This window comes from Nocardia salmonicida (assembly GCF_036142455.1).
Classification (GTDB): Bacteria; Actinomycetota; Actinomycetes; order Mycobacteriales; family Mycobacteriaceae; genus Nocardia; species Nocardia salmonicida.
On record NZ_CP108014.1, the window covers coordinates 1,662,888 to 1,893,573 of the forward strand.

Annotated in this window: 202 protein-coding genes, 6 pseudogenes and 1 riboswitch (2 of these 209 only partly in view); of the genes and pseudogenes, 106 read left to right on the forward strand and 102 right to left on the reverse strand. The window is 67.3% G+C overall.

Going from position 1 to position 230,686, the window contains the following annotated elements; translation table 11 throughout:
• Positions 1-2,151 carry the beginning of a type I polyketide synthase gene (locus OHS03_RS07910; RefSeq protein WP_328661968.1) on the reverse strand. Its footprint begins 4,428 nt before the window's first position, so the window shows 2,151 of its 6,579 coding nt (coding positions 1-2,151); its start codon is at positions 2,149-2,151; the stop codon falls past the left edge of the window.
• 264 nt (positions 2,152-2,415) lie between these two features.
• On the opposite strand from OHS03_RS07910, the gene OHS03_RS07915 reads away from it, so the two are divergent.
• Both OHS03_RS07915 and OHS03_RS07920 read left to right on the forward strand, forming a co-directional pair.
• Positions 2,416-3,258: a hypothetical protein gene (locus OHS03_RS07915; RefSeq protein WP_328661970.1), complete on the forward strand. Its 843-nt coding sequence runs from the start codon at positions 2,416-2,418 to the stop codon at positions 3,256-3,258.
• Complete coding sequence (locus OHS03_RS07920) at positions 3,258-5,027, forward strand: FAD-dependent monooxygenase (RefSeq protein ID WP_328661972.1); 1,770 nt, start codon at positions 3,258-3,260, stop codon at positions 5,025-5,027. Before OHS03_RS07915 ends, OHS03_RS07920 begins: the two co-directional genes overlap by 1 nt.
• Positions 5,028-5,162: 135 nt before the next feature.
• On the opposite strand, the pseudogene OHS03_RS07925 reads toward OHS03_RS07920, so the two are convergent.
• Together OHS03_RS07925 and OHS03_RS07930 are read right to left on the reverse strand one after the other, a co-directional pair.
• Positions 5,163-5,354, reverse strand: a pseudogene (locus OHS03_RS07925) (hypothetical protein); the annotation flags it as partial.
• 182 nt (positions 5,355-5,536) lie between these two features.
• Entirely contained in the window at positions 5,537-6,019 is a 483-nt protein-coding gene (locus tag OHS03_RS07930; protein WP_328661973.1) for an FAD-dependent oxidoreductase, read from the reverse strand.
• On the opposite strand from OHS03_RS07930, the gene OHS03_RS07935 reads away from it, so the two are divergent.
• Positions 5,991-6,215: a hypothetical protein gene (locus OHS03_RS07935; protein ID WP_328664542.1), complete on the forward strand. Its 225-nt coding sequence runs from the start codon at positions 5,991-5,993 to the stop codon at positions 6,213-6,215. The two genes, OHS03_RS07930 and OHS03_RS07935, sit on opposite strands and share 29 nt — an antisense overlap.
• A 25-nt stretch (positions 6,216-6,240) precedes the next feature.
• On the opposite strand, the pseudogene OHS03_RS34770 reads toward OHS03_RS07935, so the two are convergent.
• The 3 genes and pseudogenes from OHS03_RS34770 to OHS03_RS07945 form a co-directional block, all read right to left on the reverse strand.
• Positions 6,241-7,854: pseudogene (locus OHS03_RS34770) on the reverse strand (type I polyketide synthase); the annotation flags it as partial.
• A gap of 51 nt (positions 7,855-7,905) precedes the next feature.
• Positions 7,906-9,360 (reverse strand): annotated as a pseudogene (locus tag OHS03_RS34775) (class I adenylate-forming enzyme family protein); the annotation flags it as partial.
• Positions 9,348-10,226: a menaquinone biosynthetic enzyme MqnA/MqnD family protein gene (locus OHS03_RS07945; RefSeq protein ID WP_328661975.1), complete on the reverse strand. Its 879-nt coding sequence runs from the start codon at positions 10,224-10,226 to the stop codon at positions 9,348-9,350. The gene OHS03_RS07945 and the pseudogene OHS03_RS34775, both read right to left, overlap by 13 nt.
• 270 nt (positions 10,227-10,496) lie before the next feature.
• Between OHS03_RS07945 and OHS03_RS07950 the strand changes: the two genes are divergently transcribed.
• Positions 10,497-12,536: a LuxR C-terminal-related transcriptional regulator gene (locus OHS03_RS07950; protein ID WP_328661976.1), complete on the forward strand. Its 2,040-nt coding sequence runs from the start codon at positions 10,497-10,499 to the stop codon at positions 12,534-12,536.
• 612 nt (positions 12,537-13,148) lie between these two features.
• Here OHS03_RS07950 and OHS03_RS07955 read toward each other — a convergent pair.
• Positions 13,149-14,330: an acyl-CoA dehydrogenase family protein gene (locus tag OHS03_RS07955; protein WP_328664128.1), complete on the reverse strand. Its 1,182-nt coding sequence runs from the start codon at positions 14,328-14,330 to the stop codon at positions 13,149-13,151.
• A gap of 259 nt (positions 14,331-14,589) precedes the next feature.
• Positions 14,590-15,873: an MFS transporter gene (locus OHS03_RS07960; protein WP_328661978.1), complete on the reverse strand. Its 1,284-nt coding sequence runs from the start codon at positions 15,871-15,873 to the stop codon at positions 14,590-14,592.
• 112 nt (positions 15,874-15,985) lie between these two features.
• Between OHS03_RS07960 and OHS03_RS07965 the strand changes: the two genes are divergently transcribed.
• The gene (locus OHS03_RS07965; RefSeq protein WP_328661980.1) at positions 15,986-16,831 is read left to right on the forward strand and encodes a winged helix-turn-helix transcriptional regulator; all 846 of its coding nucleotides are present in this window, start codon (positions 15,986-15,988) and stop codon (positions 16,829-16,831) included.
• 45 nt (positions 16,832-16,876) lie between these two features.
• Here OHS03_RS07965 and OHS03_RS07970 read toward each other — a convergent pair.
• Positions 16,877-17,017, reverse strand: a pseudogene (locus tag OHS03_RS07970) (aromatic-ring hydroxylase C-terminal domain-containing protein); the annotation flags it as partial.
• Between the two features lie 220 nt (positions 17,018-17,237).
• Here OHS03_RS07970 and OHS03_RS07975 point away from each other — a divergent pair.
• Entirely contained in the window at positions 17,238-17,450 is a 213-nt protein-coding gene (locus OHS03_RS07975) for a hypothetical protein (protein ID WP_328661982.1), read from the forward strand.
• A 76-nt stretch (positions 17,451-17,526) separates the two neighbouring features.
• A complete protein-coding gene (locus tag OHS03_RS07980; RefSeq protein WP_328661984.1) occupies positions 17,527-18,072 on the forward strand; it encodes a hypothetical protein in 546 nt (181 codons plus the stop codon).
• A gap of 64 nt (positions 18,073-18,136) precedes the next feature.
• On the opposite strand, the gene OHS03_RS07985 is transcribed toward OHS03_RS07980, so the two are convergent.
• Positions 18,137-18,700: a TetR/AcrR family transcriptional regulator gene (locus tag OHS03_RS07985; protein ID WP_328661986.1), complete on the reverse strand. Its 564-nt coding sequence runs from the start codon at positions 18,698-18,700 to the stop codon at positions 18,137-18,139.
• Between the two features lie 151 nt (positions 18,701-18,851).
• On the opposite strand from OHS03_RS07985, the gene OHS03_RS07990 reads away from it, so the two are divergent.
• The gene (locus tag OHS03_RS07990) at positions 18,852-20,219 is read left to right on the forward strand and encodes an FAD-dependent oxidoreductase (protein ID WP_328661988.1); all 1,368 of its coding nucleotides are present in this window, start codon (positions 18,852-18,854) and stop codon (positions 20,217-20,219) included.
• Positions 20,220-20,276: 57 nt separating this feature from the next.
• Here the strand turns inward: OHS03_RS07990 and OHS03_RS07995 are convergent, their stop codons facing one another.
• Both OHS03_RS07995 and OHS03_RS08000 read right to left on the reverse strand, forming a co-directional pair.
• A complete protein-coding gene (locus OHS03_RS07995) occupies positions 20,277-20,642 on the reverse strand; it encodes a VOC family protein (protein WP_328664130.1) in 366 nt (121 codons plus the stop codon).
• A gap of 178 nt (positions 20,643-20,820) precedes the next feature.
• Positions 20,821-21,804 (reverse strand): zinc-binding dehydrogenase, encoded by a 984-nt coding sequence (locus OHS03_RS08000; RefSeq protein WP_328661990.1) that lies wholly within the window; start codon positions 21,802-21,804, stop codon positions 20,821-20,823.
• A gap of 83 nt (positions 21,805-21,887) precedes the next feature.
• Between OHS03_RS08000 and OHS03_RS08005 the strand changes: the two genes are divergently transcribed.
• Entirely contained in the window at positions 21,888-22,529 is a 642-nt protein-coding gene (locus OHS03_RS08005) for a TetR/AcrR family transcriptional regulator (protein WP_328661992.1), read from the forward strand.
• 50 nt (positions 22,530-22,579) lie between these two features.
• Here OHS03_RS08005 and OHS03_RS08010 read toward each other — a convergent pair whose 3' ends face one another.
• Together OHS03_RS08010 and OHS03_RS08015 are read right to left on the reverse strand one after the other, a co-directional pair.
• Positions 22,580-23,056: a nuclear transport factor 2 family protein gene (locus OHS03_RS08010; RefSeq protein WP_328661994.1), complete on the reverse strand. Its 477-nt coding sequence runs from the start codon at positions 23,054-23,056 to the stop codon at positions 22,580-22,582.
• Between the two features lie 264 nt (positions 23,057-23,320).
• Positions 23,321-23,482, reverse strand: coding sequence for a hypothetical protein (locus OHS03_RS08015; RefSeq protein ID WP_328661995.1), 162 nt, complete (start codon positions 23,480-23,482; stop codon positions 23,321-23,323).
• Between the two features lie 572 nt (positions 23,483-24,054).
• Here OHS03_RS08015 and OHS03_RS08020 point away from each other — a divergent pair.
• Positions 24,055-25,239: an alanine--tRNA ligase-related protein gene (locus OHS03_RS08020; RefSeq protein ID WP_328661997.1), complete on the forward strand. Its 1,185-nt coding sequence runs from the start codon at positions 24,055-24,057 to the stop codon at positions 25,237-25,239.
• A 135-nt stretch (positions 25,240-25,374) separates the two neighbouring features.
• Here the strand turns inward: OHS03_RS08020 and OHS03_RS08025 are convergent, their stop codons facing one another.
• Positions 25,375-26,121: a phosphotransferase family protein gene (locus OHS03_RS08025; RefSeq protein ID WP_328661999.1), complete on the reverse strand. Its 747-nt coding sequence runs from the start codon at positions 26,119-26,121 to the stop codon at positions 25,375-25,377.
• Positions 26,122-26,438: 317 nt separating this feature from the next.
• On the opposite strand from OHS03_RS08025, the gene OHS03_RS08030 reads away from it, so the two are divergent.
• The gene (locus tag OHS03_RS08030) at positions 26,439-26,777 is read left to right on the forward strand and encodes a hypothetical protein (protein WP_328662001.1); all 339 of its coding nucleotides are present in this window, start codon (positions 26,439-26,441) and stop codon (positions 26,775-26,777) included.
• Between the two features lie 137 nt (positions 26,778-26,914).
• On the opposite strand, the gene OHS03_RS08035 is transcribed toward OHS03_RS08030, so the two are convergent.
• Positions 26,915-27,772 carry a metal-dependent hydrolase gene (locus OHS03_RS08035; RefSeq protein WP_328662003.1) on the reverse strand — a complete coding sequence of 286 codons (858 nt, stop codon included), beginning with the start codon at positions 27,770-27,772 and terminating at the stop codon, positions 26,915-26,917.
• A gap of 54 nt (positions 27,773-27,826) precedes the next feature.
• On the reverse strand, positions 27,827-28,471 hold the full coding sequence (locus OHS03_RS08040) for a TetR/AcrR family transcriptional regulator (RefSeq protein ID WP_328662005.1): 645 nt from the start codon (positions 28,469-28,471) through the stop codon (positions 27,827-27,829).
• Between the two features lie 185 nt (positions 28,472-28,656).
• Here OHS03_RS08040 and OHS03_RS08045 point away from each other — a divergent pair, with 185 nt between their 5' ends.
• From OHS03_RS08045 to OHS03_RS08055, 3 genes are all read left to right on the forward strand, one after another.
• On the forward strand, positions 28,657-28,824 hold the full coding sequence (locus OHS03_RS08045) for a CsbD family protein (protein WP_328664132.1): 168 nt from the start codon (positions 28,657-28,659) through the stop codon (positions 28,822-28,824).
• Between the two features lie 88 nt (positions 28,825-28,912).
• Positions 28,913-29,752, forward strand: coding sequence for a DUF1206 domain-containing protein (locus OHS03_RS08050; RefSeq protein WP_062981770.1), 840 nt, complete (start codon positions 28,913-28,915; stop codon positions 29,750-29,752).
• 86 nt (positions 29,753-29,838) lie between these two features.
• Positions 29,839-31,065, forward strand: coding sequence for a lipase family protein (locus OHS03_RS08055; RefSeq protein ID WP_328662007.1), 1,227 nt, complete (start codon positions 29,839-29,841; stop codon positions 31,063-31,065).
• 131 nt (positions 31,066-31,196) lie between these two features.
• On the opposite strand, the gene OHS03_RS08060 is transcribed toward OHS03_RS08055, so the two are convergent.
• Both OHS03_RS08060 and OHS03_RS08065 read right to left on the reverse strand, forming a co-directional pair.
• Complete coding sequence (locus OHS03_RS08060) at positions 31,197-31,823, reverse strand: hypothetical protein (protein WP_328662011.1); 627 nt, start codon at positions 31,821-31,823, stop codon at positions 31,197-31,199.
• Positions 31,824-32,219: 396 nt separating this feature from the next.
• Complete coding sequence (locus OHS03_RS08065) at positions 32,220-33,059, reverse strand: LysR family transcriptional regulator (RefSeq protein WP_328662013.1); 840 nt, start codon at positions 33,057-33,059, stop codon at positions 32,220-32,222.
• A 105-nt stretch (positions 33,060-33,164) separates the two neighbouring features.
• Here OHS03_RS08065 and OHS03_RS08070 point away from each other — a divergent pair, with 105 nt between their 5' ends.
• A complete protein-coding gene (locus tag OHS03_RS08070; RefSeq protein ID WP_328662015.1) occupies positions 33,165-33,890 on the forward strand; it encodes an SDR family NAD(P)-dependent oxidoreductase in 726 nt (241 codons plus the stop codon).
• 984 nt (positions 33,891-34,874) lie between these two features.
• On the opposite strand, the gene OHS03_RS08075 is transcribed toward OHS03_RS08070, so the two are convergent.
• From OHS03_RS08075 to OHS03_RS08085, 3 genes are all read right to left on the reverse strand, one after another.
• Positions 34,875-35,252 carry a nitroreductase family deazaflavin-dependent oxidoreductase gene (locus tag OHS03_RS08075; RefSeq protein ID WP_194827533.1) on the reverse strand — a complete coding sequence of 126 codons (378 nt, stop codon included), beginning with the start codon at positions 35,250-35,252 and terminating at the stop codon, positions 34,875-34,877.
• Positions 35,253-35,457: 205 nt separating this feature from the next.
• Positions 35,458-36,768, reverse strand: coding sequence for a carotenoid oxygenase family protein (locus OHS03_RS08080; RefSeq protein WP_328662018.1), 1,311 nt, complete (start codon positions 36,766-36,768; stop codon positions 35,458-35,460).
• Between the two features lie 24 nt (positions 36,769-36,792).
• Positions 36,793-37,353, reverse strand: a complete 561-nt coding sequence (locus OHS03_RS08085) for a DUF3159 domain-containing protein (RefSeq protein ID WP_328662020.1) — start codon at positions 37,351-37,353, stop codon at positions 36,793-36,795.
• Positions 37,354-37,454: 101 nt separating this feature from the next.
• On the opposite strand from OHS03_RS08085, the gene OHS03_RS08090 reads away from it, so the two are divergent.
• Both OHS03_RS08090 and OHS03_RS08095 read left to right on the forward strand, forming a co-directional pair.
• Entirely contained in the window at positions 37,455-38,024 is a 570-nt protein-coding gene (locus tag OHS03_RS08090) for a PadR family transcriptional regulator (RefSeq protein ID WP_328662022.1), read from the forward strand.
• A gap of 115 nt (positions 38,025-38,139) precedes the next feature.
• Complete coding sequence (locus OHS03_RS08095; protein WP_328662024.1) at positions 38,140-38,283, forward strand: hypothetical protein; 144 nt, start codon at positions 38,140-38,142, stop codon at positions 38,281-38,283.
• Positions 38,284-38,313: 30 nt separating this feature from the next.
• On the opposite strand, the gene OHS03_RS08100 is transcribed toward OHS03_RS08095, so the two are convergent.
• Positions 38,314-38,502 (reverse strand): hypothetical protein, encoded by a 189-nt coding sequence (locus OHS03_RS08100; protein ID WP_328662026.1) that lies wholly within the window; start codon positions 38,500-38,502, stop codon positions 38,314-38,316.
• Between the two features lie 216 nt (positions 38,503-38,718).
• On the opposite strand from OHS03_RS08100, the gene OHS03_RS08105 reads away from it, so the two are divergent.
• The 3 genes from OHS03_RS08105 to OHS03_RS08115 all read left to right on the forward strand — a co-directional run bounded on the left by OHS03_RS08105 (position 38,719) and on the right by OHS03_RS08115 (position 40,520).
• On the forward strand, positions 38,719-39,576 hold the full coding sequence (locus OHS03_RS08105) for a tyrosine-protein phosphatase (RefSeq protein ID WP_328662027.1): 858 nt from the start codon (positions 38,719-38,721) through the stop codon (positions 39,574-39,576).
• A 164-nt stretch (positions 39,577-39,740) separates the two neighbouring features.
• The gene (locus tag OHS03_RS08110; RefSeq protein WP_328662029.1) at positions 39,741-40,148 is read left to right on the forward strand and encodes a DUF5713 family protein; all 408 of its coding nucleotides are present in this window, start codon (positions 39,741-39,743) and stop codon (positions 40,146-40,148) included.
• A 150-nt stretch (positions 40,149-40,298) separates the two neighbouring features.
• Positions 40,299-40,520, forward strand: coding sequence for a hypothetical protein (locus OHS03_RS08115; RefSeq protein WP_328662032.1), 222 nt, complete (start codon positions 40,299-40,301; stop codon positions 40,518-40,520).
• Positions 40,521-40,596: 76 nt separating this feature from the next.
• On the opposite strand, the gene OHS03_RS08120 is transcribed toward OHS03_RS08115, so the two are convergent.
• On the reverse strand, positions 40,597-41,136 hold the full coding sequence (locus OHS03_RS08120; protein WP_328662033.1) for a TetR/AcrR family transcriptional regulator: 540 nt from the start codon (positions 41,134-41,136) through the stop codon (positions 40,597-40,599).
• A gap of 129 nt (positions 41,137-41,265) precedes the next feature.
• On the opposite strand from OHS03_RS08120, the gene OHS03_RS08125 reads away from it, so the two are divergent.
• Positions 41,266-42,027 (forward strand): nuclear transport factor 2 family protein, encoded by a 762-nt coding sequence (locus tag OHS03_RS08125; RefSeq protein WP_328662034.1) that lies wholly within the window; start codon positions 41,266-41,268, stop codon positions 42,025-42,027.
• A 386-nt stretch (positions 42,028-42,413) separates the two neighbouring features.
• On the opposite strand, the gene OHS03_RS08130 is transcribed toward OHS03_RS08125, so the two are convergent.
• Positions 42,414-42,647, reverse strand: coding sequence for a hypothetical protein (locus tag OHS03_RS08130; RefSeq protein ID WP_328662036.1), 234 nt, complete (start codon positions 42,645-42,647; stop codon positions 42,414-42,416).
• A 501-nt stretch (positions 42,648-43,148) separates the two neighbouring features.
• Here OHS03_RS08130 and OHS03_RS08135 point away from each other — a divergent pair.
• Together OHS03_RS08135 and OHS03_RS08140 are read left to right on the forward strand one after the other, a co-directional pair.
• Entirely contained in the window at positions 43,149-43,592 is a 444-nt protein-coding gene (locus tag OHS03_RS08135) for an NUDIX hydrolase (protein WP_328662038.1), read from the forward strand.
• Positions 43,593-43,790: 198 nt separating this feature from the next.
• Positions 43,791-44,600, forward strand: coding sequence for an alpha/beta fold hydrolase (locus OHS03_RS08140; RefSeq protein WP_328662040.1), 810 nt, complete (start codon positions 43,791-43,793; stop codon positions 44,598-44,600).
• On the opposite strand, the gene OHS03_RS08145 is transcribed toward OHS03_RS08140, so the two are convergent.
• Positions 44,583-45,380: a helix-turn-helix domain-containing protein gene (locus OHS03_RS08145; protein ID WP_328662042.1), complete on the reverse strand. Its 798-nt coding sequence runs from the start codon at positions 45,378-45,380 to the stop codon at positions 44,583-44,585. The two genes, OHS03_RS08140 and OHS03_RS08145, sit on opposite strands and share 18 nt — an antisense overlap.
• A 284-nt stretch (positions 45,381-45,664) precedes the next feature.
• On the opposite strand from OHS03_RS08145, the gene OHS03_RS08150 reads away from it, so the two are divergent.
• The 9 genes from OHS03_RS08150 (at position 45,665) to OHS03_RS08190 (ending at position 55,249) form a co-directional block, all read left to right on the forward strand.
• The gene (locus OHS03_RS08150) at positions 45,665-46,852 is read left to right on the forward strand and encodes a 2-deoxy-scyllo-inosose synthase (protein ID WP_328662044.1); all 1,188 of its coding nucleotides are present in this window, start codon (positions 45,665-45,667) and stop codon (positions 46,850-46,852) included.
• A gap of 12 nt (positions 46,853-46,864) precedes the next feature.
• Positions 46,865-48,151: a DegT/DnrJ/EryC1/StrS family aminotransferase gene (locus OHS03_RS08155; RefSeq protein ID WP_328662046.1), complete on the forward strand. Its 1,287-nt coding sequence runs from the start codon at positions 46,865-46,867 to the stop codon at positions 48,149-48,151.
• Entirely contained in the window at positions 48,148-49,356 is a 1,209-nt protein-coding gene (locus OHS03_RS08160) for a GNAT family N-acetyltransferase (RefSeq protein WP_328662048.1), read from the forward strand. The genes OHS03_RS08155 and OHS03_RS08160 overlap by 4 nt, the downstream gene beginning before the upstream one ends.
• Positions 49,357-49,382: 26 nt before the next feature.
• Positions 49,383-50,696: a condensation domain-containing protein gene (locus OHS03_RS08165; protein WP_328662051.1), complete on the forward strand. Its 1,314-nt coding sequence runs from the start codon at positions 49,383-49,385 to the stop codon at positions 50,694-50,696.
• An 11-nt stretch (positions 50,697-50,707) separates the two neighbouring features.
• A complete protein-coding gene (locus tag OHS03_RS08170; protein ID WP_328662052.1) occupies positions 50,708-51,847 on the forward strand; it encodes a cytochrome P450 in 1,140 nt (379 codons plus the stop codon).
• Entirely contained in the window at positions 51,847-52,737 is an 891-nt protein-coding gene (locus OHS03_RS08175; RefSeq protein WP_328662056.1) for a TIGR03619 family F420-dependent LLM class oxidoreductase, read from the forward strand. Before OHS03_RS08170 ends, OHS03_RS08175 begins: the two co-directional genes overlap by 1 nt.
• Positions 52,738-52,754: 17 nt before the next feature.
• A complete protein-coding gene (locus OHS03_RS08180) occupies positions 52,755-53,477 on the forward strand; it encodes an SDR family oxidoreductase (RefSeq protein WP_328662058.1) in 723 nt (240 codons plus the stop codon).
• A gap of 164 nt (positions 53,478-53,641) precedes the next feature.
• Positions 53,642-53,845 carry a hypothetical protein gene (locus OHS03_RS08185; RefSeq protein ID WP_328662060.1) on the forward strand — a complete coding sequence of 68 codons (204 nt, stop codon included), beginning with the start codon at positions 53,642-53,644 and terminating at the stop codon, positions 53,843-53,845.
• Between the two features lie 129 nt (positions 53,846-53,974).
• Positions 53,975-55,249 (forward strand): hypothetical protein, encoded by a 1,275-nt coding sequence (locus OHS03_RS08190; RefSeq protein WP_328662061.1) that lies wholly within the window; start codon positions 53,975-53,977, stop codon positions 55,247-55,249.
• Between the two features lie 389 nt (positions 55,250-55,638).
• Here the strand turns inward: OHS03_RS08190 and OHS03_RS08195 are convergent, their stop codons facing one another.
• The 3 genes from OHS03_RS08195 to OHS03_RS08205 form a co-directional block, all read right to left on the reverse strand.
• On the reverse strand, positions 55,639-56,229 hold the full coding sequence (locus OHS03_RS08195) for a DUF1877 family protein (protein ID WP_328662063.1): 591 nt from the start codon (positions 56,227-56,229) through the stop codon (positions 55,639-55,641).
• A gap of 227 nt (positions 56,230-56,456) precedes the next feature.
• Positions 56,457-56,939: an HIT family protein gene (locus tag OHS03_RS08200; RefSeq protein WP_328662065.1), complete on the reverse strand. Its 483-nt coding sequence runs from the start codon at positions 56,937-56,939 to the stop codon at positions 56,457-56,459.
• Positions 56,940-57,202: 263 nt separating this feature from the next.
• Entirely contained in the window at positions 57,203-57,565 is a 363-nt protein-coding gene (locus tag OHS03_RS08205; protein WP_328662067.1) for a GFA family protein, read from the reverse strand.
• A gap of 87 nt (positions 57,566-57,652) precedes the next feature.
• On the opposite strand from OHS03_RS08205, the pseudogene OHS03_RS08210 reads away from it, so the two are divergent.
• The 3 genes and pseudogenes from OHS03_RS08210 to OHS03_RS08220 form a co-directional block, all read left to right on the forward strand.
• Positions 57,653-57,766 (forward strand): annotated as a pseudogene (locus OHS03_RS08210) (ATP-binding protein); the annotation flags it as partial.
• Between the two features lie 457 nt (positions 57,767-58,223).
• Positions 58,224-58,595, forward strand: a pseudogene (locus tag OHS03_RS08215) (Imm7 family immunity protein); the annotation flags it as partial.
• A 504-nt stretch (positions 58,596-59,099) separates the two neighbouring features.
• Positions 59,100-60,269, forward strand: a complete 1,170-nt coding sequence (locus OHS03_RS08220; RefSeq protein ID WP_328662069.1) for an SMI1/KNR4 family protein — start codon at positions 59,100-59,102, stop codon at positions 60,267-60,269.
• Positions 60,270-60,315: 46 nt separating this feature from the next.
• Here the strand turns inward: OHS03_RS08220 and OHS03_RS08225 are convergent, their stop codons facing one another.
• A complete protein-coding gene (locus tag OHS03_RS08225) occupies positions 60,316-61,578 on the reverse strand; it encodes an FAD-dependent monooxygenase (protein ID WP_328662071.1) in 1,263 nt (420 codons plus the stop codon).
• Between the two features lie 241 nt (positions 61,579-61,819).
• Between OHS03_RS08225 and OHS03_RS08230 the strand changes: the two genes are divergently transcribed.
• Positions 61,820-61,972, forward strand: coding sequence for a hypothetical protein (locus tag OHS03_RS08230; protein ID WP_328662073.1), 153 nt, complete (start codon positions 61,820-61,822; stop codon positions 61,970-61,972).
• A gap of 379 nt (positions 61,973-62,351) precedes the next feature.
• On the opposite strand, the gene OHS03_RS08235 is transcribed toward OHS03_RS08230, so the two are convergent.
• Positions 62,352-63,338, reverse strand: coding sequence for a helix-turn-helix transcriptional regulator (locus OHS03_RS08235; protein WP_328662075.1), 987 nt, complete (start codon positions 63,336-63,338; stop codon positions 62,352-62,354).
• 103 nt (positions 63,339-63,441) lie between these two features.
• Here OHS03_RS08235 and OHS03_RS08240 point away from each other — a divergent pair, with 103 nt between their 5' ends.
• Positions 63,442-63,840 (forward strand): VOC family protein, encoded by a 399-nt coding sequence (locus OHS03_RS08240; protein ID WP_328662077.1) that lies wholly within the window; start codon positions 63,442-63,444, stop codon positions 63,838-63,840.
• A 138-nt stretch (positions 63,841-63,978) separates the two neighbouring features.
• On the opposite strand, the gene OHS03_RS08245 is transcribed toward OHS03_RS08240, so the two are convergent.
• Both OHS03_RS08245 and OHS03_RS08250 read right to left on the reverse strand, forming a co-directional pair.
• The gene (locus OHS03_RS08245; protein WP_328662079.1) at positions 63,979-65,130 is read right to left on the reverse strand and encodes a hypothetical protein; all 1,152 of its coding nucleotides are present in this window, start codon (positions 65,128-65,130) and stop codon (positions 63,979-63,981) included.
• An 11-nt stretch (positions 65,131-65,141) separates the two neighbouring features.
• Positions 65,142-66,068 carry a metal-dependent hydrolase gene (locus OHS03_RS08250; RefSeq protein ID WP_056817164.1) on the reverse strand — a complete coding sequence of 309 codons (927 nt, stop codon included), beginning with the start codon at positions 66,066-66,068 and terminating at the stop codon, positions 65,142-65,144.
• Between the two features lie 121 nt (positions 66,069-66,189).
• Here OHS03_RS08250 and OHS03_RS08255 point away from each other — a divergent pair, with 121 nt between their 5' ends.
• The gene (locus OHS03_RS08255) at positions 66,190-66,798 is read left to right on the forward strand and encodes a TetR/AcrR family transcriptional regulator (RefSeq protein WP_328662081.1); all 609 of its coding nucleotides are present in this window, start codon (positions 66,190-66,192) and stop codon (positions 66,796-66,798) included.
• Positions 66,799-66,847: 49 nt separating this feature from the next.
• On the opposite strand, the gene OHS03_RS08260 is transcribed toward OHS03_RS08255, so the two are convergent.
• The 5 genes from OHS03_RS08260 to OHS03_RS08280 all read right to left on the reverse strand — a co-directional run bounded on the left by OHS03_RS08260 (position 66,848) and on the right by OHS03_RS08280 (position 70,760).
• On the reverse strand, positions 66,848-67,420 hold the full coding sequence (locus OHS03_RS08260; protein WP_328662083.1) for an ABC transporter permease: 573 nt from the start codon (positions 67,418-67,420) through the stop codon (positions 66,848-66,850).
• A 25-nt stretch (positions 67,421-67,445) separates the two neighbouring features.
• Positions 67,446-68,465 carry a medium chain dehydrogenase/reductase family protein gene (locus OHS03_RS08265; RefSeq protein ID WP_328662085.1) on the reverse strand — a complete coding sequence of 340 codons (1,020 nt, stop codon included), beginning with the start codon at positions 68,463-68,465 and terminating at the stop codon, positions 67,446-67,448.
• Between the two features lie 83 nt (positions 68,466-68,548).
• Positions 68,549-69,118 (reverse strand): TetR/AcrR family transcriptional regulator, encoded by a 570-nt coding sequence (locus tag OHS03_RS08270; RefSeq protein ID WP_328662087.1) that lies wholly within the window; start codon positions 69,116-69,118, stop codon positions 68,549-68,551.
• A 51-nt stretch (positions 69,119-69,169) separates the two neighbouring features.
• A complete protein-coding gene (locus OHS03_RS08275; protein ID WP_328662089.1) occupies positions 69,170-69,976 on the reverse strand; it encodes an SDR family oxidoreductase in 807 nt (268 codons plus the stop codon).
• 4 nt (positions 69,977-69,980) lie between these two features.
• Entirely contained in the window at positions 69,981-70,760 is a 780-nt protein-coding gene (locus OHS03_RS08280) for a crotonase/enoyl-CoA hydratase family protein (protein WP_063056738.1), read from the reverse strand.
• Positions 70,761-71,012: 252 nt separating this feature from the next.
• Between OHS03_RS08280 and OHS03_RS08285 the strand changes: the two genes are divergently transcribed.
• The 3 genes from OHS03_RS08285 (at position 71,013) to OHS03_RS08295 (ending at position 74,545) form a co-directional block, all read left to right on the forward strand.
• Positions 71,013-71,432 (forward strand): YciI family protein, encoded by a 420-nt coding sequence (locus OHS03_RS08285; RefSeq protein WP_056817150.1) that lies wholly within the window; start codon positions 71,013-71,015, stop codon positions 71,430-71,432.
• A gap of 6 nt (positions 71,433-71,438) precedes the next feature.
• Positions 71,439-72,716, forward strand: a complete 1,278-nt coding sequence (locus OHS03_RS08290; protein WP_328662091.1) for an RNA polymerase sigma factor — start codon at positions 71,439-71,441, stop codon at positions 72,714-72,716.
• A 470-nt stretch (positions 72,717-73,186) separates the two neighbouring features.
• Positions 73,187-74,545: an MFS transporter gene (locus tag OHS03_RS08295; protein ID WP_328662093.1), complete on the forward strand. Its 1,359-nt coding sequence runs from the start codon at positions 73,187-73,189 to the stop codon at positions 74,543-74,545.
• 55 nt (positions 74,546-74,600) lie between these two features.
• On the opposite strand, the gene OHS03_RS08300 is transcribed toward OHS03_RS08295, so the two are convergent.
• The 6 genes from OHS03_RS08300 to OHS03_RS08325 all read right to left on the reverse strand — a co-directional run bounded on the left by OHS03_RS08300 (position 74,601) and on the right by OHS03_RS08325 (position 80,756).
• On the reverse strand, positions 74,601-75,077 hold the full coding sequence (locus OHS03_RS08300; RefSeq protein WP_328662095.1) for a nucleoside deaminase: 477 nt from the start codon (positions 75,075-75,077) through the stop codon (positions 74,601-74,603).
• A complete protein-coding gene (locus tag OHS03_RS08305) occupies positions 75,074-76,054 on the reverse strand; it encodes an ornithine cyclodeaminase family protein (RefSeq protein WP_328662097.1) in 981 nt (326 codons plus the stop codon). The genes OHS03_RS08300 and OHS03_RS08305 overlap by 4 nt, the downstream gene beginning before the upstream one ends.
• 28 nt (positions 76,055-76,082) lie before the next feature.
• Entirely contained in the window at positions 76,083-77,009 is a 927-nt protein-coding gene (locus tag OHS03_RS08310) for an ABC transporter permease (protein ID WP_328662099.1), read from the reverse strand.
• Positions 77,006-78,067 (reverse strand): ABC transporter permease, encoded by a 1,062-nt coding sequence (locus tag OHS03_RS08315; protein ID WP_328664134.1) that lies wholly within the window; start codon positions 78,065-78,067, stop codon positions 77,006-77,008. The genes OHS03_RS08310 and OHS03_RS08315 overlap by 4 nt, the downstream gene beginning before the upstream one ends.
• A 107-nt stretch (positions 78,068-78,174) precedes the next feature.
• On the reverse strand, positions 78,175-79,758 hold the full coding sequence (locus OHS03_RS08320) for an ABC transporter ATP-binding protein (RefSeq protein ID WP_328662101.1): 1,584 nt from the start codon (positions 79,756-79,758) through the stop codon (positions 78,175-78,177).
• Between the two features lie 5 nt (positions 79,759-79,763).
• The gene (locus OHS03_RS08325) at positions 79,764-80,756 is read right to left on the reverse strand and encodes a BMP family protein (protein WP_328662103.1); all 993 of its coding nucleotides are present in this window, start codon (positions 80,754-80,756) and stop codon (positions 79,764-79,766) included.
• Positions 80,757-80,915: 159 nt separating this feature from the next.
• Between OHS03_RS08325 and OHS03_RS08330 the strand changes: the two genes are divergently transcribed.
• Entirely contained in the window at positions 80,916-81,638 is a 723-nt protein-coding gene (locus OHS03_RS08330; RefSeq protein WP_328662104.1) for a GntR family transcriptional regulator, read from the forward strand.
• A 17-nt stretch (positions 81,639-81,655) separates the two neighbouring features.
• Here OHS03_RS08330 and OHS03_RS08335 read toward each other — a convergent pair whose 3' ends face one another.
• Positions 81,656-82,492, reverse strand: a complete 837-nt coding sequence (locus OHS03_RS08335) for a TetR/AcrR family transcriptional regulator (protein WP_328662106.1) — start codon at positions 82,490-82,492, stop codon at positions 81,656-81,658.
• Positions 82,493-82,566: 74 nt separating this feature from the next.
• On the opposite strand from OHS03_RS08335, the gene OHS03_RS08340 reads away from it, so the two are divergent.
• Complete coding sequence (locus tag OHS03_RS08340; RefSeq protein ID WP_328662108.1) at positions 82,567-83,811, forward strand: MFS transporter; 1,245 nt, start codon at positions 82,567-82,569, stop codon at positions 83,809-83,811.
• A 57-nt stretch (positions 83,812-83,868) separates the two neighbouring features.
• Here OHS03_RS08340 and OHS03_RS08345 read toward each other — a convergent pair whose 3' ends face one another.
• Positions 83,869-84,741 carry a LysR family transcriptional regulator gene (locus tag OHS03_RS08345; protein ID WP_062981663.1) on the reverse strand — a complete coding sequence of 291 codons (873 nt, stop codon included), beginning with the start codon at positions 84,739-84,741 and terminating at the stop codon, positions 83,869-83,871.
• A 71-nt stretch (positions 84,742-84,812) separates the two neighbouring features.
• Between OHS03_RS08345 and dapA the strand changes: the two genes are divergently transcribed.
• Positions 84,813-85,703, forward strand: a complete 891-nt coding sequence (gene dapA, locus OHS03_RS08350) for a 4-hydroxy-tetrahydrodipicolinate synthase (RefSeq protein ID WP_328662109.1) — start codon at positions 84,813-84,815, stop codon at positions 85,701-85,703.
• Between the two features lie 64 nt (positions 85,704-85,767).
• The gene (locus tag OHS03_RS08355) at positions 85,768-87,300 is read left to right on the forward strand and encodes a DHA2 family efflux MFS transporter permease subunit (RefSeq protein ID WP_328662111.1); all 1,533 of its coding nucleotides are present in this window, start codon (positions 85,768-85,770) and stop codon (positions 87,298-87,300) included.
• Between the two features lie 60 nt (positions 87,301-87,360).
• Here OHS03_RS08355 and OHS03_RS08360 read toward each other — a convergent pair whose 3' ends face one another.
• Entirely contained in the window at positions 87,361-87,792 is a 432-nt protein-coding gene (locus tag OHS03_RS08360) for a type II toxin-antitoxin system Rv0910 family toxin (RefSeq protein WP_062981659.1), read from the reverse strand.
• 295 nt (positions 87,793-88,087) lie between these two features.
• Here OHS03_RS08360 and OHS03_RS08365 point away from each other — a divergent pair, with 295 nt between their 5' ends.
• The 8 genes from OHS03_RS08365 to OHS03_RS08400 all read left to right on the forward strand — a co-directional run bounded on the left by OHS03_RS08365 (position 88,088) and on the right by OHS03_RS08400 (position 93,923).
• Entirely contained in the window at positions 88,088-89,467 is a 1,380-nt protein-coding gene (locus OHS03_RS08365) for a sensor histidine kinase (RefSeq protein ID WP_328662113.1), read from the forward strand.
• Complete coding sequence (locus tag OHS03_RS08370) at positions 89,445-89,858, forward strand: roadblock/LC7 domain-containing protein (RefSeq protein ID WP_056817097.1); 414 nt, start codon at positions 89,445-89,447, stop codon at positions 89,856-89,858. Before OHS03_RS08365 ends, OHS03_RS08370 begins: the two co-directional genes overlap by 23 nt.
• Positions 89,855-90,205 carry a DUF742 domain-containing protein gene (locus OHS03_RS08375; RefSeq protein WP_056817094.1) on the forward strand — a complete coding sequence of 117 codons (351 nt, stop codon included), beginning with the start codon at positions 89,855-89,857 and terminating at the stop codon, positions 90,203-90,205. The genes OHS03_RS08370 and OHS03_RS08375 overlap by 4 nt, the downstream gene beginning before the upstream one ends.
• A complete protein-coding gene (locus tag OHS03_RS08380; RefSeq protein WP_056817091.1) occupies positions 90,180-90,782 on the forward strand; it encodes a GTP-binding protein in 603 nt (200 codons plus the stop codon). The genes OHS03_RS08375 and OHS03_RS08380 overlap by 26 nt, the downstream gene beginning before the upstream one ends.
• Positions 90,779-91,984, forward strand: coding sequence for a cytochrome P450 family protein (locus OHS03_RS08385; protein ID WP_056817090.1), 1,206 nt, complete (start codon positions 90,779-90,781; stop codon positions 91,982-91,984). Before OHS03_RS08380 ends, OHS03_RS08385 begins: the two co-directional genes overlap by 4 nt.
• A 128-nt stretch (positions 91,985-92,112) precedes the next feature.
• Positions 92,113-92,991 (forward strand): siderophore-interacting protein, encoded by an 879-nt coding sequence (locus tag OHS03_RS08390; protein ID WP_328662115.1) that lies wholly within the window; start codon positions 92,113-92,115, stop codon positions 92,989-92,991.
• 96 nt (positions 92,992-93,087) lie between these two features.
• Positions 93,088-93,546 carry a MarR family winged helix-turn-helix transcriptional regulator gene (locus OHS03_RS08395; RefSeq protein WP_328662117.1) on the forward strand — a complete coding sequence of 153 codons (459 nt, stop codon included), beginning with the start codon at positions 93,088-93,090 and terminating at the stop codon, positions 93,544-93,546.
• Positions 93,546-93,923 (forward strand): DUF5313 family protein, encoded by a 378-nt coding sequence (locus tag OHS03_RS08400; RefSeq protein ID WP_063003691.1) that lies wholly within the window; start codon positions 93,546-93,548, stop codon positions 93,921-93,923. The genes OHS03_RS08395 and OHS03_RS08400 overlap by 1 nt, the downstream gene beginning before the upstream one ends.
• A gap of 19 nt (positions 93,924-93,942) precedes the next feature.
• Here OHS03_RS08400 and OHS03_RS08405 read toward each other — a convergent pair whose 3' ends face one another.
• Complete coding sequence (locus tag OHS03_RS08405) at positions 93,943-94,497, reverse strand: TetR/AcrR family transcriptional regulator (protein ID WP_328662120.1); 555 nt, start codon at positions 94,495-94,497, stop codon at positions 93,943-93,945.
• Between the two features lie 216 nt (positions 94,498-94,713).
• Between OHS03_RS08405 and OHS03_RS08410 the strand changes: the two genes are divergently transcribed.
• From OHS03_RS08410 to OHS03_RS08425, 4 genes are all read left to right on the forward strand, one after another.
• Positions 94,714-95,952 (forward strand): cytochrome P450, encoded by a 1,239-nt coding sequence (locus OHS03_RS08410; RefSeq protein WP_328662122.1) that lies wholly within the window; start codon positions 94,714-94,716, stop codon positions 95,950-95,952.
• A gap of 149 nt (positions 95,953-96,101) precedes the next feature.
• The gene (locus OHS03_RS08415; protein ID WP_328662124.1) at positions 96,102-96,899 is read left to right on the forward strand and encodes an N-acetylmuramoyl-L-alanine amidase; all 798 of its coding nucleotides are present in this window, start codon (positions 96,102-96,104) and stop codon (positions 96,897-96,899) included.
• Between the two features lie 288 nt (positions 96,900-97,187).
• Positions 97,188-98,135 (forward strand): lytic polysaccharide monooxygenase, encoded by a 948-nt coding sequence (locus OHS03_RS08420; protein WP_328662126.1) that lies wholly within the window; start codon positions 97,188-97,190, stop codon positions 98,133-98,135.
• 125 nt (positions 98,136-98,260) lie between these two features.
• Entirely contained in the window at positions 98,261-98,653 is a 393-nt protein-coding gene (locus OHS03_RS08425) for a hypothetical protein (RefSeq protein ID WP_328662128.1), read from the forward strand.
• Between the two features lie 58 nt (positions 98,654-98,711).
• Here OHS03_RS08425 and OHS03_RS08430 read toward each other — a convergent pair whose 3' ends face one another.
• A complete protein-coding gene (locus OHS03_RS08430; RefSeq protein ID WP_328662130.1) occupies positions 98,712-101,306 on the reverse strand; it encodes an ATP-dependent Clp protease ATP-binding subunit in 2,595 nt (864 codons plus the stop codon).
• Between the two features lie 318 nt (positions 101,307-101,624).
• Here OHS03_RS08430 and OHS03_RS08435 point away from each other — a divergent pair, with 318 nt between their 5' ends.
• Positions 101,625-103,688, forward strand: coding sequence for an AMP-binding protein (locus tag OHS03_RS08435; RefSeq protein WP_328662133.1), 2,064 nt, complete (start codon positions 101,625-101,627; stop codon positions 103,686-103,688).
• On the opposite strand, the gene OHS03_RS08440 is transcribed toward OHS03_RS08435, so the two are convergent.
• From OHS03_RS08440 to pruA, 4 genes are all read right to left on the reverse strand, one after another.
• Positions 103,671-104,294, reverse strand: coding sequence for a TetR/AcrR family transcriptional regulator (locus tag OHS03_RS08440; protein WP_328662135.1), 624 nt, complete (start codon positions 104,292-104,294; stop codon positions 103,671-103,673). The genes OHS03_RS08435 and OHS03_RS08440 overlap by 18 nt on opposite strands.
• A gap of 30 nt (positions 104,295-104,324) precedes the next feature.
• A complete protein-coding gene (locus OHS03_RS08445) occupies positions 104,325-105,752 on the reverse strand; it encodes an amino acid permease (RefSeq protein WP_328662137.1) in 1,428 nt (475 codons plus the stop codon).
• Between the two features lie 127 nt (positions 105,753-105,879).
• Positions 105,880-106,845 (reverse strand): proline dehydrogenase family protein, encoded by a 966-nt coding sequence (locus OHS03_RS08450; protein ID WP_328662139.1) that lies wholly within the window; start codon positions 106,843-106,845, stop codon positions 105,880-105,882.
• Entirely contained in the window at positions 106,845-108,491 is a 1,647-nt protein-coding gene (gene pruA, locus OHS03_RS08455; RefSeq protein ID WP_328662142.1) for an L-glutamate gamma-semialdehyde dehydrogenase, read from the reverse strand. Before pruA ends, OHS03_RS08450 begins: the two co-directional genes overlap by 1 nt.
• Positions 108,492-108,621: 130 nt before the next feature.
• Between pruA and OHS03_RS08460 the strand changes: the two genes are divergently transcribed.
• Together OHS03_RS08460 and OHS03_RS08465 are read left to right on the forward strand one after the other, a co-directional pair.
• Positions 108,622-110,262: a PucR family transcriptional regulator gene (locus OHS03_RS08460; protein WP_328662144.1), complete on the forward strand. Its 1,641-nt coding sequence runs from the start codon at positions 108,622-108,624 to the stop codon at positions 110,260-110,262.
• 110 nt (positions 110,263-110,372) lie between these two features.
• A complete protein-coding gene (locus OHS03_RS08465) occupies positions 110,373-112,367 on the forward strand; it encodes an alkyl/aryl-sulfatase (protein ID WP_328664136.1) in 1,995 nt (664 codons plus the stop codon).
• Between the two features lie 5 nt (positions 112,368-112,372).
• Here the strand turns inward: OHS03_RS08465 and OHS03_RS08470 are convergent, their stop codons facing one another.
• The gene (locus OHS03_RS08470; protein ID WP_328662146.1) at positions 112,373-113,119 is read right to left on the reverse strand and encodes a VOC family protein; all 747 of its coding nucleotides are present in this window, start codon (positions 113,117-113,119) and stop codon (positions 112,373-112,375) included.
• 303 nt (positions 113,120-113,422) lie between these two features.
• Between OHS03_RS08470 and OHS03_RS08475 the strand changes: the two genes are divergently transcribed.
• Together OHS03_RS08475 and OHS03_RS08480 are read left to right on the forward strand one after the other, a co-directional pair.
• Positions 113,423-115,462, forward strand: coding sequence for a CocE/NonD family hydrolase (locus OHS03_RS08475; RefSeq protein ID WP_407942464.1), 2,040 nt, complete (start codon positions 113,423-113,425; stop codon positions 115,460-115,462).
• Between the two features lie 114 nt (positions 115,463-115,576).
• Positions 115,577-116,059, forward strand: a complete 483-nt coding sequence (locus OHS03_RS08480; RefSeq protein ID WP_328664138.1) for a gluconokinase — start codon at positions 115,577-115,579, stop codon at positions 116,057-116,059.
• Here OHS03_RS08480 and OHS03_RS08485 read toward each other — a convergent pair.
• Positions 116,050-116,796: a M50 family metallopeptidase gene (locus tag OHS03_RS08485; RefSeq protein WP_328662150.1), complete on the reverse strand. Its 747-nt coding sequence runs from the start codon at positions 116,794-116,796 to the stop codon at positions 116,050-116,052. The two genes, OHS03_RS08480 and OHS03_RS08485, sit on opposite strands and share 10 nt — an antisense overlap.
• Before the next feature lie 164 nt (positions 116,797-116,960).
• Here OHS03_RS08485 and OHS03_RS08490 point away from each other — a divergent pair, with 164 nt between their 5' ends.
• A complete protein-coding gene (locus tag OHS03_RS08490; RefSeq protein ID WP_328662152.1) occupies positions 116,961-117,959 on the forward strand; it encodes an SMP-30/gluconolactonase/LRE family protein in 999 nt (332 codons plus the stop codon).
• 2 nt (positions 117,960-117,961) lie between these two features.
• Here the strand turns inward: OHS03_RS08490 and OHS03_RS08495 are convergent, their stop codons facing one another.
• Positions 117,962-118,540, reverse strand: a complete 579-nt coding sequence (locus OHS03_RS08495) for a pyridoxamine 5'-phosphate oxidase family protein (RefSeq protein WP_328662154.1) — start codon at positions 118,538-118,540, stop codon at positions 117,962-117,964.
• 135 nt (positions 118,541-118,675) lie between these two features.
• Between OHS03_RS08495 and OHS03_RS08500 the strand changes: the two genes are divergently transcribed.
• Complete coding sequence (locus OHS03_RS08500; protein WP_328662156.1) at positions 118,676-119,503, forward strand: NADPH-dependent oxidoreductase; 828 nt, start codon at positions 118,676-118,678, stop codon at positions 119,501-119,503.
• Between the two features lie 13 nt (positions 119,504-119,516).
• On the opposite strand, the gene OHS03_RS08505 is transcribed toward OHS03_RS08500, so the two are convergent.
• Positions 119,517-120,509 carry an LLM class flavin-dependent oxidoreductase gene (locus tag OHS03_RS08505; RefSeq protein WP_056817024.1) on the reverse strand — a complete coding sequence of 331 codons (993 nt, stop codon included), beginning with the start codon at positions 120,507-120,509 and terminating at the stop codon, positions 119,517-119,519.
• A gap of 145 nt (positions 120,510-120,654) precedes the next feature.
• On the opposite strand from OHS03_RS08505, the gene OHS03_RS08510 reads away from it, so the two are divergent.
• Both OHS03_RS08510 and OHS03_RS08515 read left to right on the forward strand, forming a co-directional pair.
• Entirely contained in the window at positions 120,655-122,070 is a 1,416-nt protein-coding gene (locus OHS03_RS08510) for an amino acid permease (protein ID WP_328662158.1), read from the forward strand.
• Between the two features lie 127 nt (positions 122,071-122,197).
• Positions 122,198-123,205 (forward strand): hypothetical protein, encoded by a 1,008-nt coding sequence (locus OHS03_RS08515; protein WP_328662160.1) that lies wholly within the window; start codon positions 122,198-122,200, stop codon positions 123,203-123,205.
• Between the two features lie 5 nt (positions 123,206-123,210).
• Here OHS03_RS08515 and OHS03_RS08520 read toward each other — a convergent pair whose 3' ends face one another.
• Entirely contained in the window at positions 123,211-124,017 is an 807-nt protein-coding gene (locus OHS03_RS08520) for a class I SAM-dependent methyltransferase (RefSeq protein ID WP_328662163.1), read from the reverse strand.
• 84 nt (positions 124,018-124,101) lie between these two features.
• Between OHS03_RS08520 and OHS03_RS08525 the strand changes: the two genes are divergently transcribed.
• The gene (locus tag OHS03_RS08525; RefSeq protein WP_328662165.1) at positions 124,102-124,740 is read left to right on the forward strand and encodes a hypothetical protein; all 639 of its coding nucleotides are present in this window, start codon (positions 124,102-124,104) and stop codon (positions 124,738-124,740) included.
• Between the two features lie 41 nt (positions 124,741-124,781).
• On the opposite strand, the gene OHS03_RS08530 is transcribed toward OHS03_RS08525, so the two are convergent.
• On the reverse strand, positions 124,782-125,318 hold the full coding sequence (locus OHS03_RS08530; protein WP_328662166.1) for a helix-turn-helix domain-containing protein: 537 nt from the start codon (positions 125,316-125,318) through the stop codon (positions 124,782-124,784).
• Between the two features lie 62 nt (positions 125,319-125,380).
• On the opposite strand from OHS03_RS08530, the gene OHS03_RS08535 reads away from it, so the two are divergent.
• A complete protein-coding gene (locus OHS03_RS08535; RefSeq protein WP_328662168.1) occupies positions 125,381-126,358 on the forward strand; it encodes an alpha/beta hydrolase family protein in 978 nt (325 codons plus the stop codon).
• On the opposite strand, the gene OHS03_RS08540 is transcribed toward OHS03_RS08535, so the two are convergent.
• Together OHS03_RS08540 and OHS03_RS08545 are read right to left on the reverse strand one after the other, a co-directional pair.
• Positions 126,345-127,772 carry an MDR family MFS transporter gene (locus OHS03_RS08540; RefSeq protein WP_328662169.1) on the reverse strand — a complete coding sequence of 476 codons (1,428 nt, stop codon included), beginning with the start codon at positions 127,770-127,772 and terminating at the stop codon, positions 126,345-126,347. The two genes, OHS03_RS08535 and OHS03_RS08540, sit on opposite strands and share 14 nt — an antisense overlap.
• 112 nt (positions 127,773-127,884) lie before the next feature.
• Positions 127,885-128,631 (reverse strand): IclR family transcriptional regulator, encoded by a 747-nt coding sequence (locus OHS03_RS08545; RefSeq protein ID WP_328662171.1) that lies wholly within the window; start codon positions 128,629-128,631, stop codon positions 127,885-127,887.
• A 213-nt stretch (positions 128,632-128,844) separates the two neighbouring features.
• On the opposite strand from OHS03_RS08545, the gene OHS03_RS08550 reads away from it, so the two are divergent.
• The 8 genes from OHS03_RS08550 to OHS03_RS08585 are packed head-to-tail and all read left to right on the forward strand — an operon-like array spanning position 128,845 to position 136,421.
• A complete protein-coding gene (locus OHS03_RS08550; protein ID WP_056816995.1) occupies positions 128,845-129,882 on the forward strand; it encodes an NrtA/SsuA/CpmA family ABC transporter substrate-binding protein in 1,038 nt (345 codons plus the stop codon).
• A gap of 1 nt (position 129,883) precedes the next feature.
• Positions 129,884-130,699, forward strand: a complete 816-nt coding sequence (locus tag OHS03_RS08555; protein ID WP_056816992.1) for an ABC transporter permease — start codon at positions 129,884-129,886, stop codon at positions 130,697-130,699.
• Positions 130,696-131,460 (forward strand): ABC transporter ATP-binding protein, encoded by a 765-nt coding sequence (locus OHS03_RS08560; RefSeq protein WP_328662173.1) that lies wholly within the window; start codon positions 130,696-130,698, stop codon positions 131,458-131,460. The genes OHS03_RS08555 and OHS03_RS08560 overlap by 4 nt, the downstream gene beginning before the upstream one ends.
• Entirely contained in the window at positions 131,457-132,482 is a 1,026-nt protein-coding gene (locus tag OHS03_RS08565) for an ABC transporter substrate-binding protein (protein WP_328662175.1), read from the forward strand. The genes OHS03_RS08560 and OHS03_RS08565 overlap by 4 nt, the downstream gene beginning before the upstream one ends.
• On the forward strand, positions 132,479-133,579 hold the full coding sequence (locus OHS03_RS08570; protein ID WP_328662177.1) for an LLM class flavin-dependent oxidoreductase: 1,101 nt from the start codon (positions 132,479-132,481) through the stop codon (positions 133,577-133,579). Before OHS03_RS08565 ends, OHS03_RS08570 begins: the two co-directional genes overlap by 4 nt.
• Positions 133,576-134,745 (forward strand): LLM class flavin-dependent oxidoreductase, encoded by a 1,170-nt coding sequence (locus tag OHS03_RS08575; protein ID WP_328662179.1) that lies wholly within the window; start codon positions 133,576-133,578, stop codon positions 134,743-134,745. Before OHS03_RS08570 ends, OHS03_RS08575 begins: the two co-directional genes overlap by 4 nt.
• A 15-nt stretch (positions 134,746-134,760) precedes the next feature.
• Entirely contained in the window at positions 134,761-135,480 is a 720-nt protein-coding gene (locus tag OHS03_RS08580) for a class II aldolase/adducin family protein (RefSeq protein ID WP_328662181.1), read from the forward strand.
• On the forward strand, positions 135,477-136,421 hold the full coding sequence (locus tag OHS03_RS08585; RefSeq protein ID WP_328662182.1) for an ABC transporter substrate-binding protein: 945 nt from the start codon (positions 135,477-135,479) through the stop codon (positions 136,419-136,421). Before OHS03_RS08580 ends, OHS03_RS08585 begins: the two co-directional genes overlap by 4 nt.
• 57 nt (positions 136,422-136,478) lie before the next feature.
• Here OHS03_RS08585 and OHS03_RS08590 read toward each other — a convergent pair whose 3' ends face one another.
• Positions 136,479-137,027, reverse strand: a complete 549-nt coding sequence (locus OHS03_RS08590; RefSeq protein ID WP_063003672.1) for a hypothetical protein — start codon at positions 137,025-137,027, stop codon at positions 136,479-136,481.
• A 108-nt stretch (positions 137,028-137,135) separates the two neighbouring features.
• Here OHS03_RS08590 and OHS03_RS08595 point away from each other — a divergent pair, with 108 nt between their 5' ends.
• Positions 137,136-138,284: a sensor histidine kinase gene (locus tag OHS03_RS08595; protein ID WP_328662184.1), complete on the forward strand. Its 1,149-nt coding sequence runs from the start codon at positions 137,136-137,138 to the stop codon at positions 138,282-138,284.
• A complete protein-coding gene (locus tag OHS03_RS08600) occupies positions 138,281-138,925 on the forward strand; it encodes a response regulator (RefSeq protein WP_328662186.1) in 645 nt (214 codons plus the stop codon). Before OHS03_RS08595 ends, OHS03_RS08600 begins: the two co-directional genes overlap by 4 nt.
• A 71-nt stretch (positions 138,926-138,996) precedes the next feature.
• Here the strand turns inward: OHS03_RS08600 and OHS03_RS08605 are convergent, their stop codons facing one another.
• Complete coding sequence (locus OHS03_RS08605; protein ID WP_156677475.1) at positions 138,997-139,143, reverse strand: hypothetical protein; 147 nt, start codon at positions 139,141-139,143, stop codon at positions 138,997-138,999.
• A 280-nt stretch (positions 139,144-139,423) separates the two neighbouring features.
• Between OHS03_RS08605 and OHS03_RS08610 the strand changes: the two genes are divergently transcribed.
• The 3 genes from OHS03_RS08610 to OHS03_RS08620 are packed head-to-tail and all read left to right on the forward strand — an operon-like array spanning position 139,424 to position 141,554.
• Entirely contained in the window at positions 139,424-139,714 is a 291-nt protein-coding gene (locus OHS03_RS08610; protein ID WP_174555379.1) for a hypothetical protein, read from the forward strand.
• Positions 139,715-139,740: 26 nt separating this feature from the next.
• Positions 139,741-140,325 (forward strand): NAD-dependent epimerase/dehydratase family protein, encoded by a 585-nt coding sequence (locus tag OHS03_RS08615; protein WP_328662189.1) that lies wholly within the window; start codon positions 139,741-139,743, stop codon positions 140,323-140,325.
• A gap of 32 nt (positions 140,326-140,357) precedes the next feature.
• Positions 140,358-141,554: a GNAT family N-acetyltransferase gene (locus tag OHS03_RS08620; RefSeq protein ID WP_328662190.1), complete on the forward strand. Its 1,197-nt coding sequence runs from the start codon at positions 140,358-140,360 to the stop codon at positions 141,552-141,554.
• Between the two features lie 18 nt (positions 141,555-141,572).
• On the opposite strand, the gene OHS03_RS08625 is transcribed toward OHS03_RS08620, so the two are convergent.
• The 8 genes from OHS03_RS08625 to OHS03_RS08660 all read right to left on the reverse strand — a co-directional run bounded on the left by OHS03_RS08625 (position 141,573) and on the right by OHS03_RS08660 (position 150,723).
• The gene (locus OHS03_RS08625) at positions 141,573-142,823 is read right to left on the reverse strand and encodes a serine hydrolase (protein WP_328662192.1); all 1,251 of its coding nucleotides are present in this window, start codon (positions 142,821-142,823) and stop codon (positions 141,573-141,575) included.
• 245 nt (positions 142,824-143,068) lie between these two features.
• On the reverse strand, positions 143,069-145,807 hold the full coding sequence (locus tag OHS03_RS08630) for a fumarate reductase/succinate dehydrogenase flavoprotein subunit (RefSeq protein ID WP_328662195.1): 2,739 nt from the start codon (positions 145,805-145,807) through the stop codon (positions 143,069-143,071).
• Positions 145,804-146,547 carry an ABC transporter ATP-binding protein gene (locus tag OHS03_RS08635; protein ID WP_063056779.1) on the reverse strand — a complete coding sequence of 248 codons (744 nt, stop codon included), beginning with the start codon at positions 146,545-146,547 and terminating at the stop codon, positions 145,804-145,806. Before OHS03_RS08635 ends, OHS03_RS08630 begins: the two co-directional genes overlap by 4 nt.
• Complete coding sequence (locus tag OHS03_RS08640) at positions 146,544-147,410, reverse strand: ABC transporter permease (RefSeq protein ID WP_328662199.1); 867 nt, start codon at positions 147,408-147,410, stop codon at positions 146,544-146,546. The genes OHS03_RS08635 and OHS03_RS08640 overlap by 4 nt, the downstream gene beginning before the upstream one ends.
• Positions 147,407-148,837 carry an ABC transporter substrate-binding protein gene (locus OHS03_RS08645; protein WP_328662201.1) on the reverse strand — a complete coding sequence of 477 codons (1,431 nt, stop codon included), beginning with the start codon at positions 148,835-148,837 and terminating at the stop codon, positions 147,407-147,409. Before OHS03_RS08645 ends, OHS03_RS08640 begins: the two co-directional genes overlap by 4 nt.
• A gap of 18 nt (positions 148,838-148,855) precedes the next feature.
• A complete protein-coding gene (locus tag OHS03_RS08650; RefSeq protein WP_056816936.1) occupies positions 148,856-149,083 on the reverse strand; it encodes a 4Fe-4S dicluster domain-containing protein in 228 nt (75 codons plus the stop codon).
• Positions 149,083-149,859 carry a GntR family transcriptional regulator gene (locus OHS03_RS08655; RefSeq protein WP_328662203.1) on the reverse strand — a complete coding sequence of 259 codons (777 nt, stop codon included), beginning with the start codon at positions 149,857-149,859 and terminating at the stop codon, positions 149,083-149,085. The genes OHS03_RS08650 and OHS03_RS08655 overlap by 1 nt, the downstream gene beginning before the upstream one ends.
• Before the next feature lie 189 nt (positions 149,860-150,048).
• Positions 150,049-150,723, reverse strand: coding sequence for a PaaI family thioesterase (locus OHS03_RS08660; protein ID WP_328662205.1), 675 nt, complete (start codon positions 150,721-150,723; stop codon positions 150,049-150,051).
• Between the two features lie 157 nt (positions 150,724-150,880).
• On the opposite strand from OHS03_RS08660, the gene OHS03_RS08665 reads away from it, so the two are divergent.
• Entirely contained in the window at positions 150,881-151,537 is a 657-nt protein-coding gene (locus OHS03_RS08665; protein WP_328662207.1) for an HAD family hydrolase, read from the forward strand.
• A gap of 1 nt (position 151,538) precedes the next feature.
• On the opposite strand, the gene OHS03_RS08670 is transcribed toward OHS03_RS08665, so the two are convergent.
• The gene (locus OHS03_RS08670) at positions 151,539-152,063 is read right to left on the reverse strand and encodes a DinB family protein (RefSeq protein ID WP_328662209.1); all 525 of its coding nucleotides are present in this window, start codon (positions 152,061-152,063) and stop codon (positions 151,539-151,541) included.
• Positions 152,064-152,175: 112 nt separating this feature from the next.
• Here OHS03_RS08670 and OHS03_RS08675 point away from each other — a divergent pair, with 112 nt between their 5' ends.
• From OHS03_RS08675 to OHS03_RS08690, 4 genes are read left to right on the forward strand one after another with little or no spacing between them, the layout of a single operon-like run.
• The gene (locus OHS03_RS08675) at positions 152,176-152,661 is read left to right on the forward strand and encodes a hypothetical protein (protein WP_328662212.1); all 486 of its coding nucleotides are present in this window, start codon (positions 152,176-152,178) and stop codon (positions 152,659-152,661) included.
• On the forward strand, positions 152,651-153,196 hold the full coding sequence (locus OHS03_RS08680) for a MepB family protein (protein ID WP_328662213.1): 546 nt from the start codon (positions 152,651-152,653) through the stop codon (positions 153,194-153,196). The genes OHS03_RS08675 and OHS03_RS08680 overlap by 11 nt, the downstream gene beginning before the upstream one ends.
• 25 nt (positions 153,197-153,221) lie before the next feature.
• Positions 153,222-153,431, forward strand: a complete 210-nt coding sequence (locus OHS03_RS08685; protein ID WP_056817280.1) for a hypothetical protein — start codon at positions 153,222-153,224, stop codon at positions 153,429-153,431.
• Positions 153,432-153,472: 41 nt separating this feature from the next.
• Positions 153,473-154,423: an ADP-ribosylglycohydrolase family protein gene (locus tag OHS03_RS08690; protein WP_328662215.1), complete on the forward strand. Its 951-nt coding sequence runs from the start codon at positions 153,473-153,475 to the stop codon at positions 154,421-154,423.
• Here OHS03_RS08690 and OHS03_RS08695 read toward each other — a convergent pair.
• Positions 154,390-155,172 carry an ABC transporter ATP-binding protein gene (locus tag OHS03_RS08695; RefSeq protein WP_328662217.1) on the reverse strand — a complete coding sequence of 261 codons (783 nt, stop codon included), beginning with the start codon at positions 155,170-155,172 and terminating at the stop codon, positions 154,390-154,392. The two genes, OHS03_RS08690 and OHS03_RS08695, sit on opposite strands and share 34 nt — an antisense overlap.
• The gene (locus tag OHS03_RS08700) at positions 155,169-155,840 is read right to left on the reverse strand and encodes a FadR/GntR family transcriptional regulator (protein WP_328662219.1); all 672 of its coding nucleotides are present in this window, start codon (positions 155,838-155,840) and stop codon (positions 155,169-155,171) included. The genes OHS03_RS08695 and OHS03_RS08700 overlap by 4 nt, the downstream gene beginning before the upstream one ends.
• A gap of 180 nt (positions 155,841-156,020) precedes the next feature.
• Between OHS03_RS08700 and OHS03_RS08705 the strand changes: the two genes are divergently transcribed.
• The gene (locus OHS03_RS08705; RefSeq protein ID WP_328662221.1) at positions 156,021-157,766 is read left to right on the forward strand and encodes a 2-isopropylmalate synthase; all 1,746 of its coding nucleotides are present in this window, start codon (positions 156,021-156,023) and stop codon (positions 157,764-157,766) included.
• Positions 157,767-157,814: 48 nt separating this feature from the next.
• Here OHS03_RS08705 and OHS03_RS08710 read toward each other — a convergent pair whose 3' ends face one another.
• Together OHS03_RS08710 and OHS03_RS08715 are read right to left on the reverse strand one after the other, a co-directional pair.
• Positions 157,815-158,075 (reverse strand): hypothetical protein, encoded by a 261-nt coding sequence (locus tag OHS03_RS08710; protein ID WP_328662223.1) that lies wholly within the window; start codon positions 158,073-158,075, stop codon positions 157,815-157,817.
• A 108-nt stretch (positions 158,076-158,183) separates the two neighbouring features.
• On the reverse strand, positions 158,184-159,191 hold the full coding sequence (locus tag OHS03_RS08715) for a YeiH family protein (RefSeq protein ID WP_328662225.1): 1,008 nt from the start codon (positions 159,189-159,191) through the stop codon (positions 158,184-158,186).
• Between the two features lie 107 nt (positions 159,192-159,298).
• Between OHS03_RS08715 and OHS03_RS08720 the strand changes: the two genes are divergently transcribed.
• The 3 genes from OHS03_RS08720 to OHS03_RS08730 all read left to right on the forward strand — a co-directional run bounded on the left by OHS03_RS08720 (position 159,299) and on the right by OHS03_RS08730 (position 161,867).
• Positions 159,299-159,904 (forward strand): YdcF family protein, encoded by a 606-nt coding sequence (locus tag OHS03_RS08720; protein WP_328662227.1) that lies wholly within the window; start codon positions 159,299-159,301, stop codon positions 159,902-159,904.
• A gap of 36 nt (positions 159,905-159,940) precedes the next feature.
• Entirely contained in the window at positions 159,941-160,915 is a 975-nt protein-coding gene (locus OHS03_RS08725) for a LysR substrate-binding domain-containing protein (RefSeq protein ID WP_328662229.1), read from the forward strand.
• A 124-nt stretch (positions 160,916-161,039) separates the two neighbouring features.
• Entirely contained in the window at positions 161,040-161,867 is an 828-nt protein-coding gene (locus tag OHS03_RS08730; RefSeq protein WP_056817695.1) for an IclR family transcriptional regulator, read from the forward strand.
• Here OHS03_RS08730 and OHS03_RS08735 read toward each other — a convergent pair.
• A complete protein-coding gene (locus tag OHS03_RS08735; protein WP_328662231.1) occupies positions 161,864-163,552 on the reverse strand; it encodes an FAD-binding dehydrogenase in 1,689 nt (562 codons plus the stop codon). The genes OHS03_RS08730 and OHS03_RS08735 overlap by 4 nt on opposite strands.
• 97 nt (positions 163,553-163,649) lie before the next feature.
• Between OHS03_RS08735 and OHS03_RS08740 the strand changes: the two genes are divergently transcribed.
• The gene (locus OHS03_RS08740) at positions 163,650-163,862 is read left to right on the forward strand and encodes a hypothetical protein (RefSeq protein ID WP_328662233.1); all 213 of its coding nucleotides are present in this window, start codon (positions 163,650-163,652) and stop codon (positions 163,860-163,862) included.
• Between the two features lie 184 nt (positions 163,863-164,046).
• On the forward strand, positions 164,047-164,700 hold the full coding sequence (locus OHS03_RS08745; RefSeq protein WP_328662236.1) for a cutinase family protein: 654 nt from the start codon (positions 164,047-164,049) through the stop codon (positions 164,698-164,700).
• A 6-nt stretch (positions 164,701-164,706) separates the two neighbouring features.
• Here the strand turns inward: OHS03_RS08745 and OHS03_RS08750 are convergent, their stop codons facing one another.
• On the reverse strand, positions 164,707-165,309 hold the full coding sequence (locus OHS03_RS08750) for a TetR/AcrR family transcriptional regulator (RefSeq protein ID WP_328662237.1): 603 nt from the start codon (positions 165,307-165,309) through the stop codon (positions 164,707-164,709).
• Between the two features lie 149 nt (positions 165,310-165,458).
• Here OHS03_RS08750 and OHS03_RS08755 point away from each other — a divergent pair, with 149 nt between their 5' ends.
• Positions 165,459-166,685, forward strand: coding sequence for an alkane 1-monooxygenase (locus OHS03_RS08755; RefSeq protein WP_328662239.1), 1,227 nt, complete (start codon positions 165,459-165,461; stop codon positions 166,683-166,685).
• 12 nt (positions 166,686-166,697) lie between these two features.
• On the opposite strand, the gene OHS03_RS08760 is transcribed toward OHS03_RS08755, so the two are convergent.
• On the reverse strand, positions 166,698-167,198 hold the full coding sequence (locus OHS03_RS08760) for a hypothetical protein (RefSeq protein WP_328662242.1): 501 nt from the start codon (positions 167,196-167,198) through the stop codon (positions 166,698-166,700).
• 108 nt (positions 167,199-167,306) lie between these two features.
• Between OHS03_RS08760 and OHS03_RS08765 the strand changes: the two genes are divergently transcribed.
• Positions 167,307-168,191, forward strand: coding sequence for an NmrA family NAD(P)-binding protein (locus tag OHS03_RS08765; protein WP_328662243.1), 885 nt, complete (start codon positions 167,307-167,309; stop codon positions 168,189-168,191).
• Positions 168,192-168,246: 55 nt separating this feature from the next.
• Here OHS03_RS08765 and OHS03_RS08770 read toward each other — a convergent pair whose 3' ends face one another.
• The 11 genes from OHS03_RS08770 to OHS03_RS08820 form a co-directional block, all read right to left on the reverse strand.
• Positions 168,247-170,259 carry an SDR family oxidoreductase gene (locus OHS03_RS08770; protein WP_328662245.1) on the reverse strand — a complete coding sequence of 671 codons (2,013 nt, stop codon included), beginning with the start codon at positions 170,257-170,259 and terminating at the stop codon, positions 168,247-168,249.
• 275 nt (positions 170,260-170,534) lie between these two features.
• On the reverse strand, positions 170,535-171,647 hold the full coding sequence (locus tag OHS03_RS08775; RefSeq protein ID WP_328662247.1) for a glycosyltransferase: 1,113 nt from the start codon (positions 171,645-171,647) through the stop codon (positions 170,535-170,537).
• Complete coding sequence (locus OHS03_RS08780) at positions 171,644-172,984, reverse strand: glutamate-1-semialdehyde 2,1-aminomutase (RefSeq protein WP_328662249.1); 1,341 nt, start codon at positions 172,982-172,984, stop codon at positions 171,644-171,646. The genes OHS03_RS08775 and OHS03_RS08780 overlap by 4 nt, the downstream gene beginning before the upstream one ends.
• Positions 172,981-174,318, reverse strand: coding sequence for a GNAT family N-acetyltransferase (locus OHS03_RS08785; protein ID WP_328662250.1), 1,338 nt, complete (start codon positions 174,316-174,318; stop codon positions 172,981-172,983). The genes OHS03_RS08780 and OHS03_RS08785 overlap by 4 nt, the downstream gene beginning before the upstream one ends.
• Entirely contained in the window at positions 174,315-175,673 is a 1,359-nt protein-coding gene (locus OHS03_RS08790; RefSeq protein WP_328662252.1) for a glycosyl hydrolase family 28-related protein, read from the reverse strand. The genes OHS03_RS08785 and OHS03_RS08790 overlap by 4 nt, the downstream gene beginning before the upstream one ends.
• The gene (locus OHS03_RS08795) at positions 175,670-176,950 is read right to left on the reverse strand and encodes a Wzz/FepE/Etk N-terminal domain-containing protein (protein WP_328662254.1); all 1,281 of its coding nucleotides are present in this window, start codon (positions 176,948-176,950) and stop codon (positions 175,670-175,672) included. Before OHS03_RS08795 ends, OHS03_RS08790 begins: the two co-directional genes overlap by 4 nt.
• On the reverse strand, positions 176,941-178,287 hold the full coding sequence (locus OHS03_RS08800) for a hypothetical protein (protein ID WP_442942372.1): 1,347 nt from the start codon (positions 178,285-178,287) through the stop codon (positions 176,941-176,943). Before OHS03_RS08800 ends, OHS03_RS08795 begins: the two co-directional genes overlap by 10 nt.
• A complete protein-coding gene (locus tag OHS03_RS08805) occupies positions 178,284-179,300 on the reverse strand; it encodes a CgeB family protein (RefSeq protein ID WP_328662257.1) in 1,017 nt (338 codons plus the stop codon). Before OHS03_RS08805 ends, OHS03_RS08800 begins: the two co-directional genes overlap by 4 nt.
• Positions 179,297-180,547, reverse strand: a complete 1,251-nt coding sequence (locus OHS03_RS08810; protein ID WP_328664140.1) for a lipopolysaccharide biosynthesis protein — start codon at positions 180,545-180,547, stop codon at positions 179,297-179,299. The genes OHS03_RS08805 and OHS03_RS08810 overlap by 4 nt, the downstream gene beginning before the upstream one ends.
• 139 nt (positions 180,548-180,686) lie before the next feature.
• Positions 180,687-181,823, reverse strand: coding sequence for a glycosyltransferase family 4 protein (locus OHS03_RS08815; protein WP_328662260.1), 1,137 nt, complete (start codon positions 181,821-181,823; stop codon positions 180,687-180,689).
• Positions 181,820-182,881, reverse strand: a complete 1,062-nt coding sequence (locus tag OHS03_RS08820; protein WP_328662262.1) for a glycosyltransferase family 4 protein — start codon at positions 182,879-182,881, stop codon at positions 181,820-181,822. Before OHS03_RS08820 ends, OHS03_RS08815 begins: the two co-directional genes overlap by 4 nt.
• Positions 182,882-183,102: 221 nt before the next feature.
• On the opposite strand from OHS03_RS08820, the gene OHS03_RS08825 reads away from it, so the two are divergent.
• Positions 183,103-183,939, forward strand: a complete 837-nt coding sequence (locus OHS03_RS08825) for a glycosyltransferase family 2 protein (protein WP_328662264.1) — start codon at positions 183,103-183,105, stop codon at positions 183,937-183,939.
• 66 nt (positions 183,940-184,005) lie between these two features.
• On the opposite strand, the gene OHS03_RS08830 is transcribed toward OHS03_RS08825, so the two are convergent.
• Positions 184,006-184,626, reverse strand: coding sequence for an MspA family porin (locus OHS03_RS08830; protein WP_328662266.1), 621 nt, complete (start codon positions 184,624-184,626; stop codon positions 184,006-184,008).
• Between the two features lie 227 nt (positions 184,627-184,853).
• On the reverse strand, positions 184,854-185,942 hold the full coding sequence (locus OHS03_RS08835) for a class I SAM-dependent methyltransferase (protein WP_328662267.1): 1,089 nt from the start codon (positions 185,940-185,942) through the stop codon (positions 184,854-184,856).
• A 14-nt stretch (positions 185,943-185,956) separates the two neighbouring features.
• Here OHS03_RS08835 and rfbC point away from each other — a divergent pair, with 14 nt between their 5' ends.
• Complete coding sequence (gene rfbC / locus OHS03_RS08840) at positions 185,957-186,520, forward strand: dTDP-4-dehydrorhamnose 3,5-epimerase (RefSeq protein ID WP_056817671.1); 564 nt, start codon at positions 185,957-185,959, stop codon at positions 186,518-186,520.
• On the opposite strand, the gene OHS03_RS08845 is transcribed toward rfbC, so the two are convergent.
• From OHS03_RS08845 to OHS03_RS08860, 4 genes are read right to left on the reverse strand one after another with little or no spacing between them, the layout of a single operon-like run.
• Positions 186,498-187,532, reverse strand: coding sequence for an NAD-dependent epimerase/dehydratase family protein (locus OHS03_RS08845; RefSeq protein ID WP_328664142.1), 1,035 nt, complete (start codon positions 187,530-187,532; stop codon positions 186,498-186,500). The two genes, rfbC and OHS03_RS08845, sit on opposite strands and share 23 nt — an antisense overlap.
• A 2-nt stretch (positions 187,533-187,534) precedes the next feature.
• Complete coding sequence (locus OHS03_RS08850) at positions 187,535-188,185, reverse strand: PIG-L deacetylase family protein (protein WP_425972193.1); 651 nt, start codon at positions 188,183-188,185, stop codon at positions 187,535-187,537.
• Positions 188,182-188,958: a glycosyltransferase family protein gene (locus OHS03_RS08855; protein ID WP_056817729.1), complete on the reverse strand. Its 777-nt coding sequence runs from the start codon at positions 188,956-188,958 to the stop codon at positions 188,182-188,184. Before OHS03_RS08855 ends, OHS03_RS08850 begins: the two co-directional genes overlap by 4 nt.
• 8 nt (positions 188,959-188,966) lie before the next feature.
• Complete coding sequence (locus OHS03_RS08860; RefSeq protein WP_328662271.1) at positions 188,967-190,232, reverse strand: methyltransferase domain-containing protein; 1,266 nt, start codon at positions 190,230-190,232, stop codon at positions 188,967-188,969.
• A 484-nt stretch (positions 190,233-190,716) separates the two neighbouring features.
• On the opposite strand from OHS03_RS08860, the gene OHS03_RS08865 reads away from it, so the two are divergent.
• Entirely contained in the window at positions 190,717-192,216 is a 1,500-nt protein-coding gene (locus OHS03_RS08865) for a sugar transferase (RefSeq protein WP_328662272.1), read from the forward strand.
• A 56-nt stretch (positions 192,217-192,272) separates the two neighbouring features.
• On the opposite strand, the gene OHS03_RS08870 is transcribed toward OHS03_RS08865, so the two are convergent.
• Genes OHS03_RS08870 through OHS03_RS08880 form a run of 3 tightly spaced genes read right to left on the reverse strand, consistent with a single transcriptional unit; the run spans position 192,273 to position 195,454 of the window.
• Complete coding sequence (locus OHS03_RS08870) at positions 192,273-193,904, reverse strand: ABC transporter permease (RefSeq protein WP_328662275.1); 1,632 nt, start codon at positions 193,902-193,904, stop codon at positions 192,273-192,275.
• Positions 193,901-194,830, reverse strand: coding sequence for an ABC transporter ATP-binding protein (locus OHS03_RS08875; protein ID WP_328662278.1), 930 nt, complete (start codon positions 194,828-194,830; stop codon positions 193,901-193,903). Before OHS03_RS08875 ends, OHS03_RS08870 begins: the two co-directional genes overlap by 4 nt.
• Before the next feature lie 3 nt (positions 194,831-194,833).
• On the reverse strand, positions 194,834-195,454 hold the full coding sequence (locus tag OHS03_RS08880; protein WP_056817664.1) for a TetR/AcrR family transcriptional regulator: 621 nt from the start codon (positions 195,452-195,454) through the stop codon (positions 194,834-194,836).
• Between the two features lie 101 nt (positions 195,455-195,555).
• Between OHS03_RS08880 and OHS03_RS08885 the strand changes: the two genes are divergently transcribed.
• Positions 195,556-197,487: an acyl-CoA dehydrogenase family protein gene (locus tag OHS03_RS08885; RefSeq protein ID WP_328662279.1), complete on the forward strand. Its 1,932-nt coding sequence runs from the start codon at positions 195,556-195,558 to the stop codon at positions 197,485-197,487.
• Here OHS03_RS08885 and OHS03_RS08890 read toward each other — a convergent pair.
• The 3 genes from OHS03_RS08890 to OHS03_RS08900 all read right to left on the reverse strand — a co-directional run bounded on the left by OHS03_RS08890 (position 197,484) and on the right by OHS03_RS08900 (position 200,485).
• The gene (locus OHS03_RS08890; protein ID WP_328662281.1) at positions 197,484-198,080 is read right to left on the reverse strand and encodes a phosphatase PAP2 family protein; all 597 of its coding nucleotides are present in this window, start codon (positions 198,078-198,080) and stop codon (positions 197,484-197,486) included. The two genes, OHS03_RS08885 and OHS03_RS08890, sit on opposite strands and share 4 nt — an antisense overlap.
• Positions 198,081-198,112: 32 nt before the next feature.
• Positions 198,113-198,991 (reverse strand): nuclease-related domain-containing protein, encoded by an 879-nt coding sequence (locus OHS03_RS08895; RefSeq protein ID WP_328662284.1) that lies wholly within the window; start codon positions 198,989-198,991, stop codon positions 198,113-198,115.
• Positions 198,992-199,087: 96 nt separating this feature from the next.
• Positions 199,088-200,485 (reverse strand): DUF2252 domain-containing protein, encoded by a 1,398-nt coding sequence (locus OHS03_RS08900; RefSeq protein WP_328662286.1) that lies wholly within the window; start codon positions 200,483-200,485, stop codon positions 199,088-199,090.
• A 115-nt stretch (positions 200,486-200,600) separates the two neighbouring features.
• On the opposite strand from OHS03_RS08900, the gene OHS03_RS08905 reads away from it, so the two are divergent.
• From OHS03_RS08905 to OHS03_RS08940, 8 genes are all read left to right on the forward strand, one after another.
• Positions 200,601-201,242 carry a CDP-alcohol phosphatidyltransferase family protein gene (locus tag OHS03_RS08905; RefSeq protein WP_328662288.1) on the forward strand — a complete coding sequence of 214 codons (642 nt, stop codon included), beginning with the start codon at positions 200,601-200,603 and terminating at the stop codon, positions 201,240-201,242.
• A gap of 27 nt (positions 201,243-201,269) precedes the next feature.
• Positions 201,270-201,683 carry a glycine cleavage system protein GcvH gene (gcvH, locus tag OHS03_RS08910; protein WP_056817658.1) on the forward strand — a complete coding sequence of 138 codons (414 nt, stop codon included), beginning with the start codon at positions 201,270-201,272 and terminating at the stop codon, positions 201,681-201,683.
• 177 nt (positions 201,684-201,860) lie between these two features.
• Positions 201,861-202,346 carry an oxoglutarate dehydrogenase inhibitor Odhl gene (gene odhI, locus OHS03_RS08915; RefSeq protein ID WP_056817657.1) on the forward strand — a complete coding sequence of 162 codons (486 nt, stop codon included), beginning with the start codon at positions 201,861-201,863 and terminating at the stop codon, positions 202,344-202,346.
• A gap of 70 nt (positions 202,347-202,416) precedes the next feature.
• Positions 202,417-203,202 carry a transcriptional regulator FtsR gene (gene ftsR / locus OHS03_RS08920; RefSeq protein ID WP_328662290.1) on the forward strand — a complete coding sequence of 262 codons (786 nt, stop codon included), beginning with the start codon at positions 202,417-202,419 and terminating at the stop codon, positions 203,200-203,202.
• Between the two features lie 159 nt (positions 203,203-203,361).
• Complete coding sequence (locus OHS03_RS08925; protein ID WP_056817654.1) at positions 203,362-203,835, forward strand: bifunctional nuclease family protein; 474 nt, start codon at positions 203,362-203,364, stop codon at positions 203,833-203,835.
• 158 nt (positions 203,836-203,993) lie between these two features.
• Positions 203,994-204,551 (forward strand): MerR family transcriptional regulator, encoded by a 558-nt coding sequence (locus OHS03_RS08930; RefSeq protein WP_131816826.1) that lies wholly within the window; start codon positions 203,994-203,996, stop codon positions 204,549-204,551.
• A 75-nt stretch (positions 204,552-204,626) separates the two neighbouring features.
• A riboswitch (glycine riboswitch) is annotated at positions 204,627-204,726 on the forward strand.
• 164 nt (positions 204,727-204,890) lie between these two features.
• The gene (gcvP, locus tag OHS03_RS08935; protein WP_328662291.1) at positions 204,891-207,701 is read left to right on the forward strand and encodes an aminomethyl-transferring glycine dehydrogenase; all 2,811 of its coding nucleotides are present in this window, start codon (positions 204,891-204,893) and stop codon (positions 207,699-207,701) included.
• A gap of 873 nt (positions 207,702-208,574) precedes the next feature.
• Positions 208,575-230,686 carry the 5' portion of a non-ribosomal peptide synthetase gene (locus OHS03_RS08940; RefSeq protein WP_328662293.1) on the forward strand. Its footprint extends 2,221 nt past the window's final position, so the window shows 22,112 of its 24,333 coding nt (coding positions 1-22,112); its start codon is at positions 208,575-208,577; its stop codon lies beyond the right edge, outside the window.

A 230,686-nucleotide genomic window follows, 5' to 3' on the forward strand; every position in this document is an offset into this window, starting at 1 on the left:
GAGGGCGGCCACCCCGATGCGATCGGCCCACGGCGCCAGCAGTTCCCGGGTCCGGTCGGCGTCCGCGGCCACAGAGACCATGCCACCGGTGCCTGCGAGCGCGACGATCGCCTTGCTGCGCAGTGTGACGATGCGCGCGGCGTCTTCCAGCGTCAGGGCGCCGGCGACGCAGGCAGCCGCGATCTCGCCCTGGGAATGTCCGATGACGCCGTCGGGATCCACCCCGAACGAACGCCAGACGGCCGCGAGCGAGACCATCATCGCGAACAGCGCGGGCTGCACCACATCGACACGGTCCAGGCTGGGTGTGTCCGCGCCGCCGGTCAGTACCTCGCGCAGTGACCAATCGACGTACGGAGCGAACGCCCGCTCACACGCATCGATCTGCTCGGCGAATACCTCGGAGCCGGAAAGCAACTCGGTGGCCATACCGACCCACTGCGCGCCCTGTCCGGGGAACACGAAGGCGATTTTGCCCTTGGCCGAGGCGCGGCCGGAGACCACGCGGTCGTCCGCCGAGCCCGTGGCCCTGGCTTCGAGACCAGCCAGCAACTCCGACCGTTCCCGCCCGATCACCACGGCTCGCTGTTCGAACAGCGTACGGGTGGTGAGCAGCGAGTAGGCGACATCGTCGACGTCGGCGTCGCCGACAGCGGCGCCGAGCCGCTGCGCCTGCGCCGACAGCGCTTCGGGCGAACGCCCGGACACGACCCAGGCCCGGTGTGCGGGCACTGTCGCGAGCGGGTCGACGCTCGCGGAAAGGTCGTGTTTCGGAGCCTGTTCCAGGATGACATGGGCGTTGGTGCCGCTGACACCGAAGGCCGACACGGCGGCGCGGCGCGGATGGTCGGCGTCCGGCCACGGCCGGGTCGCGGTGATCAGAGCGAGGTGACCTGTGCTCCAGTCCACATGCGGTGTCGGCTCGTCCACGTGTAGCGACGCGGGCAGGACACCGTGCCGGAAGCCCTCGATCATCTTGATCACGCCAGCGACGCCGGCCGCGGCCTGGGTGTGCCCGATATTGGATTTCACCGAACCGACCCAGATCGGGTCTCCCTCGGCGCGTTGGCCGTAGGTGTCGAGCAGAGCTTCGGCCTCGATCGGGTCGCCGAGCGAGGTCCCGGTGCCGTGTGCCTCGATGACCTCCACCTCGGTGGGGCTCAGCCTGGCGTCCTCAAGCGCCTGCCGGATGACCTTGCGCTGTGCCAGGCCGTTGGGCGCGGCCAGGCCGTTGCTGGCGCCGTCCTGATTGACCGCGCTGCCACGGACCACCGCGAGCACCGGATGGCCGTTGCGCCGCGCGTCGGACAGTCGTTCCAGGATCAGCGTGCCCGCGCCTTCGCCGACACCGAATCCGTCGGCGGCCTTACCGAACGGCTTGCATCGTCCGTCCGGCGCGAGCGCGCCTTGCTGGCAGAAGCCGGCGAAGATGCCTGGGGTCGCCATGATGGTCACCCCACCGGCGACCGCCAGGGTCGATTCACCGCGGCGCAACGACTGGCAGGCCAGGTGAATCGCGACCAGCGACGAGGAACAGGCGGTGTCGATGGACAATGCGGGGCCTTCGAATCCCAGCGAGTAGGCCACCCGTCCCGAGGCCACGCTGCCGGTCACTCCGAGCATCAGATAGCCAGGATCGAGATCGGCACCGGCGCCCGCTCGCGCGGCGTAGTCCCCGGAGACCACGCCCGCAAAAACGCCGGTGCGGCTGCCGCGTAGTTCGGTGGGGTCGATGCCGGCGCGCTCCAACGCCTCCCAGGTGGTCTCGAGCAGCAGTCGCTGCTGAGGGTCCAGGGCAGGTGCTTCACGCGGACTGATCCCGAAGAACGCGGGGTCGAAATCGCCCGCGCTGTGCACGAATCCGCCGTCACGCACATAGGACTTGCCGGGCGTGTCAGGGTTCGGATCGTAGAGGTCCTCGACGTCCCAGCCGCGGTCGGTGGGGAACGGCTCGATCGCGTCGCGCTCGTCCATCACCAGCTGCCAGAGATCCTCGGGCGTGAAGATGCCGCCCGGATACCGGCAGGCTGTTCCGATGATGGCGATCGGCTCGTGATCCTTGGATTCGAACTCCTTGAGCTGGCGTCGCGCATTGGTCAGATCGACAGCGGCTCGCTTGAGATGGGTACGCAGTTCTTCTTCCGTGGCCATTGTTCTTCCCTTCTGGACCGGAATGCGGCCTGGTGCTGTCGATGTCGGGTAACCGAACGCTGTGTCGAGCACTGCCGCTGCGGGGTCAGGCGAACTGTTCCAGCGTCGGATGCGAGTGGGAAACCCCTAGTTGTCCCCTAGCCCGGCAGGTACTAGCAGATAGGGGACAACTAGGGGTTTTCGGGGCGCGCGGCGGCCCACCACAATCGGCGATGGCACGGTTCGACTGCTGGTCGGTTACTTCCGGCGGAGAGGGGTTTCCCTATGCGTCAGCATCCATCACCGACGGTTCGCGGACCGCTGTTGTCGGCGGTCTGTGCGCTGCTGCTCGCGACAGTCGGCTACAGCGTCACGGAGGCGGTCCCAGCATCCGCCGACACGTCGCGATGCGGTGCGCAAACCCGCACCGCATCGCTGGAACACGATCGCGATCTCGTGCTGCATCGGCTGGGTCCGCTGCGGACGCTGCGTGGCCCGGCGGATCTGGCCGCGGTGTCGCTGTCGGGTTGGACGCCGCTGTCTCACGGTGTCGTCAGCTATGCGGGGATGGGCATGGTCCTTGCCGATCTGGTGGGATCGGCCGAACTGCTGGCGAATTCGGTCGATGGCCTCACCGCCAACCTCCCCGCGCCACTCACGGTCACGGCGGGTGAGCCGGCCACGTTGTTCTATCGGTCGCTCGCCACCGGTGCCGACCTCGGCGACCCGGTCGAAGCCGACTACCCGTACGAACTGGCCGGATGGGGCTACCTTGCCAAATACACCCCGGGCGTGTACCCGGTGTCGGCGTCTCTGTGCCTCGACCCCACCGACTGGTTCGTCCACGAGCGTGGCGTCCATGCGCTCCCGTCCTTCGACATGGTCTGCGTGCCACCCCAGGAGGCGGTCCGGGGTGGCGCTTCCGGGGCACTCGAACCGAAACTTCCCGACCCGTTCGGCATTCCACATCCCCGGCTGTGGGATACCCACATCTGGCTGCACCCGGACGGTGGCGCGCCGATGACCGCTATACTCGACGACGTCGAAGAAGTGGCGGGCGTGGAATGGGAGTCCCACGAGAGCTTCTATTTTCCCGGGCAAGCGCCCGGATTCGTAAGGCACCGCTGATGACGGATCTCGACGTTTCGGTATTGATCGTCGGCGGCGGTGGCTGCGGTCTGTCGGCCTCGGTCTTCCTGGCGAACCTCGGCGTGGATCACCTGCTGGTCGAACGACGCTCGGGCACTTCGCAGTTGCCGAAAGCCCACTATCTGAGCCAGCGCACGATGGAGCTGTACCGGCAGCACGGCATCGCCGAGCCGATCATGCGACAGGGTGCCCCGCTCGACAAGTTCGGCAAAGTCTGCTGGCAGACCTCACTCGGCGGTGACGGCCCGTTGGACGGCAGGATCATCCACGAACTGGACGCCTTCGGCGCGGGTGAGCTGGAACAGATCTACTGTGCCGACAGCCCGAGCACGGCGACCAATCTGCCGCAGGTCCGCTTGGAGCCGTTGCTGCGCCACGAAGCCGAACAGCGCTCGCCGGGTCGCGTGCGATTCGGCTGCGAGCTGACCGGCTGGACCTCCGACGCTGACGGCATCACCGCGCAGCTGCGCGAAAATGGCAGCGGCCGTGAGTATTCGGTGCGGACGAAGTATCTGATCGCGGCGGACGGTGGCCGCACCGCGGCGGCGCGGGCGCGCATCCACATGGACGGGCTTCGCAAGGTCCACAACGTCTCGACGGTGCACTTTTCCGCCGATCTGTCGCCCTGGCAGCGCGACGGCGCGCTGCTCACCTATTTCATCAGCCCGGACAACCCCGCGCACACAGGCTCGGTCCTGGTACAGATGGGCCCGACCTGGGGCAGGTTCTCAGAAGAATGGGGCATGCACTTCACGGCCGACCGCAACGATGCCGCAGTGCAGGATCCGGCCGCTGTCGCCGATCGGATTCGTGAGATTCTCGGGTTGCCGAATCTGGACCTGCACGTGCACCGAACGAGTAACTGGGCGATCGACGCGGTGCTGGCCTACCGCTACCAGGCGGGCCGGGTCTTCCTCGCCGGTGACGCGGCCCACCGGATGCCGCCTGCGGCGGGACTCGGGCTCAATACCGCGATCCAGGACGCGCACAATCTCGCCTGGAAGCTGGCCGCGGTGGAGTCGGGCTGGGCGACCGAGGATCTGCTGGATACCTACGAGTCCGAGCGCAGGCCGGTCGGGCGGCGAAACCTGGACTGGGCGCTGGGTATCCTCACCAACTCACAGGTCATCCTGGATGCAGCGCTCGGACTCGGACCACATGTGCCGCGCATCGCGCGAAAGATGTTCTTCCAGAACTATTTCGAGGACAGCGACCGCGGTGCGACCCAGCGTGCCCGCGCGGCCGACATACTCGGGACGCACCGGACCGATTGCCAGGCACACGATCTCGAGCTCGGCGTGGCCTACGTCGAGGGGGCGCTGTGCCCGGACGGAACGGCCGCATGGCCGCCCTCCCCGATGGGCGACATCTACCGGCCGACCACCCGTCCTGGCCATCGACTGCCGCACGCGTGGCTGCGTCGAGACGGGGTTCGGTATTCGACTCTGGATCTGGCGGGCACGGGTTCGTTCGGCTTGATCACCGATGGCGCGGGCGATGCGTGGGTGCGGGCCGCCCGGCAGGTCAGCAGCGAACTCGGCGCGCCGGTCGTGCCTGCCCGGATCACCGAGGCAGCTGACCGAGACTGGCACGACCAGGACGGAGACTGGGCCTCGCTCAGCGGGATCGGTGCGGCGGGCGCGATCCTGGTGCGCCCGGACCATCATGTCGCGTGGCGGTCGGGCGGTGCGGTCGCCGACCCTGCAGGGGAACTCGCGGCAGCCCTGCGCGCGGTCCTGCGTCGCTGAGTCACTCGCCCAACCACGCGCCCTGCGCGAGCAGCTGTCACTGGACGGCGGTAGGGGACAGCTCGGCGGGGTCGCGGCGACCAGCGCCGCCGCGACCCCCGCGGCCTGGCCGGTCGCGAAGGCCGTACCCATGACCCGCAGCGACGCACCGGCCTGCCGGTCACCGTCGATGACCCGGCCAGCTCCGATGAGGTTCACGGTGTCGGCACTGCACAGGATGCGAAGCGGGCTAGCCCGCGACCGCGTGGTACTCCGCGGGCCACACGCCCAACCCGATGACATCATGGAATCAGGTGCCGGACAGTATCTCTGGTCCGGACAGCGCATAGCGGCCGACCAGATGCCCCGACTCGCCGGGGTGCCGGTCTCCGGGCCCGTGCTGACGATGTGTGCCCCCGTCCAAAGATGCTCTGCGCGCAGGGCCTGCAAATACGTTCTCGCTCTTCTGCGTGAGCGGACCTGTGCCCGAGTGGGGTCCAATGCGTCCCGCGCGTCGTAGCCCTCGTCGATCAGGTAGGTGATGACGTCGCCGGCGACCGGCAGGCGTGCGACCAGGCCACAGGCCGCGTCGATGTCTGTGGAACGCGCTCGTGCCAGGTCGCGGCGACTGTGTCACCTGACAGGTCTGCGTCCGGGCCGACACCGCCGAAGCGGACACCGAGCGTTCCGTTCTGGACCCGACCGTCGTTGTCGTATCGGATCGCGGCTCCGGCGAAGACGGTCAGATCCGCTTCACCGGTCGCATCGATGAAGGCCGCCGCGCCCATGGTGTGAATACCTTGATGATCCGCCAGCAGCACCGAGCGAATCATCGCACCCACCCGTTGCGCGCCGATCACCTGGCTGTGCAGCCGCACATCCACACCGGCTCGTGCGCACAACTCGTCGAGGACGCACTTGACCGCCTCGGGTCGAAAACCACAGCGATGGAGGTGAATCGAGTGGGTTCGGGTGACCGCGTCCATGGCGCGCAAACCCGCGCAGCACCTCATCTGCGATCCCGAAGACCGCCTGCTCGGGCGGATCGGCGCGGGTGTACAGACCGCAATAGGTCAGCACATTGTGCAGGGTGGACGCACCTCCGAGGCACGTTCACGTTCGATCACGAGCACGCGTGCTCCGGTCCGTGCCGCACCGACCGTCGCGGCGACGCCCGCCGATCTGCCTCCGGTGACGATGACGTCGTAACGTTCCACTACCCCTCCTGTGCCTGTTCCAAGACCAGATGCGCGTTGGTTCCGCTGATGCCGAACGACGAGACAGCCGCAAGTCTCGGCCGCCCGGTGACCGGCCACATGGTCGGGCGAGTGGTCAGTCTGATCCCCGAACTGGACCAATCCAGGTGTGGCGTGGGTGGTTCCGCGTGCAGGGTGGCCGGAACGGTGCCGCGGCGCATCGCCTCGATCATCTTGATCGCACCCGCGACCCCGGCCGCGGCCTGGGTGTGCCCGATATTGGACTTGACCGAACCGAGCAGCAATGGTCGCCCGTGTGGACGCGATCGGCCGTAGGTCGCCGAAAGCGCCTGCACCTCGATCGGGTCGCCGAGGGTGGTGCCGGTGCCGTGCGCCTCGACCACATCGATGTCGGCGGCCGCCAGACCGGCGTCGTCCAGGGCCCGCTGGATCACCCGCCGCTGGGCTGATCCATTCGGCGCGCTCAGACCGTTGGATGCGCCGTCCTGGTTCACCGCCGTGCCACGGATCACTGCGAGCACGGTGCGGCCCTGGCGGCGCGCCTCGGAGAGCCGTTGCAGCACGAGGACTCCCGAGCCCTCGGCGAACGCGGTGCCGTCCGCGATGGCCGAGAATGCCTTACACCGCCCGTCGGCGGCTAACCCTCGCTGGCGGGAGAACTCGACGAAGACCTCTGGGGTCGACATGACCGTCGCCCCGCCCGCCAGCGCGAGGGAACACTCACCCCGGCGTAGCGAATTTACGGCGAGATGGACCGCCACCAGTGAGGACGAGCACGCTGTGTCCACTGTCAGGGCGGGACCGTGCAGACCAAGGGTGTAGGCGATGCGGCCGGAGGCCACGCTCGCGGCCCGGCCGGTAGCGAGGTAGGCCTGGGCCGAGCGTGGCGAGCCGGGGCCCGAGGCCCGATAGTCGTGGTACATGACGCCGGCGAACACGCCGGTATCGGATCCGCGAAGCCTGGTCGGATCGATTCCGGCGTGTTCGATTGCCTCCCAGGAGGTTTCGAGCAGAAGGCGCTGTTGTGGATCCATCACCATCGCCTCGTTCGGCGCGATGCCGAAGAAGTTCGCGTCGAACTCCGCCGCGGTGTCAAGGAATCCGCCCGCGCAGACATAGGTGGTGCCGGGATGATCGGGGTCCGGGTCGAAGAGGGCGTCCGGATCCCACCCGCGTTCCGGCGGGAACGCCGAGATGGCATCGCCGCCGCGCGCAAGGAGTTCCCAGAATTGGCGCGGTGATTCGACGCCGCCGGGGAAGCGGCAGCCGATGCCGACCACCGCGATCGGCTCGCCCGGCGGGGGCCGTACCGGGCGCGCGTCGCCGGTGGCGGGCCCCACGCCTGCGCGCTGCTCGAGCACGTGCTCGACGATCCGGTTGATGGTGGTGAATTCGTAGAGCGCGGTCGTCGGCAGTGCGCAGCCGAGCTCGGCGTTGAGCCGTCTGATCAGTTCGACCGCGGCGAGGGAACCTAAGCCGAGATCGGCGAAGTTCTCGTCGACCTCGGTCGGCCGCGGGGCCCGTCCGATGAGGTCGGTGACCAGCGCTGTGACGGTTTCGGTGATCTGACGGGTGGCCGGTGGGCGGGCCGCGGCCGGAGACTCGGCGGCGGACGGGGTGCGGCCGTCCATCCCGGTCGCCAGGGCGGTGCGCACAGCGACCTTGTCGATCTTGCCGGTGCTGGTCCTGGGCAATTCGGATACCGCGACAAGCTGTGTCGGTAGCTTGTACTCCGCGAGTTCGCCCGCGCAGAAGCCGCGCAATTGGCTCAGGGTCAGCGTGGTGTGCTCGGCACTGGTGACCACGGCGACGACTCGCTCGCCCGCATGCGGATCGGGCGTGCCGACCACGGCCACTTCCAGAATTCCGGGAAACCGAGAAATCACCTGCTCCACTTGGGCGGAATACACGTTGTCGCCGCCCACCAGGATCATGTCCTTGATCCGGTCCACCAGCCGCAGCTCCGCGCGAGCGTCCAGGAATCCGACATCGCCGGTGTGGAACCAGCCGTCGGCGTCGAACGGCGTCGCGGCGGTGCCGGTGGGCGCGCGCCAGTACCCGTCGGTGACAGTGGGGCCGCGCAGACAGATCTCGCCGAGACCGCCGGCTTCGGTAATCTCGGAGCCGGTGTCGATATCGACCAGTCGCATCTGGGTATAGGGCAGGACCGGCCCCACCGAATCGTCGCGCTCGTGCTGATCCGGGAGTGGAGCACAGGTGGCGAAGAGAGTTTCGGTGAGTCCGTAGGCCTGCTGCAGCACCAGGCCACGGTCGCGGTAGGAGTCCAAGAGCCCAGGGTGGGCTGGCGCGCCCGCGGTGACGGCCGCCCGCACCCCCGCGAAGTCGGCCGAGGTGAACTCCGGCAGTGTGGTGACAGCCTGGTACATGGCGGGGACAGCGAAGACGGTCGTCACCCGGCCTGAGGTGAGATCAGCCAGAAACTGTTCAGGGACGAAGGAGCGCCGCACCAGTGCGGTCCCTCCGCGCAGGAGCCCGCGTAGCAGGAAACAGCCGAACGTCGCGGTGTGGAACATGGGTGCCACCACCAGCGTCACGTCCTGTGCGGTGGCAGGCACTGCCAGGTCCAGGTTGAGGCAATTCCACCAGAGCGCGCCGTGGGTGATCCGTACGCCTTTGGGTCGTCCCGTAGTGCCCGAAGTGTAGGCCAGCATGGCGAGATCCTCCTCGCCCAGGACGACGGGATCCGTGGACTGTGCGCAGGACGCATGCTCGATCATCTCCGGGTCGATCAGTACGGGCCGGGGGACCAGGCCCGTACTCGCCTCTCGTACGTGCGCGTGTCGATCGGGTTCGGCGACAATCACTCCGGGTCGGCAGTCGGCCAGCACACCCGCCACCTCGGCCACCTCGAGCCGCGAGTTCACCGGAACGAATACCGCGCCCAGCCGAGCACAGGCCAGATAGGTGGAGACGAAGGCTGCGCAGTTGCCACCGAGAAAGCCGACTCGGTCGCCTCGCCCAACGCCCGAGTCGGCGAGGTGGGCGGCGAGTTCCCGTACGCGACTGGACAGTTTGCGATAGGAGAACGTGTCGGCGCCGTCCACCGACAGCGCGATACGTTCACCCGAGAGGGAGGACAGTGCCAGGACGCGTCCGATCGGACTCAGATCGACCATGACAGATCCAGTGGCACCCGATCGTCGAGATTGCTCGGCAACCCGATACGGCTCGCGAATTCGGCGATACCCGCGTATTGCCGATCGCCGAGGTCGTATTTCAGCGCGCGGGTGTAGTAACGCCGAAGCAACTCGGCGTCGAAGTCCTCCCAGCGCGCGATCCGTTGGCTGACCTCGTCGATCTCGGACAACGCGAGGTCGCGGGCTTCGACCAGCGCTCTATGCACCTCTGAGACCAGATCGGGTGCCTGGGCGGCGAACTCGCGCCGGGCCGCGATCACGGCGAAGACAAAGGGGTGTCCGGTCCACTCCCGCCAGATCTGGCCGAGATCGTGCACCGTGAGTCCGGATCGCACGGGCGCGAGGGTGGCCGCTCGCAGGGCCGCGTCGCCGATCAGAACCGCGGCCGACGCCGAGTCCAGCATGGATTCGAGATCGGGTTTGCAGTTGAAGTACTCCGCGCGCACGCCGACCATTTCACCGAGCACCAATTGGGCCAATCGAATGGACGTCCGACTCTCCGAGCCGAGGGCTACCCGTGCACCGTTGAGTTCCTCCAGCGGTACCTTGCTCACGATGACGCACGACATCACCGGACCATCGCTGCCGATAGCAATTTCGGATAATGGAACCAGAAATTCTCGGTGTTGCAGAAATTCGGACAGGCTCACCGGGCTTATATCGAGGCGGCCTTCCAAGATTTCGTACCCGAGGACGTCGGGCGTGCCCTTCACCAAATCTATATCCATTAATTTACCGGTGCGCGCCAATCCCCAGAGCAAGGGCGCGCAGTTCAAATAGCTGATGTGGCCTACGCGCGGCCGTGCCTGCCGGATGCGTAGGGGTGACAGGATGCTCTCAGTCATGATTCCTCCCCTTTCACCATGGACCTCGACGTGCGCCTGTCATAACCCCTAGTCGATCCCCAATTTTCCCCTATCGTAATAGAGAACGAACCGGTTGGTTCAATTAAAGGGTGGGTTCCTATAGCAGCGGGCTGTCAATTCCTCGACCGGATGATGTCGCTTCGCTTATTGACGCATCGGGAAGTGGGCTGGTAGTAACGTGCCATGTAGGCTCCGGTGCAGGGCTGCGAGTTTGGGGGAGCCATGGCGAAAAGGCCTTCTGGGGGGCACGTGGAGAAATCTTCCGTATGGCATCTGTTGAATTATCACAGGGCGGATGCTCCGGCGCATCGTCGGCTGCTGGGTGGCCTATTCAACAGCGACAGTAGAGAATCGCTATTGGTCTGCCAGGCAATTGCCATACTTGATGACCTGGCAACCCCCGAGCTCATCAATCAGGTGGTCGACGAGGACGGCCACATCGTCGACCGCGTTATCGGCCGACTGCGCGATTCCGGTTTGCTCTCCGGGTTCAGATTCCCCGACCCCGGACTGCGCCGCAGTGTGTTGGATCGTATCTCTCCAGACGTCAAATCGTGGCTGCACCACCGGATCGCTGATGTGTTGCACCGCCAGGGCGCGGCGCCGAGCATCGTCGCGCAGTTCCTCGTCGAGGCCGGATATGCGCGCTTTCCCGGAGCGGTGGCGGTGTTGCGAGCTGCCGCCGACACCGCGCTCTTGCATAACGAGACGGGCTCGGCGGTAAAATTCTTGGAGCTCGCCTATCGGGCCACTACCCATGTCGACGATCGAACCGCCATGGCGGCCATGCTGGTGTCGGTGGAATGGCGGGCCAATCCCTCGGTGACAACGCGCAACTTCGCCCGACTGTGGGCCGCGGCCCGCAACGAACGGCTGGCACCCACGTATCTGGTCGCCCTGGTCATCCACTTGTTGTGGCAGGGCCGCGACAGCGACGCCCACCAGGTTTTGCTGACACTGTCCACGCAGACGCACGATCCCGATCGGACCATCGAGTTCCTGTGGTCCTGGCTCGAATTTACACATCCGCAGGCAATTCCCAGCAATGCCTCCGAACGCTTCACCGTCGATCGGACCGACCCGGCGACCTCGCCGTATGAGTACGCGGTCGATGTCCTGCACGGGATGATGTCCGGTGCGGATCACAAGAGTTCAATTTTCGCCGCCCAGTTGATTCTGAACCACCATCGGCTCGGCGCCGCCACGATCGACGCGCTGGTCGTGGCCGTGGAGGGCCTGATTCATTTCGGTAACCTCAACGACGCCGCCGCGTGGTGCGATACTCTGCTCGCCGAGGCGGTGGCCAGGCGAGCACCCACTTGGCAGGCGCTGTTCGCCGCCTTGCGTGCGGAGATCTCGCTGCGGCAGGGGGATATGCCGCACACCGTACAGTATGGACTCGACGCACTGAATCTCGTGTCGGCAAAGGGGCTCGGAACCAGGATCGGGCGCCCTCTCGCCTGTCTGATTCGAGGGTTGACCGCGACCATGCAATACGACGAGGCCCGCAGGCAACTCGACCGCCCGGTGCCGGACGCGATGTTCCGATCCCGATACGGACTGCTGTATTTGCACGCGCGAGGTCACTACCACCTGGCGGTCGGCGATCCTGATCGCGCGCTGCCCGATTTCGAGCGCTGCGGAGCGCTGATGCGAGACTGGGGGCTCGACCTACCGCAGTTGGTGCCCTGGCGTAACGACCTCGCCGAAACCTACCTGGCAATGGGTCGGCCCGAAGCCGCGGGCGACTACATGAACGAACATCTTCGGCATCTGGAACGCACCGCGAAACTGCATCGTACAAGGGGGGTCTCGCTGCGTCTGCTGGCTTTGACCACCACGGGTGAGAACCGGGTGCGGCTCTTGGGGTCGGCCGCCGCCATCGCCCGTGACAACGACGATAAGTACGAACTTGCGCGCGCTCTCGGCGAACTCGGTGTTGCCTACGACACGCTCGGTCAACCTCGGCGCGCGCAAGCGCTGCGCCGTACCGCGACCCGTTTGATCAAGGAAACCACCGCGGGCGGATCGCGTGTGTCGGAGCCGGTGGCCGTCGCGATCGAAGACGACGTCAGGGGAGGCGCCGAGCAACTCAGTACTGCCGAGCGCCGTGTCGCCGAATTGGCAGCTGCGGGGATGCGCAACAAGGAGGTCGCGGTGGAACTCGGAATCACGATGAGCACCGTTGAGCAGCATCTGACGCACGTCTATCGGAAGCTGCGCGTCAAAAGGCGCACCGAACTGCGATTTCTGGTCCAGCCGTCTCCCGCGGATGGCGGCGGCGAGTAGACCGACCCGGAACCGGTAGCGCTCTGTGTTAGGGAGACGGTGTCCCGATTCGAGGAACCGGCAGTCGGACAGAGCTCATCGGGATTTCGATCACGGGTCCAGCCACAGCACCTCGCAGGGCATTCGCCGGTTCGGGAGAAGCCCGTCGCGGATCTCTATGGCGACGATAGAGGGATGTGGGTGGGATAGCCTGTCGCGCAGGTAGTTCCGCACAGCGGTGCGACAACCGCAGAAATCTACGACCAGGCCGGCGCTGATCACTCGCAGGTGAGTGTCGGGTTCCTCGGGGCGAGGCGATCGAGACAGTGGCATCAGCCTCTACTGTCGACAATCGTGCCGGGGCGGCCGTGTACGCGGTAGGGCTTCGGGAGTATCAGGTATAGGTCGACTGCCGACACTGTGTGACCTCCCTGCTTCTGCACCGAGTACGCTGAAATGATCCATTACTTAACCCGGTCCTCATGCTGCGTCAATGCGGCATATATAGTGATCTAGGCCATATTGCACTAGATACTCTAGCTGTTCATCGCCAGAATAGATAGCAACTTAGCGCACCGAAGGGAGATCTCGGAATCTGACAAATTCTCCCAGTCTGCCTGACTGAGATGGTGCTCAAGAGGCCCGTCCGCCGGCTGCGCGAAGCGCCCGACGTGCGATCGCCCACCGTTGAGTCTCCAAGGGGCCGTCGTCGATGCGGAACAGCCGAACCTCGCGATACAGCCACGACAGTGGCGCGTCCTCGAAATTACCTGGCGCACTGCAGATCTGCAGCGACCGATCGACCACCCGCCCCACCGCCTCGGCAACGAATGTCTTCGCGATCGAGGTCGCCTGCGCCGACGGCTCGCCCGCGTCGAGCAACAGGCACGCCCGGTCCACCAATCCGCGGGACGCCGCGATGTCGATCTCGTTGTCGGCGATCAACTGCTGGACCATGCCGAGATCGCCCAGCCTGCCCCCGGATGACGACTGGGTGGCGGCGCGCGCCACCGCGATGTCGGCAGCGCGCCGCGCTGATCCGAGCCAGCGCATGCAGTTGGTCAGCCTGGTGTTCCACAGTCTGGTCTGGGCGTAGTCGAATCCGCGGTCCACCTCGCCCAGGACCATATCGTCGCTCACTTCGAGATTCTCGAAGATCAACTCCGACTCCCGCGCGAACACGGTCGCCCGGTCGTGCTGAACCCGTAAACCGGGTGCACCCGCGTCGACGAGGAACATCGTCGCGCCGCCCCGGGAATCCGGCTCGCCACTCGTGCGCGCCACCACGATGGCGAACGCGGCGCCGTCGGCGCCGGTGACGAACCATTTCCGGCCGTTGATCACCCACCCGTACCTGGTCTTCTCGGCAGTCGTGCTCAGGGTGGACGGGTCGAACCCATTGCCGGGCACCGGCTCTGTCATCGCGAAACACGACCGGATTCGGCCGGATGCCAAGGGCAGCAGGTATCGATCCTGTTGATCCGGCGACGCCACTCGTTCGAGCAGGTGCATATTGCCTTCGTCGGGTGCTGCGCAGTTCTGTGCGATAGGGCCGAACAGCGAATACCCGGAAGCCTCGAAGACGGGCGCGCGATCACGCATGTTCAGGCCGAGGCCGCCGAACGCCGCACCCACCTGGGGAGCGAAGACCCCCGCTGTCCTCGCCGCAGTCTGCAACGCGCGCCGCACGTCGCCGGGCAGGTCGTGCGCATTCCCGCCGTGCTGCTCCTCGACCGGCAAGATCAGCTGTCGCACCAGCAACTCGGTCTTCTTGGTCAGATCAGCGACCGCCGTCGCCACGCCGTCGCCGGTCATCTCGACCACTCGGTGATCGAGGCGCTCGTCGCCCACCGCGCACGCTCCGACGGCGTTCGGTCGACATCGACGAAGACTGCGGACATCATGGCCTCCTCAACACGCGCCGACCTTCGACGCAAGCCCAACAAGTTAATGAACATTCTGGTGTGAGGATCCCAATTATTGGCCATAAATCGTGTAGTAGTCGACTATATGTGGCCTATGTTACTGAGCATTCGCCCGGTGAGATGCTGGCGAACCTGATGGACCTCGGGACTCATCTGAAACGGGAGCCGGCGGTTCCGAGGCCGGCCGCGGTGAGGCAGGCAAGGGCAGCGGTGATCCAGAGGGGAGTGTAGGAGCCGTTGATATCGCGGATCAGGCCGCCATTGAGGGCCATCGCGCCCGCGCCGAGTTGGTGGAAGACGCTGACCCAGCCGAAGGTCAGGGCGCTGTCGGCGCCGAAGTAGCGGCGGCACAGGGTCAGTGTCGGGGGCACTGTCGCGACATCGAGGATGCCGAATACCACGGCGAAGACGACGAGGTCCGGGGACCATCCGCTGGTGAAAAGGGTCGGAAGGAGGGCGAGGGACAGGCCGCGGCCGAGGAAGAACACCGCGAGGAGCAGCCGCGGTTCGATCCGGTCGGTGAGCCATCCCGCGGAGACGGTGCCGAGAATATTGGCGACGCCGATGATGGCCAGCAGGCCCGACGCGGCGGCGGCGGCCATGCCGTGATCGTGCGCGGCCGGTGTGAAGTGGCTCCACATCAGGCCGTTCGTGGTGGCCCCGCACAGCGCGAACATCGAGGCCAGAACCCAGAATCGAGTATCGCCAACGGCGCGGAGCAGGGCGGCGATCGTGCGAGCGAACGGGTTGACCTGGCGATCCGTGTCGACCGGTTCGGTGTCCGGATCCGCGCCGTACCGGACGGCGCCGACCGCGGCGGGGCTCTCGCGCAGGAAGAACAGGACGCCGAGCAAGGCCACCGTCGCCAGGGCGCCGCACGCGAGAACGGGTGCGCGCCAGTCGGACCGTTCGAGTAGCGCCGACAGTAGGGGCAGCATCGCGAACTGGCCGAATACGCTTGCCGCGGTGAGTATTCCGGTGGCCAGGCCGATCTTTCGGTAGAACCACCGGTTCGCCACCGTCGCGGCGAACACTGTGGTGATCGACCCGGTCCCGATACCGATTGCGAAGCCGAACCATAAGACGAACCAGATCACCGACGGGGTGAACGACGCGGTGAGAACTGAACTCGCGATCAGCGCGAGCAGTGCGTACGACGTCACGCGGCGGATGCCGTAGCGGTCCATCATGGCCGCCGCGAACGGCCCGACCACCCCGTAGAGCACCATGTTCACCGCGACGGCCGCACCGATGCCGGTGCGGGTCCACCCCTTCGTCTCGACCAACGGTTCGGTGATCAGGCCCGCGATCGTGGCGAAGCTCCCCGCCGCGATGAGCGCGAGGGCGGCCACGGCCACGATTGTCCATGCGGGATGACCACGGAGCACCCGCCGGTTCGCGCGCTGCTCGATATCGACTTCGGAAATACTCACCGGAATCCTTCGCGTTGCTCGACGTCCTTACCCTCGTGTCTATCAACCACTGGACTGGATCGACAGTATGCACAATATTGTCCATATGGACGAGTTGGATACCATCGAGCGTATGGCTGACGAGGACGAAATCCGGGCTCCGATTGTGCGAGCGATGCGGAGCTGCCCCGTCGAGGTGAGCATCGCCGTGCTCGGCGGCGCGTGGAAGATGACCATCGTCAAATACCTCCTCGACGGGCCCCTGCGCTACGGCGAACTACGCCGCAAGGTCGGCGAGGTGACCCCGCGCGTACTCACCCGCCAACTGCGCGAGCTGGAACAAGACGGCATCGTGACCAGGCACGCCTTCGCCGAAGTCCCACCACGCGTGGAGTATTCGCTCACCACCACCGGGACAGCGCTGCGCGGCTTCGTCACCGAATTGAACCGATGGGGAGCCGAATACATCGAGGGTCTGGCGGGTGATCCGGTCCGCCGCCATGGCGCACTGCGAATCGGCGTCACCGGGCACACGAACATCACCGCCGGCACGGTCCCGATCGTTCGCGCGGCAATCGCCGATCTGATCGCCGACACCCCGAATCCGGTCGGCATCTCGTGCCTCGCCCGCGGCGCCGACAGCGTGTTCGCCGAAGCCGTCCTCGACGCGGGAGGCCGCCTCGAGGTGGTACTGCCGTCGCGCGATTACCGAGAGGCGAAGGTGAAGCCGGACGCTCTGGCGCAGTTCGACACGCTCATCGAGCGAGCCACGACGGTTCGGGTGATGGGCTTCGACACTGCGGGCCGCGAAGCCTACGAAGCCGCCAACGAGGTCCTCGTCGGCGAGGCCGATCGGATGATCGCGGTGTGGGACGGCCAGGTCGGCGAGCGTGCCGGTACCGGGACAGTCGTCGCCCTGGCGCGTGAGCGAGGTGTCCCAGTTGATGTTGTGTGGCCGCACGGTGCCGAGCGCGGCTGATCGCGCTCCGTTGCCCGGGTGAAATCCGAGGGCGGGCTTGCCGAACCAGCGGGGGAGGTGGTCGTTCAGGTAGCGCTGGTGCTCGCCGATCCAGGCAACGTGGCCGTCAGGGCGGAGCAGAGGGGCTGGGACATCCAGTGGCGCAGTGGGATCGGTGATGACATCGACACGGTCCCACCAGCCCATCAGGGGCCCCTGAGACTCGGATAGCCGGCGTGACGAGGTGAACTGGAGCCGCAACTTGTCCGCAAACCAGCCGGGCGGGGCGGATCACCACGCGAGCCAGCTTGACAAAGTATTGATGTTCGAAATCTACTGAACACCCTATGGGCTGTGGCAATCTATTGGTTAATGACCAGCGGGCAGCGCTCCAGCCTGTCTCGCTACCAGCGAAGGACGGACAATCATGCGGAAGTTGTTGGGTGCGGCCCTCGTCGGCGGCGCGATCGCCACAGTGACTGTCGCGGCGAGCGGCGTCTCGAACGCCACCCCCGCACCGGCCTCGCCTTTGTGCTCGGTCGTGGCCTACCCGCTGGCCATTGTCGTCGAGGTAACCGGGGGAAAGACCAGCCCGTTGCTGCCGGCGGCACAAGCGATCTCCGATTCCGTCTGCCGCTGACTCGCGCCGAATACTTCAGGACCCCATCCGCACTGGCGGATATCTGCCGCCGGACACCATCTGAAACGGAGCTTCGATGAAGCGTGCGCTGACAGTTCTCGCCGGAATGGCCCTCATCCTGGGTTCCGCTGCATGCTCGACGGACTCGACACCCTCGCCGGCGCCCAGCAGCACGACCGCGCCGTCGGTCACGACCGCCGCTTCATCGACCAAGGCTGCCCCGGCCTCGGCGACTTCGGTCCCGCCGCAGCCGACCACCGACCCGGGACAACGCGGCGCCGACGGCTCCACCGGCAACAACCTGGGCGCCGAATATTGCGCGAAGAACCAAGATCCGGGCTGCCCGCTCGGCAGTTACGTCGGCCCCGACGCCATGCAGAACCCCAACGGCGACGGTACCTGGGTGCCCTGCGAGGGAACGATCTGCACCAACCCGAACCATGGCGCGGGCCCGGGCACCACGGCCCCCGCCGAAACCCCCGCACCGGTCGAGGTCCCCTCGACCACCCCGCAGAACTCGGGACAGGTCGAAGGCGCACCCTGCGAGGGTGACGGCCACTGGGTCCACCTGGACGGAGACAACGCCGGGCACTACGGCACCGAATGGCTCTGCCAGCACTGAACTCCGTCCGGCGGGGCGTCATTCGCTGATACGAATGATGCAAAACGTCGCAGTATCGGATCCGCTAGCGGCTGATGGCGCGGGCCACCGCGTCGCCGACCTGTTCGTCGGTGAGGCTGCTGCGCTTGATCAGCACATGCGACAGCACGGTGCGGACGGCGATCTCCGCGGCCTGCGCCGGGGTGACCATGAGCGACGCACTGTCGTCGCGAGCCGCCAGTAGCGGCGCGATGAAGGCGCCGACTGTCTCGATCAGGTTGAGCTCGGACCCTTCGTGCTCGATCGCGACATTGATCAGCCAACCGGGTTCCTGGTCGCGCAGCCGGGAGATCACCGGGTGTCGGCGCAGGTAGCAGATAGCAAAGACCACAGCGTCTTTCGCCAACTGCCGGACCGGAGTGAAGATGTCGATCTCCTGGTAGGCGGCGCTCATCATGCGGGCTACTTCGATCTTGCTGACGGCCGCGATGAGTCCGTTCTTGTCTCCGAACTCGCGGTAGGCGGTCGCGCGTGAGACGCCCGCCCGGCGAGCGACCGCAGTCAGCGTCAGGTCGTCCAGGCCGGCCTCGGCCATCATCGCCAAAGCGGTGTCCGCGAGCAACGAGGACGACTGTGTCGCATTGGTCATGCCGGTCATTCTGCATGCTCCTCGCTCCGGGACGGCACGAGCGGTTGCGGTCGAGTCGGTACTGAGACTACATTCGATTTCAGTCTCAGTGATGGATCCGCGAATCGATCCGTGTACAGGACTCGGAACATCGAGGTTCGGAGGTACGGGCATGCCGAAAATAGGCGATCACGCGGTCGTGTTGGGTGCGGGCATCGGCGGGCTACTTGCCGCTCGGGTGCTCAGCGAGACCTACTCGAGAGTGACGGTGATCGAGCGAGATGCTCTGCTCCCGGATTCCGAGGCGCGAAAAGGCGTCCCGCAAGGGCGCCACGTGCACGGGCTGCTGCCGCGGGGCAAGGACATCCTCGAGGAACTGTTCCCGGGGTTCGGCGACGACATGCGAACGAGTGGCGTGGTTGAATGCGATGCGCTGCGCGAAGTCCGCTTCACCATGGCCGGCCGTACCCTCAAGCGAGTTTCGACCGGGCACAAAGCTTTTCAGGCAAGTCGCCCCCACCTCGAGCATCAGCTGCGCAGGCGTGTCGAGGCGCTGTCCAACGTCACCATTCGCGACTGGTGCGAGGCCGGGGCGCCCGTCGTCAACGCCGACGGAACACGGATCACCGGTGTCGCGATCCTGGACCGTTCCGACGGTGCGCGCGAAACCATCGACGCGGACCTGGTCGTAGCATCGATGGGCCGTGCCGGCGTCGTCCCCGCATGGCTGGACAAGCTCGGCTACGACCGCCCGGTCGAAGAAGGCACCACCATCGACATCATCTACCGCAGCGCCTTCATCCAGCTGCCGCCGAACGCATTGCCCCACGACAAGCTCGTCACGATCGGTGTACGCGACCTACCCCCGCGTGCCCTCGCCCTGTTCGCCGTCGAAGGCAACCGCCACCTCCTCACCCTGATCGGCCACGACGGCGAGGAACCACCGAAGGACGCGGCCGGATTCCTCGACTTCGCCGCGGTGATCGCCCCGCCCGACGTACTCGATGCCATCAAGAACGGTGAACTGCTGGGCGACATCTCGACCTTCCGGTACAAGGCCAACCTGCGCCGCCGCTATGAGCGGCTCGATCGTTTCCCCGAGGGACTGCTCGCGGTCGGCGACAGCCTGTGCAGCTTCAGCCCCGTCTACGGCCAGGGCATGACCGTCGCCGCGATCCAGATGGCCGTGCTGCGCGATTGCCTCGCTCGGGGTGGAAACAACCTTGCCGCAAAGTTTTACAGCGCGGTCACGCCCGAGATCGACAACGCCTGGCAACTCACCGTGATCGCCGACGGCGCCATGCCACACGTCAGCGCCAGTGCCTCGTTGCCGGTCCGAGCCGCCGTCGCGGCGCTCGATCCGGTGCTGATCGCCGCCGAACGTGACACCGCGGTCGCGACCGCGCTGTACCGGGTGATGGGACTCGTCGACAAACCCAGCGCACTACTCACGCCCTACATCGCCGCCCGCATCGGTATCGCGAATGCCCGCGCGGTGCTGGAAGGCCTCGGCCGCATTCTGAACGTGGGCCGGAAATAGTCGAGAGTCCTTTCGCAACAAGCGGTTCCACGATCTCCGCGCCACATTCACGGCCACTCAGTCGAGACAGAACTCGTTACCCTCGATGTCCCGCATCACCAGGCACGACTCGTTGACGCCATCGGCACGCAGTAGTCGCACACGTACCGCGCCGAGTGCGACCAGTCGTGTGCATTCGGTCTCGAGCGCGGTGACGCGCTCTTCCCCCACGAGCCCGGTACCGACCCGCACGTCGAGATGCACCCGATTCTTGACAACCTTGCCTTCTGGAACGCGCTGAAAGTACAGTCGCGGACCCACACCGGAGGGATCAACGCATGCCGAACCCCGATGCTCGTATCCCAATACCGCCGACCAGAAGCGAGCGAGGCGCTCAGGTTCTGCGCAGTCGAAGGTGACTTGGATCTGTTTGATCGATGCCATCGGTCCACCATAGATGCGGAGTTCGTCGTCGTCCGCACTGTATCGACGATGACAACGGGCGAAAGTGCTTGCGCCTGTTCCAGATTGGCTCGCGAGCCAGTACTGCAGATCAGTGACCATCTCTAGTTCCGCGGCGAGCGCGGCTCGGTCACTCGGGTGCCTCACGTAGCAAACGATCTCATTGGCGCTTTCTGCCCGCCGATGGGGTGAGTGCGATTCTGCCGAGTACCTCGCCGGCCTCCATTTTCCGGTGCGCCAGCACAGCTTCCTCCAGGGAAAGCGTTTCGTGCACAACTGCTTTCAGCTCGCCGCGAACCGAGGCGGCGAATAGATCGGCGGTCGCGGCCCGCCGGTCGGATGCAGGCACGGTATCGGCACTGAAGGTCGCGAACGACGTCGATTTCCTGAACGCCTTGACCATTTCCATGCCGAAGTCCGCCGGCGGCATGCCTGCCATCACGCCGACAGCCACCATGCGACCGTTCGGCTCGAGCATGGTGAGGAACGTTGGTAGATCCGCGCCCGCAGCGATGTCGATGATGACGTCGTAGCCCGCCGGGGCGTTCTCCGCGCCCCGACCTGCGCGGTCAAGCACGTGTGTGGCGCCGAGCTCGCGCAGGCGATCGCCGCGCTCCGGCGAGGAGGTCGTGACCGCGACCGCACCGGCACCGCCACCAGCCGCGAGCTGGACCGCCGCCACTCCGATTCCGCCGGCCGCGCCACGCACCAGCACCGACTCGCCGCGCGCGAAATGCGCATGGCGCAAAGCGAAGTGGGCCACCATGGCCGAGCTGCCGAGTGTGACCGCGTCGACAGCCGACAGGGTCTGCGGGAGGGGGACGAGCGTCTCGGCCGAGGCGACGGCGCGCTCGGTGTATCCGCCGCCCTCGCCGGTGAACGCCCACACACGCTGACCGATCCACCCTGTGTCGACACCCTCGCCGACCTCGGTCACGGTGCCGGCGACCTCTTGTCCGAGAATGCGACCTGGCGTGGATCCGTAGGCGGCGAGCGCGCCACTTCGGAGAAGGGTGTCGACACCGCCGACGCCGATCGCCTCCGTCGTGATCACCACCTGTCCGACGGCCGGATTCGGGTCGGGGAGTTCGACCACCGCGAGGACCTCGGGACCTCCGAACGCTTGGACTATGACCGCCTTCATCGGTTTCTCCATGTTCTGTTCGAGCGGAACTGACCGGTGGGACGGTAACGGACACCCCCGTCCGTTTAGCTAAAGTGAGAGCGGTGACCACTGGTTTGCCTCACACCCTGCGTTCCGATGCCCGCGACAACCGCGAACGCATCCTCGACGCGGCCCGCGCGGTGTTCGTCGTCGACGGCCTGGACGTGCCGATGCGGGAGATCGCCCGGCGCGCCCAAGTCGGCCCCGCCACCCTGTATCGCCATTTCCCGACCAAGGAGATGCTGGTCGCCGAGGCGTTCACCGATCAGATGCTCGCCTGCCGGACGCTCGTGGACGAAGGGCTCGCCGAGCCCGATCCCTGGCACGGCTTCTGCCGCACCGTCGAGAAGCTCTGCGAGCTGCAAGCCCGCGACCACGGGTTCGCCGCGGCCTTCATGTCCGCCTACCCCCACGCGCTGGACTTCGCCGCGATCCGCAACTCCTCGCTCACCGGCGCCGCCGAACTGATCCGTCGCGCCAAGGACACCGGCCGCCTGCGCCCCGACATCGTGGTGGACGACCTCATCCTCATGATCATGGCCAACAACGGCATCCATGCCGGCACACCGGCAGCACGAATCGCAGCCTCCCGCCGCTTCGCCGCCCTCATGATCCAAGCGTTCCAAGCCTCACCAGCGGCGGTGCCGCTGCCGCCGGTGCCACGATTGATGCCCGCGATGCCCCCGACGAGAGCCCGTCAGTAGACGGCAGTTGATGAGGTTTCCGTCGATCTGCCGCGGTAGGGGAGTGCGGGCTAAGAGATTGCCCGGTCCGGATTCTCGCCGGGCTTCGCTGCTAGTGGGTCGAACGCCTGAGCAACGGCGATGCTGTCTTCGTAAACGTGGTGGCGGGTGATGAGGTCGTTCTCGACAGTGAGGTGCAATGCGAAACGGGAACGGTAGGGGCGGCCGGTAGGCCGAGCGGTTTGGCGGATTTCACCCAGGACCACCGCCTCCGTGCCGTCGATCAAGATCCGTTCGATCACGGTTCCGTTCTGTTCGGGCACGTGGTAGCGCGAGATTTCGCGGTAGTGCTCAGCCACGTCGGCGCGCGTGGACCGATGCCGAATCCACGGGGTCTCGGTCCGGCCGTGCTCGTCCGCCGGCCAATCCAGCTTCCAGTCGACGACCGGAGCGTAAAGCGTTGAGGTGGCGTCCGGGTCACCCGTACCGATTCGACGCAGAAGCTCTTCGACAACGGTGCGGGTGGCGCTTGTCAGGATGTTACCCATACAGCCACCCTGCCCGAGCCGGGCGCATTTCGTCGACTACTTCCATCGGACGAACGCATGACCGACGGCTTGAGCGTGCTTCGAGAAGCGCTGTCGACAAAGCGATCTGGACGGTCCAAAGGCATGCACTCCGCGTGATTGGAGCGCGTTGCGGCCGAGCGCCCTGCTCGTGGAACTATGTCCAAGGCTCTGGCCGAAATGACGAAAAATACATCACAACAAGCGCTTTCGCGCAACGGGCTTACTGCGGCGCGTCTGTCCAGGTCATCCTCGGGGTTGGGTGAGCCATTGTTCGCTGGTGATGGCGTACTCGACCTCGCCCAGCTCGCTGCCGGGCAGTGGCTCGTCCCACTCGAGGTGGAATGTCCGTATGTAGTGCATCCCGACCGAAGCCATCGTCGCGCGGGACGCGGTGTTCACTGTCATGGTCTCGGCGAAGATGCGGGTGAGGCCGAGGTCGTTGAATCCGTGTCGAAGAAGTTCGCATCAACGAAACCGGCCCAGAAGCCGAGTCCAGGAACGCCGCCGGCCACGGCAAGCCGCCGCCGATGCAGGACTTCGACCTCATCGCGGGATCGGGGCCGGCCTGTTCCCAGATAGCGCATGACCTCGGAATCGCCATCGAGTTGTACCTCATAGTCGAAGTGCTCATCGGACAGTGGGACCAAGGTGAGCCTGCTGGTTCGCAGAGTTGTCTGAAGGGACATAGCAAGCATTCTCGACTGTCGACCCAACAGCGCCGAAAGTTTCGGTGGCCACCACACCACCCATAAATCGGTGGTGTTCCGCACAGCCCCGTTGCTACCGTCACAGCATGAAGGTCACTTCACGAATCGCTGCCGCGACCGCACGAGCTCTCAGCTCGCCGGTCGCTGCCGCCTGACCTCTTTCTCCCACGCCGGCGGCCGGAAACGGTCCGCTGGTTTGCGTCGGTCTTGTTGCCGGACTTGCCGTGTGCGGTCGCTTCCGGTCGATTTCACATCGATGGAGCAACCACCATGATCACGACAGAACAAACCGTTCAGACTTTCCTCGACTTCTTCCGCGAACGCGGGCATGAAATCACGCCAGGCGGATCGCTCATTCCCTCGCCGGATGACCCGGTGCTGTTCACCACCTCCGGGATGCACCCGCTGACCCCATATCTGATGGGCCGACCCCACCCGCTCGGCCGGCGGCTCACCAGCTTGCAACGATGCCTGCGCACCACCGATCTCGATGAGATCGGCGACGACACGCACCTCACCGTGTTCGAAATGCTCGGGTCCTGGTCACTCGGCGACTACGGCGGCCCGCAGAGCCTGCGCTGGGGATTCGAATTGCTTCGCGACGGCTTCGGCATCGACCCCTGCCGGATGCACGTCACGGTATTCGGCGGTGACGACCAGGTCGAGCCCGACCACGAGTCGTGGCGCACGTGGGATGAACTGGGGTTGCCGGTCGAACCGACCACTGACGAGAACTGGTGGTCCAACGGCCCGACCGGACTCTGCGGGCCCGATTCCGAGATCTTCGTCTGGACGGGAGACGAAAGACCGCAGGGCACACCGACATCCGATGACCGGTGGGTGGAGGTGTGGAACCACGTCATGATGCGCTATGTCCGGCATCCCGACGGCAGTCTCGAACCGATGCGCCGACCTGGTATCGACACCGGCCTTGGTGTGGAACGGCTGGTGCGAATCCTGCAGAACACGCAGTCTGTCTTCGCGATAGACGTTTTCGAGCCCTGGCTCACCACCCTGCCCAGCATCTGGGGCCCGCTGGACGAGCGGTCGCTGCGACTGCTGTCGGACCATCTGCGATCGGGCATCGTCGTCCTCGGCGATCGCGTCACACCATCCCCGTCCGGCCGCGGTCACATACTCCGCCGCTTGCTCCGCCGCACCCTGACCACGCTGTGGCGCGACGATCCGACCCGCGCCCTGTCCGACTTACCGATCGAGCTCGTGGAACACACCCTCGGGCATTTCCAGCAATCTGTTGACCCCCACGAGGTGCGCACCGTCCTGCTCGACGAGGAACGAAAATTCGACCTACTACTCCGACGCGGACGAAAAGTACTGTCCCACCGCCGATTCACCGGCCCCTTGACCGACGACGACTACCACTACCTGCACGACACCCACGGCTTGCCCCGCGATCTCGTGGTGTTCCTGAACACGGAAGCCGGTGTCGGTTGATTGCCGTCGCGGGCCGATCCGATCATCGCCGCAGCGTGGCAAGCAACTGCTCCGCATTGCCCTCGAGCCACTGTCGTCGAACGTTCGGCGCATCACCTTTGTGCCTGATCGAATCTGCAGGGCGAGGCGTTCTTGTCAGCCTCGCATCGCCTGGCTTCTCAGCACGTCGACCTCGCAGCCTGGCGAGGTCGGGTCGAAACCGTGCTCGACCAGCCAGCGGACCCCGCGCAGACTGCGCAACGACCACCACGCGCGGATCACGTCGAGGTCTACGTCTGCGCCGTAACCGGCGACCACGTCGCCGAGGCGTTCCTCGTGTCCGAGTGTCAAGGTGGCGAGGTCGTACAGGGGATCGCCTCGAGCTGCCTCGGACCAGTCGATGATGCCGGTGACCTCGTCACCGTCGACGAACACGTGGGCGACCTGGAGGTCGCCATGGGTGAAGGCAGGTGTCCACCGTTGAAGTGCAGTCTCGGCAGCTCGGCGGTTGTATGCGACCACGTCCGGGGGAACCACCCCGCTCTCGGTGAGCCATGCACATTCGTGGTCGAGTTCCGTCGCGATCTCGTCGACACTGCGACCGGGCCACGGCGGGAGCGGCGCGTCGTGCAGCATACGGACGGCGGCGCCTGCCGCGGCCCACGCCGCCGACGACGCGGTCGACGGCTCACCTAGGCGACCGAGCGCCTTCCCCGGTAGCGCGGCGAGCGCGAGCACAGGCGGCTTGCGCCATAAGACCTTCGGAGTCGGGATCGGCGCCATGGCCATTGCCTCGACCTCGATGTCGGTATTCGACTGATCAGCGTCGATCTTCAGGAACACATCGCCGACCCGCAAGGTCGCGCGCTCGTGATGGGCGACGAGGACCTCGACTTCTTTCACGTCGGCCAGTATGGCCGGGATGAATGCAGACGTCGCCGGGTTTATCGCCTGCAGGTGGTTCGTCGCGGGCTGCGCCGACGAACGTGACGTCGATATCCGGTGAATTAGTCATGCATCGACGAGGCACAGAACATCCGCCGACTGCGCTCACCTCGGCGATTTCGGCGGACGCGCCGGACCAGCGGCGGGTTGTGGTCGAGTCCGCTTCGGCGTCATGGCAGGTGGGACACTTATCCAGCGCTTGGGCCCGAGTGCTTGTCACCAGTTGTGCTGTCTTCGAATACCCCGTGGACCATTCGACCGATGGGAGAACAGGCATGACGATCACTAGCGGTGTCCGGCGGTACGGATCTCTCGCTGCTGTCCTGGCGAGCACGACGGCGGTGGTGGTGGGGCTGTGCGGCCCAGCCGGTGCCGCTACCGGCGGGTTCGGCTACCGCGACCTCAACGTCGAGGGACTGACGCGCGCCTTGATCGACCCACCTGCGGGAAAGTGCATCCCACTGCTGGCTCCGGCACGGCAGATGGACAACCAGACCGATGTAGTGGTTCAACTGTTTTCGAACTCGACGTGCGGCAGCCGCATCAGCGTGCTCCAGCCGGACACGACCACCACTACTGGTCCCCTCGTCGCAGCTGTGGTCTTCAACGGCTAGCCCGATCACGACCGGTAGCTGTACCGCGTGAACTCCGCCGACGCCGTTTCTCCGCGGCGTCGGCGGGGGAGTGCGATTCGGTCAGCCGATCTCCTTCCTCCGGTTGCCCCCGCGCGTGGCCCCGCAAAGTCGTTGTCTCAGTTGCGCAGATGATCGACGAGTGTGCCCTTCTCGCCGAACAGCGCTGCGGTCCAGTGCTCGAGCAGCGCTGTGTTGTCGGAGTCGTCGGGGTGGAAGCCCCGTTTGGTGTATGCCCCGACCCGGCGCTGGACGGCGCGCGTCAGGAACGGTGAGTGCGGAATCGCGGCAAGGCTGCGTACCAGCCGGATCGGGTTGTAGGTGGCGCGGTCGCCGAGCATCGACAGTGTGGTGTTGACGACGATTGCGGTGAAGAAGGACGCCGAGATGCCTCGCATCGCCCAGATCCGTCGGCGTTCTGTGCCGCCGGCGGCGCGGTAGGCGTCGAAGGCCACTGCCCGGTGTTCGGACTCCTCGATCGCGTGCCACAACAGCATCGACCGGACCTCGGTGGAGCCCAGCAGTGCCTGGGCTCGCTCGTCGCTGAGCAGCGTCTCGGCGAACACGGCGGTGAAGTGCTCGAGTGCGGCCGTGATCGCCAGACAGGTCAGCGGCGAGAAGAAGCGCTCGTACCTGATCAGGATTCGACGGGTGGTGCTGTCTCCTCGCCGCGTGGGATAGCCCATGTCCTGCAGGCGCTCGTTCAGGGCGCGATGCTCACGACCGTGGGTGACTTCCTGGCCGATAAAGCCCTGTATCTGTGACTTCAGTTCGGAATCGGTGATATCTCCGGCGAAACGGCGGACCGAGCGGACGAAGAAGTCCTCGCCCTCTGGGAACGTTGCCGAGAGATACGCGATCACGTGACTCATCACCAGGTCTCCGTCGACGAAGTGCCGGTCGAGTGTGCCAGTGGGATAAGAGAATTGGATACGGCGAGCACGCACGACTCGTTTGGTCGGATCGGTGGCGTTCATGAGGTTCCCCCCTCGATGGTTTCGTATTCGATCAGTGGTGTGACGAAAGGACATTCATCGGTCGGCGACTGGTGGCGGCGTGGTCGTGGCGAGGTAGGCGCGGATCATCGCCTTGAACGCGTCGAGGACCTCGACGGTACGGAACGGCTCGTAGCCGGGTATCGATTGCGCTGTGGCCAGACCGGTGAGTAGCGCGTAGACGAGATGCAGTCCCACCGTCTTGTCGAGCCGGTTGTGGGCATCATCGGTGGCCGGGAAAAGTTGGGCGTAAAGCAATTCGCTGGCCACCATGAATTGCCGATCGATCTCGATCATCGGAGCTGCCAAGTCCGGGTCGGTCCTAGCCGCCACCCACAACTCGTGCCAAGCGGTGAATGTGGGGCGCGCGTACATCGACCACAGCAGATCGATCGCCGCATCGAGCTTGTCTGCCGCGGGATCCAGGTCGGCCATCAACAGCCCGTAATCCTCGATCCGGCGTCCGAAGGAATGTGCCACCGCACCGGTCAGCAGATCGGCCTTGGTAGGAAAATGGTGCAGCAGCGCACCCAGTGATACCCCCGCACGGTGAGCTACCTCGGTTGTGGTCGTGGCCTTGTATCCGACCTCCACCAAGGCATCGAAGGTCGCGTCGAGTAGTGCGCGCCGGGTCTCGGCTGTCCGCTCGGCCTGCGTTCGCCGGATACGAGGTGTTGGCACGGGCCAAGCTTCACACACAAACAGTAAACCGTCAATGTTTCTTGTAAGAGCATCGCACCCGTCGGGGTCCACTGCCACGCGAACGTCCGTCACCATTGCTCCCGGATCGACGTCTGTTCTCTCTCCTGGATTATGGGTATCCCTGTGTTGACTTGATCTCACACAGCTAGGAAACCGCCATGAGCATGAGCAAGAAGATCGCGAATTCCGTCGAGGCCACCAAAGGGCGGATGAAGAAGGCGTACGGTCGCGCCACTGGCAACCGAAGCCTCGAGGCCGAAGGTCGGGCCGAACAGGTCAAGGGCAACCTGAAACAGTCCGCAGCCAAGATCAAAGACGCCTTCAAGAACTAGCTTCCCCCGAACGAGACCTCGCAGTAGATCTCGCGCGCCGACCGTCGCGGGCCACCTCGACGGATCCACCACACGGGGGTTTATCACCATGCCGAACAACACTGTCTCACCATCGTCGTACGACAACTCGTCCAGCACCGTGGCCAAGGTGGCCCAGAACAGCATCTTCGAACGATTCGCCCGCGCGGGCTTCGTTATGAGCGGGCTCGTGCACCTGTTCATCGGCTACATCGCCATCCGGCTCGCCCTCGGCGGCGAGGGCGGCACCGCCGACCAATCGGGGGCCATGGCCGAACTGGCCGCCAAGCCGGGCGGTGTCCTCGCGCTCTGGATCGGTGTCGTGGCGTTCTCGCTGATGGCGTTGTGGCGTCTTGCCGAAGCGGCACTCGGCAGCTCCTCCAAACCGGACTCCGACAGCAAGAAATCCGAGGCCGTCAACCGCGTCAAGGCATTCTCCTTGGCTGTGGTCTACCTCGGTTTCGCCATCTCCGCATTCGGATTCGCTCGAGGTGCGGGCAAATCCAGTAGCGAGCAGAGTACGGGGATCACCGCTGCGATGATGCGATCGAGCGTGGGCACGATAGCCCTCGTCGCCGCAGGGTTGATCATCATCGCGATCGGCGGCTATCACGTGTACAAGGGTGCGACCCAGAGCTTCCTCGATGACTTGCACGGCTCCCCGAGCAACCTGGTTCGTCGGTTGGGCACGGTGGGATACATCGCGAAGGGATTGGCCGTCGCGGCCATCGGATTGCTGGTGATCATCGCGGTGGGTCGATCCGATCCCAACGAAGCCAGCGGACTCGACGGCGCGTTCAAAACCCTGGGGGCACAGCCTTTCGGGGCGACCCTGTTGATCGCGGCAGGCCTGGGCATCATCACCTACGGCCTCTACAGTTTCGCCATGGCGCGATACACCAAGATGTAGCTGGCTCTGTGTGGGTATCGAATCCCGTCGAATGCACTACGCTCGCGGACACAAACTAGAACAGGTTCTCGGGGTGGGAGTGTGGGATGCGGACGGTTGCGGCTTTGCGGGCGACGGTAGTCGGCGCAGTTTTCGCGCTGGTAACGGCTTGCGCAGGATCGGCAATGGCAGTGCCACTGCCGGAACAGGATTCGTTCTACGCCGAGCCAAGTGGTCTCGCGGACCTACCCAACGGGACAGTGCTCACGTCTCGAGTGATCGAACCGGAGTCGTTCCTGCAGCCGCTGCCGGCAGATGCGTGGCAGGTGCAGTACAAGACGATCGACAATCATGGTTCACCCCGCGCCTACATCGCGACAGTTCTTGTACCGCAACAAGAATGGACCGGATACGGTCCGCGTCCGCTCCTGTCGTACCAGGTCGCCGAAGACGGTGTCGGCTCGAAATGCGCACCCTCCTACGCGCTGCGCGGTGGGATCGGCGACGTCCCGAGCAACGCATACACCGAGACCGGCATGATTCGGTTTGCACTGCAACAAGGGTGGGCTCTGGTCGTGTCGGACTATCAGGGGCCCGACTCCGATTTGTTCGGTGCCGACGGCTATGTCCACGGCATCCTGGACGGCATTCGCGCCGCGAGAGCGTTCGCGCCGGCGAATGTCGACCCCGAAGCGCCGATCGGCATGTGGGGATATTCCGGCGGGGCACAGGCCACCGCTATCGCAGCGCAAGCGCAAACTACCTACGCCCCGGATCTGAGATTGGCAGGGGTGGCGCTGGGCGGGATCGTCGCCGACCTGGAGGCCACCATGTCCGGTTTCAGCGGTGGAATCGCCGGCGGGGCGGCTGTGGTCGGCCTGGTGGGGTTGAACCGATCCTATCCGGAAGCCGATGTGGCTCAGTACCTCAATGAATCCGGCCGCGGGATGCTGGCCGCAAGCCAAGCCGATTGCCTGCTCGACGCCGCTATCGCGTATCCCTTCCTCGATGCGGCGGCGCTGGAAGCTCGGCCTGGATCGATTACGAACAACACCGAATTGAGCAAGGTGGTTCGGATGGCCAGTCCCTTGTTCCGCCCGGGCGTACCCGCCGTGCCGGTGCTGCTCCATCACGCCGTCGCTGACGAGTTCGCGCCCATCGGCTCGGCACGGGCACTGGCCGGAAAGTATTGTGCCGCTGGAGTTCCGGTGCAGCTGGTGGAGAATTCGGTCGGCGAGCACGGTACCGAAGCCGTGGTGGGATTGTCGACGGCCCTGACCTATCTGGGCGACCGATTCGCCGCGAAGCCGGCGGTAAGCACTTGCGTGCTCTAACGCTCGAGATCGCCTCGGGCCGTTGGTTTTCGGACCTGCCGGATGGTCGATTCGAACAGCGGCATGAGGCAGGTCCGGGTGTTCCGCTGCACATCACCAGCACGCGGACCAAAGTCTTTTGCGGGGCGGGCTCAGACGGCCTGGAACCTCAACGGAGCGGTCACGTCGAAGTTGCGGTCGACGACCTCGACGAGGTCGGTTCCATTGCTGCCCAGGCTATAACGTTCAGTCCATACCTGGACGCGCGAGAGGAATCCGACGAGGTCCCGGTGCACCTCGTTCAGCAGGTCCGGCAACAAGGATCGCGCCACCACGACGCTTTCCGCGGCACGGCGGTTCGCACCGCTGTCCTGCCACACGCGGAGCTCGTTGGCACCGATCTCGACCTCGGGGGTCGGGTCATGGCCAAGCCACGGCGAACTTCCCGTGAGCACCTCGGCCCACTCGCGCCAATCCTCGAGCCCAGCACAACATCCCGGTACCACCACTGCTCCGGTGATTGTGTCGGTCAATCGCAACCCCCCAGGTTGGAAGAGGGTCTCCGCGGCCAGCAGGTTTGCCACGACATCCTCTCGGCCACCTGGTTCCGCGACCTCTAGCCCAAGAGTCAGCCCGCTGACGAACAAACCGACTTCAGCGTCTGAGCAACCACCATTGATCGGCACCCATGAATAGGGGTCGGCCGAGGAGACCGGCCATGGTTGTGGCGGCTCGAAGTCGAAGTTCGGTACCTCGACGACAGCCTGCATCTTGATCACCTGGCCACTGAAGCAGAATCAATCGCGTATTTCCTCCGATTTACGGCATCGCGCAGGATGTGTTCGCACGAGTGAATCGGTTCGTTCGGTTCATAGCTCGAACAACGGTTCGCAACGTGTTCCTTCGGGTGTGAAGATCAGAATGTAGTCCTCGCAGGCCCGTGTCGTGGTCTGCCGAAGTTGTTCCAGGACTTCTGATTCAGAGGAAGTTCCAATCCGAGCGCTACGGCGGCTCGGTCGCGGCGCTCGAACAGATCCGGAAGGTCGCGCAAGTATTCTGCTGACGCTTTGTGACTCTCGTCCGGGGTGAGCGACGGGCAGTCACGCCACCAAGGCACAACGAGCAAGAGCTTCAACAACTCCGGTACGCCGATCGTTACCAGACCAGCAGCGCCGCTAGAGGCGTGTCGCCGTACGGACGAGGTCGGCGATGGCTCTGGATCTGCTGAGTGGTGGCCAGGCGATCACGGTCGTCACGGCCGGTGCGTCCGGCACCGGCACGATGGCGTGATCGTCGCGTAGCTGGGCGCGGAGCGACTCGGGCATAACCGCGCAGGCCCGTCCGAGCGTGATCAGCTGGGTCAACTGGGTGTGGTCGCGAACCTGTGGTCCGGGGCCGTCCGGATAACTTCCATCCGGTCGAGGCCAGCGCGGCAGGGGCAAGTCGGTCAGGGCGTTGACCTCGGCCATCGATAGGTGGGGTCGGTTGGCGAGAGGATGTCCCGCGGGTAGGACGACGATCTGCTGTTCGGTGTGCAAGTCCTCGGTGTCGAATCCGGTTGTGGTGTCGTAGGGCCGGTGGAGCAGAGCAACGTCGGCACTCCCGTTGCGGAGCAGTCTCTCCGGTTCGCCGGGTCCGCAGAGCATCACCTCGACTGCGACAGCGCAGGGATCGGCGGCGTAGGCGTCCAGCAGCTTCGACAATAGTTCGCGCGAGGCGCCCGCCTTGGTGGCCAGCACGACACCGGGCAGGTCGGCAGCGGCGCGGCGGGTGCGGCGCTCGGCGGCTTCGACCGCTTCGAGAACGATCCGGGCCTCGCGCAGCAGCACCGACCCGGCCTCGGTCAACGTGATCGCGCGAGTATTGCGGTGCAGCAGAACGACTCCGAGTCGCCGTTCGAGTTGCTGGATCGCCCGCGAGAGCGGCGGTTGCGCCATCGCGAGCCGTTGTGCCGCCCGCCCGAAGTGCAATTCCTCGGCTACCGCGACGAAGTATCGCAACTCCCGCGTCTCCACCGGGTGATCGTATCCGGCGCTCACCACGACCGATACCCGTGCGGTATCGTCGCCCACCCGATCGGTCTTGGACGCCCCACCCGAGTCCGCAACATGATCAACGGCATGAGTGAACCGACGATCGCACTGGTGACCGGCGCGAACAAAGGAATCGGATACGAGATCGCGGCAGGCCTGGGCGCGCTTGGCTGGCGAATCGGTGTGGGCGCGAGGGATCGACACCGCCGCGAGATTGCGGTGGAGAAACTGCGCGCGGCCGGGACCGACGCGTTCGGCGTGCCGCTTGACGTGGATGACGACGCGAGCGTCGCTGCCGCGGCCGAGTTGATCGCCGATTATGCCGGAGGGCTCGACGTCTTGGTCAACAATGCCGCGATCACCGGCGGTATGCCACAGACACCCACAACGGTCGATCCTGCGACCGTGCGAGCTGTCGTGGAAACCAACGTGATCGGCGTCATCCGGGTCACCAACGCGATGCTGCCCATGCTGCGCGGCTCGGCGTCACCACGAATCGTCAACATGTCCAGCAGCGTGGGCTCGCTCGCCCTGCAGACCACGCCCGGTATCGACATGGGCCCGGTCCCCGCTGCGTACTCGGCGTCGAAGACCTTCCTCAACGCCGTCACCATCCAATACGTCAAGGAACTGAGCGACACAGACATCCTGATCAATTCCGGCTGCCCGGGTTTCACCGCCACCGACCTCAACGGCTTGCGCGGCGTCCGTACACCGCAGCAGGGGGCGGCGATCGCCATTCACCTCGCGACCCTGCCCGATGACGGACCGACCGGCGGATTCTTCGACGACGCAGGAGCAGTGCCCTGGTGACGGCCCACTGCACCTCAGCCGATCTCTACCTCAACCTTGCCGTCGACAACTCTGACTGGAAACGTCCTCAACCCAGCCCAGGCCGGCGGGTGAACCTCGAGCGTCGAACAGATGTGCAGCAGTCTCCGGACTGTTCTCCACATAGTCAGCTATGGTCCGCGCAGTAGTCGGGCGAACCAACCGAAGCGGATTCCCTTGCCCCGCAGTCGCACCCGAAGCGAGGGACTCCGCCCCGAACAGTTCGCCATGCAGAGGTCCTGCCCTCAGCCACCGTTGGCCCGAGTGGGGTCGTGAAGACGACGGTACCCACCGGGGTGACGATTTCTGCCACTCCTACCCGGTGTTCCGGGTCCTCCTCGAGCTGAAGCACGGCCTTACGATGTGGCTTGGGTCGACCAGCGCTGCAGCGCGGTCCCGTGAGGCGTACTGGTCGGGGGTTTCCTCCCCGATCTCGCCGGTTTCGTCTCGATTCCGAGCAGCCACGGCTGCCTCGGCAGCGGCAAACACTTTCGAATCGTCGAGGTACCTGGTGTTCGGCTCTTGCTCAGCCACGAGTGGGAGCGTAGGCAGTTGGTCCGCACTGTGTCCGACTACATCCACCACCACCTCGGGCGATCTGGACCCAACGCTCGCTCATCGGCATGAGCGGACGTTAGACCGCGGGCAACTCCAAGGGAGAAGCACCTCCCACCGTGCCCCATTCGTGCCCCGAGCCAGGGTCAAAGGGGTAAATCCGGGTACCCCACGCGCCGGTAGCCCAGGTCAGGCCGTTTTCCGCCTATTCGCCTGCTTCCCAAGCAGTGAGATTTTCCGTCGGCAGATGCGGACGTTCGTGACCGCGCGGTATGCGGCAGAAGCGCGTGTTCGATTCCCTGGCGGTGCTAGCGGGTGTCGACGACGAGTTTGATGCCTAACCGAATAAGGACCGTCGCGGTGACGCGATCGGATGGCCGTTGTGGCGGCTCGGATGCGCTGGGCCGGAGGCTATACGCGTTCGCCGAGTGTGGCGACCAGCGTCGAGTTTCCGGCCCGGGTGTAGCGCCCGGCGATACCCTTCGCAGTGATCTCCGACGCCGGGACGACCCGCGGATCGACGAGCTTGTAGCGCTTGCCGACCCGCTGGATCTCGCCGCCACCCGCAGCCAGCACGTTCTTGACCCAATGGCTTTGCGGCCCATAAAGAATCGGTATCGCGAAGCCCTCCGGGGTATTGAAGCCGACGATCGGCGTCCTGAACGCGCGGCCTGATGACCGGCCCGTGTGATGCACGACCGCCCACGGCGGGAGTAGCCACGCCCAGAGACCCTGTATGCGGTTGGTGACGTACTTGTTGAAGGTCGCGACCGGACGAGGGAAACGCATGGTGCTGACACTACCGCCGAACACGAACCGCTGCCGGGGACGGCAGCAATGACCCCAGGCTCACCATCGGGTGTCGCCATCCAACGCCCATAGGCACAGAACGGGCACCGTAACGCCACATAATCGGCATGAGCGGACGTGGTCCGGCACCCCTGCGTGGCCGGGTAGCTCGACGCCACTGATCGCACGCTCGATCAGTTCGGTGTCACTCGTCGGCGAGCCAGTTGCCATGGAAACCGTGCGGGACGCGGGCAGGTAGGTGGATCGTGGCGACCGGTGGTGCGGCGAGATCGGCGGCGTCGAGGATGATCAGGTCGCTGCGGTCGGTGGCGGTGTTATAGAGGTAGGTCATGAGATAGCCGTCGCCGCCCGGGTGCTCGTCGGCAGGGGCGAAGGCGGCTTCGGCAGGTAGAAGACCCGGCGCGAATTCGTGGCTGGTGCTGGTTGCGGTGTGCAGGTCGTAGCGGATGAGGGCGCCGTGACCGGATTCGCCGGAGACGGTGGCGTGGCCGAAGCGAGTATCGAGACCGGCGCGGCGATCATCGATGCGGGGGAATTCGGCGTTTCGGTCGTCGAGCTGTTCCTCGGTGACGGTGCCGGTGGTCAGATCGATGGTCCAACGCCAGAGCGTGGACCGGTCGAAGGCGTCGGATCCGGTGCGCCACAGCTCCGGATAGCGCATGACGTGCAGGATGATTCGGCCCGGTTCGTCGTGGGCGTTGAGGCTGTGGAAGACGTAGCAGGGATCGATCGAGAACCAGCGGACTTCGCCGTGCGGGTCGTCGCGGCGCAGGACACCGAGCCGCGCCTGATAGTCGTCGCGCCATCGGAACGGCATGCCCGCACCGGATTTCGCGGTCTCGAAATCGAAAACCACCGGCAGATCCATGAATACGACATGCTCGGCGGTGAGGTTGAAATCGTGGTGCATCGTCGGTGCGGGCACATCGATGGGACGACTGAGCACCAGCGTGCCCGCGGCGTCGGCGCGGTGGTAGGTCAGGAAGGGTTCGCCGGTCAGGCTGTAGCCGAAGAAGTGCAGTTCGCCGGTGCTCGGGCAGGTCTTCGGGTGCGCTGTCATCGCGGTGCGCAGCGCGCCGTCGAAGTCGTAGGGACCGAGAGTGTCCAGCTCGCAGTTTATTTCGTACGGGTAGGACGATTCGACGAGGGCCAGCGTGTGTCCGGCGTGCCGGATGATGTGGGTATTGGCGACACCGGCGGCGAGATCGCGATTGCCGTGCTCGTCGTAGCCGCGGGCGCCATCGGTGAAGGTAGAGGTGCGCACCCAACGGTTGCGGTAGGAGACGGCGCGGCCGTGTTCGAGCCGAACACCGTGCACCATGCCGTCGCCGAGGAACCAATGCTTGGACGCCGCGGCGTGCGGGTTGGGGCCGTTGCGCAGGTACCAGCCGGTCAATTCGGGCGGAATCGTTCCGGTGACCGGCAATTCATACGCGGTCAGTTCTTCGGTGACAGGGGCGTAGTTACCGCTGAGGTAGGGCACTGAAGTGGTCATCGGGGCACCGATCTGGTCGAAATATCAGGAAATGGGCTCGCCGAGGGTCTTCGCCTTGGCCTGGATGTGGGCGACGTATCGGATCGTGAAGACGACCGGGATGACGAAGGCGGCGACCTGTGTGCAGGTGCGCAAGGTGGAAGAGGAATGGGCGAGGACAGTCAGCGCGACGCAGCCGATGGCGAAGCTCGCGGCCCATACCGAGGTGATGATGTAGTTGGTCCGGATGAAGCCGGGGTGTTCCCACATCTGTCGCGGAGTGCTCTGTTTCGCGATCGGCAGGGTGAAGGGCATCCGCACCGCGAGCGAGATGGCAGCGATCAGCGCGAGTACGCCCGAGGAGATGGCCGGACTGTAGGGATGCAGTGCGCTGTCCGGGTCGGCGAAAGCGAGCGCGGTGAGCGCGGCGAAGAACAGTGCGGAGCCGATATCGATGAGCTGGGAGTCCACGCGTCGGCCCGCTCTGGTCTGCCGGGCGATATTCGCGAGCGAAATGGCGAACGCGATCAGTGCGGCCCATTGCCAGTGCTGGGCGGGGACTACGGCGTACACGATCCACGGGGCGAAGGTGCGTAGGTACGACATGTTCGGTAGCTCCTGGGTTCGACCACGACATTCCAATTATGACATGTCCAAAGTAGAGTCAACGGTCGCGACATGTCAATAGTGGAATGTAAGGTGAGGTCATGAGCCTTCGTTATGCCTTGCTCGGACTCCTGGCCGATCGACCGGCGAGCGGCTACGACCTGCTGCAACGGTTCAAGGGGTCGTTGGCCAACGTCTGGTCCGCCACCCAGAGTCAGATCTACACCGAACTCACCAAGCTGGCCGACACGGGCTCGATCGCGGTATCGGATGAGGGGCCGCGCGGGCGCAAGGAGTACACGCTCACCCCTGCTGGACGGGAGGATCTTCGACACTGGCTGACCGATACCAGGCCGAAAGGGGTGCAGCGCAATGAGATGTTGCTTCGGGTCTTCTTCCTCGGGGTCATCGCGCCCGCCGACGCCGAAGATTATCTGACCGATATCGAGACCGGGGCCGCGAAAGCGCGAGCCGAACTGTCCGCGTTGCGGGCGGTCACCGACTGGGACGACAGCGATCTGTCCCACTACGGCCGCATGGCGATGGAGTGGGGCGAACGTTTCTATGCGATGAATGCGCAGTGGGCGCAGTGGGCCCTCGCCGCATCGGCCGCGCGTGAGCGGAGTCATTCCGGGGTCGAAGGTGCTGGGAGCCGACCCCCGCGCACCTAACGCATGCGGGATTTCGCTGTTGATTGCCACCCGATAAGCGGCATGACCGTGCGTTGAGTTCGTCAGCTATTCTGGTCCGCCCAGCGCGATCGGCCCGCCGACGACCCGATGGACGGTGACGCACGACACCGCCTACGGTTTCGCTCCGCGGATCCAGGCCGACGGCGACATTCGGGCCGAGTACGCGGTGCTCGCCGACGCGGCCACCGAACTGCACACCCTCCGATCGCTTCAGGACCCGCAGGTCACGGTCGTATAGTGCGCCTCGCTGTCGCGACCAGGCACTGGCCTACCGACTGACGCCGGAGAAGATCGGATTGATGTCGATCTTCTGTCCGAGCCCGACTAGAAGCAGTAGATCTTGCCGTAGGCGGTCCGGAAGATCGGAATCTGCTCTCCCGAAGTAGCTTTCCAGCACCGGAATCGGGTCGATCGCCTCACTGCGCCGGGACAACAAGTCGAGCAGCTCGATACGCACTCCCGCATCCTGTCGGACCGAACTCAACACCATCCCCACCCGCATGACTCCGGGGTACACAGGCAGGCTGAGCTGCCGGTAGGTCGGGCACTGCCGGTCGTTCAGACGACTACTCCGTTTACCGAACGTTACCCACCGATTCGCTGGACTCAATGTCTACTGAGTGGTTACCTCGTATGACCAATCGCTTGATCGGTTCTCGATGAGGAGCCCCAGATGTTCAGAACTATTCGCCGTGCCATCGTGGCTCTCGCGCTGTGCTGCGGCCTGTTCGCCGCGATTTCCTGCACCGCCGCGAACCCGCAACAGCCTGTCGCCGCCGACGCGCCGCGCTTGGCCGGCGCCGACAACTTCCGCGACATAGCGGGCACCGGTGCGGGATACGTGGCGCAGGGCGGTCACCGCGTGCGCAAGGGCGCGATCTACCGGTCCAACGCGTTGACGTTCGGCGACGCCGACTTGGCGGCGGTCCAGGGGCTCGGCATCGCCGATGTGATCGACATGCGCAATGCCTCGGAGATCGCCAAGGCTCCCGACCGGGTCCCGCCGGGCGCGTCGTATGTCAACATTCCGATCCTGGCCGGCGATGTCAGCCAGATCCCGGGCGGTATCACCAGTCCCGAGCAGGCAGCCGAATTGCTTCGCACCGCCAACCGGATGTTCGTCACCGATTCCGCAGCCCGAGAAGGCTTGTCGCAGACCCTGACTCGCATCGCCGAGCAGCCGGGTCCGGTCGTGATCCACTGCACCGCGGGCAAGGACCGCACCGGCTGGACGGCGTACCTGCTGCAGAGCCTGGTCGGCGTCGACGCGGACACGAGCATGAACGACTACCTGCTCACCAACGAGTACTCCGTAGCCTCGATCGAGGCTACGATCGCCCAGATTTCGGCGACCCGCGGACCCCAGGCGGCGGCCGTCTACCGCCCGTTCCTCGTGGTGGACCGCACCTATCTGGAGGCGGGCATCGCCCAGCTGAACTCGGACTACGGCACCGTCGACAAGTACCTGCGCGACGGTCTGGGCCTGCGCCCTGAGGTCGTCGACGCACTGCGGGCCAAACTCCTCCAGTAGTCAGGGAGAACGCCCCCGCCGGAACGGTACTTCGGCGGGACGTCGGGTTCACCTGGTCAGCCCGATTGGGGTCAGCAGGTGTGAGCAGCCAGGTGTGCTTCGTCCGTATGCGCACGTCGCTGACACTTCGTGGTCAGTTCGGGCAGCGGGGTCAGAGGGCGGCGGTGACCGCGCAACTGTCGGTGGTGTCATACATGATCGACGCGTCACGCCGAGAGACGGAGAAGTGCCATGCCGATCACAAACCACCAGACCGCAGGGCATGCGTTCCTGCGAGAGATGTACGAGGCCCCTACTATCCCGATGCCGTCCTCGACCAGTGCACGGCGGTCTTGCAGCGGCTGTGCGAGACGATCGAGTCGGAGCGACCATCGGATCTGGCGACCCTATACGTGCTTACCCGAGCAGCGACGGCGGAGTTCAACGACTTGCAGGCCGAGTTCGAGGCGGCCGGTAGCGAAATCGAGACGGTCGCGCGCGAATCGATCGCCGCCGACTTCTGCTCGATCGCCTCGGCTTACGGGTTCACGGATGCGGATTCCGAGGAACTGATCGCCGGGCGAGACTGGTGAGCTGCGGGTTGGTGTCGATGCGGGGCGTGATCCGGTGGACTTCGACGTCCGGTCGGTCCTGACCGATAATCGAACCGGATCTCGCTGGTGGCAGTCAATCGCTTGCGCTGCAAGCGCTTCGGGAAGACGTTGCCCGGAATGTGAGGTGCTGTGTCCGTTGTAGCGGGTGTTCGTGTCGAGCCGTCGGTCAGCTCCCTGCTCAGCGGGGCGATCGTGGCGGGGCTACCTGCACCCCCGGCGGACGGAGGTTCGATCAAGATCGCGGCCTTCGCCATCATCGGCGGGTTGCTCGAAACCTTGCTGGCGTGGATAGACGGTCAGCTCGACTCACCCATGGATCGGGTCTCGAACTGTTCATCGACATCTCTGTAGGCACCATGGAGCGCCCTGACAGGTGCGTGACCGCGGGATAGGCACCACGCCCACTTTGCGATTTCCGAGGCTCGCCTCATGATCGGCGCCTCGTTTCGGCCGAGCTGATCTCGCTCATGAGTTGTGTCGCCACGGTAGTCACATGGCTGGCGAAGGCATTCCGGTCGGTGCCGAGACTGCCTTCCGTCCACTCGACGAACAGTGAAATCAAGGCGCCGAAGAGTGCCGAAAAGTGCATGCGGACACTGGGATCGTCAGGGGAACCCACGATGCGGTCACCCAGTGCGGCTGTCGCGATAGCCGGAATGGTTTCTCGCACATAGCCCCGCAGTCGCACATCCGCTACCGGCTCGACCAGCAGGATGCGGCAGACACGAGGATCGGCCTCCATCAGGCGGGCGGCGGCCTCGAACACCGCGTGCAGGTCCTCGGATGCCACCCCGGGCGCAACAGCTTGTTGTAGGCGAGACAGCGCCGCCCGGTACACCGCGTGCAGCAGCACGTCTGTGTCGGCGAAGCTCTCGTAGAAGAACCGCTGACTCAGGCCCGCCGCCCGGCAGACGGACCTCATACCAAGGGCGGAAACACCTTGCGTGCCAACTATTTCGACACCCACATCGATCAGCCGCGCCCGTCGGTCGGCGGCGCGGCTCTCAGCCGTCTGTCCTCCGTAACTCCTTGACACCGCAACACTTTACAACAACGATCATTCATCAGGAAGCATCTGCTTCCGGATGGAGAGGTCATGTTCACCGAGGAGCAGTTCCAACTGTCACTGCGACAGCCGCGCCTGACACAGCCGATACCGACAGTGCTGACGAACCGCGCCGAGCCGGTCGAAGTTCTCGATGAGGCCGCGCTGACCGCCATGACACAGACGTGGTTCGACGAATACGAGAAGAAGATCGAGTTCTATGCCGACCACGGCCTCGATATCGCCTGGACCCTCGACTGGGCGAAGAAGTACTGGTGGAGCTGGCAGACCCGGGATATGAGCCACAACCACGAGCTGTACACACACGATCTCAGGTACAAGGATGTGACGACGCTCGGCGCGACCATGGTCGGCCTCGACGAATTCGTGGCCTACAACTTCGCGTTCTTCGATGCCATCCCCGACTGGCGGTACGACCCGATACCCGGACAGTGCTACATCGACCTGTCACCCGACGGTGAGGTCAGAATGGTCGTGCGCTACTACGGAAGTGGTCACATCGTCGGGCCGCTGAAGCTTCATCCCTATGGAGCGGACGCCCCCGCGATCCCTGGCAACGGCGCGTTCATCCAGTGCACCGCCGTGGACCGGTATCACTTCAACGCCGAACACCTGATGTACGAAGGCGAAACGCTCTATGACCTGCTCGACGGAGTTCAGCTGGCCGGAATCGTACCGGGGCCATCGACCACAGCCTTCAAATGGCTGATGCGCGGCGCAGGACTCGCAACCCGGACCATCACCAGACTTCGCCCTCCCGTCACCCGGCATCGCTCGACATCTATCCGGTAATCGGCGTGTGCGTGCGTTGGCGAGATCAACTGGCGGCCAACCGAACCGCGCGCCCAGCGGCATGAGCGGATACTCTTGACAAAGAGTCTGAAACCATTGTGGGGTATTCGGACACCGCCCTTCTCGGGCGTCGCTGATTCACCACACCACCGACGCTGTCAGCACGATCTCGGGCGGATTCGGCGGCGTCTCGGGTTCGATATGTCTGCCGATTCCATGAGGTGAGTTAACCAGGGCGATAGGGGGATTCGCGATGAAGAGTTCGGTTTCGAGTCATGATTGGTGCGTCTCCCATACTGCCGCGTTCGGATCACCCGGCGAACGGCATGAGCGTGCGTTCGGTGGAGCGGGCCCGCGGATCGTCCGACGGGCCCGCCTGGTCGATGTCAGACGCAGTGTGCGGGCGGGGCCGGGCTCCAGCTGCCGATGCAGCCCGCAGCGATATACGCGAGTAGATCGATTACGGCCGAGCCGGTCTGTAGGACGACCGGTTCGGCTGCGGCGGTGTGGCTGATGGTGGGCTGCGTCGGTGTTTCGGGCACGGCGATGGCGAGTCCGGTTGAGGCGGCGCCTAACGCGGCGACCGCGATGGCAAGGGCAGCAAAGCGTTTCACTAGCATGCGAGTGAGCCTAATGTGAAACATGGGTATTTAGACATGGATCGAGACCCCCTGATTTCGGGGGGTTGCGACGGACCGACTTGGATATCGTTGTCCAGATCGCTGGGTCAGGGCGCCGAAAAATGCGACACCACTGAGGAATACGCACAGCGACTGTCCCGGCGAGCCTCGACCGCTCTCGATCAGTTGACGGCCACGGAGAGCGCCGGCTTGTCGCCGTCGGCGGCGTATGCCAGCGCGTAATAGTCGACGATCAGCTGCGCCACCGCGGTGCGCGCAGGCCGTCCTCGGTCTCGAGAAGTGGTGCTGAACCAGCCCGACAGTCACCCCCCGCTGCAGGGCTCAGCGTCACGCAGGAACTCAGTGCGTTCGCACGAAACTAAGTGGCGCCGAACATGTCCGAATGAACCTGCACCGGGAACAATGGAGTATGCGGTCACCGCTGATGGTGTGGAGACCGCACGCGGTCACTCCGCCTAACGAAGGTTGGTGAATCCACCGATGTCGACACCGATGTATGACGAGATCCTGCCCCACGGCGAACGAGACGGATTCGGGCTACGGGTCGGTGCGATCATCGACCGCGGCGGAGAGATATTGCTACTGGAAGCGAACAGTACCGGGCCGGTGCGGCTCACCCGCAAGCTCCCCGGTGCCACCGTGGAACCCGGAGAATCGGTTGCCGCGGCTCTGACACGGGGCGTCCGCGAGGAAACCGGCCTGACCGTCATCGGCATCCGGCATCACGTCGGCGACTTCGACTACCTGTCCCCGGCCGGAAAGCCGGTGCGACGCTTGCACTTCGCCGTCGACGTGAAAGCCACCGAACCCATCCACCTCTCCACGCATGCCGGGTACCTGTGGGCGACCTTGGACCGAGACCTGCTCGTCACGCCCTCGATCCGCGAAATCCTCGGGGCCTACAAGAACCTCGTCTGCACCTGAGCGGCCGACACCGCGCGGACCCAAGCCTCGCTCGATCCCGGGCCGCAGTACGGATCGCCCCGCGCGCCCGGTCGCGCGGGGCGAGCACGCGCACCAATTCCCTTCCAGCGTAGCGCCTTTCATAGCGGCACATGGTCTCGTTCGTCCGTGTGTGCGATAGCGTGGAACGGTTGTCTGGATCGAGTGGAGAGTGGGCGAATGCCGTTTGTCACAAGTGGGGGCGTGCGGATTCATTACACGGATACCGGGGGCGACGGGCGAGTGGTGGTGCTGGGACACAGCCTGTTCATGGATCAGGAGATGTTCGCCCCACAGGTGCGGGCGCTGACGCCGGACTATCGGCTGATCGCGATCGACTCGCGGGGGCACGGGCCCAGCGAAGACCCCGGAACTCCTTTCAGCTATTGGGATTTGGCGCGGGATGCGTGGGCGGTGGTGGATGCGCTCGGACTGGAGCACGTCGTGGTCGGCGGGGTCGCGCATGGCGGATTCACCGCACTGCGGATGGCCCTGCTGGCGCATTCCCGGGTCGACGGGTTGATCGTCATCGGGTCCACAGCCGCGGCCATGCCCGCGCGGCGCAAGGTCGGATATCGGGAGGTATTCGATGCCTGGACCGGCGACGTGCCGTTGGCGCCGACCGTCAAGATGGTGTCTTCGCTGATGATCGGAGCAGGCGCGGAGGATCAAAAGCCGTGGCGGGACAAATGGCTGGCGTCGGACCGGGTGCGCGCCCGGTTGGCAGGCGAGTGTCTGGTCAATCGGGATTCGGTGCTCGAGCTGCTCGGCGATATCGAGTGTCCGGCGCTGGTCATCCGCGGGATGGCCGATCAGGCCAATGACGCCGGGGAGATGGATGAGATGGCTCGCGCGCTGGGCAGGCCGACCGAGGTGCACACCATCGCCGGGGCGTCGCTGACACCGAATCTGACGCATCCGGACGAGGTGAATCCGCTACTGCGGAGTTTTCTGGACGGATTGCCCGAGCGCTCACTGTTGCGCTCCTGACTCCACCAGCCCGATGAACAGCTGGTGCGCCGGTCCGGGCGCGGTACCCCGGTAGCGCTGCACGCGGACATCGAAGACGGTGGCGGTCTTGGGATCGCGGAGTGTGAAATCTGGGTCCTGGCGGCCGATGTGGACGTGCCCGGCGGCCCACAATCGCCGGAAGTCCGGTTGCTCGCCGAGGTCGCGCAGCACAGTGTCGATGTCCTCGCGATCGGGAGCGCCTGCGGCGTAGGCGCGGAAGCGGCCGACCATCAGGCCCGCCTCCCGTTCCCATTCCTCGACGACGATGCGGGCCCGCGGATCGGTGAACATCCACCGCAGCACGTGCCCGTTGCGGGCCAGGCCGGGCAGGGCGGCGTCGAAGGCCGCATTGCAGTCGACGATGCGCCAGCCGTCGTCGAGGGCGGCCGCCAGATGAGGGAGCAGCGCGTCGAGCGTGGCGCGCACCGACCGCGCCTCGGCGTCGTCACGGCGCAGCACCTGCGGATTCGGCAGCACCGGCCGCTGCTGGGCGAGGTGATAGAGGTGAATCCGCTCGGCCAGCTCCAGTTTCAGCACCGAAGCGAGCGAATCCAGCACGGCCGGACCGGGATTGAGCGCCTCACCCTGCTCGATCTTCGCGAAATAGCCGAGGCTGGCATGGGTGGCCTCGGCCAGCTGCTTGCGGGTCAAGCCGGTCGGGTGATCGGCGCAGGGGCGGCTACGTCGTTCTCGGACGAAGTCGGCCAGCGTCGGGGCCCGCAGCTTGTCGGCGTCCGCGCCGATGTCGTTGTCAGTCACCAACATTCCCGTCGTCCGTACTCACCGCCAAGATCGTTCGCCTCAGGATAGGCCGCCGCTGCGCCGGATTTCGAGGCGAGCCGCCGTTTCGCACCACCCCTGCCGATAGCACCGCACCGAAGCACGCACCCGGCCGGTGGTACCGGCGTGTGGGTGCGCACCTGACTGGGGTCTCCCAGAGGTTGCCAAATCGAGACCTCACATTCGATATTTGAAATGCGGATGCGGCATCGAAGCCGGTCAATTCATTCGCGAATGGCACCACAGCGGGAGTGAGCACGGAAATGGCAAGCAATGCACCGTATTCCGGCACAGCGGGACTGCGTTCGCGCACGATCACTATCGGTGAGCAATCGATTCCCTATTACTTCGGCGAAGACTGTATTGCCGAGATCGCGGATGCGATAGCAGGTTTCGGCCCGGACAAGCTGGTCATCGTCACTGACGATGAACTGGCCGGATTGCACGCCAGGGATATCGAAAGATTGTCGAAGAGTGTCCCGTCGATCATCCTCACACATCCCGCCGGCGAATCGATGAAGACGCTGTCGTGCCTGTCGGATCACCTGGAGGCGGCGCTGCGGGCGGGCATCACCCGGCGCTCGATCGTGGTGTCCTTCGGCGGGGGCGTACCGGGCAATCTCGCGGGGCTGATGGCGAATCTGCTGTTCCGTGGGGTGCGGCTGGTGCATGTGCCGACCACGACCATCGCCGCCATGGACTCGGTGCTGTCGCTGAAGCAGGCGATCAACAGCGGTGTCGGCAAGAATCACATCGGCACGTTCTATGCGCCGACGGCCGTCTACACCGACGTGCGACTGCTCGCCACGCTGCCCGAGCGTGAATTGCGTTCCGGGCTGTGCGAAATGGCGAAGAATTGCCTGGCGATTCAACCGGCGGCGCTGGATCAGTTGCGGGCGGTCATCGCGAGCGATGATTTCGCGACACCGAACAATCTGCTGTGGTTGCTCGATGCGAGCATTGCCGCGAAGTCCGCGGTTACTCGCAACGATACTTTCGAGCGTGGCGCGGGGTTGGTCCTGGAATACGGTCACACAGTCGGCCATGCCATCGAGATCTGCGATCACAAAGCCCGTGGCGCGGCTGGTATTCCACACGGCACGGCGATTGCCCTGGGGATGCTGGTGGCCGCGCACATCTCCCATGCGCGAGGGTGGCTCTCCGACGACGAGGTGAGCACACACTACGAGATCGTGACCGGGCTCGGGGTCGAACCCGGTCTGCCCGAAGCCGTCCGGGTCGCCGATGTGCTGGCGGTGGTGGCCGATGACAACAAGAAGGGCTACCTCGAGGCGCGGCCGGAGGCGGTGCCGTTCGTGCTGCTGCGAGCACTGGGCAGGCCCGAGCTCACCGGAGATCTTCCGCTGGTGCATGTTTCGCTCATCGAGATCCGGGAGGCGCTCGACGTCATCGCGCAGACGGCCGTTCCCGCTCGCGCGGTCGGCGTGTGAGGGGGCGGGCGCATGCTGGCGATTCATGGTGGCGCACCGGTGCGTGCGGGCGGGGCGTGGCCGCGGTGGCCGCAGTACGACGAGCGCACCGAGCGGGAACTGGTGGCCGCGCTGCGGTCGGACCGCTGGTCGGTGAGTTGGTACAGCCCCACCGGCGGTAAGTCACGGGAGCGGATCTTCGGCGCGGCCTTCGCCCGGTATGCCGGTGCGGCGTACGGGGTCAGCGTGGACCACGGGTCCGGGGCGTTGGTGATCGCGCTGGAGGCGCTCGGTATCGGTCCCGGTGACGAGGTGATCGTGCCGGCCATGACCTGGGTGGCGCCCGCGTCGGCGGTACTGCGGGTGGGTGCGCTTCCGGTTCTGGTCGATGTCGATCCCGAAACCGGCTGTCTCACTGCCGAACACATTCGTGCCGCGATCTCCGCGCGCACCAAGGCGGTCATCGCGGTGCATCTGGCGTGCACGACCGTGCGCCTCGACGAAGTCGTCGACGTGGTGCGCTCCGCTGGACTGGCCCTGGTCGAGGACTGCTCGCAAGCACACGGAACCCGGTGGGCCGGAAGGACTGTCGGAACGTTCGGCGATATCGGCGTCTTCAGCCTGGGCGCGGCGAAGACCCTCGCCGGGGGTGAGGGCGGAGCGGCGATCACCGACAGCCCGGAGTTGTACGAGCGCATGCTGATGTTGCGCGCCGACTCCCGCGGATATACCTCCCACGATCCCGTCGCCGGGGAGTACGAGCTGGTCGAACTCGGCACCGTCATGGGCGCGAACTACTGCATGTCGGAACTGACCGCCGCCGTGCTGCTCGATCAGCTGCGGCGGCTCGACGACCAGCACGCCCAGCGCGAGATCCGCGCCAAGGAACTAGCGGCAGGCCTGGCCGGTATCGCGGGCCTCGCCCCGGTTCCCGTGCCCGCGCAGGTCGACCGCAGGGCCGTTTACGAGTACGGAATACGTTTCCAACCAGGCACTTTCGGCGACGCGCCCGTCGAAGCCGTTGCCGCCGCGCTCACTGCGGAACTGGGCACCAAGGTCTATCCGCCGCGCGATCCCTTGCACCGCAGCGCGCTGCTGCGCCCGCAGACCAAGCCGCGGTTCGCGCACTCCTGGAACCGGGCCGCCGAGCGCGTGGCCGGTCGGGCCTACCCGGGCGCCGATCACTACCGCGACCACACCCTGCTCGTGCACCACAGCGTCCTGCTCGGCGAGCGCGGCGATATCGAGGATCTGCTCGCCGCCCTGGCGAAGGTGCGTGCGGATGCGGAATCCCTCACGGCGAAAGGAACTCTCGCATGACATCGGAATTGATGGCGGACTGGGAGGCCCGCACCATCGACGGCATCCGCACCCGCAGGGCGGTCGAATCCGATTGGGACGCACTCCGTGACCGGTATGCACGGGCATTCGGCGGGGTGAAGACCAAGAACTTCGACGCCTGGAAGCAGCAGTTCCAGCTCCAGGACATCGCGGTGATCGAGGACGTTACCGAGCCGCGGGCGCCGCGCATCGTGGGGACCGCGGCCATTATGCGCACGACCGTCACGGTGCCGGGCGGCGCGCAGCTCGAGGCGGCGGCGTGCGCGCAGGGCATGGTGGCGACGACGCATCAGAAGCGCGGCATCTACGCCAAAGTGCAGGCCGAGCTGATGGCCGTCGCCGGCGAGACCGGCGCGGACGTGTTCGCGGCCATGCCGGGGCCCGGCGGCAACTACGCCTACCTCGGCGTGACGACCTACACCCGGCATCTGGTCATCGACCGGCGGCATTCGAAACTACGGGTGGTAGAACCGGATTCGGCCCCGGTGCGGGAGGTGGGGTTGCCGGAGACGCTGAGCGAGCTGCGCCGGATCTACGCCCGCTGGCAGCGGATGACCCCCGGCGCGCTGGCGCGCAGCGAGTTCTTCTGGCCGAGCAGCTTCGGCGACGACGCGTTCCTCCTCGCGCACCCCGACGGGTATGTCATCTACGACCTCGTCGGCGACACCGTGGTCGTCCGGGATTTCTGTGCGGTCACCCTCAGCGCGCATCGGGAACTGCTGCGCTGCCTGCTCGGGCACGGTGAATACGCCGAGATTCACCTCGACACCGCGCTGGACGATCCAACGCCGCTGCTGCTGGCGGACCCGCGCACCGCCGCCGTGCGTGGCGTGGACGCGGGCGTGTGGGGGTGGATCCTCAACCTGCCCAAGGCCATCGGACTGCGGGCGTTCGCGGCGGACTTCCATGGCGTGCTCGAGGTGGCGGATCCGTGGGGGATGACCGCGGGCAGCTATGCGCTGGAGATCGCCGGTGGGGTCGGGCGCTGGGAGCCTGCGGCCGACGGTGCGCGCGCGGATGCCCGGATCGGGCCGCTGGAATTGACCACCGCTTATTTCGGGGCGCACACCGTTGCCGAGCTGGAGCGCGCGGGAGGCGTCGAAGAGCTCACGACCGGCGCCGTCGCGGCCCTGAATCGCGCATTCACCACTACCCGACGGCCTTTCAACACCACTCCGTTCTGACCATCCAGTTCGAGGAAGTAGCCGAGATGACCACACCCCGCCCCGGGCGCCTGCCCGCTGCCGCCAAGCGATTCCTGATGTGGGACAAAAGTCCGGCGGCGTTCGGGATCACCATGCCGATCCCGGTGCCCACCGCGATGGGCCCGGACGACGCGCGCGGCCTGATCAACGCGCTCATGGACACCCATGAGACGCTGCGCAGCCGCTACACCTACGGCCCGACTGCGGCCTGGGAGATCCTGCCCGCGTCCGGTGGCGATGTCGACGACACCCGAATCGATGTGCGCACAGTCGATATCAGCGAGGTCGCCGCTGCGGAATTCGGAGATCTGATCGCCCGCGAGACCGCGGTGAACGAGGGCCGCCTCGGCCTCGAATCCGGGCGCGTTGTCACCGCGGCGCTGTGCACACGACCGGCCCATGGGAATATCCTGCTGCTCACTGTGCATCACGTGGCCTGTGATGCCGTGGCCCTGTGGATCGTGTGGGGCGATGCCGCCAGCTATGTCAGCCAATGGGAATCCGGGGCAGACGATATCGCGCTGGAACCGGAGAGCACCACGACTTCGGAATGGGCGACGTTCCTCGAGGAGTACTCGAGGACCCGCCTCGATGAACTCGACTACTGGTTCTCCACCAGCGATCCCGAGCCGTCGCGGATCTCCCGGCCGGACACTCCGGAACCGGTTTACATCGACGCGATAATCGACGGCGCGCTCGCCGATCGGCTGTTCGAGGAGCTACCCGCGGCCTTCGACTCGACCTACACCCGCGTCATGCTGATCGCTTTCGGGCTGGCCGTCGAGGATGTGCTCGGTGTGCCACGCCCGATCCAGGTGCAGAAGCACGGCCGCTACGCCCGGCTGCGGCCGGGCACCGATCTGGGCCGCACGGTCGGGTGGCTGTCCGACGACTACCCGTGGCTGCCTGCCACGCTCGCGGGCAGTCACGCCGCCCGCATGCGGCACGCCATGGATCGATACCCGCAGGCCCCCGAGGATTTCCTGCTGCTGCGCTGGTACAACCCGGATCTCACCGAGAAGTTCAGCAGCTTCAACAACCCCAAGTTCTATTTCAACTTCGTCGGTGAACTCGGCGGCTACGTGCCGACCGCCCGCTCGCGCGATATGGCCCGGCTCGGCACCTTCGATCTGGCCATGCTGCTCGGCGGCTACCGCCAGGACGGCGTGCAGCGCGTGCACTACTCGGTGCATTCACCCGCCGGCGGGCTCGGCGCGGACCAGGCGAACGAGATTGTGCGGCAATGGCTGTCGATTCTCGAAACCGTGGAAACCGGCATCGGCTCTGCGCACGCCGCGCAAACCAACCCATCCCTCTGAAGGAGCTCGTCATGCAGAATTCTCCCGAAGTCGGCACCTGCCCCGTCACCGGAGCCACGGTCCCGTCGGTCACCAAGGTCGCCACGCCCACCGGCGACGCCGCCTGGCTCGCCACCGGATACAACCAGGTCCGGGACCTGTTCACCGATCCACGGCTCGGCCGGTCACACCGCACCCCCGAGACCGCGCCGCGCCTTGGTCAGGCGGCGTTCTCCGGCGGGCCGATCGGCAATTTCGACACCGAGCTCGCCGATCACGCCCGGATGCGGTCGCTGCTGCAACCGCACTTCTCACCCAAGCGCATGCGGGAGCTGCGGCCGCGGGTGGAGCAGATCACCACCGAACTCCTCGATGCCATGGAAGAGCAGGGTTCTCCGACCGATCTACAGTCCGCACTGTCGCTGCCCTTGCCACTGCTGGTGATCTGTGAGCTGCTCGGGGTGCCCTATGAGGAACGCGCTGAATTCCGCGAATGGACCGAGCAGGTCGGGCACGTCCGCGACAAGGCCACAGTGGAGGCGGGCTACACCGGGCTGTACTCGTATTGCCTGCAGTTGGTGAAGAACAAGCGGAGCAAGCCCGGTGACGACGTCGTGTCGCGACTGTGCGCCGTCGACGACGTCACCGACGACGAGATCGCCATGCACGCCATGGTGCTGCTGTTCGCCGGCCACGAGACCTCCGCCGTGCAGATCGGCGCGGGAGTGCTGATGCTGCTGGAGAATCCGGACCAGTGGCGCAAGCTGCACGAGAACCCGGCGCTGGTCGCCACCGCCACCGAGGAACTGCTGCGCGCCTGCAATGCCAGCAGCATGCCCCGCTACGCGCGCTCCGACCTGGAGATCGGCGATGTGCAGGTCGGCGAGGGTGATCTGGTGCTGCTCGGCATCGCCTCGGCCAACCACGATGCGACGATCTTCACTGATCCCGACAAGATCGATATCGCCCGCCAGGAGTCCGCGCACTTCCTGTTCGGCTACGGCGCCCGCTACTGCATCGGCGCGCCACTGGCGCGCATCGAACTCCAGATCGCCTTCGGCCAGCTCGTCTCCCGATTTCCCACCATGACCCTCGCCGTCGAACCCGCGGCGCTGCGGGAACGCGAGGAGATCTTCACCGGCGGTCTCACGAAACTGCCGGTCCGATGGTGATGAAGTTCTACCTCAGCCTGGCACTTGTCGAGATCCCCGAAATCGTCGAGATCGCGAAGGCCGCAGACGAACTCGGGTATGCCGGGATCGCCGTACCCGATCACGTCGTCAACTTCGAAACCCTCGCCACGCCGTACCCCTACTCCGACGACGGTCGACGCCGTTGGGAGCCGTTCACCGAGTGGCCCGACCCGTGGGTGCTGATCGGCGCCATGGCCGCCTGTACCCGTCGCCTGCACTTCATCACCACCGTTTACGTTGCGGCCCTGCGTGATCCGTACACCGTGGCCAAGGCCGTGGCCACCGCTGCGGTCCTCGGCGGCGGTCGCGTCGAACTCGGCCTCGGCGCAGGCTGGTGTGCCGAGGAATTCGAGTTGATGAACGCGGAATTCTCGGGCCGGGGCAAACGCACCGAGGAAATGGTCGACCTGATGCGGGAACTGTGGTTACCGGGCTGGACCGAATTCAGCGGCCGCTACTACACAACGCCCCGCCTCGAAATGACCCCGACCCCACCGCCGATCCCCGTAATGTTCGGCGGCCTCACCGATCTCGCGCTGCGCCGGGCCGCCCGCTACGACGGCTGGATCGGCGACCGCATGACCATCCAGGAGGCCATCGAGGTCGCCGGAACCCTGCGCCGCTATCGCACCGAACACGGCCTGCCCTTCGACACCTTCTCGATCCTGGCCCCACTGACCGATGCCTGGGGCACCGACCGCTACCTCGAAGCCGAAGCTGCCGGCATCACCCACATGGTGACCAAGCCCTGGGTCCTCTACTACGGCATGAACGCCACCCTCGACCAGAAAATCGAAGCACTGCACCGCTTTCGGCACGACAACTACCCGGCAGCCTTCGCCCCCGCAGCCGTCCCGGCTGAGCCATGAAAGGACTCTCGACCACCGTGCCGAAGCCTCTGATCGTCATCACCGGCGCCAGCTCCGGTGTCGGCGCCGCCACCGCCCGGCTGCTCTGCGCCGATGGCCATCCACTGCTGCTGCTGGCTCGCCGCCTGGCGAAGCTGGAAGAGCTGGGCTTGCCGAACACGGTGTGCCGCAGCGTCGACGTCACCGACCGGGCCGCCATCGATTCCGCTGTCCGCGACGCCGAGGAGCGGTTCGGGCCGGTGGACGCCCTGGTAAACAACGCGGGCGCGATGCTGCTCGGCCGGATCGCCGAGCAGCCGGTGGAGGAATGGGACCGGATGATCGATCTGAACATCAAGGGTCTCCTCTACGGCACCCGGGCTGTCCTGCCCGGCATGATCGCCCGAGGCACCGGCACGATCATCAACGTCGGTTCCCTCGCAGGCCGTAAGACCTTCCGCAATCGCGTCGCCTACGTCGGCACCAAGTTCGCGGTGCACGCCATGTCCGAGAACCTGCGCGAGGAAGTCGCCGTCTCCGGTGTGCGCGTGGTGACTATCGCCCCGGGCGCGGTGGAGACCGAATTGCTTTCCGACGTCAGCGACGAGCAGTTCAAGACCGACTACGAAGCGTGGAAGAAGTCCGTCGGCGGCGCCCTCGATCCGAACGCCGTCGCCGAAGCCATCGCCTACGCATACCGACAACCACCTAACGTCACCATCCGCGAGATTGTCATCGCCGCGACCGGTCAGGAACCCTGATGACCATGCCGACAACCCGCGTAGCCACTTTTCGCAGGTTGAAGGATCCTTGATCGGCGTCCGGTACTGTCCATTCGACATCGAACGACGCACAGGTCGATTGCTTTACCGTCGTCTCGGATTCCAGAACGACGGCGTCGACATCCTGACGCAGTCTGGAGCCCATGCCGAAGGATCCGATCGAGCTCGAGGGTGAGCGCGGGCAGTTGTTGGCTCAGTTGGGTGAGCTGCGCCGCGCGGTCGCGGAATTGTCTGATGGGTATGCAGCTCTCCCTGAGTCGGGGCTGATCATCGACACCGTTGGTGCGGAGATGAAACGCCCTCAATTCGGCAGATCAGTACGTTCGTCGGCCGGGGCCGGGTCCTGAGGATCGCGCGCCTCGCGGCATTACAGGGCGTCGGCCTTGATCATTTCTTCTGATCGACGGAGCGCACCAACAGCCAGATACCAGCCGGGACACGCAGCATCAGGACGAACTCATCGACGAGGGAACCCGATGCGCGGAGGAAGGTATCTCACCAAGGAAATTGGACCGAGCGATGGCAGTCTGCAGATAGCTGGGGAGGGCGGGCGTGGCGCGGCGATCGTCGGGTCGGGCCGTCCCATTCCGTCGCTCACGCCACCACAATTCCATAGCTGCGTCGAAAATCTCGCAATCCGGCCACAGAACTGGGGGCACGCCGGGGACAGCGCTGTGACGCCAATTGCTGGCAAGATCAACGCTATGCGCTCTACCGTGCCCACCCTCGGGTTGCTGATGGCGGCTGTCCTGCTGACCGGATGCGGCTATTTCGATCGAGGACGCGACCAGGCCGAACATGACAGCTGGTCACGCAAAATCGAGACGGCCATCCGGACCCTCCCGGGGGTGACCGACGCATCACACCGCTTCGAGCACTACAAGGACAGGCATTTCACCGCCGAACTCGACGTGCAGCTCCGCGACGACGCCACACCGGCCGAGGCCGCGTCTGTGGTGAGTGCCATGGGCGCTCAACCGCTTCCGCGAAGTTTCGAAGGCGACCCGATAACGGTCACCATCGACCGGATGGCGGACTCCTATTCCGCGTACTGGATGTTCGGCCGTGACGTGAGCACGGAAGCGAACGCCGCAAACAACTGGGCGCGACTATGGGCTGCGGGCACCGAAGTGCACTGGGACTCGAGCGGCGGCTTCGCCGACCGCATCACCAACGCCATCGACATCCGGGCGGGCTCCGAGAGCGAACCCCACCGCGCCATCGCGGCAATGCGCCGAATCATCCAAGACTTCCCCGAACTGGCGTCCAACCAGTGGACCGTATCTACCGTTCACGAGCGGGAGCGCGGGTTCACCAATCATTCCGAACGGAGCCCCGGGTCGTATCCATGGCCCCATGATCGCGTCACCCCCCACCAAGAGCCCACCCCTCGCTTCCCGTCCGATGACGAACTCGACCTGTGGCAGTGGTTCCTGACCGATCAACCCATCCCGTTCTTCGCTCGGGTGTCGGTCTACGACCCGCCTCTTGAAGGCCGCACACTGGGCGTCACCGTATTCCCTGCCGTAGGTACGGAATTCAGCGCCGCGCAGGCCACACAACTCGCCGATCTGCATCTTCCCTATCTGGCAGGCTCCGGCGCGGCGGTCGCCTACACGATCCACACACCCAACGGCCCCGTCTACTCCATGGGCCCCTTTTTCGAGGTCGTGGTCGGCGGCTGTCAGACACCCGGATACAACGTCCTACCGGAGTCGCAGCCCTATATACGTCAATACGAACACTGCTGATCCGCGTCCCACAACCACCGTGTCGAGACGATCGGTAGCGCCGACGCGGCGGACGGCTCAGGTTAGCTGGTCTTCGGGGTGCTGCTTGCCCCTTCACCAGGCTCGCGTCGGCGGGTCACCGGGCCGCCTGTGATCGCGCCGGAGCAACGTCTCGCCGGATTCACCGACCCCTCCGTGACGCGCCGCCGCAGGGCACCCGCACACAAATTTCCTGCAACAGCGCACGCCACGTAATCGGCAATTGCGGACTTTCCACCGACGCAGGCTTTCGAGATCATCTCGCGCCGTTGATCTTTCGTCACGACCTCACATCGCGCGGGTCGAGGCACCAGAAGGCATCCGGTCGCGAGTCGATCACGGCACACCCATCGCCTGACCGAACCGCTGGTTCAGTCAAGTGTCACCAGTATGCATTCGTCCAGGTCGGCGGCAAGTCGATACAACTCGGCATACTGGGCCAGCCGATCGAGAAGATAGTCGCGATCCCACGGTCCCTTATAGACACCGGATGCTTCCATCGCTTCAGCGTCGAGCAGACGTGGCGCAGTCTCCAGACTGTTCTCCACATAGTCAGCTATGGTCCGCGCAGTAGTCGGGCGAACAAACCGAAGCGGATTCCCTTGCCCCGCGGTCGCACCCGAAGCGAGGGACTCCGCCCCGAAGACTGCGATCTCGGCCAACCCGGCTGGATTGTGTTCTTCCTGCTTCCGGCGGTTGGGCGCAAGCAACCAATACACCGCGTCCCACGCCCGCGTGGAGAAAGTCCGGTCAAGAATGCCGGGCCGCTGCCTCACGATCCGACGAGCGATCGGGGCCAGCTCCACCCAGATCGGGTCATCCCAGTACTGCGAATCGGCGCCATCGCTGGTAGCCAAGCTGCTGAAGAACTGGATGGCGTTTTCGGCGGTCTCACGATCGCGCATCGCACGTTCGAGTAGCGGTTCGTAAGGAACTGCCTGGTATCGAGCATCGAGGGCCATCCCCAGACCATAGGACTCGGCGCGAGTAGGCTTACCCGGCATCAGATAATCGGCAGATGCCGACGTTCGTGACCGCGCATCAGCGGGATTACCGGAGATTCGGGTGGTGGGTAGCGGCCGACTGTTGGACCGATGAGCAGGCCGAACTCCAACTCGCCGTCATGGTGAACTCATGCCCCGTGGTTGCTGATCATCGCTCGCGCGGTCTGCGAGAGCGATGGCTCGAATCAGTCTGTATGAGGACTGGAACTCTTCCTCGTAGCGCTGATAGCTGGCGGTCCCCAGTCCGAAAACGCTGCAGCCAGCTCGACGCACAGTGCGTCGAGGGCAGGTGCGGGGATCTGAGGCACGTCGGGAGAATCGGCGCTGTGCCAAGGTATATCCCGTGCGGTACCAGCGGGTCTGGTGAAGATGTGCTGGTGAAGGTGGATACCGGCAGCGCTCAGGCCGGCCACGAAGGTGAAGACGTGGGCAGGTTCGAGTACGTGGCGCAGCGCGCCGATCGACGAGCGGACAGCGCGAGCGAATGCGAGGGTTTCGGCGTCGTCGAGCAGGTCGAGAGTCGCAACGTGACGCCGAGGCTCGACGAACAGATACCCCGGCCGGACCCATTCTCCTTGGGCGGGGCGGTGTGTCACCACCACGAGGTCATCGACATAGATCACCGGGCTCACCAGTGGTCCGGTCCCGTTGTGCTTGTCACAGATCATGCACCCCCACATACGGGGGACGATACCGTCGCTCCTGCACCGAGTGACAGCGGACCGGGACATTCATCTGATGGATTCCACGTGCGAACTCGTTTCACGCAAAGGCATTTCAGTCGATGCCACGCCGACCCAGTCAACCTGCCAGGAATCAATGAGATGGCCACTGCAGCCGAGTTTCGTACCAGCCGAGCGTGATTGAATCTCTGCTGTACGGAAATGCCGGTGGGCGCGGTTGTCCGACCGAAACACGTGTATGGCAGCGACTACCTCAACGGAGCCATCCACGGGACTGCGTTGTGAGCGAAGCTCTGCTTGACCGGCACCAGGTCGGCATGATCATCCAGGGCCGTGATCGTGACACCCACCAAGCCTGCTTCATCGCCCTTGGACGCGACCGAGGAGCCGCACTTCGGGCAGAATCCACGCCAGATCTGGGGGAAGGTCTCGAACCAGGTCGGTTCCCCACCCGGACCGGTCCACGCGAATCCCTTCTCTGGGAAAGACACCCACGACATCACCGGGGCACCGGAAAGCCTCTGACAGTGCTCGCACGAGCACAAGTGAGGGAAGTCCGGGTCGCAGGTCGCGGAGAACCGGATATTGCCGCAGAGGCAGCCACCGTTCACGTCGCTCCTTGTTACTGGTCGCTATGTCGTTCATCGAGTAACACGCGTTGCTGATCAACGAGGCCCGACAAAGGCCTTCGTCGCCTCGCCAAGCTCGACCGCCTGGTCCACCACGCCGAGGTGATCTCGTTGAAAGGCGACAGCTCCCGGCTCAAAGACCGCGACCTCGGCCGCGTCCCGGCCGCGAAGACTGACGATTGAACGCTCGATATGTGGCATGGCTTTTCGTGCTGCCCGGTGAGGACAACAGCCCCACGCTTTTGCCTTCACGCACAGCACATGTAGGCGCTCGAAGTGATCGCGTACGGTTCGCCCGGCGCCGACGGTGTGGTCGTGGGTTCCGTGAACACATTCGGCGGGCACGGCACCTGGACGCAGGAATCCAATACTTCCGGATGCTCGAACCACCATGTCACGCCCCATAACAGGGCCGCCAGCAACAGCACCGACGTGATTACAATCTTGAACCACACCCATTCATGGTAGAGGAGGAGCCCCGCCGATCGGCAGGCGCTATTCCTTTCCGAGCGGGTCACACGGTACGCAAGCGAGCTGATCGAGCGGCACGTTTCATCTACGCAGAAGCCAAGGACCGCAACGACATACAACTGCTGCCCGCGCCGCGCACGGCAAGACCAGACATGCGTTCGAGTACCACGGTTGGGTCTCCCTGCGTGCCCACGCTTCGGCTGCGGACGATGAGTCGTCGCTTCGCCTCGATGAGATCCGGGCTCTGATGGAGGAGTTCTCCGACTACGGGCTGATGGATCTCCGAGCATTGAACGGTGAGTACTACATTCACTTGGCAGGGTGCCCGAACCGAAGCGGCACGTGGGGCTGTGGAATTTTCGACCTGTTCACCCGAATCGGGCAACTCGCTCGAGGTTCGTATGGATTGCTGTACGTCCACGATGACGAGGATGCTGCATTTGCTGCGGGGTTTCGTGTGCTCCGGATGGCTCGAGGTCTGGTGACCGTGCAGGCGGATACGCTGCTGTCACCTGTGGTGCCGGTTCTGCACGACAGATAGCCGGGCGGCAATCGGCCGCTGATGGGCAGTTGAGTGCGTTCGTTGGCTGGTGCCGCGGACGTTCGCTACCGCGCGCCCAGCGGCATGAGCGTGCGTTGCTGCCGACGGTCAGCCGGTTGGTGCGAAGCGGTAAACACGTGATTCACGCGGCTGGAATCCGAAGATACCAACCGCATTAGCGCGTCCCGGTCCAATCGCTGCGCTGTTTGCGACAGCTGTGAGAGCAATCGGTCGACTGCGTCGACTATCTCGTCGTCGACGTCGGTCAGGGGTTCCACGGTGAGAGCCACCTCGGCACTGTACTGCGGTGGCTCACCGCAGGTCGCCCACGTACCGGAGCAGCGTGATCCCATCGAGCCAGTCAGCGACAGATGCTCGCGTTCCCCGAACGCGCGCCCAGCGGCATTTGCGGATATGTCGAAGAAGGGCCGGTACCTCTCCGCACCATGATCTCGGCCTGCACCCATGCCGAACTTGTCGGTGGCTGGTCGTAGCGTCCATGGAATGAACTGGCGACCGTGGTTGGAGTTGTGGAGCGAGGAATGGATCGCCAGCAGAGATCCTGATGAGTTGGATCCCGAGGTGGTGCAGCAGCGCTGGCTCGGGTACGCCCCGGCCACCGAGGCCGACATCGCCGCGGTCGAGCAGCGCCTCGGCCTACGGTTGCCACCCTCCTATCGCAACTTCCTGCTGACCACCGATGGATGGCGCCATGCCGGGGAATTCGTGCGGAAAATGCGGGACACCACCAATCTGGGATGGCTGCGGGACCTCGAACCGACCTGGGCGTCCTGGGCCGACCTGATCACCGAGCCACCCGTCGAAGCACCGGGTAACCCGTTCAGTCGCGGACTACTGATCTCGCTGCACGCCGACGTCGGAGTCCTGTTCCTCGACCCGGCCGACCGCGACGAGAACGGCGAATGGGCCGCCTACAGCGTGTTTTCCTGGGGGGAGTTCCCGCAGCGGTATCCGTCGTTCACTGCCCTCATGGAATCGGAATACCAAGGCCTTCATCGAATACGTCAGCCGGCGGGCAAAACCCGTGACGACTGGGATCTGGTGGCCGAACAGGCACGAGGCGAAGCCCTTTCCGGGGACATCGACACAGCCATGGCGGCCCTGGAGAAAGCCCAGCATTTCGGCCAGTCACGCGCCACGGTCCTACAAACCCAGCTCCAGATGTTCCTCAGCACCTCTTCCCCCTACGATGCCTCCCGGATCCTTTCGCGTGTGCTACCGCTGGCTCCCGTTCCGGAGGGATTCTTCACCGGTCCACTGTTCACCGACGAGTTCGTGCCATGCATGTTCCTGCAACACGCACACAAAGAACCCTGGTATGCCTCCGCGCTCGACGTTGCCCAGATGGTCGACGACCCCGGGGGCGAGATCAAACGTGCCATCGACGGGCACCGGGCCCGGGTAGAGCGGCCCGGCTACCAGCTCTCCTACGGCAACCAAGCATTCGACGCCGCGGTACGAAAGGCGCTCGCGCAACACCACTCCGACCCGGCGGCGCTGTGGCATGCGCTCGAGGCCGCGATGGCGCATTGGCAGCCCCGTACGCCAGATCACCTCGCCCCGGTCGCGTTGCTCGCCGACCCGGTGCTGGCGTACAGCCTCACCTCGGAACGCGGGCGCGCGCTGTTGAGTCAACCGCGCAGCGGCCGCTGACCCGGCGAGGCTGACCGAATCGGTTGCGTGCGACCGGGTGTGACGACTAAGGCTTGGCCGACGAGACGATCGGCGGCTCGGTCGGGGCCGCGGAGTGCGGCACGCCTGTGTAGTCGGGTAGCTCGACGCCGTTGATCGCACGCTCGATCAGTTCGGTGAACCATTCACTGTCGAAATCGGGGGTCGGCTCGGGATCTGGTCCCGGAAGGTCGCGGGTGCGCGCGTGCAACCGGCCGATCTCCTGGTTGGCCTCGACGAACGACCGCATTCGCTTCTCGTAGGCGGCGAACCCGGCTTCGGGCTCCCAGCCGGCGACGGCCAGCTCTCCGGCGAGTACGTAGGCGCCGACCAGGGCCAGCCCGGTGCCCGCCCCGGACAGCGGCGACGAGCTGAACGCCGCGTCCCCCAGCAGCGCCACCCGCCCGCTCGACCAGCGGTCCATCACCACCTGAGCGACCTCGTCGAGGTAGAAGTCCGGTGTGTCGTCCAAGTGCGCGAGGATGTTCGGGCTCAGCCAGCCAAAATCGGCCATTCGCTCACGCAACAGGCGCTTCTGGGCTGCGACGTCGCGGTAGTCGACGTCGCAGTCTCGCGAAGGAAAGGAGAACATGGCCATCGCCCGGGTGGCGTCCGGGATGGGCCGCAGCCCGGCCGAGCGACCGGACTCCTGGAAGTCGATCAGCCATCGGTCCAGCCCGAACTCGTTGGGCACGCTGTAGAAGGCCAGCATGTGCCCGAGATGGCGGACGAACCGCTCGTGTGGCCCGAAGACCATCGCTCGTAGCTGCGAATGCAATCCGTCCGCCCCGACCACCAGGTCGAAGCGTCGCCGGTCGCCGCCAGCGAAGGCCACGTCGGCCCCGTCGGTGTCCTGGGTGAGTTCAGTGATGTGGTCGCCGAAGATGTACTCGACACCGTCGTGAGTGTCGTCGTAGAGCACCTGGGACAGGTCCCCGCGCAGGATCTCGATCTCGGCGATGTATCCGTCGCCACCGTGGTCGTCGGCACGGAAGGTCTCCAACACGTTTCCGTCGGCGTCCACGGTGTACGCGCCAGCGGTTTCGGTGCGCGCCGCGCGGACCGACGCGTCCAGTCCCATGCGCCGGATGACCTCCTTGGCCACCCCGCGCGCATCTACGGCCTGCCCTCCCGGACGCAAGGCGGGCGCCCGCTCCACCACAGTCACCTCGGCGCCCCACCGGCTCAACCAGTGGGCCAGCGCGGGCCCCGCGATGCTCGCCCCGGCCACCAGCACCCTGGGACCGCTCGTCCGGATCGTGTGCCCCTGTTCGGAATCGTCGACGCCCATCACTGCCTCCTGTATCTCCGCCCGCACGGGAACGGTCCCGGTACAGGCACACCGCTGTGGGTGTATCCAGCTGTATCGACGGCGGATCCCTCCAAAATTCATCGGTGCAGCCGAAAACATGTACCCCGGTTCCGTGGGCCACCGAACCGGGGCTAGTGGCTCAGTTGATGCCGCAATAGCGTGACCTTCGCTGCTCGGAGTAGTGGGACAGTTCGAAAGCGCAGAGCAGTAAGGAATTTCGATGAGACGATCACTGGCTGCGGCCACACTGGTCGGTGCGCTGATGTCGGCACCGCTGGCGACCGCCAAGGCCGCCACCGAACAGATTGCCCCGGTCGCTGGGTGCGTCGAATTCCCGGGCGAGCCCGCGAACCATGTGCCCGCCACTTGCTAGTCGTCGTGCGAGGTTCCTCGCGTTGTATCCGCTGGCCCCGACGATCAGGGCCTTGCCTTCATCGCTGTTCCGCCGCGACCCCGGCGGCGCCGATCGCTGCATAGGATCCGGTGAGCGCGACCATTGTCAGCGCCGACCGTGTGGGAACGTCGCGTCGAACGAGGTGTGTGAGACCCGCGACGGTGTCGGAGATGTCTACTGCCAGACCAAATCTCTTCCATCGGGCTCGTTCCCGTTGGCCTGCGGTGAGATAACCCAATCCCATCGCCAACGCCCGGGCCCCGTAGATCCGCGTCATGTAGGTCAGTTCCGCTGAAGGTCGAAGCTGTGCAAGCAGAGCGCACGCAAATGCGGCCCTGCGAATGCGCACGATTCGGCATTACCGGACGGTGGGTTTCGGATCGGGCGTTGCGGCCTCGGTAAGTCGCTGGCCCAGGGCGCGGACGGCGTCGTTGAGCGCTGCAGGGTGTTCGATGACGAACGGGTGGTTGAGGCCGGCGAGTACGGGGGGAATCCAGTCGAGGTGTTCGGCTCGGATCTGGACCCGGACCCATGGGGCGACGTCTGGTGGCGGCGGGTCGATCTCGTGCATGGTCGCGATTGTCTCGGGGAGTAGTGCGCGGACCTGGGGGAGTGTGCCTTGGACCCGGATCGAGACCTCGTGTCGATAGGGAGCTGTGGCGAGTGCGGAGAGCAGATGGGCGGTCGGCTCGAATTCGGCGGGGGGAGTGAAGGTTCCAGGGAAGGTGGTTACCTCGGTGATGCGGTCCAGGCGGAATTGGCGTAGGTCGTCGCTGGTGGTGTCCATTCCTGTCAGGTACCAGCGGCCGGAGTGGCTGACGAGCCCGTAGGGGTGCACGGTCCGCTCACTGTCTTGCCCGTTGCGGTCGGTGTAACCGATCGCGATCGGTCGGTGCTCGTGGGTGGCCTCGGCGATCCTGAGTAGGACGGGGGTCTCGACGGTGACTTCCGGTCGGGTGTCGGCGGTGAATTCGGCGGTGTTGAGCAGTGCGTCCAGTCGGGCTGTCAGGCGTGAGGGCAGGACGCGACGGAGTTTGGCTGTCGCGCTGTCGGCGGCGTGGGCGACCGTTGTCGACCGGCTGGTGAGGAGTCCGAGTAACACGGCGACGGCCTCGTCGTCGGTCAGCATCAGTGGTGGCATTCGGTACCCGGGAGCGAGCCGGTAACCGCCGTAGCGGCCCCGGATCGATCGGACGGGGATATCCAGGTCGGTGAGATGGGTGACGTATCGCCTGACGGTGCGTTCGTCGACACCGAGCCTGTCGGCGAGTTCGCCGACGGTACGGGTGCCGCCGGCTTGCAACAGCTCGAGCAGGGCCAGTACACGGGCAGTGGGGCGCGTCATCGGGAAATTCTCGCATTCATACCGGGCGGAAACTGTCCGGTATGGGCCCTACCGTGGCGTGCGGCGGTGAAACCTCCGCCCCACCCGACAGCAGGAGCACGCAATGAACCTCGTCTCGATCCGCCTGATCACCGACGACATCGAACAACTGGTCGGCTTCTATCAGCGGGTGACCGGTGTCGAAGCCACGTGGGCTACACCGGATTTCGCCGAGATCGTCACACCGGTCGGCACGCTCGCGATCGGAAGCGTCCGTACGGTTGCTCTGTTCGGCGCAGGCAGTGCGCGCCCGGCGGACAACCACACCGCGATCATCGAGTTCATGGTCCCCGACGTCGACGCCGACTACCGGAGGTTGCAGGACAGTGTCGACAGCTTCGTCAACGAGCCGACGACGATGCCGTGGGGCAATCGGTCGCTGCTGCTTCGAGACCCCGACGGCAACCTGATCAACCTGTTCACCCCGGTCACCGCGCAGGCCGTCGCGAAATTCGCCGGTTGACGTCGGTACAGCCGCAGGCTGAAGTCACTTGCGCGGCGCACAATGTCGTGGAAGTAGGCGATGATGTCGGCGCCTGTCCTGCGCGCGCCGACATCATCTCCTCTAGTGCCGGTTGCCCCCGGCACCGCTGGTGTTGGATCAGCCGGGCACGTTCGAAGCCGCCGAAACGGGGGCCTCCGGGCTGGTCTTCGGGCGGGGCACGGTGAAGGTGGCCACGACCGATGCGATGGCGATGACGAAGCAGGCCGCTGTGTACCAGAGGTTTCCGATGGGATCGCCGTTGCTCGTCCGACCGTCGACGGCGTCGAAGAAGTCGGGCAGTGACGCGATCCAGAGGAGCGCGAAGACGGCGAGATAGAGCGTGGCGAACCGCTGGACGAACGGGTCTGTGTACTGCGAGGGTTTCGCGGAGCCCTGGCGCAATTGGGTCCACTGGCGGATCATCACGAATCCGGCGACCACGGCGAGGACGGCCAACTCCAGCGCGTAGACGATGCCACGCACGGTGTCGCTGCTCATGCCGATGACGGTCGCGGGCAGCGGGAGCAGGAAGGTGCCGAGTGAGGCCAGCAGGCCGATGACAATGGTGCGCCAGGTCAATTCGATGCCGGAGAAACTTCTGCCGTCGTCGACGTGGCGGCCGACGAAATACTGCACGCAGAAAGCGAGCGACATCGGCCACAGCGCCGCGAATACCACGACGCTGCCCATCGGGACCGAATCGAACATCGGCTGGTTGATCGGGTTGTCCACCGTCCATTCCCACCAGCGCAGCTGCGGCCCGAGGTGATCGAAGATCTCGTAGAAGGCGTGGTGGACGAAACCGACGCAGGTGGCGCCGATCAGAACGCCGTATCGACGGAAGATACCGAGCATCCTGACGATGCCGAACGCCATCGTCGCCATCAGCGGATAGATCGCGATGATGTAGAGGGGTAGGCGGCCCCAGAGGAAGTCCACGGTGAACACGTTGTGCGCGAACATCGTGTCGATGTGGTCTTCGATGCCGAACGCGGCCGGGAAATACAGCGGCGGTTCGATGATGAACAGGTAGGCGGTGGCGCCGAACCACAGGACCAGATTGGTGGGGTCACCGTGGCGGCGCAGGCGCACGATCGCGTACCAGAGCGCGAGAATCGCGCCGACGACGATGGTGAGTTCGAGGACCGGCAGGGTCCAGTTCTCCAGGGCGAACGGGCTGCGGAATTCGACGAGACCGCCCGCTTCTTCGCAGGAGAAGCCGAGTTCGTGAGCGAGGTCGGCGAAGGTGGGGGAACAGTGATCAGCCATCGGGATACCTTCTACGAGCTGACGGAATCGGCGGTGTACCAACGGGTGACGTCATAGCCCTCGTCGTAGCGGCGGAACCACTGGTCGGCGAGCACGGGCAGCTTCTCGTGCGCCGGATTGTGGCGCGGCATCTGACTGCGGATGATGCCGCCCAGGGCGACGAGCTGTTCGCCCAGCCCGAGATCGTCGAACGCGCGGGGCATCGTCCCGTTGTCGGCCGGCTGGAGAAAGGGCAGCCAGCGGCGCAGAGTCTGGCCCCTGCGGTAGTTGGCGAACATCGACAGCGCGTCGACCTGTCGATCTTCCAGCGGCACATGCTCGTTGAAGCCCTCGCACGCCACCCGGATCACCTGCAGCACGTGCCGGAAGATCGACGCCGCCACCCGCATGCGGTACAGCTCACTGTCGACCACCGAGTTGAAGATGATCAGCGCCGAGCTGCGATGCTCGACTTCCTCGACGAAATGCCAGATGAACAGTGAGGCGACACGATCGTCGCCGGGGGCGAACAGATTCTTGTCGTTGTCGAGCATCAGCTTGAACACCGGCGTGAAGGTCGCCTCGAGGTCGGCGGTGTAGGCGAGACGGTACTTCACCGGGGTCTCGGCGGTGAGCTTGTCGAACTCGCCGATCACCGCGTCGAGGGTCTCCTGCAGGCCCGGGTAGCGGCGGATCAGCGCCTTCACATGCTGGCGGTGGGCGTTGGAATGCTGACCCTCCTGGCGCATGAACGCGTCGGCCTCCTCGGCCACCTCGGGGTCGGTGATCTGCGGTTTCGCCTGCGTGATCAGCTGCACGATCATCTTCTCGAAGCCGATCGCCAGGAACGACACGGCATTGGCCATCGACGAGAACGCCGGGTTCTGTGGGTTCCACAGAAAGGGCACGTCGTAGTCGGAGAACGCGAAATCCATTTTGCGGACGTGAAGATCGGTCACGGTGGGGTTACCTCGTTGTCTGCCACTCGGTTGATTGAAGCAATCATACGAAGAGGCCGCCGAGTGTATGATCACTTTGACGGAATTCGCTCTGACCTGGGGTTGTGCTAGCGTCCACCCGGTGGCACGTAGACGTGGGTGGGGCGGTAGTCCGCCGGGGGACGATGCGGAGGCGACTCGCCGGATCGTCGCCGCGGCAGTCGAACTGATCGGCCGGACCGGTGCGGAGATCAGCATCGCCGACGTGGCCGAATCGCTCGGCGTCATCCGCCAGACGGTCTACCGATATTTCCCCAGCGCCGACGCGCTCATGACCGCCGCGGCCATCGCCTCGGTCGACGATTTCCTCGACCGACTCACCAACCAGGTCAGTGGCCTCGCTGACCCCGTCGAGGCGATGACCGAGGCCGTCGTCTTCACCCTCACCGATGTCCGTCGTACGCCCCACCTGGGCATTCTGCTGTCGAGTTCGTACTCCAACGTCCACCCGGAGAGCATCACTTCCGACGAGGCCCAAGCTTTCGGCATGACGATGATCCGCCGCTTCGATGTCGACTGGACCGCCCACGGCTACGACGAGCCCGCCCTGCGCGAACTCGTCGAGTACGTCCTGCGCACGATGCAGTCGTTCTTCCTGTCACCGGGCAGTCCGACACGCTCCGACGAAGAATTGCGCCGTTACCTGCACCGATGGATGGGAACTGCGATCAGCGCGCAGCCATCGAGCTGAAACGCCGAGCGTGCCCGCCCGGACGCCGGACGGGCACGTTGCCGAAATCTCAGGCCGCCGCGGCGGCAATCCGGCGCGGCTCGATCGCGGCGGCGAGCAGATAGCTGCCGCCACCGGCCAGCGCCAGCGCCCAGTACAGGTACGCGCCGTCGAGAAACAGTGCGGCCGTGGAACTCACGGCAAGCCATGCGCCGAGCGTGTACTGCAGGACGTCGCGGTAGGCGGCACCGCCTGCCAGGTAGAGCAGTCCGACGATCAGCCCGGATCCGGTCGGCCACAGGGTCGCGGCGGTATCGGGGCTCAGCGTGGAACCGAGCGCCGTGATCAGGAAGAACAGTGCCGCGAAACCGATCAGCCACGAGGCGCCGAGCAGGTTGCCCACGAGCGCTTCCCGTCCCGTCGCGCCCCGCTGGGCCCTCATGGAGACCACGGTGGTCACGATCATGGCCGCCAGCAAGCCGACGCCGAGGAGCGCGCTCGGCACGAAACTCGGTAGATCGAGCAGCGGGTTCGGACCATGGCTGAGGGCGAAGGTGCCGTGGCCGACGAGCCAGGCGAGGCCGAAGCTCAGGTAGATGGGGCGATTGTCGAGGACGGTGCGAACGGGCTGGGAAACGTACATGATCGATCTCCAGTGTGTGAGCGGGTCAGGCGCTGACGAGGACGACTTTGCCGGTGACGGTGCCGGATTCGGCGAGCTCCATCGCTCGGGCGGCCTCGGTGAGCGTGATGCGGGCCGCGACCTGGGCAGTGACGGTGCCCGCGGCGGCGAGCGCGAAGACCTGAGTGAGATCTTCGGCGATACGAGCACGGAAGCGGGTGAGGTTGCGTTTGCCCGCCCACAGGTTGTAGAAGTGCGCACTTCGCTTGTTGGGCAGCATGTTCCACCACAACAGGCGGGCGAACAGTTTCAAGACCGGCAGTCGGGAGTCGCCCTCGTCGTTCTTGGTGGCCGCCGTGCCGTAGGAAACGAGCGTGCCGCCGTCGGCGAGCAGGTCGAACGAGTCGGTGATGCCGGGCCCACCGATGTGATCGAAGACGGCATCGACGCCCCGTGGTGCGAGCGTTCGAACCTGTTGCGGCACATCGCCGCGGTAGTCGATCCAGGTGGCGCCCAGTGCGGTGACCGCGTCGGCATGGCGAGCGGACGCGGTGCCGATCACGTGAATGCCCGCGGCCCTGGCCAATTGGACCAGTGTCGAGCCGACGCCGCCGTTGGCGCCGTGGACGAGGATCGTATCGCCGGGCCGGACGTCGGCCGTGCGGTGCAGCATCTGCCAGGCGGTGATGCCGTTCACGACAAAGGTTTCCGCGTCGGCGGCATCCAGCGTGTCCGGCACCGGGATCAGGTCGGCCGCGTCGAGGTCGACGTGGCTGCTCCAGCCGCCGGTCTTGGTCAGCGCGGCGACCCGTTGCCCGATCAGCGTCGCCTCGTCGGCCGCGATCACCGTGCCGACCAGGTCGTAGCCGGGGACGAAGGGGAAGGGCGGCTGGTCGAAGTACTTGCCGCGGCGCATCTGCTGCTCGGCGAAGGACACTCCGGAGGCTTCGACTCGGACCAGCGCGCGACCGGGGCCTGGTGCGGGGAGTTCGCGTCGGGTGACGAGCAGGCCGCTCGGGTCCACTCGTCCGGGTAGGACGATCTCGGTGGCGGTAATGGTGTTCATCAGGCTGCCTTCCATGGTGTGTGACTGGTCAATCACTCTTGGTGGAAAAGAAAGCTCCAACCTGAAAGGGCTGGAGCAAGGGGTCAGTGGGCCTTCGGGTGGCGCATTCCCGTGGTGAGGGCGGTGGCCCAGGGGCTGTCGTTGCCGTCGAGTCCGAGGGTGGTGACGAGGTGGCACAGCTGGCCGTAGGCGATGAAGTACTGGATCTGTTCGGGAGTGCCGCCGGAGCGGCGCTGCACGAACGTGGTCACCTTGGCCAGGCCGCGGCGCAGCGCGTCGGCGATTTCCGGGATGTCGGTGGCGGATTGGGCGTGCACCTGCAGCATGAGCAGGCTCTTGTCGGCGATGAGTTCGGCGTAGGCGCCGCCCATGTCGTGCAGGATTCCGGCCGGGTCCTCGGCGGTGGAATTGGCCGCGCCCGTGGACATCGCGCGTTCGACGAGGTCGAAACAGTGATCGAGCGCGGCGACGAACAGGGCGACCTTGCCGGGGAAGAGTTTGAAGACGTAAGCGGGGGAGATGTCGGCGCGCGCGGCGACGGTGTTGATCGGGGTGCCGTGGTAGCCGGTTTTGGCGAACTCGATGATCGCGGCGTCGACAACTGCGTCCCGCCGGACGTTCGAGGTGGAGAGTGTGGCACCGCGCTTGGTCATGTGAGTGACTGTACACTCACTTTTTGCCGAGCGCCAACGCCAACCAGGGGATCAGTGCAGATCAGCGAGAGCGGTGTCGACGTCAGGGCCGGTCAGGCTGTGCCGGTGACTGCGCATGACCAGGCGTAATGGCCGTGGGCAGTCCGGTGCTGCGCTGAAGCGATCGGTTGCCACGATGCGCGCCGGGGCGTCGAGGTGGTCGCGGACCCGGGTCATGAGGGCGTAGCGGCTGAGGGTTTCCGCGCCCGCGATGTGCACGACGCCCGATTCGTCGGCGAGCTGCGCGAGCGCGGGCGCCAGGCTCGGCAGGTACAGCGGATTGCACACGATGTCGGTGCGCGCCTGGATCTCGGGTGCGGCGAAGCGGGCCAGGAATTTGTCCGACAACGGGCTGCGTCCGTACACGAGCGGGAGGCGGACAATCAGGTGACGCTCGTGTGCGAGGACCAGATCCTCGGCGGCCACCTTGGTCTCGCCGTAGACGTTGATCGGTGTGCGCGTCGCGCTTTCGTCGTAGTGGTCGGCCGTGCCGTCGAAGACATTGTCGGTCGACAGGTAGACGAGTTTGGCGCCGGTATCGCCGATGGCCTCGAGCAGCGGCGTCATCGGCGCGACGTTCGCCGCGTAAGCGGCGGCGGGATCGCATTGCGCGGCAGCGAGATCCACGACACCGGCGGTGTGGACCACCACGTCGAACCCCTGCTCGAGCAGGGTCCGCACCGCGCCGGTGTCGGCGAGATCCACCGGGGCGAGCCCGTGCCCGCCCCGGCTGGTCCCGACGACCTCATGGTTCTCGGCGAAGTGCGCGTGCAGCGCGCTGCCGACGAAACCGGAGGCGCCGAGGATCAGGATCCGCATCGGGTCAGCGCGCCTGCCAGTTCGGCTTGCGCTTCTGCGCGAAAGCGATGGCGCCCTCACGCATGTCCTCGGTCACCGCGACGGCCATGATCTCGCGGTTGGACTGGTCCCAGGCGGCGTCGTCGGCGAGCTTGCCGTCGAGGATGCCCAGCGCCACCCGCTTGCTCGCCTGCACCGCCAGCGGCGCGTTCTCGGCGATCCGACCGGCCAGTGCCAGCGCCGCATCGAGGACCTCGGCGGCCGGGACGACGCGATTGATCAGGCCCAGCTCCAGCGCGCGGGCCGCGGTGATCGGCTCGCCGGTGAGGATCATCTCCATCGCCACCTTGCGCGGCAGCTGCTCGGGCAGACGGAACGCGCCACCGGCCGCGGCGAACAGGCCGCGGGCGACTTCGGGCAGGCCGAAGGTGGCGGTCTCGGCGGCGACCGCGAGATCGCTGGCCAGGACGAGTTCGGTGCCGCCGCCGAGCGCGAAACCGTTCACCGCGGCGATGGTCGGCTTGCTGATCGGGTGTCGGACGTACCCGGCCAGATTCCAATCCTCATGTCCCGGGGCGAGAATCGACTCACCACGACTGAGCGCCTTCAGATCCGCGCCGGCGCAGAACGCCTTCTCGCCGGCACCGGTGATAACCACCGCGCGGATCTGCGGGTCGGCCTCGGCTCGCTCGAGCGCCTCGCCGACCCCTGTGCTCACTTCGGCGTTGACCGAGTTCATGGCTTCGGGCCGATTCAGCACGATAACGAGCACATGCTCGCGTTGCTCGACGAGGACTGCGCTCACGAGTGACTCCTTCGCTAGGTGGCTGTCAGCATGACAAACCTCTTCGATCTGTATCACGCCGGACGATCTTGAATATCCGAATCGGGGATTCGTGTCCGTCGTCGAGGCGCGCATCCCGCACTCGTCGTAGGCTGCCGAACACTCGCGAAAAGAATTTTCGGCCGGGTGTCGATCTGCCGTGGTGCCCGTTCGACCTAGGGATGAACGCAGGGCCCGGCAGGCGGGTCCCCACCGATCCGAGGAGACGAAACCATGAAGTACATGCTGATCATGCGCGCCACCGACGAAGCCTGGGCCGCCATGGCCGATATCGACTTCAACGAGATTCTCGAGACCATGGGCAAGTTCAACGACGAGTTGATCAGTGCCGGGGTACTCGTCGCCGCCGAGGGGCTCGACGATGCGGCCCAGGGCGTGGTCGTGGACTACTCGTCGGAGACCCCGGTGATCACCGACGGGCCCTACGGGGAGACCAAGGAACTGTTCGGCGGGTACTACATCCTCAATGTGGCCTCCAAGGAGGAGGCGATCGAGTGGGCCAAGCGAATGCCCTATGTCGGCCCCGGCACCAAGACCGAGATCCGTCGGGTCACCAGCATCGACGAATTCCCGCAGGACAACATCTGGATCAAGAAGGAGCGCGCCTGGCGTGAAGCCACCGGCCAGCTCTGAACCGCGATGAGCGACCACACCGGCCGCGAGGCCGTCGCCGCCGTCTGGCGGATCGAATCGGCCCGCATCGTCGGCGCGCTCGCGCGCTACACCCGCGACTTCGCGATGGCCGAGGATCTGGCCCAGGAGGCGCTGGCAGAGGCGCTGGTGACGTGGCCGCGCGAAGGCGTGCCGCGTCAGCCGGCCGGGTGGTTGCTCACCGTCGGCAGACGCCGCGCGATCGACGCGTTCCGGCGCCGCGCCGCCCTCGACGACCGCTACACCGCCCTCGCCGCCGACCTCGGCGAGGGCGATGCGCTCACCGGTGGCGACCCCGTGCGCGCGGCGGCGGACGTGCTGTGGGATCCCGATCAGATCGACGACGACGTGCTCGCGTTGATGTTCATCTCGTGTCACCCGGTGCTGTCGCGGGAGGCGCGTCTGGCTTTGACGCTGCGCGTCGTCGGCGGTCTGACCAGCGACGAGATCGCCAAGGCCTGCCTGGTGCCCACCGCGACCGTGCAGGCCAGGATCACCAGGGCGAAGAAGACACTCGGCGCGGCCGAGGTCGCGTTCGAAGTGCCGCCCGCCGCCGAGCGCCGGAAGCGGCTAGGTTCGGTGCTCGGCGTCATCTACCTGATCTTCACCGAGGGATCGTCGGCCAGCACCGGCGACGATCTCATCCGATTCGATCTCGCGGGGGAAGCGCAGCGGCTGGCTCGTGTGCTCTCGCGGCTGATGCCCGCCGAACCCGAGGTCTACGGCCTGCTCGCGCTGCTCGAGCTGACCGCGGCGCGATTCCCCGCTCGCACCGGTCCCGACGGCGAGCCGGTCCTGCTCGAACAGCAGGATCGCCGCCGCTGGGACCGCTCGGCGATCCGACGCGGTCGTGCCGCGCTGGTGAAAGCCGGTGAAGTCGGGCGTGGTCTGGGCGCCTACGGTTTGCAGGCCGCGATCGCCGAATGTCACGCGGTCGCGCCCTCCGTCGAGCGGACCGATTGGGAACGGGTAGTGGTGCTGTACGAGGCGCTGGGCAGGCTCGCGCCCTCACCGGTGGTGGACCTGAACCGGGCGGTAGCGGTGTCGATGGCCGAGGGTCCCGCGGCGGCCTTGCCGATCGTCGACGAGCTCGCTGCGGTCGGCGCCCTGTCCACCTCGCACCTGCTGCCCAGCGTGCGCGGCGAACTGCTCATCCGGCTCGGCCGCACCACCGAAGCTCGCACGGAGCTGGCCGAAGCCATCCGCCGGTGCGGCAACGAACGCGAAAAGGCCGTCCTCGCAAACAAACTCGCTGCTCTCGCGTGACCCGCCTCAGCCGGGGCCTCGGCGAACGCGGGTGATCGCCTCTGCCTTCGTGCACAACATCGGGAGTTCGGCCAACCACCAAGTCGTGCCTGCCTTTTCGTAGGCGTCGCGGTCGTGATCGGTGGCTGCGGCGACCACGACCGCGAACCCGTTCAGGTCGCCTCGGAGCCGAGTCCGACGCCGAGGGCGAGACGGCCGTTGCCGAGCAGGTCCAGAGCGACGGTCTCGCGGGCCACGTCCTGTGGACGTCGTGGTCCCAGACGAAGACGCCGTCGAAGCCCGCGGTCTCGGTCTCGGCCTCGGCCAGCACTCGCGGGTCGGCCAACTCGCCGAACGGCGGCAGATATACCCCGTGTCGTAGCGCCATATTCGCAGTATAGAGGCCATAAAGGCGCGTCTTCGCGCGCTCGTAACGTTTGTTCGCAAAGAGGTCGGGTATTCGTGAAAAGCGACGACGAGAGGTGTTGTGGATGTCCAGGGAATCGAAATCGGTGCTGCACCGGGCCATCGGTGCGTCGGCGATCGGTAATGCGGTCGAATGGTTCGACTACGGTGTCTATGCCTATCTGGCGACCTATATCGCGAGATCGTTGTTCCCCGGCGACGGCGAATCCGGGATGGTCTACACGCTGCTCGGTTTCGCCGTATCGTTCCTGATCCGGCCGGTGGGCGGCATGATCTGGGGTCCGCTCGGCGACCGCATCGGGCGCAAGCGAGTACTCGCAACCACGATTATCCTGATGGCCGGATCGACGCTCGCCGTCGGTCTTATCCCGAGCTTCGACATGATCGGCATCGGCGCCCCGATTCTGCTGTACGCGCTGCGCATGATCCAGGGACTTTCCGCCGGTGGCGAATACGGTGGTGCCGCGACATTCATGGCCGAATACGCGCCCGATCGCAAGCGCGGATTCTATGGCAGTTTCCTGGAAGTCGGTACGCTCGCCGGCTTCACCCTCGGCAATCTGGTCGCCCTGCTGCTGGTGAATGTGCTCGACGACGCGTCGATGAATTCGTGGGGCTGGCGCATCCCGTTCATGATCGCCGGTCCGCTCGGCCTGATCGGCATGTACCTGCGCAGCCGGGTGGAGGACACCCCGGTGTTCCGCGAGGTCGACCGCAAGGACGAGACCGAGGAAGTCTCCGGTGTCTACCGCGATCTGGTGACGAAGTACCTGCGTCCGGTGCTGACCCTGTTCGGCCTGGTGATCGCGCTCAACGTCGTCAACTACTCGTTGCTCAGCTACACCCCGACCTACCTCGGCTCCACGCTCGGCATGGAGGAATCGGATGCGTTGCTCGTGCCGCTGATCGGCCAGGTCGCGATGCTGTGCACCCTGCCGTTCCTCGGTGCGCTCTCGGACCGGATCGGGCGCAAACCGATGTGGATGTTCTCGTGCGCGGCGATGATGATCGCGGTGATCCCGGTCTACCACCTGATCGGGTCCTCGCTCACCGGCGCGATCGTCGGCTTCGCGATCCTGGGTCTGCTCTACGCTCCCCAGCTGGCGACGATCTCGGCCACCTTCCCCGCGATGTTCCCCACGATCGTGCGTTTCGCCGGTGTGGCGATCGGCTACAACGTCGCCACCTCGATGTTCGGTGGTACCGCGCCGGTGGTCAACGAGGCGCTCATCAGCGCGACCGGCAACAACATGATTCCGGCGTTCTACATGTTCGGTGCGTGCGCCGTCGGCTTGATCGCGTCGTTCTTCCTCATCGAGACCAAGGGCGTCTCGCTGCGCGGCACGCAGGTGCCGGGCACTCCCGAGGCGATCGAGGAACAACGTGAACTGGGCGAGCCCGTCGAGGTCGTCGTGGCGAAGTGACCGCACACCGAGGGCGCGGCGTCGAGGTGGCGCCGCGCCCTCGGTGTGTCCGGGACTAGCTCTGCGCGGCCGCGCGGAACACGGCGAGAGCTTCCTCGCCGAGGTGCGGTCCGCTGACCTCGACCGGCACGTTCGAGCGCGCGACGACCTCGGCGCAGGTGAGCTCGAAGCTGGGACCAGGGGGCAGGATCGGCCCGAATTCGGCTGCGGCCGCGGCGAAGACGATGCGACCGACCCCGGCCCACACCATCGCGGCGGCGCACATCGGACACGGTTCCCCGCTGGCGTAGACGGTGGCGCCGCGCAACTGCTCGGCGTGGCCCGCGGCGGTCGCGAGGGTGATCGCGACCAGCTCGGCGTGGGTGGTGACATCGCCGGTGGAGTTCACCGCGTTCACGCCCTCGGCCAGGACAGCGCCGTCAGGGGTGACCGCGACCGCGCCGAAGGGTCGGTCACCGAGCGCGGCCGCGTGCCCGGCGAGGTCGATGGCGCGGCGCAGGTGGGTGATGTCGAGATCGGTCAGCTCGCTCATGAGGTGAGATCCACTTCCGTTCCGATGCCGTTGGCGCGGGCCTTGTCGATGAGCAGGCGGGCGGCGGCCAGATCCTGCAGGCCGATGCCCACCGAGTTGAACAGGGTGATGTCGCGGTCGCCGCGACGCCCGGGTGCCCGGCCCGCGATCACCTCGCCCAGCTCGGTGCTCACCGCGTCCTGGGTGATCGCGCCTTCGGCGATAGCCATCAGGGTGTCCCCGGACTTGGTGAGCGTGGTGCCGATCGAGTCTACGACGACCCTGGAGCGGCGCATCGCTTCGCCGTCCACCTCCCGGTGATCCGCACGCGGCGGCGCTCCGACGGCATTGACGTGCAGGCCGTCGCCGAACCAGGCGCCGTGGACGATCGGTTCGCGGGAGGGAGTAAGGGTGCACAGCACATCGGCGGCATGGGTGACGGCCTCCGGGCTGTCGAGGGCGCGCACCTCGAGGCCGAGATCAGCTATCGCACTGCGGAATCGGTCGATCGTGGCCGCGGTCCGCGACCAGACCAGCACGGTCTCGAGCTCGCGCACGGACGCGATCGCGCGGGTGTGTTCGACGGCCAGATTGCCCGCACCGATCACGCCCAGGACCGAACTGGCTTGCCGGGAAAGGTATTTCGTGGCCACAGCGCTGGCGGCTGCGGTGCGCACGGCGGTCACGAGGCGTCCGTCGATCAGTGCCTCGCACGCACCGTCTGCCGCCGAGGTCACCACGATCACCGACCGCTGCACCGGCAGTCCGCGTTCGCGATTGGCAGGCAGGTCGGCGAGCAGTTTCACCGCGGCGGCGCCGGCGGATTCGGCGGCGGCGACCATCGGCACGAAGGCGGCCTCGCCCAGGGTCATCGCCGGCGGGGCGGGCACGAACGCGGTGCCGAGGGCCAGGTCGGCGTGTGCGCGCTCGACGGCGGCGAGCACCTCGCCGCGATCGAGGACGGCGGTCACATCGGAGTGCGACAGGATCAGAGTCAACGGTGGCTCCTACGAAAGTAGCGGCGGGTCAGGAAGTTCGGGCGAAGGCGACGGTGAGGTCACGCGGCGAGCGGCTGTTGCCGACCAAGCCGCTGACGGCGACGATCGCGATCAGGTAGGGCAGCATCACCAGCAGCGCGAACGGCACGTCAACACCGAGTGCGGGCAAGGCGAACTGCAACGCCTGGGCGATGCCGAAGAACATCGATGCCCAGATCACGCCGAGCGCGCGCCAGCGGCCCGCGATCACCGCGACCACGGCGAGATAGCCGATGCCGCCGGTCATGTTGTCGCTGAACGAATGCACTTCCGACAGCGCGAGTTGCGCACCGCCGAGGCCCGCGGCGAACGCGGCCAGCAGGACGCAGCCGTAGCGCACGGTCCGTACGGAAAGGCCGGTGCGGTCGGCGGCGACGGCGTCCTCACCGATCGCATCGATCACCAGGCCGAGTTTGGTGCGGCGGGAGAAGACGAACGCCAGCACGGCGACGACGGCGATGCACAGATAGCCGAGTGCGGTCTGACCGAACAGGGCGGGCCCGATGACCGGGATGTCGTGCAGCAGCGGAATCTTCAGCGCATCGAAGCCCGGCACACTGTGCCCCTTGCCATCGGCGAGCAGAAGCCGCGCACCGTAGGTGGTGGCGCCCAGCGCCAGCGCGTTGCTGGCGATGCCGACGACGATCTGGTCGGCACGCAGGCCGATACTCCAGATCGCCTGTAGCGCGCCGAAGATCAGGGCGGCGATCACCGCGGTGGCCGCACCGAGCACCGGCGAACCGGTGGTGACGGCGCCGAGTACACCGGCGAACGCGCCGGTCAGCATCATCGCCTCGAGGCTCAGATTGAGCACGCCCGCGCGCTCGCTGACGAGCTCGCCGCTCGCGGCGACCAGGATGGGCAGGGTGAAACCGATGCCGCTGGTGGCGATGTCGGTGACCGTGTCGAGGCTCATCGCGGTGCTCCTGCCAGGTCGGCGGTATCCACGGGGGAAACCGATTGTGGTGCCGCGGGTTCGGACTTGCGGGCGCTTCTTGTCCAGAGCGCGGCGCCGGCGATGAACACGATCATCAGCGACTCCACGACTGCGATGGTCGAGGCGGGTACGTTGGCCGCCAGTTGCAGGTTGATCCCGCCGGAGACGAGGAAGCCGAGCAACAGCGAGACGGCGACGACCGCCGACAACGAGCCGCGGGCGAGCAGGCCGACGACGAGGCCGGAGAAGCCGTAGCCGGAGGAGAATCCTTCGGCGAGCACGAAAGGCGCTGTCGCGACCAGTAACCCGCCCGCCACGCCGGCGAACGCGCCCGCGCTAGACAGGCTCAGGAAACGCAACCGGCCGACCGGCAGTCCGAGTCGCGCGGCCGCGTCGGGATTGAGTCCCACCGCGCGCAGGCGGGTGCCGAGCGCGCTGTGGCGCACCAGGATCGCTGTGCCGAGCGCGGCGATTACCGCGATCCACAAGGCGATCGTCGCGGGGGAGCGTTCGATACCGAGTAGCGGTAGATGTGCCGCTGCGGTGAGCTGTTCGGACTGCGGGAGCGTCTCCGAGGAGGTCACCGGCTGACGCAGCAGCGCGGGCTCGTGCACGACGAGCAGCACCAGTGCCAGGCCGACGAAGTTGAGCAGTAGCGTGGTGATGATCTCGCTGGTTCCACGTCGGACCCGCAGATACGCCGCGATCGCCGCCCACAGCCAGCCGGCCGCCGCCGCGCCGATCAGAACTGCGGGCAGGGTGATCGCGGTCGGTGCGCCGGTGAGCGTGGTGCCGATCGCGGTGGCGGCGATACCGCCCGCGCAGATCTGCCCCTCGCCACCGACATTGACCAATCCGGCGCGGTGCGCGATGGTGAAACCGACCGCGACCAGCATCAACGTGGCGGCGACATTGAGCGAAGCGCCGATGGCGTAGTCGCTGCCGAACATTCCCTCCCACAGCGCGGTTATGGTCGCGGCCGGTGCCGCGCCCGCCACGGCGGCCAGGATCAGACCGATCACACCGGCGGCGACCATGGCCGCGGCGGCGACGACGATCGGCTGATGCGCCCACTGGCGCAAGTCGATCCGGCCGAGTCCGGTAGTGGCTGGTCGCCGTGCGGGACGGCTCTCGTTCGCCGCGGTCATACCGATACTCCCATCATCAGTTCGCTGATCTGTTGTGCCGCTGTGGGATCGGAGGTTTCCACCGGTCCCGCGAGCGCACCGCGATAGGCGACGAACACTCGGTCGCACAGGGCCAGCAGTTCGGGCACCTCGCTCGACACCACCAGCACGCCGCAGCCGTCGGCAGCCGCGCGTCGCAGCTGGGTCAGCACGAAATCGACCGCACCGATATCCAATCCGCGCGTCGGCTGGGCGGCGACGAGACAGCGCAGGTTCGTGGCCGACAACTCGCGGGCCAGCACCACCTTCTGCTGATTGCCGCCCGAGAGCGAGCCCATCCGCACCCATGGACCGGCCGCCCGCACATCGAACCGATCGAGTTCGGTCTGCGCGGCGCGGCCGATGGCCCGTTTGTCGAGCAGGCCGAAGCGCCGGAATCGGCTGAGCTGACCGAGGAAGAGGTTCTCGGCCAGCGTCATATCGGCGACCATCGCGTCGCGATGGCGGTCCTCGGGCACGATGCCGAGACCGCGCTCGGTGCGCGCCGCTGGTCGTGCGGTGGTGATGTCGACGCCGTCGAGGGTGACAGTGCCTGCGTTCACCGGGGTACTGCCCGCGAGCACCGCGACCAGCTCGCTCTGCCCGTTGCCTTCGACTCCCGCGATCCCGACGATCTCGCCGGGCCGCACGACCAGTCGCGCGTCGTCGAGCGCGGCGCTACCGTCGGCGCGTCGCACGGTGACTCGATCGACGGTGAGAACCGGTGCGGGTGAACCGGTTTCGTTCGCCGACTCCTGCACGACGGCTTCCGCTGTCGAGGCAGGTGCCGCTGGTTTCGTGGGATCGAGCCCGATGGTCGCGGCGACAGTCGGGTGGAGATCGGCAGCGGTGCGTCCCACCATGGCGGTGAGCAACTGGGCGATGGTGGTGGTCGACATCCGCCCGCCACCGGCGACCGTGCCGCGTCGCAGCACGGTCGCGGCGTCGGCGACCCTGGCCACCTCGCCGAGTTTGTGCGTCACCAGAACCACCGCTTTGCCGTCGGCGGCGATGGCGCGACAGGTGTCGATCAACGCGTCGATCTCGGCCGGGTCGAGCACTCCCGTCGGTTCGTCGAGCAGGATCAGTGCCGGATCGCGCAGCAACGCCTTCACGATCTCGACCTTCTGCCGGGCGCCGACCGGCATCGTCGCGACCTGCTGGTCGAGATCGATCCGCAGGCGGTAGCGCTGGGCGATCTCGGCGAGCCGGTCGGTCAGGTCTCTGCGGCGCATCCGGAGTCCGCGCTGGGTGAGCAACAGGTTCTCGCCGACGGTCATGGTCGTGACCAAGCTGAAGTGCTGGTGCACCATCGCGACGCCCGCGGCCATCGCGGCGGCGGGGGAGTCGGGGCGGAAATCGTTGCCGCCCAGCTTTATCCGACCGTTATCGGGGCGGTAGCCGCCGAAGACGAGATTGCACAGCGTCGACTTGCCCGCGCCGTTCTCGCCGAGAATGCAATGGACAGTGCCGGATTCGACAGTGACGTCCACATCGTGGAGGGCCTGCACGTCACCGAAGCGCTTACCGACCCCCTGCAGGGTCAATGCGGGAGTGCTCATGGTGCTCAGTACGGCTTGACAGCGCCGGTGGACAGGGCCGTCTTCGCCTTCGCGAGCGCGTCGGCGACCCCGGAGTCCTTGCTGCACAACACGAAATCGGTGCCGTCGTTGGGCGAGGTCAGCCCGAAGCGCACGTTCTCGGCCTTCCACGAGTTGTCGAGCGCGGCATTCACCGCGAACTCGACCTCGGCGCCGATATCGGTGTGCACATAGCCCAGGTACACGGGGTTGGTGCAGTCACCGGGGATCGGGCCGCCGACCATCGTGGCGCCGGACTGGGTCGCGGCCTGCTCCATGCCCGCCTTGCCCAGGTTCACGATCTGACCGAGGGTGCCCGCTCCCGCGCCGTAGTCGGCCAGCGCGGCCTGCTTGGCTTTGGCGGGGTCGTTGAAGTCACCGACGTACTGCGGGGTCAATACCTTCGCGTCCGGCTTGGCGAAACGGGCACCGTTGCCGAAAGCGTTGGCGGCGTTGACGATCGCGGGCAACTCGACACCCCCGACGAAGGCCACCGCGCCGGACTTGGAGCCCGCCGCCGACACCGCGCCGCTGAGGAACTCGGCCTCGGCCTGCTGGGGATCGTAGTAGGCGAGGTTGGCCATGGGCTTGGCGTCGGCCGGGCCGCCGATCTCGACGAACTTCACGTTCGGGAACTGCGGCGCCACCTTGCGCACGTCGGCGTCGGTCTGGCCGCCGAGGGAGATCACCAGGTCGTTGGTGGAGGCGAAGCGGACCAGTGCCTGCTGGTAGTCGCTGGCCGCGACCTGCTCGACCTTGCTGAGTTCCACCTTGTCGCCGAGCGTGTCGGCGATGCGCTGGTAGCCGAGATACCCCGACTGCATGAAGCCGGTGTCGGAGAGCGAGCCGGGGAAGAACACACCGACCTTCAGCTTGCCCCCCGCTGCCGAGGTGTCGGCGGAACCGCAAGCCGACAGGAGGGCAGCGGTGGCGAGGGCGGCCGAGCCGAAGGCGATCGCGCGCCGAGTGGACTTGTGCACGGGGTACTCCTTGTTCGAACGAACCGCTCACTTAGCGGTATACCGTTAAGTGTCAGCCTGGGGCTCGCAGATGACAGGCGGATTACGGAAAAGTAAGAAACGGTCGCACTCCGCGAGCGGGCTACGGTTGGTGTTGTGCAGGAGCAGAAGGATGGTGCGGTGGGAGACGAACCGGCGAAGAAGTCGCTGCGGGATCGGGCCTACGAGGAGTTGCGTGACCGGATCATCGATCTGCGGTTGAGCCCTGGTCAGCGGCTGGTGGAACGTGATCTCGCGACCGAGCTGGCCATCTCGCGGATCCCGCTGCGGGAGGCGCTGCAGATGCTCGAACGCGAAGGTCTGGTCGTGATCGTGCCGCGGCAGGGCGCGATCGTGGCCCCGTTCACGGTGACCGATGTGCGCGACCTCTTCGATGTTCGCGAGAGCCTCGAGGTCCTCGCGGCGCGCTTGGCCGCCGAACGCGCCGAAACGGCCGATCTGGCCGCCCTGCGCGCGCAGCTGACCGCGGCGCGTCAGGCGACCGCCCGTGGTGATCAGGCCGCGATCGCCGCCGCGAACGCCGGCTTCCACGCGGTGATCGTCGAAGTCTCGGGCAACCCGCTGTTGCAGTCGCTGTTGCGCCCCTTGGAATCTCGGGTCCGCTGGCTGTTCCACCTGACGAAGGAACGCGACCCCGGCACCCAATGTGACGAACACGAAGCTCTGTACGCGGCTATCGCCGCCAACGACCCCGATGCCGCGGCCGAAATCGCCTACCGCCATGTAGCTTCCGGCCGAGAACCCAGCCTCGCCCTCTCGGCCCAATGGTCGATGCCCGACATCGACCCCGTCTCGGCAACCCGCACCCGTCAGCGCAGCTCCCACCGCGAGAAGACCGCGTAAGCCGCGGTACCTGGGGTCTATTCGGCCAGCAGCTTGAGGACGAGTGGGCGGGAGATGGTGCCGGTGACCTGGCGGGCGAGCTGGTTGGCGCCCGCACCGGCGGAATGGGCGGCGCGCAGGGCGGTGGCGAGTTCCGCGCGAGCGGCGTCGGCGGCGGCCTGGGCATCGCGGAGGCGGAGCGCGGCGGCGTCCACCGATGTGGTCAAGGTGTTGACCGATTCGGGGGAGATCGGATCGGGGGTGGCGTCCGGGGCGCGCTCGGCGGGTGCGGTCGCCTTGTTTCGCATGGCGGCCCGGGCGAATTCCTTCACGAACTCGCGGGTGGCGTCGGTGTCGGACGCGGCGTCGCCGAGCAGCAGGCGGGTGGTCTGCGGGACGGCGTGGGTCCAGTTGGCGAGGCCGCAGAGGGCGAGCAGGAGACGGCCCGCCTGCTGCTCGTCGACGCCGAATTGTTCTTGGGCGCGGTCGAATTTCCGCACGTAGTGCTCGGCGCGCCAACCGTCGACGTCGTGCGCGTCGGCGCCGCGGTGCAAGCCCTCCCAGAGCAGCAGGCGCAGCAGTTGCGGGTTGTCGCGGTGGTAGTCGAACAGCTTGCCGACGTAGTCGCCGGGCTCGGTCTCGGCCAGCGGCTGGACGACCTCCATGAATTCGCGCATGGTGTCGACGATGATGACGTCGAAAAGCCTGTCCTTGCTGCCGAACAGGCCGTAGATGCGTTCCTTGTTGACGCCCGCGGCCTCGGCGATGCGATCGACTCGGGCTCCGGCCAGGCCGTACTGCGCGAATTCGGCCCGCGCCGCGCGGAGCAGTGCCTGTCTGGTCGCGTCGCTGCGTTTGATGGTGCTCGCCGTCATGGGTCCGACTTTACCAGGTCTCTAAACCAACTATTTGGTTGACTGCGGGTGGCGTGCGGCCTACTGTCATCGGCATGGCGACACCGACATTTCAGCTTCCGGCCGGAAGTCCGGCTCCTGCCCGCGCTCGCAGCACCTCGCCGCGCGCTCACACCGGGCGAACCCTGCCCGTATTCGTACTGTCCGCCCTGCTGGCCACCGGCCAGATGTACACCCCGATTCCGCTGTTCGGCGCTATGAAAGCCGAGTGGGGCGTGGGTGCGGGCGTGATGACGTGGGTCATCAGTGCCTTCGCCTTCGGCTACGCGGGCGGCTTCGTGCTGTTCGGCCCGCTGTCGGATCGATACGGACACCGTCGGGTTCTGGTCACCGGCATGCTCGCGGCCGCGGTGGTCACCCTGTTGACCGGTTTGGCGTTCAGTGCGCCCCTGGCCGTCGCGTTGCGGATCGTGCAGGGTCTCGTTGTCGGCTCGATTCCACCGGCGATCATGGCCTACGTCGGCACGCGCATCGCGCCAGCGCACCGGGCCGTGGTCACCATGTCGGTGGCCACCTCCTTCCTGGCAGCCACCGTCATCGCCCAGATCGTCTCGCAGGCCGTGGTCGCGTCGTTCCCGTGGCGCACCGTATTCCTCGGCTCCGCAGTCGTTTTCGCGGCTTTGGCCTTCGGTCTGCGGGCGGTCATGCTCGATGACGCCCCCACCGGCCGCGACCTCCCGCTGCGCCACAGCTACGCCGCCATCCCCGCGGTGCTGCGGATCAAGCCGCTGCTCCCGATGCTCGTGGCGGGCGCCCTGAGCATGGCCGTGATGGTCGGCATCTACACCGGTATCGAGATCACCGGCCTGGTAACGGGTTCCGGCGAACTGCTGACTCTGCGGGCGGGCGCCCTCCCGGTGATGGTGGCGCTGCCGCTGCTCGCCATCCCACTGGCTCGGCTGTCGAAGCCCACCCAGATGGTGCTCGGCGTGCTGATCGCGGCGACCGCCATGGTCGCGGCCACGTTCGAAGGCTCGCACCTCGCGGTCCTGACCGTGTTGCTGGCGATCCTGGTCGGCGGCCTCGGCGTCATCGCCCCCGCGGTCCTGCAGAGTGCGGGGGAACTCGGCGGCGAGTCCCGCGCGGCCGCCTCCTCGGTGGCCATGTTCAGCTTCTATGTCGGCGCGACTATCGGCCCGATCGTTGCGGCAGCGGCTGCGCCACACGGCTTTTCGGCCCTGGCCTGGACCCTGGCCCTCCTCTTGGTGATCGCCCTCGGCCTGACACTGTTCGGTGCTCGCCTCCAGCGTTCCGCGAGTCCGGTCGCAGCGGCCGGTTGACGGCGGGTAGCGGGTAACCTGCTGAGTTCGGTGGCGCATCGCTCGCTCGCCCCGGATCTAGGCCGCGGCGTGCAGGGCTATGCGGGCGGCGTGGATCGCGGGGTGTAGGCCGGTGCCGTTCCGGTATACGAGCTGGGTGTGACGGCGGATGGGGAGGGGGGTGAGGATGATTTGTTCGGGGGGCGCGTAGAGGGCAAGGGCGGGGACTATCGCGGTGCCCGCGCCTGCGGCGACGAGGGTGAGGACGGTGTCGAAGTCGTCGGCGTGGTGACGGATGTGGGGAGTGAATCCGGTTGCCTGGCAAGCTCGGATCGTCAAGGTGTGACACAGAGTTCCCGGAGTTCCCGCGATCCAGGGGGATCGGCGGTGGGCTGCCAGCGAATCCTTGGTGGGCACCGGGGTCCGCGTGGCGAGGAAGACGGTTTCGGTGTGCAGGGGTTCGGTGTGCAAAGAGGCGTCGGCGTCGGCGGGGACCAGGTCGTAGTCGTGGGTGAGCGCGACGTCCAACGTGCCCGCGCGTAAGGCGTTCGGGATGTCGGCGGGGTCGATCTCGGTGACGGTGAGCTCCAGCCGTGGGTGTTCGGTACTCAGGGTGACCAGGGCGGGGGACAGCAGGGTGCGCGCTGCGGTCGGGAAGGTACCGATACGCAGGGTGCCCGCTAATTCGTCACGGGTACAGGACAATTCGGCGTCGGCATGTTCGAGGGCGGCCAGGATCGTCTCGGTGTGGCCGACCAACAGGTGGGCGGCGGGCGTGAGAGTGACCCGACGACCCGAACGTTCGAGCAGCGCGACGCCCGCTTCGCGTTCGAGCGCGGTGAGCTGTTGGGACACCGCCGAAGGCGTATAGCTGAGCGCCTCGGCGACCGCGGCGATGGTGCCGCGATGGGCGAGTTCGCGCAGCAGGCGAAGTTTGCGTACATCGAGCATCAGTTCAGCTTACGGTGGCCGTCATGAATGTGAACTAGACCTGATGGTGGGTTCGGCTCGAAGATAATGCCATGACATCGCTACACGGCCTCTTCGTCCCCCTGATCACCCCGTTCACCGCCGACGGGGCACTCGAGCCCGGCGCGCTGGAGCGGCACGCGCACGCTGTGCTCGACGCGGGGGCGAGCGGGCTTGTCGCGCTCGGCACCACCGCGGAGCCTTCCGCGCTCACCGCCGCCGAGCGCGGGCGAGTCCTGGATATCTGTGCGGGCGTCTGCGCCGACCGCGACGCGCCACTGATCGCCTGTGCGGGGGGCAACGCCACAGCGGAATCGGTCAGAGCGATCGCCGAACTCGGACGGCCGGTCGCGGCGGTGCTGGCGGTGGTGCCCTATTACGTGCGGCCCAGCGAGGAGGGGGTGATCGCGCACTTCACGCAGCTGGCGGCGATCAGCCCGGCTCCGCTGCTGGTCTACGACGTGCCGCACCGCACCGGTCGCCCGCTGAGCGGGAGCACGCTGATTCGCCTCGCGAACACGCCGAATATCGCCGGCTTCAAGCACGCCGTCGGTGGCATCGACGCGGCCAGCGTCGAATTGATGGCCGCGCAGACCCCGGCGACGGTGCTCAGCGGCGACGACCGATTCGCCTCTGCCCTGCTCGCCCTCGGCGCACACGGCGCGATCCTGGCCGCGGCCAATATCGCGCCCCGCGCCTACGCCGATCTCATCGAGGCGTGGCATGCCGGTGATGTGCTCAGGGCTCGCGCCCTCGGCAACAGCCTCGACGCGCTCGGCGCGGCGCTGTTCGCCGAACCGAACCCCACCGTCATCAAGGCGGTACTCGCCGAGCGCGGACAGATCTCGAGTCCGGCCGTTCGGTTGCCGATGTTGCCCGCCTCGAACGCGGCGACCAAGGCGGCGCTGGCGGCGAGCGAGGCGGCGACGATCACGCGGGTGTGACACCGGGGATTACGAACACTAGATTTCACTGGTCATCGGGCCCGAAAAGTGCTTGGGTTAACCGGTGACGAAACCTCCGGATATCGGTGCCGCCGCGCCCGATCGCACTCCCGACAAGCTGGATGCCGCAGTACTGAAGGTGGCGGGCGTAGTCGTCCTCGGCGCCGTGATGTCGATTCTCGACATCACGGTGGTCACCGTGGCGATCCCGACCTTCATGCAGGACTTCAACGCCTCCGTCGAGGTCGTCGCCTGGACCATGACCGGCTACACCTTGGCACTGGCCTCGGTCATCCCGATGACCGGCTGGGCCGCCGACCGATTCGGCACCAAACGCCTCTATATGGCGGCACTGACCTTCTTCATCATCGGGTCGGTGCTGTGTTCGATGGCGTGGAGTATCGAGTCGCTGGTGGCGTTCCGCGTCATCCAGGGCATCGGCGGCGGCATGCTGATGCCGCTGGGCATGACGATCATGACCCACGCCGCGGGCCCGCAGCGGATCGGGCGTGTGATGGCGGTGCTCGGTGTGCCGATGCTGCTCGGCCCGATCTGTGGCCCCATTCTCGGTGGCTGGCTGATCGACGCGTTCAGCTGGCACTGGATCTTCCTGATCAACCTGCCGCTCGGCATCGTCGCGCTGATCCTGGCGTGGATCGTGCTCGCTCCCGACAAGCCGAAGCCGTCGGAATCATTCGACTTCCTCGGCATGCTGCTGGCCTCGCCCGGCCTCGCGTTGTTCCTGTTCGGTGTCTCCTCTATCCCGGAGAAGGGCACTGTCATGGCCGCGCGCGTGCTGATTCCGGCCGTCATCGGCGCGGCGCTGTTGATCGGGTTCGTCTTCCACGCGTTGCGCACCGACCATCCGCTGATCGACCTGCGGCTGTTCTCCAACCCGTCGCTGCGCTTCTCCGTACTGACCATGTCGCTGTTCGCGACGGCGTTCTTCGGCGCCGGTTTCCTGTTGCCGAACTACCTGCAGCAGGTTCGCGGTGAATCCGCGTTCGACTCCGGTCTCCTCATGGCGCCACAGGGGATCGGCGCCATGCTGACGATGCCGATCGCGGGATTCCTGGTCGACAAGATCGGCCCCGGCAAGATCGTCATGTTCGGCATCACCTTCATCACCCTCGGCCTGGCCGGGTTCACCCAGCTGGGCGCCGACACCTCGTACCTGCTGATCGGTGGCGCGCTGTTCGTAATGGGGCTCGGCATGGGCTGCACGATGATGCCGGTGATGACCGCCGCCATCCAGACGCTCTCGCACGCACAGGTAGCGCGCGGGTCGACGTTGATGAACATCATCAACCAGACCGCGGCGTCGATCGGCACGGCGACGATGTCGGTGGTGCTGGCCGCTCAGCTCAACGATCATCCCGGGGCCAAGGTGGCCATCGGCGCCAACGCCAATCCCGACCTCGCCGCACAGATTCCGCCCTCGATCATCGAGCAGGGACTGGAAATGGCAGCGACAGCGTTCAGCAACACCTACTGGGTCACCGTGGTGCTCGCGCTGCTGACCTTGATCCCGGCGTTCTTCCTGCCGCGGACCAAACCGAAGGCGCCGATCGACGCCGAGGCTGTGGCGTTGGCCTGACCCGCACAGACGAAAGCCCGGACGGAACATCGTGTTCTGTCCGGGCTTTCGCGCAGCGGCTCAGCCGTAGAGCTTGACGAACATTTCCAGCGAGCGCTCGATATCGCCGCGCAGGGCCTTCGCGACGGCGGATCCGATCGGGCCGAACAGCGGGGCGCCGCCCAGGTCGATATCGACACTCACCTTCGACCCGGTGCCGCTCGGTTCCACGAGCATGCCGAGGCCGAACTTGGTGCCCCCGATACCCGTGCCGGTGAGGGCGAGCTTGCGCGGCGGCTCGGCGGTGCGCACCGTCCAGGTGACCTTGTTGCGGAAGCCCTTCACGCGGGCGATGCCGACGAGAACGGTGCCCGGCGTGAGTTCCTCGGGCAGCGTGCCGCGCCACGCCTCGTGAATGGTCAGCCAATCGCCGAGGTGCGGAAGGTCGGACGCGTGCGCCCAGGCCTGGTCCGGCGGGACGGGGACATCGACGGAGAGCTTCAATTTCGCCACGTCGGCGATGTTATCCGGTACCCGGGGTTCCACAACCATCGGCTCGAAGCATAGCGAACCAGAATAGATCAACCGTCCAGTAGCGTGGATTGATTCGGGCGGGAATCATGATGTCTGACAGTGTGATCCGTGTCGCGATCGTTACGTGTGCTGCTAATGTGTGCGGGTCGCTCGAAGCGGGGCGTGTGAATCGGGTATCCGAAATCACCCTGCGGCGGAAAGCGAATGCCTCGGCGGGCCGGCCGGCGAGGGCCACCGGCAACAGCGCGTGTGGTCGAGGACGACGAAAGATCTGATGAACTCAGGAATCGCGGTGCTGTTGCTCGTCATCGGTGCGCCGCTGTTACTGCTCGCGATCGCGGTCAGTGTGTTTGCCATGCGAAACGAGCGTCGACAGCGGCAGCGAGCCGACGCCGCCATCCGCGAACGCCTCGCGTGTGAGAACGCCTTGATGCAGCTCGCACAGGTGACATTGCCCGCGATCACCGCCGCCGTGCGTCGACACGAGATCCCGTCGGTTGCTGTGGATCTGCCGGTGGAACTGGGTGATTCACAGTTCGGCCAGGCGCTGCAGTGGATCGCCACGGGTCATGCCGAGGATCTGCGCGTGGTCGCCGAGGAAACAAGGGCGATGGTCGAACGCTACGGCGAGCAACGTCGCCTGAGCGAGATACAGGCCGCGCAGGAGCAGACCCGCGGTGATCTCTCGGCGTCCTCGCGGGCAGCCACGAGCGCCGCGGTTCGATCCTTCGGCACCTCGGTGGTGAGTCTGGGCACCGACCTCGGCCAGGTCGTCAGTGCCGCGCTGCGCGAACACCGCGACGACGCGATCTACGAGACGCTCACCCGCATCGACCACACCGTGCAGCAGATGATCCGGCAGGCGCAGTCCTACGTGATCGTCTCCGGTGGACTGCCCGGACGTCGGTGGCCACAACAGTCGCTCACCGATGTGGCGGGCGGCGCCACCGGGCGGGTCAGGGAATTCCTGCGCGTGCGGGCGGCGCAGTCCGATCGGATCGTGATCAGCCGCGCGGTCGAACCGCTCGTGCACACGATGGCGACGTTGCTCGACAACGCGCTGCGCTACTCGCCGCCGTCGTCGTTCGTCGAGATCGGTTTCCAGGAGGGCCATCACGGCGTCACCGTCATCATCGACGACGCGGGCATGCGCATGAGCCCCGAGCAGCTCGAGGACGCGCGCCTGGTGCTCAGCGGCGAACGTCCGGTCGACATCCACGATCTCGGTCCCGCGCCGAAGGTCGGCTTCCCCGGTATCGCGGCCTTGGCCCGGCGCTACGGATTCTCCGTGCACGTCGACGGGCCCAACATCTTCGGTGGTATGCGTGCCATGGTGTACGTACCGTCGGCGCTGCTCGTGAGTGGGGACGCGCCGCGGCTGCCCGAGCCCGAACTCGCCGCGCCCGCCCACATTCCCGTGCCGGTCGCCGAGGTCGAATCGCCCGGCGCCGATGTCCACGAGATCACCAGCGGCGGGCTGCCCAAGCGTCGCCGCAGACCGGTTGCCCCGGATTCGGCGGGGGTAATCACGGAGTCGGGGCAGGCGCGCCCCGACCTCGCCGCTGCCTGGCGCAGCGGATCCCGCAGCGGTCGTGCCGCTGCGGCCGAGCGAACCACGGAAGGAACAGCCGATGAGCACACCGGTAGCCGATAGCACCAACCGATTGGCGTGGCTGCTCGAGGATCTCGAGATCCCCGGGGTCCGCTTCGCGGTACTGCTGTCCGAAGACGGACTGCGCATCGCCCATTCCCGTGGCGTGAGCAAAGACGACGCCGAACGGTTCGCCGCGGCCGCTTCCGGTCTGCGCTCGCTCGGCAAGGCGCTCGGCGAATTCTGCGGCGGCCCCACGAATACGGTGCGCCAGAACATGACCGAGTATGACGAGGGCATGATCATGATCACCGCCGCGGGCGCGGGCGCCCTGCTCGGTGTCGCCACCACCGCCGATGTCGACGTGGCGCTGGTGGCCCATCGGATGAACGAACTGGCTTCGCGCGTCGGTCACGAGATCGGAAGCGCGCCCCGCCTAGGCGGGAGGAATTGAGCCGCGGCAGGCGAGATCCCGACCTGGTGCGGTCCTATGTGCGCACCGGCGGACGGGTGCGCGCCGCCCATGATCTGGATCTGGTGACGTTGGTCCGTGCCGTCGAGGACGCGCGTCCCGACCACCGCCCCGACGAGCGTCGCCTGCTGGCACTCACCAGCCGCCGCGGCGCGCTGTCGATCGCCGAGCTGTCGGCCTATCTGGACCTGCCCGCCTCCGTCGTGAAGATCATCGTCTCCGATCTGCTCGACAGCGGTCACCTGCACTGCCCCACCCCGGCACAGGTGAAGCCGGAACTCGCATTGATCAAGGAGGTGTTGCATGGCCTCCGCGCCATTGCGGGATGAGGTCGACTACGTCGCGGAAACCGTGACACGGTCGGTGAAGATCCTGGTCGCAGGCAATTTCGGCGTCGGCAAAACCACCTTCGTGTGCGGAGTGTCCGAGATCAGGCCACTGCGCACGGAAGAGACGATCACCGAGGCCAGCATCGGTGTCGACGACATGGCCGGGTTGGGCAGCAAGGTTTCCACCACTGTCGCTCTGGATTTCGGCCGCATCACCCTGAATTCCCAACTCGCGCTGTATCTGTTCGGTACACCGGGCCAGGAACGGTTCGCCCCGCTGTGGGAGGAACTGGCTCGCGGCGCCCTCGGCGCGCTGGTGCTCGTCGACACCCGGCGCATCGAGAAGGCCGACGACGTGCTCTCGGCGCTGGAACAGCGTGGCGTGCCGTACGCGGTGGCGGTGAACGAATTCGAAGGGTTCCGCCGCTATCCCCTCGAAGAAGTGCGTGAGGCACTCGACCTCGCGCCGGATACTCCGGTGATCGCACTCGACGCACGTCGCCGTGATCAGGGGCTGCGCGCACTGATCACCTTGGCGGAATATCTCTTTCGCAGACAGGAAGCAACAGCGTCATGACGGTCGATATCGCCGCCGGCGAGCGGGTGGCGATGTGGGCACCCGAGTTCGCGGCGGATCCGCAGGCGGCCTACCAGCAGATGCGGAGCCGGTTCGGCTCGGTGGTGCCGGTCGAGCTGTCGCCGGGCATCCGGGCCACGCTGGTGGTCGGCTACCACACCGCCGTGCGCATCCTCAACGATCCGGAGCACTTTCCGGCCGACCCGCGGATGTGGGAACGCGATATCCCGCTGGACTGCCCGGTACTGCCGATGCTGCAATTCCGTCCGGCCGCGTTGCGCACCACCGGCGCCGAGCACACCCGGTATCGGCAGGCCAATGTCGCCGGACTCGCCGGGGTGGATCTGTACGCGATGCACAGCACCGTCGAACAGTTCGCCATCCCGCTGATCAACAGCTTCTGCGCGACCGGATCCGCGGACCTGTTGAGTCAGTACGCGTTTCCGCTGGTGTTCCAGGCGCTGAACTCGATGCTCGGGTGCACCCCCGAGATCGGGCAGCAGGTCGCCACCGGAATGGCGCAGATCTTCGAAGGCGACGACGCCGAGGCGGGTAACAACCTGCTCGCCTCCGCGCTGGCGGATCTGGTGGGGCTGCGTCAGCGCGAACCCGGTGACGATGTGGCCACCCGGCTGCTCCACCACCAGGCGGCGCTGACCGACGAGGAAATGGTGCACCAACTGCTGGTGCTCTACGGCGCGGGGATCGAGCCGATGCTGAACCTGGTGGTCAACACCTTGCGGCTGATGCTCACCGACGACCGGTTCGCGGGAAATGTGCTCGGCGGCAGCCTGTCCACGCGCGACGCGCTCGACGAGGTGCTGTTCACCGACCCGCCACTGGCCAACTTCTGCATGACCTACCCGCGTCAGCCGATCCTGGTCGAGGACACCTGGTTGCCCGCGCACGAACCGGTCGTCATCAGCATGTCGGCGTGCAACAACGATCCGGCCATCGCCGGGCGCGATGTCGTCGACAACCGTGCGCACCTGGCCTGGAGCGCGGGTCCGCACGGCTGTCCGGCCAAGCCGGTGGCGTACCTGATCGTGCAGGACGCGATCGACCAATTGCTCGATGCGCTTCCGGAACTGACCCTGGCTGTGCCCGTCGAGGAGCTGGTATGGCGGCCCGGTCCGTTCCATCGGTCGCTCGCGGCGTTGCCGGTGCGATTCCCGCAGACACCGCCGCTGCCGATGCCCTGAGATCAGACCGCACGCAGATCTGGCGCAGGGCGCGCGGCACGGGACGTCGTCGCTGCCTGAGATGATCGAGCAGCCCTCGCTGTGGGCGAGGCGAGTGGTCCGACGCGGCAATAGGTTAGCCTTGCCTAATGGCAACTGAGACTGTGAATCGACCCGCCATGGTCTACGCGTCGGCGACGGTTCGACGCGCGGTACGGCTGACACCGCGCATGCTGCGGGTCACCCTCGTCTGCGAGGACCAGGCCGCCCTCGCCGACGTCGGGCCCGACCAGTACACGAAGCTCTTCTTCCCGCTCCCGGGTCGGCCGCGTCCCGTGGTACCGCCGCCCCTGGAAGACTCGGGCAGCGTAATGAGCTGGTACCAGCGCTATCTCGCGATGCCTGACGAGATCCGCCCGCCGATGCGCACCTATACGATCCGCGCGCAGCGGCCCGAACTGGGCGAACTCGACATCGACTTCGTCCTGCACGCCGAGCACGCGGGCCCCGCCTCGAGCTGGGCCTCGACCGCGGCGCCGGGCGACGAGATCGGCCTGCTCTGCCCGCCGCACGCGCTCTATGCCCCGCCGGTCGATCCCGAGTGGCAGCTGCTCGTCGGTGACGAGACCGCCGTTCCGGCGATCGGCGCGATCATCGAACGCCTCGACGTGGGTGCGTCGGTGCGAGCGTTCATCGAAGTCGACGGCCCGGCCGACGAGCAGGGCTTCGAGACCCGCGGCGATGTGCGGATCGCGTGGGTGCATCGCGGCGATCGTCCGCACGGCGACGCGGTGGTCGACGCGGTCCGCGCCGCCGAGTTCCCCATGGGCGCGCCCTATGTGTGGATCTCCGGTGAGGCCGAGTTGGTGAAGCTCACCCGGCGCAATCTCGTCCGCGACCGAGGCGTCGACAAGCGTGCGATCACCTTCACGGGGTACTGGCGTCAGGGGCGTACCGAGGAGGACAACGGCCGCGAGAAAGTGCGTCGCGCCGCTGCCGGGGAGCCGCTGGTCGTCGACGAGGACTGACGCGCATCGTCCCTCCGACTTGTGTGACGCCACTAATAGTTATTGCACTAACTATTAGTGGCGTAATAGTGTGTGGGCAAAGGAAGGTGGTGGACGATGCAAGAGCTCGAGGATCCGTTGCGGCTCGACCGACAGGTGTGCTTCGCTCTGGCGGTGGCCAATCGTTCGGTGCTGGCGGTCTACCGGCCGCTGCTCGAACCGCTCGGCCTGACACATCCGCAGTACCTGGTGATGCTCGCCCTGTGGGGTGAGGCGCCGATGTCGGTGAAGGCCGTGGCCGAGGCGATCCAGCTCGACTCCGCGACGTTGTCACCGCTGCTCAAGCGGCTCGAATCCGCCGGTCTCATCACCCGCCGCCGCGATCCGCTCGACGAGCGCACGCTGCACATCGACCTCACCGAAGCAGGCCGTGACCTGCGCGAACAGGCCGAGCAGATCCCGCCCGCCGTCGTGGCACGCCTCGGCGTGAGCCTGGCGGATCTGGAAGAATTACGCGATGTCCTCGGCCGGGTGAACGCCGCCGCGCGACGCGCCTCCGATGTGAGGGAGCACTGATGAGCAACTCGACCCCGAATCTCTGGCAGCGCGTTCGCTACATCACCGGCGGCACTCTGCCGCCCTCGATGGCGGACTGGGTGCTGGCCGACCTCACCGGCCCCGGCGCGACCCGCCGATACCTGATGCGTTTCCTACTGCCCGTGCTTCCGGTGCTGTGCCTGTTCTTGCTGGTGCCCGGCCCGCTGTGGATCGGGCTGTCGATGATGGCGTTGCTGTACCTGCCGCTGGTCTACTTCACCGTGGCGTTGGTCTATGTCTACCGGCGGCACCGCCTGGTCAGCCATGGCTTCGATCCCGAGTTGGCGAACGAGGCCGAACGCCGTCGGGCCGAGGTCGAGCGCGTTGCCTACGAGAGTCGCCACCACCGCGGCTGATCCGCGTTCTCGTCGGGGGTCAGCCCGCGCGCAGGGTGGGCCCGACGAATCGTTCGACCAGGTGACGTTCCGCCGTGGCGTCGGACAGCGGCCAGGTGAGCAGCGACAAGACGACGCGTACGACCCAGCCCGCGGCCTCGTTGTCAGGGGCGATCCTGGTCAGCGCGGTCGCGATGTGACCGAGTTCCGTTGCGCCGGCGAGGAATTCGTCGGTATCGGGGGAGCGGTGCCGGATCAGCCACTGGCGCAGCACCGGGTCGGCGCGGATCGCGGCGACGGCGGCCAGGATGGCTTCGACAGGCCGTCGGGCGGGCGGGACCGAGTCGACGACCGACTCGACCCGCGCGACCACGGACCCGGCGGCCCTGACCATCACCGCGCGCACCAGGTGTGGTTTGCCGCCGACGTAGCGATACAGCGTCGCGCGCGAGCAGCCGGCGGCCGCGGCGATGTCCTCCGCGGTGACGTTGTCGATGCCGTGTTCGAGGAACAGCCTGAGGGCGGCGCGTTCGATGCGGTCGACCGCGATGGTGCGTCGGTCACCGCCGGTCAACCAGTCCACATGGTCGGTCATCGACGAATCCTCCCACGGCTCTGTCTCACACTGAGACGTTCGGTCACCTCTGTCTATCCGAATTAGGCGAGGCAGAGGGGATTTTCGAAGAAGTGCGTGGGTGGTTCCGGCGACCGCGATATCGCGACGCCGTCTCACACTGAGACAGACATTGACCGCGTGCTTCTCCGCGATGCACCGTGAGCGCCGACAGCCTGACCAGGAAAGGCCGCGGCCATGACCACAGACCTCGAAGCGATCGACCTGTTCGACGCGGCGGTGCTCGACGACCCGTACCCGATGTATCGCACTCTGCGCGAGGAAGCGCCCGTCTATCGGGTGCCCGGCACCGACTTCTTTCTCGTCGCCTCGTGGGCCGCGGTCACCGAGGCGACCCGGCGCCCGGCGGAGTTCTCCTCGCATCTGACCGGCGTGCTCGTCGCCCAGCCAGGTGCGGCGCCGATGACCTTCGATCTCGACGCGACCGGGCAGGGTGTCCACGTGCTCGCCACCGCCGACGGCGATGTCCACGCCGCGCACCGCGCCATCGTCGGACCGGCCCTGGCCAAACGGGTCCGCACGCTGGCCCCGGTCGTCACCGCGCTGACCGCACAGCTGTGGACGGAGGAACTCGACGGCGACCGGATCGACTGGGCCACCGGGGTCGCCGATCGATTGCCGCTGGCGCTGATCGCCGAACTCCTCGGACTGCCGGGCGTCGATGTGCCGACACTGCTCTCGCTGGCCTACGACTCCACCGAGATGCTGGGCGGTGTCGTCGCCGACGGCCGGATGACGGCGCTGATCACCTCGGCGGCCGAGCTAGCGCACTACGCCTACCTGGCGATCAGCGACGCGAAAGATCGCGTGGCCGAACGCGATTCGCCGCGCACACTGCTCGAAGTGCTCGTCGCGGCAATGGCGGCGGGCACGATCGACGAACAGCAGGCGGTGCTGATCGTGGTGCAGCTGATCGGCGCGGGCGGGGAGTCGACCGCGGGTCTGATCGCGTCGGCGGCGCGACTGCTCGCCACCGACCTCGACCTGCAGACCCGCCTGCGCGAACGCCTCGAGCTCGTCCCCGCGTTCCTCGACGAGGCGCTGCGCCTGGAGTCGCCCTTCCGCGGACACCATCGCCACGTCGTCACCGACACGCAGCTCGCCGGCGTCGACCTGCCCGCCGGGAGTCACCTGCTGTTGCTGTGGGGAGCGGCCAATCGTGATCCCGCCGCCTACCCGAATCCGGACATCGTCGACCTGGACCGCCCGCGCGCACGTGCCCACGCGGCGTTCGGTGCGGGCGCCCATTTCTGCATCGGATCCACGCTGGCTCGACTGGAAGCAACCGCCGCGCTCACCCTGCTCCTCGAACGCACCGAGCAATTCAGCCTGATCGATGCGGAGCCGCCGCGCTGGCTGCCCAGCCTGTTCGCCCGGCGCCACGCGACTCTTCCCCTGTGCATTACCCTCGGCTGAGCACGGTTCGGAGCTGGTTCTCACGGTGTCGGCCGCGAGCCACCGTCTCAGGCAGCGATGCCGCGTCAGGCAGGCGGCCGACCTCGGGCTGCGAGCCTGACACGGCGCGGACGAAGTCGCCTCGTCGTCGGATGTGGCACGGTGGCGGGGTGCGCCCTCGCTTGTTCCTGCCCGCCTGCCTGCTCGCGACGACAGCGCTGTTCGCCGGATGCGCGTCCACCACCACGGACGCGAACCCGCCGACGTCGACCGCGACGGCCGTTTCCTCGGAGAGTGCCGTGCCGCCGACTTCCCCCGCCGCGAACCGCACCGTTGTCCTCGATCCCGGTCACAACGGTGGCAATGCCGCCCATCTCGCGCAGATCAACGCACCGGTGCCCGACGGGCGCGGCGGAACGAAAGCCTGCAACACCACCGGCACCTCGGCCGCGAGTGGCTACCCCGAGCACGAGTTCACGTGGGACGTCACCCTGCGGGTGCGCGACGCCCTCGCCGCGCGAGGTGTGCGGGTGATCCTCACGCGCCCCGACGACACCGGCGTCGGACCGTGCGTCGACCAGCGGGCCGCCATCGCCAATCAGTCGGGCGCCGACGCGGTGGTCTCGATCCACGCCGACGGCAATACCGGCGCGGGCGCGCACGGATTCCACATCGCCTACGCCGAACCTCCGCTGAACCAGGTGCAGGCCGAGGCGGGGCCGCGACTGGCGACTGCGCTGCGCGATGCCATGGTCGCCGGTGGTGCGGTGCCGTCGACCTACGTGGGGTCGGCGGGACTGGATCCGCGGGCTGATCTGGCCGGGCTCAACCTGGCCGAGCGGCCGAGCGCCCTGGTCGAATGTGGGAACATGCGCTCGGCCACCGACGCCGAGCTCATCGAGACTCCCGACGGGCGAGCCCGCTACGCCGAGCTCATCACCGCCGGAATTCTCGCGTTTCTCGGCTGATTCGAGATGGCCTCCCGCCGATTTCGGAGAAGTCGCGCAAAGTTCGCCAGGCCCCTGCGACAGGTGCCCGCGCCCGAACGGTAAGGCGGCTTGTTGGCAACATGGCTACCTATCGACAACTCCTGGCAAATCCGTACACCCTGAATAGCTGCGGGGTTAACCAATCAGTTGCCATCAATGGGTACCGGTTGGTTCGAAACGGAGTTGTTCGCTGAATTCGCACGGCTGCGAAACCGTCTGTGAATACCGGCCGGTAGCAGTATTTTTCGCTACTGGAACGGTTGACGGTTGATCTTCGTCACCCTAATGTTCGGTGTCACAGTTCGATATCGAAGTGTTCAGTGTCATCGCTCGAAATGTTTCCCGGACGGCAAGCCGGCCCCTGCCGTCCTCCGTGTGCGTTTCCAAGGAGTATTGATAGTGAGAAGTCGAATTCTGTTCTTTGCCGGAGCAATGGCATTGGCGCCCATCGTCACAGCGTTGGTTCCCGCCGGAAGTGCCACTGCGCACGGCTGGATCACCGGACCGGCGAGCAGGCAGGAACAATGCGCCCGTGGCCTCGTGCCCTGCGGTGCGGTGAAATATGAACCGCAGAGCGTGGAGGGCTCGAAAGGGCTCACCAACTGCAGTGCGAACAAATATCCCGAGCTCGATGACGACAGTCTCGGGTGGGTCCCGCAGAAAGTCTCCAGCAGTGCGAGTTTCACGTGGAAGAATACCGCTAACCATCGCACATTGAATTGGGAATATTTCATCGGAAACACCAGGGTTGCCGTGTTCGACGGTCGAAATGAACAGCCCGCGATGGAAGTGACCCACACGGTTGATTTGTCGAATTATTCCGGTCGTCAGAAATTGCGTGCGGTATGGAATATCGGTGATACCGCAGCGGCCTTCTACAGTTGCGTCGATCTCGAGGTGGGTGGCGGTGGCAGCACCCCTCCGGCTACGACCACTCCGAAGCCCACCACGCCCCGGCCGACCACCAGCACCCCCGGCCCCACCACCACGCCGCCGGCGACGACCACGAAACCGCCGGCGACGACCACCCCCGGGCACGAGCACCCGACAACCACGACTGCCCCCGCCGGATCGTCGTGGCGTCAGGGCGCCACCTACGCCATCGGCGACAAGGTCACCTACCAGGGCGCCACCTATAGCTGCAGGCAGGCGCACACGGTGCACGACCCGAACTGGACGCCGCCGAATACGCCCGCGCTCTGGTCTCGGGTGTAGTCGGCGCGACGAGGTCGGCGAAACGGTTCGTGTGTTCTCCCACCATCGGTCCCGCGATGGGGTGAGGATGAGACCGACTCGCCGGCCTCGCGTTCGGTCGGCCCCGCAGCACAAGGACGTGAGATATGAGTGACAGGAAATTCGCCATCGCCGTCGCCGCCATCGGGACGGCGTTGCTGGCCACGACGATCGGCGCTCCCAGCGCCTCGGCCGGTGTTTCGCAGTTGACCGTGAAACCCAACCTGAGCGTCGGCTCGGCTACCAACTACGGCACCGGATGCACCCATCAGTTGCTGGCCCGGCTCAGTGTCGGCATCATTCCTGTCGCCTTCTACGACAACGGCGTACTGCTTGCCGTGGTCGCCCCGACCGACGGCGTCGCCATGTTCAACTGGGTGCCGTCCTACACCGGTGCCCACGCGTTGATCGCCGTCCAGGACGGCATCGCCAGTGGGGCGAATGTGTCGGTCGGCCGGGGCTTCCGCTTCGGGGAATCCTGTGTGGTCAGCGGCGGCTGACCCACGCGACAACACTGTGGCCCGGTTCTCGCGAACCGGGCCACAGTCGTTCTATCCGCTACTTCGATGCGAGCTTCTTGTCGTCACTCTTCTTGCCCGAGGCCTTCTTGGCGGGCTTCTTCGCCGCCTTCTTCGGGGTCGGCGCGGGCGCCGAACCGTTGGTCTCCGGTGGGCCCGGGTTCACCGCGGTGACGACCAGATCGTCGTCGGCGGTATCGACCTTCACCGTGCCACCCGGCTCCAACCCGCCGTCGAGCAACAACCGCGAGACCCGGTTGTCGAGCTCCTTCTGAACGGTGCGCCGCAACGGTCGCGCACCGAACTCGGGCTGAAAACCCCGCTTGCCCAGCCAGTCCACCGCGGACTGGCTGATCTCGAGTTCGATGTCCTGGGCGGCGAGCATGCGTCGCGTGCGATCCAGGATCAGTTCCACGATCTGTTCCAACTGCTCGGTGTCGAGGCGGTGGAACACGATCTGCTCGTCGATGCGGTTGAGGAACTCGGGCCGGAAGTGCTGGCGCAACAGCCCTTCGAGCTGCGGCACGATCGAGTCGAGGTCGCCGGGAGGCGCCTCGAGGATCACGTGCGAACCGATATTGGACGTCATGATCACGATCGTGTTCTTGAAATCGACCGTGCGGCCCTTGGAATCGGTGACGCGGCCGTCATCGAGCAATTGCAGCAGCACATTGAACACATCGGGGTGCGCCTTCTCGACCTCGTCGAACAGGATCACCGAATACGGCTGACGGCGCACCTTGTCGGTGAGCTGCGCGGCATCGTCGTAGCCGACATATCCGGGCGGGGCACCGACGAGCCGCGAGACCGTGTGCTTCTCCTGGAACTCGCTCATGTCGAACCGGATCAGCCGGTCCTCGTCGCCGAAGACCGCCTCCGCCAGGGCCTTCGCCAGCTCGGTCTTGCCCACACCGGTGGGCCCGAGGAACAGGAACGACCCGATCGGGCGGTTCGGATCCTTGAGCCCGGCCCTGGCCCTGCGGACCGCTTCGGCGATCGCCACGATCGCCTCGTTCTGCCCGATCACCCGCTTGTGCAGGACGTCTTCGAGCTGGAGCAGGCGCTGCTTCTCCTCGGCGGTCAGATCGGCCACCGGAATGCCGGTGCGCCTGGAGATCACCTCGGCGATGTCGACGACGTCGACGATCGGCTCCGAGGAGGTCGCACCGGACTCGTCCAGTTCCTCCTCGGCGGCGGCGATATCGGCCTTGAGCGCCTTGGCCTTCTCGTAGTCCTCGTTGTCGACCGCGGCGTCCTTTTCCCGGTACAGGCGCGCGATCGCCTCGTCCCTGGCCTTCACCGCCGGATCGGGGGTGCCCGACCGGAGCCGGACCCGCGCGCCCGCCTGGTCGATCAGGTCGATCGCCTTGTCGGGCATGAACCGGTCGGTGATGTAGCGATCCGACAGCTGCGCGGCCGCGACCAGCGACTCGTCGGAGTAGCGCACCTGGTGGTGCTCTTCGTACACATCGGCGAGACCGCGCAGGATCTCGATGGTGTCGTCCACCGAGGGCTCCGAGACCATCACCGGCTGGAACCGGCGTTCCAGGGCGGCGTCCTTCTCGATGTATCTGCGGTACTCGTCGATGGTGGTCGCGCCGACGACGTGCAGATCGCCGCGGGCCAACGCGGGCTTGAGCAGATTGCCCGCGTCCATCGAGCCCTCGCCGCCGCCACCGGCGCCGACGATGGTGTGCAGCTCGTCGATGAAGACGATCAGCTCGTCTTTGTGCGCGCGGACCTCGTCGAGGATCTTGGTCAGGCGCTCCTCGAATTCGCCGCGGTACTTACTGCCCGCCACCAGCGAGCCGACATCGAGGGCGATGACGCGGCGGTCGGCGAGGGTGACCGGCACGTCACCGTTGACGATGCGCTGGGCCAGCCCCTCCACGATCGCGGTCTTGCCGACGCCGGGATCACCGATCAGCACGGGGTTGTTCTTGCGCCGCCGCGACAGGATCTCGATGGTCTGCTCGATCTCCTCCGCGCGGCCGACGACCGGGTCGATCAAGCCCTCGCGGGCTTCGGCGGTGAGATCGCGACCGTATTCGTCGAGGGTGGGAGTGTCCGATTCCGGCTGTTGACGCTTCGAGGGCGCGGTCGCCATCGGGGTTCCCGGCGCGGGCACACCGCCGCTCTCGGTGGCCGCGATCCCGGCGACCAGGGCCTGCGCCGCGACGCTGTCGGGCAGTGAGGCGATGCCGAGCAGGATGTGTTCGGGGCCGATGTAGCTCGCGCCGGACTGGGCCGCCTGCCGCTGGGCCGCACGCAGCGCGACCTTGGTGGCGGGGCTGAGCGTGATGTCGGCGAGGTCGTCCTCGCTGGGTCGGCCGGTGTCGAGATAGTCCTGCATCTGCTCGGCGACCTGGTCGGGGTCAAGGCTGAGTTCGGCCACGATGCTGCGCCCTGGTTCCGCTTCGGTGGCGGCGTACAGCAGGTGTTCGGGAGTGATGTCGGGGTTGCCCCAATCCTGGGCCGCCTCGCGAGCCGTACCGACCAGCAACTTCGCGTTGTCGGTCATGAGTCTGCCGAGATCGATGCGTTGTACCGGTGGTTTCGATGACATTCCGGAACCGAAGAACCGCTGGAAGATATCGTCGAAAGGATCCCGAGAACTCGGCCAGCTCGCTGTCATGTCCACACCTCTTCGCTCGTCGTGCCGCGGATCGCGGCGACTCCTGCAGATCGGGTCGGTACTGCCAGCAATACTTCGGCATCCCCGAAGGGTGTGCAAGGGATTGGACAGTTTCACATCGGCGATGTCGGCAGGTGTGGCCCTCCGACCAAAATCCGGCCGAAACGGTCCCGAACCACCGGTTTTGTCCGATTCTTGATGACGGGGCGCCGCTGCGGGGTAGCGTGGCGACCCGCGAGGTGGTACCGACCACAGCGCCCATTTTTGCCCGCCGACCACCTTGGGTCGAACAGGCCGACGGGAAGTAGAGCACGGAGTTTGGTCACCGACGTCATCGATGTCAGCGCGGATTTCACGATCGCGCGTCAAGCGTTGTGGGATGTACTACTCGATCCCCAGAGTTACCCACGCATGTTCACCGGTATCGGCAGTTGTGAACCGGTGGAACGTCCCGACGGTGCGGTCCACTGGCAGGTGCGGATCGGGTCGGCGAGCGGCGGTATCCGCACGCACGAGTTCATCCTCGTCATCGGCCGCTGGTACGAGAGTTTCGAACTGCGCAGCCCCGAGCTCGGCAGCTTCGCCGCGGTTCGTTTGCGCGGCGACCAGGAGCGGACTCGTCTCGACATCACCCTCTTCGCGGTGGCGCGTATCCATCCCCTGCTCGAGCAGGGCGGCGATTCGCTGGTCACCGACTGGGTGAAGGCGGGGCTGCGCCGCACCGCCGACTCGATCGCGGGCACCCGTTCCTCGGTGGTGGTCAATGCCGAACGCTCGATGGTGCGCCGAAACGCCGGGGTGGCTCGCAGTATCGCGGCCACCGGGCTGATGCGGCCCGAGCCGGTGTCGATCATGAGACAGCTTCGGTCCCTGTCGAAGTGGGGCTTCAACCTGGCAGGCGGCTACGCGGCGGGTACGGCCTACGCCCCGGATCGGGTCGCGCTGATCGACAGCGGCGGGCACCGCACCTTCGCCGAGGTAGACGCGAGATCCACCGCGCTGGCCGCGGCGATGTACTCGATCGGTCTGCGCAAGGGCGACGCCATCGGCCTGTTGGCCCGCAATCACGCGGGCATGGTCGAAACCATGGTCGCGGCAGGCAAACTCGGCGTCGACGTGGCGCTGCTCAACGCGGGGTTGTCGGGGCGGCGGATCGAGGAGATCGTGCAGCGGCACCGGCTCAGCTCGGTCTTCGTCGACGGTGCGCTGGAAACGCTGATCCGCTACCTGCACAGCGAGGTACCGCGCTACACCACCGACGACTGTCCGCCGCATCCGGACCGCACGACGGTCGACGTCCTGATCGCCCAGGCGCACACCGACTTCCCGGTCCCCGCCCATCCCGGCAGGCTGATCGTGCTCACCTCGGGCACCAGCGGTTCGCCGAAGGGTGCGCGGCGCCCGCACGCCAAGGGGTTCGGCACCATCGCCGCACTGCTCTCCCGGATTCCGTTGCGCGTGGAGGAGGTGATGCTCATTCCGGCGCCCCTGTTCCACACCTGGGGTCTGGCCGGGTTGCAGCTCAGCACCGCACTGCGTGCCACCGTGGTGCTCTCGGACGGTTTCGATGCGATGGAGTGCCTGCGCGCGGTGGCCGAACATCGGATCACCACGTTGATCGTGGTGCCGACCATGGTGGAACGGCTGCTCGAGGTATCCGACGAGGTGCGCGCGGGCTTGGATCTGTCGAGTCTGCGATTCGTGGTCAGCTGTGGCGCGCCGTTGGCCGGGGCCACCGTGCTGCGATTCCTCGACAGCTACGGCGACGTGCTCTACAACGTGTACGGCTCCACCGAGGTGTCGTGGGCCAGCGTCGCCACCCCCGACGACCTGCGGGTATCACCCACCACCGCGGGCCGCCCGCCGCTGGGCACCCGGGTCGCGGTGCTCGGTCCCGATCTGCGTCCGGTGCCGGTCGGCTCCACCGGGCACATCTTCGTCGCCAACCACATGCTCTTCGACGGCTATGTCAACTCCGCGCCGCCGGAGGAGGCCGACGGCATGCTCGATACCGGCGACCTCGGCTATCTCGACGCCGCAGGGCGGTTGTTCGTCGCGGGCCGCGACGACGAGATGATCATCTCCGGTGGTGAGAACGTCTTCCCGCGCCCGGTCGAGGAGGCACTCGCCCATCTGCCGCAGATCAGCGAAGTCGCGGTCGTCGGCGTCCCTGACCGGGAGTTCGGCCAGCGGCTGGCCGCGTTCGTGGTGAAACGCGAAGGGGCAGGCCTGGATTCGGACATGGTGCGGAGCTATATCCGCAACCGCCTCAGCCGATTCTCGGTCCCGCGCGACGTCACGTTCTTGACCGCGCTGCCGCGTGGTGAGACCGGCAAGATCCTCAAGCGGGTACTCGTGCCGGGGTCAGCGCTGAGCGAGTAGCGACCCGACCGCGCGCTCGATCGTCGCCGAGGCCTGCTCGGCCGTCAGTCCGCGCCGGTCCTGCAGATGGTGGCGCATCGGCCAGCCGAGGGCGCCGTCGACCAGATCGAGTAGCCCGTCGTCGGACCCACCGTCGGGTCGGATCAGTTCGGGGGCGAACAGCGCGGCCAGGACGGCACGGATCCGTTCGTCGGTGCGCCGCATCCGCGCGTCGATCGCGTCGATCGATCGGGACTCCTGCAGACCGGGCAGCCGGGGCACCCGTTGTAGCTCGAAGATCGCGGCGCTCTGTTGGACCGCGCTCGTGATCCGCTCGGCCAGAGCGGGCGACGGATCGGGGTTCACCAAGCACGCCTCGACCATCTCGGACTGACGTTCGGTCGCGGCCACCAGCAACGCTTCCCGATCGGGAAAGTGCACGAACACACTGCGTTCGGAGGTACCCGCCCTGGCGGCGATCGCGCGCGCGGTCGGCGCGAAATCGCCCGCGGTGACAGCGGCGAGCAGCCCGTCGATGATGGCTTCGCGCGTTTTCGCCGGATCCCGCCGCCGCGGCGCGCGCGCCTGTCTCGCGCCCGCCGCGGCGGCGTCCCGCTCCGATCTCATCGACCCATCACAACACAGTCGGCCCAGGACCTAGTTGCTCGGCTCCGGCGCGGTCCGGTTCATCAGCGAATGCTTGCGCGAATAGGTGAAGTACACGACCAGGCCGACCACGAGCCAACCGGCGAACCGCACCCAGGTCTCCCACGGCAGCGACCAGATCAGGTAGGCCGAGAAACCGATCCCGACCAGCGGAATCACCGGCATCAACGGCAGCCGGAACGAGCGCGGGGCGTCGGGCCTGGTGCGCCGCAACACGATCACCGAGACGCACACCACGATGAAGGCCATCAGGATGCCGATATTGGTGAGCTCGGCGACGGTGTTGATCGGCAGCACGCCGGCCAGGATCGCGGCGCCGAAGCCGACGATCCAGGTGACCCTGGTCGGCACCTTGCGGGTGGGGTGGGTCTTGGCGAACCAGATGGGCAGCAGCCCGTCGCGGCTCATCGCGAACCACACCCGGGTGACGCCGAGCATGAAGGTGAGCACGACGGTGACGATGCCCACGATCGCGCCGACCGCGATGATATTGGCGACGCCCGGCATCCCGACCGATTCGAACGCGGTGGAGAAGCCACTGGTCGGGCTGATCTCGGTGTATTTCTGCATGCCGGTGAGCACGAGCGTGGCCAGCACGTAGAGCACCATCGCGATGGCGAGGGAGTAGATGATCGCCTTGGGCAGATGCTTGCGCCCGTCGATGGATTCCTCGGCCGCGGTACTCATCGCGTCGTAGCCGAATACCGCGAAGAACACCGTCGCCGCGCCCGTCCACACCGCGCCGGTGCCGAACGGGAAGTACGGGTCGTAGTTGGCGCTGTCGATGTGGAACACCCCGAGCGCCACGATGAGCGCGACCAGGGCGACCTTGATGCCCACCGCGATCGTCTCGAACCGGCCGACACTGGCGATACCGCGCGAGAGCACCCACGCGGTGCCCAGACAGAACAGCACCGCGAACAGGTCGATCACTCGGCCGTCGCCGGTGTCGGGCGCGCCGAGCATCCACTCCGGCAGGGTCAGACCGATCTGATCGAGCAGGAACCCGAAGTACCCCGATACACCGATCGCGACCACCGCCGCCACCGCGATGTACTCGAGCAGCAGATCCCAGCCGATGAACCAGCCGGCGAGCTCACCGAGCGAGACGTAGCCGTAGGTGTAGGCCGACCCGGCTTTCGGGACCATGCCGGCGAATTCGGCGTAGCACAGCGCTGCCGCGGCACTGGCCACACCGGCGATCAGGAACGAGATCAGCACCGCAGGACCGGTGACCGAGTGCGCGACCGAGCCCGCCAGGGTGAAGATGCCCGCACCGATGATGCCGCCGACGCCGATCGCGGTGAGCTGCCAGAGCCCGAGTGATTTGGCGAGCCGCTCGTCACCGGGGATCTCGTCGTCGACCTCTATCAGTGGTTTGCGGCGCAACATCTGGGTGCGCAGCTCTGCGAAAGACATTCGCGTTTCCTTCCATCGGCGCACACCGCCGCGTCATGGTGTGCTCCTGCGAGTACACCGCCACGCGCGCGGCGCGGTCACCGAGAGTGAATAATGTTCAGCGGCAATGATTGTTCGACCGAGCCGGTCATCTTCCGCGCGAGCCGACCAGTGCGCGGAGGAAGAACCCGAGGTTGGCGGGCCTTTCGGCCAGCCTGCGCATGAAGTACCCGTACCACTGGTCACCGTAGGGGACATATACCCGAACATGGTTGCCCGCGGCGGCGAGTCGCTGCTGTTCGTCGGGCCGAATGCCGAACAGCATCTGGTACTCGTACTCCTCGGTCTTGCGCTGCGCCGCCTGCACCCCGACCGCGGCCGCGGTGATCACGGCTGGGTCGTGCGAGGCGATCATCGGATAGCCCGCGCCCGCGGTGAGTACGCCGAGGCACCGCAGATAGGACGCATCGACTTCGGCCTTGTCACGGAAGGCGACCGACTCCGGTTCGTCGTAGGCGCCCTTGCACAACCGGATTCGCGACCCCGGACCCGCCATCGCGCGGCAGTCGTCCTCGGTGCGGCGCAGATACGCCTGCAACACCGTGCCCAGCCACGGGTAGTCGGCGCGGAGTTCGCGCACGATCGCCAGCGTCGAGTCGGTGGTGGTGTGGTCTTCGGCGTCGACGGTCACCCAGATCCCCGCGGCCTCGGCGGCGGCACAGATCTGGCGGGCGTGCTCGCGCGCGATGGCGTGACCGTCGCTCGGCACGGCCTGTCCGAGCGCGGACAGTTTCACCGAAACCTCCAGTGGCCGAACAGCTCCCGTGGCCACCTCGGACTGGGGGAGTGCACCGAGTGCGGCGATCAAGGTCCGGTACTGCGCGAGGGTCGCCTCGGCGCCTGCCAGGTCGGTGGTGTCCTCGCCGAGATAGTCGATGCTGACGAAACGCCCAGAGCGCAACAGGGTTTCGGCGGCACGCACCACCTGCTCGGTGGTGGTGCCCGCGACGAAGCGGGCCACCACCGCCCGGCTGACCGGCAGCCGGGTGACGGTGCGTTCCAGCCGGGGCGAGCGCGCGGCGGCGAGCATGGTCGAACGCAGGAGCACCGACATCAGTCGACCTCCGGTGCCTGGTGGGGGTAGCGATGCTCGGTCGGCGCGACGAAGGTTTCCTTGATCGTGCGCGCGGAGGTCCAGCGCAGCAGATTCTGTGGGGAACCGGCCTTGTCGTTGGTGCCGGACGCGCGCCCGCCGCCGAAGGGCTGCTGGCCGACGACCGCCCCCGACGGTTTGTCGTTGATGTAGAAATTGCCCGCGGCGAAGGTGAGCCGCTGGGTCGCCTCGGTGATCGCGGTGCGGTCTCGGGCGATGATCGAGCCGGTGAGGCCATAGGGGCTGCCGCTGTCGACGAGGTCCATCGCGTCGGCGAAGGCGGTCGGGGTGCTGTCGTCGTAGACGTGCACCGCCAGGATCGGGCCGAAGTACTCGGTGTGGAACATCTCGTCGGCCGGATCGTCACCGACCACGATGGTCGGGTCGACGAACCAGCCGACGCTGTCGTCGCTGTGTCCGCCTGCCACCACGGTCAGACCCGGTGTGGCCTTGGCCCGCTCGAGTGCGGCGGTATTGCGGTCGAAGGCGCGTCGATCGATCAGTGCCCCACCGAAATTGGTGAAGTCGGCGACATCGCCGTAGCGCAGGTTCGACGTCCGTTCGATCAGGTCCTCCGACATCGCCGCCCACACCGAACGCGGGATGAAAGCTCGGGAGGCGGCCGAACATTTCTGGCCCTGATAGTCGAAGGCGCCGCGCACCAGCGCGGTGGTGAGCACCGCTGGATCGGCCGACGGGTGCGCGAGCACGAAGTCCTTGCCGCCGGTCTCGCCGACCAGCCGCGGATAGGTGCGGTAGCCGTCCAAGCGCTGCGCCACCTCGCGCCACAGGTGCTGGAACGTCGCCGTGGATCCGGTGAAATGCACGCCGGCCAGCCGTGGGTCGGCCAGCACGACATCGGAGATCACCGGACCGGGCCCGTTGACCAGGTTGATCACCCCGGGCGGCAGTCCGGCGGCTTCGAGCAGGCACATCGTCAGGTAGGCCGCCACGGCCTGGCTCCTGGCCGGCTTCCACACCACGGTGTTGCCCATCAGCGCGGGTGCGGTGGGCAGGTTGCCCGCGATCGCGGTGAAGTTGAACGGTGTCACCGCGTAGACGAATCCCTCGAGCGAGCGGTACTGCATCCGATTCCACACACCCGGCGAGGAGAGCGGTTGCCCGGCGAGGATCTCGCGCGCGAACGAGACATTGAAGCGCCAGAAGTCGATCAGCTCGCACGGGGCGTCGATCTCGGCCTGATAGGCGGACTTGGATTGCCCGAGCATCGTCGCGGCTGCGATCTTCTCGCGCCACGGCCCGGAAAGCAGATCGGCCGCACGCAGGAAGATCGCGGCTCGGTCGTCGAAGGGCATCGCCTGCCAGGCGGGCGCCGCGGCACAGGCGGCCTCGACCGCGGCGGCGGTTTCGGTGGTGCTCGCGTCGTGCAGGGTGCCGAGGACGGCGCCGTGGCGGTGCGGTGGGACCACCTCGAAGGCGGGGCCGTCGCCGGGCAGGTGGCGGCCGCCGATCACGTGGGCGATCTCGGTGGGGGAGGCGGACAACTCGGCGAGCGCGGTCTGGAGGCGAGCCCGTTCCGGGCTGCCAGGAGCGAAAGTGCCGACGGGCTCGTTGACCGGCGGCGGGGTGGTCGCGATGGCGTCCATGAGTGCGGCTCCTGCGTCGTAAGGAAGAGCGGGATGTGACGTAGTCAACACCGATCGGCAGCAGTCATAATCATCTGATCGGATGAAGATCCGGGCATCTGTTTGTCCGATCGACCAATGGAGGTGCGCCATGTCCGAAGGGGCCACAACGCTGCGCGAGTTGCTCGCCGCCCTAGACCACACCGTGGCCACGCTCGTGGACGCGCCCGCCGGTCACGAGGTCGCGGTGCGAACGGTCGCGTTGGCCGAGCCCGCCGACCTGCCCGAACACCTCGACGTCGAGGGCGCGCTGCCCGAGGTGTACCTGCTCGTCGGTGTCGATGCCGTCGCGACCGAGCGCTGGTTGCGCGAGATCGGTGCGCGCGACCCCGCTCAGCGGCCCCGAGTGCTGATGACCAAGAGCGCCAACGACTCGCCCGCGGTCCGCGCCGCCGCCCATACCGCGGGCATCGCGCTGGTGCACGTGCACCGGCAGGCCCGCTGGGACCAGGTGTTCTCGCTGATCCGCCGGACGCTGGCCCGCTCACCCGGTCAGCGCGCCGCGTCCGACGAGCACGACCTGCTCGCCCCCGACACCGATCTGTTCGGACTGGCTCAGGTACTGGCCAAAGAAACCGGCGGCATGGTCTCGATCGAAGACCCCCAGTCACATGTGCTGGCCTACTCGGCCTCCGACGCGTCGGCCGATCAGCTGCGCATCCAGTCCATCCTCGGCCGGGAAGGCCCGAGCGACTACCTGCGGATCCTGCGGGAGTGGGGCGTGTTCGACCGGGTGCGAAGCGGCGACGAGGTCGTCGACGTGCCGGAACATCCCGAGCTCGATATCCGCCGCAGACTCGTCGTCGGTATCCGGCGTGGCGCCGACGGCGCGCGGTCCAGAATGCTCGGGACCATCTGGTTGCAGCAGGGCGCGAAACCGCTGCGGCCCGACGCGGCGCAGGTGCTGCGTGGCGCGTCGGCGGTGGCGGCCAGGATCATCGCGCGGCGGTTGGACGCCCCCTCGACCGAGGCTTTGCTCGTCCGCAGATTGTTCGGCGCGCACGGCGACGGCGTCGACGTGCCCTCGGTGGCCGCCGCGCTCAACCTGCCGACGACCGGTCCCGCCGCGGTGATCGGCTTCGCGCCGGTGGGTCCTGCCGCGGGACCGGCCGCTTCCAGTGGCCTGATCCGCTTGTACGCCAGCGCCTTCCGCGATGATTCGGTCACCGAGTCGATCGGCGAGCGCGTCTATGTCCTGCTGCCCGCCTACCACTCCGAGCGCAGCGTCGGCTCGTGGGTGCGCGAGCTGGTCACCCAACTCGAGCAGACCCGCGAACTGGTGGTGCGGGCCGCGATCGCCGCACCGGTCGCCGGGCTCACCGCGGTCGCGGGCGCGCGCGCCGAGGTCGACCGGGTGCTGGACAGTCCGGTCGCCGATCCGTCGGGCAGCCGCGTCGCCACGCTGGCCGACGCCAGGACCGCGGTGCTGCTGGCCGAGATCATGGAGCTGATCCGCGAGCACCCGCGCCTGCACGATCCGCGTCTGGCAGCCCTCGACGCCTACGACCGCGATCATGCCGCTGAACTGCGGGTATCGGTGCGGGCGTATCTGCGCGCGCACGGTGAGGTGCGCGCCGCCGCGGCCGCGTTGCGCGTGCATCCGAACACCCTGCGCTATCGGCTGCGGCGAGTGGAGACGGTCCTCGGCATCGACCTGACCGATCCCGAGGACCGGCTTCTGCTCGACATCCAGCTGGCCGCACTGCCGACAATGGCGATTGCTCAGAAGTAACACAGATATTGCAGTTAGTCTGCAATAGTTGTCGGGTCGGACAGTCGTGGAACGAAGGAGTAGCGGTGAACAGTGCACACAGGGGTCGCGGCGAGCTGTCGCGGCGCGGGATGCTGGGTGTCGGAGTCGGTGCGGCCGCCGCGGTCGCGGTCGGCGCCACCGTCACCGGATGTGGTGACCAACCGAGCGGAGTCACCGCGTCGAGCACCCAGACCGAGCCGACCGGGGCCATCCTGAATGCCAACCGCGCGCTGACCGACACCCTGCCCTTCGGCGACACCACCGACTTCGTCGATGCCGACCGTGGCTGGATCGCCTCCCTCGAACCGGGCAAGGTGACCGACCAGGCGGGGAAAGTGGTGTGGGACAACGACTCCTACGACTTCCTCGCCGGCTCTTGTCCGCAGTCGGTGAACCCGAGCCTGTGGCGGCAGTCCCAGCTCACCGTCAAGCAGGGCCTCTACGAGATCGCACCGGGCTTCTATCAGGTCCGCGGTCTCGACCTGTCGAATATGACGCTGATCGAAGGCGACACCGGCGTGGTCGTCATCGATCCGCTGGTCTCCGCGGAGACCGCGGCCGCCGGACTCGCGCTCTATCGCAAACATCGCGGTGATCGGCCGGTCACCGGCTTGATCTACTCGCACTCCCACGTCGACCACTTCGGCGGCAGCTACGGCGTCATCACCCCGCAGGATGTCGCGGCCGGACGCTGCCCGGTGATCGCACCCTCGGGTTTCATGGAGCACGCTGTCGCCGAGAACATCTACACGGGCACGGCGATGGCCCGTCGCGCCGCCTACATGTACGGCGCCGCACTGCCTCGCGGTCCGAAAGGTCAGGTGGGATCCGGTCTGGGACAGACCAATTCGGTCGGAACGATCAGCTTGATCCCGCCCACCGTCCATGTCACCCGCACCGACCAGGAGGAAAGGGTCGACGGCGTGCGGATGATCTTCCAGCTGACGCCGGGCACCGAAGCGCCCTCGGAGATGAACTTCTACTTCCCCGACCGGCGCATCCTGTGCATGGCCGAGAACGCCACCCACACCATGCACAACATCGTCACCCTGCGCGGCGCGCTGGTCCGCGACCCGCATGTCTGGTCGAAATATCTCACCGATTCGATCAACCGCTACGGCCGCCGGTCCGATCTGGTGTTCTCCTCGCACCACTGGCCCATTTGGGGCACCGATCGGATCGTGGAGTTCCTCTCGTCGCAGCGAGACATGTACGGCTACCTCAACGATCAGACGCTGCGACTGCTGAACCAGGGCTACGTCGGCGCGGAGATCGCCGAAATGCTGCAGATGCCGCCCGCGCTGACCGCTTCGTGGTCGACGCACGGGTACTACGGCTCGGTGAGCCACAACGTCAAGGCGGTCTATCAGCGGTACATGGGCTGGTTCGACGGCAACCCCGCGCACCTATGGGAACACCCGCCGGTGGACAACGCCCGCCGCCACGTCGAGGCCATGGGCGGAGCCGACGCGGCACTGCGGACCGCGCAGAAGGCCTATGATGCCGCCGACTTCCGCTGGGTCGTGCAACTGGTGAACTACGTGATCTTCGCCGACCCGGCCAACAAGACGGCAAAGGACTTGCAGGCCAGCGCCTTCGAACAGCTCGCCTATGGCGCGGAGAACGCCACCTGGCGCAACTTCTATCTCAGCGGCGCTCATGAACTGCGCCACGGTTCCTTCGGCACGCCGACCACCGCCAACTCCGCCGCGATGGCCGCCGCGCTGAGCGTGGAGCAGGTCTTCGACGCGGTGTCGTTGCGGATCGACGGTCCGAAGGCGTGGGATGTCCGAATGACCACGGACTGGCGGATCAGCGACGAGGACAATCACGTCCACCGCGTGGAACTGCGCAACGGCGTCCTCGTGCACCACGACCGATTCCCCGATGACGCGCTGCCCGCGCCCGACGCGACGATCACCCTCACCCGCCGCACCCTGATCGCCACCCTGGTCGGCGGCGCCGACCTGCGCAAGGGTGTCGCCAGCGGTGACATCGCCATCGACGGCGACGCCACCGCCCTGGCGAAGCTGCCCGGCCTGATCGACAAGCCGGACCCGAACTTCGCCATCGTCACCCCGTGACGGTGTCAGGACCCGGTGGGAACCTCGCCGACCGCCTCGGCCGTATCGATCACAGCGAACACCTCGCCCTGCGGTGCGGCCAGGACGCCCGTCCGGCCGAAGGGGCCGTCCTCGGCGCCCATGATCACCGAGGCGCCCAGCTCGGTGGCCCTGGCCAGGAGGCCGTCGGTGTCGTCGACCTGGATCCAGGTGAGCCAGTAGGGTGGGGTGCTCAGCGCTGAGGCGTCCATCATGCCGCCGACTTCGTGGCTGTCACCGGGCAGCGCGAAGGTGGAGTAGGTGAAGTTCGCCCCGTCGCCGATCTCGGTGTACTGCCAGCCGAACACCTCGTTGTAGAACTGGTGTGCCTGATCGTAGGCAGGGGTATGCAGCTCGTTCCAGCAATAGGCGCCGTTCTGGTTGTAAACGCCGCAACCGGTGTGCGCCTTGGCTTCCCATACGCCGAATACGCCGCCCGCCGGGTCGGCGGCGACGAACATGCGTCCCACATCGAGCACGTCGAACGGTGGCATGAACACCTGCCCACCGGACTTGCTCACGCGTTCGGCGATCTCGTCGGCACGGCGCGCGGCGAAGTAGGTGGTCCATACCGACGGCATCGCTTCCATGCCTTGTTGTTTCGGGCCGATGCCCGCGGCGGGTCGGCCGTCGAGTGTGGCCATGAGGTAGCCGCCGGCTTCGGCGGGACCGTCCTGGATCTCCCAGCCGAACAGTGTGCCGTAGAAATCGCGGGCGGCGGTGGTGTCGTCCACCTGACAGTCGATCCAGCAGGGAGTTCCCTGCGGCCAAGCTTCGTCGCGTGTCGGCATTGTCGAACGTCCTCCTCGGCGCTGGATGAGGCCGGTCCCGATCGCACCGGCACGAGCTGAGTCAACCACCGGCAACCGACAATAAGTGGAACCCGCCACCGCGCTGAACTGGAACAACGCATATTCACAGCGACAGCCCGAGCGGGCCGACGCTCGCCCGGCGAACTCGTTACCGCTGTTACGGTTTCTGCGCCGATCGTGCGGTGGCTCGGTCAACGGTGGAGACGAACCGGTCGGGAGCGATACATGGTGGGTAGAGGTTCGAAACGCGGGTTCGGCCGGATACTGGTGACGATCCTCGCGGTGGTCGTCGTGCTCGGCTGCGGCGGTGGTCCCGCGGGCGCGCAGCCCCCGCACGCGCCCGGCGCCGACTGGACTGCCCTGCACGACGGGCCGGGCGCCTACCCCGAGGTCCGGGTGGAGCGCGGCGTCCAGATCACGATGAGCGACGGTGTGGTGCTCAAAGCCGACGTCTACCGCCCCGCCGATGCCGCGGGCGTGATCGAGCAGAAGCCGCTGCCGACCGTGCTCAGCCTCACCCCGTACTCGAAACTGATGACGGGCCTGATCGAATCGGCCGCCGCGATCCCGGGCCTGCAGTCCACCGCCGTCGACATCGTGCGCAGGCTGAACCTGTCCACCACCCCGATCAGCGGTTTCGGTGACCTCATGCAGGCATTGGACGGCGGCATGATCCAGACCATGCTCGGCGTCGACCGCAAACTCGTCCGCGCCGGGTACACCGTCGTCGTGGCCGATGTGCGCGGAACCGGTCTGTCCCAGGGTAAATGGGACACCCTCGGCGCGCGCGAACAGCTCGACACCCGCGAGGTGATCGACTGGGCGGCCACGCAGCCGTGGTCGAACGGCCGCGTCGGGATGAGCGGCGGTTCCTACTCCGGCATCAACCAGCTGCGTGCCGCCGAGAACGCACCGCCCGCGCTGCGGGCGATCTTCCCGGTCGAGCCGGGCAGCGACCTCATGCGTGACGTGGTGGCTCCCGGTGGTGGCGTCGGCACCACCTTTCTGCCGATGTGGCTGAACTCGGTCAACCAGCTCAAACTCGTCCCCGATGTGGCCTCCATGGTCGACGGCAGCTTCGACTGGACCTGGTTCAACGACCGCATCGCCGACCCGACCACCAATTTCGACCTGCTCGCCCAATCGCTGCTCACGCCGTCGCTGTCGAATATGCCGCCCGCGCTCGACGGCGCGCTCGACGACACTTCGGCCTTCCGTGAGGCGATCATGGGCCACCCCGAGAACGTCACGGTGCCGACTTTCGTCTACGGCGGCTGGCACGACATCTTCGCCAACAGCGCGACCAAGCTCTACGAGCAGATCCCGCTGCAGGCAGGGCGCAAGCAGCTGATCGTCGGCGACACCTATCACGCCAATCCCGGTGCGGGCACCGGTGTTCCCGGCGCACCGCCGCGCCTGGACGTGCTGCAGCGGGCCTGGTTCGACAAATGGCTCAAGGACATCGACAGCGGCGTCGAAGGATTCGGGCCCGTCACGGTGAAACAGCAAGGTGGGAGCTGGATTACGCTGCGAGAGTTTCCCCAGCCGGGCGTGACGCATCGCCGCGTCTATCTCTCCGCCGCACCGAGCGGCAGCACCGAGGACAGCCTGCACGACGGATCGCTCAGCGCCACCGGCCCGTCGGCCGCCGAAACGCTCACCGTCGCACCGGGTTTGAATCAGGTCTGCTCGCGCGACGCGGCGCAGGGCTCGGCGGGCATGACCGCCGCATTCGATGCCTGCGCGAAGGATTCCCGCATAGCCGAACGCAACGGACTCACCTTCACCAGCGCCCCGCTGACCGAACAGACGGTCATCTCGGGCCCGATCAATGTGCGGCTCAACACGATCCACGACGCCACCGACGGTTTCTGGAACGTCACCGTCAACGACGTGGCACCCGACGGCACCTCGACCGTGCTCACCACCGGACAGCTCACCTCGTCGATGCGGGCAGTCGACGAGCGTCGCAGCGCACGCTCGATCAACGGCGACTTCACCGCGCCCTTCAACCCGCTCACCGTCGACCGGCTGCTCCCGGTGGTACCCGGCGCACCCACCGATATCGATGTCGCCGTCATCCCGACCCAGGCGGTACTGGCGCCGGGACACCGCTTGCGTATCGACGTCTTCGCGGGCAACGCGCCCAAAGCATTGCCGTTCCGGCCGATGCTGAACGCCAGCGGCCTCGAGCCCCAGCACGTTCTTCTCGACCCCGCGTCGCCGAGCTTCGTCAACCTGCCCACCGACCGACCGATTCCCTGATCGACCCGGGGGGTCACCGCCCCCGGCTACCCTCGATCGAGCGGGATGCGCAGGCATGCCGTGCGGAGTTCATTCGACGAGGAGGTCGCTGTGGTCGAACCTGTCATCGTGGTGATGGGGGTGTCGGGATGCGGGAAGACGACGGTCGGCGCGCTGACCGCCGACCGGCTCGAAGTCCCGTACGCCGAAGGTGACGACTTCCACCCGCCGGCCAATATCGAGAAGATGGCCGCGGGCGTCCCGCTCACCGACGAGGACCGGCTGCCCTGGCTCGACACCGTCGCGGACTGGCTCGCCGAACACCAGGAAACCGGTGGAGTGGCGAGCTGCTCGGCGTTGCGACGGGCCTACCGTGACCGCCTACGCGCGAAGGCGCCACAGACCTACTTCGTGCACCTGGCGGCCACCCGCGAGGAGTTGCTGCGCCGGATGACCGGCCGACTCGGCCATTTCATGCCGACGATCCTGCTGGATTCCCAGCTCGACACCCTCGAACCACTGCAATCCGACGAAGCGGGCATCACCCTCAACGCGCTACAACCGCCGAGCGCGCTCGTCTCCGAGGCCGTCGACGCCTGGATCGCCGATCACCGCTGAAGCAGCGGATGTAGCTCCTCGACCGGCGCCAGCATCAGGATCGCGCCCACGACCAGCGACGCCAGGCAGACCGCGCTGAAGAACAACACCCACAGCACCGCGGGCAGGTGCGTCAGCCGGGCGAGTTGGTCGGCATCGGAATCGGTACGCCCCGGCTGTCTCCGTCGACTCCCTTGCAGCTCGAAGACCGGCCGCACCCCGGCGGCCAGCAGGAACCACGCCGTCAGGTACGCGAACGCGGCCTGGAGCAGATCGCTGCCGAACCAGGACACCCCGAACACCAACGCACCGAGCACCAGCACGGTGAGCAGCCCGTACATATTGCGCACCTTGATCAGCACCGCGGCCAGCATCACCAGCGTCGCCCACAACATCACCGTGACCCGGCCCGTCCCGAGCAGCGCCGCGTAGCCGAGCCCGAGCAGCGCGGGCGCCGGATATCCGGCCGCCGCGGTGAGAATCATGCCGGGACCACTAGGTTTGCCGCTGGACACGGTCAGCCCCGAAGTATCGGTGTGCAAGGTGATCGCGTGCAGCCTGCGCCCGGTGAGCAGCGCGACCAACGCGTGGCCGCCCTCGTGCGCCACCGTCACCGCGTTGCGGGTCAGCCGCCATAGTGGCCGGTACCCGACCAGCACCAGCGCCGACGCGGCGGTGGCGAGCACCAGCCACCACGCGGGAGCGGGCTGAGGTGCGATGAGATGATCGAGCAGCGAGCTGGCGGATCCGGTGTTCACCGCCGCACTTTAGCCGTCCGCGGGCTCACCGCGCAGGCTGCTGCGCCCTACTCGATCGGCGACGCGGACATTCGCTGCGCGAGTGGCACTTCCGACTGAGCCGATGTGGTCGCGGCCCCCGTGCCAACGGTCCCGTGGCGCCTCTCGTCGTGGTAGCAATGGGCATGCAGATGCGCCCTCACCGCTGGACTCCGCCGCGCCCCACCGCGCGTGCGCGCCGGACCCACAGCGATCCGCCGATGCCGCCGGTCCGACTGTTGCCGCTGCCGGGAAGTGGCCCGGAGGACGTCGTGGTGCTGCCCGACGGTCGGCTCGTCACCGGAACCGACGACGGTGCGATCTGGCGGGTCGATCCGGCGGGCGGCGCGGTCGAGCGAATCGCGGACGCCGGTGGCAGGCCACTGGGCATGCACGTCGACGCGGACGGCTCCCTGCTGATCTGCGTCGCGGGTCGAGGAATCCTTCGTCTGGCCGAGGCGGGCGCGGAACTGGAAGTCGTCGTCGGTGAGATCGACGGTGCCCCGATCGCGTTCCCCAGCAATGTGATTCGCGACGACGACGGCACGATCTACTTCACGATCTCGTCGCGGCGATGGCCGTTCGAGGAGTGGATGACCGACATCCTGGAACATTCCGGCAGCGGACAGCTGGTCCGTCGCGATCCGGACGGACGCCTGGAGGTGCTCGTCGACGGCCTCCAGTTCGCCAACGGCCTGGTGCTCGCCCCGGACCGATCCTGTGTGCTGGTCGCCGAGACCGGCGCCTACCGGATCACCCGATACTGGCTCACAGGTCCGCGCGCCGGTACCACCGACCACCTCGCCGAGAACCTGCCCGGCTCCCCCGACAACATGCTGCTCGGTAGCGACGGACTGGTCTGGGTCGGCATCGTCTCGCCACGTAACCCGTTGTTGGACAGGCTCTTCCCGCTCCCCGGAATTCTGCGCCGAATCGTCGACGCGCTGCCGGACCGCCTGACGCCCGCGCCCGTCCGTTCGGTCTGGGTGCTCGCGGTGGACTTCGACGGCACCATCGTGCACGACCTGCAGCGCGACGGCACCGACTACGCGTTGGTCACCGCGGTGGCCGAACACGAGGGCACCCTCTACCTCGGCAGCCTGTCCGAATCCGCGATCGCGGTGACCTCGATACCGGCGAGCTGACCTCAGCGGCGAACGGTGGACGGCAGCGGGTGGTCCGGCTCGAGCGCGGGCAGCCCATCGATGCTGGTGGAGTTGTCGCCGGCGATGCGACGGGCGAAGTCGGCGTCGGTACGGCGGGTGTGGGCCTCGTCGAGGATGAAGCGCTCCTCGACGAGGTCGAGTTTTGGCACCGACCAGCCGCACGAGTCGGCGATGCGCTCCACCGAGATCGCCACCACCGCGCGGACACCAGGGTGCCCGGTGCCGAAATGCTCATGGAGCATGTCGAATTCGTCGGAGTCGGGGCGAACGACGCGGCCGGTACCGAACAATCGCAGAATGCGGGTGGTGCGGGTGAACGAGCAGAACATCACGGTGATCCGGCCGTTGTCGCGCAGGTGGGCGATCGTTTCCGAACCGCTGCCGAACAGATCGAGGTAGGCCACGGTGTGGTCGTCGATCACGGCGAAGGTGTCGCGATAACCCTTGGGGGAGACATTCACGTGGCCGCCCACCGACGGCGCGGTGCCGATGAAGAACATCGGCTGTTCGGTGATGAATGCCCGCAACTTGTCGTCGATCCGATCGAACACCTTGCCCATGACGCACTCTCTCGTCCCGCCAGTCGGCAGGCTCCCCGCATCCACCCTATCGACGGCCCCTACCGCGACGATCGTTCGGTTCACGGTGAGGGTTACCGCAGACGGCGACCCGCACCGTATCCGACGATGTCTTCTATGACGCAGACCGCACCGAGCCCCGTCCACCCCGTGCAGCAGCGCTACGCGAACCCGGCCACCGAGATCCCCGCCCAGTGGAATCCGGTGCTCGAGGTAGTGCACGCCCACAAGTCGGTGCGCCGCTACCTCCCGGATGCCGTGTCGCCGGACACGATTCGGCTGTTGGTCTCGGCCGCGCAATCGGCGCCGACCTCGTCGAACCTGCAGGTGTGGAGCGTCATCGAGGTGCGTGACCCGGCGCGCCGGGCCAGGCTGGCCGCGATCGCAGGTGGTCAGGTGCATATCGAGCAGGCTCCGGTGCTGCTGGTGTGGACCGCCGACTTCGCCCGGCTGCGTCAGCTCGCCGACGATCACGGCGCACCGCTGGAAGGCGCGGACTATCTCGAATCCAGCTACGTCGGCTTCGTCGACGCCGCGCTGGCCGCCCAGAACGCGGTGGTCGCCGCCGAATCCCTCGGCTTGGGCACGGTCTACATCGGCGCGCTGCGTAACGACCCGGAAGCGGTTGCGGCCGAACTGAATCTGCCCGATCACGTCTTCGCGGTCTTCGGCCTGGTCGTCGGCCACCCGGACCCGACGGAGGGCATCAGGGTCAAGCCGCGCCTACCGCAGGCGGCGGTTCTGCATCAGGAGACCTACGACCTGCCCGCCCAGCGCGAGCCGGTCGCCGAGTACGAACAGCGGATCGGCGAGATCTACACCGATCAGGGCTTGCCGTTCTCGTGGACCGAGCGCGCCCTGGCCCGCCTGGCCTCGGCGGCCTCGCTCAACGGACGCCACCGCCTGCGGGAATCCTTGGCCCTGAGAGGATTCCGACTGCGCTGAGCAGGCGGATTGCTCAGCCGTCGATCGCCTTCTTCGTCAGGTCGAGCGAGCGGATGCGGGCGTCGAGGTCGTAGACGAGGGTGTTGAGCATCAGTTCGTCGGGGGAGGTGGCGTCGAGCAGTTGTGCCGCCTGGGCCCGCACCGTCTCCGGCGAACCCTGCAACTGCGCGGCCCTGCGCTGCGCGGCGAAGTGGCGTTCGGCGTCGTTGCCGGGGAAGCCCGCGGCCTGCTCCGGCGTGGCCAGCGCCTGCGGGCGTCCCGAGCGCAAGTTGGCGAAGGCGAGATCACGGGGTGCGGCGAGGCGATCGGCCTCGGCGTCGGTGTCGGCGCAGATCGCCGAGGCCGCCACGATCGTGTACGGCTCGCTCAGGGTCTGCGAGGGCCGGAAATTGTCGCGGTAGAGCGTCAGCGCGGCCACGGTGTTGTCCGGCGCGATGTGGTGGGCGAACGCGAACGGCAGTCCCAGTACCGCGGCCACCTGCGCGCTGTAACCACTCGAACCGAGCAGCCACACCTCCGGTTCGGCGCCGAGTCCGGGGCTTGCCACGATCCCGTGGGGATCGGCGCCACGGAAGAAGCCGATCAGCGCGGTGAGTTCCTGAGGAAACTCGTCACCGCCGAGTCCCTCGGCACTGCGGCGAAGGGCGCGCGCGGTCACCGGATCGGTGCCCGGTGCCCGTCCGATCCCGAGATCGATCCGTCCGGGATGCAGCGACTCGAGCGTGCCGAACTGCTCGGCGACCACGAGGGGCGCATGGTTCGGCAGCATCACCCCACCCGAACCGACCCGGATCCGCGAGGTGGACGCGGCCAGATGGGCCAGTACCACCGCGGGCGCCGCACTCGCGATGCCGGGCATGTTGTGGTGCTCGGCCACCCAGAATCGACGAAAGCCCTGCTCCTCGGCGTGCTGTGCGAAGCGCGTCGTCGCGTGCAACGCCGCACCCGCCGTCGCATCGGACTGCACCGGTGCCAGATCCAGAACCGACAGCGTGACGGCGCTCATGAGCCTCCTCGAGTTGTGTATTGCCCCTATCGGAGCCAACCCGCGCCGGGTCGCCGGTATTTCCGCGCACCGGTGGTGGTGACACCGGCCACGGTAACGGGGCGGTAGCGTGCACGACTGATCGACGCGAAGGAAGGACTGCTCCATGTCAGCCGATGGCTCCGGCCTATCCACCGATGCCCCCGTGGCGTCCGCCCCTACGGCCGAATCGGAGGGATACGCACGCGGCCTGAACCCGCGCACCATCCAGATGATCGCCATCGGCGGTGCGATCGGCACCGGCCTGTTCTACGGCTCCGGCGCGGCGATCGAACAGGCGGGCCCGTCGCTGATCCTGGCCTACCTCGTCGCCGGGCTGGCGATTTTCGTCATCATGCGCGCACTCGGTGAGCTGCTGACTTACCGCCCGGTCTCGGGCAGCTTCGCCGAGTACGCCCACGAGTTCCTCGGCCGGTTCGCCGGGTTCGCGACCGGTTGGTCGTATTGGGCGGTCTGGGTGTCCACCTGCATGGCCGAGATCACCGTGGCAGGCCACTACGTCCAGTACTGGTTCGACATCCCGCAGTGGGTGACCGCGCTGGTCGTGCTCGCGGTGCTGTTCACCGCCAATCTGATCTCGGTGCGGTTCTTCGGTGAGGGGGAGTTCTGGTTCTCCGCCATCAAGGTCACCGCGATCCTGGCGATGATCTTGATCGGCATCGGCGTGCTCGTGTTCGGCTTCGGTCATGCCGCTGACCCGACGGTGACCAATCTGTGGGCCGATGGCGGGATGTTCCCGCACGGCTTCGGTCAGACCCTGCTGGTGCTGCAGATCGTGGTGTTCGCCTACGTCGGCGTCGAGTTGGTCGGTGTGACGGCAGGGGAGGCGCGCGATCCGAAGACCACCCTGCGCAAGGCGATCAACACCCTGCCGTTCCGGATCGGGCTGTTCTATGTCGGCGCGCTCGTGGTGATCATGTCGGTGGCGAGCTGGCGCAGTTTCCACGCCGGGCGCAGCCCGTTCGTCGAGGTCTTCGAACAGATCGGCATCCCTGCCGCAGCGGGCATCATCAACTTCGTGCTGCTCACCGCGGCGCTGTCGTCGTGCAATTCCGGCATCTACTCCACCGGCCGGATGTTGCGCAGCCTCGCGCTGCGCGACGAGGCGCCCGCGCAGTTCGCGACGCTGAGCAAGCAGTCGGTGCCGTTCACCGGTATCTGCGCGTCGGCGGGCGCGATGGTGATCGGCGTGGTGGTGAACCTCGTCTCGCCGGACAAGGCCTTCGCCTACATCACCTCGGTGAGCACCGTCGGGATCATCGTCGTGTGGGGTGTGATCCTGCTGTGCCACATCAAGTATCGCGCCAAGGTTCGTGCCGGCGAGCTGCCCGGCAGTGACTACCGACTGCCGGGAGCGCCCGTAACCACCTGGGCTGCTCTGGGTTTCCTCGGCTTGGTGGTGGTGCTGTTGCTGTGGACCGACGGTGGGCGCACGGCGTTGGTCGTCGGCGCGGTGTGGGCAGCACTGGTGTGTGCGGGCTACTACGCCTTCGGCCGCCGCGACGCCGTGCACACCGGATAGCTCCGTTTGCTGGAAAGCCGCTGGCAGAGAGCCGTTTTCTGTCATACCCACCCGGTATCGTCGAAGTGTCACACAACCAGCCCGGACGCGAGTGTGGCCGGGCGGTGCGAGAACGGGGGCACACGAGATGAGTGACGAGAACAGCGGCGATCTGCGGCCGCCACGCCAGCACGGAACCACCTGGCGGGAATCGGAATACCGAGTACTGGCCGACGATCTGCGCGCGGGCGTCGATCTGGCCCGCACGGCGATCACGGTCGGGCGCACCGAATCGGCGGTGCGCAGCGCACTGCGCAATTTCGTGCCGCCAGAGGAACGGGTGCCGACCGCCGAACGGGAACGCTGGATCCGCACACGCCTTGTCGCCGAGCCGGAATGGGACTGGTGGGCGGTGGTGATCGACCATCACCGCCGCTCCCGCGGCGGCCTGTGGTTCACCCGCCACGAGCACTGTGCCCGCATCGGCTGGCGTCGACGCACCCCCATGCCCGCGCTCGCCCAGGAACTGGCCACCTCGGAACTCTCGGTCGCCGAGCTGTTGCGTTCGCTGGGTCTGGTCGACAGCATCGAGGAAGCCGCCGACCGCCTCGGCGCCACCCCGGGCCTCGCGCTGGCCAAACGGGTCACCGCCCGCCGTGACGAAGCCGTCGGCGCCCGCTGGATCCTGGTCGTCGACGGCGCCGCGGGCACCACCCGGCCCCGCAACGCCCCGGTCCGGCGCCAGCTGTCCCTGCACGAGACCCGTGCCGACGCCGAAGCCGAACGCGACCGAATCCTGTCCTGGCACACCCGAATCGGCCCGGAAGAACCCGACTCACCACCCGTCTGGTGGACCATCGCCGAACGTGGCCTCGGCGCAACAGTCGGCTATACCCGGTGCGGTACACACGATTCCACCGCCACCGGCGGCCGACTTCGCGCCGAAGCCCTCACGGTCGGTGACATCATCCGTGTCCCGGTCCCCGACGGCGGCTTCCTACAAGACCGCATCACCGCGATCAGCCAACCCGCCGCGGGCGCATCGATCGTCGTGGACCTGGCACCGGTCGCCAACTCGCGCGTCCGTCGAGTCGTCGAATTCGCCGCCGACGAGGTCGTCGATGTGGTGCGCAGATCGGAGGAACGCTCGGCGTAATGGGCTCACCGGGGTGTATTCGCGCGCCGGACCGCGCGGATCACCTCGGTGCGCAGGGGAAAATCGAACTCGCCCTCGGCGGTCTCCGGTGTCGCCCGCAGGTAGTCGAGAATCCGGGCGAGCACTTCGGCTCGTTCTTGCGTGGAGATGACCACGGTGTGTGAATGGGTGCCGATGGACGCGGTCAGCGATTCGGCGGTCCGCCGCTGGCTGTGTGCGAACTCGGCGTACTCGAACGGGGCGAACAGCGGATGCGCGGGCAGCGCGTCATCGGAGGAGGACGGCGGAAACGAGGCGGACGAGCGAGAGACATCCCGCAGCCCCGCAACCCACTCGACCTTGTCGTCGTCGTTGTTCCAGAACGCGGCGAACACCCCGTCCGCACGCAGCACCCGCGCGATTTCGGGAAAAGCCCGCGCTTGGTCGAACCAGTGGAACGCCTGCCCGGCGAGCACCGCGTCCACCGATCCATCGGCCAGCGGAATCGCCTCCGCCGCACCGGAAAGCGCCCTCACCTCGGGATAGAGTCGAACGAGTTCGGCCCGCATCCCCTCATCGGGCTCCACCGCGATCACCTCGACCCCCGCGGCGAGCAAACCTCCGGTGAGCTTGCCCGTCCCCGCCCCCAGATCCAGAACAACAGCCCCCGCCTTTTCCGCGACCGCCTCCAGCGCCCACCGAATTCCCGCCGCCGGATAGTCCGGCCGATACTGGGCGTAGACGGCTGCCTGCGTGCCGAACGAGCCCGCCCGTCGCTTCCGGCGCTGGATCTCGTCCGCGTTCCTGTCCTCAGAATTCCCGAATCCCACCATGGTAGGAAGCTACCGACCGCCGTGGCGCCGCGGAATGATCGCGCGGGTGGTGAATTTTATTGGGGTGCAGCGAGAATGGCCACTATGGATTGGACCAATGTGGCGGTTGCCTCGATCACGGTCGTCGGCACGCTCGGGGGCGGCATCGTGACCCAGGTTTTCGCGATTCGTAGCAAGCGAATCGATGCGAAGGTGCAGCGCGACAATCGGGCGGAGGAATTGCGGGAACTCACCCGCAAAGAGGCCACCGACGAGAAGCGGACGGTCTACGCGGGCCTCAACACCACGGCGCATTCCTGTCGAGCGGCTATCCGGCACTACCTCGACGAGAAGTGCGGCGGGCGCACACCTGATCTCGCCAAGTTCGAGGCAGCGCGGGAGGCGCTGCGCGACACCTATTCCCGTGCGCAGATGGTGGTGTCGGACCGAGCGCTGGATTTCGCGTCCGAGGTGAATCGCTGCCTCGACGTCGGCCATCGCGCGGCGCTCGAGCTCGACGCGAACGACGCCGTGGCGGTGGCGGCCCTCTATCACTTCGTGGACGACTCGCTGGGCTTCGGTGTCCGCCTTCTGCGTCGAGCGATCCGGGAGGATCTCGGGATCGAACCCGGGGCCGATGCCGATCTCGACGGCCACCTCGTCTCGCTCAGAGCCTGGCGCCACGAGTTCGTCAGGAGGGACAGCTCCGACGTGCCCGCCCAACAGCCCGAGCTCCGCGGTTGAATCGATGACGTCGAATGTCCGCTGCGTCCGGAGCGTGCGTGTCACTGCGTGGCATCGCCTCGACGGTCGAGCGGAAACAGGATCGGGCTGAGTAGGTATTCCGAACGATCCGGGGTGGCCGCGTTGTCGAGGTGGGGGGTGATCGCGGCGCGCATGCCGGTGATCAGCTGGGCGAGTTCGTCGGGATCGAGCCACAGTGAGTGCTGGCGGTAGCCGACGAGATCGTCCACCGGGTCGGCGCGGTCGTCGGTGATGTAGGCGTCGAATTCGGCGAGCAGGGTGGCCATCGCGGCGACGAAGATCTGGCGATGGTCCGCCGGTGTCACGGTGGCGCCATCGATGCTCGCGCGCTCGCGACGTAATCGGTAGCGCCGCTCGACCGCCCCGCGTACGCGACGTTCTTCGACGACCTCTAGCACGCCACCGGACGCCAGCAGCTCGACGTGGCGGTACACCGTCGCCTTCGAGGACTCGGGCACCAGCGCGCACAGCTGCGCGGTCGTGTGCGTCCGACCGCCCGACATCGCATGCACGATGCGCAGGCGCACCGGGTGGGTCAGTAGCTCCAACGAGTCCATGCGTCAATATTCTCACATGTGCTACCTTTCGCAAAGATGAGAACGATGAGTGGAGGGCGCCCATGGGTGGCAACGAGACAGCGCAAGCGGATATCGAGTCGTGGCAGATCCCGGAGTATGTGAATCCGGCGGCCTTCGCTGATCGCGATGTCACCGTAGGTTCCGATGAGCTCGCCGTCGCGGGTGTCCTGAGCGTGCCGTCGGCTCCGGGGCCACACCCGGCGGTCGTCATCCTGTCCGGTGGCGGTGCGTTCGACCGCGACGGTACCGTCGGCCCGAACCGGATCTACCGGGACATCGCGTGGGGACTGGCCTCTCGTGGCATCGCGGTCCTGCGCTTCGACAAGGTCACTCTCACCCACGCCGACGCGGTCGCCGCCACCGAGGGGTTCACCGTCCGCGACGAGTACCTGCCCCACGCCCTCGCGGCCATCGACATCCTCAGGGCGACAAAGGGTATCGACGCGAGTCGAATCCATGTCGTCGGCCACAGTATGGGCGGGAGGATGGCTCCGCGCGTGGCCGATGCCGTCCCCGAGGTTGCCGGGATCATCACCTTGGCGGGTGACACTTCGCCGATGTGGTGGGCTCTGGTGCGCGTTCTGCGTCACCTCGCCGAGGTGGATCCGTCCGCGATCACGGCACTGCCACCTCTCGAGACGGTGATCGAACAGGCGAAACGGGTGGACAGTCCCGAGCTGTCACTCGAGACGCCGACCGAGGATCTCCCGTTCGGCCAGTCCGCCGCCTATTGGCTGGACCTGCGCGCGTACGACCCGGTCGCGGTCGCGGCCACCCTCGACATCCCGATGCTGATCCTGCAGGGCGAGCGCGACTATCAGGTCACCGTCGAGGACGATCTCGCGCAGTGGCGAGTCGGCCTCGCCGATCGAGCCGATGTCGACATCCGCACCTACCCCGCCGACGACCACCTGTTCTTTCCCGGCGACTCACCCTCGACGCCCGCCGATTACGCGCGGCCGCAGCACGTCGACGGTGCGGTCGTGGCCGACATCGCGCAGTGGATCACGGCGCACTGACCGCCGATGCGCCGTGGCTGCGGCCCGGCATGGTCGCGGCGGCGATGAGCATGACGACTGCCATGGCGAGCATCGCGACAAAGACCAGGTGGATGCCGTGGGCGAGTTCGCCGGGTGTGGGGCGGTCGGGGTCGTGGATGCCGGCGTTGACGATGGCGCCGAACATCGCGACGCCCAGTGCGCTGCCGAGGGAGCGGGCGAACATATTGGCGGAGGTGACCACACCGCGTTCGTGCCATTCGGCGCTGGCCTGGGCGGCGATGAGGGTGGGGGAGGCCACCAGACCCATACCGCAGCCGATGAGGAAACAGGAGGCCGCGATCTGCCAGGGGCTCGACTCCGGGCCGACGAGCAGGGTGGTCGCGCAGCCGAGCGCGGCGATCGTGCTGCCGACGATGCCGCTGATGCGAAACCCCCAGCGCAGGTACAGCCGTCCGGACAGGGTCGCGGCGAGCGGCCAGCCGAGCGTGAGCCCGCCGACGGCCAGTCCGGCCACCAGGGCGGTGGTCCCGAGCACTCCCTGGGCGAAAGTCGGCACGTACGAGGTCAATCCGAGGATGACGGCGCCGACCAGCAGGGAGACGGTACTGCTCGCGATCACCACGCGCCGGGTGAAGATCCACAGCGGCAGAATCGGATTCGCGGTCCGCAGCTCGACGACCGCGAACAGCGCCAGCACTGCCACGCTCCCCACGAACAGGGTGAGCGAGACCGGCGAGGTCCACTCCCAGGCCTGGCCACCTTCGAGCAGGGCGAGGATCATGGCCCCCGCGCCGACGGTGAGCAGGATCGCGCCGAGGTAGTCGATGCGCTGGGTGCGGCGCACCGCCGATTCGGTGAAGTGGCGCACCAACATCCAGGCCGCGACCGCGCACAGCGGAAGATTGATCAGGAAGATCCATCGCCAGCTCAGATGGTCGGCGAACATTCCGCCCAGCAGCGGACCGAGCACGGCCGAGCTCGCCCACACCCCGGCCAGGTAGCCCTGGATCTTGGCGCGTTCGGTCAGTGTGTACAGATCACCGGCGATCACCATCGTCATCGGCTGGATCGCGCCCGCCCCGATGCCCTGGATCGCCCGAAAGGCGATGAGGGCCACCATGCTCGTGGCCAGTCCGCACAGCAGTGACCCCGCCGCGAACGCCGCGATCCCGAACAGGATCACCGGCTTGCGCCCGACCATGTCGGCGAGCTTGCCGTAGATCGGCACCGTCACGGCCTGTGCGAGCAGGTAGATGGAGAACAACCACGGGAACATCGCGAACCCGCCGAGAGTGTCGGTGATGGTGAGCACCGCTGTCGCGATGATGGTGGAGTCGAGAGCCACCAGCCCGGTGGAGAGCATGAGCGAGGCCAGGATCGGACCTCGTTCGGATCGCAGACCGACAGCCGGGCTCGCGGTATCGGTAGCCACCGAGGTCCTTTCGTTGCATCGACTAACCACTCGGGTTCACGGTATCGGGGGCGCGACTGTTTCCGCGCGGCATTTTTCGAGGGTGTGACGCGATCGGTGTCGGGGGAGGGTGTCAGTCGGCGGCGAACCGCGCGGCGATATCGGCCGCGGTGACCTTGGCCAGTTCGACGAAGAACGGCACCCGCTCGTCGATCATCAGCGTCGCGGGTCCGCGCATGCCGAGCGCGAAGCGGCAGCGGCCCTGAGAATCCAGGATCGGCAGGCCGATGGTGCGGAACCCGGGATCCAGTTCGCGATCGTTGAACGCGTAGCCGCGCTCGCGCGTGGTGGTCAGTTCCGCGCGCAGTTCCTCCGGGCTCGACACCGAACGCTCGGTGCCCTCTTCGTAGGGCAGCGAACGCAATTCGTCGTCGTCGGCCTCCGACCAGGCCAGCAGTGCTTTGCCGAGTGCGCTGGCGTGCAACGGAAGTCGCACGCCCTGGAGTTTGTGCCCGTCGCTCTCGCGCCATCGGCTGGTCCCGAGCAGTACCGCGTGGATGCCGTGGCGGGTGGCGACCGAACCGGTCGCTCCGGTGGTGGCGGCCAGTTGCTCGAGGTAGGGCTCGGCGAGGTAGATCCGGTGCTGGCGATAGGCGATCTGACCGTACTCGGCCAGCGCTCCGCCCATCCGATAGCGACTGGACTCGGCGTCCTTCTCCAGGAACCCCGCCTGCACGAGCGCGCCGAGCAGGCGATGGGTGGTACTGATCGCAAGGCCCTGGGCGCGGGCGACTTCCGAGACCCCACGCTCCTCGCCACCGCGGAAGCAGTCGAGTACCGAGAGGGCCCTGGTCACGGTCTGCACGCTGGAGGTCTCCACAGGGCCGACGGTAACACAGGTATTCGAGCCCATGACCTCCCGATTTTCCGGTATGTGGAAAGTCGACGCCGGAGAAACCGCATCACCTGCTATAGAACGACAAGTCCATCGCTGTCAAGCTTTCCGATCCGTGGAAAGGCATACCTCGTTCGAGACCACACCCGCTCCTACGCTGCGAAGGCATCACCCCCCAGCCCCCGAACAGGAGCCCCGATGTCCCGCAGGCTGCCGGCCTTCTCGCGGATCGCCCTCGCGATCGTCCCCGTCGTAGCCCTCGTCGCGGCGTGTGGCTCCGACTCCACGCCGGAACAGGGAGCGCAAGCCTCGTTCGTTCTCAAGGTCACCGATCCGGGCAACAGCGGACCGCTCGCGGTCGGCAAGCGCGACGGCACCTTCGACGCCGCACTCGCCCCGCTGGGCGCCAAGATCGAATGGGTCAGCACCACACCGGGTTTCAGCTCCATGTTGAAGCTGTTCAACACCAGCGAACTCGATGTCTCCGGCGCCGCGTTCAGTCCCGTCGTCGGTGCGCTGTCCAAGGACGTCGGCGTGAAGATCGTCGCCGTGGCCGACCCGGCGGGTCAGGATCAGAGCGGCATCGTGGTGACCCCGGAGTCGGGCGTGACCACCGTGGCGGGCCTGGTCGGCAAGCGGATCGCGGTGAATCCCGCCGGCAAGGGCGAGTACATCACGCTCAAAGCGCTGGCCCAGGCGGGCATTCCGGCCGACAAGGTGACCCGGGTGCCCCTGCAGCAGAAGGACGCCGCTTCGGCCTTCGCGACCGGCAAGGTCGACGCCTGGGCGTCGTTCCTGGTGCCCTACCAGGAGGCCAAGGCCTCGGGCGCCAAGGAGATCGCCACCGAGAAGTCCGTCGGCTCCAAGGACAACACCGTGGTGGTGTTCCGCACCGAGGTCCTCGACAAGCGCCCCGATATCGCCGCGAAGTACCTGGAAGTGCTGCAGGGACTCACCGCGAAGCAGAAGGCCACGCCCGCCGACTTCGAGAACGTCTTCGAGAAGACCGGCCCGCGTGCGCTGACCGGTGACCGGCTCGCCGACGCGGTCCGGGTCGGCGGTGAGGTCACCGTGCCCCGCCTGCCCGCCGAATCCGATGCCACCGACCTGGCCGATGTGGTGAACACCTTCGCCGACAACGGCGTCATCTCCCGCCGGATCGCCGCCGGCGACATCTTCTACGACCTGAAATCCAAGCTCACCCCGGACCAGCTCGCCGCACTGAAGGGCAAGTGAGGTGAGCAGCCTCGCATTGGCCCCGCCCCGGGCGCGCGTCGCCCGGCAGCGGCCGCGGTGGTTGTCGCTCGGCCTGCGTGCTGTTCTCCCCGCCGCGATCGTGCTGGTCTGGTGGGTGGGTTCGGCGAGCGGCGCGATCTCGCCGCGGGTGATCGCGGGCCCCGCCGCGGTCTGGTCGGCGTTCGTCGAACTGTTCGACAGCGGCCAGCTGGTTGAGTTCGCGCTCGCCTCGTTCGGGCGCGCGGCCGCCGGTGTGGCGATCGGCGTCGGGGTCGGGCTGGTGCTCGGCCTGCTGTCGGGCCTGTCCAGCCTCGGTGAGGAACTGGTCGATTCGACCATGCAGATCGTGCGGGCCGTGCCGTTCCTGGCGCTGGTTCCGCTGTTCATCGCCTGGTTCGGCATCGACGAGCTGTACAAGATCCTGCTCATCGCGGTGGCGACGACCGCGCCGATGTACGCCTACACCTATCTCGGCGTGCGCAACGTCGACCGCAAGATGGTCGAGGCGGCCCGCAGTTTCGGGCTCACCGGCACCCGGCTGGTGGTCGAGGTGATCGTGCCCGCCGCGCTGCCCGGGATTCTGATGGCGCTGCGGGTGTGCCTGTCGATCAGCATCACCGCGCTCATCGCCGCCGAACAGGTCGGCACCCAGCAGGGCGTCGGCTACCTGGTGACCCTCGCTCAGGAATACAACCGCACCGACTACATGGTGCTGTGCGTCGTGCTCTACGCGCTGCTCGGTCTGGTGTTCGACGCACTCGTGCGGCTCGCGGAACGCTACGCGATGCCATGGCGGAAGCAGGTGGCGATCCGATGACGACGACAACAGCCGCGCCGGTCCAGGCCGAGACCGAAGCACCGGCCCCGGTCGCGGTGTCGATCACCGGTCTGCGCAAGGCGTTCGGCGAGAAGACAGTGCTCGACGGAGTCGACCTGACCATCCGCCGCGGCGAGTTCGTGGTGCTGCTCGGTCCGAGCGGCACCGGCAAGACCACCCTGCTTCGTCTGCTCACCGGGCTCGAAACCCCGGATGCCGGTGCGGTATTGGTGCCTTCCCGGCGCACGACGGTCTATCAGGAGCCCCGGCTGATCCCGTCCAAGCGGGTGCTGGCCAACGTCATCGTCGGCCTGAGGCGCGGCAAGCAGCAACGCGAAGCCGGTCTGCGGGCACTGAACGAAGTCCACCTCGACGGTAAAGCAGGCCAGTGGCCCGCCACGCTGTCCGGCGGCGAAGCCCAGCGCGCCGCACTCGCCAGGGCACTGGTGCGGGAACCGGAACTGCTGTTGCTCGACGAACCGTTCGCGGCATTGGACGCCCTCACCCGGCTCCAGATGCAGGACCTGGTCGGCGATCTCGTCGCCCGGCACCGGCCCGCCGTCCTCATGGTCACCCACGACGTCGACGAGGCGATCCGCCTCGCTGATCGGGTGATCATCCTCGACCACGGCCGTTTCGCCGTCGACGAGGTCATCGACCTACCCCACCCGCGTGATCACGCGGCACCCGAAACCCTCGGTTACCGCACACAATTCCTCGCCCAGCTCGGCGTCGGACCACACACCAGGAGCCTGTCATGACCGAAACCCTGTGGTACACCCGCTGCCCCGTGCCGACCGCGAGCGGTCTCGCGCACAGCCTCGGCTGGCTCGGCGAGACCGCCGCGAGCGCGGGCCTCGAATTCGGTGTCCTGCAGGACGCCGGTCCCGAGCTCGCGGGCCACCACTTCCTGCACGACCTGTCGGGCCTGATCCGTGAGGGCGGCAATGTGCCCGCCCTGGCCGCTCGCGCGCAGGGTTCGCCCACCCGCCTGATCGGGCTCACCTGGATCGACGAGTCCCAGGCGATCCTGGTCGGTCCCGATTCGCCGGTCACCGACGCGGCGGGCCTGGCCGGTCTGCGCGTCGGCGTCCCCGCCTGGGCCCAGGACCAGGCACGCAGCTTCCCACGCGCGATGGCACTGCACGGCTTCGCCAACGCGCTGCGCCCCGCCGGGCTGACCCTGGCCGATGTCCGGGTCGTCGAGCTCGATGTCGAGCGGGATCCGCAGGTGCGCACCGCGATCCAGAGCGCACGGCGCTCGACGACGTGGGGTGTGGACGAACTCCTCGACGGCAAGGTCGACGCCATCTACGTCAAGGGCGCCCGCGCCCAGGAAGTGGCGAAAGAGAACGGGCTCCGCGTCGCGGTCGACCTCGACGCCTCGGCCACCAAGCACCTGCGGGTCAACAACGGAACACCGCGTCCGATCACCGTGCACGCCGACCTGCTCGAGTCCCGTCCCGAGGTCGTCATCGGCTTCCTCGCGCAGAGCCTGCGCGCCGCCGACTGGGCCGCCGGCGATCTCGACGGCGTCCGCGCGGTGCTGCAGCGCGAAACACTGTCCGGGCCAGAGGGAGTCGCCGCGGCCTACGGCGACGAATTCCATCGCGGACTGCATCCCTCGCTCACCGCTGAACGCGTCGAACTGCTCGGCGTGCAGAAGCAGTTCCTCTATACCCACGGTTTCCTCGCCGCGGACTTCGATCTCGACGCCTGGGTCGCCCCTGAGCCGTTGGCTCGCGCACAGGAGCTCGTCGCCGCCGAGCGGGTGCCCGCATGACCGAGTTCTATTGGCGGCTACCCAGCCGGGGCGACGGCCGCCGTGCGAAGCCCGAACTGCGTGGTCGCGGTGGCTTCGGCCCGCCGACGGCACCCACCGAGGCCACCGATGTCCGGCCGGGCCGGTTCGGTCCGTTCGACGATCTCGCCCAGATCGTCGATGCCACCGAGCTGAACGGCTTCGACGGCGTACTCGCGCCCTACGACCCGCTCGGCGAGGAATCCTGGATCGTGGCGGCCGCGGCTCTCCGCGCCACCCGCTACACCCGGGTCACCGTCGAATTCCAGCCCGCCTTCGGCACACCGGTGTACGCGGCCAAGGTGTCGGCGACCCTGCAGCGGCACTCGGCAGGCCGACTGAACTGGCGACTGGCCGTCGACACCGACGAGGCCGAGGCCCGCTCGCGCGGCGACCGCGTCACCGGTGACGAGCGCTACGACCGTGCCGCGGAGTTCCTCACCGTCGCACGCGGCGTCTGGAACGAGAACGAGATCGGCGCAGCGGGATTCGCAGGCACCGGCTTCGACTACTCCGGCCGCTACTACGACGTCGTCGACGGTGGATTCCGCGGAATCCTGTCCGGTCTGCCGTTCCCGAGCGTGCACCTGAGCGGCACCTCACCGGCCGCGCTGGCGCTGTCGGCCGCGCACGGTGATCTGCACCTGTTCGCCGAGAGCCCGGACGGAATCGCCGGTGCCGTCACCGAATTGGGGGAGCGAGCCACCGCCGCGGAACGCCGGGTACGGGTCGGTCTGGAGCTGCCGATCATCGCCAGGGAGACCGAGGACGAAGCCTGGGCCAGAGTCCACCGGCAGTGGGCCGAATTGGACCGCTCCGACACCGCGGCCGAACACGCGCTCGGCGACGGCCGCTGGGCGGGCTTCGACGCCCTCGGCTACGACCAGCGCATCGGCCTGGTCGGCAGTTACGAGCAGGTAGCACAACAACTCTCGGCCTATGAGCGCGCCGGCGTGCAGACCTTCGTGCTGGCCGGACACCCGAACATCGAGGAAATCCATCGCGCGGGCGAACATCTGCTGTTCCTCGCCGACCCGGCAGGCCGCACTCTCACCACCGCGCAGGAGCTCACCGCATGACCATCGACGTCTACTGGCGCATCGGCATGGAAGGCGACCACGCTTCCCTGCGCACCCCGCGCCGCTACAACCGGGGCAATGCGAGCGGCTACGGGCCGGGCAATATCGCACCGGCCATCCGCGACGGCGCCCTCGACCAGTACAGCTATCTCGACCACGTCGTCGCGGTCGCGAAGGCCTCGGAATCGGCGGGTTTCCTCGGCGGGTTGCTGCCGTCGTTCCCGGTGACCGACGACCCGTGGGCGGTGGCCGCCGCGCTCGCCGCCGAGACCACCACCTACCGCTTCATGGTCGCCTTCCAGCCCGGCTTCCTGCACCCGGTGCAGGCGGCCAGGATGTCGGCGAGCCTGCAGCGCGCCACCGGCGGGCGACTCGTCTACAACATCATCAGCGGGGGCGGCGGACCGGCCCAACTGTGGTGGGGCGACAAGGTTTCCCATGACGACCGCTACGCGCGGACCAGCGAATTCCTCGACGTGCTGCGCGGGGTATGGGACGGCGAACCCTTCGATCACGACGGCCGCTTCTTCGGCACCGAGGGCGCCGCGCTGCCGCCCGGCCTGGCCGGACAGCCCTTTCCCGAGGTGTACTTCTCCGGCTCCTCGGGCGCCGCCGTCGCCGCGGCGGGCCGCCACGCCGACTACTACCTGTCCTGGCTCGAGCCCTACGCCGACCTGCGCGCCAAATTCGACGGTGTGCGCCGCAACGCCGAAACCACCGGCCGCACACCCAAGTTCGCGGTCCGCATCGACATCGTCGCCCGCCACACCGAGGAAGCGGCCTGGGCCGAGATCGAGAAGGGCTGGGCCTTCGTCGACCGCGACGCCGCCAACCGTGCCGCCCAAGGCGACTCGGTCGGCGCCGCCCGTATCGCGGGATGGGTACCCGAAACCATCACCGGCTACCGCGATCTGGAAGTTCAGCCCAACGTCTGGGCCGGGTTCAGCCTGATCCGCGGTGGCCCGGCCTTCGGCCTGGTCGGCAGCTACGAGCAGGTCGCCCAGCGGCTCGACGAACTGATCGACCTCGGCGTCGACGCCTTCATTCTCGCGGGCAACCCGCACCTGGAAGAGGCCTACCGGGTCGGCGAGGAAGTCCTCCCACTGCTCGGCCGCTCCCGGCTCACCACCCCGTCCACCGAGACCGTCCTCGCGACGGCCCGATAACGCAGGAGTCCTTCGATGACCACCACCGAAACCCGTCTACCGGAGGCTGTCACAGCCTTCGTCGATGCGGTCACCCGCGACGCCGACACCGCGTTCCGGGTATTCCGGGAAACCGGAACCGTCACCGGCAACGGCACCGTCAACTTCGTCGAGCGGGTACCCGGCGAGGAGATCGCCGTCGCGCTCAACGCACCGGGCCCGTGGGCCACCGACCGCACCGTCGAACCCGTCGTCGCCACCTTCGACGGAGAAGTACTGTCCGGCAGGGGATCCGCCGGATTCGTCACCGGCTACGCGAAGGTGTTCCGCGCGCACCCCGAGATCACCTCCGTCGTCCACATCCACACTCCGTGGCTCGGCGGCTGGGCCCAGACCCACCGCACCCTGCCGATCCGCTACGCCGCCTCGCAGCGCCTCACCCTGTCGCGCGAGATCGCGCCGCACATCGACCGCACGATCGGTGCGGGCGACTTCATCCTCGGCCGCCTCGAGGTCGACCCGCACCTGGTCGCGATCTTCGAGGCCAACGGCGGCGCCAATGTGATCGGTCGCGCCGGTCTGCTGGAGCTGGCGAAGTTCGTCGTGCTGCTCGAAGAGGGCGCGCAGTACCAGGCGATCGCCGAAACCCTCGGCGGCTCGGTCGAATTCGATCCCTCGAACCTCGCCGTGCAGTGGCAGCGCAGCGGTCTGGCCGACGAAGCCCGTCGTCTGGGCCTGATCGGAGACGCGCGATGAGCATTCGGGTCGGCTATTTCCCGCACAACAACTCGCTGTTCGTCCTGCGCCACCGCGGGATACTGGAACGGTCACTGCCCGAGGTCGAATGGGTCGACCTGCGCGCTCTGCCGCAGCCCGAGCGCGTCGATCCCGAAACCGCGCTGCCCAGCGAACATTCGGACTGGCTGTTCACCGAGGGCGGCTACGACATCATCGGCACCGGCTTCACCCCGCCGATCACCGCGCTCGCCAACCAGCGCGACATCGTCTATCTGGGTATCTCGGGTCCCCGGGTGGAGAACGGCAGACTGGTCGCGACAGCGGCGAGCGGCATCACCTCCGCCGCGGATCTGAAGGGCAAGCGGGTCGGCATCGCGCACGGCTCGTGGCAGACCACCCTGCTGCTGTTCGCCCTCGATCAGGCCGGTCTCACCTGGGCCGATGTCGAACCGGTCGACGTCGATGTGCGCGGGGGCGGCGCCGCGCTGCTGGCCGGTGAACTCGACGCCTGGGTCGGCACCTACCCCGGACTGCGGGAGGTGGAGGCCGCCACCGAGCTCACCACGCTGGTCGACACCGCCTCGGTGTTCAGCCACCCGTCGCTGTGGTTCACCCGCCGCGACCTGGCCGAAGGCAACCGCGCCGCGGTGGAAGCGGTACTGGCCGCGCTGCAGGAGTCCGATGCCTGGATCGCCGCGAACCCCCGCGAAGCGGCGCGGTATTTCGTCGACGACGCCGAGTCACGCGGCATCCCCGCCGACCTCGACGCCTGGGAAGCAGCGCTGCGCGGGCGCCCGTTCGGCGTGCACCCGGTGAGCGAGGACTTCCTCGACGAGCAGCAGCGCGCCGCCGACCTCCTCGCGGCGAACGGGTTGCTCCCGCGCACGGTCGACGTACGGTCCGCGGTGCTGCCCTGGATCGGTGAGGTCGTCACCGAACAGGCTGCCGCCACCGTCTGAGGAACCGAACGCCGGGACTCCGGGTGATCGGCTCGATCACCCGGAGTCGCGCCGACTTCAGCTGCCGCGCGACCCGGTGACCCACACCGGCCCGGTGATCAGCCAGATCACGGTGATCACGCCGAGGCTGCCGAAGACCCCCATCAACTGCTCGCGCTGCTCGGCATCGGCGACCGTGTAGCTCAACACCACGGTGAGCGCGCCGGCGATGGCGGCCGCACCGAGCCACCGGGAGAAATCGGCCCACTCCTTGCGGGTGCGCTCGGGCCCGTATTTCGGGACCTTCACCGGAACCGGCCCACCGGCGAATCGGTGGGCGAATCGCTCATCGGCCCAACGGATCATCCGGCCACCGAACATCACCGTGCAGCCGAGGTAGATCCCGGCGACCCGATGGGCGAAGGTCACCTCGCCACCACGATGCAGGTCGATCGCCACCGCGACCACCAGCACCACATCCAGCACCGGCACCAGCGCCAGCGTCACCGTGCTCGCGCGTGGCAGCCGGATCACATAGCGCAGCAGCAAACCGCCCACCACCAGCACCCAGAAACCGACTTCGCACGCGGCGATCGTCAGCAATACGGGGTTGTTCAGTTCGTCCATTTCCTCACTGTGCCCGCGACACCGGTCCACCGTCGTCCCGCTTCGGGTCGTTGTCCGGTCCGCCTTTCGGGGGACCCGCCGCATGACGGCAGTGTGCTGAAATGGGGCATGCCACCACCGCGCACCCTCTTGAGCAGGCTCGCGGACGTCTTCGACAGCGCGACCTCCGCTGCCGTCGGGGTGTTTCTGGTGGGGCTGCTGCTGTGGGCTGCCGGGGGCTGGGCGGTCGCGGTGGACCGCGACCTGTACCCCCCGCCCGCGAAATTGGCGCTGCTGTGCGCGGCGTTCGCGATCCAGATGACCGCGCAACGCAGGCCCGCCCTCGCCTTCGGACTGATGATCGTCCTGCTGGCCGGTGACTTCGTGTACGGTCCCTCGCTGCCCCTGTGGATCGCGCTGACCGACGTGATCTACCTGGCCGTCAGCACCGGATCGGACCGGCTGGGCGCGGTGGTCGGCTGGTTCTCGCTGACGGTCACCCTGGGCGGATCGCTGCTGGCGCTGGCCGTGGTCGGCGTCAGGGCGGCGCTGTACACCGCTCTGATCGGTGTCGCGCTCACCTGGTCGCCGCTGGGATACGCGCGCGCGGTGCGCGCCTCCCGCCGCACCGTCGACGCCGAACGCGATGCTGCCCGCGCCGAGCTCACCGCCCGCGACGCCGAACGGTCAGCCGCGATCGGCGAGGAGCGCAGGCGGTTGGCCCGAGACCTGCACGACGCGGTGGCGGGCCACGTCTCCGCGGTGGCGATCCTGGCCGAAGTGGCACAGAAGGATCCCGGCAATATGGCGGTCCTGCGGACCATCCGCTCGGGCAGTCTGGCCGCACTCGAAGAGATGCGGACCACCATCGAACTGCTGACCGCACCCGACGACACCGCGGTGACCACGCGGCTCTCCTCCCTGGACGGCCTGATCGACGCGGCCGAGGCCGCAGGCGGTGCGGTCACCTTGCGACGGCCCGCCGACTTGGAACTGCCCATCGCGGTCGAGGCCGTGGTCACCCGGATCCTGAGCGAAACTCTGGCCAACGCGACCAAACACGCACCTGGCGCACCCCTCGATATCGAATTGAGCCGCGATGCGACAAGATTGGTGCTGACCGCGACGAATTCGATCCCACCGGGAGCGGCGCAGGGGCAGGGAAACGGATTGCGCAACATGATGTTTCGCGCGGAATCGGTCGACGGCACGATCACCGCGGGCCCACACGACGGCACCTGGCGCGTGTCGGCGCGAATTCCACTGGGGGACAAGTGACAGTGACCGTGCTGGTGGCCGACGATCACGCCACCATCCGAGCGGGCCTGAAAATGCTGCTCGAGGTTTCCGGACAGGTGTGGGTGATCGGGGAAGCGGCCGACGGTGCCGCCGCGGTGCGGCAGGCCCGTGCCCTGAGTCCCGATGTGGTGCTGATGGATGTGCGTATGCCGCGCGTCGACGGGCTGGAGGCCACCGCCGCCGTGGTCGCCGAAACCAGCGCCAAAGTACTGGTACTCACCACCTTCGCCATCGACGAATACGTCCTCGGCGCGCTCTCGGCCGGTGCGAGCGGATTCTTGCTCAAGTCCGTCGGCGGTGACGACCTGGTCAGCGCCGTGCTGGCGGTGGCCGACGGGGACGCGGTCCTGGACCCGAAGGTGACGCGCGCGGTGATCGCCGCGCTGCCCCGCGTGGCCGACACCCCGCCCCCGCCGGACCTGTCCGCGCTCACCGACCGCGAACGGCAGGTGCTCGCCGGCCTCGGCGCCGGTCTGTCCAACATCCAGATCGGCACACGCCTGCGCATCGGCGAGGCCACGGTGAAGACGCACGTTTCCCGGGTGCTGAGCAAGCTCGGCGTCCAATCGCGCGTACAGGCCGCGGTGATCGCATCGCAGTCCGGTCTCGATCTGCCCTGATTGCGATCGGGGCGAAACCGACGATGTCCCGGTACCGCGTGGGATACCGGGACATCGAGTCGGAACGGGGCTCAGCGTGCGGGATGCGGGTCGGACTGTTCCGGACTGATCCGGCGTGATTCAAACCAATAGGTCAGGAAAACGGTGGCGTAGGAAGCCGCCACCACTGCGGCGGTCACCAAGAGAAACGCGATGAACAAGGGAATCAAGAAAGCCATTGTGCCCTCCTCGCGGTACGGTAGGCGTGCGATGAAGGTGGTGGTCAGCGCCTCGTCGCGCCGAATCTGAACGAGCCCCGCACGTTCGATACTAGGGGCACGGCGCGACGCGGGCACGGATCCGCGGCTGTGACTGCGGTCATGGTTTGCGCGGAGTGTCGCCCACGTCACCGATCCGCCCATGAGGTTGAATGTTCAACATATCTGGGTTCTACCGCGTCACGAGTTCTCGACATCGGCTTCACCACGAACAACCGACGAAGGAGCACCGATCGTGAGCATGATCCTGGCCGCAGTGCACGACACCTATGGCATCGTTGTCGCCCAGGTGGGCAATCCCACGCCGGAGGCACCGCCGATGGCCGACAAGGTGATGCAGCTGGGCCGGTATTTCACCTGGATGATCCTGTTGTCCGGCGTCACCGCCATCACCTATGGCGGCGGCCGCTTCGCCTGGGAGAAGTGGAACGGCGGCGGCCTGCAATCGCCGAAGATGATCGCCAGCGCCATGGCGGGCGGCGCGGTCGCCACCAGCGCGGGCACGATAATGAACGCGGTCATCGGGGCCTGAGAACCGTCCCCGCTACTGTCGGGGACGTGCGTATCTTTCTCGCGGGCGCCACGGGCGTCATCGGATCACGGTTGCTGCCGCTACTGGTCGGCGCCGGTCACGAGGTGGCCGGCCTGACCCGTTCCCCGAGTAAAGCGGCGGCCGTCCGTGCGGCCGGAGCCGACGCGGTGGTCCACGACGTCTTCGACGCCGACGGCCTCACCACCGTGGTGGTCGACTTCGCCCCCGACCTGGTCATGCACCAGCTCACCGACCTCCCCGACGATGTGGCGCGACTGGCCACCGCCGGGGAGGCGAACTCCCGTATCCGCACCGAGGGCACCGCCAATCTGCTCGCGGCCGCCACGGCCGCCGGGGCGAAACGCTTTCTCGCCCAAAGCATCGCCTGGTCACCGCCTGCGGGTCGCGGCGACGCGATCGCGACCCACGAATCCGCCGTGCTCGCCGTGGGCGGCGTAGTGCTGCGATACGGCCAGTTCTACGGTCCGGGAACGTACTACGAGTCGACCCCACCGGCGCATCCCCGCATCCACGTCGACACCGCCGCCGCGCGCACACTCGACCTGCTCGACGCGCAGACCGGCGTCGTTGTTCTCGTCGATCCCGAGTAGAGGCACTGCCCCGGATAGGGAACAGTGAGGGGATGGCTGTTGACGTAGACACCCTTCACGGCGACGACGATCTGCACGCGGCGGGTGCGCTGTTCCGCGCGGCGATGGTGGGACTGCCACCGCTGCCACCGCATCGCGATCACCTGTCCGAACCGGGCCGCACGCTCGGTGTGCGCATCGACGGTCGGCTGGTCGGCACCGCGGAGTCCTACACCAGCTGGCTGGTCGTCCCCGGCGGCGCGCGCGTTGCCCATGCCGCGGTGACGCATGTCGGTGTGCTGCCGACGCACACCCGGCGAGGAGTGCTCACCGCCCTGCTGCGCCGACAGCTCGACGACATCGCCGAGCGTGGCGAAGTGGTGGCCACCCTGCGTGCGTCCGAGGGCTCGATCTACGAGCGTTTCGGCTACGGCGTGGCGAGTTCCTTCGCGCGCCTGGATCTTCGCCGCGGCCGAGCCCGCCTGCGCGACACGGTGCCGCCGTCCGGCCCGGTGCGGTTCGTCGAACCGGCCGACGCGTGGAAGCTGTTCCCGCAGATCTACGCCAGTGCCGCGATCTCGTGGACCGGTGCGATCGATCGTCCCGATTACTGGTGGAAGCTCAAGGAACGCACCGCGGCCGAACCGGTGTACACAGTGACGCACGGTCCGATCGGCGCCGAGGACGGGTTCGCGCGCTACCACCCGGTCGACACCGCGAACTGGTTCACCAGTCGCGAACGCACGATCGTCGTCGACGACCTCGTGGCGACCACCCCGCAGGCCTACCTGGGTCTGATCCGGCACCTGCTCGCGGTCGATCTCGTCGACAAGGTGACCTTCGCTTTCGCGCCGGTGGACGCGCCGCTGCGGCACCTGTTCGCCGACGAACGCGCGGTCGAGGTCGCCGGGGTGCACGACGAGACCTGGCTGCGACTCGTCGATGTCCCCACCGCGCTGGCCCGCCGCACCTACCGGGACGGACCGCCGGTGATCATCGAGGTCGACGATCCGATCCGCACCGCCAACACCGGCCGGTACCGGATCCACGCGGACAAGATCACCAGGGTCGACGACCCGGCCGATGTCAGCGTCGATGTCGCCACACTCGGCGCGATCTACCTCGGCGGGTCGACGTGGCGCCGGCTCGCCTTCGCCGGTCGTGTCGTCGAGCACCGCGAGGGCGCCGTCGACGCCGTCGACAACCTGTTCGCCACGCCGAACCTGCCCTTCAGTGGAACGTTCTTCTGACCGACGTGATCGGTTCGATCAGGGATGAAAGAGCCGATCGGCGGGCGCCAGCGGGCGCAGCGTGTCGGAGATCTGGGCGACCAGTCGCCACGGCCGTTCGAGGTCGGTGGATGCCTTGCCGCTGGTCAGGATGGCGCCGGAGAGGCCACGATCGGGATCGGCCCAGCCGTACTGGGTGGTGAGCCCGCTCCGCCCGAAATGAGAACCGGTATCGCGGCCGAATTTCGATCGGCGGGCACCGAGCTCGAATCCCGCGCGGCTGACGCGACCGGCCAGGCCGGGCATGCGCTCGCCGGGGGCGATCGCCGCGCGCAGCGTGGCGGGCCCGATGATTCGTCTTCCGTCCAATTCTCCACCGCGCGCGAGGATTTCGTAGAAGCGCGACAGTTCGTAGGCGGTGGTGACCAGGTTGCCCGAAGGGAGTTCGGCGGCGAGGAAAGCGTCGTTGGTCGCCTTCGACGCCTTGTCCATATGGCCGCCGAGTGCCTTGTTCGCCAGGAATCGGGCCAGCCGCGGCTGCGGCGGACCGGTCTTCACGCTGGGTACGACCTTGCCGACATCGGCGGGATCGACGCCGAAGTTGTTCCAGCGGAAGCCGAACGGTGTGAGAACCTGGTCGGCGAGGTGCTCGCGCATCCGCTTGCCGGTGGCTCGTTGGACGAGCAGTCGTTGGATCAGTCCGCTGGTCAACGCGTGGTAGACGCGGAAACGCCCGGGCGGCCAGCTCGGCACCAGATCGGTGAGGGCGGCGAGGGCGAGTTCCTCATCGAGGACCGCGGCGGTTCCGCTGTGCGGTGCGGTGATGAACGGAATACCCGCCGAATGCGACAGCACATCACCGATGGTGATCACACCCTTGCGGTGGGCGGCGAACTCGGGAATATAGTCGGCCACAGGGTCTTTCAGTGCGAAAGCGCCCTGTTCGATGAGCATGAACATCACCGTGGCAGCGACGCCCTTCGCGGTGGAGAACCCGCAGAACGGTGTCTGCGGTGTCGCCGGGATCAGCTCGGCGTCGGGACCGTCGCTCGGGGCATTGCCCCACCCGTGACCGATGGTCCGGTTGAGCACGATCGCGCCGTTGCGTCGCAGACACACCTGAATGGCCGGTGTCGTGCCCAGCGCGTACCACGTGCGCACCGACGCCCAGATCGCCTCGACGTCGGCACGCGACGACCCGGCATCGGCCGGGTCGTCCTCGTGGCCGACCGTGGTCACCGCGTCCAGATCCTCGGTAACCCTCACCAACGTGGCTGGAAGTGCACTCATCGGGCCAGCCTACCGACGGCGAGCTGTGATAATCCTGAGCGCGCTTCCCGCTGATCGGTGACACAGCGTCGTCGACGGGTCCGCGAACTCCGGGCTGTGACGACCGGGATCGGGGGTCGCGCACGCCCGACCATCGGAGTGCTCGCTCGCGTGCGGGCGCTGTGTCCCGGACCCGGCGCCGCCCGACCGGAGCAGCGACGATCGTGCCGTACCCGCGCTGTGGCAACGCCCCGACGAGTTACCGATCACGCGCTGGTCTCGGTCAGCGCCGCGCCGGCGCGAACAGCGTCGACCGGGTCGCGACCCGCGGCGGTCACCGCACGGCGGGCATAGGCACGGACGTCGGCGTCGGGATCGGTGATCGCCGACTCGAGCGCGTCGAGGGCGGCGGCACTGCTCGGCCAGGTGGACAGGGCCAAGACCGCTGCCTTGCGCACATCGAGGTGACGGTCGGTGAGCGCCTCGCCCAACGGCGCCACGCCCGCCTCCGGGGTCGAACCCGCCAGCCCGCGCGCCGCACCGACACGCACCTGCCAGGCGGAATGTCGCAGTGCCGCATCGAGTTCGGTGACGTCCTCCTCGGCGGTGCCCAGCGCGGCATACGCGGAGAGCGCGGCAGCGCGGACCAGCGGATCGGGATCGCCGGCGAGCACGCGGATCACCTCGACACCGCCGTCACCGATCGAGGCGAGCCCGTGCGCGACCGCGATGCGCACCTCACGGTTGACATCGCCCGCGATCGAGGACACCGCGTCGGCATCGTCGAGCGAGACCAGTGCGCGCACCGCCTCGATCCTGACCCGATGATCTGTGTCACCCAGTGCCGCACGGTAATCCGGTGCCGATCCGGCCCGCAGCGCACGAAGCAGATCGACGACGGTCGCGCGAACCAGGGGATCGGGGGAGCCCAGATGCTCGCCCAGAGCACCGGCCCCCGCGAGCACCTCGACCAGTTCCCGCAGACTCTCGGTGGCCGCGCGGCGCACCGAGGCCGCCTCATCGCCCAGCGCCCGCACCAATTCCTCGGCGAATCCGTCGGGGGTGTTCTCGGTGAGCACCGACAGCGCCGCGACGCGCACCACCGGATCGGGATCGGTCAGGTAGCTCGAAACATCCTCGACCGCAGGGGAATCCAGTGCGAGCAGGGTGACCAGCCGAGGCGAGGACGGCGATACCGGCGCGACCTCGTCGCGCACGGGGGCTTCGCGCTGTGGCGCCCGCGTCCCGACCAGTTCGGGCTGGGCGATCACCTCGACGATCGACTCGGCCGAGGGCACATCGTCGAGACCGGGCACCGGCACCAGGTACGGCGCCACCGAGCGCTTGACGAATTCCATCGCCCCGTCGACCGTCTTGCGCAGGTTCAGATGGAAGTTCCACGACTCGTCGTCGCGCTCGGGCAGATCGGCGCGATCGTGATAGAGACCCCACCGCGACTCGGTGCGGGTCAGCGAACTGCGCGAGGCCATTTCGGCGCAATCCCGGATGAACTGCACCTCGACGGCCCGCATCAGTTCGTGCGGGGTCTGCGCGCCGATGCCGTCGACCTCGGCGCGCATCCGCTCGAAGGTCTCGACGGCGATCGACAGCTTGGCCGCCGTCTTCGGGGGCGCCACATAGTCGTTCACGAACCGGCGCAGCTTGTATTCGACCTGTGGCTGCGGCGGTCCCTCGGGCTGACGCAACGGCCGGTAGATCAGTTCGTGGGCTTCGGCGAGCTGGTCCTCGGGCAGGTCGGCCGGTGCGTCGAGCCGGTCCAGCGTCGACGCCGCGTGGGCGCCGGCCAGATCGCCGTACACGAACGCGCCGATCATGTAGTTGTGGGGCACGCACGCCAGGTCGCCCGCCGCGTACAGGCCGGGCACCGTGGTCCGCGCGTTCTCGTCCACCCACACCCCGGACGCGGAATGTCCACCGCACAAACCGATCTCGGAGATGTGCATCTCGATATCGTGGGTGCGGTAGTCGTGTCCGCGATTGGCGTGGAAGGTTCCTCGGGTGGGGCGCTCGGTGGTGTGCAGGATCGATTCGAGGGTCGACAGCGTCTCGTCGGGCAGGTGCGAGACCTTGAGATAGATGGGCCCGCGCGCGGATTCGATCTCCTGCTTGACCTCGGCCATCATCTGACCGGACCAGTAGTCGGAGTCGACGAAACGCTCACCCTCGGCGTTGACCTGATAGCCGCCGAACGGGTTGGCCACATACGCGCAGGCAGGACCGTTGTAGTCCTTGATCAACGGGTTGATCTGGAAGCACTCGATACCGGAGAGCTCCGCACCGGCGTGGTAGGCCATCGAATAGCCGTCACCGGCGTTGGTGGGGTTCTCGTAGGTGCCGTACAGATAGCCCGACGCGGGCAGGCCGAGCCGACCACACGGGCCCGTCGCCAGAATCACCGCTTTCGCGGCCACCTCGACGAATTCGCCGGTGCGCGTGTTCAACGCGGCCGCACCCACCGCACGTCCGTCGGCGGTGAGCACCCGCACCGGCATCAGCCGGTTCTCGATGCGGATCTTCTCGCGCATCTTCCGTTGGCGCAGTACGCGATAGAGCGCCTTCTTCACGTCCTTGCCCTCGGGCATCGGCAGCACATACGACCCCGACCGATGCACCCGGCGCACCGCGTACTCGCCGTACTCGTCCTTCTCGAACTTCACCCCGTACCGCTCGAGCCGCTGCACCATCGCGAAACCCCGTGTGGCCGTTTGGTACACGGTGCGCTGGTCGACGATGCCGTCGTTGGCGCGGGTGATCTCGGCGACGTAGTCCTCCGGTTCGGCCTTACCCGGGATAACGGCGTTGTTCACGCCGTCCATGCCCATGGCCAGCGCCCCGGAATGCCGCACATGTGCCTTCTCGAGCAGCAGCACGTTCGCGCCGGACTCGGCGGCGGTGAGCGCGGCCATGGTGCCCGCGGTGCCACCACCGATGACGAGCACATCGCAGTCGAGACGGATACGGTCGGATAGTTCGGGAATGTTCACAGAGACTCCAGGATTCGGGCCCGCAGGGCGCTCCGGTCCACCGGTTCGCGCGGGTCGGGTACCTCGACGACCGCGCGCAGCGAACCAGCGCCGAGTACGGCGATCCGATCGCCGAGCAGCAGGGCTTCGTCGAGGTCGTGGGTGACGAAAACGATCGTGGTCGGGTGCGCGCGCCAGGTTTCGACGAGCAGCCGCTGCATCTCCGCGCGGGTCTGGCTGTCGAGCGCGCCGAAGGGCTCGTCCATGAGCACCGCGCGCGGCGAGCCGGCCAGGCTGCGGGCGAGCTGAACTCGCTGGCGCATTCCGCCGGACAGATCGCGCGGCAGATAGTCGGCGTAGCCGCTGAGCCCGACCTCGTCGAGCCAGCGTTGCGAACGTTGTGCCCGCTCGGTGCGTGACACTCCCCGAAGGCGCAGCGCCAGATCGATATTGGCGCGCGCGGTACGCCACGGAAGCAGCGCGTCGTCCTGGAACACCAGCGCGCGATCGGCCGAGGGGCCGGTCACGGTGTCCTCGTCGGCGCGGATCACCCCGGCGGCGGGCTTGCGCAGCCCGGCGATGGCGCGCAGCAACGTCGACTTGCCGCAGCCGGATTTGCCGACCAGGACCAGGATCTCCCCGGCCGCGACCGTCAGATCCAGGTCGTGCACCACGGTTTTGCGGCCGTAGCTGATCCGCACGGACTCGAGGTCCAATCGCATGCCGACCGAGACTGCGGGCGCGGCGGTGGTCGTGGTCATGAGGCAACCTCTCGCGGCAGCCAGCGGGTTACCCGACGGCCTGCCAGTTCGACGATTCCGGAGGTGAGGAAACCGAGCACGCCGATGGTGATCATCCCGACGAACACGGCCGGGTAGTCGACGATGGTGTAGGACTGCCAGGTGCGATAGCCGATGCCGAGGCGCCCGGAGATCATCTCCGCGGAGATCAGGCAGATCCAGGCCACGCCCATGCCCACCGACAGCCCGCTGAACACACCGGGCAGGATGCCGGGCACGACGACCCGGGTCAGCACCTCCCGCCGCGAGGCGCCCAGCGTGCGGATGGCGTCCTCCCAGATGGTCGGCAGCGCCCGCGTCGCATGCCTGGTACTCACCAGCACCGGGAACAGCGACGCGGTGAAAGTGATGAACACGATGCCGGATTCGTCACTGGGGAACAGCAGGATCGCCACCGGCACCAGCGCGATCGCCGGAATCGGTCGGATCAGCTCGGCCAGGGAGCCGAACACATCGGCCAGCAGGCGCGACCGACCGAGTCCGATGCCCGCCAGCACACCGACGACCGCGGCCAGGCCGAACCCGGTGACGATCCGGATCAGCGACTGCGCCACATCGAGGTAGTACTGACCGGTCCCGAGATGTTCACCGAACTCGGCGACGATCTCGGTCACCGTCGGCAGCGTGTCGAAGCGCAGCCCCGCGCGCACATTGCCGGCGGTGAGCAGCTGCCACAGCCCGACGGCCGCGGCCACCGAGGCGACTCGGATCACCCGCGACACCCACACCGATCTGGTGGGAGCGGTGTCGGCGCGCAGCGCGGCGGTGTCGGTGCTGTCGACACCGGTCCCGGTCGGGGCGGACAGCCCGGAAACCGTGCTCATCCGCGGACTTCCGTGACGGCCTGCTCATAGGAGACCGGCGCGGCGGCGGGATGGGTACCCCGATAGCGGTCGGCCGCTGCCTGTGTGGTGAACGGCAGGAACTGCGTGCCCTCGCGCAACCAGATGGCCTTGTCGGCGAACCAGCGAGTACCCAGTTCGGCATCGGGGACATACACCGCGCGAATCGTCTTGCCCAGCGCCTTCGCCGCCTGCACCGCCCGCAACAGGCAGCCGGGGTTCGCGGCGGGTTGGGGCTTGTCGGCGCCGTCGACCCAGACCTCGCCGGCCAGTGCCGGATCACTCACCGCCACAGCGCAGATCGGATCGGTCCCGGTCACCTTGCTCGGGTTGACCCTCGACGCCAGCGCGGTGTCGTAGTCGGTACGGCCGGTCTCGGCGAACGCCTTGCGCAGCGGCGCGTCCTGGACGAAGGCGTCGATGTCGAGATCGGCGAAATCTCCGATCGACTTCAGGTAGTTCACGTCGTCCTTGAACGCCGCGATCAGGTTCGCCTTGAGCGTGGTGTCGAAACTGGTACCGCCGGGGCCGTTGTAGAGATAGACGACCTCTTGCGGCAGGCCCGACCCCTTGGCGACGAGATCGGCTGCCTCGAAGGGCTTCTCGTTGAGGAACGTGGTCGCGTCCAGCTGCGCCGCGAGGAAGGCCTGCAACACCTCCGGGTGGTCGGCCGCGTAGGTCCGGCGCGCCACCACGCCGTGGAAAGTCGGCACATTCAGTTCGGCGCCGTCGTAGAGCAGCTTGGCTTTGTTCTGCTGCACGAGCAGACCCGGCCACGCCACGAACTGCGACAGTGCGCCCACCTGATGCGATTCCAGCGCGGACGCCCCGACCTGCGGCTGCTGGTTGAGCACCTCCACACCCTTGGCCGGGTCGATTCCGGCCCGGCTCAGCGCCTGCACCAGGGTGCCGTGGCCCGCCGAACCCACGCTGGCCGAGATCTTCTGCCCGGCCAGATCGGTCAGCGAACGAGCAGGTGAATCATTGGGCACCACCACCATGTTCAGCGCGCCCTTGGGGTTGTAACCGGTGATCGACACCAGCTCGGTGCGTGCGCGGTCATTGGCCTGCGTGCGAGATCCGTTGATCAGCAACGGGTAATCGCCCATGGAGCCGATGTCGATCTTCTCGGCCACCATCTGGGCGGTGATCGGCGCGCCGGTGTCGTAGTCCTGCCACTCCACCTGGTACTTCGCGCCACCACCGTCGGTGATCTTCTGTAGCCGCTGCTCCAGGTAGCCCTGGGCTCTCAGCAGGGTGCCCGCGGTGACGGTATTGATGGTCTTGGACTGGTAGCCGATGACGACCTTAACGGTGCCCGCCGGTGCGGCGTCGGTACTTTCGAGCGAGCAGCCGGCCGCGGTGAGCGCGAGAGCCAGTGCGACAGGGGCGAATCGAGTGATCTTCATGCGTGGAGTTCCCGGTTTTCAGCGGAGCAGATAGGGCATGTTGACGGTGACGGCGCCGGTGGGGCAGCGCGCCGCGCACGGCCCGCAGTACCAGCACTCGTCGACGTGCATGTAGGCCTTGCCCGAATCATCGTGGATGGCAAGGGAATCGAGCGGACACATGTCGACGCAGAGGGTGCAGCCGGTGATGCACAGCGATTCGTCGATCGTCACCGGGACGTCGGCGCGCTGGGGGACCAATGCCATTACAGGACCTTCCATTCGGGGGTGCTGCGGGTGAGGCTGCCGCGCATGGTGATGCGGTCACCGCGCATGCGGATGTATTCGAGATCGACGGGTCGGCCGTCGTCGAGGTGGGTGAGTCGTTCGAGCATGAGCAGCGGCGCACCGGCCGGGGTATCGAGCGTGGTCGCGGTGTGTGGATCGGCCGCGACGGCTTCTAGTGCGAGATCGGCGGCGCCCAGCGACTGGCCGGTGATCTGTTCGAGCAGCACGAACACGTCGGTGGTCTCGAGATCGTGGGTGAGCAGCTCGGTGCCGATATCGGGCGCGAGGTAGGTGAGGTCCAGGCTCAGCGGCAGATCGGCGAGAAACCGCAGGCGTTCGATGTAGACGACTTTGTCGCCGGGCGCCAGCTCGAGCCGGCGCGCGACGGCCGGGGGAGCGGTGATCGTGGTGGCCGCACGGACCTCGTTGCGGACGGTGCCATGTCCTTTGAGGGTCTCCTGCAGGCCGAGCAGGGCGTCGAGGCCGTGGTCGAACTTGCGGGCGGCGACTCGGGTGCCGAGTTTCGGGGCGCGATCGATGAGCCCCTCGTCGCGCAGCAGCGCCAGCGCTTCGCGCACAGTGTTGCGGGAGGTGCCGTGCTCGGCGGCGAGTTCCTGCTCGCCGGGCACCGTGCCCGCCACCGCGCCCGCCAGGATCTGGTGGCGCAGGATATCGGCGACCCGGCGCGCCCGATCGGCGCGCTGACCGCGAATCGGGGTGGGCTCGGAAGCCCCTGTTTTCTCGCTGACCTGCATGAACAGCGACGATAGCGGCGATTTCGCGGCACTCGGCCCCTCGCGATTCCGACGTGAATTCAGGGGATGTTTCTACGCCGGGTGGCGGTTCGCGCGACCTGCGGGTATCGGCGGCGAAACCGCTATTGCGCCACCTCGGAGCGCGCGGCCGACATTGCGATCACGTCGATCGCAATGTCGGCCGAGGGTTCATGGCTGGCCGGGATTGAGCACGATGAACAGCCCCTTGGCCTCGGCGCATAAGCGGTCGTCGTCGTGCATCGTCGCCCGTAGGTACACCTTGCGGCCCTCGACTCGCTCGGTCCACGCGCGCACCGTCAGTTCGCGATTGAGCGGGGTGATGGAGCGGTAGTCGAGGGTGAGCGAGGCCGTGCGGGTCACCGACTTGGTGGACAGCGCGGCGGTCATGCCGATGATGTCGTCGAAAGCGAGGGCGATGTGCCCACCGTGGGCGGCGTTGTTGCCGCCCAGGTGGAAGCTACGGAAGGTGACCTTCGCGGTCACGCCGTCGCTGTCACCGCTGACGACCGTGTACGGCGGCAGGGTGATGTTGCCGCGCGCGGGCAGGTCGGTGCGGGTCCAGCTGGGCGAGGACCACTCGTCCACCACTGCCTCGTCGAGGCGGGCATTGAGCTGCTCGAGGGTCGCGATGGCCTCTTTGGCGAGCTCGTCGGACGGGTTCACCAGCCGCGCGCGGTCCATCAGCACGCGGACCTGTTCGATCAGCTCGCCGTAGTGCGGTCCGCCCACCGGGTTGTCGGCACTGCGGTTCTTCCGCGCCTGGATCAGCTCGGCGACCGGCCGGAATCCACCTTCGTGATGCTTCTCGTCCGGGAGCGAGTTGCCGACCTGTGTATCGTCCATATGCAACACGTTATCGCTGCCGAGCTGGATGTTCGCGCCGGGGATCGGTGTCAGGTCAACTAGGCTGGGTCCCGATCACCGAGTAGGTCCTACGTACCGGAGCGTCGGCGCACCACCGGTGGTGCCCCCTCCGGGTGAGCGGCGAAAGGCTGAGCGCATGGGTATCGCGGCAGTTGTGTTCGACATGGATGGCGTGCTGATCGATTCCGAACCCATTTGGGAACAGGTCAGGCACGAATATGTGGTCCTCAAAGGTGGCCGGTGGCAACCGGATTCGCAGAAGAAGATGATGGGGATGAACACCCTCGAGTGGTCGTCGTATCTGGCCGATGATCTCGGTGTGGCCGAACCGGCCGACAAGGTCGCTGCCGATGTCATCGATCTGATGGCCGACAAGTACGCCCATCACGTCCCGCTGTTGCCCGGCGCGGTCGAGGCGGTCCAACGGTGCGCGGGAAGCTGGAAACTCGGCCTGGCCAGCTCTTCGCCTGCCACGGTGATCGATCTGGTGCTCGCGAAGTCCGGCCTGCTCGACCTGTTCACCACGGTGCTGTCCACCGAGGAGGTCGGACGCGGCAAGCCCGCACCCGATGTCTACCTGACCGTCGCCCAGCGTCTCGGTGTAGACCCGAAAGACTGTACGGCCGTGGAGGATTCGACCAACGGTCTGCTCTCCGCGCACGGCGCCGGGATGCGTCTGATCGCGGCGCCGCGCCCGGAATTCCCGCCGCGGCCCGACGTGCTCGCCCTGGCCGACGCGGTCATCGGCGATCTCGATCAGCTCACCGCCGACGTCGTGACCGGAACCATCTGACTCAGAAGCTGCCGGTGACGCCGTCGATCCGCTCGCGCAGTAGGTCGGCGTGGCCGTTGTGGCGGGCGTATTCCTCGATCATGTGCAGGTACACCCAGCGCAGGGTGTAGTCGTCGCTGCGCCACGGAACGTGGAACACATGGTCGAGGGAGAGATCGGCGACGGCGGCGTCACAGGCGGCGACCTCGGCGTGGAAGGCAGCGAAGGCCTCCTCGGCCGGCAGCGACGCGAGGTTGTCGAAATCGGCGTCGGGCTCGTCGTCGGTGCTGTACACCGGTTGGACTTCCTGGCCCGCCGCGGACAGCCGGAACCAGCCCCGCTCCACTTCGGTGAGATGGCGGACCAGCCCGAGCAGCGACAGCGTCGACGGCTCCACCGACCGCGTGGCGAGCTGTTCGCCATCGAGTCCACCGCATTTGCCGAGCAACGTCTGGCGGTGAAAGTCCAACCAGGACTGCAACATCGCCCGTTCGTCAGCGCCTACCAGGGTCCTGGTCGGCTCGAGTTCGGGTGCTTTCCACGTCATCGAGGCGAGGCTACCCGCCGTCATATCGCGGTGCAGCTCGATTTCAAGTGTCGCGTCACCGATTCATCGGTCCGCCCGCTCGGAGCCCTCGCTGATCCGGCACACTGGCCCGATGGGTGACCAACGCGACGACCAGCCCGAAGTCGTAGTCCACGTCGGTGACGGCTCCGACGCGCCGCACCCCGTCGATCCCGCCCGGCCGGGTCTCACCGCTACCGATCTCGCGCCCGAACACCCCTTCCTCTTGCTCACCCGGACCCCCACGGACCACATCCAGGCCCGTTACCTCCCCGATGGCACCTACGAACTCGAACACACCACCGGCCCCACCCACCGCCACCTGTACACCAGCGACGCCCTCCTGGTCCGCGACATCGTCTGGTCCTGGGTCCAACGCGACACCTGGTGGTCCGACACCGTCGCCTGGACCACCGTCGATCCCGCCATCGCCGAACTCCACGCTCTGCACACCGAACTCACCGACATGCTCGACGGCATCTCCCTGATGGACTCGGTCACCGACGAACTGGACCAAGCCCTGGCCCGCGCCGACGAACTCCTCGACGCCGACTTCGATTTCGACCTCGGTGAACAGTAGGCCGGCCACGGCCGTGCATCCTGACGTGGCCGAGGCGCGAAATCTCATCAGCGCTCTGGGACTGAACATTTCAGCCGCCGTTCCCGAAGTGGACAACGCCGAGTACGGCGCGGTCGTCTCGAATGTGGGTGGTGGTTCGGTCAGGTTCCGGGTGGGCAAGCAGACCCCGACGAAGGTCGGTTTGTTCGTTTCCGTGTGGCGGCGTGCCGAGGACGGTTCGACGGAGCCGTTCGCGGCCGAGGACGGCGTCGATCTGCTGGTGATCACCTCCCGCACCGGACCGCGTTTCGGGCAGTTCGTGTTTCCCACGAGCGCACTTGTCGAACACGGGATCGTGTCGGTCGCCGGTCGTGGCGGCAAGCGCGGGTTCCGGGTCTACCCACCGTGGTCACAGGTAGCGAACGCACAGGCGCGACGGTCGCAGAAGTGGCAGTGTGGCTACTTCCTCGACCTCGAAAAGATGGATTCGCCGACAGCTCGGAAGCTATACGAACCGGTGTGCCCGCCTTCTGGCCCATCGCACAACGGCAAGTAGCGCTGAGGTGAATTACAGTGGCGCCGTGGGGATTACCGAATACGGTCCGGGCGATGTCGTGTATTTCCCGGCGGGCCCGTTCAGCGGCATCTGCGGTGTCGTCCGGGAGGTCGACGCGCGGCGGGCACAGCTGCGCATCGAATTCGGGGAGGGGACCGTCCACCGGGAAGGCAATGTCCTGCGGGAGCGGCGGCACAAGCTGACTGTCGGATTCGACGAGGTCGAGTTGGTGTAGCGACTCGGAGTTCGTCTTGCGACGCCTGCTGGTGGTGGGCGATGATTGCGCCCAGCATGCTGAATTCCGACCCCTCTTTCGACAGCCTCGAAGGCTTGTCCGTGGGGGATGCGCTGGGCGCGCAATTCTTCGTCCCCGGGCGCTCGATCCCCGATCTTCTTGCCGGACGACCACCGGCGCCACCCTGGCAATGGACCGACGACACCGAGATGGCGTGTTCGGTGTACGCCGAGATCCGAGACCGCGGCAGGGTGGATCGCGATGCTCTCGCGGCCGCATTCGCCGAGCGTTGCGAACCGTATCGCGGCTACGGTCCGGGCACAGTGGTTGTGCTGCACGAGATTCGAGACGGGCGTCCGTGGGCCGAAGCGGCGGGCGCGGTGTTCGACGGGCGGGGATCGTGGGGAAACGGCGCCGCGATGCGGGTGGCGCCGCTCGGTGCGCATTTCGCCGGAGATCCGGACCGGGCCGCGGCGCAGGCGGCGATGTCCGCGGAGCTGACCCATCGGCATCCGGAAGCGATCGTGGGGGCGATGGCGGTCGCGGTCGCGGCCGCATACGCCGCCGACTCTCGCGAAAAGGGCTGTACGCCTGCTGAATTACTGCTGGCCGTGGAGCCATATCTGGTCGACGGGCGCACCGCGCAGGGTGTGCGTCGAGCCCGGCAGCTGCTCGGCCGAACGGTCGCCGAGGCAGCTTATGAACTGGGCAACGGCGCACGGGTCAGCGCTCAGGACACCGTGCCCTTCACCCTGTGGGTGGCCGCTACCTACCTGTACGACTATCCGGCGGCGGTGTGCGCCTGTGTCGAGGCGGGCGGAGACGTCGACACCACGGCCGCGATCGTCGGCGGAATCGTGGCAGCCCATACCGGCACCGGAAATCGCGGTAGCACTCGGGGAATTCCGGCGCAGTGGCTCGCCGCGCGGGAACCGCTGCCCGCATGGGCGCTGGGTTCTCAGCGGGCGCGAGCGCTCCAGCGGCCGTCGTAGCGGACTTCGATCGGGTGGGCGAAGGCGGTGGAGACATGGTCGGTGGTGATGACCTCGGTGGCCGGGCCCGCGGCGACGGTGTGGCCGTCGGCGATGAGCAGGGCGTGGGTGGTGGTGCTCGGGAGTTCCTCGAGGTGATGGGTGACCAGGATCGAGGCGACCTCGGGGTGGGTGTGATCGAGGGTGTCGATGGTGGTGAGCAGTTGTTCGCGGGCGGCCAGGTCGAGTCCGGTGGAGGGTTCGTCCAGGAGTAGGACGAGGGGGTCGCTGATCAGGGCGCGGGCGATCAGGGTGCGGCCGCGCTCGCCCTGGGACAACGTGGGCCAGATGTCGTCGGCCTTGCCGGACAGACCGAGGGTGTCGATGATCGCATCGGCGCGGGCGAGGTCGTCGGCGGACGGTGACCAGCGCATGGGCGTATCGATCGTGCCGGTGACGCCGGTGAGGACGACCTCACGCACGGTGAGCGCGTAGCGCAGGGGATGACGCGGGTTGACGTGGCCGATCGAGCGGCGCAGCCGAGCCAACTCCACCCGGCCGAACTGTTCGCCGAGCACCCGCACGGCCCCGGTCGTGGGGAAGGTGACCGCGCCGCAGAATCCGAGCAGCGTGCTCTTGCCCGCGCCGTTGGGTCCGAGCAGTGCCCAGTGCTCACCGGCACGCACGGTCAGCGAGATGCCGTTGATGATCTTCTTGCCGTCGCGACGGAAGGTCACCTCGTCGAGTTCGATCACCGGAGCGCCGGTCATGTGAAGGCCTCCTTCAAGGCGGACAGGTGGGTGCGGCTGAATTCCGCGGCGGCAGTGGGGTTCCGGTCGGCGATCGCCTGGGTCAGCTGCTCGTGCGCGCAGTGGTCGGCCTGCTCGGAGCGAACCGGGCGCAGTTCGAGCATGTCGATCATGGCCAGGCGCAGGCGCGGGAGAAAGCTGTCGAACAGTTGGGTGAGTACGTCGTTGTGCGCGGCGACGATGACCGCGCGATGGAAGGCCATGTCGGCGTCGACGTGAGCGGCGACGCTCTGGCCCCCGGCGCGGCGACCCGCCAGGGCGCGCCGGATGGCCCGCAGGTCAGCGGGCGTTCGTCGGTGCGCGGCGAGGGCGGCGGCTTCGGCTTCGATCGCGATGCGCGCCTCGATCACCGCGGCGATGGTGGCGCCACGCAGCACGACATCCCAGTCCTCGGACACGTCGAGTGCGGTGACGAACACCCCGGACCCCTGTCTGCTGTCGAGCACGCCTTTGCCCGCGAGTTCCCGGATCGCCTCGCGCAAGGTCGAGCGGCCGACCCCCAACTGGGCGGCGAGCAGCGTCTCGCCCGGTAACCGATGACCCAACGGCCATTCCCCCGCACGGATCCGCGCGAGCAGGAGTTCAGCCGCTTGTGCGGCCAACGGCTGACGTCGTACCTGCGATACCACCGATAAACCTCTCTACTTGTCTGAGGAGTTGTGGTAGAAGTGTACCCATCATGACCAACACCGCGCTTCTTCTCGGCCGCCACGGCGGGGCCTGACCGACCGGCCGCCCCGCCGTGGGGCTCAGTCGTGGCCGGTCGCCGTCGTCTCGTGGCCCGTCGTGGCCAGGAAGCAGAGCAAGTCATGACCGAATTCCCCACCCTGACCACCCCCTCGGGCGCTGTCGCCGACGGCGCGCCCGCGTGGAACCGGCAGCGCCACTCGGCGATGCCGTCGTATCGATACCGCGATGTCCATCGGCGGGTGGATGTCCCCGTCGGGCACCGCGGCTGGCCCGACGCGAGGATGACCACCGCGCCCCTGTGGGTCCCCGTCGACCTGCGTGACGGCAACCAGGCGCTGGCCGAACCGATGGACCCGGCGCGCAAACGCCGGTTCTTCGAACTGCTGATCGCCATGGGCTACAAGGAGATCGAGGTCGGCTACCCGTCCGCCTCGCAGACCGACTTCGATTTCGTGCGACTGCTGGCCGACACCCCGCTCGCCCCGCCGGACGTGGCCATCGTCGTGTTCACCCCGGCGCGTCGTGACCTGATCGAACGGACCGTCGAGTCGGTGCGCGGTATCGCCAACGAGGTGGTGATCCACCTGTACACCGCTACCGCGCCGGTCTGGCGTTCGGTGGTTCTCGGCAAGGATCGCGCGCAACTGCGCGAGTTGATCGTCGCCGGTGCTCGCGACGTCCTGGAACTGGCCGGCGAGCTGCCGAACGTGCGGTTCCAGTTCTCGCCGGAAGTGTTCAACCTGACCGAACCGGATTTCGCCCTCGAGATCTGCGACGCCGTCACCGAGCTGTGGCAGGCGACCCCGCAGCGGCCGGTGACACTGAATCTGCCTGCGACAGTGGAGGTCGCGACCCCGAACATCTATGCCGACCAGATCGAATACATGCACCGCAACCTGGCTCGCCGCGACGGCGTGATCTTGTCGGTGCACCCGCACAACGACCGGGGGACCGGCATCGCCTGCGCCGAACTGGCCGTACTGGCAGGCGCGCAACGCGTGGAGGGCTGCGTCTTCGGCAACGGCGAACGCACCGGCAACGTCGACATCGCCACCCTGGCCCTGAACCTGCACGCCCAGGGCGTGGACCCGATGATCGACTTCTCCGATATCGACGAGATCCGCCGCACCGTCGAGCACTGCACCCGCCTGCCCGTCCACGAAAGGCACCCGTACGTAGGCGATCTCGTCCACACCGCGTTCTCCGGCACCCACCAGGACGCGATCGGCAAGGGCATGGCCGAGCACCGCCGTCGGGCGGCCACCGAGGGCATCCCCGAACGCGAATCGCAGTGGCAGGTGCCGTATCTGCCGATCGACCCCGCCGACCTCGGCCGCTCCTACGACGCCGTGATCCGGGTCAACTCACAGTCCGGCAAAGGCGGCATCGCCTATCTGCTGCACACCGAATACGGGCTGGACCTGCCACGCCGTCTGCAGATCGACCTGGCGAAGCGGGTCCAAGAACACGCCGACGAGACCGGCGCGGAAATCACCGCCAAGGAACTGTTCACGCTGTTCGAGCAGGCCTACACCGCCCCCGAACACCGAATCACGCTGGTGCGATGGGAGATCGCCGACGGCACCACCGAGATCGTCCTCGACGCGCACGGCGACGAACGGCGCTCGGTACACCACAGCGTGGGCCCGGTCGAGGCACTGACCGCCGCCCTCGCCGCGGCGGGACACCCCATCGAGATCCTCGGCCTGACCCAACATTCGGTAGACAAAGGTGCCGATAGCACTGCCGTGAGCTACGTCGAATACCGAGCGGCCGACCGCACCGGGTGGGCGTTCGGGCGCGACACCTCGGTCGTGGCGGCCTCGCTGGAAGCGGTGATGAACGCCGTCAACGCGACGGGATAGGTCTATCGGGGCGGTCGCGCCAGCGGCTGCCCCGCGTCGCCGGGCGAATCAGTCCGCGTCGCCCTCGCACCAGTCGTCGAACGCGTCGAACTCCGCCTCGTACTGGGGCGGAACCGAGTCCTCGACGGCATTCTCGATCGGGTCCCAGATCGTATTGCACCCCTCGGGGGCGGGCGGCCACGACTCGATGTACTCGACCAACGGCGACGAAGGCGGCTCGGCTTCCTCCGCCGCTGCGACACCCGCGGTGGCCAGGGTCAATGCCGCGGCGGCACCCGCGGTGGCGATGATCCGGCAAACGCTGTTCATGACATCCTCCTGTCCGCGCCGACATGTGATGTCCAGCAATCCTAGCCGCGCGCGACCGTGCGGCTCAGGAGCGAGAGGCCGTCGTAGTCGTCTGCTGGGCAGTTGCTGTCAGCACCAACCGGTCAGGTACATGAGGCCGAGGCTGGTGGTGCCGAGGATCAGGCCGAGGGTGCCGCCGAGGATCAGCGGGCGCGGACCTGCGGTGCGCAGGCGGGCGAGGCTCAGGGAGGTGCCGATGGCGGCGAGGACGGCGGCGATGAGCCAGGCGCTGAGGTCGGCGAGCGGCGCGGTCAGTTCGGCCGGGACGATGCCGAGGCCCGCCATGACGGAGGCGGCCAGGAACAGGATCACGAAGAGCGGGACCGCTTGACGCAGAGAGGGCTGAGGTAGATCGGTCACCTCGGCGATGTGGCGGCGGCCGACGTGCAGGCCGACGCAGAGCGGGATGATGGCGAGACTGCGCACCATTTTCACGATCACCGCGAACTGGGCCGCGCCCGCGCCGAAGATGACGCCCGCGGCCAACACCGACGACGTGTCGTTGATCGCGGTACCCGCCCACAGTCCGAAGGCCTCCTGCGACAGGCCAAGAGCGCGGCCCATCGGCGGATACACCAGCACCGCCGTGACATTGAAGATGAAGATGGTGCACAGGGCGTAGGCGACCCGTTGCTTGTCGGGCCGCAGGACCGCGGTGGCCGCGGCGATCGCGGACGCGCCGCAGATGGTGGTGCCCACGGCGATGAGGGTCGCCGACTCCTTGTCCACCGCCAGCATCCGTCCGACGAAGAACGCCGCCACCCCGCCGACGAGCAGCGTCCCGATCAGCACTACCGCCGTCTCGCGCCCCACACCCATGACCGACCCCAGCGGCAGGCCGAGTCCCAGCAGCACGATCGCCAGCCCGAGCAAGCGCTGGCGGGCGACATCGAGCCCGGGGCCGAACGTCTCGCCCGTCACGTCCTTGCGTCGCAGCACCATCCCGGCGACGGCGCCCGCGCCGAGCGCGAGCACCGGCGTGCCGATCATCGGCAGCGCCTTGCCGAATGGCGTGGCCACAGTAGCCAGGAGTGCGGCCAGGATCAGGCCGGGAGCGAGAGCGGGTACGCGGTTCACTCCTTCACCCTCGCGCCACCGAGGACTCCGAGGTAGAGCCCGAATTCGCAGGTGGTCATAATTTGCGCTTATGGCCCTGCCGATGGGGTGTGTGGTTTCCTGGAGACGTGCGGAAACGAACCCGGCTGACTGTCGCCACCGGTGTCGGATTGATGCTGTGGGGTGAATGGGCGAATCGGCGCGCCTCTCGTCGGGGCGTCGGCCCGCCACGCTCAGGGTCGGAAGCAGTCGTGGTCCTCGGGTACCGCAACACCGGTTCGCGCGCCAACGGCATGAACCGGTGGCGAGTGCGCGCCGGTCTGCGATCCATCGATCCGCGTGCGACCGAGACCCGCCTCGTGCTGTGCGGGGGCGCCTGCGCGGGTCCGGAGACCGAGGCGGCGCTGATGGGGCGCTACGCCGTGGAAACCTGTGGCTACGAGGGCGAACTGGTCCTGGAGGAATCGAGCCGATCCACTTGGGAGAACATCGCTTTCGCGATTCCGTACCTGAAGGACGTCGACCGGATCAAGATCGTCTCACTGCCCACCCACGCCGAGACCGCCCGCGACTATCTCACAGAACAGAGCCCGGAACTGGCCGTCCGACTCGTCCCCGGACAGGAGTACCGATTCGGCGAATGGATGCCGCTCAAACCGGTGTTCGCTCTCTACGGGGTGGCCAAGAAGCTGCGCCGCCGATTCGGCCCGGATCACGGCGGCGACGGTGCCTGATGTGGTGGCGCGCCGCCGGTCACCCATAATCGGGCCATGACGCTGCCACCCGGAACCCCCGACCTGGAGGTCCTCGATCTCCTCGTGTCGGTGGCCGAGCTGGGCAGCCTGGGTGCCGCCGCGCGCAGACACGGGGTCAGCCAGCCCGCCGCGAGCATGCGCATCAGCGCGCTGGAACGGCGCATGCACGTGAAGCTGCTCGACCGTGCGCCGACCGGTTCCGAACTCACCGACGCGGGTCGCGCCGTCGTCGCCCACGCGCGCACCGTCCTGGCCGCCGTCGAAGACCTCGTAGACGATGTCGCCCGGCTCCGCGCCGCACAGGCCCCACGCCTGCGCATCGCCGCCTCCAAGACCATCGCCGACCACCGCATCCCCCATTGGCTCGCCGCCCTGCGCGCCGATCACCCCGAAGTCGTGATCTCGCTCGAAGTCGAGAACTCGACACAGGTCGCGGGCCTCGTGCGGGACGGCACGGCCGATCTCGGATTCGTGGAAGGCCCGCATCCACCGGCCGGACTCGGCAGCCGAGTGCTCGGCGCCGACGACCTGGTCGTCGTTGTGGCGCCGAATCATCCATGGGCGCAGCGCAAGACTCCGGTCACGCTGACCGAGCTGGCAGGCACCGCCCTGCTGTGGCGCGAACCCGGCTCTGGCACCCGCGACACCGTCTGGGACCTCCTGGCCACCGCGGCCCCACCCACGGGCCCGGCGGCCGAACTCGGCTCGACCGGCGCGATCGTGGCCGCGGCCCGAACGGGCATGGCTCCCGCGGTCCTGAGCCGCTTGATCGCCGCACCGGACCTCGTCACCGGCACCCTGGTGGAGGTCCCTTCGGCCGACTCGGCCCGCCTGACTCGCAAATTCCGCGCCATCTGGCGCCGCAACACCCCACCGTCGGGCCCCGGCGAACTCCTCGTCGACCGGGCTGCCCGTCTCGAAATCGCCCGCGGCGCGGTGGTGGGACTTCCCGCCGACGCCGCATCGTCACAGGTGGAGGGTCCGCAGTAGTGCCTCGCCCGCGCCACGTGACGCCGATCAGTCCGGCATCGGCCCGAGTTCGGGGCGAAATAGTGCGTGAGCGGAGCTGACGGCTCTAGTCTGTTATGGCTACGCACTGTGGAGGTTGGATCAAATGACGGTCGAGATCGTGACCGAGCCGGCGCCGGAAAGCCTGTGGTCCGGATCGGGCCGGGCGACCGGAACACCGCCGACGTCGATGATCGAGCGGATGACGCTCATTCTGGACGCGTTCGACTCCGCCACCCCCACCCTGACGCTGCTCGGGCTCGCCGAACGCACCGGGCTGCCGCGCTCGACCGTGCATCGCATCCTCGACCAGATGATCCGGCTGCGCTGGCTCGCGCACACACCCGGCGGCTACCGGCTGGGTCTGCGGGTGCTCGAACTCGGCGGGCTCGCGGCCGAGCAGAACGAACTGCGCGAGGTGGTAGGGCCGCTGCTCTACGAACTCAGTCAGCGCACCGGGCTGGTCGGCCACCTCGCGGTGCTGGACGGGCGCGAGGTCTTGTTCCTCGATCGTTCGGGTGGCCGGGGCGGGGTGGTCATCCCGACCCGCGTCGGGGGCAGGTTGCCCGCGCACTCCACGGCGGTCGGTAAGGCGTTGCTGGCCACGTTGGAGCCCGGCATCGCGGAAGCCTCACTGCGTGGCAACGCCGTGGCGCGGACCGCGCGCACGATCGTCGACCGGGCCGAACTGCACCGCGAACTCGCCCGCATCCGCAACCGTCAGGGCGTGGCCGTCGACACCGAGGAATCGCTCCCGGGCGTCGGCTGCGTGGCGGTGCCGATCCGAGGCCGTAGCGTCGCGGTGGCGGCGATCTCGCTGTCGGGGACGGTCAAGGGCGAGCGCACGGCACTCGACACCGCACGGCTGGCTCGCGCGCTCGCCGAGGTGGCCAAGGAAGCCTCACGCACCCTGGCCCCCCGGCACCCGCACTAGGACTCGCGCCGCGCGATCGCCCGACCGGCCGCCCGACCGGAGAAGATGCACCCGCCGAGGAACGTGCCCTCCAGCGCGTTGTACCCGTGCACGCCGCCGCCGCCGAATCCGGCGACCTCACCGGCGGAGTACAGACCGGGGAACACCGAGCCGTCCGGGCGAAGCACCTGCGAATCCAGGTCGGTCTGCAGTCCGCCCAGGGTCTTGCGGGTCAGCACATTGAGGCGTACCGCGATCAGCGGGCCGTGGGCGGGATCGAGAATGCGGTGCGGTTTGACGACGCGGACCTTGTCGCCGAGGAACTTGCGGGCGTTGTTGATCGCGATCACCTGCGCGTCCTTGGAGAACGAGTTCGCGACTTCGCGGTCCCGGCCCACGATCTGGTGTTCGAGGGTGGCGACGTCGAGCTTCGGCCCGCGCGCGATCTCGTTCATGCCGTCGACGAGCTCGGCCAGCGAATCGGCGACCACGAAGTCGACACCGTGCTGCTTGAATGCTTCCACCGGGCCCGGCGCGCCCTTGGCGAGCCTGCTGCGCACGGTGAACTTCAAGTCCTTGCCGGTGATGTCGGGATTCTGTTCCGAACCCGACAGCGCGAACTCCTTCTCGATGATCGACTGGTTCAGGACGAACCACGAGTAGTCGTAGCCGGTCGACAGGATCTGGCGCATGGTCTCGTTGGTGTCGAAACCGGGGAAACACGGTGCGGGCATCCGGTTTCCGTTCGCGTCGAACCACAGCGACGACGGGCCGGGAATGATGCGAATGGCGTGGTCGGGCCAGATCGGATCCCAGTTGTTGATGCCTTCGGTGTAGTGCCACATCCGGTCGCGGTTGACCAGCGCCGCGCCCGCCTGCTCGGAGATGGCGAGCATCCGGCCGTCCACGTAGGCGGGGACGCCGGAGATCATGGTCTCCGGGCACGGGCCGAGACGTTCGGTGGGCCAGTTGCGGCGGATGAGGTCGTGGGCATGGCCGATGCCGCCCGAACTCACCAGAACCGCCGGTGCCGCGAAGCTGAACTCGCCCGCCACATTCCGGTTCGACGCCTGGCCTCGGTCGGTGTCGGAGGGTGCGAGAACACTGCCGCTGACTCCGGTCACGGCGCCGTCTTCGACGATCAGCTCGTCGACGCGGTGCCGGAAGGCGAAGCGCACCAATCCTTTTGCCTCACCGTCCAAGACCGGATCCCGGAAGACGCGAAGCACCTCGGGCCCGGTGCCCCAGGTGAGATGGAATCGTGGCACCGAGTTGCCGTGTCCGCCGGCGAGGCCGCCGCCCCGCTCGGCCCAGCCGACCAGCGGGGTGAAGCGCAAACCCAAGGCGTGCAGGTAATCTCGCTTCTCGTCGGTGGCGAAGCGCACGTAGGCCTTCGCCCACTCGCGGCCCATCCGATCCTCGTCCTCGCGGTCGAAACCGGCCGAACCCAGCCAATCCTGCAGTGCCAGTTCGTAAGAGTCCTTGATGCCCATCCTGCGCTGTTCCGGGCTGTCGACAACGAACAACCCACCCAGCGACCAGAACGCCTGCCCGCCGAGATTGGCGCGGTTCTCCTGATCGAGGACCAGTACCTTGCGTCCGGCGAGCACCAATTCGTGGGTGGCGACCAGGCCCGCCAGTCCGGCGCCGACGACAATCGCGTCGGGGGTGAAATCTTCGGTGGGCTCAGACGCTGTGCTCGGCATGCCTGGAACGTAGCATTGGTTCGTCGGCGGGCGGGGAAAAGTCCTGGAAAACACCCTGACCAGCGATATTCCATTCGATGAAAGGCTCGACAAGTTCATGAACGTCCGAACCCGTACCGGCGCTGCCGTCCTCACCCTCGCCGTCGTGGCCGGCCTCGGCTCCACGTCCTGCTCGAAGACGCGCTGGTGTGAGCGCGATCAGGGCGACGTTCTCGTCGCGGACTCCTATTGCGAACGTGGTGTCGCGGGCTACGAGTGGGAGCCCGACCACGACAAGCCGAAGTACAAGAAGAAGCCCAAGAAGCACTGACAATCGGCAGCGGTGTTGTGCCGCAGGCGATCCGAGATATAACCGTGGCGCAGCCGATGCCGATTTCGCGCCATGAAGATGCAGGTCAACGGGTATTCCACCACTGAGCACGCCGAATGCTGTTGGGGCAGGAGGCGAACCGCTCTTTCTCTATTTCTCACAACGGCGTGAGTGGGTGGGCACGATGACCAATCGGAAGGCAATTCGTATCGTCGCGAGGCAGACAGCGCGAGCGCTGTCGGTGTTGCTACTGGCTGCGGGAATCGGGACGGCGATGTCCCCGGGATTGACAGCGTGGGCGCAGAATTGCGCCACGCTCGATATCGTTGTCGCCCGTGGCACACAGGAACCCGGCTATCTGGGAGCCGTGATCGGCGACCCGCTCTACGCGGCCCTGAGCGCGCAACTACCGGTGGATACGACCGCCCATCGCGTCGAGTACCCAGCCGACCTGCTGGTCCCGACCTCGATGATCGACGGCACTCGAGCGATGACCAGCCATGTGATCGACCAGGCCGCTGCCTGCCCCGATCAGCGCTTCGTCCTCGTCGGCTACTCCCAGGGCGCGGTGGTCACCCACGGCACTCTCGGCTCCGTGTGGCTGCCCGGTGCGTGGGTATTGCCCCCCGAGCTGTCCTCGCGCGTCGTCGCGGTTCTGCTGTTCGGCGACCCACTGCGACTCGTCGGCGTGCCGGTCGCACCGTTGTACGCCGACCGCACCGCGAACTATTGCGCCGCAGGCGATCCGGTCTGCGCGGGCGGGATCTTCCCGGCCGCACACGGCAGATACGAGTGGGCATTCGCAGCCGCGGCCGGACAGGTGAACGCGCGGTTGTGAGCCGCCTCAGACGGCGGGCATGACCCCGGACAGGACAGCGCCGATCTGCGCCACCGCGCGATCGGCGCTTCCCGTCGGCTGGAACAGGTGACTCAGCGTGAGCCGGACCATGATCTCCACGATCGAGATCAGCTCGTCGTCGGTCATGGCGGCGAATTCGTACTGCTCGCGCACCGTGGCGGTGAGTGCGGCCACCGCCCGGCCGAGTACCGGTTCGGGGTCGCTCACCAGGGCGGGCAGCAGGGCGGTGTCGCCGTCCTGGCGAGCCGAGAGCACGGCCTTGATCAGGGTGTTGTCGCCTGCCGTGCGCAGCGTGTACTCGGCGGCCGCTGTCATGCCCGCGAGCGGATCGGCCGGATGTTCGGCCAGCGTCTCGGCGATCCCGGTCAGGTAGATGCCGGTCTCGCGCTCGATGAGGGCATCCGCGAGTGCCTGCTTGGTGCCGATCTCCTTGTAGAGGACCGGCCTGCTGATGCCGACCTCCTTGGCTACCCGCGACATGTTGACCGCGCCCCAGCCCTCGGTGACGACCATCGTGCGCGCGGCGTCGATCATTCGGTCGCGCAGCAGTTGGCGCATTTCTGCCTGAAAGTTCGGTGGTTCGGCCACGTGATCATCTTACATGTGTTAGCCGATGTGCTCGATCGTTGACAATAAGCGTCATTATGTATCCAATTAGAACACTACGAGCTAATGTGTAAACGAAGGCGACTTCGAGCGAGTAGGTGTCCGGAGTCCCGGTGATCAGGAGAATGACAATGACGACATCTCGAATCGGCGACCACGAAGCGTCCGCCGCACCGCCGCACTGGCGAGATCCCAAGCGCTACCTGTGGCTGTTCGGCCTCATCGCGCCCAGCGCGACGGTGCTGGCCTGCGGTTTCGTGTGGGTCTTCAACCAGCTGGGCTGGCAGGTCGCCGCGCCCGTGTGGTGGTGGCTCGGGCCGATCCTGTTGTACGTCCTGCTACCGATCCTGGACCGGTTCTTCGGGCCCGACGGCGAGAACCCGCCCGAGGAGGTGATGGAGCAGCTGGAGAACGACAAGTACTACCGCTACTGCACCTACGCCTACATCCCGCTGCAGCTGTTCAGCCTGGTGCTCGCCTGTTATCTGTGGACCGCGGACAGCCTGTCCTGGCTCGGCATCGACGGCGGACTCGGCCTGATCTCCAAGATCGGCCTGGCCTTCACCATCGGCGCGATGGGCGGCATCGGCATCAACACCGCGCACGAACTCGGCCACAAGAAGGACGAACTCGAGCGGTGGCTGTCGAAGATCACCCTGGCCCAGACCCTGTACGGACACTTCTACATCGAGCACAACCGCGGCCATCACGTGCGTGTCGCGACGCCGGAGGATCCGGCCAGTGCCCGGTTCGGCGAGTCGTTCTGGACCTTCCTGCCACGCAGCGTATGGGGCAGCCTGAAGTCCTCGTGGGAGCTGGAAAGCGCACGTCTGCGGCGGCTCGACAAGAGCCCGTTCTCGCTGCGCAACGACGTGCTCAACGCCTGGCTCATGTCGGTCGTGCTGTGGGTGGCGCTGGTCGCGGTGTTCGGTCCGTCGATTCTGCCGTTCCTGCTGATCCAGGCGATCTACGGGTTCTCCCTGCTGGAGACCGTGAACTACCTCGAGCACTACGGTCTGCTGCGACAGAAGACCGCCTCGGGCCGCTACGAGCGCTGCACCCCCGAGCACAGCTGGAACTCCGACCACATCGTCACCAATATTTTTCTCTACCACCTGCAGCGGCACAGCGACCACCACGCCAACCCCACTCGCCGGTACCAGATCCTGCGAAGCATGGACGGCGCGCCCGAGCTGCCGAGCGGCTACGCGAGCCTGATCGGCCTGGCGTATGTGACTCCGCTGTGGCGCAAGGTGATGGACCATCGCGTCCTGGCCCACTACAGCGGCGACATCACCCGGGTGAATATCCAGCCCGGCAAGCGGGCGAAGGTCCTGGCGAAGTACGGAGCGAACTGATGGCCTAGACGGCTAGCGCCCGTCCTTCTTGGCTTGGCGCCGTGCCCCCGCGGCGATGCTCGAGGCCTCGTACTTCTTTCGGCCGGAGGACTCGCGGGTGGCATCGGTGCGCGTCTTCCCCGCGGAGCGCACCTTCCCGTCGCCGGTGTCGATGTCGCTGAACGATGGCGCGTCCTTGCGGGCTCGGGCGAGTCTTTCGTCCTTCAGCTTTCGGGCATTTCGCTTCGAGGCCGTGGCCAACTGGCGGCTCACCCTGCTGAGCGCGCCTTCGAAGACTTCCGCTTTGCCTGCGTTGCGGGTGTTCGCCGATTTTCCGGCGCCGCGCGCGCCTTTGGTTTCGACCTTCGCCGCACCGGATTGGCGATACAACTTGACGAATTTGTTGCGCGCACGTCGTACCCGGGTATGCAGCCGGATCAGCGCCTCTTCGTCGAGATCGACCATTTGCGGTTTCTTTGTACTGCGAATCAGGACGTACTCATCTTCGGACAAGGAGTTCAGCAACTTCGACATGTCGACTCCGATCTACCCGAGGGTCACCGTAGAAAACGAGTGTAGCCCTCCTGATTCGTGGGCTATCGCGGTCAGGAATTGGCCGCGTTGGGTTCTACCGTGGGGTTTATGGGACTTCGACAGGGTGAAACGCGGATTGTCGTCACGACGCCGATGGGGCACGTGGGTGCTCGGGTGGTGCAGTTGCTGGTGCAAGCAGGGGTTCGGCCCACCGTGCTGATGCGCGATCCGGGACGGCTCGAACCCGCCATGCGGGGATCGGTCGATATCGCGCAGGTCGATCAGGGGGACGCGGATGCGGTGGTGCGCGCTACCGAAGGTGCTGATCGGTTGTTCTGGGTCGACCCGCCTGCCCTCGTGGACGGTGATCCGGTGGCGGGATACGCGCGGATGGGGGCTTCGGCGGCGCGCGCTGTCGTGGAGAACGGGATCGAGGCGACGGTGTTTCTCAGCAGCGGGGGCGCGGAGAAGCGGGGTGGAGCCGGCGAGATCGACGGGTTGGCGCGAACCGAGGAATTGCTCGACGCGACCGGCGCGAATGTGACCCACCTGCGATGCGGCTACTTCTTCACCAACCTGCTGACCCAGCTCGACGAGATCCGGGCAGGCACGCTGTCCACACCGTGGCCGTTGGACCATGCGATGGCCTGGGTGGACCCGCGCGACATCGGTGAAGTCGCTGCCGCCCGGCTCCTGTCGGACGCGTGGTCGGGGCGTGTCGTCCAAGGGGTGCACGGACCGCGGGATCTGACTTTCACCGAGGTCGCCGAGATTCTCGGTCGGCAGCTGGGGCATGCGGTCACCCCGATCCACCTCGCCGACGACGAGTTCCGCGACGCACTGCGATCGGCCGGGCTCGGGCAGGGGCAGATCGACGGCATCGCGGGGATGTCTGCGGGACTGAGTTCGGGTTTCGTCCCGGAGAACCCGCGCACAGTGCTCACCACCACGCCGACAACTCTCGCGGCCTGGGCGAGCACCTCCCTGCGATGAACAGCACCGGCCGGTCACGACAAGCGTCGTGACCGGCCGGCCGTTCAGTGTTGTGTCACCAGTGCACGCCGGGAAGCACCCGGCTCATCCGGGCCGCGGACTGCGGCATCACCATCAGTGGCGCCAGGACGGGCCCGAGCACGGTGAGGGCGTTGCGTGTCGGTTCGGCGGGCTCGGTGACCACCTGCGGAGTCGACTTGCCTTGTGCCGCGGTGGATTCACCGAAGAAGCGGAAGCCGGTGTGCAGGATCGTGCGCTTGAGCGACGGGAGGAACATCTCGACCGCCTGGGCGAAGGTGCCCACGGGGGTGTCGATGCGATCGGGGCGTTCCAGTAGCGCACGGACCACGATCTCGGCTGCCCGGTCCGGGTCCGGCAACGGCAGGGATCGGTAGATCTCGGTCGGAGCGATCATCGGAGTACGGACCAGTGGCATCCGGATAGAGGTGAAAGTGACTCCGTCGCCCTGGTTTTCGACCGCGGCGATATCGCTGAAGTTGTCCAGTGCGGACTTGCTCGCCGCGTAGGCGGCGAAGCGGGGGACCTTGGTCTGCACGGCGATGGAGGAGATGTTGACGATATGGCCGAAGTGGCGTTCGCGCATCGACGGGAGCAACCCCAGGATGAGGCGGACGGCACCGAAGTAGTTGACCGCCATGGTGCGTTCGAAGTCGTGCATGCGGTCCACCGAGTTGGCCACCGAGCGGCGGATGGAGCGGCCCGCGTTGTTGATCAGGTAGTCGACGTGGTGGTGTTCGGTCAGCACGGTCTTCACGAGCAGGTCGACAGACTCCGCATCGGTGATGTCGCAGGGGTAGGCGAAGGCGGTGCCGCCCTCGGCCTGCACGGATTCCGCTGCGGCCGTGAGGTCTTCGACGCCACGGGCGATCATCAGCACGATCGCGCCACGACGGGCGACGGCATGGGCGGTGGCCAGGCCGATCCCCGAGGACGCCCCGGTGATCAGCACCGTGCGCCCCGAGAGCGGATGCGCGTCGGCGGCGGGACGACCACGGTGCGGGTCCAGGTTGGTGCGCCAGAAGTCCCAGAGGCGCTCGGCGTAGGTATCGAACGCGGGCACGGTGAGCCCGGGCAGCTGCGCCCGGGTGGAGTCGGCGACGAATTCGGCGGTGAAACCGACATGCGGCGCGACCGCGGCCGGGATGCCCGCCTGCTCGAACAGGAAGTCGCGCACCGCGTTGGCGCCGGGGACGTGGCCGAGCCCGTTCAACGCACGGGCGCTGCCTGGCACGGTGCCGATCCCGACGGGACCGCCCGCGGCGGTGGCCAGGGCGCGGTAGATCTCCCCGAACGGCTGCGGACGCGGGTTGACCAGGTGGAACGTGCGCCCGTCCAGACCCTCGCGCCGTACCAGCCGCACCATCGCCTCGGAGACGTAATCGACCGGCACCACGTTGGTCGCGCCCAGGTCGGGTAGCGGCAACGGGAGTTCGGACGGCAGGGTGGACAGCGTCGAGATAGCGGAGAAGAAGTAGTAGGGGCCGTCGATCTTGTCCATCTCGCCGGTCCGTGAATCACCGACCACGATCGCCGGGCGATACACCCGCCAGCGCAGGTCGGTGGCCTCGCGAACAAGCTTTTCCGCCGCGAACTTGGTGCGGTGATACGGCGAGGTCAGGTTCTGGCCGAGGTCGAAATCCTCCTCGAAGAACTTGCCGCGGTGATCGCCCGCCACCGCCACCGACGACACGTGGTGCAGGGTGGCATCGAGGCTGCGAGCCAACTCGATCACCGAGCGAGTGCCCGCCACATTGGCCGCGTGGGCGGTCTCCTCGTCGGCGGTCATGTCGTAGACCGCGCCCAGATGCAGCACGTGATCGGCACGCGGCGCTCCGTCGCCGAGACCGAGGCCCTCGGCGGTCAGGTCTCCGACCAGCGCGAACACGCGATCACTGTAGGGATTTTCCGCATTGTGCGCGGTGAACTTGGTCAGGGACTCGGCGCGCACCAGTACGTGCACGATCGCGGTGGGGTCGGCTGCGAGCAGCCCCCGCACCACACGCCGACCCAGAAATCCGGTACCGCCTGTCACGATGTAGGAAACCATCGCTCCTCCTGAAAATCTCGAAACACGGTGTCGCGCAACAGTGATCGGCATGCGGCGGTGAATGCGAAATCAACGGTTGAGGTCCAGCAGCAAAAGTGGCTGGAGAGAAACCAGGCACATCGTCGTCCCGGCTACGCCTACCGTACTTGCCGGTAACCTAGACGAGCAAGCGAAGGACGTGATATCACCGTGTGGGAATTGTCACCTGTCGTCGCAGGTCAAAGGGTATGTGTGACAGATATTTTCAGTAACTGACAGTTTCAGACAACTTGTCGCTACCCCTGCGGCCGGTTCGCCAGGACCTCATCGACGGTGCCCGCGATCCTGGCACGGAACACCTCGGGCGCGAAGGTGGTGGCGTGCTCGCGGATCTTGGCGGGATCGTAGGCCGTCGAACGGAATTCGCGCATGACCTCGGCCAGCGCCGCGACGACATCCTCATCGGAGCCCGCCGGGACGTATTCGCCGGTGACGCCGGGGCGCACCGTGTCGAGGGCCCCGCCCGCACCGACCGCGAGCACGGGCGTGCCGCAGGCCATCGCCTCCACCGGGACGATGCCGAAGTCCTCGATGCCCGGCATCAGCACGGCCTGACAGCGCCGGTACATGTCCTGCAGCATCTCGCCGGAGGTGGCCCCGAGGAAGGTCGTCTCCGATCCGGCGATCTCGTCGAGCTGGGCGCGGAAGCGGCCCTCGCCGAGGACCACCAGGCGAACCCCGGCTCGTTGCGCGGCGCGAATGGCGAGGTCGGCGCGCTTGTACGGCACCAGTCTGCCCGCGCACAGGAAGAAGTCCTCGCGCTGCACCGTGGGGTCGGGGGTGAAGCGGCTGACCTGCACGGGCGGATTGACCACCGAGGCGGGCAGGCCCCACCAGTCGGTGACCCGTTCGGCGACCGCGTGCGAGTTGGCGATGACGTGTGTCAGTCGCGGCGCGGCGCGCAGTTCGCCGCGTCGAGCCAGGGTGCCCAGCGCACCGAGGGCGAGTTGGCCGACCCGGCCGCCGGCCTCCTGTGCGCGGAACTCGCGATCCCAGGCCCAGCGGGCGGGGGAGTGCACGTAGGCGATGACGGGCGCGTCGGTGGCCAGGGCGGCCTGGGTGGCGAACGCGTGATGGCTGATCACGACGACATCGAAGTCGCGCAACGGCAAGCGACGCAGCGCGCGGGGGACCAACGGCAGCAGGGGAGCGTGTCTGCCGCGTGTGTAGGTGTGCGCCTTGCTCAGCCAGGTGTCGTGGACGGTGCGCACCGGCTCGCGCAGGCCGCCCGGTGCGACGATCGGCGCGAAAACCTCGGCATCGGGCCAGGTTTCGACGAACTCGCCGACAACGGCCTCGGAGCCGCCGAACTCGGTGAAACGTTCGTGGACGATGGCGACACGGGTCATCGGAGGGTTCTCGCTTCGATTTGTCGGGGCGCCGCGGTGCGACGCAGGGCGGGGGCGACGGGACGGCCGCGCAACAGCCCGTCGACGGAGCCGCGCTCGATCGCCCGGCGATAGACCTCGGCCGCCTCGGCGCAGGCTGCGACGGTCGTGGCGATCGCCTGTGAGTCGTGGGCGGCGGAGGTGACGAACGACTGGCCTAGTACGCCGCGGACCAGCAGTTCCTGGAGGAACAGGGTCCGAAATGCTTGCGAGGGAGCGCCTTCGGCGTCCAGGGTGCGGTAGATGAGGCACGACGGCCTGCCTCGCACCTGGAGGAAATCGGCGATGTCGAGGTCGGCGGCGATCGAGTTCACGCCGTCGGCGAGGGCACTGCCCGCCTGTTCCATCCGCCTGACGGGGTCTTCGGTGCGGTAGGCGTGCACCACCGCGCGGAACGCGGCCAGCGAGGATGTTTCCGGACCGTGCGTCGTCGAGAGCAGGAAGACGCGATCTTCCTCGGTGCGCAGCCCGCCCCGCTCCATGTACTCGCGCTTGCCCGCGAGCGCGGAGATCGGGAAGCCGTTGCCCATCGCCTTGCCCCAGCACGACAGGTCGGGTATCACGCCGTAGACGGCTTGGGCGCCGCCGGCTGACCAGCGGAAGCCGGTGATCATCTCGTCGAACACGAGCAGCGTGCCGTACCGATCACACAGTGCGCGAACACCTTCCAGGTAGCCAGGAAGTGGTTCGGCCATCGCGGTCGCGGCCTCGAGGAACACCGCGGCCACGCGGCCCTGGGCCAGTGTCGCCGCGAGGTCGTCGAGATCGTTGTACGCGAACTTCACGACGTCGACGGTGGGGATGCCGCCTGCCATCTCGGTGGTGCCGATGAACCAGTCGTCGACGGAGAAGAACGGTTGATCGCAGACGGCGATGGTGGTGCGGCCGGTCACCGCTCTGGCCAGGCGGACCGCGGCGGTGGTGGCGTCGGAGCCGTTCTTGGCGAACTTCACCATGTCGGCCCCTGGCACGAGCGACAGGAAGTCCTGCGCGGCGAGCAATTCCAGTTCGGTGGGCCTGCTGAAGCTCACGCCGTCGGCGATGACCTGCGACACCGCGGCGAGCACCGGCGCGTAGCCGTGGCCCAGCGTCACCGCGCGCAGGCCCATCCCGTACTCGACGTATCGATTGCCATCGGCATCCCAGACGTGAGCGCCGTCGCCGCGCACCAGGATGGGCGCCATGAACTCGGGATATTGGTCGGCGCCGCGGGCGTAGGTGTGGGCGCCGCCGGGAACCAGGTCGTGCAGGCGCGCTTGCAGCTCGTTACTGCGATCGAAACCGTGGTGGGCTGTCATGACCGTTCCTCTCCGGCGCCGCCGACGCACGCCGCGGTGGTACGTGCGGTGCTGAACGCCCACAGCTCGTGATCGGTGAGTTCGCCGTCGACACCGCGATAGCGGTGCATGGTGCCCTCGTGGCGCAGACCGGCGTCGAGAGCGACCGCCGCGCCCGCTCGGTCGGCCGACGGTACGGCCAGCGCCACCCGCCAGATACCGAGCCGCTCGGTGGCGTGCCCGATCAGCAGACGTAACGCGCCGACCGCGACCTCCGGGGCAGCCTGCGGGGAAACCCACACGGCGGCACGGACATTGCGATCGAACATATCCTGATCGAAGAGGCGGCACTCGCCGACATATCGGCCCGCTTCCTCGACGACCAGGACGGCGCCGTGCTTGCCGCGAAGCCCCCTCCGAGACGCTGCCCTGGCTCGCCACCACTCCCGCCGGGTGTGTAGCCGGGTCCACTCCTCGAGTGGTGTCGCCGGGGCCAGCAGCGGCCGCGCGGCGATCCGCGCGGCGCGGCGCAGTCTGAAATCGCCACTGCGCCAAGGCCGTATCGTCACCGAACCGTGCTCCGCCCGCGCCGTTGCGGCGGTGGCGGTGCATAACGGGTCGGCCAGGTGCCGCATCCGGCCGAGGCAATTCCGTATGCGGGCCCGCAGAATCGTGTACCGCGATACCGCGGCACCGGTCGACGAGCCGGTGGTGTCGGCAGGATCCTCGACAGCGGGGTGCGTCGCGAGATAGCCCTCCAGCCAGTCGGCGGCGAACCCGCCCGCGGGTATCCGATCGCTGGTCACCGACCACAGTTCGTGGTCTACGCGGCCGTTCCCGACGTCGAAGTATCCGGCCATGACCGCTTCCATCGTCCAGCGCTGCCGGACCGCGCGCCGCGCACCGGTATTGGTGACGGCGATCGGCGCGGTGATCCGCTCCAGGCCTGCGGTGCCGAATCCGAAGTCGAGCAGCAACGACCCGGCGAGCCCGCTGGCACCGCGCCGGGCGACCTCGGCGTCGACCCACACGCTGAGCTCGGCGGCGCCGGAGTCGATACCGACCAGCTCGATCTGCCCGGCGAACCTGCCGTCGATCTCCAGCACGGTACTCACCCGTCGTCCGGCCTCGGCTTCGGCTCGGACAGTGAGACATTCACGTACCCAGCGGGTCGCGGTGTGCCGCTGCTCCCAGGTCGACGACGAACGAAACCAGAACGGTTCGAGACAGGCGCGATCACGCAGGCGAATCCGCCGCCACTCGGCGAAATCGCCGAAAGCCGGTGGTCGCAGCCGGACCGTGACACCGCGCAGACGCACCGGTCCCAGGACCACCGAGGCGTAGGACGAACTCATTGTCGTGGCCGTTGTTTGCCCATTGCCACGGTGCGCAGCGCGCCGTCGGTACCGACGGCCAACCGCCAGTAGCCACCCCCGGGGTCCTTGAGGACGAGTCCGGCGTCGGAGTGATCGGATAACCAAGCGCCGCTGGACAATACGGCCGACCGGACCGATCCGTCGTTGCCCTGTGCCTGGAAGAGGTCGGCGTCGCCGTGCCCGGCCCTGGTGATGACCGTGCCGGTGAAGCGCGAGGTACGCATCCCGCTGCGCCCGATCACCTGCCATCCGTCGGGGAACACTCCGGTGCGCAGGTCGTCGGCGGAACCGGAGATGAGATTGATCGCGGTGCCCTCCGCGCAGTCGGTGGGGTCGATGCGCAATTCGACGGCGGGACGGTCGGATTCCTGATCGAAGACCACATTCGCCAGATACGGCTGCCTGCAGTAGGCGAGATCGACCCCGACCGAACGGGCCGCCACCTTGCAATTGACCATGCCGAACTGGGCGGGTCCGCCCCTGCCTCGTGTCCCGACCGAGACCGCGATATCGGCGCCCTCGAACCAGACATTGGTGAGCCACCAATCGTTGGCCGCGCCGTCGACCATGAGATGGCGATCGGTGGTGCGCGGATCGCGGTCGGAAACGAATTCCACATTGGTCAAAGCCAATCCGGCATTGTGGTCGTTGCCGGTGCCGAGCACGCCGACGTAATTGCTCGTGAATTTCGATGAGGTGACGTAGTTCTGGATGCATTGGGTCTCCAGACCGACCCCGAAATTATTGATATCGCAGTTGATGAACGCGGTGCCGCCGGTATTGCGATCCAGCACGACACCACGCTGGGCGAGGAAGCGAGGGTGGTTGTCGCTGAGATGGTTTCCCCGGATCACGACACTGTCGAACGAGCAGCGGAAGCATTCCGAGAGCACGAAAGCGGTGGCGCGCGGCCCGGTGAGATAGAAGCCGATGCGGGCGAACCGAACCCGGTTGCGCTGCTCCAACCGGATCAGCGTCACATCCTCCTCACAGAACACGACGCTGGCGTCCCCGCCGTCGCCGAGCACCGTGGCGTAGTCGGGCATCGCGGGCCACGACCGGACACGGTAGGTGCCCGCGGGCAGATACAACACCATCGGTCGATCTGTGGAGGCCACGGCCGCGGCGATAGCGGCGGTGTCGTCGGCCTTACCGTCGCCGACCGCTCCGAAATCACGGACGTTGCGCGCCGCGGGCGTATCGCTGACGTGCGGTGAGCGGAACTCGGCGCTCGGTTCCGGGTCGGCGACACACGCCGCGGCCAGCGGCAGCACTGCCGCCGCGCCGAAGGTGGCGGCGAGCAGGCGCCGCCGCCCCACTGATTCCTCGTTCACAGGGGCAACCGTTCCAGGAAACGGGCCAGAGGAGCCGACGGTCTGCTGTACACCACCGCTCCCGTGAGTTTCGCGGCGCCGAGAGTCGCGAGCGCGCCGCGCAATCCGGGCGCGGACAGCGCACCGAGCTCGACGACGCCGAGGGTGGCATCGCACAGCGGCGCCACGCCGATCGCGTCCGCGGCGACGGTGACCGGTGCGGTCTCCACGATGACATGGTCGAAACGCGATGTCAGATCGGTGAGCAGGTCGGCGAAGCGCGCCGACACGAGCAGGTCAGGGGTCAGCTGATCGGCCGCGCCGAGCGGCAGGAACGCGATCCCGGTCTCCGACCACGGCGTCAGCGCCTTGGCTGCGGGCAGGGTGCCGCGCAGCACCGCCGCCAGCCCCGGGCTGTCACTGGTGATGAACTCGGTGCTGCCGCCGCCACTGGTGTCGGCGTCGACCAGCGCCACGTGCTGTCCACTGTCGGACAACGAACGGGCAAGAGCCATCGCCACATCCGGCTCCGACCGCGTCGACAGGCTCGTCAACTGCACGGACTTCGCGGGGTCGTGCTGCAACAACCGGCTGCGCAACCGCCGCGTCTCACCCGCGGCAGCGGGCAAGCCCGCTTCGATCACGCCCAGCACCGGAACGGGCAGCGCTGCCGCCACAGCATCCGGGGTCCGCAGCGAACGGTCGGTGCGCTCGCGCACCAGCGCCGCGCCGCCACCGAGGGCGAGACCGGCGATCAGGCCCAGCAGCACGATCCGGCTCGGCGGCGGTCCCAGCGGTGCGCTCGGCGCCTGCGCCCGGTCGACCACGGCGACCCGCGCGGCCGGTGCCGCGTCGCGCTGGATGGACTCGAGTTCGTCGACGAGCTTGCGGAACTGCGCCACCGCCGCATCCGTGAGATCGCGGGCGCCGGCCGGTGTCGAATCCTGCACCGAGATCACGATAACCGAGGTCGCGGGCGGTGAACTGGCGGTGATCCGCGCGCGCATCTCCTCCGGGGTGACCTTCAATCCCTTCTCGTCGACCACGCGCGCCGCGACCGTCGTCGAGGCCGCCAGATCGAGATAGGACCGCACGCGCTGCTGCGCGGCCAGGCCACCCTGATACGAGTCGTTCACCGAGGTGCCCGTCGCCATCGACACATACATCGAACTCGATGCCGCATAGGTGTTCGGCAGCGTCTGCGCGTAAGTCCACGCGGCCGCCGTGCACACCAGCACGACACCCACGATCAACAGCCACCGCTGTCGTACGATGCGCCAGATATCGATCAAACCCATCGCTGGGACTCCATTTCCCCTGATACCACACATGATTCGGTGCGCCGGAACTCCTCGACGACCAGATACACCAGCCACGCCAGCACGGCGGTCTGTAGGAATTTGCCGAGATTCTCCATGCTGCCGAGAATCCCGCGCTCGAACAGTGTCGAGGCGCCGGTGATCGCCAAGCCGAGCACGACCACCGGAAACCACCGCGAATACAGCGAATACGACCAGGCCACCAGCAGCGCGAAGGTGAACACCGCGCACACGACGACCCCGGTGTAACCGCCGAGCACGTAGCCCTCGTTGAAATTTCCCTCGGCGAGCGAGACCGTCACGGTGCTCATATCCACCGAGGCGCCGCGCACCTCGTTCGCCCACGCCGTCCCGGACTGGAACTTCTCGAGCCCCAGCAGCGGTGCGGGAATGAGGCTCAGGCTCGCGTGTTGTGCCACCTCGGCCGGTGTCAGCCAGCCGCCGGGGCCGTAGAACAGTGCGTCGGTCGCGGCCTCGAGCAGATCGAACCGGCGCAGGATGCTCAAGAACGGTTGCACGTTCTCCGGATAGATCGAATCGACCGACGCCGCATCACGTGCCGCGGTGCCGGTGGACTTGAACGACTGCAGCCAGCCGAAGCCGATCACCCCGACCACACCGATGCCCGCGACACCGACAGCGGTGCGCCGGTTCCAGCCGATCATCGAGAACCGGATGGCCAGTGCCAGGGCAGCGCCCAGGATCGGGGTCTTGGACTGCACCACCGACGACCACCACAGCTCACCGGCCAACAGAGCGCCGAGGATGACGGCGCTGCGGCGCGGGTCGGGCGTTCGCAGGAAGATGATCAGGCCGATCGCGGCGATCGAGGCCGGGACAGCGAGGAACGCCAGCATCGGGTTGGCGCTGTCGACCTCGCCTGCGGTGCCCGCCGACCCGGACGCGGTGCCCGCCGCCCGCCCGAGCATGCCGAGCGCGTACAGCGCGACCAACGCGGGCACGAAATCCGGATCATCGAGGGCGGCGGCGCGGCGCAGCGGCCGCCGGTGTGACCAGATCGCGTAGGCGACAACCAGTGCCGCGTACACCCACAGTCCGAACACGACATGGTGCAAGGCCAGCGCGATCCCCCGGTCGTAGCCGAGATCGGCCAGTCGCGGATCGGGCACGTTGTCACCGAAGTGCGGTTCGGGGCGCACCGCGAGTAGCAGCAGTGGTCGAGCCACATACGACAGCGACCAGAACACGGCCTGCGCGATGAGGAACACTCGGGCGACGCCGGGCACCCAGAGGGCAGCGACCGCGATGACGAACAGCGCGGCGGCGACGGCGGCGACGGTGGCGGAGCCGGTCAGGACCTGACCTCCTGCGCCAGCGCGACGATCTCGCGCGCCCGATCCACATAGCGGTGCCCGTCGGCCACCACGCGGCGGTGTCCGGCGTCGGCCACCGCGGCGACCCTGTCCGGTTCTGCCGCGCAGCGGTCGAGGATGTCGTGGAGTTCGTCGGTGTCGGAGAACAGGAAGCACTCGGTGGCGTCGTCGAGCAACTCGGCGTGCTCATCGGTGCGTTCGCCGACGAAGAGGCCACCGGCAGCAGGCACTTCGAACGTGCGGCAGGTGTGGGTGTCGCGGTTGTCGGAGTTCAGCAGCACCAGGTTCGCGCCGACCTGGGCCACCGCGGCCGAATACTGGGCGCCGTAGACCGCGCCGCCCACGTGGGCGCCGGTGGCGCGCAGTTCGGGTACCCGGCGCCAACCGGGCCCACGGACCAGCATGCGATCGCCGTAGCGTCCGGCCAGTTCGACCATCGCGGCGCGGCGGTCGGGACGGCACACACCGATGAAGCCGACCAGGTAGTCACGCCCGTCGCGGCGGGCGGTCCGGTGGTGCCAGGCCGGATCGTAGGCACTGCGAACGAAACCGACGGCGCGGGCGCCGCGGGCCCGCAACTCGGGCACATTGTGGCGCTTGGTGGTGATGACGAGGTCCCACTCGGATTCGTGCGCGAGGTAGGAGGGGGTGAGATTTTCCGGGTTCGCCACATCGTCGGCGCTGTAATGCACATGCAGCGCGGCAGGCAGATCGAGCAATCTGCGCTGGTCGAGATGGATTCCCTTGAACACGAACACCATATCGGGATCGAAGGCCTCAGCGCTACGTTCGATTCGCTCGTGTAATGCGCGCACCTGCCACGGCGCCCGTTCCTTGCGCGCTTTGGCATAGATCCAGGGCGGCGACAAACGGGTCGGCAGCGTGATCGCGGTCGAGTCGACGACGAGCACATCGTGGCCGGCCTGGCGGAAACCGTCGGCCAGCGAACGGGCGTTGCTGCCGATCCAGTCGTCGCCGATGAAGAGGATTTTCATGCGTGGTGGTCCTTGCTGCGCCGGTCGCGCAGGACCAGCATCCTGACCCGCGCGAGATACCAGGCAGCGACGGTGTATTCGACCAGCACGCTGCCGTAGACGAGGGTGTGTACCGAGTGGGTGCGGAAGGTCAGCCCGAGCGCGCAGGCCGCGATCACCGTGCCGATCACCGCGCCGGTGAGCACACCGAAGGTGTCCTGGCGGACCGGCAGGATCGCGGTGGTGACGAACGAGGTGACGGTGGTGGCGGGCAGGATCAGGATCTCGATCCGCAACAGTGAGGTCGCGCCGAGGAATTCGGTGCCGAAGATCACTTCGATGAGGAAGGGCGCCGCGACCCACACCAGCGCGCTCACCAGCGCGGCCAGCGCGACGCAGGCCGCGAGCACCCGCACGCTGTCACGCCAGAAGTTGCCGTCGGAACTGCGTCGCGCCAGGCGCGGCAGCAGGGCGAAACCGATCGGGTCGAGCAGCGATTGCAAGGCCCGCACGAGGCGATCGCCCGCCGAGTACAGGCCCAGGGCGGCGGCGTCGAGCACCACCGAATAGATCGCGGCGGCGCCCTGGCCGTAGGTGGTGATCAGCAAGCGCGAGGCGAAAACCGGCGCGCCCGTGCGGAGCAGTTCACCGACATCACGTGGTCGCGACGGTCGGCCGTACCGCCGGGAGGTGTCGATCCAGGTGGCGACGACCGTGGGCACCGACGACACCAGCAGGCACAACACCGCGATTTGAGCACTCGGCAGCCGCGGCAGTACGCCGACCAGCAGGGCGAGATAGCCGAGCCGCCCGATGCCCTGATAGATCGTCGACGCGCCGAAACGGCCCTGCCCGATCAGCAGCCAGTCCTCCGACATCGACCAGAACCCGCCCGCGAACAAACCGAGCAGGATCATCTGCACCGGTTCGGGGACACCGAACACCAGACCGGCGACGAGCGCCAGCCCGAGTATCAGCAGCAGACTCAGCCGGACAGCGAGGTAATCGCCGCGCAACTGGTTGACGGCCGCGAACCGTGTCCCGGCACCGTGGTCGTCCTCGGCATCGGGCACCCGTGCGGCCATGAACGAGGTGATGCCGAGGTCGACGATCAGCGAGCCGATGAAATAGGCCGACATCGCCATCGCGAGCAGCCCGAGTCCGTGCGCGCCGAGCACCCGGGCGATCAGCGGCACCGTGATGAAGGTGACCAGATACTGCCCGTACTTGCCGAAGCTGACGAACCCGATGTCGCGCAGCACAGCCAGCGGACCGGACTTGCTGTGCTTGCCCTCGCCGTCGGACCCGTGGTCGTCCTCGGGTCGGCGATGCGCGCCGTTCTCGCGGGGGACCGGCTGCACGTGTGGGAAGACGTCGGTGGTGACGCCGGCCGGATAGCGATCGTGCTCAGTCACCGCGGGTCACCATGGTGTCGAGGAAGTCGGCGACGGTGCGGGCGCTGGTGTGGATGTCGAAATCGCGCGCGCGGTCGCTGCCTGCCAGAGCCAGGCGGGCACGGTCGGCGGGGTCGTGGAGGAGGGTGTCCAGCGCGGCGGTGAGGGCGCCGACATCGCCACCGGGGACGAGCAGGCCGTCGACCCCGGTGTCGATGATCTCGGCAGGACCACCCGGCGTCGCCGCGACCACCGCGCAGCCCGCGGCCATGCCTTCGACGACGACCTGCCCGAAGGGCTCCGGCAGCACCGAGCAGTGCACGAGGATGTCGGCGGTGGTGAGATATTCGGCGGGATCGTCGACATGGCCGGTGAATTCGGCGGCCACACCCAACTCGGCCGCGAGCTTCTCCAGCTGTGCGCGATACGTTTCCTCGCCGAAGAACGTGCCGCCCACCAGAACCACCCGGGCAGGCCGCACCCGCAGCGCGGCGATCGCGCGTAGGAAGACGTCCTGGCCTTTCCACGGACTGAGCCTGCCGACGACGACCACTACCGCCTCCGCGGCCGAGCGGGTACGCGGATCCGCTGGTGTCGCAGGCAGTTCGACACCGGGATAGGCGATCGCGGTAGACAGTCCAGCGGGCAGGGTGGCAGCGGTCGCGCGGCTGTTGGCCAACTGTCCGCGGCACACGAGCTGGGCCAGCACGCGGATCGCCAGGGCCGGAATCGCGCCGAAGTAATCGGGAGAGACACGGTCGTGGACTTGCCACACCAGCGGAACACGCGCGCGGCGGGCGGCGACAGCGCCCAGGACCAGTGCCTTGGTGCTCTCGGCGACGACGACATCGGCGCGGGTCTCGGCGACCACCGCACCGACGGCCCAGCCCAAGCGCAGCAGGGCGAGGAAACCGGTGAGCAGTCCGAGCACTCCGGTGCCGATGCGCATGGCGCGCGAGTCGAATCGTCCCGTGACGATTCGGGTCTCGATGTCACGTGCCCGCATCCGGGCGACCATCGGTCCGTCCTCGGTGTAGATCATGGTGACCTGATAGCGGCCCGTCGCGCGCAAGGCGTCGAGCAGTCGCAAGGTGGCCAGTTCGGCGCCGGACGGTGCCGCGGTGTGTGCGAGGAAGACAGCTCTGGTCACAGCAGGTCCCGATAGAGGGCAGCGTGGCGGTCGGCGGCGATGTCCCAGGTGAAGGTCTGCGCGTGCGCGCGGCAGGCGGCCGGGTCGGGAACCGTTCCGTCCAGCGCGGTGACGAGCCGGGCGGCGAGCGCGTCGGGCTCGCCCGCTGGAACGACGAGGGTCGGGTCGAGGCCGCGCACGGCGTCGGGCAATCCGCCGCAGTCGGTGACGATCGGTGCTCGGCCGGCGGCCAGGGATTCCAGGGCGATCAGCCCGAAGCCCTCCAGCGCGACGGTCGGGACAACGGAGACGGTGGCCTCGGCGTAGAGGTCGGTGAGTTCGTCGTCGCCGACCCGGCCGGTGAACTCGACGGTGCCCCCGAGCTCGGCCGCCGCGGCCCGCAGCTCCGCTTCGGCGGTACCGGTGCCGACGACGACGAGTCGGGCATCGGGATGGGCGGCCGACACCTGCGGCCATGCTCGCAACAACACGTCGATGCCCATGCGCCGCTCGAGCCTGCGCACGCACAACACCGTTCGGGTGGTGGCGGTGGTGTCGAGCGGCGCGGCGCGGAATCGGTCGAGGTCGACGCCGGGCGGAATGACCGAGATCCGGTCGGCGGGCACGTGGTAGTCGCGTTCGAGCACGTCACGGAAGTGGCTCGACAGCACGATGAATCGGTCGGCGCCGCGGTAACGCAGTCGTTCGAACAGGTACTTGGCCCGCACGGCACGGGCCGATTCGCCCGCCATCGCGCTCTCCTGCGCCCACGGTCCGTGGAAGTGGACCACGAGCGGAAGCTTCGACGTCGCGGTCCGGGCGAGGGGGCCGTAGAGGCAGAAGTGCCGATCCAGGACGGTGCCGGGGGCGAGTTCGGAGCGGGCGAGCAGCGCGGTGCGGGTGCGGTGCAGTGTGGAACCGCCCGTCGGTCCCCATGATCCGGCGCCCGCGTGGTCGGCGGTGCCGAACGCGGCCGCGGTCACCGCCATCTCCGGCTGCCGTGCGAGTGCTCGATACAGATCGGTGAAATACCGGTTGAGGCCGCCCGGAGTGGCACCGAACCATTCCGATCCGGTCATGTGCACACCAACCGTTGCGGTCGCAGTCGTCAACCTCCGCACCCTTCATCATGTGTCCCGCGAAGTGCATCCCGACCGGCGAATTCGCTATCGGCCCACAGTGTAGGGGAGTAACCACGTTCGGGCCCACCGGACGGCAGCCGGTCAGGGGGTGGGGTAGATTCCTCACCGGGGAAGGCGGGAGTGCAACAGGGCATAACCCGGTGACAGGGAGTGCGACGATGGTTTCCGCGTTGACGGTGTGTGTGCCTGCCTACGACGCCGAGCGGACGCTCGCGGTGACCCTGGAATCGGTGCTCGCCGAGGACGCCGACTTCGAACTGCTCGTCCTCGACAATGCCAGCGCCGACCGCACCGGCGAGATCGCCCGTTCCACCGGCGATCCCCGAGTGCGGGTGCTGCGCAACGAGTCGGTGTTGCCGATCGGGGCCAATTGGGATCGGGTGATCCGGGCCGCCTCCGGTGAACTGGTGAAAGTGGTGTGCGCCGACGACATCCTGCGCCCCGGCGCGCTGACCGAACAGTGGGCGCTGATGGCCGACTCGTCGGTCGCGATCTGCGCGGGACGCTTCGATGTGATCGATGAGCAGGGCGACTTGCTCGAGACCGACCTCGGTCTGCCGGGCCTGCTCGGTCGCCACACGCCACGGGAACTGGCCAAGGTCATCGTGCGTCGCGGTCCGGCAGAGTTCGGTCCGACGGCCGCGGCGATGTTCCGGCTGGCCGACTATCGGCGCGTGGGCGGTCTGCGCCCCGACCTGGTGTTCCCGATGGATGTCGACCTGTTCGCCCGCGTCGCCACCGGCGGTCACTTCGTCGGGATGGAACGGATCGTCGCCGCGTGGCGCAACTCCTCGTTCAACCTGTGCAGCCGTACCACCACCAAGTCCAAGCTCACCGACATGTACCGCTTCCACCATCGCCTCGTCGTCGATCACCCCGAATTGGTGACGCGAGCCGACGTACTCACCGGGGATCTGCGCCTGGTCGGGCAGATCATGGAGCGCGTCCGGGTGCGAACACTGGGCGCGGTCGGCGCGGTGCGCCCGGGCGAATGAGGCCCCGGCTCCGGCCGGTCAGGTCTCAGCGCCCCGACGGGTGACGGCCCGCCGGGGTGACGCCGATCAGATCGAGAAAGTCTTGCCGTAGGTGACGACGGTGTCGCCGGTGGAGCCGACGATCTTCACGAACGGGCGGACGTTGGTCTGGCCGAGCACACCGGTGACGGTGCCGTGGAAGCCCGAAAGGCGCAGCACGCCTTCGGCTCCGGAGATCTGGCCACCGGCGACCTCGACCTCCTGGATGCCGGGGCCGAAGCCCGCGGCGAGTTCGATGCCCGCGCGCGGGATGAGGCCGTCGAGCTTGACGGTGGGACCGTCGGCGCCGACCTCGAGGCCCAGGCTCGGGGTGGACCACTCGAACTTGATTCTGCCGTCGAGGGTGGCGGGGTAGCCGACCTGGTAGCCCACGATGAGGTGGCCGGACCAGGCCTCGGCCTCGGGGCCGCTGACCAGGTAGGAGGCCGCGCCACTGTGGAACCACTCGCGGGTGAGCGGATTGCCGTCCAATGGTGCGACGAAGTCGATCCGGGTGTCGGACTGGACAGCTTCGACGGTGCGGTTCTTGCCGTCGAGAACAATGCTGCTGCTGTCGATTCCGGCAGCGGCAGAGCCTGCCCCCATGGCGAGACCGACCGCGATGGCCGATGCCATCGCGACCATCCGGAGCGCGCGCGGTGCAAGCACGATGGTTCCCCTCATCAGAATTCTTCCCCTGGATACTCGCCCGCCGAACGTGCGTTCGACGCCGCAGCCCCCCTGCGATCCGGGCACCGGCCCACCGCGACACTGCGACGGTCCAGCGGTGACCTGAACTCGATCATGGTGCGGCGCTGGGCGATCCGAGTATCGCACGCCATCCGATCATGTGTCGGTCGGCAACGGGTCACCTAGGACACAGCCACCGTGGGCGACTATCGCCGGCGTGGGCCCGCGGGGTCGTCGATCATCCATCGGCCGTCGAGTGCGGGCAGCCCCGCGCTCACCTCGGTGAACAGGTCCGGCAGTGTCAGCAGCACGAGGTCGGGTTCGGCGGCGACCAGGTCGGCGGGGGAGATGATGGGCACATCGGTGCCTGGCATCCGACGGCCCTGTTTACCGGGCGAGGCATCGGCGACACCGGCGAGCAGGCCGCGGTGCGCGCCCACCATGCTCAACAGGGCCACCGCCCGGGACGCCGCACCGTAGGCGAAGACCCGATGATGGTTCGCGGCACCGTCTTCCAACCACGCGCGCAGAGCGCTGACGTGGCGGTCGACCGTGCTTTGCAGCTCGGCAGTGGAGCTCAGCGCATCGGCTTCGGTGGCGAGCAGTTCGTCGACCGTGGCATCCGCAGGGTGCTCGCCGTGGCGCACCGCGAGCAGCACGGTACCCCCGTAGAGGTCGAACGCCCACGCGGTGACCACGCTCATTCCCGCAGCCCGCAGCAGCGTGCGCAGGGTGGCCAGTGAGTAGTACGCGAAGTGCCCGTGCCGCAACGCATTCCACTGCCCTTGCGCGACGATGGCGGCCAGCGAGTGGTACTGCACCAGCAGCACGCCGTCGGGAGCCGTCGCCGCGGCACGTGCCGCGAAGGCCGCCCGCTGATCGGGTTCGTGCATGATGCCGAAGCAGTCGAGCACCACATCTGCCGGCCCGCTGGTCTTCTCGGTGAAGCCGTGGGCGCCGAGCAGGGGCAGCCAGGTGCCGCCGTGCGGGCTGCCGAATTCGGCGACCGTCGAACCGCGCAACAGTCCGGCGGTGTGCACCAGGCGCACTGCGTCCGCGGCCTGGTCGCGCAGTGCCTGCGGTTCGACGCCGCGGGGTTCGGCCGTGACGGTGTCGTCGTCGGCGAGTTGGGCCAGTCCGCAGGCCGCGCACTGGTCCATTCGTAGCGGATGGCCGGATTCGGTGTCGGCGATCGGAGCGTCACGTGGCGGAAAGTGGTCCGCAGCAGGGACCGACCCCAGGTCGAGTACGGGAGTGAGCGCGGTCTTCGCGCAGCCGCGGCATCGGCGGGTCATGGCAGGATGTCCTGGTGCGTATCGAGCGGACCGAACTGGCCGACGTGGTGGTACTCGTTCCCGAACCGTTCCGGGACGAGCGTGGACTGTTCACCCGCACGTTCGACGCGGGCGAGTTCGACGCCCATCTCGGGGTGCCGGGCGCGGCGGCGACCTTCGTGCAGGATTCGCAGTCGCGGTCGGTGCGCGGGGTGATCCGTGGCATGCATGGTCGCGGCGGGCGCGGTGAGGCCAAGCTGGTGCGATGCGCGCACGGCGCCGTCCACGACGTGCTCGTCGACATTCGTCCCGGTTCGCCGACTTTCGGTGCGCGTCAAGCGTTTCGGCTCGACGACGAGCAATTCCACCACCTGTACGTGCCGCCGGGCTTCCTGCACGGATTCCAGGCACTCACCGAGATCGCCGACGTCTGCTATCGCATCGACCGACCGCACGATCCCGCCGAGGACCTCGGGGTCGCCTACGACGACCCCGAGCTGGCCATCGACTGGCCGCTGCCCGTCGGCCCGGTCTCCGCGCGCGACGCGCGGGCCGGGAGCTGGCCTGCGCTGCTGGCTACGCTGACGCCGACGCACTGATCCGGCGCAGCTGTGCATCGAGCACTCCGGAGTCGCACAGGCCCTGCAGATGCGGCAGCCGGGTGAATCGCCGGAAGAACGCGTCCGAGGTGAGCCCGCGTGCGGTGTACTCGGTGAACAGCTCGGCCGCACCCGCGGGCACCGTCCACTGTGCCTCGAAGCCGAGAACCGCACGCGCGTAGGAGAAATCGACCCGGTAGGACCGCGGGTCCGCGCCGCTCTCGCCGGTGATCAGCAGTCGCGAGCCCGGTACCGCGTCGACCACCGAGGCGGCGATCTCGGCGACGGTCAGGTTGTTGACCTCGGTGCCGATATTGAACGCCCGGCACGAGACATCGGCGGCGGGGGCGGTGAGGCAGGTGGCGAACGCGGCGGCGATGTCCGCGGCGTGGACCAGGGGTCGCCACGGGGTGCCGTCGGAGAGGACCTTCACCTCGCCGGTGAGCACCGCGTAGCCGACCAGATTGTTGAGCACGATATCGGCTCGCAGTCGCGGTGAGAAGCCGAAAGCCGTGGCGTTGCGCAGGAACACCGGGACGAAATCGTCGTCGGCGAGGGCGGCCACATCGTCTTCGACGCGGACCTTGCTCTCGGCGTACGGGGTGATGGGTCGTAGCGGAGCGTCCTCGGTGACGAGTTCGGCACCGGCGGCGCCGTAGACCGAGCAGGTCGAGGCGTAGAGGAACCGCGAGACCCCGGCCTCTTTGGCGAGGCGGGCCAGACGCACCGACGCGTGATGGTTGATGTCGTAGGTGATCTCCGGCGCGAGGGCGCCGAGGGGATCGTTCGACAACGCGGCGAGATGGATCACCGCGTCGAAACCGCGCAGCTGTTCGACGGTCACCTCGCGCAGGTCCACCGCCAAACCCTCGGGGTCACCGGCGAATTCGCCGAGTACGCAGTCGGCGAAGTAGCCGATGTCCAGGCCGGTGACCTGGTGGCCCGCCGCCCGCAGCACCGGCACCATCACGGTGCCGAGATAGCCCTGGTGCCCGGTGACCAGTACCCGCATGTTCACGTCTGTTCCCATCTGATGATCGCTTTGTCGAGCACGAACGCCTCGGCATACGGTGCGTGGCACTGCACGCCACGCATCCGGGCCAGTCCGAGGAAGGCCTGTTCGTCGAACCAGTCGCGGCCCGTCTGCGACGGATAGTGCGCGTGCAGCAGTCGCGACTTCTGTTGTGCCAGTTCGTGACTCAACGGATGGTAGAGCGTGGGAGTCGGGGTGTCGGTCTCCCATTTGAGTATTTCGTAGCCCAGGGTCAGGTGATCGCGGAACTCGGTCGGCACCAGTTCGGCGAGCAGGCGATGGTCCTGATGGGCGTCGCCACGATGCGGCGCGAACACCACCTCGGGTTCGCCGCCACGACGAAAGTCCGCGAGTGCGTCCTTGATCCGGTCCCAGTGCGCCGGTGCGCGACCGTCGGGCACATCGAGGACGTGCAGCTGCGGCTCGGTGCCCGAGCAGAACGCGGTCAGCGCCGCGCGCTCCTCGTCCTCGCGGGCGGTGCCGCCGCCGGAGAGCACCAGGGCCCGCACCTCGACCTCGGGATCGGCGCCGGTGAGCGCGAGCAGCGTCGCCCCCATCCCGATCGCGATGTCGTCGCAGTGCGCGCCGAGCACCGCGATCCGACGTGGTGGGCGGGTGAACAACCCGATCACGGTCGGTCCCACACCATCCACGGCCGGGTGCCGTTGCGGTAGGCGTCGTCGAGCTCGGCGCGTTCCTTGAAGGTGTCGGCAGGCTTCCAGAAGCCCATGTGCTGATACCCGAAGAGCCTGCCCTGCCCGGCGAGCGCGCCGCACGCGTCTGCCACCAGATCGCCGCCCGGCGGCAGGAGATCGAAGATCTCCTGGCTGAGTACGAAGTAGCCGCCGTTCTCCCACAGGGGCATCTGCGCCACCGGCACGATGTCTTTCACCTCGCCCGTGGGGGAGATGTCCACGCAGTGGAACGAGGACTGCGGTGGCACCACCATCATCGACGCGGCCGCACCCGAGGCGTGGAAGCGTTCGATCATGGTGTCGAGCGGGGCGTCGGTGAGGACGTCGGCGTAGTTGGCCAGGAAGTACTCGTCACCGTCGAGGTGCTCGCGCACGCGGCGCAGGCGTTCCCCGATCGCGGATTCGACGCCGGTGTCGACGAAGGTGATCGACCAGTCGCTGATGTCGCTGCCCAGCAGCTCCACTTCACCGTTGCGGATCACGAAGTCGTTGGACGCCGACTCCTGGTAGGTGAGGAAGAAGTTCTTGATGTGTTCGGCGCCGTAGCCCAGGCACAGCACGAATTCCTTGTGGCCGTAGTGCGCGTAGTAGCGCATCACGTGCCACAGCAGTGGACGTGGGCCGACCAACTGCATCGGCTTGGGGACGACGTCGTCGGATCCGCCGCGCATGCGCATGCCGTATCCGCCGCAGAACAGGACGACCTTCATCGGTTCGTTCACTTTCCTTCGGAGTGTGCGCCGGCCGTGACCGGTTCGCTGATCATGGTGCCGCGATGCAGCACCGGCAGCGGATAGATCAGTTCGCCACCCCACTGGCCGACGTGGCTGAGCTGGGCGGTGATCTCGGTTTCCAGATTCCACGGCAGCACGAGCACCACATCGGGTTCGTCGGCGTCGATGCGCTCGGGCGGATGGATCGGGATCCGCGTGCCGGGGGTGTAGCGGCCGTGCTTGTAGGGGTTGCGGTCCACGGTGTACTCGAGCAGGTCGGGCCGGATGCCGCAGTAGTTGAGCAGGGTGTTGCCCTTGCCCGGTGCGCCGTAGCCGACGACCCGCTTGCCCGCCGCGCGGCAGTCGAGCAGGAAACGCAGCAGCTCGTGGCGCACCGATTCCGCACGGGCGCCGAGCGCGGCGTATCCGGCGGGTTCGTGCAGGCCCGCTGCCCGCTCGAGGTCGAGGACCTCGCCGACCCGGGCGGTCGGCTCGGCGACGGCGTCGGGGCGTGCCCACAGCCGGATCGAGCCGCCGTGGGTGTCGAGCAGTTCCACATCGACGACGGTCAGGCCGGCGATCGCCAGCGCGCGCTGCGCGGAGTGGACGGTGTAGTACTGGAAGTGTTCGTGATAGATGGTGTCGAACTGGCCGAGCTCGACCAGGTTCAGCGCGTGGTGCACTTCGATGCTGCACCAGCCGTCGTCGCTGAGCAGGGTGCGCAGCGCGTGGGTGAACCCGCGCAGGTCGGGCACGTGGGCGTAGACATTGTTGGCGACCACCAGATCGGCCGGACCGTGCTCGGCACGGACCCGCGCGGCCGAATCCTGTTCCAGGAAAGCCGTTTCCGTCGGCACGCCTGCCTCGCGGGCGGCGAGACCGACATTGACCGATGGTTCGATGCCAAGGCAGCGGATGCCGCGGGCGACCGCGTGGCGCAACAGGTAGCCGTCGTTGCTGGCCACCTCGACGACGAACGAATCGGGGCCGAGGCCGAGTCGCTCGGCGGTGGTGGTGACGAACTGCTCGGCGTGGCGGACCCAGCTGTCGGAGAACGAGGAGAAGTACGCGTACTCGGTGAAGGTGTCCTCGGGGGTGATCAGCGCCGGGATCTGCAACAACAGGCAGTCTTGGCACAGCCGCAGGTGCAGCGGATATGTCGCCTCCGGCAGGTCGAGCTCCTCGACGGCAAGAAAGCTCTCGCACGGCGGGGTGGCGCCCAGGTCGAGCACGCTCGTGAGCCGTTCGGAATCACAGAGTCGACATTGCACGTGGAGCCCACACCTTCTTGCACGTTCACCCAAGCTGTCACGGCTCATGCCGGTCATGCCGGAAGTCGGATAGACGGGCGCAGACGTTACAGCGAGCCCGTCGGGGCGCCCCGAAACATCCGGGACAGAAATAGATTCGTGGTAATTTTCGGAGTTCGACCAGGTCGCTCCGGCATCGGCAAATTGCTGGCGAGGGCGACCATTCCTCACTCCTTTGTGATGCCGATCACTTGTGAAAGTTGTTTTCCTGCATTCATATCGAAAGGCGATAGCAATTCGGTGATAGCTGTCCGATTGCGCTGTGGCGTGGCTAACTTTTGGAACCTGTTGTGGCCCTGTGACTTCGACAAGAATGCCTGGTGGGGCTCTGTAACAATCAGCTGGCGGGTATCGAATCGACGGGAAGTAGGACGGCCTCAACGGCCGCTTTCCGGTCGACGGGGATCGGGAAACGATTCGTCTCCCGAAGGGGAGGTGTGGGTTCATGAGCTACGAGCTCACTGGTAGTGGCGACGTCGATGTTGTCAACGGTGTCCAGGTGCTGCGCCGTACGCAGCGTGAGAGTTGGCAGACCGCGTTGGTCCAGCGGTTGGCCGTGACCGATGTGTTGGCGGTATTCGGCGCGGTCGGTGCCGCGCAGGTGATCCGCTTCGGTGGGCCCGCCGCGCCGCCACTGGCCTGGCCCCTGTCCTACGAGGTCGGCTACTCCGTGGTGTCGCTGGCCTTGGCCGTCGGGTGGCTGGCGCTGCTGCACGGGTACGGCACTCGTACGCCGCAGGTGGTCGGTACCGGCAGTGAGGAATTCCGCAGGCTGGTGTCGGCGACGCTGCGCCTGTTCGGTGTGCTGGCCATCCTGGCGCTGCTGTTCCGGGTGGAGGTCGCGCGCGGCTATCTCGCGATCGCATTGCCCGCCGGGCTGCTCGCGCTCGTGGTGGGGCGCTTGGCATGGCGGTGGCGGTTGCGTCGGTGGCGCGCACAGGGCCGGTGCCACACCGCCGTGTTGGTGGTCGGTTCGCCGGAGGCCGCGCACGCGATGGCGTCGGCGTTCACCGACGATCCCGGTTCCGGCTACCGGGTTGTCGGCGTGTGCGTGCCCGCGGGAGCCCTCGGCGCACAGTTCGATACGACCGGCAGCCCGTTGGTGCTCGGGGACGATCGCTCGGTGCTCGAGGCGGTGCGCCGCAGTGGCGCCGATTCGGTGGCGGTGGCCGCGACCGATCATCTCGGACCCGCCGAATTGCGGCGGATGGCCTGGGCCTTGGATCCGCTCGGCGTCGATCTGATCGTGGCGCCCGGAGTCGTCGACATCGCGGGAGTGCGGCTGACCAACCGGATCGTCGCGGGCATGCCGATGCTGCACATCGACCCGCCGCGCTACGGGCGAGCGAAGTCGAGTCGTAAAGCGCTGTTCGATCTATGTTTCGCGGCGATCGTGTTGGTATTCATCGCACCGACGCTGGCCGCTATCGCGATCGCGGTGAAGGTGACCAGTGCGGGACCGGTGTTCTACCTGTCGGAGCGGATCGGGCGCGACGGTATTCCGTTCCGGATGATCAAGTTCCGCAGCATGCTCGTCGACGCCGACAGCGCGGTGGAGACGCTCATCGACCGCCACGGTGGAAATCCATTGTTCTTCAAGGTCAAAGACGATCCGCGGGTGACTTCGGTGGGCCGGTTCCTGCGCAAGTACAGCCTCGACGAGTTGCCGCAGTTCTTGAATGTGCTGCGCGGGGACATGAGCGTCGTCGGGCCGCGGCCGCAGGTGCAACGCGAGGTCGACAGCTACGACGGGGAGATGCGAAGGCGGCTGCTGGTGAAACCGGGTGTCACCGGGTTGTGGCAGGTCAGCGGTCGGTCGGATCTGTCGCCCGAGGATTCGGTGCGGCTGGATCTTTCCTATGTCGAGAACTGGTCGATGGTGCTGGATCTGGCGTTGATCGCGCGCACCATCGGGGTGGTCACCCGCGGCGACGGCGCGTACTGAAAAGCGAGGTGGTGAGTCGACTCACCACCCCGCCTCGGTATCGGCCTCGCCCACCGTCAGCGTAGGTCCCGGCGGCGGAAGGCCATGAGCCCCAACAGGATTCCCGCTCCCGCGAGGGCGATCAGGTAGGCGATCGGCACGAGGTCGAACGCCGCGCCCGGCAGCTTGGGGGGGTGGATGAAGGGGACCAGATCGAGAATCCACTGCGGGAAGCTGCCGAGTGAGCCCAGCAGGAAGATCACGATCATCGCGCTCAGTACGCCCCAGGCGAGTGCCGCGTACTTGGGTAGGGCGCCGAACAACAGCATCGCGACAGCGGTGATCACCCAGACCGCGGGCAGCTGCACCGCGACCGCGCCCACGGATTCGCCGACTTTGCCGGGTAGGTCGCCATCGGTGGCGCCCCAGACGATTCCGATGGCGAGGCCCGCCGCCAGCAGGGCCACGGCGGGTCCGCCGATCGCGAACAGCAGGTGGCTGGACGCGTAACGCACGCGCCCCACCGCGGCGGCCAGGACCGTCTCGGCGCGGCCCGAGTTCTCCTCCTCGTGCAACCGCAACACAGCTGACACCGAGTAGGCGGCGGCCGCGGCGGCCAGCATGGTGACGGCGTAGGCGATGAACGACTTCTCCAGATCCGCCGACCCACCCAGCGAGGTGACCACATCCTGCAGGGTGCCGCTGTCGTCGAGCATGCCGCCGATACTGTTCACCGCACCACCGATGAGCAGGCCGTACAGGGCGAAACCGGTCGTCCAGGCGATCAGCGAACCGCGCTGCAATCGCCAGGCCAGACCCACCGGCCCCGACAGCGCGGTTCCACCGACGGCCGGTCCGGGGCGCTCGGCCAGTAGGCCCGCGCCGATATCGCGGGTCCGCAGCAGTCGGTAGGCGAACAGAGTGGCTCCGGCGCCGAGAGCGGCCAACGGCACCAGCACCCACCAGCGTTCGTCGGCGAACGGGCGGATCTGCAGGCACCAACCCAGCGGCGAGAACCACGACAGCACACCGTTTCCCGCGTCGCCGACCGCGCGCACCGCGAACGCCGCGCCCAGGGCGCCGAGCGCGATGCCGCGGGCGAGTCGGGCGCCGGTGCTGACCTGCGCGGCGACAGCGGCCACCGCACCCCAGACCACACCGGACGCGGCAAGCGCGGCGCCGAAGGCCACCGAGCCCGCGACCGGCAGATCGGTGGCTATCAGTGAAGCCGCGCAAGCGATTCCGGCGACGGCCGACGCACCGTAAGTGAGCAGGAGTGCTCCGGTGAGGCCGGCGAACCGGCCGATGCTGGTGGCGCCGACCAGTTCCGCGCGCCCGGTCTCCTCCTCGACCCTGGTGTGGCGGATGACCGTGAGGACCGCGGCGATCGCGATCATCGCGTACATCGCTCCGGCCTTCCAGGTGCCGATGGAACCGAGTGCCGAGCTGAAAACCGGTCCGTACATGGCGATCAGTGCCGGACTCGCCGCCGTGGTCGCCGCGAAGTGGTCGAGTTGTTCTCCGGTGGTGTAGATGTCCTTGATCGAGACGATCTGTAGTGCGGGCATCAATCCGATCAACAGCGACCACAGCGGGGCGACCACCCGGTCGCGGCGCAGATACAGGCGCAGCATCTGACCGGTGCCGGCGAATTCGCCTGCGGTGCGCGAGGTTGCGGTGAAACGGGGGACAGCGGCGGCGGTGGTCATGCCCGCACCTTCTCCGCGGTCTCGGTGTTGTCGACGTGGTAGTGGCGCAGGAACAGATCCTCGAGCGTCGGCGGCGCACTGGTCAGACTGCGCACGCCCGCGTCACCGAGTACCCGGATCAGGGCGCCGAGGTGGTCGGCGTCGACCTGGCAGCGCAGCGTCGAACCGTCCTGTTCGACATCGCCGACGCCGGGCATCGCGCTCAGATCGCCGGGATCGCCGATCAGGTCCGCGGTGATGGCGGTGCGGCTCAGGTGGCGAAGTTCGTTGAGCGAACCGGATTCGACGGTTCGGCCGGTCCGGATGATCGTGACCCGGTCACACAGGTGCTCGACCTCGGACAGGATGTGGCTCGACAGCAGTACCGTCGCACCACGGGCCGCGGCCTCGCGCACACAGTCCTGGAAGATCTGTTCCATGAGCGGGTCGAGACCCGAGGTCGGTTCGTCGAGGATCAACAGGTCCGCATTCGCCGAAAAGGCCGACACCAGTGCGACTTTCTGCCGGTTGCCCTTGGAGTAGGTACGCGCCTTCTTGGTCGGATCCAGCTCGAAGCGTTCGATCAGCTCGCCCCGACGTGCCTGGTCCAGGCCGCCGCGCATGCGGGCGAGTAGATCGATCGTCTCGCCGCCCGACAACGACGGCCACAGGGTGACATCGCCTGGGACGTAGGCGATCCGGCGATGCAGGGCGACCGCGTCGGTCCACGGGTCACTGCCGAAGACCGCGGCTCGGCCGCCGGTCGCGCGCAGTACGCCGAGCAGGATTCGGATGGTGGTGGACTTGCCTGAGCCGTTGGGGCCGAGGAAACCATGGATTTCGCCGGTGTCGACGTGGAGGTCGAGTCCGTCGAGCGCGGTGAAGCGGCCGAACGTCTTTCGCAGGTCCGCGACATCGATGACCCGGTCGTCGGTGGGGGAGGGCATCGTCTACTCCTCGAAAAGGGTGTCGAGCATGGTGGAATCGGTGAGTAATCCTTGGGTGTAGAGCTCGAGCGCCGGAAAGGTGATCTCGTCGGACAGCTCACGAATCGCCTTGCGGTAATCGAGTTTTCCTTCGCGCTGCATGCGCATCTGGAGATAGAGGTTCATCGCGCCGACATGGCAGAGCACGATGTAGCGAGCGCGGGCCGCGTGGTCGCGACTCGGCTTGGCCTTGCCCTCGTCGACGGCGGTCTGCATGTACTGCTCCGCGTCGGTGATCATGTGCTCGAGCAATGACTCCGACAGCGGGCCGCCTGCCTGGAAGCTGCGCAGGATGTAGGCCACCAAGGGTGCGTACATCTCGATCTCGGCCATCGCGTCCAAGATCCCCGCGGGACCGGGCGCCTGGATGGCGCGCAGCTTCTCGTCGCGGATGATCTCGAGCACACGATCGTCGCAGACCGCGCGCAGTCCGTCCTTGGACCCGAAGTGATGGTTCACCAGCCCGGGCGAGACCCCGGCTGCGGCGGCGATGGCCCGTACGCCGACGCCGAACCCCTGCTCACCGAACAATTCGATCGCGGCATCGCGAATCCTGGCGGCGGTGGTGAGATCGGCTGAACGCATGTTCAATATATTAAACGCTTGTTCAATTCGTTGGCAAGACTTTCGCCCGAACCGAGTTTCGGGTCTGGGTGACACTTCGCGCGCGGGCTAATGTCGAAGTCATGGCTACCGGCACATCGACGACGGCAGAACATCTCCGCGCAGCGCTGGACGGACCGTGGCGCGCGGTCCGGGAACAGGCACGCACGCAGCTCGCCGGCGAGGAATTCACCGACGACCCCGAGCTCGACATCCACGCGGCCAGAGCGCGCGTGCTCGACCAGATGCGCGTCATCGCGACCATGGGCTACCCCGAGCGCGGCTTCCGGCCCGAGAACGGCGGCACCGGCGATCCCGGCGGTGCGGTCACCGGGCTGGAGATGCTGGCCTACACCGACCTGTCGCTGTGGGTGAAGTCCGGCGTCCAGTGGGGACTGTTCGGCGGCGCGGTGGAGAACCTGGGCACCGAACGACACCGTGACTTCATCAAGCGCTTGATCTCGCTCGATCTGCTCGGCTGTTTCGCGATGACCGAGTCCGGGCACGGCAGCGATGTCGCCAACGTGGAGACCACGGCCACCTACGATCCGGCCACCCAGGAGTTCGTCGTCAACACCCCGACGCCGTCGGCGCGCAAGGACTACATCGGCGGCGCCGCGGTCCACGCGCGGATGGCCGCGGTGTTCGCCCAGCTGATCGTCGGCGGCGAGAGCAAGGGCGTGCACTGTCTGCTGGTGCCGATCCGCGACGAGCTCGGCGCGGACCTGCCCGGCGTGACCACCTACGACGACGGACTCAAGGGTGGTCTGCCCGGTGTCGACAACGGCCGGATCGTCTTCGACCAGGTGCGGATCCCGCGCGAGAACCTGCTCAACCGCTACGCCGACGTCTCCCCGGACGGCACCTACGACTCCGAGATCGAGAACCCGAGCCGGCGCTTCTTCACGACCCTCGGCACGCTGGTACGTGGCCGGGTCAGCGTCGGCGGCGCGGCCGCCGCGGGCACGCGGGTGGCACTGAGTATCGCCGTGCGGTACGCGCTGGCGCGCCGCCAGTTCGCCGATCCCGACACCGGCGACGAGACCCTGCTGATGGACTACCGCAGCCATCAGCGCAGGCTGCTGCCCCTGGTCGCGAAGTCGTTCGCGCTGGCCTTCGCCCAGAACGACCTCGTTCGGCGGATGGATGAGATCCAGCGCGGGGAGAACACCGAACCGAGCTCACAGCGGGCGCTGGAGAAGCGCGCCGCCGGTCTGAAGGTCGCGCAGACCCGCCACGCCACCCGGGCCATTCAGGAATGTCGCGAAGCCTGCGGCGGCGCGGGATATCTCACCGAGAACCGTCTGGTGACGCTGAAAGCCGACACCGATGTGTTCACCACCTTCGAAGGCGACAACGTCGTCTTGACCCAGCTCGTGGCGAAGGAACTGCTCACGGCCTACTCCGACGAGGTCCGCGACCTCGACGCGCTCGGCTGGGTGCGTTTCGCCGCCACCATGGCCGGTGACGTGGTGCGTAAACGCTCCGGTGTGCGCCAGCTGATCCAGACCCTGCGCGACCGCAACGACGAGACCGTCGACGAGGGCGACCTGTCCAAACGCGACGTCCAGCTGCAGCTGTTCGCCGACCGCGAGGACTACCTGCTGCGGACCGCCGCGCACCGGCTGCGCGCCCGTGCCACCGACACCGGACCGTTCGAGGCGTTCAACAACGCCCAGGACCACATCCTGGCCGCCGGGGCCGCGCACATCGATCGCCTCGTGCTGGAGGAGTTCGTCGACGGCATCGCCGAGATCGAGGACCCGGACGCGAAAGCTCTCGCCGAAACAGTCTGCGACCTCTATGTGTACGCCTCGCTGGAGGAGAACCTGGCCTGGTACATCATGCACCGATTCATGTCGGTGGAGCGGGCGAAGGCGGTGCGGCGCGGGGTGAACGAACTCGTCGACCGCCTGCGCCCCGACGCGCTGACCCTGGTGGAGGCGATGGGCGTGCCCGAGACGATGCTGCGCGCCGAAATGCTGCACGACGCCAGCGTTTTCGATCGCCGTTAGGCGCTGCTTCGGTCCCGTAAGGCCTCGGAGAGCCAGCACAGCCCGATCGCCATCGCTGCCGCTGCCGCCGCCCCACCGAGCACATCGGTGGGGCGGTGGTAGCCCAATTCGGCCATGGCGGGGGTGATCGCGATCAGCGCGAGCACGGTCAGCGCCGCGACCAGGATCCGTATCCTGCGGTCGGTCACCAGGCACGCGAAAGTGGTTGCGACAGCGACCATATGGACGGTGTGCCCGCTGGGGTAGGCGAGATGGTCGTCGAGCCGGCGATCCCACAGCGGTTTCAGCAACCAGGTGTTGGCCGCCAACGCGATCTCGGGAACCGCCAGCATGGTCACCGCCTGCCACCACTGCCGACGCAGCGCGAACCAGGCGCACGCAGCCAGCAGCAGCGCTACGACGACCGGTGCGTTGCTCGGGGTGACGAGCGCCTGTGCGAGACCTGGGGAGACGGTGTCCTCGGACACCACGGCATCCAGCTCGCTCGCCCCGCCGTTCGCGGGGAACGTCAACGGAATCGCGGCGGTCAGTGCGGCACCGGCGCCGATCGCGGTGACCCGGACAACGGTGGTGCTGCGAACACGGTCGATCACGTCACGCGACGACAGCCCCCGCCCGGCCCCGCTCAGGCGGGACCGTAGGTGAGCACTGCCGTGACCACGAACCACAGCACCCATACAATGGCCACGATCATGCCGAGGGCGAGGGTGATCCGCAGGAACGCCCGGCCGAAATCGAGATCGCCGCCGACCCGCGGATAGAGCTTCCACGGGCTGTACCACGGCGCCACCATGCCCCGGGACTGCGCTTGGTGTTCGAGCTCGGCCTGTTCCTCGGCGTAGGCCTCCGCGGCCGCCTGGGTGGGCCCGCCGTGCCACAGCGTCACATCGATCGGACCGAGGAAGCCTTCGTTGAGCAGATCCTGCGGCGCGGGCAGGAACGGCAGGATGCCCAGGCCGCGGAACGCGATGGCGACGTCGTTGGCGGTCCAGAGGTTGTGTTCCTTCTCGGCCAGCAACTCGAAGTACATCTCGAGTCGGTGCGGGTCGTCGGTGACGATCACATCGAAACTCGGGTCGTTCCAGCCCTGGTGCACGTCGATCTGGGCGCCGGGCATCGGCACGATCAGGCCGAGACCGTGCACCGCGCGCTGACCGAGCCCGCGCGCGGCGAGATAGTCCTGCAGCGCGAAGGTGTGATCACGCGAACGCTCCAGCGGCGTGGACTTCTCCGCACCCGCGAACTGGGCGAGCTCACCGGAGACCATCCACGGACCGTTGAGCGGGATCTCCAGCACGCCGTCCTGCGGGGCGGTGAACGTCTCCGCCTCGATCACCACGCAACTGGTCGGAGTCCAGACCACCGCGTCGAACTGGTGCAGCCGATCCTGATGGAACAGGCTGCAGTTGATCGTGGCGACACCGTGCGGGCTCGACGGGTCCTTCCACGTGCGCAACCAGTCGATCAGCGCCGCCTCGGCATCGCTGCCTGCCGCATTCTGCACGCGCACGAGCATGGAGACCGCCCTTCGTTGGTCGTTGGCGCGGTGCTCGGCACACCTGTACTGCGCCGAGAACCGTTGGCGTACATCGTAGCCGGGTCAATCCTGTTCGGCGGCGATCGTGCCCGCGTCCACCGCGGCGACGAGTTCGGCGTGATCGGCCTCGGTGCGGTCGGCATAGCGCACCGCGAAGGCGGCTACCGATTCCTCGAACCGGTCGTCCTCCTCGTCGTCGGTTTCCAGGTAGCCTGCCAGCGCCCGCGGGTCCAGCGAGCGAGCATGCGCGCGGGCCAGCAACGCACCGGCGAGTCTTCCGTAGTCGTCGAGATCGTCGGCGGACAGGGCCGCCGGGTCGATACTGCCCTTGAGATTGCGGAACTGGCGCACGATGAACGGCAGCGATTCGTCGAGTTCGATGGTCGTCCAGCCGAGCAGGATATCGGTCTCCGACTGCACGGACCGCGCGCCGACCACGATCCGCTCGCCCTCGTGGCGGGGTGCGGTCGGGGGCAGGAACGGGGCGAGTGCGGACGCACGCGCCTGCTTGACCTGCAGAACCACCGCCTCGCCGTCGTTGCCGTGCAACAGCGCCACATAGCTGTGCAGGCCGACGCTGCCGGTCCCGACGATGCGGAAGGCGACATCGGAGACCGCGAATCGGGCCAGCAGATTGCGCCGGGACTCCCGGATGGTGCTCGCGTAGCTCTCCAGGCCATCGATCACCGCCTCCGACACCTGACGATCGACCGCGGTCAGTACCGGCGGATCGCTGACGAAACGGTGCTTGCGGATGTCGGTCTCGTGATCGTCGAGGTGCTCGGTCCACTTCGCCACCACTTTGGCGCTGGTGTTCTTGCGAGCCTTCTTGGCGGCCTTCTTGAAGTCGTCGAGCAGGTCCTCGGCCTTGGCGCTGGTCAGGATCGACTCGTCGGCCAATACCGTCCACGACTGCATGAACGGCATGTCGGCCAATTCGGCGACGGTGTGGCGGTAGGAGCGGGCTGCATCGCGCGCCGCGCGCAGGCAGTCGTCCTCGTCGACACCGCTTTCTCGCCCGGCCAGCACGAGGCTCGCCGCCAGGCGTTCCAGATCCCACTCCCACGGGCCCATGACCGTGTCGTCGAAGTCGTTGATATCCATCACGATCTCGCCACGTTGGGTCCCGTAGAGGCCGAAGTTGGCGGCGTGGGCGTCACCACAGATCTGAGCGGCCAACCCGCTGTCCGGTCCGGCGGCGAGGTCGGCGGCCATCAGTCCGGCGGCGCCGCGGAAGAAGGTGAACGGTGAGGCGATCATCCGGCCGATCCGCAGCGGAATCAGGCGCTCGATCCGCCCACGATTGCTGATATCGATGAACTCGCGCACCGTCGGCCGCTCGGGGCTCTCCGCGGCGCGGTCACGCTCGGTGACAGGGACCCGTTTCCTGGCAGCTCGACCACGCTCGCGGGCGTCCTCGGCGGAGACGTAGGAGCGCAGATCAATACCACTGTCGGACACGATTGCCCAGGCTAGCCGGTTGCGGCACGGTGAGCAGCGCCACGCTCGATACGCAGCGGAGTTGACGGCGTTTCGGCGTGGCCGGATGGCGCGAGCGGGGGTCGCTGCGGTAAGCATGGGCGTGGCAACCGAATCAGGAACGCCGGGCACGCACGACACCGAATCCGGTGGCGTGTTCAGCGACCGCATCCTGACCGTGCCGAATGCGTTGAGCGTCGTGCGGCTGATCGGCATCCCCGTCTTCCTGTGGCTGATGCTGGTCCGCCACGCCGACGGCTGGGCGTTCGCGTTGTTGATCGCCAGCGGCTTCACCGATTTCCTCGACGGCAAACTCGCCCGGCTGCTCGATCAGTCCTCGCGTCTGGGCGCGTTGCTCGACCCGCTCGTGGACCGGCTGTATCTGGTGACGACTCTGGTCGCGTTCGTCGCGCGAGGGCTGCTCCCGTGGTGGCTCGCGGTGATCTTGATCGCACGTGATCTGGTGCTCACCGCGACCCTTTCGGTGTACAAACGGCGCGAACTGCCCGCGCCGGAGGTGATCTACCTGGGGAAAGCGGCCACTTTCGCGCTGATGTCGGCGCTGCCGTGGATGCTGACCGGGGAGATGGACTGGGCGGGGGCGAGTTTCGGGTGGGCATTCGGGTGGGCACTACTGATCTGGGGTACGGCACTCTATGTCTGGACCGGGGTGCTCTACGCGAGGCTCGCGGTCGCGGTCGCGCGATCGATACCGCCTGTGCCGCACCGTGGCAGCTAGTCGATACTGTTGCGTGCAACGTCGACGATGAAAGGACGTCCTGTGACCCGGACCCCTGAGGAACTGCGCTACACCGAAGAGCACGAATGGGTGCGGCGGACCAGCCCCACGGCGGTCCGTGTCGGCATCACCGATTACGCCCAGTCACAGCTGGGTGACGTCGTCTTCGTCCAACTGCCCGACGTCGACAAAGATGTGACCGTCGGTGACAGCATCGCCGAGGTCGAGTCGACCAAGAGTGTGTCCGACATCTACGCTCCGCTCAGCGGCAAAGTCGTTGCGGTGAACGAGGATCTGGTGCAATCACCGGAGACGCTCAACACCGATCCCTACGACGCGGGCTGGTTGTTCGAGCTCGCGTTCGACGACGAGGCAACCCTGGATTCCGCCCTCGGTGAACTGCTGGATGCAGCGGGTTACCAAGGAGTTATCGGGGGCTGACGCAGCCTTCACAGTTCTCCCTGCACGGGCACGCCCCGGCAGGGTACGGTCAAAGCCAAGCGGATACGTCGGGGAATCGACGCCGGGATCTTTTCCTGGCGATGTGATCGCGCCGGTCGTGTCGCCGAATACAGCACCTGCTTGCATGGATAATCAGGTTCGAGGAGGAGAGAAACGGTGAGCGAGAACAGGGACCCGGGTTACGGGGAAACCGCGGCCGAGACGACATCGGTCTTCCGCGCGGACTTCCTCAACGAGGTCGACGCGTCGCGCTCCGCAGAGCCGACCGGCGAACAGCCGGTTCAGGGCGTCGAGGGCCTGCCTGCCGGCGCGGCCCTCCTGGTGGTCAAGCGTGGCCCGAACGCGGGCTCGCGTTTCCTGCTGGATCAGCCGACCACGTCGGCCGGCCGCCATCCTGACAGTGACATCTTTCTCGATGACGTCACTGTCAGCCGTCGGCATGCCGAGTTCCGTCAGGACGACGACTCGTTTCAGGTCGTCGATGTGGGCAGCCTCAACGGCACCTACGTCAACCGGGAGCCGGTGGACTCCTCGGAGCTGCAGAACGGCGACGAGGTCCAGATCGGCAAGTTCCGGCTGGTCTTCCTGACCGGTCCGCGCGCGCAGGCGAACGAGTCGGCGTCGGGCGCGGGGTCGCGATGACCCCAACGGTACTGGTGCCCGCGAAGGGCACAGTGCTGTGACAGGGGCGGCGCAGTGGGCGCGCGGAGGAATGTCGATCGGCTCCGTACTCGACCTGCTGCGACCAGATTTTCCTGACATCACCATCTCCAAGATCCGGTTCCTCGAATCCGAGGGCCTGATCCGGCCGGAACGGACACCGTCGGGATACCGGCGGTTCTCGGTTTCCGACTACGAACGGCTGCGCTTCGTACTGACCGCGCAACGCGATCAGTACTTGCCGTTGAAGGTGATCAAGGAGCAGTTGGAAGCGATCGACAGTGGTGCGGCGACGTTGGGCGTGCGTGAAGCGCGCGCCCGCGCGCACTCCCACCACGGTTCCGCGGACGCCGGGCACGGTGTGTCCGGCTCCGCGCGCACCGACGAGGCGATGAGCACGGCGCCACCGCGCCGCCTCGGTGTCGTCTCCGGTGCGATCTCGCCCGAGGAACTGCGCGTCGACGTCGCCGTGCGGCTCACCAGGGCCGATCTAATCGCCAAGGCCGATATCGACGACCGTTTCCTCGACGATCTGCTGCGCGCGGGACTCATCGTCCCCGGCGCCGGTGGATTCTTCGAGTCCGACGCGGTGACCCTGGCACACGCGGCGAAAGCCATGGCCGAATTCGGTCTGGAGGCCCGCCACCTGCGCGCCTTCAAGCTGGCCGCCGACCGCGAGGCCGCACTGATCGCGCAGATCGCCGCGCCCATCGCCAAGAGCCGCGATGCCGACGCGCGCGCACGCGCGGAAGAGACCGTCCGCGAACTCGCGGCACTGTCGCTGAACTTGCACGCCGCACTGGTGAAAGCCGCGGTGCGCACAGCCCTCGGCGGCTGACACACCCGGCCGGGCGATCGGGTATCGCCCGGGCTACACACCGATTTCGGCTCGAACGTCTTCCTTGCGCGCCCCAGAATTCGCCTAGACTCGTTGATACGGCGAGCTGTGCAGCTGTCGTGCCGGCCGGCGGCCGAGTATGGGAGGCAGGACTTACTCATGAGCGAGATGCGTGTCATCGGCATCCGTGTCGAGCAGCCACAGAACCAGCCCGTGCTGCTGCTGCGGGAGGCATCAGGGGAGCGGTATCTGCCGATCTGGATCGGGCAGGCCGAGGCCACCGCGATCGTGCTCGAGCAGGAGGGGGTCACTCCGATCCGTCCGCTCACTCACGATCTGATCAAGATTTTGATCACCGATCTGGGACACACACTCAAGGAAGTGCGGATCGTCGATCTGCAGGAGGGCACCTTCTACGCCGACCTGGTCTTCGACGGCGACCTGCGGGTCTCGGCGCGGCCCTCGGATTCGGTGGCGATCGCCTTGCGCGTGGGGTGCCCGATCTACGCCGAGGAACCGGTCCTCGCCGAGGCGGGACTGGTGATGCCCGACGAACGCGAGGACGAGGTGGAGAAGTTCAAGGAGTTCCTGGAGTCGGTCTCGCCCGACGACTTCAAGGCGACCGACAGTTGATCACGATCTTCTAAACCTGAAGTAGAGGTCCAGGGAATCGCGGCGTTTGGTGCTTGGTGTGACAACACCGCAGGTCCGACAATGGCAGGAGTAACCTCGAAAGTCGGGCAACATCCGTCGTGACTCCGACCCGAGAACGTCGGCAGAAGGAGCGATCAGTGGAAGAACAAACGCAGGATGTCGTACAGCCTGGCTTGTTCCCGGACGACTCGGTTCCGGATGATCTGGTCGGCTACCGGGTGCCGAGCGCCTGCCAGGTCGCCGGTATCACCTACCGTCAACTCGACTACTGGGCACGCACCGGGTTGGTCGTGCCGTCGATCCGTGGTGCGGCGGGTTCGGGCAGCCAGCGGCTGTACTCGTTCAAGGACATCCTTGTCCTCAAGATCGTGAAGCGACTGCTGGACGCGGGCATCTCTTTACAGAACATCCGGATCGCCGTCGATCACCTGCGTAGCCGCGGCGTCGGCGATCTCGCCGGGATCACCCTGTTCTCCGACGGAACCTCGGTGTACGAGTGCACCTCGCCCGAGGAGGTAGTCGATTTACTGCAGGGCGGACAGGGCGTGTTCGGTATCGCCGTCGGTGGCGCCATGCGTGAGCTGACCGGCGCGATCGCGGACTTTCCGGCAGAACGAGCCACCGCCATCACCGACCGCCCCGAAGACGAACTGTCTTTTCGACGCAAGGTGAGGGAGAACCGCAAGACAGGTTAGTGACCAGTACTACACCCCCGGCGTGCCCCTGGTGGCGCGACCGGGGGTTTGCTGCATCTAGAATCAGTGGTGCGTCGCCGCCGTGCGGGAGAGTCCTCGGTTCGCGAGAATCGGGGCGCCGAAGGAGCAGCACCTCCCCGTCAATCTCTCAGGCAACAGGGACCGCACGGTGATTCGACGCCTCTGGAGAGCGGTGGCATCCGGCTGCCCGCCCACGGGGAAAGGGGCACGGTCACCGATCTTCGGGGCCGGGTTACCGAATCTCTCAGGCGCACAGACAGAGGGGGAGGGCTGGTACCCGTCGACCACGAGGTCGACCCGCCCGACCTGGAGCTGCCCGTGACCCGTTCGTTCGCCGACCGCCACATCGGACCCGATTCCGACGAACTCGCCCGGATCCTCGCGACCATCGGCGTCGAGTCCGTCGACGCACTCGCGACCACGGCGCTGCCCGCCACGATCCTCGACGAATCCGGCCTCGGCGCGCTGCCCGCGCCCGCCTCCGAGCACGAGGTGCTCGACGAACTGGCCGCGCTGGCGGCGGCGAACACGGTCGCCACCTCGATGATCGGTCTCGGCTACTACGACACCCTCACCCCGCCGGTGCTGGTGCGCAATCTGCTCGAGAACCCCGCCTGGTACACCGCCTACACCCCGTACCAGCCCGAGATCAGCCAGGGCAGGCTCGAGGCGCTGCTCAACTTCCAGACCATGGTGTCGGATCTGACCGGTATGGACGTCGCGAACGCCTCCATGCTCGACGAGGCCACCGCCGCCGCCGAGGCGATGACGCTGCTGCGCCGCGCGGGCAAGTCGAAGTCGAACCGGCTGCTCATCGACGCCGATCTGTTCCCGCAGACCAAGACCATCATCGGTACCAGGGCCGAGCCGCTCGGCATCGAGATCGTCGAGGCCGACCTGTCGACCGGGCAGCTGCCCGAGGGCGAGTTCTTCGGCGTGATCGTGCAGACGCCGGGTGCGTCGGGCCGCATCGTCGACTGGACCTCGCTGTTCGCCGCCGCCCACGAGCGCGGCGCACTGGTGGCAGCGGGCGCCGATCTGCTCGCCATGACGCTGACCACCCCGCCCGGTGAACAGGGCGCCGATGTCTGCTTCGGCACCACCCAGCGTTTCGGTGTGCCGATGGGCTTCGGTGGCCCGCACGCCGGTTACCTGGCCGTGCGCACCGCTTTCGCCCGTCAGTTGCCCGGCCGCCTGGTCGGGGTGTCCGTCGATGCCGACGGCGCGCTCGCCTACCGGCTGGCGCTGCAGACCCGCGAGCAGCACATCCGCCGGGAGAAGGCCACCTCCAACATCTGTACCGCCCAGGTACTGCTGGCCATCGTCGCCGCGATGTACGCGAGCTACCACGGCGCCAACGGCCTGCGCGCCATCGCGCGCCGGGTACACGAGCACGCCGCTGCCGTCGCGACCGGTCTCGGTGGGGCGCTGGTGCACGGCGCCTTCTTCGATACCGTGCTCGCCCAGGTGCCCGGCGGCGCGGAAGCCGTTGTCGCCAAGGCGAAGTCGAAGGGCATCAACCTGCGTCTCGTCGATGCCGACCATGTCGCCATCGCCTGCGACGAGGCCACCACCGACGCGCACGTCGCCGCCGTCGTCGAATCCTTCGGCACCGCACTGACTCCCGACGCGGGCACGGGCACCGAGCTCACCGCGATCGAGACGCGCACCTCGGACTACCTGACCCACCCGGCGTTCACCCGCCACCACACCGAGACCGCCATGTTGCGCTACCTGCGCGCGCTCTCGGACAAGGACATCGCCTTGGACCGCAGCATGATTCCGCTCGGTTCGTGCACCATGAAGCTCAACGCGACCGCGGAGATGGAACCCATCACCTGGCCCGGCTTCGCTCGTCTGCACCCGTTCGCGCCGCTCGAGGATTCCCTGGGCATCCGCAAGCTGGTCGCCGACCTCGAGCAGTGGCTGGCCGAGATCACCGGCTACGACGCGGTGAGCCTGCAGCCCAACGCCGGTAGCCAGGGCGAGTACGCGGGCCTGCTCGCGATTCGCCGCTACCACCTCGATCGCGGCGACGACCACCGCGACACCTGCCTCATCCCGTCGAGCGCGCACGGCACCAACGCGGCCTCGGCGGCCATGGTCGGCATGCGAGTCGAGGTGGTGAAGTGCCGCGCGAACGGTGACGTCGACCTCGACGATCTGCGCGCCAAGATCGCCGACCACGCCGACCGGCTCGCCTGCATCATGATCACCTACCCGTCCACCCACGGTGTCTACGAGCACGAGGTCGCCGAGCTGTGCGCGCTCGTGCACGACGCGGGCGGCCAGGTGTACGTCGACGGCGCGAACCTCAATGCCCTTGTCGGCCTTGCCCGCCCGGGCCGGTTCGGCGGCGACGTGAGCCACCTGAACCTGCACAAGACCTTCTGCATCCCGCACGGCGGCGGCGGTCCCGGCGTCGGCCCGGTCGCGGTGGGTGCGCACCTGGCGCAGTACCTGCCCGGTGACCCGCTCGAAGCCGGTTCGCACGCGGTGTCGGCGGCGAACTACGGCTCCGCCTCGATCCTGCCGATCACCTGGGCCTATATCCGGATGATGGGCGCCGAGGGCCTGCGCGCGGCGACCCTGACCGCGATCGCGTCGGCCAACTACATCGCCCGCCGCCTCGACGCCTATTTTCCGGTGCTCTACACCGGCGAGAACGGCATGGTCGCCCACGAGTGCATCCTCGATCTGCGCGAGATCACCAAGCAGACCGGCGTCACCGTCGACGACGTGGCAAAGCGGCTCGCCGACTACGGTTTCCACGCGCCGACGATGAGTTTCCCGGTCGCGGGCACCTTGATGGTGGAACCCACCGAGAGCGAGAACCTCGAAGAGATCGACGAGTTCATCGCCGCCATGATCGCCATTCGTGGCGAGATCGACCAGGTGGGCGCCGGCGTGTGGCCGGTGACCGACAACCCGCTGCGCGGTGCGCCCCACACCGCGGCCAGCCTGGTCGCCGAGTGGGACCATCCCTACAGCCGTGAGACCGCGGTGTATCCGCGTGGAGTCGGCCATGCCCGCCCGAAGGTATGGCCGTCGGTGCGGCGCATCGACGGTGCGTTCGGTGACCGCAATCTGGTGTGTTCGTGCCCGCCGCTGGACGCGTACGAAGACTGACCTGTCCCTGACAACGGGCCCCGCCGATTGAATCGGCGGGGCCCGTTGTCGTTGGGTGGGCCTTTGCGGGCCATGCGAGATTGCAGTCGCGGCAGAGTTGCCGAAAGTGAATTCTCATCGGCCGAACTATCGGCGTGTTACATACTGGGTGCCTTGTTTCCGACTCCTCCGAGAATGTCCAGTATGTCTAGGGGCACAAAATAGACTCGTCAATAAGTCAAGCCCCGAATAGTGGTGGGAATTGAATCGATATATCTCCACACGGCATGCGCGACATCTGTATATTCGCCTTCGAATCGGGCCGATGGAGCGCTCCCGTGGATTACATGACGTGTCGAATATCGGTACGGCAGCCATCGCGGATATCCGGTCGGTTGATCAGTTCGAGCGAAATATTTGCGGAAATTGCCTATTACGCTGGGAGAGTGCACCATGGTGAACACGGATGCCATCAGCATCCACTGTGGCACTTCGCTGCTGTACGTGGTGACTCGACAGCTTTAGGGCATCTACCTGGGATGTTGACGGAATATTAGTTTCGCGTGGAATGTCCGGATCGACTGTCGACCCGGATTGAATTGTTACTAGGGTGTTCCCTGAAAATCATATGCCAGATGTTTGCTGTCAGGCTAATGTCGGTACCAGGTTTCGGATCGGAATCGTCTGGGTAGCGCGCGCGGGACGTTGGATCGGTGGCCATCGGGATCCCTCTCTGTCCTGAGAACGTCGAGGGGAAACGGATGGTTGCTCGGCAGTAATGGACCCGCATTCAGCGGTTGTGGTACACGTAAATATGCGGGGTAGGAAAGCGCACGGATTTCCGTACTTGGAGTTTCGTGTTGGGTCTATAGCCATGCGAGGGGTCGGGTAATTATGGAGTCTGTCGAAAGCTGTGCCGGTAATCGGGATCTGATTCCGCTTTCCTCCGCGCAAACTGGCATGTGGTTCGCGGACGGCGCGCATAGTGGACCGGCGACCAATATCGCCCAGTACGTGGAGATCGAGGGGCCTCTCGAAGTGGCCCTGTTCAACAGGGCAGTGCACGAGGCGTGCGAAGAGACCGAGTCGCTCATGGTGCGGGTGGTCGAGGTGGAAGGGCGTCCCTACCAGGTCGTCGACCGCGGCATCACGTTCAACGAACTCGTACTCGATCTCGGCACGCACGCCGATCCGATGTCAGCGGCGCTGGAATGGATGCGCAACGACTACACCCGACCGGTCGACCTCACCCAGCACCAACTCGCGATCACTCGACTGATCAGAATCAGCGACGACCTGCACCTGTGGTACGCGCGTGCGCACCATCTCGTCATCGACGGGTACGGCGCGTTCAACGTGTTGAGCAGGGTCGCCGAGCACTACAACGCGATGTTGGAAGGCAGGCCGCCGGCGCGGCTGATGGCGATTCCCCTGCGTGACATCGCCGCGGAGGAGCAGGCATATCGGGCGGGTTCACGGTTCGAGGCCGATCGTCGGTACTGGCTGGACAAGGTCACCGATCTGCCCGCGCCGACCGGGTTGTCCGGTCGTTCGGCGCGCGCGGGAACCGTGGACGAGGTTGCCGCACGCGAACTTCCGGCCGAGCTGTGGACGCTGCTCGATCGCCGCTCGGCCGAGCTTGACGCGTCGGCCGCACAGGTCGTCGTCGCGGCGTTCGCGGCCTTCTTCACGCGGATGACCGGCGCCGACGAGGTGGTGCTCTCTGTCCCGATGAGCGCCAGGGTCACCGTGAAGCTGCGCAATGCCGCGGCGATGCTGGCCAATATGGTGCCGATCCGCTTCGCGATCGATGACGCGACCACCGTGGCGCAGTTGGTCAAGGCCTCGATCGCCGAGCTGATCTCCGCGTTGCGCCATCAGCGGTACCGCTTCGAGGACCTGCGCCGCGAATCGCCCGCGATCGACAACTCCGCCAACACTTTCGGGCCCGTCCTCAACATCTTGTTCTTCGACTCCGAGATCCGCCTCGGCGACGCCGTCGGTCGCTACCACGCGCTCACCTCGGGCGCGCTCGAAGACCTTCAGATCAACCTCTACCGGACCGGGCCGGACGCACCGCTGCTCATCGAGCTACACGGCAACGGCAATCTCTACAGCAAGCGCGATATCGACGCCCACGCCGATCGCTTCATCGAATTCCTGCGCCGCTTCATCGAGGCCGACTCCGACGAGCGCGTGGTGGAACTACCGCTGGTGTCGTCCGCGCAGGAGGACGCGATCGTCGACGAGTCGGCCGGTGTCGAGGGCATCGCCCCTGCTGAGACCTTGGTGGATGCGCTGGCGCGACAGGCCGATTCGACCCCGCTCGTGGAGGCGGTCACCGCCGACGGCGAGACGATCACCTATCGCGACCTCGATGCGCGTTCCACTCGGCTCGCCCGGCGTTTGATCGCCCGCGGCGCCGGTCCGGGCGCGCTGGTCGCCCTCGCCCTGCCGCGCGGTACCCGGCTGATCGTCGCGATGCTCGCGGTTCTGAAATCCGGTGCCGCGTATCTGCCCTTGGACCTCGGTCATCCCTCCGAACGACTGGAATACATTGTCGGTCAGGCGGATCCGACGGTTGTCATCGTCGAGGACTCCGCGCTGGCTGTGGGCGGCGATCGGCTGGTTCTCGAGCCCGGCGACGACCTCGACGGTGCCGCTGACCCGATCACCGATGAGGACCGCACCGCGCCACTGCGACCCGACGATGCCGCGTACGTCATCTTCACCTCCGGGTCAACGGGTCGGCCCAAGGGCGTGGTGATCAGCCACCGTTCGGCTGTCACCTACCTGGCGAATGCGTGTGCCGCTCTCGATATTCGGGCCGACGACGTGTGGACTTGGCTGCATTCGGTGGCCTTCGACTACTCGATCTGGGAGGTCTTCGGACCGCTGGTCACCGGCGGTCGCGTGGTGGTCGTCGATACGCTGACAGCGCGCGCCCCGGATGACCTGGTGCGGCTGACCGCCCGTGAAGGCGTCACCGTGTTCAGTCAAACTCCCTCGGCGTTCTATCAATTCGCCGCGGCTCGCCGACGGCACCTCGCGGCCGAGACACCCGATGGGGAGCTGGCACTGCGGGTGGTCGTGCTGTCCGGTGAGGGTCTGGACCCGGCGGCGTTGGCGCCCTGGTACCAGGACAACCCGGCCGGACCGGTCCTGGTCAACAGCTACGGCATCACCGAGACCACCGTGTTCGTCACCCGCACCGAGATGAGTGCCGACCTGGCCGTACCCGGCGCACCCAGCGTGATCGGCACGGCCCTGCCCGGCCTGCGCACCTATGTGCTCGATCGGCGCCTGCGCCCGACGCCGGTGGGCGCATGGGGTGAGATCTACGTAGCGGGAACGCAATTGGCCCGCGGCTACCTCGGTCAGCCCGCACTGAGCGCGGGCCGGTTCGTCGCCGACCCGTGGGGTGCGCCGGGGGAGCGGATGTACCGAAGCGGAGATGTGGCCCGCCGCAATCACGACGGCGAGCTCGAATACCGTGGCCGCGCGGATCAGCAGGTGCAGCTGCGCGGGTTCCGCATCGAACTCGACGAGGTCCGTGCCGCGCTGCTGGCTCATCCGGCGGTGGCTTCGGCCGCCGTGGTGGTGCATCGCGCCGATACCGACGCGGCACGTCTGGTGGGTTATGTCGTGGCGACCGGTACCGACTGTGATGTCGATGCCGTTGTCGCCCAGGCGGGTTCGTCGCTGCCGGACTACATGATCCCGAATGTCGTCATGGTCGTGGACGAACTGCCGTTGACGGTCAACGGCAAGCTCGACCTGCGCGCACTGCCCGAACCGGCAGCGGCGGCCACGGCGAGCTACGTCGCGCCGCGGACCGAGGCCGAAGAGACTGTCGCGCAGGTCTTCGCCGAGGTGCTCGGTGTGGAACGGATCGGCGCGTTCGACAGCTTCTTCGAGGTGGGCGGCAACTCGCTCACCGCGGCGGGCGCCGTCGTGCGGGTCGCCGATGCCACCGAATGCGAACTGTCGGTGCGTGATCTGTTCGCCAATCCGACGGTGGCCGGGTTCGCCGAGTACGTCAGCCGGGCGCGGCGTCGGGTGCGGCCCGCGCTGGCGCCGATCGCGCGGAACGGACTGCTGCCGTTGGCTCCCGCACAGCACCGGATGTGGTTGATCAACCGCGTCGACCCGGAGTCCGCCGCTTACAACATTCCCCTGGTCCTGCGGCTGTCCGGCCGACTCGACTCCGCTGCCTTGCGCGCGGCGCTGGGCGACGTTCTCGATCGCCACGAGTCGCTGCGGACCCGCTACCCCGCCCACGACGGCCACGGCACACAGGAGATCCTGTCGACCGAAGCGACCCTCACCGAATTCTCCTGCCTCCCGGAACACGTCGAGGAACACCGGCTCGCCGACCGGCTTCGCGAGCTGACCGCCGACGGCTTCGACGTCTGCGCCCGACCACCGCTGCGCGCGGTCCTGCTCACGACCGGCCACGACAGTCACGTGCTGGTCCTGGTTCTGCATCACATCTGCTGTGACGGTGCGTCGCTGGCGCCGCTGGCCGTCGACTTCGCCACCGCCTACGCTGCGCGGTCGCAGCAGCTCGCTCCGGACCAGCTGCCCCCGAGGGTGCAGTACGCCGACTACGCGGACTGGCACCGTCGCCTGCTCGGCGACGAAACCGACCCGGACTCGCTCGCCGCGGACCAATTGCAGTACTGGACAACTCAATTGGCCGATGCGCCCGCAGTGCTCGAGCTGCCGTCGGACCGGCCACGGCCCGATCGCCGTTCGATGCGCGGCGGGGTTGTCGCCACCGAGCTTCCCGCGCGGACCTATGCCGACATCGAGCGACTCGCCCGCGCCGCGGACCTCACTCCGTTCATGGTCGTCCATGCCGCACTCGCGGTCCTACTGGCTCGGCTGTCGGGCACCGGCGACATCGTCATCGGCGCCCCACTGGCCGGTCGCGGCGAGCCGGACCTCGCGCCGCTGGTGGGAATGTTCGTCAACACCGTGGCGCTGCGCACGCCGGTTCGCGGCGACGAATCGTTCGCCGCCTTCCTCGAACGCGTCAAGGACATCGACATCGACGCCTTCGCCCACGGCGACCTGCCGTACGACCGGGTCGTGGAAGAACTCGATCCGCGCCGCTCGGCGGCCTATGCGCCCATGTGTCAGGTGTATCTGTCCTTCGACAACACCGAACTGCCCCGCCTGACCCTGCCCGGCCTCACGGTGGATGTCCTCGATCCGGGCGCCGAACCCGCGAAGGTCGACCTCGTCGTCACCATCGACGCGAACGCCGCGGACACCGGCGACGTCGCGCTGCGCATCAACTACGCGACCGACCTGTTCGACGCCGCCACCGTCGAGCAGATGGCCGCACGGCTGCGCCGCATTCTCGACGCGGTGGTCGCGAACCCCTCCGTGCCGGTCGGCGATGTGGCGTTGCTGTCCACCGCCGAACGTGCCGCGCTGCAACCTGTTCGGGGTGCGGACGCGGTACCCGGCGTAGCGCTGGCGGATCTGCTGGCTCGCGGCGCCGCGATCTCGCCGGACGGTCCGGCGGTCGTCTCCGGCACCGAACAGATGGTCTTCACGGAGCTGGACGCGCAGTCGAACCGGTTCGCCCGCCGGCTGCTCGACGAAGGCGCCCGACCCGGCGAGGTGGTGGCGATGGTCCTGCCGCGCTCGCTCGATTTCGTGGTGGCGGTGTGGGCCGTCGCCAAAACGGGCGCGGCCCTGGTGCTGATCGACCCGCGCAATCCGCAGGATCGGATCCGCTCGATGCTCGCCGACAGCGCGCCCAGGGTGGTCTTGACCAGCGCCGAGGTCGAGGGCGCTGCGCCCGAGGGGCCGTGGGCGTTGCTGGTGGTGGCCGATCCCGTCTCGCGCGCCGTCACCGCCGGGTACTCCTCGGCGCCGGTTACCGACATCGACCGAGGCAGGCCGGTGCACCCCGGCGACGTGGCGTACGTGATCTACACCTCCGGCACGACCGGTGTTCCGAAGGGCGTCGAGGTCACCAGCCAGGGGCTGGCGAATTTCGCCGCCGAACAGCAGGACCGCTATGACGTCGAGCCCACCGTGCGGGTCCTGCAGGCCGCGGGTCCGGGGTTCGACGCGGTGATGCTGGAGATTCTGCTCGCCCACCCCGGTGGCGCCGCACTGATCGTGTCCCCGCCCGAGATCTACGCGGGCGCGGAACTGGCGGAACTCATTCGGGCACAAGGGGTTACCCATGCCTTCCTGACGCCGACCGTCCTCGGCTCGATGTCACCGCGGAACCTGGAGTGCCTGCGGGTGCTGGTCTCCGGTGGCGAAGCCTTGACGGCCGACCTCGCCGCGACCTGGGCGCCGGGGCGTCGGCTGTTCAACGGCTACGGTCCCACCGAAACGACGATCATGGTCGCGATCAGCGACCCGATTGCCCCGCAGGGTCCGATCACCATCGGCGGACCAATTCGCGGCATCTCCGCGCAGGTCCTCGACGCCCGGATGCAGCCGGTGCCGGTCGGTACGGCGGGCGAACTCTACATCGGTGGCGTGCAATTGGCGCGCGGCTACCTCGGTCGGCCCACGGTGACAGCGGCCAGTTTCGTCGCCGACCCCCGCGGTGCGGGCACCCGGATGTACCGCACAGGCGATCTGGTCCGGTGGACCTCGGAGCAGACCCTGCAATACCTGGGCCGCGCCGACCATCAGGTGAAGATCCGCGGGCAGCGCACCGAACTGGGGGAGATCGAAGCGGTACTCGCACAGGACCCCTCGGTGACCCACGCCGTCGTGGTGATCCACAACAGCACAGGCGCCGACCGCCTCGTCGGCTATCTGGTCGGCGCGGGCATCGACGCGGAGCAGGTACGCGCGACCGCGCGCGACCGACTTCCCGCGCACATGGTGCCCGACGTGTGCATGGTGCTCGACCGGTTCCCGTTGACCGCCAGCGGCAAGCTCGATCGTGCGGTGCTGCCGGAGCCGGTGTTCCCGCACACGGCTGCCGACATCGCGCCGCGCACACCCGCCGAACAACTCGTCGCCGATGTCTACCGCGAGGTGCTCGGCGCGACGCGGGTGAGCGCGCTCGACAATTTCTTCGATCTGGGCGGCAACTCGCTCACCGCGACCAAGGTCGCGGCGCGCCTGTCCGACGCGTTCGGCACCGACATCGCGGTGCGAGCACTGTTCGAGACGCCGACCGTCGACGCGCTCGCCCGCGAGCTGGCATCGATGGGCACGCAGGCCGGTCCGGGCACGGGCCGCCGCCGTCTGATACCGCAGCAGCGGCCGGATCGGATTCCGCTCTCGCCCGCGCAGGCGCGGATGTGGTTCCTCAACCAGTTCGACACCTCGGCGGCGGTCTACAACGTGCCGGTTGTCGTCCGGATCTCCGGACCACTCGATGTCGACGCGCTGCGGTCAGCCCTCGCCGATGTGATCGACAGGCACGAGACGCTGCGCACCCGATACCCCGACAGCGACAGCGGACCGTGGCAGGAAATCCTGCCACCGCACTCGGAACCGCGGCTCACGTGCGTCGAGGTCACCGAGGCCGAGATCGGCGACCGGATCGCGCGCGAGACCGCCCTCGGATTCGACGTGAGCACGGAGGTACCGTTCCGGGTCGCCTTGCTGCGTACCGCGGCCGAGGAGTGGACGGTGGTGCTCACCGTGCACCACATCGCCATCGACGGATCCTCGCTCGCGCCGCTGGCCGCCGACCTGGCCGTGGCCTACCGGGCCCGGATGGCAGGCGAGACACCGGCGTTGACGCCGCTGCCGGTCCAATACGCCGATTACACGCTGTGGCAACGGCGAAACCTCGGCACTCAGGACGACCCGGCGAGCGTGACCGCCGACCAGATCCGGTACTGGGTCGCGGCGCTGGCCGACCTGCCGCAGATGCTCGATCTGCCGACCGACCGCCCCCGCCCCGCGCGACAGTCCTACCGTGGCGCGACCATGTCGGCCACGATTCCCGCCGACCTGCATCGCGACATCGTCGCCCTCGCACGTCGCCACGACTCGACACTGTTCATGGTGACCCATGCGGCGTTCGCGGTCCTGCTGGCACGGCTGTCGGGCACCGAGGACATCGCGGTCGGTACCCCGGTCGCCGGGCGCGGCGAACCCGCGCTCGACCCGCTGATCGGCATGTTCGTCAACACGCTGGTGTTGCGCGTGCGGGTAGATCCCGCGGCGCCGTTCACCCAGGTGCTCGACCGCGCCCGCGAATGCGATCTCGGCGCGTTCGACAACGCGGGCATCCCGTTCGAACAGCTGGTGGAGGTCCTCAATCCGCCGCGTAGCACCGCGCACGAGCCGTTGACCCAGGTCGGCTTCTCGTTCCAGAACATCGACATCCCGACGCTGCAACTCGGCGGCCTCACGGTGGCCGCTGATCTCGTCGAACCGGGTGTTGCCAAGTACGACCTGCACCTGACCCTGGTCGACACGATCGACTCGACCGGTGCCCCCGGCGACATGCAGGTCGAATTCGGCTATGCGACAGATCTTTTCGACGAATCCACGATCGCGCCGATCTTCGAGCGGTTCCTCGCGATCCTGCGCGGTGTCGTCGCCGATCCCGGCTTGCCCGTGGGCGACCTGCCGCTGCTCAGCCCGCGCGAACTCGACGAACTGTCGCTGCGGCAATCCGGTCCGGATGCCCCCATGGATGGCTCGACGATCGCGGATCTGTTCGCGAAGCAGGTCGCGGCGACACCGGAACGCACCGCGGTCATCGACGGCGACAGCGATGACGTGCTCACCTACGCGGCGTTCGGCGCCGAGGTCAACGCGCTGGCGCGAGTGCTGATCGGCCACGGTATCGGGCCGGGAAGTCTGGTGGCCGTGGCAATGCGCCGTTCGGTCCATCTGCTCACCACGCTCTACGCCATCCACGCGACCGGCGCCGCCTACCTCCCGCTGGATCCGGACCACCCCGTCGACCGGCTGCGGACCGTGCTCGCCGCCGCACGACCTGACGGCGTGCTGATCCGTGACGACATCGACCTGCCGACGCGGGCGCCGGTCTGGCGGCTGTCGGACCTCAGTCCGGCCGCGACCGATACCGCGCCGGTCACCGATGCCGATCGGATCAGACCACTGCGCCCGAACGATCTGGCCTACGTCATCTTCACCTCCGGGTCGACCGGGGTTCCGAAGGGTGTCGCGCTCACCCACGAGGCGGTCGTCAACCAACTCCGTTGGCTCACAGCGCATTACCGTATCGGCGCCGACGACGTGCTGCTCCTGCGCACCCCCGCCACTTTCGACCTGTCGGTGTGGGAGTTGTTCACCGCCCCCACCTCCGGCGCCGCGTTGGTCGTCGCCGGGCGCGAGGATCACACCGACCCCGCTGCCGTCGCCGGGCTGATCGCCCGCCACGGCGTGACCGTGGTCGATTTCGTGCCCTCGCTGCTGTCGGCGTTCCTCGACCTCGCGAGTCCGGACGATCTCGCCACGATCCGCCAAGTGCTGTGCATCGGTGAGGCTTTGGACTCCGAGACCGTTGCCCGGTTCCGCGAGGTCAGCCGGGCGCGCATCGACAACCTGTACGGCCCGACGGAAGCGGCCGTCAGCGTCACCGCCTATGAAATCGGCGAGCTCGACGGACCCGTCGTGGCGATCGGCACGCCCGAAGCGAATGTCGTCGCGCACGTCCTCGACGCCCGACTGCGCCCCGTGCCCTCCGGCGTCACCGGTGAGCTCTATCTCGGTGGCATCCAACTCGCCCGCGGCTACCACGACCGCGCGGACCTCACAGCCGCTGCCTTCGTGGCCGACCCGTTCGGCTCGGTGCCGGGCGCTCGCCTCTATCGCACCGGCGACCTGGTCCGCTGGGACACGACTGGCCGGCTGCGCTATGTCGGCCGCCGCGATTCCCAGGTGAAGATTCGCGGCCTGCGCGTCGAACTCGGCGATATCGAAGCCGCGTTCCGCGCACACGACCGCATCGGTGCCGCGATTGTTCGAGTCCACCAGGTCGCCGACGGGCAGGTGCTGGTGGCCTACACGGTGAGCGACGAGGCGATCGGCCCCGACTCGCTGCGGACGTACCTGCTGGGACGCCTACCCGCGTATATGGTACCCGCCCAGGTGATTCGGATCGACGCGGTCCCGCTCACGCCCAACGGCAAGATCGACTACCGCGCCCTCCCCGCTCCGGACACCCGCGTCGGCTCGACCCGGTACCGGGCTCCCAGCGGGATCGTCGAGGAAACGATCGCCGGTGTGATCGGTGAACTGGTGCAGACACCGTGGATCGGCGCCGACGAGAATTTCTTCACCCTCGGCGGTAATTCGCTGTTGGCGACCCGAGTGCTCAGCCGCATCGGCGAAGTCCTCGGCGTGACGATTCCCGTGCGCGCCATCTTCGAAGCCCCGACCGTGGCCGAGCTGGCTCGGTGGGTCGAACGTCAGCGCGCGGTCGGTGATGTCGCTGGCCCGGTGGCGGCGGTGCGGCCCGAGCGCATCCCGCTCTCGCCCGCGCAGAGCCGGATGTGGCTGCTCAACCAGTTGGACCCCGAGTCCGCGAGTTACGTGGTGCCACTGTCGATCAGCCTCGACGGTGACCTCGATACCGAGGCCATGCGGGCCGCGCTGCACGATGTGATCGAACGACACGAGATCCTGCGCACCACCTATCCGGCCCACGACGGCACCCCCGCGCAGGTCGTGCTGAGTGCCGAGGAAGTCGTCGCGTCCTGCGATCTCGCCGTGCGCCCGGTGTCGGCGGATGTCCTGATCGAGGAGCTGACGCGGTTCTTCGGCGTCGGATTCGATGTCGCGGTGGGTGCCCCGCTGCGGGTGGCGCTGTTCCGAATCACCGAAACCGCGCACGCACTGGCACTCTCGGTGCACCACATCAATTGCGACGGCTATTCGGTGGCGCCGCTGGCCGCCGATATCATCGAGGCCTACCGCGCACGCAGAGTCGGCGCGGCACCCGAATGGGCTCCGCTGCCAGTGCAATTCGCTGACTACGCCCTGTGGCAGCGCGAACTGCTCGCCACACCCGATTCCGCGCCGGTCCGCGACCTGCTGTATTGGCGCACCCAACTCGCGGGGCTCCCGGATGTGCTCGCGCTGCCCACCGATCGCCCGCGCCCGCTCGAACAGTCCCATCGCGGGGCGACGGTCCACGCAGAGGTACCCGCTCACGTCGCCGAAGCCGTGGCGGCGTCGGCGCGGCGCGACGGGGTGACCCCGTTCATGGTGGCGCACACCGCCTTGGCCGTCCTGCTGGCGCAGTTGTCGAGTAGCGACGACATCGCCATCGGGATCCCGTACGCGGGTCGCGGCGACCGCTCGCTGGACCACCTCGTCGGCATGTTCGTCAACACGCTCGTCCTGCGTACCAGGGTCCGCCCGGAGCAGCGGTTCGCCGACCTGATCGAACTGACCAGGCGCACCGACATCGAGGCGTTCGATCATGCCGCCGTTCCGTTCGAACAGCTGGTGGAAGTGCTGAATCCGGCTCGCTCGACCGCACATTCACCGTTGTTCCAGGTGATGCTCGCCTACCAGAACATGGCGCCCGCCCAGCTCGACGTGCCGGGGCTCGAGATCGCGGGCATCGATGTCGGCGCCGACGCGGCGATCTGCGATCTGCTGCTGATGATCACCGAGGATCGAGGCCCGCACAACGAGATCACGGGCATGAATCTGCGCCTGACCTACGCCACCGACCTGTTCGACGACACCACCGCACGTCGGTTCACCGAACAGCTCGTCCGCGTGCTGGACGCTGTCACCGCCGACGCCCAGACCGTCGTCGGCGAGATCGACCTCGCCGACGAAACGACCCGCACCCGTCTGCTGCGCCCGCACGACGCACCACTGGTGAGCCCGCACCGCACGCTCGTCGACGCCTTCGACGAGCAGGTAGCACGCACCCCGGACGCCCCCGCCATCCGAGTGCCCGGCGGTCGCGTCCTCACCTACCGTGAGTTCGACGCGGACGTGAACCGTCTCGCTCGTCACCTCATCGATCTCGGCGCGGGCCCCGAAACCACCGTGGCGGTGGCGATTCACCGTTCGATCGACATGGTCACCGCCGTCTATGCCGTTGTGAAGTCCGGTGCCGCCTTCGTTCCGCTCGATCCCGACTACCCGACCGCACGGCTGGCCCACGTCGTGGCGGTCGCCCGACCGCTGCTGGTCGTCACCGTCACCGGCGACGAGAGCTCCCTTCCCGACGAGCTGTCTCGAGTCCGGCTCGACGAGCTCGACCTGAGCACACAACCCGCCGGACCCGTCGGCAACGACGAACGCCGCGCACCACTGCGCGCAGACAACACCGCCTATGTGCTGTTCACCTCCGGCTCGACCGGCGCGCCGAAGGGCGTCGCGCTCTCCCATGCCGCCACCACCCACCAGTTGGCTTGGGCCCAAGCCGAATTCCCGCACGACGCCTCGGATGTGGTGCTGCACAAGACCCCGATCACCTTTGACATCGCGGTGTGGGAGTTGTTCTGGCCGTTGCAGACCGGCGCGCAGATCGTCGTCGCCGAACCCGGCGGCCACCGCGATCCCGGCTACCTGGCCCAGGTCATCGCGGACGAGCGGGTGAGCACCGTGCACTTCGTCCCGTCGATGCTCGATGTGCTGCTCGAGCACCCGGGCACGACCCAGCTGTCCTCGGTTCGCTACCTCTTCCCGGCGGGCGAAGCGTTGGCCCAGCGCACCGCTGAACGCGCCGGGCAGGTTTTCGATCGGGCCGAGGTGGTCAACTGGTACGGACCCGCCGAAGCCGAGGTCGTGACGGCCTACCGCTGCACGACAGATCCCGCTGCGCCGCAGAGCGTTCCGATCGGATACCCGGTCACGGGGATGTCTGCCTATGTCCTGAACGCACGACTGCGGCCGGTCCCCGCCGGTGTCGTCGGCGATCTGTACGTCTCGGGCGCCCAGCTGGCCCGCGGCTACCAGGACCGCGCCGATCTCACCTGTGGGGTATTCCTCGCCGACCCGTTCGGCGCGCCGGGGGAGCGCCTCTACCGCACCGGCGACCTGGTCCGCTGGACGCCCACCGGCGCCCTGGAGTTCTTCGGCCGTAGCGACTTCCAGGTGAAGTACCACGGCCAGCGCGTCGAGCCCGGCGACATCGAAGCTGCCATGCACTCGATCGATGCGGTCGCCCGCGCGGTCGCGATCGTCACCGAGGACCGGATCACCGCCTATGTCACGCCGATGCCGGGTGCGGCACTCGACGGGCTGGAGGTGCGCCGTGCGCTCACCCGGCTACTGCCGTCCTACTTGGTTCCCGGCGCGGTGCTGGTGCTCGACACCTTGCCGCTCAATGCGAACGGCAAGCTGGACCGCGCCGCGCTGCCCCACCCGGACATCGACGACGCGGACGAATTCCTCGCCCCGCGCACCGACCGGGAAGCCGTGCTGGCCAAGATCGTCGCCGAGATCGTCGGCGCCGACCGGGTCAGCGTCGGCGCCGACCTGTTCGACATCGGCGTGAACTCGCTGTCGGCGGCCCAGATCGCGGCCAGGGCCGAAGCCGCCCTGCGGGTTCGGGTCGGTGTTCGCGACATCTTCGAGGCCCTCACCATCGCGGCGCTGGCCGAACGGATCGCGGTGCGCGACCGCTACGCCGGCGTGCCGCTGGTGCACCGCAACGAGCTCGCCGAGATTCCGTTGGCGGCGGCGCAGCGGCGCATCTGGATCCTCAACCAGCTCGACCCCGCCTCCGGTGCGTACAACATCGGATTCGCGGCCCGGCTGACCGGACCGCTCGACGTAGCGGCGCTGCGTGCGGCGATGACGGATGTGATCACCCGCCACGAGACCCTGCGCACGATCTATCCCGCGGTGGGCGGGCAACCGCACCAGCTCGTCCAGGACGGCACGGTCGGCGCCACGGATATCGAACTCGCCTCCCTCGACGATCCGGCGCTGCTGGCAGATCGCCTGCGCGATGCGGTGCAGTCGGGCTTCGACATCGCCACCGACACGCCGGTCCGCGTGCGGCTCTATCGCACGGATGCCGATGAACACGTCCTGATCCTGGTGGTGCACCACATCGCCGCAGATGGTGCGTCGATGGCGCCGCTGGCCCGAGATGTGTTCGCCGCCTACCGGTCTCGTCGCACCGACACGCCACCGCTGTGGCCGGCGTTGTCCGTCGACTATGCCGACTACGCGGTCTGGCAGCGTGAGCTGCTCGGTGCCGAGGACGACCCCACATCCCTGGCGGGGCGCCAAATCACCTACTGGCAGCGAATTCTCGCCGACGCCCCTGAACTGCTCGCCCTGCCGACCGACCGTCCACGGCCCGCGGTGCTGACGATGGACGGCGGCAGTGTCGGGTTCACCGTCGAGCCGGCGTTGCACGAGGCTGTCGTCGACCTCGCTCGCCGTGAGGGCGCCACGGTGTTCATGGTTCTGCACGCCGCGCTGGCGATCCTGCTCTCGCGCACCGCCCACACCGACGACGTCACGATCGGCACCCCGGTGAGCGGTCGCGGACGCCCCGAACTCGACGATCTGGTCGGGATGTTCGTCAACACGGTGGTCCTGCGCACTCGCGTCGCCGAGCGACTGTCGTTCCGGGAATTCCTGACGGAGGTGCGCGGCACGGATCTGGAGGGGCTCGCGCACGCGGACGTGCCGTTCGAGCGTCTGGTCGAGGTGCTCGACCGGGCCGGGTCGACCGCGTACTCGCCGCTGTTTCAGGTGATGCTCGGCTTCCGCAATGCCGATCCCACGCGTTTCGAACTCGATGATATCGACGTCGAGGTGCTCGATCCCGATGTGGCGCAGGCCAAAACCGACCTCACGGTGTTGCTGAACGAGCGCGCCGACGGAGCGGGCATCGACGGCGAGATCGTCTACGCCGCCGACCTGTTCACCGAGGCCACCGCGACTCGATTCGCCGAGCGCCTCCTGCGCGTTCTCGCCACGATCACCACAGAGCCGGACGTGACCCTCGAGGCCATCGACCTGCTGAGCCCCGAGGAGACCGCACAGCTGCTGCCCGCCGGGCGCGAGACAGCGGTGGCGCCGAAGACGCTGCCCGCGCTGCTCGCCGCCGCTGCCGCCGACCCGATGGCGACCGCGCTGATCGGTGACGACGAAACCCTGACCTACGGCGAACTCGACCTGCGATCCGACCGGCTCGCCGTGCTGCTCGCCCGGGCGGGTGCGATGCCGGGAACCTATGTCGCCCTGGCTGTCCCGCGGTCGGTGGCCTTTCACGTGGTGCTGTGGGCAATCGCGAAAACCGGTGCGGCGTTCGTGCCGATGGATCTGCGTTATCCCGCGGATCGGCTCGCGCACATGGCCCAGGACTCCGGGGTCACGCTCGGGGTGACACTGAGCGCGGCGCGTTCGTCGCTGCCCGACACCGTCGACTGGGTGTGCCTCGACGACGAGCAGGTGATCTCCGAACTGTCCACCACGTCACCGGATCACCACTTCGCGGCGGCGCGCCTGGATGATGCCGCCTACCTGGTGTACACCTCCGGCTCGACGGGCAAGCCGAAGGGTGTGGTCGTCACGCACGGGGGTCTGTCGGCCTTCGCGGCGGCGAAGCACCAGCACTATCAGGTGGATAGAGCGTCGAGGGTCCTGCAGGTCTCCGCGCCCGCGTTCGACGCGGTGATGATGGAAACGCTGATGGCCTATGACGCGGGTGCCGCCCTGGTCATCTCGCCCGCCGAGGTGTTCGCCGGTGCGGAACTGACCGAACTGATTCGTACGCACCGGGTTTCGCACACGTTCATGACACCCAGCGTGCTGGCGACCTTGCGGCCCGAGGGCCTCGACGCGCTGGAGATGCTGACGATCGGCGGCGAAGCGCTCTCCGCCGAACTCGTCGCCGCGTGGGCGCCGGGCCGTCGCTTCCACAATGTGTACGGACCGACCGAGACCACGATCGCGGTCTGTGTCAGCTCCGAGTTGGCACCGGGTGATCCGATCACCATCGGCACCCCGATCCCCGGGGTGCGCGCCGTCGTGCTCGACGCTCGGTTGCGACCGGTACCGGTGGGCGTGGTCGGTGAGTTGTATCTGTCGGGTAAGGCGCTGGCGCGTGGATACCTGAATCGGCCGGGGGCGAGCGCTGCCGCGTTCGTGGCCGACCCGTACGGTGCGAAGGGCACCCGGATGTATCGCACCGGTGACCTGGTGCGCTGGAGCGCCGAGTACGCCATCGAATACGTGGGTCGCGCCGATTTCCAGGTCAAGATTCGCGGTCAGCGCGTGGAACTCGGTGAGATCGACGCGGCGCTGGTGGCCTGCCCGAACGTCGCCACCGCGGTCACCGTGAGCAGGCGCGGCAATGCGGGACAACCGCTGTTGGCCGCCTATCTGGTGGCTGATGAGGGTCGAACGATCGATACGGCCGCGATCCGCGAGCAGATCTCGGGCGCGCTGCCCGAACACATGGTGCCCGCCGTGTTCATGGTTCTCGATGAGATGCCGGTGTCGTCGACAGGCAAGGTGAACCGGCGCGCACTGCCCGAACCCGATGTCGAGGTGCCGGATTCGGTGGTCACGGCCGCGGCGACCGAACTGGAAGCGACCATCGCGGGGATCTTCGCCGAGGTGCTCGGTGTGGCCTCGGTGGGGGCCGACGAGTCGTTCTTCGCACGCGGCGGTGACTCGATCATGTCGATCCAGCTGGCATCGCGATTGAAGACGGCCGGCGTGGTCGTGACGGCACGAGACATCTTCGAGCACCGGACTGTTCGCGGACTGGCCGTCGTGGCCGAGGACGCGGGACGGGTGACCCTGGAAGAACTGCCCGGCGGTGGCATCGGGGAGGTTGCGCGGACCCCGATCGTTTCCTGGTATCTGGATCGTCCGGCCGGTGACCGGTTCGCGCAATCGTTGCTGGTCGAGTTGCCCGGCGACGCACGGGAGACCGACGTGGTCGCCACGGTCGGCGCCGTGCTCGACCGACACGACATGCTGCGCGCACGACTGAGTGGCACGGAGGTCGACGCGCACCTCGAGGTCTTGCCGCGCGGCGCGATCGATGCCGAGCGGGTGGTGTCGGTGCGTACCTTCGGGACCGAGAACATGCCTGGCAGCATGGGGTTCACGGCGCTCGTCGAGGACGCGCTCGAGGAATCGTCGGCTCGACTGAGTCCCGTCGATGCAGCGATGATGCAGGTCGTCTGTCTGGTGCCGGAGCCCGGCGTGGCGTCGCGGGGGCGCGCGCTGATCGTGATCCACCACTTGGTGGTCGACGGTGTTTCCTGGCGCATCCTGATCCCCGACTTCGTCTCCGCGTGGCAGCAGCTCGGCGAGGGCCGAGCGGTCGAGCTGCCCGAAGTCGGCACATCGATGCGCCGCTGGGCGCAGGCCGTGACGTCGGCAGCCGACAGCCGTGTCGACGAGCTTGCACTGTGGCAGCGAATGGGGTCCCGTCCCGAACCGCTGCTCGGGCGGGCCGCACTCGACCCGACTGTCGACGTGCACGCCACGGTCGAGCGGATGACGCTGACCCTTCCTGTCGCCCTGACTACCGCCCTGATGGGTGCGGTGTCACGTGCCGCGCACGCCACCACCGACGACGCCCTACTGGCGGGTCTCCTGCTGGCACTGGGTCGTTGGCGCGCCGAACGCGGCGTCGAGCACCGCGGTGCGCGCATCCTGCTCGAAAGCCACGGGCGCGCCGAACAGCTCGCCCCTGGCGCCGACCTCTCGCGCACCGTCGGCTGGTTCACCAGCGCCTACCCGGTGGACCTCGACATCGACGGCACCGATCCGCGCGCCGCCGTGAAGGCGGTCAAGGAACAATTGCGGGCCGTGCCCGACAAGGGCATCGGCTACGGCATGCTGCGGTACCTCCACGCGGCGACGGCCCCGCAACTGGCGGCGTCGGCCGAACCGCAGATCAGTTTCAACAACCTGGGCCGTGCGGGCGTCGATCTCGCGGCGCTGTCCGGTGTCGCGTGGATTCCCGCCGGGGAGGACTTCGACCACCAGGCGGCCTTCGACCCAGACATGCCCGCCGCGGCGACACTGTCCATCGATACCAGCATCGTCGACACCCCCGACGGTCCGGTTCTGTCCGCGCAGATCGGTTACGCCACAAGGCTTCTCGATGATGGCGAGGTCCGCGAACTGCTCGACGAGTGGGCCGCCGCACTGCGTGAGATCGCGGAAATATCGGCACGAGAACGCGATTGGGGTCTGTCCCCGTCCGATACACCGTTGGTCGCGCTGACCCAACAGGACCTGGACATCTTCACCGAACGCTACGGGCCGATCGAGGCAGTCTGGTCGATGGCGCCCTTGCAGGCGGGACTGCTGTTCCATGCCGAGCTGGCCGTGGGCGAACTCGATGTGTACACGGCGCAGTCGGAGATGACCCTCACCGGGCCGGTCGACGAGGCCCGGCTTCGGCAGGCCGCGACGGACCTGCTGCGGCGGCATCCGAACCTGCGAGCCGCGTTCACCCGAACGATCGATGGTGCTGTCGCGCAAGTTGTTCCGGTGGATGCCACCGTGCACTGGCGCACCGTCGCGGCTGCTGAGGCGACGCTGCCGGAGATCCTCGCGTCCGAACGCGAGCGGACTTTCGACCCCGCCGATCCGCCACTGGTGCGATTCGTGCTCGTCCGGGTCGCGCCCGCCGAGTTCCGGCTGATTCTGACCGCGCATCACCTGCTGCTCGACGGTTGGTCACTGCCGTTGCTGCTGCGCGATCTGGTCGGGCTCTACGCGGCCGGTGCCGACGCGAGCCTGCTGCCTCCCGCGCCGTCCTACGGCGACTACCTGGGCTGGCTGGACCGGCGCGACACCACCGCCGGGGTCGAGATCTGGCGCGAGACGATGGCGGGCTTCACCGAACCCAGCCTGATCGCCGAAACGGTCGGCGAGGCAACCGTCGAGGTACCGACCGACCTCACCATCGATCTCGACGACGACATCACCACCGCCCTGACCGAACTCGCCCGCGCATGCGGCGCCACGATGTCGACGATCGTGCAGTTCGCCTGGGCGACGGTGCTGGCCAACCAACTCGGTCGCGAGCGGATCGTGTTCGGCGAGACGGTCTCCGGCAGGCCGGCCGAGGTGCCGGGCATCGAGTCGATGATCGGGCTGTTCATCAACACGCTCCCGGTCCCGGTCCATGTACAGGGTGACCGGACCATCACGGCCGCGCTGGAACAGTTGCAGGCGAACAAGACCCGGCTGCTCGATCACCATCACATCGAACTGTCCGGCATCATGGCCGCGGTCGGCGGCGGACAACTGTTCGACACCCTGGTGGCGTACGAGTCCTACCCGGTCGACAGCAGCGGACTCGGCGACGCCGACATCGACGGGGTCCGGGTCACCGACGTGGTCGGCACCGATGCCGCGCACTACCCGATCACCGTGCAGGCCCACCACACCGACACCTTGCACATCCGGGTGCGGTACCAGGCGGCTCGCGTCGACGGCGCGACCGCGGCCGGGCTGGCCGACCGTATCGAGCGCGTGCTGCGCGCCGTCGCCACCGCCCCGAGCGGGCGCGTCGGCGACATCGACCTGCTGTCGGCGGCCGAGCGCGCGGCGCTGGTTCCGGCCAGAGGCTCGGAGCGGGCGGCGCCCGAGGCGTTGACGGAGCTCTTGCGGCACGGCGTGACCCGGCACCCGGACAGTGTGGCGGTGATGAGCGGGTTCGAGACGGTGAGCTTCGCCGAGCTGGATACTCGCGCGCATCGGTTGGCGCACTGGCTGATCGAGCGCGGCGTCGACACGGGCGACACCGTCGGCGTGGTCATGCCGCGTTCGACCTCGTTGATCACGACGATCTGGGCGCTGGCCGAGGTCGGGGCCGCGGGTGCGCTGCTCGATCCGCGCAACCCGGATGAGCGGCTCGGGGTCATGCTGTCCGACTGCGGCGCCCGCGTCGTGTTGACCGTCGACGAGGTGAGCGACGGAGTGCCGGAAGGGGAGTGGGCACGGTTGGTCGTCGACGATCCGGCCGCGGTGCGCCAGATCGCGGACCAACCGGCGCGCGCTGTCGTGCGCACGGTCCGCGACACCGACCTGGCCTATGTCATCTACACCTCCGGAACCACCGGCAGACCGAAGGGGGTGGCGGTCACCCAGGCGGGTATGGCGAATTTCGCTGCCGAGCAGCGGGATCGGTACCAGGTCACGCCGGACTCGCGGGTGCTGCAGTGTGCCGCACCAGGATTCGACGCGGTCATGCTCGAAGTCCTGATGGCCCACCCGCACGGTGCGACGCTGGTCATCTCACCGCCCGATACCTACGCGGGCACCGAGTTGGCCGACATCATCCGGGACAACGCGGTCACCCACGCCTTCCTCACACCGACCGTGCTCGCGACCATGTCACCGAACGGGCTCGACAGCCTCGCGGTATTGGTCGCCGGTGGTGAGGCGGTACCGGCCGAGCTCGCCGCCCTCTGGGCGCCGGGACGCCGACTGTTCAACGGCTACGGACCCACCGAGACCACCATCATGGTCGCCATCAGCGAGCCCCTTGCGCCTCCCGAGCCCATCACCCTGGGCGGCCCGATTCGCGGGACCTCCGCCGTGGTGCTGGATTCGCACCTGCGGCCGGTGCCGATCGGGGTGACCGGCGAGCTCTACGTCAGCGGTATCCAGCTGGCGCGCGGATACCTCGGCCGGCCGGCCGCCACCGCCACGACATTTCTCGCCAACCCCTACGACCCGGGCGCCCGGATGTATCGGACGGGCGACCGCGTCCGCTGGACCGCCGACCACACGCTCGACTACGTCGGCCGTGTCGACCATCAGGTCAAGATCCGTGGCCAGCGGATCGAACTCGGCGAGATCGAGGCCGTCCTCGCCGAACATCCCACCGTCGCCCACGCGGTAGTGCTGCTGCGTACCGACGACCACGGCACGGACCGGCTCGTGGGCTACCTCATCGGCGACACCGTCGACCCCGAGCGGGTGCGCGCCTCGGCCCGCCGCCGACTGCCCGCTCACATGGTTCCCGACATCTGCGTGGTGCTGGGTCAGCTGCCACTGACCACCACCGGAAAGCTCGACCGTGGCGCTCTGCCGATGCCGGCCTTCGCCGCCGTCGGCTACCTGGCGCCGAGCGATCCGACCGAGCGCCTCGTCGCCGAGGTCTGCGCCGAAGTGCTCGACCTGCCCCGAGTCGGCTTGCGGGACAACTTCTTCGACCTCGGCGGCAACTCGCTGACCGCGACGAGGCTGACCGCACGACTGAGCTCGGCTCTCGGCATCCGGGTGTCGGTGCGCGACCTGTTCGAGTACCCGAGAATGGTCGACCTCGCCGCCCGGCTCACCGGCCACGACCACGTCGAACGTCCCGCCCTGACCCGGCGGCCCGACAGCGGCCCGGTGCCGCTCTCACCCGCCCAGCAGCGGATGTGGTTCCTCAACCAGCTCGACGCCTCCGTCGGTGCCTACAACGTGCCCCTGGTGATCCGGCTGAGCGGAGGGCTCGACATCTCGGCGCTGCGCACCGCCTGCGCGATGGTGATCGGGCGACACGAATCGTTGCGCACGAAATTCCCTGTGGTCGACGGCATTCCGCGACAGGTGATCGTCGACGCCGACGAGGTCGTGCCCGACCTGATCCCGGTCGCCATCGAGGAATCGGTGCTGCCGAAGGCCGCCACGGCGGTGCTGTCGGCCAGCTTCCAGGTCACCGCGGCTCCGCCGGTGCGGGCCGAACTGTTCGACCTCGGGTCCGACGAGTACGTACTGGTGATCGCCGTACACCACATCTGCGCGGACGGCCTTTCGATGATTCCCCTGGCTCGCGACGTCGCGGCCGCTTATCACGCCGTGACCACCGCGAGCTCGCCCGCATGGCCACCGCTCACCGTGCAGTATCCCGATTACGCACTGTGGCAGCATGCTCTGCTCGGCGACGAGCACGATCCGGAGTCGCTGCTGTCGCGGCAGCTGGACTTCTGGCGAGACACTCTCGCCGGGCTGCCGGAACTGCTCGAGCTGCCCACCGACATGCCCCGCCCGTCGGTCGCGTCCATGCGGGGCCGGATCGTCGACTTCGCCATCGAGGCACGGCTGCAGGAGCGGATCGGCGCGGTCGCGCGGGCGGCCGGCGCGACGCCGTTCATGGTGGCGCACGCCGCGTTGAGCGTGCTGCTCGCGCGGCTGGCGGGCACCGGCGATATCGCGGTCGGCACACCGGTGTCCGGGCGCGGGGAACGCGAACTCGACGATCTGATCGGCATGTTCGTCAACACTGTCGTCCTGCGTACAGCGGTGTCGGCCGAGCAGCCCTTCGACGCGCTCCTGGCCGACGTCATGGCCGCCGACCTGGCAGCGCTCGCGCACGCGGAGGTCTCCTTCGAACAGGTCGTGGAGGCGCTGAACCCGACACGTTCGACCGCGCACCTGCCGCTCTATCAGGTGACGATCGATTACCAGAACCTCGATCAGGTGGTCCTCGAACTGCCGGGGATCACGGTGGATCCGGTCGAGGACTACATCGAACAGGCGCAGTCCGATCTCAACGTGAAGCTGGTCGAACGTTTCGACGCAGACGGCAACCCGCGGGGCACGCTCGGTCGATTGACTTACGCCACCGACCTTTTCGTCGAAGAATCGATGGAGCGGTTCGCACAGTGGTATGTGCGGATCCTGGAGGCGGTGACCGCGGACCCGCAGGCCGTGATCGGCGACATCGAGTTCATGCAACCGGCGCAGCGCCACGAGGTTCTCGAGGCGGCAGGTGTGGCGGGCGCGCAAGTTCCCGAAGAAACAATCGGTGGTTTGTTCGCGCGGCGGGTGGCTGCCGCCCCGGATTCGGTCGCGGTGACCGATGGGACGACTGTCCTGACCTACGCGGAACTGAACCGGCGCGCCGAGGCCGTCGCCGCCCGGCTGATCGCGGCGGGGGCCGGTCCCGAAACGCTGGTGGCCGTGGCGTTGCCGCGCACCGCTGATCTGGCGGTCGGGCTGCTGGCCGTGGTCATGTCGGGTGCGGGTTATCTGCCCCTGGATGTGGCATATCCGGCCGAGCGGCTGCGCTTCGTGCTCGACGACGCGCGACCGGTGGCGATGCTGACCACCGCGGTGATGTCGTC

What these genes read in the sequence shown, in the direction of transcription:
- OHS03_RS07915 (WP_328661970.1), top strand. Translation starts at nt 2,416, where the DNA reads ATGCGTCAGCATCCATCACCGACGGTTCGCGGACCGCTGTTGTCGGCG.
- OHS03_RS07920 (WP_328661972.1), top strand. Translation starts at nt 3,258, where the DNA reads ATGACGGATCTCGACGTTTCGGTATTGATCGTCGGCGGCGGTGGCTGC.
- OHS03_RS07935 (WP_328664542.1), top strand. Translation starts at nt 5,991, where the DNA reads ATGGCGCGCAAACCCGCGCAGCACCTCATCTGCGATCCCGAAGACCGC.
- OHS03_RS07930 (WP_328661973.1), bottom strand. Translation starts at nt 6,019, where the DNA reads ATGAGGTGCTGCGCGGGTTTGCGCGCCATGGACGCGGTCACCCGAACC.
- OHS03_RS07945 (WP_328661975.1), bottom strand. Translation starts at nt 10,226, where the DNA reads ATGACTGAGAGCATCCTGTCACCCCTACGCATCCGGCAGGCACGGCCG.
- OHS03_RS07955 (WP_328664128.1), bottom strand. Translation starts at nt 14,330, where the DNA reads ATGACCGGCGACGGCGTGGCGACGGCGGTCGCTGATCTGACCAAGAAG.
- OHS03_RS07965 (WP_328661980.1), top strand. Translation starts at nt 15,986, where the DNA reads ATGGCTGACGAGGACGAAATCCGGGCTCCGATTGTGCGAGCGATGCGG.
- OHS03_RS07975 (WP_328661982.1), top strand. Translation starts at nt 17,238, where the DNA reads ATGCGGAAGTTGTTGGGTGCGGCCCTCGTCGGCGGCGCGATCGCCACA.
- OHS03_RS07980 (WP_328661984.1), top strand. Translation starts at nt 17,527, where the DNA reads ATGAAGCGTGCGCTGACAGTTCTCGCCGGAATGGCCCTCATCCTGGGT.
- OHS03_RS07985 (WP_328661986.1), bottom strand. Translation starts at nt 18,700, where the DNA reads ATGACCAATGCGACACAGTCGTCCTCGTTGCTCGCGGACACCGCTTTG.
- OHS03_RS07990 (WP_328661988.1), top strand. Translation starts at nt 18,852, where the DNA reads ATGCCGAAAATAGGCGATCACGCGGTCGTGTTGGGTGCGGGCATCGGC.
- OHS03_RS07995 (WP_328664130.1), bottom strand. Translation starts at nt 20,642, where the DNA reads ATGGCATCGATCAAACAGATCCAAGTCACCTTCGACTGCGCAGAACCT.
- OHS03_RS08000 (WP_328661990.1), bottom strand. Translation starts at nt 21,804, where the DNA reads ATGAAGGCGGTCATAGTCCAAGCGTTCGGAGGTCCCGAGGTCCTCGCG.
- OHS03_RS08010 (WP_328661994.1), bottom strand. Translation starts at nt 23,056, where the DNA reads ATGGGTAACATCCTGACAAGCGCCACCCGCACCGTTGTCGAAGAGCTT.
- OHS03_RS08015 (WP_328661995.1), bottom strand. Translation starts at nt 23,482, where the DNA reads ATGACAGTGAACACCGCGTCCCGCGCGACGATGGCTTCGGTCGGGATG.
- OHS03_RS08020 (WP_328661997.1), top strand. Translation starts at nt 24,055, where the DNA reads ATGATCACGACAGAACAAACCGTTCAGACTTTCCTCGACTTCTTCCGC.
- OHS03_RS08030 (WP_328662001.1), top strand. Translation starts at nt 26,439, where the DNA reads ATGACGATCACTAGCGGTGTCCGGCGGTACGGATCTCTCGCTGCTGTC.
- OHS03_RS08035 (WP_328662003.1), bottom strand. Translation starts at nt 27,772, where the DNA reads ATGAACGCCACCGATCCGACCAAACGAGTCGTGCGTGCTCGCCGTATC.
- OHS03_RS08045 (WP_328664132.1), top strand. Translation starts at nt 28,657, where the DNA reads ATGAGCAAGAAGATCGCGAATTCCGTCGAGGCCACCAAAGGGCGGATG.
- OHS03_RS08050 (WP_062981770.1), top strand. Translation starts at nt 28,913, where the DNA reads ATGCCGAACAACACTGTCTCACCATCGTCGTACGACAACTCGTCCAGC.
- OHS03_RS08055 (WP_328662007.1), top strand. Translation starts at nt 29,839, where the DNA reads ATGCGGACGGTTGCGGCTTTGCGGGCGACGGTAGTCGGCGCAGTTTTC.
- OHS03_RS08070 (WP_328662015.1), top strand. Translation starts at nt 33,165, where the DNA reads ATGAGTGAACCGACGATCGCACTGGTGACCGGCGCGAACAAAGGAATC.
- OHS03_RS08075 (WP_194827533.1), bottom strand. Translation starts at nt 35,252, where the DNA reads ATGCGTTTCCCTCGTCCGGTCGCGACCTTCAACAAGTACGTCACCAAC.
- OHS03_RS08080 (WP_328662018.1), bottom strand. Translation starts at nt 36,768, where the DNA reads ATGACCACTTCAGTGCCCTACCTCAGCGGTAACTACGCCCCTGTCACC.
- OHS03_RS08085 (WP_328662020.1), bottom strand. Translation starts at nt 37,353, where the DNA reads ATGTCGTACCTACGCACCTTCGCCCCGTGGATCGTGTACGCCGTAGTC.
- OHS03_RS08090 (WP_328662022.1), top strand. Translation starts at nt 37,455, where the DNA reads ATGAGCCTTCGTTATGCCTTGCTCGGACTCCTGGCCGATCGACCGGCG.
- OHS03_RS08105 (WP_328662027.1), top strand. Translation starts at nt 38,719, where the DNA reads ATGTTCAGAACTATTCGCCGTGCCATCGTGGCTCTCGCGCTGTGCTGC.
- OHS03_RS08125 (WP_328662034.1), top strand. Translation starts at nt 41,266, where the DNA reads ATGTTCACCGAGGAGCAGTTCCAACTGTCACTGCGACAGCCGCGCCTG.
- OHS03_RS08130 (WP_328662036.1), bottom strand. Translation starts at nt 42,647, where the DNA reads ATGCTAGTGAAACGCTTTGCTGCCCTTGCCATCGCGGTCGCCGCGTTA.
- OHS03_RS08135 (WP_328662038.1), top strand. Translation starts at nt 43,149, where the DNA reads ATGTCGACACCGATGTATGACGAGATCCTGCCCCACGGCGAACGAGAC.
- OHS03_RS08140 (WP_328662040.1), top strand. Translation starts at nt 43,791, where the DNA reads ATGCCGTTTGTCACAAGTGGGGGCGTGCGGATTCATTACACGGATACC.
- OHS03_RS08150 (WP_328662044.1), top strand. Translation starts at nt 45,665, where the DNA reads ATGGCAAGCAATGCACCGTATTCCGGCACAGCGGGACTGCGTTCGCGC.
- OHS03_RS08155 (WP_328662046.1), top strand. Translation starts at nt 46,865, where the DNA reads ATGCTGGCGATTCATGGTGGCGCACCGGTGCGTGCGGGCGGGGCGTGG.
- OHS03_RS08160 (WP_328662048.1), top strand. Translation starts at nt 48,148, where the DNA reads ATGACATCGGAATTGATGGCGGACTGGGAGGCCCGCACCATCGACGGC.
- OHS03_RS08165 (WP_328662051.1), top strand. Translation starts at nt 49,383, where the DNA reads ATGACCACACCCCGCCCCGGGCGCCTGCCCGCTGCCGCCAAGCGATTC.
- OHS03_RS08170 (WP_328662052.1), top strand. Translation starts at nt 50,708, where the DNA reads ATGCAGAATTCTCCCGAAGTCGGCACCTGCCCCGTCACCGGAGCCACG.
- OHS03_RS08175 (WP_328662056.1), top strand. Translation starts at nt 51,847, where the DNA reads ATGAAGTTCTACCTCAGCCTGGCACTTGTCGAGATCCCCGAAATCGTC.
- OHS03_RS08185 (WP_328662060.1), top strand. Translation starts at nt 53,642, where the DNA reads ATGCCGAAGGATCCGATCGAGCTCGAGGGTGAGCGCGGGCAGTTGTTG.
- OHS03_RS08190 (WP_328662061.1), top strand. Translation starts at nt 53,975, where the DNA reads ATGCGCGGAGGAAGGTATCTCACCAAGGAAATTGGACCGAGCGATGGC.
- OHS03_RS08195 (WP_328662063.1), bottom strand. Translation starts at nt 56,229, where the DNA reads ATGGCCCTCGATGCTCGATACCAGGCAGTTCCTTACGAACCGCTACTC.
- OHS03_RS08200 (WP_328662065.1), bottom strand. Translation starts at nt 56,939, where the DNA reads ATGATCTGTGACAAGCACAACGGGACCGGACCACTGGTGAGCCCGGTG.
- OHS03_RS08220 (WP_328662069.1), top strand. Translation starts at nt 59,100, where the DNA reads ATGAACTGGCGACCGTGGTTGGAGTTGTGGAGCGAGGAATGGATCGCC.
- OHS03_RS08225 (WP_328662071.1), bottom strand. Translation starts at nt 61,578, where the DNA reads ATGGGCGTCGACGATTCCGAACAGGGGCACACGATCCGGACGAGCGGT.
- OHS03_RS08230 (WP_328662073.1), top strand. Translation starts at nt 61,820, where the DNA reads ATGAGACGATCACTGGCTGCGGCCACACTGGTCGGTGCGCTGATGTCG.
- OHS03_RS08235 (WP_328662075.1), bottom strand. Translation starts at nt 63,338, where the DNA reads ATGACGCGCCCCACTGCCCGTGTACTGGCCCTGCTCGAGCTGTTGCAA.
- OHS03_RS08240 (WP_328662077.1), top strand. Translation starts at nt 63,442, where the DNA reads ATGAACCTCGTCTCGATCCGCCTGATCACCGACGACATCGAACAACTG.
- OHS03_RS08245 (WP_328662079.1), bottom strand. Translation starts at nt 65,130, where the DNA reads ATGGCTGATCACTGTTCCCCCACCTTCGCCGACCTCGCTCACGAACTC.
- OHS03_RS08260 (WP_328662083.1), bottom strand. Translation starts at nt 67,420, where the DNA reads ATGTACGTTTCCCAGCCCGTTCGCACCGTCCTCGACAATCGCCCCATC.
- OHS03_RS08265 (WP_328662085.1), bottom strand. Translation starts at nt 68,465, where the DNA reads ATGAACACCATTACCGCCACCGAGATCGTCCTACCCGGACGAGTGGAC.
- OHS03_RS08270 (WP_328662087.1), bottom strand. Translation starts at nt 69,118, where the DNA reads ATGACCAAGCGCGGTGCCACACTCTCCACCTCGAACGTCCGGCGGGAC.
- OHS03_RS08275 (WP_328662089.1), bottom strand. Translation starts at nt 69,976, where the DNA reads ATGCGGATCCTGATCCTCGGCGCCTCCGGTTTCGTCGGCAGCGCGCTG.
- OHS03_RS08285 (WP_056817150.1), top strand. Translation starts at nt 71,013, where the DNA reads ATGAAGTACATGCTGATCATGCGCGCCACCGACGAAGCCTGGGCCGCC.
- OHS03_RS08290 (WP_328662091.1), top strand. Translation starts at nt 71,439, where the DNA reads ATGAGCGACCACACCGGCCGCGAGGCCGTCGCCGCCGTCTGGCGGATC.
- OHS03_RS08295 (WP_328662093.1), top strand. Translation starts at nt 73,187, where the DNA reads ATGTCCAGGGAATCGAAATCGGTGCTGCACCGGGCCATCGGTGCGTCG.
- OHS03_RS08300 (WP_328662095.1), bottom strand. Translation starts at nt 75,077, where the DNA reads ATGAGCGAGCTGACCGATCTCGACATCACCCACCTGCGCCGCGCCATC.
- OHS03_RS08310 (WP_328662099.1), bottom strand. Translation starts at nt 77,009, where the DNA reads ATGAGCCTCGACACGGTCACCGACATCGCCACCAGCGGCATCGGTTTC.
- OHS03_RS08315 (WP_328664134.1), bottom strand. Translation starts at nt 78,067, where the DNA reads ATGGTCGCCGCCGGTGTGATCGGTCTGATCCTGGCCGCCGTGGCGGGC.
- OHS03_RS08320 (WP_328662101.1), bottom strand. Translation starts at nt 79,758, where the DNA reads ATGAGCACTCCCGCATTGACCCTGCAGGGGGTCGGTAAGCGCTTCGGT.
- OHS03_RS08335 (WP_328662106.1), bottom strand. Translation starts at nt 82,492, where the DNA reads ATGACGGCGAGCACCATCAAACGCAGCGACGCGACCAGACAGGCACTG.
- OHS03_RS08340 (WP_328662108.1), top strand. Translation starts at nt 82,567, where the DNA reads ATGGCGACACCGACATTTCAGCTTCCGGCCGGAAGTCCGGCTCCTGCC.
- OHS03_RS08345 (WP_062981663.1), bottom strand. Translation starts at nt 84,741, where the DNA reads ATGCTCGATGTACGCAAACTTCGCCTGCTGCGCGAACTCGCCCATCGC.
- dapA (WP_328662109.1), top strand. Translation starts at nt 84,813, where the DNA reads ATGACATCGCTACACGGCCTCTTCGTCCCCCTGATCACCCCGTTCACC.
- OHS03_RS08365 (WP_328662113.1), top strand. Translation starts at nt 88,088, where the DNA reads ATGAACTCAGGAATCGCGGTGCTGTTGCTCGTCATCGGTGCGCCGCTG.
- OHS03_RS08370 (WP_056817097.1), top strand. Translation starts at nt 89,445, where the DNA reads ATGAGCACACCGGTAGCCGATAGCACCAACCGATTGGCGTGGCTGCTC.
- OHS03_RS08380 (WP_056817091.1), top strand. Translation starts at nt 90,180, where the DNA reads ATGGCCTCCGCGCCATTGCGGGATGAGGTCGACTACGTCGCGGAAACC.
- OHS03_RS08385 (WP_056817090.1), top strand. Translation starts at nt 90,779, where the DNA reads ATGACGGTCGATATCGCCGCCGGCGAGCGGGTGGCGATGTGGGCACCC.
- OHS03_RS08390 (WP_328662115.1), top strand. Translation starts at nt 92,113, where the DNA reads ATGGCAACTGAGACTGTGAATCGACCCGCCATGGTCTACGCGTCGGCG.
- OHS03_RS08395 (WP_328662117.1), top strand. Translation starts at nt 93,088, where the DNA reads ATGCAAGAGCTCGAGGATCCGTTGCGGCTCGACCGACAGGTGTGCTTC.
- OHS03_RS08400 (WP_063003691.1), top strand. Translation starts at nt 93,546, where the DNA reads ATGAGCAACTCGACCCCGAATCTCTGGCAGCGCGTTCGCTACATCACC.
- OHS03_RS08405 (WP_328662120.1), bottom strand. Translation starts at nt 94,497, where the DNA reads ATGACCGACCATGTGGACTGGTTGACCGGCGGTGACCGACGCACCATC.
- OHS03_RS08410 (WP_328662122.1), top strand. Translation starts at nt 94,714, where the DNA reads ATGACCACAGACCTCGAAGCGATCGACCTGTTCGACGCGGCGGTGCTC.
- OHS03_RS08425 (WP_328662128.1), top strand. Translation starts at nt 98,261, where the DNA reads ATGAGTGACAGGAAATTCGCCATCGCCGTCGCCGCCATCGGGACGGCG.
- OHS03_RS08430 (WP_328662130.1), bottom strand. Translation starts at nt 101,306, where the DNA reads ATGACAGCGAGCTGGCCGAGTTCTCGGGATCCTTTCGACGATATCTTC.
- OHS03_RS08440 (WP_328662135.1), bottom strand. Translation starts at nt 104,294, where the DNA reads ATGAGATCGGAGCGGGACGCCGCCGCGGCGGGCGCGAGACAGGCGCGC.
- OHS03_RS08445 (WP_328662137.1), bottom strand. Translation starts at nt 105,752, where the DNA reads ATGTCTTTCGCAGAGCTGCGCACCCAGATGTTGCGCCGCAAACCACTG.
- OHS03_RS08450 (WP_328662139.1), bottom strand. Translation starts at nt 106,845, where the DNA reads ATGTCGGTGCTCCTGCGTTCGACCATGCTCGCCGCCGCGCGCTCGCCC.
- pruA (WP_328662142.1), bottom strand. Translation starts at nt 108,491, where the DNA reads ATGGACGCCATCGCGACCACCCCGCCGCCGGTCAACGAGCCCGTCGGC.
- OHS03_RS08460 (WP_328662144.1), top strand. Translation starts at nt 108,622, where the DNA reads ATGTCCGAAGGGGCCACAACGCTGCGCGAGTTGCTCGCCGCCCTAGAC.
- OHS03_RS08465 (WP_328664136.1), top strand. Translation starts at nt 110,373, where the DNA reads ATGCTGGGTGTCGGAGTCGGTGCGGCCGCCGCGGTCGCGGTCGGCGCC.
- OHS03_RS08475 (WP_407942464.1), top strand. Translation starts at nt 113,423, where the DNA reads ATGGTGGGTAGAGGTTCGAAACGCGGGTTCGGCCGGATACTGGTGACG.
- OHS03_RS08480 (WP_328664138.1), top strand. Translation starts at nt 115,577, where the DNA reads ATGGGGGTGTCGGGATGCGGGAAGACGACGGTCGGCGCGCTGACCGCC.
- OHS03_RS08490 (WP_328662152.1), top strand. Translation starts at nt 116,961, where the DNA reads ATGCAGATGCGCCCTCACCGCTGGACTCCGCCGCGCCCCACCGCGCGT.
- OHS03_RS08495 (WP_328662154.1), bottom strand. Translation starts at nt 118,540, where the DNA reads ATGGGCAAGGTGTTCGATCGGATCGACGACAAGTTGCGGGCATTCATC.
- OHS03_RS08500 (WP_328662156.1), top strand. Translation starts at nt 118,676, where the DNA reads ATGACGCAGACCGCACCGAGCCCCGTCCACCCCGTGCAGCAGCGCTAC.
- OHS03_RS08505 (WP_056817024.1), bottom strand. Translation starts at nt 120,509, where the DNA reads ATGAGCGCCGTCACGCTGTCGGTTCTGGATCTGGCACCGGTGCAGTCC.
- OHS03_RS08510 (WP_328662158.1), top strand. Translation starts at nt 120,655, where the DNA reads ATGTCAGCCGATGGCTCCGGCCTATCCACCGATGCCCCCGTGGCGTCC.
- OHS03_RS08515 (WP_328662160.1), top strand. Translation starts at nt 122,198, where the DNA reads ATGAGTGACGAGAACAGCGGCGATCTGCGGCCGCCACGCCAGCACGGA.
- OHS03_RS08520 (WP_328662163.1), bottom strand. Translation starts at nt 124,017, where the DNA reads ATGGTGGGATTCGGGAATTCTGAGGACAGGAACGCGGACGAGATCCAG.
- OHS03_RS08525 (WP_328662165.1), top strand. Translation starts at nt 124,102, where the DNA reads ATGGATTGGACCAATGTGGCGGTTGCCTCGATCACGGTCGTCGGCACG.
- OHS03_RS08530 (WP_328662166.1), bottom strand. Translation starts at nt 125,318, where the DNA reads ATGGACTCGTTGGAGCTACTGACCCACCCGGTGCGCCTGCGCATCGTG.
- OHS03_RS08535 (WP_328662168.1), top strand. Translation starts at nt 125,381, where the DNA reads ATGGGTGGCAACGAGACAGCGCAAGCGGATATCGAGTCGTGGCAGATC.
- OHS03_RS08550 (WP_056816995.1), top strand. Translation starts at nt 128,845, where the DNA reads ATGTCCCGCAGGCTGCCGGCCTTCTCGCGGATCGCCCTCGCGATCGTC.
- OHS03_RS08560 (WP_328662173.1), top strand. Translation starts at nt 130,696, where the DNA reads ATGACGACGACAACAGCCGCGCCGGTCCAGGCCGAGACCGAAGCACCG.
- OHS03_RS08565 (WP_328662175.1), top strand. Translation starts at nt 131,457, where the DNA reads ATGACCGAAACCCTGTGGTACACCCGCTGCCCCGTGCCGACCGCGAGC.
- OHS03_RS08570 (WP_328662177.1), top strand. Translation starts at nt 132,479, where the DNA reads ATGACCGAGTTCTATTGGCGGCTACCCAGCCGGGGCGACGGCCGCCGT.
- OHS03_RS08575 (WP_328662179.1), top strand. Translation starts at nt 133,576, where the DNA reads ATGACCATCGACGTCTACTGGCGCATCGGCATGGAAGGCGACCACGCT.
- OHS03_RS08580 (WP_328662181.1), top strand. Translation starts at nt 134,761, where the DNA reads ATGACCACCACCGAAACCCGTCTACCGGAGGCTGTCACAGCCTTCGTC.
- OHS03_RS08585 (WP_328662182.1), top strand. Translation starts at nt 135,477, where the DNA reads ATGAGCATTCGGGTCGGCTATTTCCCGCACAACAACTCGCTGTTCGTC.
- OHS03_RS08590 (WP_063003672.1), bottom strand. Translation starts at nt 137,027, where the DNA reads ATGGACGAACTGAACAACCCCGTATTGCTGACGATCGCCGCGTGCGAA.
- OHS03_RS08595 (WP_328662184.1), top strand. Translation starts at nt 137,136, where the DNA reads ATGCCACCACCGCGCACCCTCTTGAGCAGGCTCGCGGACGTCTTCGAC.
- OHS03_RS08605 (WP_156677475.1), bottom strand. Translation starts at nt 139,143, where the DNA reads ATGGCTTTCTTGATTCCCTTGTTCATCGCGTTTCTCTTGGTGACCGCC.
- OHS03_RS08610 (WP_174555379.1), top strand. Translation starts at nt 139,424, where the DNA reads ATGATCCTGGCCGCAGTGCACGACACCTATGGCATCGTTGTCGCCCAG.
- OHS03_RS08620 (WP_328662190.1), top strand. Translation starts at nt 140,358, where the DNA reads ATGGCTGTTGACGTAGACACCCTTCACGGCGACGACGATCTGCACGCG.
- OHS03_RS08625 (WP_328662192.1), bottom strand. Translation starts at nt 142,823, where the DNA reads ATGAGTGCACTTCCAGCCACGTTGGTGAGGGTTACCGAGGATCTGGAC.
- OHS03_RS08635 (WP_063056779.1), bottom strand. Translation starts at nt 146,547, where the DNA reads ATGACCACGACCACCGCCGCGCCCGCAGTCTCGGTCGGCATGCGATTG.
- OHS03_RS08640 (WP_328662199.1), bottom strand. Translation starts at nt 147,410, where the DNA reads ATGAGCACGGTTTCCGGGCTGTCCGCCCCGACCGGGACCGGTGTCGAC.
- OHS03_RS08645 (WP_328662201.1), bottom strand. Translation starts at nt 148,837, where the DNA reads ATGAAGATCACTCGATTCGCCCCTGTCGCACTGGCTCTCGCGCTCACC.
- OHS03_RS08650 (WP_056816936.1), bottom strand. Translation starts at nt 149,083, where the DNA reads ATGGCATTGGTCCCCCAGCGCGCCGACGTCCCGGTGACGATCGACGAA.
- OHS03_RS08655 (WP_328662203.1), bottom strand. Translation starts at nt 149,859, where the DNA reads ATGCAGGTCAGCGAGAAAACAGGGGCTTCCGAGCCCACCCCGATTCGC.
- OHS03_RS08660 (WP_328662205.1), bottom strand. Translation starts at nt 150,723, where the DNA reads ATGGACGATACACAGGTCGGCAACTCGCTCCCGGACGAGAAGCATCAC.
- OHS03_RS08665 (WP_328662207.1), top strand. Translation starts at nt 150,881, where the DNA reads ATGGGTATCGCGGCAGTTGTGTTCGACATGGATGGCGTGCTGATCGAT.
- OHS03_RS08670 (WP_328662209.1), bottom strand. Translation starts at nt 152,063, where the DNA reads ATGACGTGGAAAGCACCCGAACTCGAGCCGACCAGGACCCTGGTAGGC.
- OHS03_RS08675 (WP_328662212.1), top strand. Translation starts at nt 152,176, where the DNA reads ATGGGTGACCAACGCGACGACCAGCCCGAAGTCGTAGTCCACGTCGGT.
- OHS03_RS08690 (WP_328662215.1), top strand. Translation starts at nt 153,473, where the DNA reads ATGATTGCGCCCAGCATGCTGAATTCCGACCCCTCTTTCGACAGCCTC.
- OHS03_RS08695 (WP_328662217.1), bottom strand. Translation starts at nt 155,172, where the DNA reads ATGACCGGCGCTCCGGTGATCGAACTCGACGAGGTGACCTTCCGTCGC.
- OHS03_RS08705 (WP_328662221.1), top strand. Translation starts at nt 156,021, where the DNA reads ATGACCGAATTCCCCACCCTGACCACCCCCTCGGGCGCTGTCGCCGAC.
- OHS03_RS08710 (WP_328662223.1), bottom strand. Translation starts at nt 158,075, where the DNA reads ATGAACAGCGTTTGCCGGATCATCGCCACCGCGGGTGCCGCCGCGGCA.
- OHS03_RS08725 (WP_328662229.1), top strand. Translation starts at nt 159,941, where the DNA reads ATGACGCTGCCACCCGGAACCCCCGACCTGGAGGTCCTCGATCTCCTC.
- OHS03_RS08730 (WP_056817695.1), top strand. Translation starts at nt 161,040, where the DNA reads ATGACGGTCGAGATCGTGACCGAGCCGGCGCCGGAAAGCCTGTGGTCC.
- OHS03_RS08735 (WP_328662231.1), bottom strand. Translation starts at nt 163,552, where the DNA reads ATGCCGAGCACAGCGTCTGAGCCCACCGAAGATTTCACCCCCGACGCG.
- OHS03_RS08740 (WP_328662233.1), top strand. Translation starts at nt 163,650, where the DNA reads ATGAACGTCCGAACCCGTACCGGCGCTGCCGTCCTCACCCTCGCCGTC.
- OHS03_RS08745 (WP_328662236.1), top strand. Translation starts at nt 164,047, where the DNA reads ATGACCAATCGGAAGGCAATTCGTATCGTCGCGAGGCAGACAGCGCGA.
- OHS03_RS08755 (WP_328662239.1), top strand. Translation starts at nt 165,459, where the DNA reads ATGACGACATCTCGAATCGGCGACCACGAAGCGTCCGCCGCACCGCCG.
- OHS03_RS08760 (WP_328662242.1), bottom strand. Translation starts at nt 167,198, where the DNA reads ATGTCGAAGTTGCTGAACTCCTTGTCCGAAGATGAGTACGTCCTGATT.
- OHS03_RS08765 (WP_328662243.1), top strand. Translation starts at nt 167,307, where the DNA reads ATGGGACTTCGACAGGGTGAAACGCGGATTGTCGTCACGACGCCGATG.
- OHS03_RS08770 (WP_328662245.1), bottom strand. Translation starts at nt 170,259, where the DNA reads ATGGTTTCCTACATCGTGACAGGCGGTACCGGATTTCTGGGTCGGCGT.
- OHS03_RS08775 (WP_328662247.1), bottom strand. Translation starts at nt 171,647, where the DNA reads ATGACCCGTGTCGCCATCGTCCACGAACGTTTCACCGAGTTCGGCGGC.
- OHS03_RS08780 (WP_328662249.1), bottom strand. Translation starts at nt 172,984, where the DNA reads ATGACAGCCCACCACGGTTTCGATCGCAGTAACGAGCTGCAAGCGCGC.
- OHS03_RS08785 (WP_328662250.1), bottom strand. Translation starts at nt 174,318, where the DNA reads ATGAGTTCGTCCTACGCCTCGGTGGTCCTGGGACCGGTGCGTCTGCGC.
- OHS03_RS08795 (WP_328662254.1), bottom strand. Translation starts at nt 176,950, where the DNA reads ATGGGTTTGATCGATATCTGGCGCATCGTACGACAGCGGTGGCTGTTG.
- OHS03_RS08805 (WP_328662257.1), bottom strand. Translation starts at nt 179,300, where the DNA reads ATGAAAATCCTCTTCATCGGCGACGACTGGATCGGCAGCAACGCCCGT.
- OHS03_RS08820 (WP_328662262.1), bottom strand. Translation starts at nt 182,881, where the DNA reads ATGACCGGATCGGAATGGTTCGGTGCCACTCCGGGCGGCCTCAACCGG.
- OHS03_RS08825 (WP_328662264.1), top strand. Translation starts at nt 183,103, where the DNA reads ATGGTTTCCGCGTTGACGGTGTGTGTGCCTGCCTACGACGCCGAGCGG.
- OHS03_RS08835 (WP_328662267.1), bottom strand. Translation starts at nt 185,942, where the DNA reads ATGACCCGCCGATGCCGCGGCTGCGCGAAGACCGCGCTCACTCCCGTA.
- OHS03_RS08845 (WP_328664142.1), bottom strand. Translation starts at nt 187,532, where the DNA reads ATGCGGGTACTGGTCACCGGGCACCAGGGCTATCTCGGCACCGTGATG.
- OHS03_RS08855 (WP_056817729.1), bottom strand. Translation starts at nt 188,958, where the DNA reads ATGAAGGTCGTCCTGTTCTGCGGCGGATACGGCATGCGCATGCGCGGC.
- OHS03_RS08865 (WP_328662272.1), top strand. Translation starts at nt 190,717, where the DNA reads ATGAGCTACGAGCTCACTGGTAGTGGCGACGTCGATGTTGTCAACGGT.
- OHS03_RS08870 (WP_328662275.1), bottom strand. Translation starts at nt 193,904, where the DNA reads ATGACCACCGCCGCCGCTGTCCCCCGTTTCACCGCAACCTCGCGCACC.
- OHS03_RS08875 (WP_328662278.1), bottom strand. Translation starts at nt 194,830, where the DNA reads ATGCCCTCCCCCACCGACGACCGGGTCATCGATGTCGCGGACCTGCGA.
- OHS03_RS08880 (WP_056817664.1), bottom strand. Translation starts at nt 195,454, where the DNA reads ATGCGTTCAGCCGATCTCACCACCGCCGCCAGGATTCGCGATGCCGCG.
- OHS03_RS08885 (WP_328662279.1), top strand. Translation starts at nt 195,556, where the DNA reads ATGGCTACCGGCACATCGACGACGGCAGAACATCTCCGCGCAGCGCTG.
- OHS03_RS08905 (WP_328662288.1), top strand. Translation starts at nt 200,601, where the DNA reads ATGGGCGTGGCAACCGAATCAGGAACGCCGGGCACGCACGACACCGAA.
- gcvH (WP_056817658.1), top strand. Translation starts at nt 201,270, where the DNA reads ATGAAAGGACGTCCTGTGACCCGGACCCCTGAGGAACTGCGCTACACC.
- ftsR (WP_328662290.1), top strand. Translation starts at nt 202,417, where the DNA reads ATGTCGATCGGCTCCGTACTCGACCTGCTGCGACCAGATTTTCCTGAC.
- OHS03_RS08925 (WP_056817654.1), top strand. Translation starts at nt 203,362, where the DNA reads ATGAGCGAGATGCGTGTCATCGGCATCCGTGTCGAGCAGCCACAGAAC.